The sequence below is a fragment of the Xanthomonas prunicola genome (assembly GCF_025266575.1).
Lineage (GTDB): Bacteria > Pseudomonadota > Gammaproteobacteria > Xanthomonadales > Xanthomonadaceae > Xanthomonas > Xanthomonas prunicola.
Genome location: NZ_CP096142.1, coordinates 4,081,930 through 4,312,615 on the forward strand (window position 1 = coordinate 4,081,930; position 230,686 = coordinate 4,312,615).

The 230,686-nt window shown below is 64.1% G+C and carries 197 protein-coding genes, 2 other RNA genes, 5 pseudogenes and 1 riboswitch (1 of these 205 cut by a window edge); of the genes and pseudogenes, 86 read left to right on the plus strand and 118 right to left on the minus strand.

The window, feature by feature from the left end; all coding sequences use genetic code 11:
- From M0D43_RS17445 to M0D43_RS17500, 13 genes and pseudogenes are all read right to left on the minus strand, one after another.
- Window positions 1-1,146 carry the 5' portion of a glycoside hydrolase family 125 protein gene (locus tag M0D43_RS17445; RefSeq protein ID WP_252162376.1) on the minus strand. It extends 318 nt beyond the left edge of the window, so the window shows 1,146 of its 1,464 coding nt (coding positions 1-1,146); it begins with the start codon at window positions 1,144-1,146; its stop codon lies beyond the left edge, outside the window.
- 276 nt (window positions 1,147-1,422) lie between these two features.
- Complete coding sequence (locus tag M0D43_RS22055; protein WP_252162377.1) at window positions 1,423-2,847, minus strand: 6-phospho-beta-glucosidase; 1,425 nt, start codon at window positions 2,845-2,847, stop codon at window positions 1,423-1,425.
- Between the two features lie 105 nt (window positions 2,848-2,952).
- Window positions 2,953-3,777 (minus strand): annotated as a pseudogene (locus M0D43_RS22060) (carbohydrate kinase family protein); the annotation flags it as partial.
- Window positions 3,756-5,126, minus strand: coding sequence for an APC family permease (locus M0D43_RS17455; protein WP_252162378.1), 1,371 nt, complete (start codon window positions 5,124-5,126; stop codon window positions 3,756-3,758). The pseudogene M0D43_RS22060 and the gene M0D43_RS17455, both read right to left, overlap by 22 nt.
- The gene (locus M0D43_RS17460; RefSeq protein ID WP_252162379.1) at window positions 5,120-7,033 is read right to left on the minus strand and encodes a beta-galactosidase; all 1,914 of its coding nucleotides are present in this window, start codon (window positions 7,031-7,033) and stop codon (window positions 5,120-5,122) included. The genes M0D43_RS17455 and M0D43_RS17460 overlap by 7 nt, the downstream gene beginning before the upstream one ends.
- Before the next feature lie 97 nt (window positions 7,034-7,130).
- The gene (locus M0D43_RS17465) at window positions 7,131-10,103 is read right to left on the minus strand and encodes a TonB-dependent receptor (RefSeq protein ID WP_260807409.1); all 2,973 of its coding nucleotides are present in this window, start codon (window positions 10,101-10,103) and stop codon (window positions 7,131-7,133) included.
- 662 nt (window positions 10,104-10,765) lie between these two features.
- Window positions 10,766-13,426 carry a glycoside hydrolase family 3 C-terminal domain-containing protein gene (locus M0D43_RS17470; RefSeq protein ID WP_252162380.1) on the minus strand — a complete coding sequence of 887 codons (2,661 nt, stop codon included), beginning with the start codon at window positions 13,424-13,426 and terminating at the stop codon, window positions 10,766-10,768.
- A gap of 280 nt (window positions 13,427-13,706) precedes the next feature.
- On the minus strand, window positions 13,707-16,397 hold the full coding sequence (locus M0D43_RS17475) for a beta-mannosidase (protein WP_252162381.1): 2,691 nt from the start codon (window positions 16,395-16,397) through the stop codon (window positions 13,707-13,709).
- A gap of 21 nt (window positions 16,398-16,418) precedes the next feature.
- Window positions 16,419-18,869, minus strand: a complete 2,451-nt coding sequence (locus M0D43_RS17480; protein ID WP_252162382.1) for a family 20 glycosylhydrolase — start codon at window positions 18,867-18,869, stop codon at window positions 16,419-16,421.
- Window positions 18,870-19,129: 260 nt separating this feature from the next.
- Window positions 19,130-19,206: non-coding RNA, sX9 sRNA (locus M0D43_RS17485), on the minus strand.
- A 61-nt stretch (window positions 19,207-19,267) separates the two neighbouring features.
- A complete protein-coding gene (locus tag M0D43_RS17490) occupies window positions 19,268-20,335 on the minus strand; it encodes a glycosyl hydrolase family 18 protein (RefSeq protein ID WP_252165113.1) in 1,068 nt (355 codons plus the stop codon).
- A gap of 3 nt (window positions 20,336-20,338) precedes the next feature.
- On the minus strand, window positions 20,339-22,024 hold the full coding sequence (locus M0D43_RS17495; RefSeq protein ID WP_252162383.1) for an alpha-L-fucosidase: 1,686 nt from the start codon (window positions 22,022-22,024) through the stop codon (window positions 20,339-20,341).
- A 206-nt stretch (window positions 22,025-22,230) separates the two neighbouring features.
- Window positions 22,231-24,903: a TonB-dependent receptor gene (locus M0D43_RS17500; RefSeq protein ID WP_252162384.1), complete on the minus strand. Its 2,673-nt coding sequence runs from the start codon at window positions 24,901-24,903 to the stop codon at window positions 22,231-22,233.
- A gap of 699 nt (window positions 24,904-25,602) precedes the next feature.
- Here M0D43_RS17500 and M0D43_RS17505 point away from each other — a divergent pair.
- A complete protein-coding gene (locus M0D43_RS17505) occupies window positions 25,603-26,619 on the plus strand; it encodes a glucokinase family protein (protein ID WP_260807410.1) in 1,017 nt (338 codons plus the stop codon).
- A gap of 175 nt (window positions 26,620-26,794) precedes the next feature.
- Here the strand turns inward: M0D43_RS17505 and M0D43_RS17510 are convergent, their stop codons facing one another.
- Window positions 26,795-27,529: a 16S rRNA (uracil(1498)-N(3))-methyltransferase gene (locus M0D43_RS17510; protein ID WP_252162385.1), complete on the minus strand. Its 735-nt coding sequence runs from the start codon at window positions 27,527-27,529 to the stop codon at window positions 26,795-26,797.
- Window positions 27,520-28,938 carry an adenosylmethionine--8-amino-7-oxononanoate transaminase gene (bioA, locus tag M0D43_RS17515; RefSeq protein ID WP_252162386.1) on the minus strand — a complete coding sequence of 473 codons (1,419 nt, stop codon included), beginning with the start codon at window positions 28,936-28,938 and terminating at the stop codon, window positions 27,520-27,522. The genes M0D43_RS17510 and bioA overlap by 10 nt, the downstream gene beginning before the upstream one ends.
- A 41-nt stretch (window positions 28,939-28,979) precedes the next feature.
- Between bioA and nudE the strand changes: the two genes are divergently transcribed.
- The 8 genes from nudE (at window position 28,980) to gcvH (ending at window position 35,232) form a co-directional block, all read left to right on the plus strand.
- The gene (gene nudE / locus M0D43_RS17520) at window positions 28,980-29,528 is read left to right on the plus strand and encodes an ADP compounds hydrolase NudE (RefSeq protein ID WP_162300922.1); all 549 of its coding nucleotides are present in this window, start codon (window positions 28,980-28,982) and stop codon (window positions 29,526-29,528) included.
- Window positions 29,525-30,325: a 3'(2'),5'-bisphosphate nucleotidase CysQ gene (gene cysQ, locus M0D43_RS17525; RefSeq protein ID WP_252162387.1), complete on the plus strand. Its 801-nt coding sequence runs from the start codon at window positions 29,525-29,527 to the stop codon at window positions 30,323-30,325. The genes nudE and cysQ overlap by 4 nt, the downstream gene beginning before the upstream one ends.
- A gap of 183 nt (window positions 30,326-30,508) precedes the next feature.
- Window positions 30,509-31,528, plus strand: coding sequence for a nucleoside triphosphate pyrophosphohydrolase (mazG, locus tag M0D43_RS17530; protein WP_252162388.1), 1,020 nt, complete (start codon window positions 30,509-30,511; stop codon window positions 31,526-31,528).
- Window positions 31,525-31,860, plus strand: coding sequence for a YnfA family protein (locus M0D43_RS17535; RefSeq protein ID WP_252162389.1), 336 nt, complete (start codon window positions 31,525-31,527; stop codon window positions 31,858-31,860). Before mazG ends, M0D43_RS17535 begins: the two co-directional genes overlap by 4 nt.
- Window positions 31,861-32,005: 145 nt before the next feature.
- The gene (locus M0D43_RS17540; protein WP_252165115.1) at window positions 32,006-32,977 is read left to right on the plus strand and encodes an SPFH domain-containing protein; all 972 of its coding nucleotides are present in this window, start codon (window positions 32,006-32,008) and stop codon (window positions 32,975-32,977) included.
- Window positions 32,978-32,980: 3 nt separating this feature from the next.
- Window positions 32,981-33,415 (plus strand): NfeD family protein, encoded by a 435-nt coding sequence (locus tag M0D43_RS17545; protein ID WP_101361734.1) that lies wholly within the window; start codon window positions 32,981-32,983, stop codon window positions 33,413-33,415.
- 173 nt (window positions 33,416-33,588) lie between these two features.
- Window positions 33,589-34,698 (plus strand): glycine cleavage system aminomethyltransferase GcvT, encoded by a 1,110-nt coding sequence (gene gcvT / locus M0D43_RS17550; protein ID WP_252162390.1) that lies wholly within the window; start codon window positions 33,589-33,591, stop codon window positions 34,696-34,698.
- Between the two features lie 138 nt (window positions 34,699-34,836).
- Window positions 34,837-35,232 (plus strand): glycine cleavage system protein GcvH, encoded by a 396-nt coding sequence (gcvH, locus tag M0D43_RS17555; RefSeq protein WP_024710861.1) that lies wholly within the window; start codon window positions 34,837-34,839, stop codon window positions 35,230-35,232.
- 1,011 nt (window positions 35,233-36,243) lie between these two features.
- Here the strand turns inward: gcvH and M0D43_RS17560 are convergent.
- Both M0D43_RS17560 and M0D43_RS17565 read right to left on the minus strand, forming a co-directional pair.
- Window positions 36,244-36,675: a hypothetical protein gene (locus M0D43_RS17560; protein WP_260808288.1), complete on the minus strand. Its 432-nt coding sequence runs from the start codon at window positions 36,673-36,675 to the stop codon at window positions 36,244-36,246.
- A 720-nt stretch (window positions 36,676-37,395) separates the two neighbouring features.
- Entirely contained in the window at window positions 37,396-38,775 is a 1,380-nt protein-coding gene (locus tag M0D43_RS17565; protein WP_484636990.1) for a serine hydrolase domain-containing protein, read from the minus strand.
- Window positions 38,776-39,107: 332 nt separating this feature from the next.
- Here M0D43_RS17565 and M0D43_RS17570 point away from each other — a divergent pair, with 332 nt between their 5' ends.
- Window positions 39,108-40,469 carry an NTP/NDP exchange transporter gene (locus M0D43_RS17570; protein ID WP_252162391.1) on the plus strand — a complete coding sequence of 454 codons (1,362 nt, stop codon included), beginning with the start codon at window positions 39,108-39,110 and terminating at the stop codon, window positions 40,467-40,469.
- Between the two features lie 277 nt (window positions 40,470-40,746).
- Window positions 40,747-41,100 (plus strand): DUF1304 domain-containing protein, encoded by a 354-nt coding sequence (locus M0D43_RS17575; protein WP_252162392.1) that lies wholly within the window; start codon window positions 40,747-40,749, stop codon window positions 41,098-41,100.
- Between the two features lie 292 nt (window positions 41,101-41,392).
- Here the strand turns inward: M0D43_RS17575 and M0D43_RS17580 are convergent, their stop codons facing one another.
- Together M0D43_RS17580 and M0D43_RS17585 are read right to left on the minus strand one after the other, a co-directional pair.
- Complete coding sequence (locus M0D43_RS17580) at window positions 41,393-43,867, minus strand: acyl-CoA dehydrogenase (protein WP_252162393.1); 2,475 nt, start codon at window positions 43,865-43,867, stop codon at window positions 41,393-41,395.
- Window positions 43,864-44,787, minus strand: a complete 924-nt coding sequence (locus M0D43_RS17585; RefSeq protein ID WP_252162394.1) for an alpha/beta fold hydrolase — start codon at window positions 44,785-44,787, stop codon at window positions 43,864-43,866. The genes M0D43_RS17580 and M0D43_RS17585 overlap by 4 nt, the downstream gene beginning before the upstream one ends.
- 136 nt (window positions 44,788-44,923) lie before the next feature.
- Between M0D43_RS17585 and M0D43_RS17590 the strand changes: the two genes are divergently transcribed.
- Window positions 44,924-45,532: a TetR/AcrR family transcriptional regulator gene (locus tag M0D43_RS17590; protein WP_065466941.1), complete on the plus strand. Its 609-nt coding sequence runs from the start codon at window positions 44,924-44,926 to the stop codon at window positions 45,530-45,532.
- Window positions 45,533-45,646: 114 nt separating this feature from the next.
- Here M0D43_RS17590 and M0D43_RS17595 read toward each other — a convergent pair whose 3' ends face one another.
- From M0D43_RS17595 to hslO, 3 genes are all read right to left on the minus strand, one after another.
- Window positions 45,647-48,499, minus strand: coding sequence for a TonB-dependent receptor domain-containing protein (locus M0D43_RS17595; RefSeq protein WP_252162395.1), 2,853 nt, complete (start codon window positions 48,497-48,499; stop codon window positions 45,647-45,649).
- Window positions 48,500-48,742: 243 nt separating this feature from the next.
- Window positions 48,743-49,579 (minus strand): XOO1806 family protein, encoded by an 837-nt coding sequence (locus M0D43_RS17600; protein ID WP_252162396.1) that lies wholly within the window; start codon window positions 49,577-49,579, stop codon window positions 48,743-48,745.
- Window positions 49,580-49,732: 153 nt separating this feature from the next.
- Complete coding sequence (gene hslO / locus M0D43_RS17605; protein ID WP_252162397.1) at window positions 49,733-50,623, minus strand: Hsp33 family molecular chaperone HslO; 891 nt, start codon at window positions 50,621-50,623, stop codon at window positions 49,733-49,735.
- Between the two features lie 75 nt (window positions 50,624-50,698).
- Here hslO and mtgA point away from each other — a divergent pair, with 75 nt between their 5' ends.
- From mtgA to M0D43_RS17620, 3 genes are read left to right on the plus strand one after another with little or no spacing between them, the layout of a single operon-like run.
- On the plus strand, window positions 50,699-51,436 hold the full coding sequence (mtgA, locus tag M0D43_RS17610; RefSeq protein ID WP_252162398.1) for a monofunctional biosynthetic peptidoglycan transglycosylase: 738 nt from the start codon (window positions 50,699-50,701) through the stop codon (window positions 51,434-51,436).
- A complete protein-coding gene (locus M0D43_RS17615; RefSeq protein WP_425510605.1) occupies window positions 51,433-52,485 on the plus strand; it encodes a glycosyltransferase family 2 protein in 1,053 nt (350 codons plus the stop codon). Before mtgA ends, M0D43_RS17615 begins: the two co-directional genes overlap by 4 nt.
- Complete coding sequence (locus tag M0D43_RS17620) at window positions 52,445-52,873, plus strand: CBS domain-containing protein (RefSeq protein ID WP_252162399.1); 429 nt, start codon at window positions 52,445-52,447, stop codon at window positions 52,871-52,873. Before M0D43_RS17615 ends, M0D43_RS17620 begins: the two co-directional genes overlap by 41 nt.
- Before the next feature lie 15 nt (window positions 52,874-52,888).
- Here M0D43_RS17620 and M0D43_RS17625 read toward each other — a convergent pair whose 3' ends face one another.
- From M0D43_RS17625 to M0D43_RS17640, 4 genes are all read right to left on the minus strand, one after another.
- Window positions 52,889-54,841, minus strand: coding sequence for an AsmA family protein (locus M0D43_RS17625; RefSeq protein ID WP_252162400.1), 1,953 nt, complete (start codon window positions 54,839-54,841; stop codon window positions 52,889-52,891).
- A 58-nt stretch (window positions 54,842-54,899) separates the two neighbouring features.
- The gene (gene trhA, locus M0D43_RS17630; RefSeq protein ID WP_252162401.1) at window positions 54,900-55,544 is read right to left on the minus strand and encodes a PAQR family membrane homeostasis protein TrhA; all 645 of its coding nucleotides are present in this window, start codon (window positions 55,542-55,544) and stop codon (window positions 54,900-54,902) included.
- A gap of 75 nt (window positions 55,545-55,619) precedes the next feature.
- Window positions 55,620-57,224, minus strand: a complete 1,605-nt coding sequence (locus tag M0D43_RS17635; protein WP_101361719.1) for a peptide chain release factor 3 — start codon at window positions 57,222-57,224, stop codon at window positions 55,620-55,622.
- A gap of 132 nt (window positions 57,225-57,356) precedes the next feature.
- Window positions 57,357-58,265, minus strand: a complete 909-nt coding sequence (locus M0D43_RS17640) for a M23 family metallopeptidase (RefSeq protein WP_252162402.1) — start codon at window positions 58,263-58,265, stop codon at window positions 57,357-57,359.
- Window positions 58,266-58,393: 128 nt separating this feature from the next.
- Window positions 58,394-58,514, plus strand: a riboswitch (SAM riboswitch).
- A gap of 70 nt (window positions 58,515-58,584) precedes the next feature.
- On the opposite strand from M0D43_RS17640, the gene metX reads away from it, so the two are divergent.
- From metX to M0D43_RS17655, 3 genes are read left to right on the plus strand one after another with little or no spacing between them, the layout of a single operon-like run.
- Window positions 58,585-59,616: a homoserine O-succinyltransferase MetX gene (gene metX, locus M0D43_RS17645; RefSeq protein WP_252162403.1), complete on the plus strand. Its 1,032-nt coding sequence runs from the start codon at window positions 58,585-58,587 to the stop codon at window positions 59,614-59,616.
- A complete protein-coding gene (locus M0D43_RS17650) occupies window positions 59,613-60,830 on the plus strand; it encodes an O-succinylhomoserine (thiol)-lyase (protein ID WP_252162404.1) in 1,218 nt (405 codons plus the stop codon). Before metX ends, M0D43_RS17650 begins: the two co-directional genes overlap by 4 nt.
- Entirely contained in the window at window positions 60,827-61,915 is a 1,089-nt protein-coding gene (locus M0D43_RS17655) for a homoserine dehydrogenase family protein (protein WP_252162405.1), read from the plus strand. The genes M0D43_RS17650 and M0D43_RS17655 overlap by 4 nt, the downstream gene beginning before the upstream one ends.
- A 207-nt stretch (window positions 61,916-62,122) precedes the next feature.
- Here the strand turns inward: M0D43_RS17655 and M0D43_RS17660 are convergent, their stop codons facing one another.
- Together M0D43_RS17660 and M0D43_RS17665 are read right to left on the minus strand one after the other, a co-directional pair.
- Window positions 62,123-63,130 carry an alpha/beta fold hydrolase gene (locus M0D43_RS17660; protein ID WP_252162406.1) on the minus strand — a complete coding sequence of 336 codons (1,008 nt, stop codon included), beginning with the start codon at window positions 63,128-63,130 and terminating at the stop codon, window positions 62,123-62,125.
- A 193-nt stretch (window positions 63,131-63,323) separates the two neighbouring features.
- Window positions 63,324-64,706, minus strand: coding sequence for an L-serine ammonia-lyase (locus tag M0D43_RS17665; protein WP_252162407.1), 1,383 nt, complete (start codon window positions 64,704-64,706; stop codon window positions 63,324-63,326).
- A gap of 86 nt (window positions 64,707-64,792) precedes the next feature.
- Between M0D43_RS17665 and M0D43_RS17670 the strand changes: the two genes are divergently transcribed.
- A complete protein-coding gene (locus tag M0D43_RS17670; protein WP_252162408.1) occupies window positions 64,793-65,026 on the plus strand; it encodes a glutaredoxin family protein in 234 nt (77 codons plus the stop codon).
- A gap of 200 nt (window positions 65,027-65,226) precedes the next feature.
- Here the strand turns inward: M0D43_RS17670 and M0D43_RS17675 are convergent, their stop codons facing one another.
- From M0D43_RS17675 to M0D43_RS17685, 3 genes are read right to left on the minus strand one after another with little or no spacing between them, the layout of a single operon-like run.
- On the minus strand, window positions 65,227-65,796 hold the full coding sequence (locus M0D43_RS17675; protein WP_101361712.1) for a YceI family protein: 570 nt from the start codon (window positions 65,794-65,796) through the stop codon (window positions 65,227-65,229).
- Between the two features lie 9 nt (window positions 65,797-65,805).
- Window positions 65,806-66,369 carry a cytochrome b gene (locus M0D43_RS17680; RefSeq protein WP_260807411.1) on the minus strand — a complete coding sequence of 188 codons (564 nt, stop codon included), beginning with the start codon at window positions 66,367-66,369 and terminating at the stop codon, window positions 65,806-65,808.
- A complete protein-coding gene (locus tag M0D43_RS17685; RefSeq protein WP_252162411.1) occupies window positions 66,366-67,028 on the minus strand; it encodes a YceI family protein in 663 nt (220 codons plus the stop codon). Before M0D43_RS17685 ends, M0D43_RS17680 begins: the two co-directional genes overlap by 4 nt.
- Window positions 67,029-67,124: 96 nt before the next feature.
- Between M0D43_RS17685 and M0D43_RS17690 the strand changes: the two genes are divergently transcribed.
- The 4 genes and pseudogenes from M0D43_RS17690 (at window position 67,125) to M0D43_RS17705 (ending at window position 78,827) form a co-directional block, all read left to right on the plus strand.
- Window positions 67,125-70,700 (plus strand): hybrid sensor histidine kinase/response regulator, encoded by a 3,576-nt coding sequence (locus M0D43_RS17690; protein WP_260807412.1) that lies wholly within the window; start codon window positions 67,125-67,127, stop codon window positions 70,698-70,700.
- A 300-nt stretch (window positions 70,701-71,000) separates the two neighbouring features.
- Entirely contained in the window at window positions 71,001-74,558 is a 3,558-nt protein-coding gene (locus M0D43_RS17695) for a ligand-binding sensor domain-containing protein (RefSeq protein WP_260807413.1), read from the plus strand.
- A 179-nt stretch (window positions 74,559-74,737) separates the two neighbouring features.
- Window positions 74,738-74,932, plus strand: a pseudogene (locus M0D43_RS22215) (response regulator); the annotation flags it as partial.
- Window positions 74,933-75,278: 346 nt separating this feature from the next.
- Entirely contained in the window at window positions 75,279-78,827 is a 3,549-nt protein-coding gene (locus M0D43_RS17705) for an ATP-binding protein (protein WP_260808289.1), read from the plus strand.
- 30 nt (window positions 78,828-78,857) lie between these two features.
- Here the strand turns inward: M0D43_RS17705 and mdtD are convergent, their stop codons facing one another.
- On the minus strand, window positions 78,858-80,279 hold the full coding sequence (gene mdtD, locus M0D43_RS17710; protein WP_260807415.1) for a multidrug transporter subunit MdtD: 1,422 nt from the start codon (window positions 80,277-80,279) through the stop codon (window positions 78,858-78,860).
- Window positions 80,280-80,714: 435 nt separating this feature from the next.
- Here mdtD and M0D43_RS17715 point away from each other — a divergent pair, with 435 nt between their 5' ends.
- Window positions 80,715-82,253: an AraC family transcriptional regulator gene (locus M0D43_RS17715; RefSeq protein WP_260807417.1), complete on the plus strand. Its 1,539-nt coding sequence runs from the start codon at window positions 80,715-80,717 to the stop codon at window positions 82,251-82,253.
- Here the strand turns inward: M0D43_RS17715 and M0D43_RS17720 are convergent.
- From M0D43_RS17720 to M0D43_RS17800, 17 genes are all read right to left on the minus strand, one after another.
- Window positions 82,250-84,034 (minus strand): hypothetical protein, encoded by a 1,785-nt coding sequence (locus M0D43_RS17720; RefSeq protein WP_260807418.1) that lies wholly within the window; start codon window positions 84,032-84,034, stop codon window positions 82,250-82,252. The two genes, M0D43_RS17715 and M0D43_RS17720, sit on opposite strands and share 4 nt — an antisense overlap.
- Before the next feature lie 40 nt (window positions 84,035-84,074).
- Window positions 84,075-84,761 (minus strand): glycoside hydrolase domain-containing protein, encoded by a 687-nt coding sequence (locus M0D43_RS17725; protein ID WP_252162418.1) that lies wholly within the window; start codon window positions 84,759-84,761, stop codon window positions 84,075-84,077.
- Between the two features lie 42 nt (window positions 84,762-84,803).
- Complete coding sequence (locus M0D43_RS17730; protein ID WP_260807419.1) at window positions 84,804-85,859, minus strand: NUDIX hydrolase; 1,056 nt, start codon at window positions 85,857-85,859, stop codon at window positions 84,804-84,806.
- A 4-nt stretch (window positions 85,860-85,863) separates the two neighbouring features.
- Entirely contained in the window at window positions 85,864-86,217 is a 354-nt protein-coding gene (locus M0D43_RS17735; protein WP_252162420.1) for a hypothetical protein, read from the minus strand.
- Between the two features lie 275 nt (window positions 86,218-86,492).
- The gene (locus M0D43_RS17740; protein ID WP_260807420.1) at window positions 86,493-87,563 is read right to left on the minus strand and encodes a hypothetical protein; all 1,071 of its coding nucleotides are present in this window, start codon (window positions 87,561-87,563) and stop codon (window positions 86,493-86,495) included.
- A 19-nt stretch (window positions 87,564-87,582) separates the two neighbouring features.
- Window positions 87,583-87,930, minus strand: coding sequence for a hypothetical protein (locus tag M0D43_RS17745; RefSeq protein WP_252162422.1), 348 nt, complete (start codon window positions 87,928-87,930; stop codon window positions 87,583-87,585).
- Between the two features lie 79 nt (window positions 87,931-88,009).
- The gene (locus M0D43_RS17750) at window positions 88,010-88,672 is read right to left on the minus strand and encodes a RebB family R body protein (protein ID WP_260807421.1); all 663 of its coding nucleotides are present in this window, start codon (window positions 88,670-88,672) and stop codon (window positions 88,010-88,012) included.
- A complete protein-coding gene (locus tag M0D43_RS17755; protein WP_165786143.1) occupies window positions 88,669-88,848 on the minus strand; it encodes a RebB family R body protein in 180 nt (59 codons plus the stop codon). The genes M0D43_RS17750 and M0D43_RS17755 overlap by 4 nt, the downstream gene beginning before the upstream one ends.
- Window positions 88,849-88,936: 88 nt before the next feature.
- A complete protein-coding gene (locus M0D43_RS17760; RefSeq protein ID WP_260807422.1) occupies window positions 88,937-89,272 on the minus strand; it encodes a hypothetical protein in 336 nt (111 codons plus the stop codon).
- 106 nt (window positions 89,273-89,378) lie between these two features.
- The gene (locus M0D43_RS17765) at window positions 89,379-89,657 is read right to left on the minus strand and encodes a RebB family R body protein (RefSeq protein WP_022973268.1); all 279 of its coding nucleotides are present in this window, start codon (window positions 89,655-89,657) and stop codon (window positions 89,379-89,381) included.
- Between the two features lie 52 nt (window positions 89,658-89,709).
- On the minus strand, window positions 89,710-89,976 hold the full coding sequence (locus M0D43_RS17770; RefSeq protein ID WP_101361696.1) for a RebB family R body protein: 267 nt from the start codon (window positions 89,974-89,976) through the stop codon (window positions 89,710-89,712).
- Between the two features lie 30 nt (window positions 89,977-90,006).
- Window positions 90,007-90,276 (minus strand): RebB family R body protein, encoded by a 270-nt coding sequence (locus M0D43_RS17775; RefSeq protein ID WP_064507351.1) that lies wholly within the window; start codon window positions 90,274-90,276, stop codon window positions 90,007-90,009.
- 35 nt (window positions 90,277-90,311) lie between these two features.
- Window positions 90,312-90,599 (minus strand): RebB family R body protein, encoded by a 288-nt coding sequence (locus M0D43_RS17780; protein ID WP_064507350.1) that lies wholly within the window; start codon window positions 90,597-90,599, stop codon window positions 90,312-90,314.
- 1,051 nt (window positions 90,600-91,650) lie between these two features.
- Complete coding sequence (gene hemE / locus M0D43_RS17785; protein ID WP_252162426.1) at window positions 91,651-92,715, minus strand: uroporphyrinogen decarboxylase; 1,065 nt, start codon at window positions 92,713-92,715, stop codon at window positions 91,651-91,653.
- Window positions 92,716-92,729: 14 nt separating this feature from the next.
- Window positions 92,730-92,981, minus strand: a complete 252-nt coding sequence (locus M0D43_RS17790) for a WGR domain-containing protein (protein ID WP_010369113.1) — start codon at window positions 92,979-92,981, stop codon at window positions 92,730-92,732.
- A gap of 372 nt (window positions 92,982-93,353) precedes the next feature.
- Window positions 93,354-94,466, minus strand: a complete 1,113-nt coding sequence (aroB, locus tag M0D43_RS17795) for a 3-dehydroquinate synthase (RefSeq protein WP_252162427.1) — start codon at window positions 94,464-94,466, stop codon at window positions 93,354-93,356.
- A complete protein-coding gene (locus M0D43_RS17800; RefSeq protein ID WP_252162428.1) occupies window positions 94,463-95,005 on the minus strand; it encodes a shikimate kinase in 543 nt (180 codons plus the stop codon). Before M0D43_RS17800 ends, aroB begins: the two co-directional genes overlap by 4 nt.
- 168 nt (window positions 95,006-95,173) lie before the next feature.
- On the opposite strand from M0D43_RS17800, the gene pdxH reads away from it, so the two are divergent.
- The 8 genes from pdxH (at window position 95,174) to M0D43_RS17840 (ending at window position 101,133) form a co-directional block, all read left to right on the plus strand.
- Window positions 95,174-95,773: a pyridoxamine 5'-phosphate oxidase gene (pdxH, locus tag M0D43_RS17805; protein WP_252162429.1), complete on the plus strand. Its 600-nt coding sequence runs from the start codon at window positions 95,174-95,176 to the stop codon at window positions 95,771-95,773.
- A 180-nt stretch (window positions 95,774-95,953) separates the two neighbouring features.
- The gene (locus M0D43_RS17810) at window positions 95,954-96,370 is read left to right on the plus strand and encodes a YjfI family protein (protein WP_012445807.1); all 417 of its coding nucleotides are present in this window, start codon (window positions 95,954-95,956) and stop codon (window positions 96,368-96,370) included.
- Between the two features lie 12 nt (window positions 96,371-96,382).
- Entirely contained in the window at window positions 96,383-97,156 is a 774-nt protein-coding gene (locus tag M0D43_RS17815) for a PspA/IM30 family protein (RefSeq protein WP_252162430.1), read from the plus strand.
- 25 nt (window positions 97,157-97,181) lie between these two features.
- Window positions 97,182-98,264, plus strand: coding sequence for a potassium channel family protein (locus M0D43_RS17820; protein WP_252162431.1), 1,083 nt, complete (start codon window positions 97,182-97,184; stop codon window positions 98,262-98,264).
- Complete coding sequence (locus M0D43_RS17825; RefSeq protein WP_252162432.1) at window positions 98,261-98,938, plus strand: YjfK family protein; 678 nt, start codon at window positions 98,261-98,263, stop codon at window positions 98,936-98,938. The genes M0D43_RS17820 and M0D43_RS17825 overlap by 4 nt, the downstream gene beginning before the upstream one ends.
- 37 nt (window positions 98,939-98,975) lie before the next feature.
- Window positions 98,976-99,380 carry a DUF350 domain-containing protein gene (locus tag M0D43_RS17830; protein WP_101361687.1) on the plus strand — a complete coding sequence of 135 codons (405 nt, stop codon included), beginning with the start codon at window positions 98,976-98,978 and terminating at the stop codon, window positions 99,378-99,380.
- Window positions 99,381-99,392: 12 nt separating this feature from the next.
- Entirely contained in the window at window positions 99,393-99,965 is a 573-nt protein-coding gene (locus tag M0D43_RS17835) for a DUF1190 domain-containing protein (RefSeq protein ID WP_101361686.1), read from the plus strand.
- Window position 99,966: 1 nt separating this feature from the next.
- Entirely contained in the window at window positions 99,967-101,133 is a 1,167-nt protein-coding gene (locus tag M0D43_RS17840; protein WP_101361685.1) for a glutathionylspermidine synthase family protein, read from the plus strand.
- Window positions 101,134-101,697: 564 nt separating this feature from the next.
- On the opposite strand, the gene M0D43_RS17845 is transcribed toward M0D43_RS17840, so the two are convergent.
- Window positions 101,698-103,038, minus strand: coding sequence for an MFS transporter (locus tag M0D43_RS17845; RefSeq protein ID WP_252162433.1), 1,341 nt, complete (start codon window positions 103,036-103,038; stop codon window positions 101,698-101,700).
- A gap of 99 nt (window positions 103,039-103,137) precedes the next feature.
- Here M0D43_RS17845 and soxR point away from each other — a divergent pair, with 99 nt between their 5' ends.
- Window positions 103,138-103,578, plus strand: coding sequence for a redox-sensitive transcriptional activator SoxR (gene soxR, locus M0D43_RS17850; RefSeq protein WP_101361683.1), 441 nt, complete (start codon window positions 103,138-103,140; stop codon window positions 103,576-103,578).
- Window positions 103,579-103,937: 359 nt separating this feature from the next.
- Here the strand turns inward: soxR and M0D43_RS17855 are convergent, their stop codons facing one another.
- Window positions 103,938-104,747 (minus strand): C1 family peptidase, encoded by an 810-nt coding sequence (locus tag M0D43_RS17855; protein WP_252162434.1) that lies wholly within the window; start codon window positions 104,745-104,747, stop codon window positions 103,938-103,940.
- A 326-nt stretch (window positions 104,748-105,073) separates the two neighbouring features.
- Between M0D43_RS17855 and M0D43_RS17860 the strand changes: the two genes are divergently transcribed.
- The 5 genes from M0D43_RS17860 (at window position 105,074) to M0D43_RS17880 (ending at window position 114,965) form a co-directional block, all read left to right on the plus strand.
- Window positions 105,074-107,065 carry a M1 family metallopeptidase gene (locus M0D43_RS17860; protein ID WP_252162435.1) on the plus strand — a complete coding sequence of 664 codons (1,992 nt, stop codon included), beginning with the start codon at window positions 105,074-105,076 and terminating at the stop codon, window positions 107,063-107,065.
- Between the two features lie 1,042 nt (window positions 107,066-108,107).
- Window positions 108,108-111,266, plus strand: coding sequence for a TonB-dependent receptor (locus M0D43_RS17865; RefSeq protein WP_162300917.1), 3,159 nt, complete (start codon window positions 108,108-108,110; stop codon window positions 111,264-111,266).
- Window positions 111,267-111,597: 331 nt separating this feature from the next.
- Complete coding sequence (locus M0D43_RS17870) at window positions 111,598-112,350, plus strand: SapC family protein (protein ID WP_252162436.1); 753 nt, start codon at window positions 111,598-111,600, stop codon at window positions 112,348-112,350.
- A 10-nt stretch (window positions 112,351-112,360) separates the two neighbouring features.
- Window positions 112,361-113,407, plus strand: coding sequence for a cupin-like domain-containing protein (locus M0D43_RS17875; RefSeq protein WP_252162437.1), 1,047 nt, complete (start codon window positions 112,361-112,363; stop codon window positions 113,405-113,407).
- Between the two features lie 40 nt (window positions 113,408-113,447).
- The gene (locus tag M0D43_RS17880; protein WP_252162438.1) at window positions 113,448-114,965 is read left to right on the plus strand and encodes a tryptophan halogenase family protein; all 1,518 of its coding nucleotides are present in this window, start codon (window positions 113,448-113,450) and stop codon (window positions 114,963-114,965) included.
- Window positions 114,966-115,013: 48 nt separating this feature from the next.
- Here the strand turns inward: M0D43_RS17880 and M0D43_RS17885 are convergent, their stop codons facing one another.
- From M0D43_RS17885 to M0D43_RS17895, 3 genes are all read right to left on the minus strand, one after another.
- Window positions 115,014-116,018, minus strand: coding sequence for an MBL fold metallo-hydrolase (locus M0D43_RS17885; protein WP_252162439.1), 1,005 nt, complete (start codon window positions 116,016-116,018; stop codon window positions 115,014-115,016).
- Window positions 116,019-116,154: 136 nt separating this feature from the next.
- Window positions 116,155-116,553, minus strand: coding sequence for a hypothetical protein (locus M0D43_RS17890; RefSeq protein WP_252162440.1), 399 nt, complete (start codon window positions 116,551-116,553; stop codon window positions 116,155-116,157).
- A gap of 565 nt (window positions 116,554-117,118) precedes the next feature.
- A complete protein-coding gene (locus M0D43_RS17895) occupies window positions 117,119-118,516 on the minus strand; it encodes a trypsin-like serine peptidase (protein WP_252162441.1) in 1,398 nt (465 codons plus the stop codon).
- Window positions 118,517-119,001: 485 nt separating this feature from the next.
- On the opposite strand from M0D43_RS17895, the gene xopAP reads away from it, so the two are divergent.
- Window positions 119,002-120,282 (plus strand): XopAP family type III secretion system effector, encoded by a 1,281-nt coding sequence (gene xopAP / locus M0D43_RS17900; protein ID WP_425510705.1) that lies wholly within the window; start codon window positions 119,002-119,004, stop codon window positions 120,280-120,282.
- Between the two features lie 351 nt (window positions 120,283-120,633).
- On the opposite strand, the gene M0D43_RS17905 is transcribed toward xopAP, so the two are convergent.
- Window positions 120,634-122,016: an APC family permease gene (locus tag M0D43_RS17905; RefSeq protein WP_260807425.1), complete on the minus strand. Its 1,383-nt coding sequence runs from the start codon at window positions 122,014-122,016 to the stop codon at window positions 120,634-120,636.
- A gap of 192 nt (window positions 122,017-122,208) precedes the next feature.
- Here M0D43_RS17905 and M0D43_RS17910 point away from each other — a divergent pair, with 192 nt between their 5' ends.
- The 7 genes from M0D43_RS17910 (at window position 122,209) to cydB (ending at window position 132,447) form a co-directional block, all read left to right on the plus strand.
- Window positions 122,209-122,973, plus strand: coding sequence for a LuxR family transcriptional regulator (locus M0D43_RS17910; protein WP_252162443.1), 765 nt, complete (start codon window positions 122,209-122,211; stop codon window positions 122,971-122,973).
- Between the two features lie 384 nt (window positions 122,974-123,357).
- Window positions 123,358-124,299, plus strand: a complete 942-nt coding sequence (locus M0D43_RS17915) for a proline iminopeptidase-family hydrolase (protein WP_260807426.1) — start codon at window positions 123,358-123,360, stop codon at window positions 124,297-124,299.
- Window positions 124,300-125,131: 832 nt separating this feature from the next.
- Window positions 125,132-126,193, plus strand: a complete 1,062-nt coding sequence (locus M0D43_RS17920) for a pectate lyase family protein (protein WP_252162444.1) — start codon at window positions 125,132-125,134, stop codon at window positions 126,191-126,193.
- Between the two features lie 270 nt (window positions 126,194-126,463).
- Complete coding sequence (locus M0D43_RS17925) at window positions 126,464-127,852, plus strand: amino acid permease (RefSeq protein ID WP_252162445.1); 1,389 nt, start codon at window positions 126,464-126,466, stop codon at window positions 127,850-127,852.
- Between the two features lie 612 nt (window positions 127,853-128,464).
- Window positions 128,465-129,694 carry a dipeptidase gene (locus tag M0D43_RS17930; protein WP_252165119.1) on the plus strand — a complete coding sequence of 410 codons (1,230 nt, stop codon included), beginning with the start codon at window positions 128,465-128,467 and terminating at the stop codon, window positions 129,692-129,694.
- Window positions 129,695-130,030: 336 nt separating this feature from the next.
- Window positions 130,031-131,431 (plus strand): cytochrome ubiquinol oxidase subunit I, encoded by a 1,401-nt coding sequence (locus tag M0D43_RS17935; protein ID WP_252162446.1) that lies wholly within the window; start codon window positions 130,031-130,033, stop codon window positions 131,429-131,431.
- A complete protein-coding gene (gene cydB, locus M0D43_RS17940; RefSeq protein WP_252162447.1) occupies window positions 131,431-132,447 on the plus strand; it encodes a cytochrome d ubiquinol oxidase subunit II in 1,017 nt (338 codons plus the stop codon). Before M0D43_RS17935 ends, cydB begins: the two co-directional genes overlap by 1 nt.
- 60 nt (window positions 132,448-132,507) lie before the next feature.
- Here cydB and M0D43_RS17945 read toward each other — a convergent pair whose 3' ends face one another.
- The 15 genes and pseudogenes from M0D43_RS17945 to M0D43_RS18015 all read right to left on the minus strand — a co-directional run bounded on the left by M0D43_RS17945 (window position 132,508) and on the right by M0D43_RS18015 (window position 145,658).
- Window positions 132,508-133,245, minus strand: a complete 738-nt coding sequence (locus tag M0D43_RS17945) for a carboxylesterase family protein (protein ID WP_252162448.1) — start codon at window positions 133,243-133,245, stop codon at window positions 132,508-132,510.
- Between the two features lie 210 nt (window positions 133,246-133,455).
- Complete coding sequence (gene mgtE / locus M0D43_RS17950) at window positions 133,456-134,817, minus strand: magnesium transporter (RefSeq protein WP_101361664.1); 1,362 nt, start codon at window positions 134,815-134,817, stop codon at window positions 133,456-133,458.
- 283 nt (window positions 134,818-135,100) lie between these two features.
- Window positions 135,101-136,831, minus strand: coding sequence for a phosphoenolpyruvate--protein phosphotransferase (gene ptsP, locus M0D43_RS17955; RefSeq protein WP_252162449.1), 1,731 nt, complete (start codon window positions 136,829-136,831; stop codon window positions 135,101-135,103).
- A gap of 58 nt (window positions 136,832-136,889) precedes the next feature.
- Window positions 136,890-137,159 (minus strand): HPr family phosphocarrier protein, encoded by a 270-nt coding sequence (locus tag M0D43_RS17960; protein WP_016904613.1) that lies wholly within the window; start codon window positions 137,157-137,159, stop codon window positions 136,890-136,892.
- Window positions 137,152-137,544, minus strand: a complete 393-nt coding sequence (locus M0D43_RS17965) for a PTS sugar transporter subunit IIA (protein WP_252162450.1) — start codon at window positions 137,542-137,544, stop codon at window positions 137,152-137,154. Before M0D43_RS17965 ends, M0D43_RS17960 begins: the two co-directional genes overlap by 8 nt.
- 503 nt (window positions 137,545-138,047) lie before the next feature.
- Window positions 138,048-138,920, minus strand: a complete 873-nt coding sequence (gene rapZ, locus M0D43_RS17970; protein WP_252162451.1) for an RNase adapter RapZ — start codon at window positions 138,918-138,920, stop codon at window positions 138,048-138,050.
- Window positions 138,917-139,867 (minus strand): HPr(Ser) kinase/phosphatase, encoded by a 951-nt coding sequence (hprK, locus tag M0D43_RS17975; protein WP_252162452.1) that lies wholly within the window; start codon window positions 139,865-139,867, stop codon window positions 138,917-138,919. Before hprK ends, rapZ begins: the two co-directional genes overlap by 4 nt.
- Window positions 139,864-140,322: a PTS sugar transporter subunit IIA gene (locus M0D43_RS17980; RefSeq protein WP_260807427.1), complete on the minus strand. Its 459-nt coding sequence runs from the start codon at window positions 140,320-140,322 to the stop codon at window positions 139,864-139,866. Before M0D43_RS17980 ends, hprK begins: the two co-directional genes overlap by 4 nt.
- 21 nt (window positions 140,323-140,343) lie before the next feature.
- Window positions 140,344-140,661: a ribosome hibernation-promoting factor, HPF/YfiA family gene (hpf, locus tag M0D43_RS17985; RefSeq protein WP_005913379.1), complete on the minus strand. Its 318-nt coding sequence runs from the start codon at window positions 140,659-140,661 to the stop codon at window positions 140,344-140,346.
- Between the two features lie 87 nt (window positions 140,662-140,748).
- Window positions 140,749-142,188 (minus strand): RNA polymerase factor sigma-54, encoded by a 1,440-nt coding sequence (locus tag M0D43_RS17990; protein ID WP_101361659.1) that lies wholly within the window; start codon window positions 142,186-142,188, stop codon window positions 140,749-140,751.
- Between the two features lie 40 nt (window positions 142,189-142,228).
- A complete protein-coding gene (gene lptB, locus M0D43_RS17995; protein ID WP_008572666.1) occupies window positions 142,229-142,948 on the minus strand; it encodes an LPS export ABC transporter ATP-binding protein in 720 nt (239 codons plus the stop codon).
- Window positions 142,948-143,510, minus strand: a pseudogene (lptA, locus tag M0D43_RS18000) (lipopolysaccharide transport periplasmic protein LptA). The gene lptB and the pseudogene lptA overlap by 1 nt, the downstream one beginning before the upstream one ends.
- Window positions 143,488-144,063, minus strand: a complete 576-nt coding sequence (lptC, locus tag M0D43_RS18005) for an LPS export ABC transporter periplasmic protein LptC (RefSeq protein ID WP_260807428.1) — start codon at window positions 144,061-144,063, stop codon at window positions 143,488-143,490. Before lptC ends, lptA begins: the two are co-directional and overlap by 23 nt.
- Complete coding sequence (locus M0D43_RS18010; RefSeq protein ID WP_053503098.1) at window positions 144,060-144,608, minus strand: KdsC family phosphatase; 549 nt, start codon at window positions 144,606-144,608, stop codon at window positions 144,060-144,062. Before M0D43_RS18010 ends, lptC begins: the two co-directional genes overlap by 4 nt.
- A gap of 48 nt (window positions 144,609-144,656) precedes the next feature.
- Window positions 144,657-145,658, minus strand: coding sequence for a KpsF/GutQ family sugar-phosphate isomerase (locus M0D43_RS18015; protein WP_260807429.1), 1,002 nt, complete (start codon window positions 145,656-145,658; stop codon window positions 144,657-144,659).
- 54 nt (window positions 145,659-145,712) lie between these two features.
- On the opposite strand from M0D43_RS18015, the gene M0D43_RS18020 reads away from it, so the two are divergent.
- From M0D43_RS18020 to M0D43_RS18030, 3 genes are all read left to right on the plus strand, one after another.
- A complete protein-coding gene (locus M0D43_RS18020; protein WP_019301635.1) occupies window positions 145,713-145,940 on the plus strand; it encodes a BolA family protein in 228 nt (75 codons plus the stop codon).
- 241 nt (window positions 145,941-146,181) lie between these two features.
- On the plus strand, window positions 146,182-147,456 hold the full coding sequence (gene murA / locus M0D43_RS18025) for a UDP-N-acetylglucosamine 1-carboxyvinyltransferase (protein WP_252162455.1): 1,275 nt from the start codon (window positions 146,182-146,184) through the stop codon (window positions 147,454-147,456).
- Window positions 147,453-147,776 (plus strand): EF-hand domain-containing protein, encoded by a 324-nt coding sequence (locus M0D43_RS18030; RefSeq protein ID WP_252162456.1) that lies wholly within the window; start codon window positions 147,453-147,455, stop codon window positions 147,774-147,776. Before murA ends, M0D43_RS18030 begins: the two co-directional genes overlap by 4 nt.
- Window positions 147,777-147,935: 159 nt before the next feature.
- Here M0D43_RS18030 and M0D43_RS18035 read toward each other — a convergent pair whose 3' ends face one another.
- The 5 genes from M0D43_RS18035 to purM all read right to left on the minus strand — a co-directional run bounded on the left by M0D43_RS18035 (window position 147,936) and on the right by purM (window position 151,819).
- Window positions 147,936-148,619, minus strand: coding sequence for a DUF3108 domain-containing protein (locus tag M0D43_RS18035; protein ID WP_101361652.1), 684 nt, complete (start codon window positions 148,617-148,619; stop codon window positions 147,936-147,938).
- Window positions 148,620-148,622: 3 nt separating this feature from the next.
- Window positions 148,623-149,450: a DUF3108 domain-containing protein gene (locus M0D43_RS18040; protein WP_252162457.1), complete on the minus strand. Its 828-nt coding sequence runs from the start codon at window positions 149,448-149,450 to the stop codon at window positions 148,623-148,625.
- A gap of 65 nt (window positions 149,451-149,515) precedes the next feature.
- A complete protein-coding gene (gene purN, locus M0D43_RS18045) occupies window positions 149,516-150,184 on the minus strand; it encodes a phosphoribosylglycinamide formyltransferase (protein ID WP_252162458.1) in 669 nt (222 codons plus the stop codon).
- Between the two features lie 23 nt (window positions 150,185-150,207).
- Entirely contained in the window at window positions 150,208-150,672 is a 465-nt protein-coding gene (locus M0D43_RS18050; protein WP_252162459.1) for a hypothetical protein, read from the minus strand.
- A 13-nt stretch (window positions 150,673-150,685) separates the two neighbouring features.
- Entirely contained in the window at window positions 150,686-151,819 is a 1,134-nt protein-coding gene (purM, locus tag M0D43_RS18055) for a phosphoribosylformylglycinamidine cyclo-ligase (RefSeq protein ID WP_252162460.1), read from the minus strand.
- A 22-nt stretch (window positions 151,820-151,841) separates the two neighbouring features.
- Between purM and M0D43_RS18060 the strand changes: the two genes are divergently transcribed.
- From M0D43_RS18060 to hda, 3 genes are read left to right on the plus strand one after another with little or no spacing between them, the layout of a single operon-like run.
- Window positions 151,842-152,954, plus strand: coding sequence for a DUF2066 domain-containing protein (locus tag M0D43_RS18060; RefSeq protein WP_101361648.1), 1,113 nt, complete (start codon window positions 151,842-151,844; stop codon window positions 152,952-152,954).
- Window positions 152,951-154,117 carry an AI-2E family transporter gene (locus M0D43_RS18065; RefSeq protein WP_101361647.1) on the plus strand — a complete coding sequence of 389 codons (1,167 nt, stop codon included), beginning with the start codon at window positions 152,951-152,953 and terminating at the stop codon, window positions 154,115-154,117. The genes M0D43_RS18060 and M0D43_RS18065 overlap by 4 nt, the downstream gene beginning before the upstream one ends.
- Complete coding sequence (hda, locus tag M0D43_RS18070) at window positions 154,114-154,824, plus strand: DnaA regulatory inactivator Hda (protein WP_252162461.1); 711 nt, start codon at window positions 154,114-154,116, stop codon at window positions 154,822-154,824. Before M0D43_RS18065 ends, hda begins: the two co-directional genes overlap by 4 nt.
- 242 nt (window positions 154,825-155,066) lie before the next feature.
- On the opposite strand, the gene M0D43_RS18075 is transcribed toward hda, so the two are convergent.
- The 5 genes from M0D43_RS18075 to M0D43_RS18095 all read right to left on the minus strand — a co-directional run bounded on the left by M0D43_RS18075 (window position 155,067) and on the right by M0D43_RS18095 (window position 159,364).
- Complete coding sequence (locus M0D43_RS18075; protein WP_260808317.1) at window positions 155,067-155,360, minus strand: hypothetical protein; 294 nt, start codon at window positions 155,358-155,360, stop codon at window positions 155,067-155,069.
- Window positions 155,299-156,009 (minus strand): N-acetylmuramate alpha-1-phosphate uridylyltransferase MurU, encoded by a 711-nt coding sequence (gene murU, locus M0D43_RS18080; protein WP_252162463.1) that lies wholly within the window; start codon window positions 156,007-156,009, stop codon window positions 155,299-155,301. Before murU ends, M0D43_RS18075 begins: the two co-directional genes overlap by 62 nt.
- Entirely contained in the window at window positions 156,006-157,025 is a 1,020-nt protein-coding gene (locus M0D43_RS18085) for an aminoglycoside phosphotransferase family protein (protein ID WP_252162464.1), read from the minus strand. The genes murU and M0D43_RS18085 overlap by 4 nt, the downstream gene beginning before the upstream one ends.
- 57 nt (window positions 157,026-157,082) lie before the next feature.
- Window positions 157,083-157,355: a GlsB/YeaQ/YmgE family stress response membrane protein gene (locus tag M0D43_RS18090; protein WP_005913344.1), complete on the minus strand. Its 273-nt coding sequence runs from the start codon at window positions 157,353-157,355 to the stop codon at window positions 157,083-157,085.
- A 515-nt stretch (window positions 157,356-157,870) separates the two neighbouring features.
- Window positions 157,871-159,364, minus strand: coding sequence for a M20 family metallopeptidase (locus M0D43_RS18095; protein ID WP_252162465.1), 1,494 nt, complete (start codon window positions 159,362-159,364; stop codon window positions 157,871-157,873).
- Window positions 159,365-159,521: 157 nt separating this feature from the next.
- Between M0D43_RS18095 and M0D43_RS18100 the strand changes: the two genes are divergently transcribed.
- Window positions 159,522-159,896, plus strand: coding sequence for a ComEA family DNA-binding protein (locus M0D43_RS18100; RefSeq protein ID WP_313905083.1), 375 nt, complete (start codon window positions 159,522-159,524; stop codon window positions 159,894-159,896).
- Window positions 159,897-160,336: 440 nt separating this feature from the next.
- Window positions 160,337-161,137 (plus strand): HutD/Ves family protein, encoded by an 801-nt coding sequence (locus M0D43_RS18105; protein WP_252162467.1) that lies wholly within the window; start codon window positions 160,337-160,339, stop codon window positions 161,135-161,137.
- A 193-nt stretch (window positions 161,138-161,330) separates the two neighbouring features.
- Here the strand turns inward: M0D43_RS18105 and M0D43_RS18110 are convergent, their stop codons facing one another.
- From M0D43_RS18110 to M0D43_RS18180, 15 genes are all read right to left on the minus strand, one after another.
- On the minus strand, window positions 161,331-163,034 hold the full coding sequence (locus M0D43_RS18110) for a sulfite reductase subunit alpha (protein ID WP_252162468.1): 1,704 nt from the start codon (window positions 163,032-163,034) through the stop codon (window positions 161,331-161,333).
- Window positions 163,025-164,005, minus strand: a complete 981-nt coding sequence (locus M0D43_RS18115; RefSeq protein ID WP_252162469.1) for an FAD:protein FMN transferase — start codon at window positions 164,003-164,005, stop codon at window positions 163,025-163,027. The genes M0D43_RS18110 and M0D43_RS18115 overlap by 10 nt, the downstream gene beginning before the upstream one ends.
- 209 nt (window positions 164,006-164,214) lie before the next feature.
- Entirely contained in the window at window positions 164,215-165,018 is an 804-nt protein-coding gene (locus M0D43_RS18120) for a DUF4198 domain-containing protein (RefSeq protein WP_252162470.1), read from the minus strand.
- Window positions 165,019-165,204: 186 nt separating this feature from the next.
- The gene (locus M0D43_RS18125) at window positions 165,205-165,720 is read right to left on the minus strand and encodes a DUF2271 domain-containing protein (protein ID WP_252162471.1); all 516 of its coding nucleotides are present in this window, start codon (window positions 165,718-165,720) and stop codon (window positions 165,205-165,207) included.
- Between the two features lie 19 nt (window positions 165,721-165,739).
- On the minus strand, window positions 165,740-166,381 hold the full coding sequence (locus M0D43_RS18130; RefSeq protein ID WP_252162472.1) for a PepSY-associated TM helix domain-containing protein: 642 nt from the start codon (window positions 166,379-166,381) through the stop codon (window positions 165,740-165,742).
- Window positions 166,382-166,388: 7 nt separating this feature from the next.
- Complete coding sequence (locus M0D43_RS18135) at window positions 166,389-167,147, minus strand: tetratricopeptide repeat protein (protein ID WP_252162473.1); 759 nt, start codon at window positions 167,145-167,147, stop codon at window positions 166,389-166,391.
- The gene (locus tag M0D43_RS18140) at window positions 167,140-167,826 is read right to left on the minus strand and encodes a Fe2+-dependent dioxygenase (protein ID WP_252162474.1); all 687 of its coding nucleotides are present in this window, start codon (window positions 167,824-167,826) and stop codon (window positions 167,140-167,142) included. Before M0D43_RS18140 ends, M0D43_RS18135 begins: the two co-directional genes overlap by 8 nt.
- A 47-nt stretch (window positions 167,827-167,873) precedes the next feature.
- On the minus strand, window positions 167,874-170,192 hold the full coding sequence (locus tag M0D43_RS18145) for a TonB-dependent receptor (RefSeq protein ID WP_252162475.1): 2,319 nt from the start codon (window positions 170,190-170,192) through the stop codon (window positions 167,874-167,876).
- Window positions 170,193-170,537: 345 nt separating this feature from the next.
- Window positions 170,538-170,867 (minus strand): non-heme iron oxygenase ferredoxin subunit, encoded by a 330-nt coding sequence (locus M0D43_RS18150; protein WP_252162476.1) that lies wholly within the window; start codon window positions 170,865-170,867, stop codon window positions 170,538-170,540.
- Window positions 170,864-171,403, minus strand: a complete 540-nt coding sequence (locus M0D43_RS18155; RefSeq protein WP_252162477.1) for a GNAT family N-acetyltransferase — start codon at window positions 171,401-171,403, stop codon at window positions 170,864-170,866. Before M0D43_RS18155 ends, M0D43_RS18150 begins: the two co-directional genes overlap by 4 nt.
- 135 nt (window positions 171,404-171,538) lie before the next feature.
- Entirely contained in the window at window positions 171,539-172,783 is a 1,245-nt protein-coding gene (locus M0D43_RS18160) for a cysteine desulfurase (protein WP_252162478.1), read from the minus strand.
- A complete protein-coding gene (gene sufD / locus M0D43_RS18165; RefSeq protein WP_252162479.1) occupies window positions 172,780-174,042 on the minus strand; it encodes a Fe-S cluster assembly protein SufD in 1,263 nt (420 codons plus the stop codon). Before sufD ends, M0D43_RS18160 begins: the two co-directional genes overlap by 4 nt.
- Window positions 174,042-174,806, minus strand: coding sequence for a Fe-S cluster assembly ATPase SufC (gene sufC, locus M0D43_RS18170; RefSeq protein ID WP_252162480.1), 765 nt, complete (start codon window positions 174,804-174,806; stop codon window positions 174,042-174,044). Before sufC ends, sufD begins: the two co-directional genes overlap by 1 nt.
- Window positions 174,807-174,915: 109 nt before the next feature.
- Window positions 174,916-176,373, minus strand: coding sequence for a Fe-S cluster assembly protein SufB (gene sufB, locus M0D43_RS18175; protein WP_252162481.1), 1,458 nt, complete (start codon window positions 176,371-176,373; stop codon window positions 174,916-174,918).
- 15 nt (window positions 176,374-176,388) lie between these two features.
- Entirely contained in the window at window positions 176,389-176,847 is a 459-nt protein-coding gene (locus M0D43_RS18180; RefSeq protein WP_003487759.1) for an SUF system Fe-S cluster assembly regulator, read from the minus strand.
- Window positions 176,848-177,018: 171 nt separating this feature from the next.
- On the opposite strand from M0D43_RS18180, the gene M0D43_RS18185 reads away from it, so the two are divergent.
- Window positions 177,019-177,486 (plus strand): SET domain-containing protein, encoded by a 468-nt coding sequence (locus tag M0D43_RS18185; protein WP_089112011.1) that lies wholly within the window; start codon window positions 177,019-177,021, stop codon window positions 177,484-177,486.
- 102 nt (window positions 177,487-177,588) lie between these two features.
- Complete coding sequence (locus tag M0D43_RS18190; protein WP_260807431.1) at window positions 177,589-178,131, plus strand: type 1 glutamine amidotransferase domain-containing protein; 543 nt, start codon at window positions 177,589-177,591, stop codon at window positions 178,129-178,131.
- Window positions 178,132-178,247: 116 nt separating this feature from the next.
- Here the strand turns inward: M0D43_RS18190 and M0D43_RS18195 are convergent, their stop codons facing one another.
- The 8 genes from M0D43_RS18195 to M0D43_RS18230 all read right to left on the minus strand — a co-directional run bounded on the left by M0D43_RS18195 (window position 178,248) and on the right by M0D43_RS18230 (window position 183,214).
- Entirely contained in the window at window positions 178,248-178,844 is a 597-nt protein-coding gene (locus M0D43_RS18195) for a YceB family lipoprotein (protein WP_260807432.1), read from the minus strand.
- Window positions 178,845-178,899: 55 nt separating this feature from the next.
- Entirely contained in the window at window positions 178,900-179,442 is a 543-nt protein-coding gene (locus tag M0D43_RS18200) for a hypothetical protein (RefSeq protein ID WP_313905035.1), read from the minus strand.
- A 55-nt stretch (window positions 179,443-179,497) separates the two neighbouring features.
- Complete coding sequence (locus tag M0D43_RS18205; protein ID WP_260807433.1) at window positions 179,498-179,839, minus strand: DUF3861 family protein; 342 nt, start codon at window positions 179,837-179,839, stop codon at window positions 179,498-179,500.
- Between the two features lie 57 nt (window positions 179,840-179,896).
- The gene (locus M0D43_RS18210) at window positions 179,897-180,538 is read right to left on the minus strand and encodes a M23 family metallopeptidase (protein ID WP_260807434.1); all 642 of its coding nucleotides are present in this window, start codon (window positions 180,536-180,538) and stop codon (window positions 179,897-179,899) included.
- A 105-nt stretch (window positions 180,539-180,643) separates the two neighbouring features.
- On the minus strand, window positions 180,644-181,069 hold the full coding sequence (locus M0D43_RS18215) for an HU family DNA-binding protein (RefSeq protein WP_101361623.1): 426 nt from the start codon (window positions 181,067-181,069) through the stop codon (window positions 180,644-180,646).
- A 140-nt stretch (window positions 181,070-181,209) separates the two neighbouring features.
- Window positions 181,210-181,470 (minus strand): hypothetical protein, encoded by a 261-nt coding sequence (locus tag M0D43_RS18220; protein ID WP_260807435.1) that lies wholly within the window; start codon window positions 181,468-181,470, stop codon window positions 181,210-181,212.
- 145 nt (window positions 181,471-181,615) lie between these two features.
- Window positions 181,616-182,476: a pyrroline-5-carboxylate reductase gene (gene proC / locus M0D43_RS18225; protein ID WP_252162486.1), complete on the minus strand. Its 861-nt coding sequence runs from the start codon at window positions 182,474-182,476 to the stop codon at window positions 181,616-181,618.
- Between the two features lie 45 nt (window positions 182,477-182,521).
- Complete coding sequence (locus M0D43_RS18230; protein WP_252162487.1) at window positions 182,522-183,214, minus strand: YggS family pyridoxal phosphate-dependent enzyme; 693 nt, start codon at window positions 183,212-183,214, stop codon at window positions 182,522-182,524.
- 364 nt (window positions 183,215-183,578) lie between these two features.
- Here M0D43_RS18230 and M0D43_RS18235 point away from each other — a divergent pair, with 364 nt between their 5' ends.
- The 3 genes from M0D43_RS18235 (at window position 183,579) to M0D43_RS18245 (ending at window position 186,855) form a co-directional block, all read left to right on the plus strand.
- On the plus strand, window positions 183,579-184,616 hold the full coding sequence (locus M0D43_RS18235; protein ID WP_003489919.1) for a type IV pilus twitching motility protein PilT: 1,038 nt from the start codon (window positions 183,579-183,581) through the stop codon (window positions 184,614-184,616).
- A 122-nt stretch (window positions 184,617-184,738) separates the two neighbouring features.
- Window positions 184,739-185,869 (plus strand): PilT/PilU family type 4a pilus ATPase, encoded by a 1,131-nt coding sequence (locus tag M0D43_RS18240; RefSeq protein ID WP_101361619.1) that lies wholly within the window; start codon window positions 184,739-184,741, stop codon window positions 185,867-185,869.
- Between the two features lie 311 nt (window positions 185,870-186,180).
- On the plus strand, window positions 186,181-186,855 hold the full coding sequence (locus M0D43_RS18245) for a YitT family protein (protein ID WP_252165121.1): 675 nt from the start codon (window positions 186,181-186,183) through the stop codon (window positions 186,853-186,855).
- Between the two features lie 288 nt (window positions 186,856-187,143).
- On the opposite strand, the pseudogene M0D43_RS18250 reads toward M0D43_RS18245, so the two are convergent.
- The 3 genes and pseudogenes from M0D43_RS18250 to M0D43_RS18260 all read right to left on the minus strand — a co-directional run.
- Window positions 187,144-187,454 (minus strand): annotated as a pseudogene (locus M0D43_RS18250) (DUF72 domain-containing protein); the annotation flags it as partial.
- Window positions 187,455-187,461: 7 nt separating this feature from the next.
- Window positions 187,462-188,034: a DNA-3-methyladenine glycosylase I gene (locus tag M0D43_RS18255; protein WP_260807437.1), complete on the minus strand. Its 573-nt coding sequence runs from the start codon at window positions 188,032-188,034 to the stop codon at window positions 187,462-187,464.
- A complete protein-coding gene (locus M0D43_RS18260; RefSeq protein ID WP_252162489.1) occupies window positions 188,031-189,875 on the minus strand; it encodes a DUF4153 domain-containing protein in 1,845 nt (614 codons plus the stop codon). Before M0D43_RS18260 ends, M0D43_RS18255 begins: the two co-directional genes overlap by 4 nt.
- Before the next feature lie 75 nt (window positions 189,876-189,950).
- Here M0D43_RS18260 and M0D43_RS18265 point away from each other — a divergent pair, with 75 nt between their 5' ends.
- The 5 genes from M0D43_RS18265 to M0D43_RS18285 all read left to right on the plus strand — a co-directional run bounded on the left by M0D43_RS18265 (window position 189,951) and on the right by M0D43_RS18285 (window position 193,439).
- Window positions 189,951-190,517, plus strand: a complete 567-nt coding sequence (locus M0D43_RS18265; RefSeq protein ID WP_252162490.1) for a YqgE/AlgH family protein — start codon at window positions 189,951-189,953, stop codon at window positions 190,515-190,517.
- Window positions 190,510-190,977, plus strand: a complete 468-nt coding sequence (gene ruvX, locus M0D43_RS18270; RefSeq protein ID WP_260807438.1) for a Holliday junction resolvase RuvX — start codon at window positions 190,510-190,512, stop codon at window positions 190,975-190,977. The genes M0D43_RS18265 and ruvX overlap by 8 nt, the downstream gene beginning before the upstream one ends.
- 15 nt (window positions 190,978-190,992) lie before the next feature.
- Window positions 190,993-191,940 carry an aspartate carbamoyltransferase catalytic subunit gene (locus M0D43_RS18275; protein ID WP_101361613.1) on the plus strand — a complete coding sequence of 316 codons (948 nt, stop codon included), beginning with the start codon at window positions 190,993-190,995 and terminating at the stop codon, window positions 191,938-191,940.
- 312 nt (window positions 191,941-192,252) lie between these two features.
- On the plus strand, window positions 192,253-192,687 hold the full coding sequence (locus tag M0D43_RS18280; protein WP_252162493.1) for an OsmC family protein: 435 nt from the start codon (window positions 192,253-192,255) through the stop codon (window positions 192,685-192,687).
- A 152-nt stretch (window positions 192,688-192,839) separates the two neighbouring features.
- Entirely contained in the window at window positions 192,840-193,439 is a 600-nt protein-coding gene (locus tag M0D43_RS18285) for a glycine zipper 2TM domain-containing protein (RefSeq protein WP_101361611.1), read from the plus strand.
- A gap of 273 nt (window positions 193,440-193,712) precedes the next feature.
- Here the strand turns inward: M0D43_RS18285 and M0D43_RS18290 are convergent, their stop codons facing one another.
- Complete coding sequence (locus tag M0D43_RS18290) at window positions 193,713-194,594, minus strand: PhzF family protein (RefSeq protein WP_260807439.1); 882 nt, start codon at window positions 194,592-194,594, stop codon at window positions 193,713-193,715.
- 31 nt (window positions 194,595-194,625) lie between these two features.
- A pseudogene (locus tag M0D43_RS18295) lies at window positions 194,626-195,505 on the minus strand (PhzF family phenazine biosynthesis protein).
- A 182-nt stretch (window positions 195,506-195,687) separates the two neighbouring features.
- Here M0D43_RS18295 and M0D43_RS18300 point away from each other — a divergent pair.
- The 5 genes from M0D43_RS18300 to M0D43_RS18320 all read left to right on the plus strand — a co-directional run bounded on the left by M0D43_RS18300 (window position 195,688) and on the right by M0D43_RS18320 (window position 202,593).
- Window positions 195,688-198,297: a bifunctional aspartate kinase/diaminopimelate decarboxylase gene (locus tag M0D43_RS18300; RefSeq protein WP_252162495.1), complete on the plus strand. Its 2,610-nt coding sequence runs from the start codon at window positions 195,688-195,690 to the stop codon at window positions 198,295-198,297.
- Window positions 198,281-198,739, plus strand: a complete 459-nt coding sequence (locus M0D43_RS18305; RefSeq protein WP_252162496.1) for a hypothetical protein — start codon at window positions 198,281-198,283, stop codon at window positions 198,737-198,739. The genes M0D43_RS18300 and M0D43_RS18305 overlap by 17 nt, the downstream gene beginning before the upstream one ends.
- The gene (murL, locus tag M0D43_RS18310; RefSeq protein ID WP_252162497.1) at window positions 198,736-200,091 is read left to right on the plus strand and encodes a UDP-N-acetyl-alpha-D-muramoyl-L-alanyl-L-glutamate epimerase; all 1,356 of its coding nucleotides are present in this window, start codon (window positions 198,736-198,738) and stop codon (window positions 200,089-200,091) included. Before M0D43_RS18305 ends, murL begins: the two co-directional genes overlap by 4 nt.
- Window positions 200,072-201,487 (plus strand): UDP-N-acetylmuramoyl-L-alanine--D-glutamate ligase, encoded by a 1,416-nt coding sequence (gene murD / locus M0D43_RS18315; RefSeq protein WP_260807440.1) that lies wholly within the window; start codon window positions 200,072-200,074, stop codon window positions 201,485-201,487. The genes murL and murD overlap by 20 nt, the downstream gene beginning before the upstream one ends.
- A gap of 305 nt (window positions 201,488-201,792) precedes the next feature.
- Window positions 201,793-202,593 carry a dienelactone hydrolase family protein gene (locus M0D43_RS18320; protein WP_252162498.1) on the plus strand — a complete coding sequence of 267 codons (801 nt, stop codon included), beginning with the start codon at window positions 201,793-201,795 and terminating at the stop codon, window positions 202,591-202,593.
- A gap of 199 nt (window positions 202,594-202,792) precedes the next feature.
- Here the strand turns inward: M0D43_RS18320 and M0D43_RS18325 are convergent, their stop codons facing one another.
- On the minus strand, window positions 202,793-203,791 hold the full coding sequence (locus tag M0D43_RS18325) for a polyprenyl synthetase family protein (RefSeq protein WP_252162499.1): 999 nt from the start codon (window positions 203,789-203,791) through the stop codon (window positions 202,793-202,795).
- Between the two features lie 273 nt (window positions 203,792-204,064).
- Here M0D43_RS18325 and M0D43_RS18330 point away from each other — a divergent pair, with 273 nt between their 5' ends.
- From M0D43_RS18330 to M0D43_RS18355, 7 genes are all read left to right on the plus strand, one after another.
- Window positions 204,065-204,613, plus strand: coding sequence for a single-stranded DNA-binding protein (locus tag M0D43_RS18330; protein WP_252162500.1), 549 nt, complete (start codon window positions 204,065-204,067; stop codon window positions 204,611-204,613).
- Window positions 204,614-204,882: 269 nt separating this feature from the next.
- A complete protein-coding gene (locus M0D43_RS18335; RefSeq protein WP_252162501.1) occupies window positions 204,883-205,092 on the plus strand; it encodes a hypothetical protein in 210 nt (69 codons plus the stop codon).
- 25 nt (window positions 205,093-205,117) lie between these two features.
- Window positions 205,118-205,288: a hypothetical protein gene (locus M0D43_RS22220; protein ID WP_425510680.1), complete on the plus strand. Its 171-nt coding sequence runs from the start codon at window positions 205,118-205,120 to the stop codon at window positions 205,286-205,288.
- A gap of 323 nt (window positions 205,289-205,611) precedes the next feature.
- On the plus strand, window positions 205,612-206,514 hold the full coding sequence (locus tag M0D43_RS18340) for a hydroxypyruvate isomerase family protein (protein WP_252165122.1): 903 nt from the start codon (window positions 205,612-205,614) through the stop codon (window positions 206,512-206,514).
- A 30-nt stretch (window positions 206,515-206,544) separates the two neighbouring features.
- Window positions 206,545-208,230, plus strand: coding sequence for a GMC oxidoreductase (locus M0D43_RS18345; RefSeq protein ID WP_260807441.1), 1,686 nt, complete (start codon window positions 206,545-206,547; stop codon window positions 208,228-208,230).
- Window positions 208,230-208,805, plus strand: coding sequence for a gluconate 2-dehydrogenase subunit 3 family protein (locus M0D43_RS18350; protein ID WP_252162503.1), 576 nt, complete (start codon window positions 208,230-208,232; stop codon window positions 208,803-208,805). Before M0D43_RS18345 ends, M0D43_RS18350 begins: the two co-directional genes overlap by 1 nt.
- 44 nt (window positions 208,806-208,849) lie before the next feature.
- On the plus strand, window positions 208,850-209,593 hold the full coding sequence (locus M0D43_RS18355) for a 3-keto-disaccharide hydrolase (protein ID WP_252162504.1): 744 nt from the start codon (window positions 208,850-208,852) through the stop codon (window positions 209,591-209,593).
- Between the two features lie 34 nt (window positions 209,594-209,627).
- On the opposite strand, the gene M0D43_RS18360 is transcribed toward M0D43_RS18355, so the two are convergent.
- The 6 genes from M0D43_RS18360 to M0D43_RS18385 form a co-directional block, all read right to left on the minus strand.
- Window positions 209,628-209,706: non-coding RNA, sX9 sRNA (locus tag M0D43_RS18360), on the minus strand.
- A 61-nt stretch (window positions 209,707-209,767) separates the two neighbouring features.
- Window positions 209,768-210,064: a c-type cytochrome gene (locus M0D43_RS18365; RefSeq protein WP_252162505.1), complete on the minus strand. Its 297-nt coding sequence runs from the start codon at window positions 210,062-210,064 to the stop codon at window positions 209,768-209,770.
- Window positions 210,065-210,082: 18 nt separating this feature from the next.
- Window positions 210,083-210,949: a sugar phosphate isomerase/epimerase family protein gene (locus tag M0D43_RS18370; RefSeq protein ID WP_252162506.1), complete on the minus strand. Its 867-nt coding sequence runs from the start codon at window positions 210,947-210,949 to the stop codon at window positions 210,083-210,085.
- Between the two features lie 19 nt (window positions 210,950-210,968).
- On the minus strand, window positions 210,969-212,093 hold the full coding sequence (locus tag M0D43_RS18375) for a Gfo/Idh/MocA family protein (protein ID WP_252162507.1): 1,125 nt from the start codon (window positions 212,091-212,093) through the stop codon (window positions 210,969-210,971).
- Between the two features lie 12 nt (window positions 212,094-212,105).
- A complete protein-coding gene (locus M0D43_RS18380; protein ID WP_252162508.1) occupies window positions 212,106-213,323 on the minus strand; it encodes a nucleoside permease in 1,218 nt (405 codons plus the stop codon).
- 19 nt (window positions 213,324-213,342) lie between these two features.
- Entirely contained in the window at window positions 213,343-214,395 is a 1,053-nt protein-coding gene (locus M0D43_RS18385) for a sugar phosphate isomerase/epimerase family protein (RefSeq protein ID WP_252162509.1), read from the minus strand.
- Between the two features lie 95 nt (window positions 214,396-214,490).
- Here M0D43_RS18385 and M0D43_RS18390 point away from each other — a divergent pair, with 95 nt between their 5' ends.
- Window positions 214,491-215,498, plus strand: coding sequence for a LacI family DNA-binding transcriptional regulator (locus M0D43_RS18390; protein WP_260807442.1), 1,008 nt, complete (start codon window positions 214,491-214,493; stop codon window positions 215,496-215,498).
- A gap of 494 nt (window positions 215,499-215,992) precedes the next feature.
- Here the strand turns inward: M0D43_RS18390 and M0D43_RS18395 are convergent, their stop codons facing one another.
- The gene (locus tag M0D43_RS18395; protein WP_252162510.1) at window positions 215,993-217,540 is read right to left on the minus strand and encodes a sensor domain-containing diguanylate cyclase; all 1,548 of its coding nucleotides are present in this window, start codon (window positions 217,538-217,540) and stop codon (window positions 215,993-215,995) included.
- 220 nt (window positions 217,541-217,760) lie between these two features.
- Here M0D43_RS18395 and M0D43_RS18400 point away from each other — a divergent pair, with 220 nt between their 5' ends.
- The 8 genes from M0D43_RS18400 (at window position 217,761) to M0D43_RS18435 (ending at window position 227,299) form a co-directional block, all read left to right on the plus strand.
- Window positions 217,761-218,768, plus strand: coding sequence for a zinc-dependent alcohol dehydrogenase family protein (locus M0D43_RS18400; RefSeq protein WP_252162511.1), 1,008 nt, complete (start codon window positions 217,761-217,763; stop codon window positions 218,766-218,768).
- 422 nt (window positions 218,769-219,190) lie between these two features.
- Window positions 219,191-219,853: an aldehyde dehydrogenase iron-sulfur subunit PaoA gene (gene paoA / locus M0D43_RS18405; RefSeq protein WP_260807443.1), complete on the plus strand. Its 663-nt coding sequence runs from the start codon at window positions 219,191-219,193 to the stop codon at window positions 219,851-219,853.
- Window positions 219,850-220,800 (plus strand): FAD binding domain-containing protein, encoded by a 951-nt coding sequence (locus tag M0D43_RS18410; protein WP_260807444.1) that lies wholly within the window; start codon window positions 219,850-219,852, stop codon window positions 220,798-220,800. The genes paoA and M0D43_RS18410 overlap by 4 nt, the downstream gene beginning before the upstream one ends.
- A gap of 1 nt (window position 220,801) precedes the next feature.
- Complete coding sequence (gene paoC / locus M0D43_RS18415; protein WP_252162513.1) at window positions 220,802-223,009, plus strand: aldehyde oxidoreductase molybdenum-binding subunit PaoC; 2,208 nt, start codon at window positions 220,802-220,804, stop codon at window positions 223,007-223,009.
- On the plus strand, window positions 223,006-224,019 hold the full coding sequence (locus M0D43_RS18420; RefSeq protein WP_252162514.1) for an XdhC family protein: 1,014 nt from the start codon (window positions 223,006-223,008) through the stop codon (window positions 224,017-224,019). The genes paoC and M0D43_RS18420 overlap by 4 nt, the downstream gene beginning before the upstream one ends.
- A gap of 405 nt (window positions 224,020-224,424) precedes the next feature.
- A complete protein-coding gene (locus tag M0D43_RS18425) occupies window positions 224,425-225,033 on the plus strand; it encodes a nucleotidyltransferase family protein (RefSeq protein WP_252162515.1) in 609 nt (202 codons plus the stop codon).
- Window positions 225,034-225,665: 632 nt separating this feature from the next.
- The gene (locus M0D43_RS18430) at window positions 225,666-225,881 is read left to right on the plus strand and encodes a hypothetical protein (protein ID WP_252162516.1); all 216 of its coding nucleotides are present in this window, start codon (window positions 225,666-225,668) and stop codon (window positions 225,879-225,881) included.
- A 164-nt stretch (window positions 225,882-226,045) separates the two neighbouring features.
- Window positions 226,046-227,299, plus strand: a complete 1,254-nt coding sequence (locus M0D43_RS18435; RefSeq protein WP_252162517.1) for a DUF819 family protein — start codon at window positions 226,046-226,048, stop codon at window positions 227,297-227,299.
- Between the two features lie 325 nt (window positions 227,300-227,624).
- Here the strand turns inward: M0D43_RS18435 and M0D43_RS18440 are convergent, their stop codons facing one another.
- Window positions 227,625-228,812, minus strand: coding sequence for a Tle-like phospholipase domain-containing protein (locus M0D43_RS18440; protein WP_252162518.1), 1,188 nt, complete (start codon window positions 228,810-228,812; stop codon window positions 227,625-227,627).
- A gap of 36 nt (window positions 228,813-228,848) precedes the next feature.
- Window positions 228,849-229,658 (minus strand): ankyrin repeat domain-containing protein, encoded by an 810-nt coding sequence (locus M0D43_RS18445; RefSeq protein WP_252162519.1) that lies wholly within the window; start codon window positions 229,656-229,658, stop codon window positions 228,849-228,851.
- Between the two features lie 207 nt (window positions 229,659-229,865).
- Between M0D43_RS18445 and M0D43_RS18450 the strand changes: the two genes are divergently transcribed.
- On the plus strand, window positions 229,866-230,570 hold the full coding sequence (locus M0D43_RS18450; protein WP_252162520.1) for an HAD family hydrolase: 705 nt from the start codon (window positions 229,866-229,868) through the stop codon (window positions 230,568-230,570).
- Window positions 230,571-230,686: the final 116 nt, after the last annotated feature.

Sequence of the window (230,686 nt, forward strand, 5' to 3'; positions counted from 1 at the left end):
CAGCTGGCGCGTGCGCAGGAACACCGGGTCGCTGCGCTCGCAGCAGCCCAGATAGGCCAGGCTGAGCAGGCCGGGCGCGTTGGCGTCGTCGATAAACAACTGGTTGCCGAAGCCGTCCACTTCGAACGCCCAATAGGCCTGTCCGTCGGCATCGCGCTGCTGGCCGAACTGACGTGTGGCGGTTTCCACTTCATCGGCCAGCGCCGTGCATTCGGCGGTGAAGGCGGCGTCGCGATGCAAGGCCGTGCTCATCGCGGCCAGCTGACGTAGCGAGGCGACCGCAAACAAATTGGCCGGCACGAATAACGGGAAGACGCAGGCATCGTCGGAGGGGCGGAACATCGAGTGGATCATGCCGTTGGGTTTGGTCGGCTGGCCGTAGCCTTCCAGCACCAGCGTTTCGGTGGCCAGCGGCGAGGGCCGCTGGAACACGTACGGGCCACGGTTGTCCATCCGCTGCTGCTCGCGGAAGGTCTTGACCACCAGGTGCATCGCCGTGCGCCAATCGTCGTCGAACGGTGCGGCATCGCCGGTGGCGCGCCAGTATTCGTGCGCGATGCGGATGGGGTAGCACAGCGAATCCACTTCCCACTTGCGCTCGCCCACGCCGGGCTTCATTTCGGTGACGTCGTTGAGCGACCACTTCAGGCGCTGGGTTTGGCCATCGGGCAGGAAGGCGTTGGCATACGGGTCGAGTCGGATGCACGCGGCCTGGCGCTGGATCAGGCCATGGAACATGCGGCGCAACGCGGGGTCGTGCCTGGCCAGCGGGACGTACGGGTGCACCTGTGCGGACGAATCGCGCAGCCACATCGCGTGGATGTCGCCGGTGATGACGAAGGTGTCCGGTTTACCGTTGCGGGTGCCGGTTTCCACGGTGGTGTCGAGCGTGTTTGGGTAGCAGTTCTCGAACAGCCAGGCCAGTTCGGGGTCGGCGATGCGCGATCTGATCTGCGCGATCTGTTGCTCGACCGCTTTGCTGACAAAGCGGCGCTGCGCCTTGGGCGGGCGCTTGCTGACGAAGGCGCCGGCCGCGCTGGATGGGCTGGCGGCGGGCGCGGCCGCAAAAGCGGGCAGGGCACCGGCGAGCAGGCCGGCGCCGGCACTGGCGCCCAGCAGCTGAAGGATGTCGCGGCGGGTGTGCATGACCTGGAACTCCTTGGGTTCGGCAACAGGCCTGCACCACAAACGCCGCTCCAGCCGCCGCGTCACTCGCTGGCTACTGATGAGACCTATGCATGACCAATTCCCGATGACCATACAACGTGTGCGCCGAATGTGCATAGTGCGTTCGCACAATCCGGCGCCGTATGCCTTGCGATTGCGCTACACACCGTGTCATTGGCGCCATCGGCCTCGAACCGCGCTAGAGCCAGCGTGCCCCTGTCACTCCAGCGCGGCGGCAATGGCACTGCCCCGACATCAGCCCACCGCATGCCCCCGCCACTGTGCTGGCCCCGCGCAGTGGCCATCGTCGTGCGCATGGCCGAACAATTCGTCGAGCAGCCGCCGCGCCGGGCTCCATTCGCCGATCGCCGGATGGATCAGCATGGCCTTGCAGGCGTCCAGGTGGCTGCCGCTGAGGGCCGCGTCGATGGCTGCGTGCTCGTAGGCCTTGACCGTGCGCACCAGCCCCTGCACGGCGCTTGGCAGCGGCGCGGCCGGGATCGGCACGATGCGGTCGCGGTCGATGTCTGCGGCAATTTCCACGATGTCGTCGTCGGCTAGCTCGGCCATCGCGCCCTGGTTGCGCACGTTGACCACATGCCGGGCGGGGCGGGCACCGGTCAGCGCGCTCATCACATCCACTGCGATGCGGTGATAGCCGGTGCTGGCGCGGAACGGGTCGGGCTGTGGTGCCAGGTCGGGCGCGAACGCCGAACCGGCCTCGGCTTCCAGCTTCATGTACGAGCCGGAGCGCTGCGCCAGGTAGGCGGCGTAGGTTTGCACCGCGCCGGTGGTGTCGCCGGCATCCAGGCGGCTGCGAAGGTCGCCGATGAGCGTGCGGTTGAGCCGCTCGATCTCGCCCCCACGGCTCGCGCCGCTGGCGCGCTGGTTCTCCAGGGCGCGACGACGCTCGTAGAAGAAATACAGGTATTCGGTGGGGATCAGCCGCAGCGCCCGCAGCATGTCAAAGTCGAACAACGGCGCCAGGTACAGCTGGCGCAGGATGGCGTCGTCGGCAAGCACGCGGTCGAGGATGTCTTCGCCACGCAGGCGCACGCCGCGGATCCAGCCCAGATGATTGAGCCCGACGTATTCGCATTCCACATCGGCGGCTGGCTCGCCGAGTGCGCGCGCGATGTTGTGGAATAGCTCCACCGGCGTATCGCAAATACCGACCACGCGCGCGCGGGTATGCGCGCTGATGGCCTGGGTGATCAGGCCGGCGGGGTTGGTGAAGCTCACCAGCCAGGCGTCCGGGCTCAGGCGTTCGATCATGCGCGCCTGTTCGATCGCCACCGGGACCGTGCGCAGCGCCTTGGCGACACCGCCGGGGCCGGTGGTTTCCTGGCCGGAATAGCCGTGGGCAATGATGGTGTGCTCGTCGGAGGCACGCTGCGCAATGCCGCCGACGCGGATGCTGTTGAGCACGAAATGCGCGCCTTCGATCGCCGCTTCCAGTGAGGGCGCCGCATGCACCTGCAACGCACCGCCGGCCTCGGCCACGATGGCGCGGCCCATCGCCACCATCAGCGCCAACCGCTCCTGGTCCGGGTCGTACAGCACGATCTCGCGCGCGCCCAGCGCTTCGGCGGCTTCGTTGACGCCGTACACCACCAACGGCGTGCGTACGCCGCCGCCGCCGATCAGGGTGAGCTTGCGATTGTCGACAGAACTGCTCATGAAATGTCCTCGTGTGTGGGGGGATAAAAGAAACAGGCCGTCGAGCGCGCCGAGCGCGCTGCAGCAGGCCGCGCCCGCATGGCAGCCGTGTTGTGCGCTCTCGTCCAGCGACAGGCCGCGTCGTTGGGCGGCAATAAAGCCGGCATCGAACGCATCGCCAGCGCCGGTGGTGTCGCGCACCGGCACGATGGGTGCGGCGACCCGGCGCGCGCCGTCGGCATCGATGACCATCGCGCCGGCAGCGCCGCGCTTGATCACCGTCTGGCGCAGGCCGAGCGCGCGGGCCCATGCCAAGCAGGCGTCTGCGTCATCGCCGCAGCCCATCAGCGCGGCTTCCTTCTGGTTAGGCAAAAACCAGGTCACCGCGCGGCAGGTGGCGTGATTGGCGGTATCGGTTAGCCATACCGGGCTGAAGCCGACATCCAGCGAGGTGCTGCAGCCGGCACGCGCCAGCAGCGGCAGGAGGGTCCGCGCCACCGCAGCAGACAGCGGCAAGGCGAAGTGCACGTGGGTGGCCGCAGACATCGCAGTGATGGAGTCATCGCGTAGTAGGAGCGCACTCAGATCGGCATTGGCGCCGTGATACGTGAAGAACGATCGGTCGTCCTGTAGCGATACGCTGGTGGTGACGCCGGTGCCGGCCGGCGAGTCGATCAGGCCATCGGCGGACACACCAAACGCGCTCAGGCGCTGCGCGAACACCTCACGGTCCTGCGCACCGATCGCACCGAGCACGCGCACGCGACAGCCCAGCCGTGCGAGCGCACAGGCGGTGATGAGTGTGCCGCCGCCGAGTTCGCGCCTGTAATGGCGCGCAAGCGCTTCTTCGCCGGGGGCCGGCCAACGCTCGAAGCCGCTGAAGATATGGTCGAGATAGACCTCACCAACCACCATGAGGTGCTTGGTGCTCATTGCAGCTGGAACGGCCATGCGCGCTCCCTCCGTGCCTGGATCAAATACAACGCACTGCCCACGCACAGCGCCAGTACCGCAGCCAGTACGCGGTGGCCGGGGCTGGTGGCAAGCAGGTAGAGCCAGCCGGCTACGCTGATCAACAGCGGCCAGGGGTAGAGCGGCATCGAAAACGCACGGCGTCGCCGCTTGCGTCGCAACAGCACCACTGCCAGGCATTGCGCCAGAAACTGGAACAGGATCTGGATGATCATCAAGGTGGCGATCAGATCATCCAGCGACAGCAGGCAGGCCAGCACCGACGTTGCACCGACGAATAGCAGCGACACGGTAGGAAAGCCGCCACGCGGATGCAGCCGTGCAAACACGCCGAAGAATTGCCCGGCCGCGGCGGCCGCATACGGCACCCGCGAATACCCCAGCAACACCACCAGCGCCGAACCCCAGCTCGCCAGCACGATCAACGCCACCGCCAAGGTGCCGCCGGCGGGCCCGTAAATGGTCTGCATGAAGTCGGCCATGACCGCCTTGGAGTGCGCCGCCTGCTGCCAGGGCAGCACGCCGAGCAAGGTGACGTTGAGGCCCAGATACAGCAGCGCCACGATCGGAATCGAGACCAGCACGGCACGTGGAATGTTGCGGCGTGGCTTGCGGATCTCGCCACCCAGCATGCACACGTTGTTGTAGCCGCCGTAGTCGTACACCGCGATCAATGCGACCGCGCCGAAGCCCAGCCAGAACCCATGCGATGAGGCCGGGCGCGCACGCATGAAGTCCGCCGCAATGCCCATATCGAAATGCAGCACGCCGCTGCCGATGATCCACACGCAGGCACCGATTACCACCGCACTGACCAGCAGCGACAGCAGTTGCACCGAGCGCACCTTGCGATACAGCAGCAGCGTGTTGAAGGCACACAACGCCATTGCCATGGCGGTGAGCTGGGCATGGCCCAGGCCGGGCAGCAAGAACGCCAGATATTGCACGCAGCCCACCGCCGCCGAGCCCACCGACAGCGGTGCGGTCAGCAGCGTTTGCCACAGGTACAAAAACCCGAACAGGCGCCCCCAGCGCTCGCGGCCGTACGCTTGGCGCAGGTAGTGGTACGGCCCGCCCGAGCGCGGAATCGCAGCGCCGAGTTCGGCCCACACCAGCCCATCGCACAAGCACAAGAACGCGCCGGCCACCCAGCCGATCAAGACCGATGGCCCGGCCAACGCCGATAGCGCCAATGGGATGGTGATGAACGGGCCGATGCCGATCATGTTGAGCAGATTGGCCGACAGCGCGCTCCAGAAACCCAGCGTGCGCGGCGGCGCGGCGGCAGCTGCGGTGGACGATGGCAGCACCACCGAGGGGCTCAGCATGCGCTGTACGCCACATGCGTGTTGCTTGCTGCAGCGGTCGCGCCATGTGCAGCGCGTAAGTTGTCGGCGGAGTGGATTGCGGTGGCTTGCAGTTGATGCAGGTCCAGCACCAACACCGCGTTGTTGCCTTTGCGCAACCATGCGCCAGGGCAGAACAGACACTGCTGCGGCCCGATGTTCCAGTAGCGGCCCAACAAACGCCCGTTGACCCACAGATAGCCTTTGCGCCACTGGCGCATGTCAAGGTACACGTCGCCGACCGTTTGCAGTGCGATATCGGCGGCGAAGAACAGGCCGGGACGCGTGGCTGGTTCCTGCATTGGGCGCAGTGTGGGCGCGCTGTCGCCATCCAGTGCGACGCCGTGCACCTGCCAGCCGCGCAGCTCACGGCCATCCAGTTGCACCGGGCCGAGCAAGCCCTTGGCATCGCCGAGTGCCGGACCGAAATTGATGTGGCCGAAGCTGTCGACCAGCACGTCGAGTAGGCGTTCCTTGGCAGCGGCATTCGGCAGGGCGAGTTGCGCGGCACTGTTGAGACGCGCGTGCCGCATGCGCGAGACGTGACCGATCTCGCAGCCATCCAGGTGCACTGCGGCGTAGTCGTGCACCCGGCCAAGATCCAGTTGCGTGCCGGCGGCAATGCGGCGCCGGTAAATCGCCAGCCCCAGATTCTGCGTGAGCAAGGTCTGGTTGTCGGTAGGCCGATCGGTGTGCACTGGCTGGTCGCCCAGGTTGTCCCACAGCGACGCAACGGGCTGTGCAATCACCGCATCGAAGCGGGCGCGCGCCGGCGCCGCCGGAATCGCTGGCAGCGGGCCGCTATCGTGTTGGGCAATGAGGGTGCGCAGTGCCATGTAGGCCGGCGTGGCGCGGTCACCTTCGTCGATCGGTGCGTTGTAGTCGTAGCTGGTGAGCACCGGCTGGAATTGCGAACCGTCGTCTTCGGCATTGGCGCCAGCGCTCAGCCCGAAATTGCTGCCGCCATGCACCACGTACAGATTGAACGAGTAGCCAGCCGCCATCAGTTGCTGCAGCATCGGTGCGTAGTCGCGGCGTGCCACATCGGCATCGCCCCAATGCGTCAACCAGCCTGGATAGCCTTCGGCGACCCACACCGGAGCATCGCCTGCGATGGTCTTTGCCTCCTGCAAGTCGGGCAGCTCTGCACCATCCAGACCCAGCGCCGCACCGGGCAGATAGGCTTTGCGTCGGCGCAGATCCTTCATGCCTTCTGCGAGCGAAAACGGGCCGTTGATGCCATGCGCACGCCATAACGCCGCCAGCGTTTGCAGATAGCCCACGTCGCTGCCGTACATGCTGTATTCGTTCTCGATCTGCAGCATCAGCACCGGCCCGCCGGCATCGACCATCAGCGGCGCGATGCGCGGCGCCACGGCGGCGATATAGCGCTGCACCGCGGCCATGTAACGCGCATCGCTCGCGTCGCGCAGCCGCATGCCTGGTTCGCGCAGCAGATACGGCGGCAATCCGCCCAGTGTCCATTCCGCGCACACGTAAGGGCCGGGGCGCAGATACACCCACATGCCTTCCTGCTGGCAGAGTTTGATGAAGGCGACAAAGTCACGCTCGCCGGTCGCAAAATCGAACTGCCCCGGCTCACGCTCGTAGGCATTCCACATCAGGTACAGCGCAATGGTGTTCAAGCCCATCGCCTTCGCCATACGGATGCGCTGCTGCCAATCCGCACGGGCGATGCGCAGCGGATGCATCTCGCCACTGCGCAGCTGCCACGGCTGCTGGTCCAGGACGAGCTGTCCGCGTTCGAACCCAAACGCATGCGGGCGGCCATCCGGCAACGGCGCACGCAGCGACGACCGCACCGCCGGCGCGGCCGCCAGACCGAGCGGTGCGAACAGGCCGAACATGCACAGGCTCCTGCGTTTCATCGTCTCTCCAGCCAGGGAAGAACTGCTGCGCCGTCCCGCAGCGCGCCACGCCACGAAGCGTCGCCAAGCACGTGGCACAGCGCGGTGCGGCCCACTGCTAGAACGCGTACTTGACCGTGAACAGCGCAGTGCTACCCGCATCGACGATGTCGGAGATCGCCAGGTTGCGGCGGCCCACATGCGCCCAGTAGCTGTATTCCTTGGTCAGGTTGGAGATCGACAGATCCATGCTCACACCATTGTCGAAGCGGTAGCCGGTGTGCAGATCCACGCGCCGTGTGGGGCGTGCCCACAGGTCGTTCCACGGCGCGCCTTCGTGCAGGAAGTCGTAGCCCAGCAGATACGAACTGCTGAAGTGGTAGCTCAGGTTCAACGAGAACCCGTCGTGTTCGTAGAACACCTCCAGATTGGCCATGGCTGCCGGCGCCGATTGCATATGTTCGTTGTCGAAGCCGTCCAGGCCCAGATCGGCGCGTGCATGTTGGCGGGTGGCGTTGGCGCTCACGCCCAGGCCGTCGAACGGGGCGGGCAGGTCCTGGAATTTTTGCCGAGCGCTGATTTCCACGCCGTAGATCGTGCCATCGCCGCCATTGGTGGGCATGTGATACAGCACGGTACCGCTGCCGGTGGTGGTGCCGTTGGCCTGCCCGGAGCCAGCGTCGTAGATGTAGTTACGCAGCTGCTTGTAGAAGCCGGCCAGCGAGAAAAAACCGCCGCGTTCGGTCGACCATTCGCCGGACAGATCCAGGTTGGTGGATTCGATCGGCTTCAGATCCGGGTTGCCCTGGGTGATGGTGGTGACGCCATTGGAGATGTCGATCTGGCTGCCACCGCCCAACTGCACGAATGCAGGCCGTGTGTAGCTGGTCCATAGCGAGGCGCGGTACGCAGTGCGCAGATCCGGCCGCCAGGTCAGGAACACGCTGGGCAAGGGCTCGTTGTAGGAGGTGTGGTTGTGGTCGAAGTAGCCCACGGTCTGGTTGCCATCGGCATCTACCGGCGTGACCCAGAAGGTGTTGTCGATGCCGGTGTGCTCGAAGCGCACGCCCGGCACGATGTCCAGATTGCCGACGGTAAAGGTGGCGGTGGCGTACGCTGCACTCACCGCCTCGGTGCCGCGCATGGTGTTGCAGTTGAAGTTGTTGACGTAGAACGCGCTGCCGCAGGTGTCCAGATCGTCGTCGGTGAGGTGCTGCGCGATCACGCCGGCCACTGCCGCTTCGCTCACGCGCGGGGTGTTCCAGGGGTATTTGCCGGGAAAGATCGACCCATAGGTGCCAGTGAAGATGCCCAACTCGCCCAGTGTGGTGGTGCCGTCCACGCCGCCGGTGTACCAGTCGCGATTGGTATAGAGGCGTCTGCTCTTGTTGTACTTCACGCCGAACTGCACCGAGCGCAGCGCACCGTCAGCAAAGTCGTAACGGGTATCGAAGCGGGCGCCGCCACGCTTCTGCCCGGAGAAAATCTTCGTTTGCTCGCCGTAGCTGCTGGCAAATAGCGAGGGGATGTCGTTGACCTGCGCCAGCAGCGCAGGTGTGAGCTGCGGGTAGGGGAATGCGCTGCCGCCGTAGCGCACCAGCGTGTTGCCGGAGTAGGCGTAGTTGTCCTGGGTGAACTTGTCTTCGCGCCCGTCGATTTCAACATGGTCGGGGCGGTCGTTGTTACCGAAGCTGTAGAACACGTTGGGCATGAACGTCCAGCCGCCCACGGTCTTTTTCGCACCGAGCTGGAAGGTCGCCAGGTCGGCAACTTCCGGATTGGTTTCGTACCAGAAGCGCGAGGCGATGCGGCCGATGTTGGGTGTAGACACGCCAGGTGTGCTGGTCGGCAGGTAGCTCACATCCTGCGGCAGCAGCTGCACGAAGGTGGTGCCCTGATCGGTCTTGGCATAGGCGTAGGTCATGCGCGCGTACAGCGACAGACTGTCATCCACGTGCCAATCGAACGATGCATTGCCGCCGTAGCGGCGCTCCCAGCCGGCAGCAATTCCCACATTCATGCCAGTGCTGGTGAGGTTGTGTTGCGGATCGAAGCCGGCTGCATTGCCGCCGTTGGCGTCGGTGTTCAAGTATTCCCACGAGCCATCGTTGAGCGCGCTGGTGGCCGCAGCCACTTCGCTGTTGGTGGTGGTGCGGTAGTCGTAGTACGCGCTGGCATACACGCCGAACTGCTGCGCATCGCCGAACTTGTGCTGGAATTCGCCGCCAAATCCACCGCCTAGTCCGTCGCCGCCGTAATCGCGCGCACGGCTTTCCACCCGCCCGCTGCCGGTGACGCTGCCGCTGGTGGTGTCCTTGAAGTCGTAGGCGGTGGGGGTGCGGAAATCCAAGGTGCCGCCGATCGCATCGCCGTCCATGTCGGCAGTGGAGGTCTTGTTGGCGACGATGGTCTGCAGGCCCGTGGGCGGCAACAGGCTCAGTTGCACGCTGCGGCTGTACGGCATGCCTTGCGCCACGGTGACGCCGTCGATCATGTTGACGTTGTATTCGGAGGGCAGCCCGCGCACCGAGGCAAACATGCCTTCGCCACGCGCCGCACCGTCGATGCCGCCAAAGTAGCCCGAGCCGGTGCTGGTGATGTTGATGCCGGCGATCAGGCCCAGCGCTTCGGCCACGTTGTGCACGGCGGTGCGTTGCAGATCGTTGGCCGACAGTACGTCGACCGTGTTGGCGGCATTGATCTTCAGGTCGCTGGCGTCGTAGCGGTTGCTCACCACGCTGACCGCCTTCATTTGCTTGACCTCTTCCAGCGCAATCGCCACGGATGCGGTACCGGTCTCGCCGACCTGGATGCTGGTTTCCGCTGCGCTGAAGCCGGGGTAGTCCAGGTTCAATGCGTATTGCCCTGCAGGCACGTCACGGATGACAAAGTGCCCGCGCGCATCGGCCACTGCGTTGTAGGCAGTACCGGCAATACGCACCTTCGCATTCGCTGCCGGTTTGCCGCTGCTGCCTTCCTTGAGATCGCCTTCCACCGTGCCGGCCATGGCGGCCGCTGCCGATGCCATGCCGGTGACGGTCAGGATTGCCACGATCCACTGCTTGCCACTCGAACGCTCACGCTTTTCCATGTGCCACCTCGCCAGATGCTGGGCAACGTTGCCGATGGCAACGCCCTCCGATGCCTTTGCTCTTGGGCAGACGGTCTGCACGACGATGCACACGCATGGCGTGACGCAGCACGCCGTCAAGGCATGTGTGTGTCGCCGCATGGGATGGATGTCGCGCGTCTGCCAGCTGGGACAGCTGTTGCAGGCGTCAGTGGCAGGGCGGGGAATAGCCGGCGATGCACTTGGAGCGCGATCGCATGGCGCTCAATTTGTAGTGTTTGGTCATGCCGGCCGCACCGGCGCAACGAGCGCGCGCATGGGCGCATGGCGAGGCAACGCGAGGGCGGCAACACGTAAGCGCTGGTCGATACGACGATGCTGCATACAACCATCTCCCGGTGCGCGTGTTGCGTGGAAACGCTGTTGCTGTCGATCAGTTGCCGACGATGCCGATGACGGGTGTCGTCGGCTGCAGGTAGTGATAGACCGCGTTGTTGCGACTGTCAAGCAGGTGTGAAGTGTGTGCTCAGATCGTCGTGTTGGCTGCGCATTGACGACGAATGCAGCGTTGCAGCGTGTGCATGGCAATGATCTGCGATGCGGCGCAACAATCGCTACGCGTCAACGCAACAGGCGCCGGCTGAGACAGCCGACGCCTGTTGCGTGTCCTGCAGTAACACGCATTACTTGGGCAATGGCGAGCGCCCCTGGATCGAGAACGTCGCTGCATTGCCCGCTGCGCCTGTGCCCGGCTGCCCGCCGCCGACAAACAGCGTGTAGTGGCCAGCTTCCACCGCGCGCTGCCCGCTGCGATCCACATCGCTCAGGGCGCGCGCATCCAGGCTGAAGGTCAACGTGCGTTGCTCGCCCGCTGCAAGACGCACGCGCTGAAAACCGACCAGGCTGCGCAGTGGCGATTGCGGGCGATCCGGGTATTGCAGATACACCTGCGCCACTTCGTCGCCAGCCCGCGCGCCGGTGTTGCGCACCGTGGTGGTCACCTGCAATGTGCTGCCGGCCTGCACCATGGTGCTGGACAGCTGCGGCGCGTCGTAGGCAAAGCGGGTGTAGCTCAGGCCATAGCCGAAGGGAAACAGCGGCTCACCCTTGAAGTAGCGGTAGGTGCGGCCCTTCATGTCGTAACTGACGTAGGCCGGCAGATCCTTGGTGGAGCGATAGAACGTCACCGGCAGGCGACCGCCGGGATTGTCGTCGCCGGCCAGCATGCGCGCGATCGCGGTGCCGCCGGACTGGCCCGGGTACCACGCGGCCACGATCGCATCGGCATGCGTCTTGGCCCAGTTCAACGCCACCGCGCTGCCGCTCATCAGCACCACCACCAGCGGTTTGCCCGAGGCCTTGGCGCGCTCGAGCAGCGCTTGCTGCGGGGCGGGCAGGGCGATGTCGTTGCGGTCGCCGCCGTCGAAGCCCGGCACATCGATACGCAACTCTTCGCCTTCCACATCCGGCGATAGACCGACGAAGGCGACCACGGCGTCTGCCTGCGCGACGGCTTGCTCGGCTTCGGCCAGTTGCGCTCCCGCAGGAGCCAGCCATTCCAGACGCACGCCCTGGTCCTGGCCGCGGTGCTCCATTTCCAGGCGAATCTTGCGCGGCCGGGTATCGTCGAAATGCAGCACGGTTTCCACGCTGCGGCCGTCGGCGTTGTGCATGCCGGCCGGCACGTGTTTGTCTTCGGCGTTGCCGGCAACCACCAGCTTGTCGTCGATATACAGGCGCACCGGATCGTGCCCGGTGCAATCGAAGCAACGCGCCACGCGCACCGCCAGGGTGTACTCGCCAGCGCTCGGCGGCAGCAATTCGCCGCTCCAGCGCACCGCATAACGGTCGGCAGGGACACCCTTTGCCGGAGCGACCTGATCCCAATTGAAGCTCACTGCGCGGTCCTGCCGCACCACGCGCGCAGCACCGCTCATGTCGACGTTGTCGAAATATTCGCCACGCAGCCCGGGCTTGCCATCGCTGCGCAACGCCGTTTCCGGAATCATGCCCGGCACGCCAGCGGCCAGGGGCGCGCCTTGCGCATAACTGACCTGTTGCGCACCGAAGCGCTGGCGCAGACCCAGTAGCGGCGTCACCGGCGCGGAGGATGTGCCTTGGTAGTTGGCTTCCAACGCGGCCAGCGCGTCAGCGTTCGGGCCGATCACCGCCAGCCGCGTGCCGGCGTTGAGCGGCAACGTGTTGGCATCGTTCTTCAGCAGCACGATCGACTCGGCAGCCGCCTGCAAGGCCAGCGCACGGTGCGCCGCGGTGTCTACGTCCTTCGCGCCGAGCCGTGCGTACGGATCCTTGCGCGGTGCTTCCAGCTCGCCCAGGCGATAGCGCGCGGCAAACAGGCGCACCAGCGATTGGTCCAGCAAGGCTTCGTCCACTTCGCCGCGCTCGATCGCCGTGCCGAGTTCGCGATAGGCATGCCCGCAATTGAGATCGTGCCCGGCTTTGAGCGCTGCGGCCGAGGAACCGGCGTTGTCGGGGCGGAAATAATGGAACTGGGTCATGTCGTCCACCGCATCGCAGTCGGACACCACAAAGCCCTTGAAGCCCCAGTCGCCACGCACACGGCCGTTGAGCAGCCAGTCGGCTGCACACGCCGGCGTGCCATGCAGCGAGTTGTACGCACACATCACCGAGCCGGCCTGTCCTTCGACGATGGCGGCACGGAAGGCCGGCGTATAGGTCGCTTCCACATCGTGCGGCGACACATCCACATCGAAGCCATGCCGGCCCGGCTCGGGGCCGCTGTGCACCGCGATGTGCTTGGGCGTGGCGATTGTGCGTGGATGATTGAGATCTTCGCCCTGCAGGCCGCGGATGAAGCCCACCGCCATTTGCCCGGTGAGAAACGGATCTTCGCCGTAGGTTTCCATGCCACGGCCCCAGCGCGGGTCGCGGAAGATGTTGATGTTGGGCGACCAGATGGTGAGACCGGCGTAGCGCTTATGGTCCTTGCCCGGACCACCAGCCTGGTTGAACTTGGCGCGCGCTTCGGTGGACACCACCGTGCCCACTTGCTGCATCAGGCCGGTATTCCAGCTGGCCGCCAGGCCAATCGACTGCGGAAACACCGTGGCGTAGCCGTTGCGCGCGATGCCGTGCAGGCCTTCGCTCCACCACTCATAGGCGGGGATGCCCAGGCGCGGAATCGCCGGCGCATCGTTCATGGCCTGCGCCACTTTTTCTTCGCGGCTCATTTGCGCCACCAGGGCGGCGGCCCGCTGTTCGGGCGATCCGCCTCGTTCGGCGGGGGCGGCAAGGGCGAGGCACGGCAGCGTCAGGCTAAGGCCTGCTGCCATGGCAAGGCGCGATACAAACACGGACGACATGGATTCACTCCTGGGCAGCGGCCAAGGCCGCTAGGGATTGTTCTGGTAGTGCCGCAGTGGCTGCTGCGAGGTGGAGGATTGGCGTGGCGGTGTCATGCGCGCCATTGCATGGTGCTGGTGCTGTGACGGGCCCTCCTCCGCCCCTGCGGGGCACCTTCTCCCGCCGGCGGGAGAAGAATACTCACTGCCGAAGAAGGGCGTTCTTGGCGGGAACATCGAATCCTTCTCCCGCTCCGCGGGAGAAGGTGCCCGAAGGGCGGATGAGGGGCCGTCCTGCTCTTCATTTCGCAGCCGCTGCCTCCTGCGGCTCCGGCGGCGCACCAGCCAGCGTGGCGGCCAGATCGCGCACCTGCAGCGTGGATTGCAACTGCGCCAGCGCCACCTTGCTGCTCACATGCACGGTCAGCGGCTCACCCGGTAGCAGGTCGAAGGCGTTGTCAGACAGCGTGGCATCCACATCGCCGAACGATAGCCACACCTCGCGTGCCAGCGTGTTGCTGGTCAGTGTGAGCGCGTAGCCATCGCCATCGGCGCGCCACCGGCTATCGATCTTGGCGGCCGGCAACGCCAGCTGCTTGGCCGGCGCGAAGAACACCACCTCGCGCGAGAGCAGCTTCTCGCCATCGAACAACTCGAACACCGCGTAGCTGCGTTTCGGATCGGCACGGCCCAGCAGTTGCTTGTCGCTGAAGTTGCCCACCTGCAGGCTGCTGAGCGGTTTGACGGTGGCCTTTTCCTCGCGCTTGCTCAGCAACTTGCCGCCCATGTCCATCACCCGCATGCGCCAGCGGGCCGCCAGCGGCGTGGTGCGGTCGGACACCAGCGAGACCGCGGTCTGGCCCTTGTCGTTACGCAATGCGGCAATCAGCTCCGGCGCATAGAAGCGGCGTGCGTGGTAATGCAGCGCCTTCCAGCGGCCGTAGTAGTCCACGCTGGACCACGACGCACCCGGCCACACATCGTTGAGCTGCCAGTACAGCGAGCCCATCGATTGCGGACGCGAGGCGCGCAGATGCGAGGCTGCGATGTTGATGCCCTCGGCCTGCATCAGCTGGCTCAGGTAGACGAAGCTTTCGAAGTCCTTGGGCTCGCCAAACTCGCGGCGGATGTACAGCATCAGCCGCTTGTTGCCGTTGCCCTTGTCGAACTTCTGATGCACGCGCATCACCGGCGATTCCGGATCCATGTCGCCGGGCTCGGCGAATGCACGTACGGTGCGCATGTCCGGGAACGACTGCAGCCCGTACTCGGACATGAAACGCGGGGTGACGTTGAGGTATTCGGTCACCGGCAGCGCGGGGCCGCCCCAGACCTTCCAGTAGTGCATGTCGCCATCGTTGGTCTGGTCGGCGGCGCCATCGAAGTCGGTACCGGGCGAGGTGGCCCAGTACGGCACGTCGCTGTCGTACTGGGCCACCACTTCGCGGAACACGGTGCCGAACAAGGTGGTCATGCCGCGTTCGATGCGGGCGCGTTCTTCCGGGTCCACGGACTGCTTGAACTTGACCCGGTCGCCCCAGTTTTCCCAGCCGGTCTGCACTTCGTTGTTGCCGCACCACAGGACAATACTGGGGTGGTCGCGCAGCCGCTTGACCTGCTCGATCGCTTCCTGCCGGGTGTTCTCGCGGAACTCCACGTCGTACGGCGGCACCGCGCCACCGAACATGAAGTCCTGCCAGATCATGATGCCCAGCTCGTCGGCCACGTCGTAGAAATAGTCGTCCTGGTAATGGCCGCCGCCCCACATGCGCAGCATGTTCATGTTGGCATCGCGCGCATCCTGCAAGGTGCTGCGCATGCGGTCGTGCGTCACGCGTGCGGGGAAGGCATCCAGCGGGATGAGATTGGCTCCCTTGGCGAAGATCGGGATGCCGTTGATCACGATCTCCATGCTCTTGCCGAACTTGTCTTTTTCGCGGCGCAGTTCCACCGAACGCAGGCCGGTGACACGCTTGATCTGCTGGCTGTCGCCATCGGCGTCGCGCACGCTGGCCACGAATGTGTAGCGGTCCTGCGCGCCATAACCGGCCGGAAACCAGCGCTTGGGATTGGCGATGCGCACGGCCAGGTCGATGCGGTTCTGGCCGGGATCGACCACCGCGTCCTGGGTGAACTGGCCGACCTTTCGCCCATCCGGGCCCAGCACATCCAACGTCACCTGCAGCGGCCCGCTGCGGCCGGCCTGCAGTTCCAATTGCGCCTGCACTTGCGCACTCTGTGCATCCACACGTTGCTGAGCGATATGCAGCCCGTCCACACGCACGGCGTCCCACGCTTCCAGGCGCACATCCTTCCAGATGCCGGCATTGACCATGCGCGGGCCCCAGTCCCAGCCGAAGTTGTATGGCGCCTTGCGCACATAGGTGGAGCTGTGCCGTGCCTCGGGTTCGTCGCCGAAGGCCGAGTCATAGGCGCCCGGCAGCGCATATGGCTGCTTGGCAAGCCATGGCTGGATCTTCTTGATCGGCGAGTAGAGCTTGACCTCCAGCACGTTGTCGCCGCGCTTGAGCAAGGACTTCGCATCCACGCGCCACTGCCGGAACATGTTGTCGGCGCTGAGCAGTTTCTTGCCGTTGAGGGTGACCTCGGCAAAGGTATCCAGGCCGTCAAACACCAACTCGACATGCGCGCGGTTGAGCGTGGCGGCATCCACGTTGAAGTGGGTCTGGTACTGCCAATCGCTCAGGCCGGCCCACTGGATCTTGCCTTCGTTGTCGCGATAGAACGGGTCGGGCACGATCTTGGCGGCGATCAGATCGGTCTGCACCGCGCCCGGCACCTGCGCCGGCAGCCATGCGGCCGCTTTCGGATACGTCTTGGCCTGCTCCTGGCCCGGCACCAGCCGCACCTGCCAGCCGCTGTCCAGGTTCACTGCCGTAGGCGGTGCCGCCCAGGCCTGCGAGATGGCGAAGGCCAGGGCAAGTCCGAGACGGGCGGGGCCGGGAACAAAACGATGACGGGACAGGGGCATACGTAACTCTCCTAGGATGGCTCAGCGCGTGGCGGCGGGGGGCGCCTGCGCGGTGGTTTCAATCAGTTGAACGGCGCCGATGGCATACAGCGGGCCGCGGATCGGCGCGGTGAAGCGCAGGCATAGATCGTGGACGCCGGTGCGTGCAGGCAGTGCGGTTTCCAGCGTGAATTGCTCGCCCAGGATGTCGCTGCGCGGCAGCTGCACGCTGGCGATCACGTCGCCATCGCAGCCCAGACGCACTTCCAGTTCACCGCCGCGCGTGTTGGCCGGGTACTGCACGACCTTGGACTGCTCATGCGCCAGCCCAAAGTTGTTGGGCAGGCGTGCGGCTTCGATGCGGATTGCGCCGATACCGTCCAGGCGCGCCTGCGGATACATGCGACAGGCATGGAACAGGTCGACGTTGTACACCGGCGTGTCGGCAGCGGTCATCTCCGGCAGTAGCGGCAGACGCAACCCGAGCGCGCCGGTTTCGACGCAGTGCTGCAACCCTTGCGTATCCACCCGTAACAAGCCGGCGCGATCAAATATACGGCGACGCGTGGCTGCCAGTGGCGTGCCGTTGGCATCGAACGCCGTGGCCTTGACCGTGGTCGGCAATTGAATCGTAAACGGTGCGTTGTAGCGCGGCGATGCCGGCGTGGGCTCGCTGCCATCGATGGTGTAGTGCAGCGTGCCCGCACCGGCCTGGGTGCTGAGTGCCACCGTGGCCGGGCCGCCGGCGAGCACCGCACTGGGGCCGTTTTCCAGGGCGATATCGGCGGCAAATGCGCCGTCGCTGTAGTCGATGCCCAGCGCCTTGTAGCGCTGCAGCTGTGCCGGCATGCGCGCCAAGAAGCTGTTCCAGTTGCGTGCTGCCGGTGGCGACCAGGTCACTTCCGCCACTGCAGACAGACGCGGGAACAGCGCGTGATCCACATGCCAGCGCGAGGGAATGTATTCGGACCACAACGCGCCTTGCGCGCCCAGCACGTGCCTGGCCTGTTCGGCGCTGAGCTCGGCCGGCACCGGGTCGAATGCGTAGACCTTGGACAACGGCAACACCGTCAGGCGACCGTTCGGTTCGTCGCTGCGGCTGGTCTGCAGATTGTCCAGATACAGCCAGTCGCCGGGCGCAAGCACCACATCGTGGCCTTGCTTGGCTGCAGTCACTGCGCCTTCGACGCCGCGCCATGACATGACCGATGCACTCGCCGGTACGCCGCCTTCCAGAATTTCATCCCAGCCGATCATGCGCCGGCCGTGCTTGGTGAGGTAGGCCGCAAGCTGTTCGTTGAACCAGCCCTGCATGGCATGGGCATCCTTGATCCCGAGCTTGCGCATCTGCGCGCGTACTGCCGGCGAGGCTTCCCATTGATCCTTGACTGCTTCATCGCCGCCGATGTGGATGTAGGTCGACGGGAACAACGTCAGCACTTCATCCAGCACATTGGTGATGAAGGTCAGGCTGCGTTCGCTGGTGTTGAACAGGTACGGGTTGACGCCCCAGTTAACGCCTACCTGGGTGCGCACGCCGGGAACGCCCACATCTTCCGGATAAGCGGCAACCGCCGCCTGCGCATGCCCGGGCATGTCCAGTTCGGGCAGCACGGTGATGTGCAGGCGTGCCGCATACGCGACGATCTCGCTGATCTGTTCCTGCGTGTAGAAACCGCCATACCGCTGCGGCGTGCCGTGCTGGCCGCCACCGGGCGGAGTGCGCCAGGCGCCCACCTCGGTGAGTTTGGGATAGCGCTTGATCTCGATACGCCAGCCCTGGTCGTCGGTGAGATGCCAATGCAGCACGTTGAGCTTGTGCAGGGCCATCGTGTCGAGCACATGCTTGACCGTGTCGACATCATGAAAATGACGGGCCACATCCAGATGCTGGCCGCGCCAGTTGAAACGCGGCCAGTCGCGGATCTTCACCGACGGCAGCTGGATCTGGCCCTTGCGCGCATCCGGTGTCATCAATTGCCAGGCGCTGATCGCGCCGTACAGCAAGCCGGCACCATCGCGCGCGGCAATGCGCACGCCTTTGGCATCGACATCCAGGCTGTAGCCTTCCTTGTGCGCCACGGGTGCCTGCGCGCTGCGTTCCAGGCGGATGCTGCCCGGCGATGCGCTGGTTTCGGCGCGCACTTCCAACCGCAGCCCGCGTGTGCGTTGCAGCAGATCGGCTAGATGTTCGGCACTGCGACGCGCATCGGCATCGCCAGGCACGATCGAGATCACCGTACCGGTGCCCACCGAGAAGCTGCCGCTACCGCGCTTGACCTCGACTGCTGCAGGAATCAGCGGTAACGGTGCACTCGCGCTGACTGCTGTTGCAGCGCCAGGTGCGCCGGCCGTTGCAACGGCCGGCGAAGTACCTGGCGCACGTTGGCCGCAGCCGCCCAGCGACGCTGCTGCGAACACGAGCGCAAGCAGGCGCGAGGATAACGGCGCGACTGCTGTCAGGCGTGTGGTGGGTGCGGAGTTCGACATCATGCAATCACATCCCGATGTGGCGGCGGTACACGGCAGCCACGCACAGTAGCAAAGCCGTGTCGTAAGGCGCAGGGCCTGGCGCACGCTAGCGTCCCGGTGCGCAGCGTAGCGACTGCGTGGTAGAGCGGCCAATACAACGTCATCGGTCACTGCAAAACGGGCGCGGATAGCACAGGAGCGGGGGTGCAGTACATGCAGCCCGATTCCACTGCTAGCCGCTCCCGTAAGTAGGTGCAGCGTTGCGTCATCTCGCTTAGAGCGGCGACCAAAACGTAGCGAGCAGTTGCCCGCTGGGCATGGATGGCACGCTTAGAAGCGGAATGTACGCGTGAGACACCCCGATTCCGAACGCCGGCCGCGCCCGGCCAGTGCGTGCGCAGTCGTGTTGCTGACTGCGCTTAGCGCTGCGCAGTCGGCAGTTCGTCCCACACCTTCGGGTCTTCGGCGCCCAGCACCCAGCAGCTGAAACCTTCCAGCCCGTACTGCTTGGTCAGTTCGTAACGTGCCTTGAAGCTGCGTGCGTCCGGGCGGAACACCCACTCACGCATGTCGTCGCGGTAGAAGTAGAACCACGATTCCTGCTCGACCGGATCCCACTGCACGGTGGCGTTCTGTTCGATCGCCAGCGGGAAGGATTCGTCGGCATCGATGTAGGTTGCCGAAATATTCGACGCCTCGGTGCCGTCTTCCTTGACCGGATTGCCGGTGTACCAGCGGTAGCCGTAGGTGGCGATTCCCAGCGACAGCTTGTCCTTGGGCACCTGGGTGATGGCGTAATCCAGGTGCTTCTTCATCCACACCATGCCATCGACCGGGCCTGGCGTGGTCCAGCGCGTGTGCTGGTCATAGGTCATCAGGCTGACCAGATCCACCGCCTGGCCCAGCGCCTTGAGGTCATATGCGCCGCGCCAGTATTCCCACATCCACTTGGAGAACTGACCGCCTTCGGCATAGCCCGGTGCATTCGGCACCACGGCGACCGACATCTTGAAACCGGCTTTATGCAGCGCGTCGGCGGTCTGCTTGACCATCAACGTGTAGGCGTCGCGGTCGGTCCAGGCGATGTTTTCAAAATCGAACTGGAAACCGTAGTACTTGTGCTGTTTGCCATGGGTCAGCAGCGATTCGATCATGCGCTTCTTGGCGGCTTCGTCGTGCATCAGCTTGTGGAAGCCTTCGCGACCGGTCGTCATCGACAGGATCGGCATCACCCGCAACTTGTGCTGTTTGGCGATGTCATACAGATACAGGTTGGGGGTGCCGTTGACCAGGCCGTTCTGATCCACGCCGTACCAGGTGGGCACCACCACATCGATCTTGTCGAGGTTGGCGATGAACGAGTTGGTCGATTTCTGCGTGTTCATCAGATAGAACAACGCAGTGGGGTTCTTGGCCAAGGCCGGGGCGCAGGCAAATGCCAGCGCAAGCAACATCCAGGTCAATCGCTTACTCATGAAAGACAATATCCGTCAGGGAGTGGGGGAGGAAAGGTCGATGCGGAAGACGTAGGCGCTCTCGCCAACTGGCTTGACCGGCAACCGCAGATGCAGGCCATCGGCGCGTTGCTCGAATGGGATCTTCTTGCCGTTGGCCAGCAGGGTCACAGCGCGCACGCCATCGGCGGCGTTGAGCGAGCGGATCACTGCTTCGCCATGACTCGGCCAACCGAGTTCGATCGCATACAGCGCGCCATCGCGGGTGGTGAAGCGGAAATCTTCGGCTGTGTACGGCTTGGTCTTGACGTCCTGGAAGGTGCCGCCCACCACTTCAGTGGGGCCTTCGCCATACACGCGCCAGGGCTTGCTGTCGTAGATCGCGCTGCCGTTGGTCTTGAGCCAACACCCGATCGAAAGCAGGATGCCGCGCTCGGTATCCGGAATCGAGCCATCCGCGCGCGGGCCGATGTTGAGCATCAGGTTGCCGTTCTTGGCCACCACGTCGGCCAGCATGTGGATGATGAAGGTCGGCGACTTGTAGGTGTCGTTTTCGATGTAACCCCACGAGGCATTGCTCACCGAGGTGTCGGTCTGCCAATGGGTGGGATGGATGCCGGTGAGCTGACCGCGCTCGATATCCAGCGTGCCGGCACCTTCGGGAAATGCGCCGAGCTTGTAGTTCACCACCACGCCGCGATCGGCTTCGGTGCGCGCCGCGCCCTGGTTGTAGTAATACGCCAGCATCGTCGGCAGGCTGCGACGGAAAGTGGGGTGCGCGATCCACCAATCGAAATAGATCAGGTCCGGCTGATAGGTGTCGATCAATTCGGTAGTGCGGGCCAACCAATCGTCCAGCCAGGCCTGCGATACCGGCGTCCAGTCGTTGGCCACATCAGCATCGTCCTTGCCCGGCAAACGCACTTGCGCCGGGCCGTAAAGCGCGGCATAGCGCGGGTCGTTGACGTCCGAATCGAACGTGCGCCCGCCGTCGAAGAACCAGTTGTGTTCCGCGCGATGCGATGACAAGCCGAAGTGCAGTCCCTGCGCGCGAATCGCCTTGGACAACTCGCCCAACAGGTCGCGCTTGGGACCCATCTTCATCGCGGTCCAGTCGGACAACTTGGAGTCGTACAGCGCGAAGCCGTCGTGGTGCTCGGCCACCGGCACCACATAGCGCGCGCCGGAGGCGCGGAACAGCTTGGCCCAACCATTGGGATCGAACTTGGGCGCGGTGAACTTGGGAATCAGATCCTTGTAGCCGGAGCTCGCCTGCGGCCCGTAGGTGGCCACGTGATGGGTAAATTCCTTGGAGCCTTGCAGATACATGTTGCGCGAATACCACTCGCTGCCGAATGCCGGCACCGAGAACACGCCCCAATGGATGAAGATGCCGAACTTGGCGTTGTCGTACCACGCCGGCGATTGATAGGCCTTCAGCGCCGCCCAGTCGGGGCGGAACGGGCCCTTGCGTGCGCCGGCTTCGGCTTCGCGCACCAGACGCTCGCGTTCGGGCGCGTAGGCGGCGGTGGCATCGAGCCACTGCTGATCGATCGCTTCTGGGCTCAGCGTGGTGGCCGTCGGGGCGGTCGGCGATTGCGCCGCATTGACCTGGAGCGCCGGCAGCGCGAGCAGTAGAGCGAACGCAAGCATTCGACTCCTGGGTGCAGCTCCGGCGTGGCGGCGGGATGGAGCCGCGAACTGGCGGCTATCGGTCGTCATGGGAACTGCACTCCTGTAAGCGAAACGCATCGGTCATGTTGCGGCCGCGCGTGGATGGCAAAAGCGGACCTGGCCATGCTCCCTCGGCTGCGAAGGGGCGTGGCCAGTACCACTCCTTGGTGCAACGACGACCTGCCGCTGTTTACAGCGGGCAGGTCAAAAAAAAGCGCGCCACCGTGGAGGGTCGGTGGCGCGCCGGTACTACATCAGAACTTGAAGTTCAGCTGGGCCTGGTAGCCACGACCGTTCTTGTAGAACGCCGTCGGGGTGTCCCTGGTTCCGCTGTACAAGCGGTAGGTGGAATCCAGCAGATTGGTGGCGCCGAAGGTGAGGCCCATGTAGTCGGTGATCTGGTACGAGGCGGTCAAATCCAGCTGCTTGTAGCTGTCTGCGAAGTCTTCCGATCCCAGGCGTCCGATCTGGGTGAAGTACTTGGAGCGGTAGCTGTAGTTCACGCGCACCGTCCAGTCGCCGTGTTCCCAATACGGGATCACGTTGTAGGTATCGCGCGACAGGTAGGGCAGGTTCAAGCCGGAGCTCGCATCGGATTTGGCAAACGTGTAGTTCGCCTGCAATCCGAAGCCGAGGCCGAAGGTCTGCTGGTAGTTGATCGACGCACCCTTGACCTTGGCATCGGAAGCGTTGGTGGGCGTAGTTACCTGATAAAGACCAGCTGGGTTCAAGCTAGTTGCCGGACGTTGCTCAGCCACGGTGGTGCTGACGATGTACGAGCTGATGTCGCGATAGAACACCTCGCCAGACAACATGCTCGACGGTGCGAAATACCATTCGGCCGCCAGATCATAGTTGGTGGACTCGTACGGTTTCAGGTCTGGATTGCCGCCGCTGGCAGTCAAATTGCCGTTGCCGCTGTTGACGGTGAACGATCCCGCGAGATCGGCATAGCGCGGACGCGCCAAGACCTTGGCGGCCGAGAAACGCAGCACAGCGTCGTCGGTCACGTCGTAGGCGATGTTGAAGCTCGGCAACGCCTTGCGGTACTCATGCGTCTCGGCAACGCGAGAGTAGCTCTGACCATTGTCGGGGCTTTGCCAATACTCGGACTTGTCGGTCGTATCGAGCAGGCGCACGCCGACGTTACCGCGCCACTGGCCTGACTCGAAGTTCAACTGCGTGTAGGCGTTCTGGGTAATCTCTTTAACGTCGAACGAGCCACCGAAATCGGTGTTGTAGGGACCTTGTGGCTGCGAGAGGAGATAACGACGCACAGCACCTAGATCGGCTGTTGGCCACGTCGTCAGATCGCCGCTGGCGCCCAGGCCGTCATACAGGCTGCTCGGCGTGCTTCCGGGGTTGAACTGGGTCAGCGAGATCGGGTCGGTGGTGTTGATGCGGTTGCCACGCGCGTCCACGCCGTTGTTGTGGTTGATGTACTTGTAGCCGAACTGCAGCTTTGTGAAAGGGCCCCAGGTCAGATCACGAGCAGCGTCCCATTGGAAGTATTTTTCTTCGTCCTTGCTCTTCTGGTAGTAGATGCCGCCGGCCTGCATCACGCCATCTGCCGTCGAACCTGCCGGCAGTCCTGCGGTATTGCCCGGCAGCGCCCAATTGGAAGCGCCACCGTTATCGTAGTTCACTGCGGTGTGCGAGCCATCGAAGGCGTAGTTATAGCCGCCATCGGTCATCAGGAACTTCATCAGGTATTCGGGATTCTTGCCGCCCGTTGCCTGGGTGTCGCCGACCTGTGTGGTGAACACCCACTTTTCACCCGACCAGTCGTGACGCAGGTTCAGGCTCTTGGTGGTCACGGTACTTTCGCGATAGTTCGCATCCAACTGCGCGTATGGCTGATCGTTGACGCCGCCGCGGGTGTTGTCCGATACCGTGGCTGAAGTCACCACGCCGTTCTGCACATTTGCCTGGGTGATCTTCTGGCGGTCATCGTTACATGCCGGGCACACATAACGCGCCTGGCTGAAGTTGTTGTACTTGCCCTTGATATAGACGCCGGTGAGGTTGAACTCGTTCTGCTCATCGGGCTTCCACTGCAATGCACCCTGCAGGCCGCTGCGCTCGCGGGTCTGCTGGAAGAAGGCGCTGCTGATACCGGCCGGCACGCGTGCGGTGGCTACATTGCTGCCGTCGCCGGTGATGGTGGCGGTGGGCGGAATGTTGGCACCGGTGGTGTAGCCGAAGTATTCGATACCGGCGCGCGCCAGGTCCTGCTTGTCGTGCGTGGCGGAAATCAACGCGCCGAAGGTTTCGTCGTCGTTCTTCCAGCTCCACAGCGCCGAGCCGCGCGGATTGCCTTCTTCCGAGCGGTCGTTGTAGTTGTAGCCAACCGAGCCGCGGATGGTGTTCTTGGGCAGGTCCAGGGGCTTGCGGGTGTGCACGATCACGGTGCCGCCGATCGAGCCTTCGTCGATGCGCGCTTCGGGGGTCTTGTAGACCTCCATCAGGCCGATGATTTCCGGCGACAGCAGCGTGTAGTTGAAGGTACGGCCGCTGGTGTCGGTCGGGTTGCCACCCCAGTCGCCCGAGGCGATGGTCTGGCCATTGAGCAGGACGCGGTTCAATGCCGGGTCGGTGCCGTTGATGCTGACCTTTTCGCCTTCGCCGAACTGACGGTCCACGCTGATGCCCGGCAGATGCGCCAGCGATTCGGCCGCATTGGTATCCGGGAACTTGCCGATGTCTTCGGCGCTGATCGCATCGACGATGGAGTTGGACGAGCGCTTGACCGCCTGGCTCTTCTCCAGCGACGCGCGGTAGCCGGTGACGGTGATGGTATCCAGCTCGGTGGTGGCCGATGGCGCGCTGGCCGGGGCTTGTTGTTCTTGTCCGGCAGCCATTGCAGAGCCGGAGCAGTACAGAGCGGCGGTGATACAGAGTGCTAACGTCGTGGTGCGGCTGTGCATGGCTAAACCTCATTGGTTAGTGCTGTGAGCGCGTCGCCTTGATAGAGGACGTCACGCGCTCGGCGTGGCCGGCAAAACAACACGCCCTGACCGATCGCGATGATTCCGCTGGCACGCTTCTCCCGAAGCAGGTGCATGCGATTCGCTTGGTTAAGGAGGTGTCCCCCGTGTGGTGAAGCAGTGGAGCTAAACGCACATCAGTGAGTGGATACGTCTGGCGACGCACAACTCACAAATCTGGAATGCCGGACGAGGGAATGCCCGTTCTTGAGTACCGAACAGTCCATGGCCCCTCCTGCCAGAACCCCGATTTGACTCGAGTCTCGCGTAGCGCTGACAGCGTTGTCAACAGATCGTCACAGATCTCTGATGTGGCTGCGATTGCGCTGCAATGCAGCATTTACAGGGGGCGCGCTTCGTTCTGGCTGCAAGGTCTGCGCAATGCTCTTTGCGAGCGCGACTGCTACCATCGGCGCGTCCTATCGTAAACACGGCAGAAGCACCTGTTCGCTCTGAAGTTGTGCGGAAATCGCTGTTATTCATGCGGATTTTTGCCGAATTCTGCGTGGCGCCCCATTCCGGCCAAATCGCGCTTGCCACAGTTGCGTTACAGGACAATTGCTGACAACGTTGTCTACCCCGTTTGCCGTTCGTCGGACAACGGGTGACGACGCCAGCCGCCACAGATCAGGAGAATGCGTGAGCGCAAGCAGTCCAATGGAAGCGGTGGCCTTTCCGCGCCCCGAAACCTTCGTTGCCGCCGATGTGGGCGGGACGCACGTGCGCCTGGCGCTGGTATGCGAAAGCAATGACGCAGGCAGGCCGGTCACTGTGCTGGACTATCGCAAGTACCGCTGCGCCGAGTATCCGGGCCTTGCCGAGATCATGGCCGCATTCTTCGCCGAGGTCGGGTGCGCGCCGGTGCGCCGCGGCGTGATCGCCAGCGCCGGCTACGCATTGGAAGACGGCAGTGTGATCACCGCCAATTTGCCCTGGGTACTGGCGCCCGAGCAGATTCGCTGCCAGCTGGGCATGCAAGCCTTGCATCTGGTCAATGATTTCGAAGCAGTCGCCTATGCGGCCAACTACATGATCGGCAATCAGGTCATGCAGTTGTCCGGCCCCGCGCGAGGTGCCGCGGGCCCGGCGTTGGTGCTTGGTCCGGGGACCGGGCTGGGCGCGGCGCTGTGGATACCCAACGGCGCCCATCCGGTGGTGCTGCCGACCGAAGCCGGCCACGCGGCACTGGCACCTGCCAGCGATCTGGAAGTGGCCCTGCTGCAGGAACTGCGGCGCACCCGTACCCATGTGGGTACCGAGACGCTGTTGTCCGGCCCGGGCCTGTTGAATTTGTATACCGCGCTGGCCGCCTTGCGGGGCGACACCGCGGTGCACGCCAGCCCAGCCGATGTCACTGCCGCCGCATTGGCCGGCAACGATGCACTGGCGCACGACGCCTTGCAGGCATTCTGCGGGTTCATGGGGAGCGTGGTCGGCGACCTGATGCTGCTGTACGGTGTGCGCAGCGGCGTCTATCTGGCTGGCGGCTTCCTGCCGCAGATCGCCAGCTTTATTGCCGACAGCGATTTCGTCGCACGCCTGCTCGACAAGGGGGCGTTGCGTCCGGCGCTGGAACAGGTGCCGGTGAGCATCGTCGAGCACGGCCAGCTCGGCGTCATTGGTGCAGCCAGCTGGTTTCTGCAGCGCGGCCGCTGACGCCCGGATCGCGCTCATTTCGTAGGAGCGCCCTGGGGCGCGATGAGGCTCTACCAAGAGTGCTACATCGCCGCTAGGAGCGCTCCTGCGTGTCGTGCCGCTCGTCAGGGATGACCGCTTAGCGTCTGGCTCGCCCTGCACCACAACGATCTGTGCCCCATCAATCGCGATTTCCTTACAGATCCCCGAATCGCGACTGCAGCGCCGCGATGGCTGCGAGGCCGGCGGTTTCCGTGCGCAGGATGCGCGGCCCCAATTGCAGGCCAGTAAAGCCCGCATCGGCAAGCAGGGCGCGATCGCGTGGCGACCACCCACCTTCCGGCCCGATCGCCACGACGATGTGTTGCTGGACGCTCGATGCCAGCGTGCCCAGGCGATGCTCGCCCTGCGGGTCCAGGGTCAGCCGTAGCGCATGCGTATCGCTGGCCTGCGCTGCCTCTTGCAGGCCGAGCGGTGCGGCGACAGTGGGAATGCGGGCACGGCCAGACTGCTCGCAGGCCGACACCACCACGCTGCGCCAATGGGCAATGCGCTTTTCCGTGCGCGTCGCATCGAGCTTCACCTCGGTGCGCTCGGCAATCACCGGCACGATCGCTGCAACGCCCAATTCGGTGGCTTTCTGCAGGATCAGATCCATCTTCTCGCCGCGTGCGATGCCTTGCATCAAGGTGATCCGCAGCGGCGATTCGTTGGAGAGCGGCTCTACGCGCTCGACTAGCGCACGTGCGTCGCGCTTGCCCGCCACAGTGATGCGCGCGTGGTAATCGCTGCCGTCGCCGTTGAACAGGATGCAGGCATCGCCCTCGCGCAGCCGCAGTACCCGCAGCAGATGGTTGGCCGATTCTTCGGGTAGCGCCACTTCCTGGTCGCAGTGCAGCGGCAACGCGACATGCGAGCGGGTCAGGCGCATGCAACGGCCTCGGCGATGGCGTGGCGGGTGGTATCGGCCAACAACGCAAGTTGCGCCTCGTCCACGCAATACGGCGGCATCCAGTACAGCACGTCGCCGAGCGGGCGCAGTACCACACCTTTCTCTAGCGCCGCCCGATACGCCTTCAGGCCGACGCGTGCGGCAGGCGCAAACGGCGTGCGCTTGTCGCCGCCCTGGGTCAGCTCGAATGCCACGATCATGCCTGCCTGGCGCACGTCCGCCACGGCCGGGTGTTCGCCGATCTGCGCAGCGAGCTCACTCATGCGCGTGGCGATGGGTTGGTTACGCGCAACCACGTCGTCGTCAGCGAAGATCTTCAACGTCGCCAGCGCCGCCGCACATGCCAGCGGATTGCCGGTGTAGCTGTGCGAATGCAGGAACGCACGCTCGCGCGAATCGTCCAGAAAGGCGTCGTATAACTGCTGCGTGGCCAATACCGCCGACAGCGGCAGGAAGCCACCGGTCAGGCCCTTCGACAGGCACAGCAGATCGGGCATTACGCCGGCCTGTTCGCAGGCGAACAGGGTGCCGGTGCGGCCGAAGCCGACGGCGATTTCGTCGGCGATCAAGAACGCGCCATGGGCATCACATAGCTCGCGTGCGCGCCGCAGATACGCCGGGTGGTACATGCGCATGCCGCCCGCACACTGCACACGCGGCTCCAGAATCAGTGCGCAGATTTCGCCCGGCGATCGTTCGAACAACGCCTGCAGCGCATCGGCCGCCTGCAGTGCGTAGTCTTCGGCGCTCTGTCCGGGCGCGGCCAGATACGCATCGGGCGAGGGTGCGAACATCGACTCCAGCAAAAGCGGCGCATACACGCGCCGGTATAGCGGAATATCGCCAACCGACAGCGCGCCGATGGTTTCGCCGTGGTAACCGTTCTCCAGCGCAACGAAGCGTGTGCGCCGGTGTTCGCCACGATTGTGGAAGTAGTGGAAGGCCATCTTCAGCGCCACTTCCACGCCGGCCGATCCGTTGTCGGCATAGAACACCTTGGACAACGGCGCGCGCCCGGCCTGGCGTGGCGCGATTGCGAGGAGCTGCTCGGCCAGTTGCACGGCTGGCGTATGCGTGAAGCCGGCCAGCATCACCTGCTCCAGTTCGCCGGCCTGGCGCGCGATGGCTGCGCCGATGCGTGGTTCGGTATGGCCAAACAGGTTGGTCCACCAACTGCTGACCGCATCCAGATAGCGGCGGCCGTCGTGACCAACCAGCCACGCGCCTTCGCCGCGCGCGATTGGCACCAGCGGCAGTGTGTGCGGGTGCTCACGCATCTGCGTGCAGGGGTGCCACAACACAGCAAGATCGCGTTGCCGCCAATGTTCGGCAGTTTGTGCGGCTGCAGGGTCTGCTAGGATTTCGGGTTCATGGACATGTCGATGCATCTGCCTATTCTATCGGCCCGCTTTGCGGCTGCGTGCGACGCATGAGCTCGCGCCTGCCGACCATCCACAAGATCACCGATCTGGGCGACGGGCCGTTCCGTCGTCAGCAGCTGGATCTGGAATTTTCCAACGGGCAGCGCCGCATCTACGAACGTCAACTCAGCCAGGGCCACGGGGCCGTGGTGGTGGTGCCGATGCTCGATGCGCACACTGTGCTGCTGGTGCGCGAATATGCCGCCGGCGTACATCGCTACGAGTTGGGTCTGGTCAAGGGCCGCATCGATGCCGGCGAAACGCCCGAGCAAGCCGCCGACCGCGAGCTCAAGGAAGAAGCCGGCTACGGCGCGCGCCAGGTCCAGGTGCTGCGCGCGATGACGCTCGCTCCTACTTATATGAGTCACCAATCCTGGTTGGTGCTGGCACGCGACCTCTACCCCGAGCGCCTGGTCGGCGACGAGCCGGAAGAGATGGACGTGGTGCCGTGGCCGATCGCACGCCTGGACGAATTGATGCTGCGCGAAGATTTCTCCGAAGGCCGCTCGCTGGCCGCCCTGTTCATTGCGCGCGAGTGGCTGGAGCGCAACCCATGATCCGCATCCCGATGGAACTGCGCGAAACCGTGATCGCCATCGCGCGCGATGCCGGCGCCGCAATCATGGAGGTCTACGCGCAGGACTTCGCGGTGGAGATCAAGGACGACGCCAGCCCGCTGACCCAGGCCGACCTGGCTGCCAACCGCGTCATCGTCGAAGGCCTGCGCCGGGTCACGCCGGATGTCCCGGTGCTCTCGGAAGAATCCGCGCACGTGGCCTGGGAAGAACGCCAGTACTGGACCAGCTACTGGCTGGTCGATCCGCTCGATGGCACCCGCGAGTTCGTCAAGCGCAATGGCGAGTTCAGCGTCAACATCGCACTCATCCATATGGGTGCGCCGGTGCTCGGGGTGGTGCAGGCACCGGTCGACGGGCGGGTGTGGTATGCCGCGCGCGGCGAGAACGCATTCCGCCGCGATGGCGACCGCGACGAGATGCTGCACACGCGCACCCCTGCGGCCACGCCGTTGCGGGTCGCTGCCAGCCGCTCGCACCGCGACGCGCGCACCGCCGCCGCGCTGGAGCGCATGGGCGAGATCGACGTGGTTGCGCAAGGTTCGTCCTTGAAATTCTGCCGCATCGCCGAAGGCAGCCTGGACGTGTATCCACGCTTCGGCCCCACCTCCGAGTGGGACACCGCCGCCGGCCAGTGCGTGCTGCATGCCGCCGGTGGCATGTTGCTGGCCGGCGCCAGCGGCAAACCGTTCCGCTACAACCGCCGCGACACCTTGCTCAACGGCGACTTCATCGCACTCGGCGATCCCAATCTGCCCTGGCGCGATTGGCTGGCGTGAGCGGCGTGCGCGAACGGCGCGCCGCCGTCGCGACGGCGTGGCTGGGCAAGGTCCTGACGAACTGAAAGGTACACTGCGTACCCGCACGCGGTAGCGCGCTGTTGCAGTGTGCGATGGCCGTCTACGTCGCGTGCGACATGCCGCCGCTAGAGCACGCATTCTTAAAGGTTCCAGGAACACACGATGTCTCAGACCCCGCCCACCGGCGACATTCAGCAACTGCTGCAGTTGATGTGGCGCCTGCGCGATCGCGAACACGGCTGCCCCTGGGATGTGCAGCAGACCTTTGCCAGCATCGCGCCGTACACCATCGAAGAAGCCTACGAAGTGGCCGATGCGATCGACCGCAACGACTTGGCTGGCTTGCGCGACGAGTTGGGCGACCTGTTGCTGCAGGTGGTCTTTCATTCGCAAATGGCGGCCGAGCAGGGGGCGTTCGGCTTCGCCGACGTAGTCGCCACGCTCAGCGACAAACTGGTGCGTCGCCACCCGCATGTGTTCGCTGCGCAACAGGCGCCCGATGCACAGGCGGTGAGCGCCAACTGGGAGCAGATCAAGCGCGAAGAACGTCGCGCTGCCGGCAACCAGGACGACTGCGCACTCGCCGGCATCGCACGCGGACTGCCCGAATGGCAGCGCTCCACCAAACTGCAGTCGCGTGCGGCACGAGTCGGTTTCGATTGGCCCGGCCCGATGCCGGTGCTGAAAAAACTGCAGGAAGAAATCGAAGAACTGCGTGTGGAATTCGCACGTGGCCCGGTGGCCGACAACCAGGCCCGGCTGGAAGACGAACTGGGCGATGTGTTGTTCGTCTGCGCCAATCTGGCCCGGCATGCCAAGGTCGATGTTGGCGCCGCGCTGCGGCACGCCAACCTCAAATTCGAACGTCGCTTCCGTGCGATGGAAGCGCAGGCACATGCGGCCGGCACCGCGTTGAACGCGTTGTCGCTGAGCGAGCAGGAAGCATTGTGGCAACAGGTCAAGCGTGGCGAGCGCAGTAGCGCTATGCCGGCTAGCGACAGTCCGGCCATCGCCGGTTCCGCGAGCGATGCACCGGCCTCGCACACGCCGGTTCCCGTCGCACCTTCCGTGCACAACCCTGGCTCCAGTAACCCGGTAGTTGTCGGGCAAGCTGCCCACAGCGCAGACGGGAAGCAATCCGGCCTCGACAGCTCGGACTGCGACACGCCACGTCGAGCATGAACATCGCGCCGGCCACGCTGCTGCTGTTCGCCGCCACGGCGCTCGCCGAGCTGGTCGGTTGCTACCTTCCTTATCTATGGCTGCGCAAAGGTGGCAGCGTGTGGCTGCTTCTGCCCACCGCGCTGAGCCTTGCCATCTTCGTGTGGTTGTTGAGCTTGCATCCAGAAGCGAGCGGTCGCGTGTATGCGGCCTATGGCGGCGTCTATATCGCCAGCGCGCTGCTGTGGTTGTGGTGGGTGGATCGCGTGACGCCGACACGCTGGGATCTGTTCGGCGCCGCCTGTTGCCTGTTCGGCATGGCGATCATCATGTTCGCACCACGTAGCGCCTGACTGCACTCGCGCAAACGCGCGCACGTTGCCGGTGTTGCCACAGCCGCCGCTGGCAGCAACTGCGCCTGTCATGCAGGTGGCTGGCAATAGCACCGCGAGCGCTGAGGCATACTCCGGCAAGGATAGATCCACTACGCGCTAGGGGCTGCATAAGTTTCCGACGTCATTTCTCGCCATCGTCGTGCTGGTTGCAGGCGTCATTGTCTTGTTCAAGACCGTCCGCATGGTGCCGCAAGGCTACCAGTGGACGGTAGAGCGCTTCGGCCGCTACACCCACACCATGAGCCCAGGGCTGTACTTTCTGGTGCCGGTGGTCTACGGCGTGGGCCGCAAGATCAACATGATGGAACAGGTGCTGGATGTGCCCAGCCAGGACGTGATCACCAAGGACAACGCGGTGGTGCGCGTGGACGGGGTGGTGTTCTTCCAGGTGCTGGATGCCGCCAATGCCGCGTATGAAGTGTCCAATCTGGAAATAGCTTCGATTGCGCTGGTGCAGACCAATATTCGCACCGTGATCGGTTCGATGGATCTGGACGAATCGCTCAGCCAGCGCGAAACCATCAATGCGCAGTTGCTCAGCGTGGTCGATCAGGCCACCAACCCGTGGGGCATCAAGGTCACCCGCATCGAGATTCGCGACATCCAGCCGCCACGCGACCTGATCGACTCGATGGCGCGGCAGATGAAGGCCGAGCGCGAAAAGCGTGCGCAGATCCTCGAAGCGGAAGGTTCGCGTCAATCGGAAATCCTGCGCGCCGATGGCGAGAAGCAGGCCGCCGTGCTTGAGGCCGAAGGCCGCAAGGAAGCCGCCTTTCGCGATGCCGAAGCGCGCGAACGTCTGGCCGAGGCCGAGGCACGCGCCACCCAGGTGGTGTCCGATGCGATCGCCAACGGAAGCGTGCAGGCAATCAATTATTTCGTCGCACAGAAGTATGTGGAAGCGTTCAAGGCGCTGGCCACCGCGCCCAACCAGAAGTTCGTGCTGATGCCGATGGAGTCCAGTGGCATCATCGGCTCGATCGCCGGTATCGCCGAGTTGGCCAAGGAAGCGATCGGCAAGCCCGACGCACCTGCCGTGCGCGTGCCGCCGATACCACCGCGCGCAGGAGGCTGAGCCATGCGCTGGGATCTGGCGGTCTGGGCAGTGCTGGCGCTGTTGCTGATTGCGGCCGAGACCTTGGTGCCGGGTGCCTTCCTGTTGTGGATGGGGATCGCTGCCGCAGCGGTGTGCGTGTTGGTGCTGGTGTTGCCGGACATCGCGTTGCTGGTGCAGATCGTGGCCTTCGTGGTGCTCAGCTTCGTTTCGGTGCAGGTGTATCGCACCTGGTTTCGCGGCACGGGCCGCCAGAGCGATCGCCCGTTGCTCAATCGACGCGCTGAGCAGCTGATCGGCCGTCGCGTGCTGCTCGATCAGGCCATCCACGGTGGTCGCGGGCGCGCCAAGGTCGATGATGCGTTCTGGGTGGTCGCAGGTCCGGATCTGCCGGCCGGCACGCCGGTGCGCATCGTCGGTGTCGATGGCATGACCTTGCTGGTGCAGCCGGCCAGTTGATGGGCGCAGGCAGGGCGCGCGCTGCGCTGCCCAGGTACGCATTGTTGCAGCGCGGCGTAGCAGCGCGCTGCGTCGATGTCCTCGAATCAGCGCAACCGCGCTGCTGCGCGCACGCCGTTCCCCCAAGCGCGGCAGGACGGCGATAATGGGCGTCTTTCCTTGGACCGGCGCTCATGACCCAGAAGACCATCCTCAACGACACCCATCGTGCGCTCGGCGCCAAGATGGTCGACTTCGGCGGTTGGGACATGCCGATCCACTACGGCTCGCAGCTGGATGAGCACCACCAGGTGCGGCGCGACGCCGGCATGTTCGACGTCAGCCACATGACCGTGGTCGACCTGCAGGGGGCGCGCGTGCGCGAGTTCCTGCGCTACCTGCTCGCCAACTCCGTGGACAAGCTCAAGGTCTCCGGCAAAGCGCTGTACACCTGCATGCTCAATCCGCAGGGCGGGGTGATCGACGACCTCATCGTCTATTACATGAGCGACGACTTCTTCCGATTGGTGGTCAACGCCGCCACCCGCGAAAAGGATCTGCAGTGGATCGGCGAGCAGGCCGCCCGCTTCGACGTGCGCGTGGAAGAGCGCAGCGACTTCGCGATGATCGCCGTGCAAGGCCCCAACGCACGCGCCAAGGTCATCGACCTGCTGGAGCCGGCCCATACCGCAGCGGCGAGCAAGCTCGGCCGTTTCGCCGCGCTGCAGACGCGTTCGCGTGACGGCATCGACCTGTTTGTTGCGCGCACCGGCTACACCGGCGAAGACGGTTTCGAAATCGTATTGCCGCAGGACGCCGCCGTCGCGTTCTGGAATGCATTGCTCGCGCAGGGCGTCAAGCCGGCAGGTCTGGGCGCACGCGACACCTTGCGCCTGGAAGCGGGCATGAATCTTTACGGCCAGGACATGGACGATGCCGTCACCCCGTACGAGGCCGCGCTGGCCTGGACGATTGCCCTGGACGAAGGTCGCGACTTCATCGGTCGCAGTGTGCTCGAGTCGCAAAAGGCGCAGGGTGCACCGCGTCAGCTGATCGGTGTCGTCATGGACGAGAAGGGCGTGCTGCGGCATGGCCAGACCGTGCTCACCGCCAGTGGCGAAGGCGAGATTCTGTCGGGCACATTCTCGCCGACGCTCGGCAAGGCGATCGCCTTCGCGCGCGTACCGGCCGGCAGCATCGCGCAGCTGCGCGTGGACATCCGTGGCAAGCAGGTACCGTTGCGCGCGGTGAAGTTTCCGTTCGTGCGCGATGGTCAGGCGCAGCCCGGCGTACTCGGCGACTGAATTGTGCGGCGCCGTCCATTCCGCGCACGATGCTGCTTCCGCGTCCGCATCACCCCACCACACCCGCGTGCACCTGTCTTGTCGCGCGGTCTAAACTAGCCACCTATCCCCAACCCTCATCTTTCCCGGAGCACACCCATGAGCGAGATCCCAGGCGACCTCAAGTTCCTCAAATCCCACGAGTGGGCCCGCGTCGAAAGCAACGGCCGCGTGACCGTCGGTATTTCCGACCACGCGCAGGGCTTGCTGGGTGACCTGGTTTACGTCGAACTGCCGGGTGTCGGCGACACCGTGCAGGTCGGCAACGGCGCTGCGGTGGTGGAGTCGGTCAAGGCTGCCTCCGACGTCTACAGCCCGGTCAGCGGCACCGTCGTCGAGGTCAACAGCGCGTTGAGCGACAAGCCGGAAACCATCAACGAAGACGCCTATGGCGAAGGCTGGATCTTCGTCGTCGAGATCGACGACAAGGAGCAGCTCAACGACCTGCTGGACCCGGACGACTACGCCGAGCTGCTGGAAGACGACGAGCACTGATCTGGTTTCGTTGCCGCCAGCATCCGATGGCCGCTCTCAGAGCGGCCATTTTTTTTGGCGCGCTGTCGCCAGCGACGCGCGATCTCGGCGCGGCAATGCCACGCGCGCCGGCAGTGCGGTCTGAGATAAGGGCGCCTCGGTTGGTCTGTCGACGGCGATGCGGCTGGTCGCAAGTCGACGCGGTGCGCGAGTCGGCGGCAACGCTCGAACTTGCATCCAGTGCTCGCCCATCTGCACACGCGCCGGATTTCTGACGTGAGTCGTTCGTGAGGGTCTGGGGTGCACTCGATGAAAAATTTTCCGCGGTGTTGGCCGTCGCGATCCTCCGACGATGCATGCGATGCATGCCGCAGTCGGTGCGCGCGGACGCATGCATGGCGATCTAAGCACGCAATAAGTTTGCGCATTTCTGCTCATGCGACGTCGGAAGTGCGACCGGTGGGAAAAAAATTTTCAGCTGGCGGACAGGCGGCAAGCAGTGCCTCCGCACCGGCTTCGCTACCGTGCCGTTGAAGCGCTCAAGCGATTGCAAAAGTGCGCTGCTGAAAAAAAACAGCGGAAAAGAAGTGCTTTTTTGAAAACACTGTTGGGCGAACAGGCTTCTAGGTCGGGTGCGTACGCCGGCGTGCACGGTGTTTCGCTGCCTGGGATGCGGCACGCGGCGATGCTTGGCTAAAAAAAAAATGCAAAAGAGTGTTGACAGTAAAAAAAAGCGTGATTAGGTTTCGCCCAGCAGACATTGCTGCTGAAGAGAGTGAGCAAAATCGACATCGCGCCGACAAGCTTGTTCCGGATGTCCACCGAAGCGCCAACCACGGTGGAGTCGGGTCCGCTTCTCTCCAAGAAAGCAGTTGTCGTTCCGACTACGCACCCGTGTCGCCGCTCGATGCGGGTGTTTCTGTATCCGTTCCGTCGCGCATTACCTGCGGACGGTTCCCGACAACGGCATGCCGTCGTCGGGTTTGGTTCAACTGGGCGTTTCAACTCCATAGTTCACTGACGAGGAGCCAATTACATGGCCACTGCAAAAGCTGCGAAAAAGAAACCCACCGCCAAAAAGGCAGTGAAAAAGACTGCCGCCAAGAAGGCCGTCAAGAAGGTCGCCAAAAAGGCAACCGCTAAGAAGGCAGTGAAGAAGACTGCTGCCAAGAAGGCCGTCAAGAAGACTGCAAAGAAGGCAACCGCCAAGAAGGCAGTGAAGAAGACTGCAAAGAAGGCAACCAAGAAGGCTGCCGCCAAGAAGGCAGTGAAGAAGACCGCAAAGAAGGCGACCAAGAAGACTGCCGCCAAGAAGGCAGTGAAGAAGACCGCCAAGAAAGCCGTCAAGAAGACCGCCAAAAAGGCAGTCGCGAAGAAGGCGACCAAGAAGTCCGCCACCAAGAAGACCGCTGCCAAGAAGCCGGTCGTAAAGAAGGTCGCCAAGAAGAAGCCGGCCGTTCGCAAGAAGAAGGCCGCTCCGGTCGCGCTGCCCGCAACCCCGGCACCGCTGATCTGAATCTTGTAACACCCGATCGCCGTAAACATCGAGCTCTCTCCCCGACGCCCAGCGGGGAGGGAGCTTTTTTATGTGCCTGGCACTGGCGTGGTCAGCGCGGCGCGTGGCGTTGCTAGCCGGCAGGTGGCGCAGGTTCCGCCATCTGAGCGACGTCGCTCGTTCCACGTTCTCGGCACTGTGTCGCCAGTGGCATGCCGACCGGCAGCGTGGATGCTGCCGCGCGATCGTTTGACCCTGCCGACCAAATTCCGACAGTTTTGCCGATGCCTTGGCGGGGCGGGGCGGGGCGGCACGATGCGAGAAGACGGCGCGATGCAAAGCGCGATCGCTCGGTGCAGGCCCGCTTTGATGGAGGGCCGGCACTGCATCAGGTCGGAGGATAGAGGCCGTGCGGCGGACCAGGCTGAGAGACCTTAGCGCTGACGGTTAGAGTTTCTACTTTGGCGTGTCGAACAGGTCCGCTCAATCGTAGGACTCCTGGCAACGGGTTGCTTGCGGCGTCCAAAGAGCCCGAACGTGTTGATCATCCACAGGCTTGCGCTCCCGCGCCCAGCAGGTATGCCTTCCGCGAGCCGACCGCCGCGCATCGGGACATGCAGAAACAACAAAGGCGGCCGAAGCCGCCTCTGCCTGCAGTCACCGACGCGACGTCAGTGCAGCACTTCCACTCAGCGCGGTGATGCCACCGACTTGCCGGAAGACGCGCCCTTGCCAGCCGGGTCGGGCTTCTCTGCCAGCATGTTCTCGCTGCCGAAGTCGCCGTCCACATCGATGTCCAACCAACGCTTCGCCGGCAGGCCGAGTGCGCGGTCCAGGATGGTCGGCAGCATGCCCGAGGGCAGACCACTTTCGCCGTTCCAGAGGATCGCAATTCCCAGATCGCGTTCTGGCAGCAGCGCAACCAGGCCGCGGTAGCCCTGCACCGCACCAGCATGGAACACCACTTGATGGCCAGCGTAATCGAACACACGCCAGCCCAGCGCGTAGCTCGCTGCATCCACGCGCTCGTGGCGCCAGCCGGAACGCATTTCGCCCGGCGTGGAGATCAACGGCGCGTGCAGCGTTGCCAGCAGCGGCGCAGGTAGCACGTCGGTGCGATGACCGGTGTGTGCGAGCAGCCACTGCGCCATATCGCTGGCGCTGGCGTTCACGCCCGCAGCGGGGGCCAGACGGTAGTAAGTGGGCTTGGGCGTCAGCGACACCCAGCCATTGCGGCTGCGCACGTGTGGGCGTGCCCAGTGCGGACTGGCCTGGATGCCGGCCAGACCCATGCTGGCATCGTTCATGCCCAGCGGCTTGAAAATGCGGCGTTCCACCGATTGCTCGTAGAAACTGCCCGATGCGGCGAATACCACATCGCCCACCAGGCTGAAGGCCACGTTCTGATACGCGTAGCAATCGCCCGGTGTGCAGCGCAGCGGCGCGGCCGCCAGCTTGTGGCTGAGCGAGTAGTAGTCGACGTTGGATTCGATATCGCGGTCGTAGGCATTACGAGTAAGGCCGACGCGATGGCTGAGCACTTCGGCAACGGTGAGCTGGCGGGTCGCGGTGCTATCGCTGAGCTGGAAGCCCGGCACGTAGTCGACTACCTTGCTGTCCCAGCGCAGCACGCCATCGTTGACCAGCAGGCCGGCCATGGTGCCGGCGAAGGCTTTGGACAGCGAAGCCAACCGAAACACGGTGTGGCCATCGACCGGCTGCGGATGATTGACGTCGGTGACGCCATAGCCGCGCGCGCTGAGCACCTTGCCGCCCTGCACGATGGCCATCGCCATGCCGGGCACGCGGTTGCCATAGGTCAACTGGTCGGCCATCGATTCAAATGCCGCCACGTCGAAGCCGGCAGCAGGTGCCAACACGTGGTTGGCCGGCAGCGAGGTGCGATAGGGCAACGGTGCGGTGGGCGACTGCGCAACGGTGGCCGGCTGCAGCGCAGCGGCGGTAGGCGCGGGTGTCTGCGCGGTGGAAGAGAGGGCCAGAGGCAATAACGCCCCGAACAGCCCGATGGCCAACGGTCGGAACCGTCGGCGCGTGCGCATTTCTGTCATGGTTGTCCCGCCTGTTCCACTGCCTCCGGCGATTCTAGCGCCGCGCTTTGCAATAGCACAAACTGCCGGAAGATGAATGGGCATCATATTGATCCTATTGATGATTTCAAGTTCAGAAATCGAGCATTCGACGGGGGCGCGGCATCGCTTTCCGTTGCTGCTGTTCACGGTGCAAGCGGCGTGCCTGGGCAGGGTGCATCTGGCTCGCAACGTGCTGGGCTTGCGCGCTGGTGGTGCTGCGCCGCATCGGCTAACTTGCGCGCTTGTTTCGCGGGTGCTGCCGCTGCCATGTCCTTGCCGTCGGGCCCGCTTGTGCGGGCGGCCGTTACACGATGACTCATTCCTCGACGCCGCAATCTGCGGCTGGCCGTTTCAGCGCGGCGCTGCGAAGCTCGCCGCCCTTGGCGTGGTCGTTTCTCTATTTTTTCTGCCTGCTCAGCGGTTACTACGTGTTGCGCCCGGTGCGCGAAGCGATGAGCGCCTCGGCCGATGTGGAAGCCATCTTCCCGACCGGCATGATTGCGTTCTTCTCCGCGCACGGCATGCCGCTCAAGGACTTCACGCTGCAGGTGCTGTTTACCTGTGCTTTCCTGATCATGGTGCTGCTGCAGCCGGTTTACGGCGCGCTGGTCAGCCGCTATCCGCGGCGGGTGTTCCTGCCGACGGTGTATGGCTTTTTCATCGCGACCCTGCTGCTGTTCTACGTATTGTTCGACACGGGTGTGCCGGGCCGCGGCATGGCGTTTTTCTTGTGGGTGACCGTCTTCAACTTGTTTGCGGTGGCGGTGTTCTGGAGCTTCATGGCCGACGTCTTCAGCAATGCCCAAGCGCGTCGCTATTACGGGTATATCGGTGCGGCCGGCACCTTGGGCGCGTTTCTCGGGCCGATCCTCACCCGCACACTGGTTGAACGCATCGGCATTGCACATCTGATGTTGGTGTCGGCCGGATTCTTGGCCGTGTGCGTGGTCTGCGTACTGCGTTTGCGGCTGTGGGCGGTTGCGCACGAACAGGAGCGCCAGTTGAGCTCCGGCGAAGTGCCGATGGGCGGCGATGTGCTCGGAGGCCTGAAACTCATCATGCGCGAGCCGCTGTTGCGCTGGCTGGCCTTCATGGTGTTGTTCGGCGTGGGCGTCGGCACCTTGCTCTACAACGAGCAGGCAGCGCTGGTGCGGCGGCTTTACACAGACGCAGCGGCGGCCACCGCCTATTACTCCAGCATCGACCTGGCGATCAATGCACTGGCGCTGGTACTGCAATTGCTGGTGACGCGTGCGCTGCTATCGCGCTTCGGCATCGCGCCGGCGTTGGTGATCCCGGGTGTGGCGATCATGCTGGGCTATGCGGTTTTGGCGGCGTCGCCATTGCCGATGATGATTGCGATCGTGCAGGTGATTACCCGCTCCAGCGAATTCGCACTTGCAAAGCCCGCACGCGAGACGCTATACACGCGGGTGGATCGCGAGTGGCGCTACAAGGCCGGTGCGGCGATCGACACGGTGGTCTATCGCGGTGGCGATCTCACCTTTGTCTGGGTCCACAAGCTGGTGTCTGCGTTCGGTTCCAGCGCGGTGTTCGGCATCGGGCTGCTCGTGGCGACCGGCATGACGGTTGGCGCGTTCGGCCTGTTGCGCGAAGCACGCAAGCTACCTGCCGAGCGCGATGTGGGGACGGGGAAACGTGTTTCCGAATGAGCGCGGCCATGGCAACCGGCGGCAGGCGTTTGTCGGAACATGGACGCTACCCGCGTAGCGTGGTGGTAACGGCGCCCTGCCAGCTGCCCTGAACAGGTGCATGTCATACAGGGAAGATGCGTGTCCGAGATGCCGCGTTGTCGCCTGGCATCGGCCACGCACATGACCTGCCTCTCGAGCTGGTCGCGCTGAGCGCACGCCAATCGTGCAGGCGTGCCGAACAGCACGCATGCAATCGCAGCTATGCTGGCGGCACCATTTGCCAAGGCGGTCTGCCATGTCCCTGTTCGCCATCATTGCCGGCCTGTGCGTCGCACTGCTGCACGTTTACATCCTGGTGCTGGAAATGGCGCTGTGGACCCATCCGCTGGGCTTGAAGACCTTCCGTAACAGCCTCGAGAAAGCGCAGGCCACCCGCGTGCTGGCAGCCAACCAGGGGCTCTACAACGGCTTCCTGGCCGCTGGCCTGTTCTGGGGTGCACTTGCCGCGCGCGCCGATGTGCTGAGCTTCTTCCTGGGCTGCGTGGTGGTAGCAGGTTGCTATGGCGCCTACAGCGTCAATCGCCGCATCTTCTTCGTGCAGGCACTGCCGGCATTGATCGCACTTGCGCTGGTGTGGCTGCCGCGCTGACGCACCTGCGCCAGGGTGTCTGCTTGCTCGTAGGAGCGGGCTCGCCCGCGATGAAGCGTCACTCTTGGCCCCATCGCAAGCTAGCGATTCTCAGCGGACGGCGTGAGTAACGCAGGCACGCGTTTGACCGCACTGCGCACTTGTCCGACAAGGGGTCGAGGAGGGCGATTCTTTCTGCCGTGACCCTAGTCTGCTGACGCTGCAGATCGCGCCAGCATCAGTACCCGTCTCCACAAACAACGACGGCGAGCCGAAGCTCGCCGTCGTCACTGCTGTGAACTTGGCGCAAGGCTTACGCGGCTTCGCGTGGCTGCTGTGCCTGCGGCTTGTCGTAGAAGCTGGCTGCACGCAACTCATGCGGATCGAAGTCGTCTACGGTGATGGTGTCCATCATGATCTCGCGCAGCTCTTCCAGCAGCTTGCGCTCGTCCAGGGTGAGCACGCCTTCGGCCACGGCTTCGTCCAGCTGCGCCGGGAAATCCAGTGCTTCGATGCCCTTGGTCTTGAGCGCCTTGAGGAACTTGCGCTCCACCGGCTCGGCCATCACCGCTTTGGTCAGATAGCTGGCGATACGCCCGCCCGGGTTGTTGGCGCACGGGGTCAGAAAGACGCCCTGAGCCAGGCGGTCGCGCGCTTCGTTGGGCGCCATCAGGATCGATGCCACGCGATGGCCCAGGCGATCGCCGGGCGCTTCGGCGCGACGGCCCAGCGGGAAGATCAGCACCCACATCAGCCAGCCCACCGGGCGGATCGGGAAGTTGCGCAGCGCTGCCGACAGCGCGGTTTCGATCTTGTGCACGCTGTCGTGGAACGCCCAGGCCAGCAGCGGCTGGTCGGTGGCCGGGGCGCCTTCGTCGTGGTAGCGCTTGAGCATCGCGCTGGCCATGTAGATATGGCTCAGCACATCGCCCAGGCGACCGGACAACGATTCCTTGAACTTCAACTTGCCGCCCAGCATCAGCATCGACACATCAGCCATCAATGCCAGGTTGGCCGAGTAGCGATCCAGCTTGCGGAAGAAGCGACGCGTGTATGCATCGCCCGGCGCTGCGCCGATGCGCGCACCGGTCAGGCCGAACCAGAACGAACGCACGGCGTTGGAAATGCCGAAGCGGATATGCCCGAACAGGCTCTGGTCGAACTCTTCCAGACCGCGGCGCGTATCCGGATCCTGCGCCGCCTGCATTTCCTTCATCACCCACGGATGGCACAAGATCGCGCCCTGGCCGAAGATCAGCAGGCTGCGGGTCATGATGTTGGCGCCTTCCACGGTCACGCCGATCGGCGCGGCCTGCCAGGCGCGGCCGGCGAAGTTGCGCGGCCCCAGGATGATGCCCTTGCCGCCGATCACGTCCATCATGTCGCTGACCACTTCGCGGCCCATGGTGGTGCAGTGGTACTTGGCAATCGCCGACGGCACCGATGGCACGTCGCCACGGTCGACCGCTGCGGCAGTGGCCTGCGCCAGCGCACTGATCGCATACGCCTTGCCGCCGATGCGCGCCAGCGCTTCTTCCACGCCCTCGAAGCGACCGACCGACAGCCCGAACTGCTTGCGGATGCGCGCATACGCACCGGTCACCACCGCCGCATACTTGCCGCCACCGCTGGCGGTGGAAGGCAGAGTGATCGAACGACCCACCGCCAGACACTCGTTGAGCATGTTCCAGCCCTTGCCCACCATTTCCACGCCGCCGATCAACTGGCTCAGCGGGATGAACACTTCTTCGCCATGGATCGGGCCGTTCTGGAACGGCGAGTTCAAGGGGAAGTGGCGACGGCCGATTTCAACGCCGGGGGTTTCGCGCGGCAGCAACGCCAGGGTGATGCCGATGTCCTTCTTGTCGCCGATCAGGCCGTCCGGGTCGTAGGCGCGGAACGCCAGGCCGATCAACGACGCCACCGGTGCCAGGGTGATGTAACGCTTGTCGAAGGTGAGCTTGACGCCGAGCACGTTGGCGCCGTTCCACTCGCCCTTGCAGACGATGCCGTAGTCCGGGATCGAGGTCGCATCGGAGCCGGCGAACGGGCCGGTCAGGCCGAAGCACGGCACTTCGGCACCGATTGCCAGACGCGGCAGGTAATAGTCTTTCTGTTCCGGGGTGCCGTAATGCAGCAGCAGCTCACCCGGTCCGAGCGAGTTCGGCACACCGACGGTGGAACTGACCACGCTGGAAATCGAGGACAGTTTCTGGATCACCTTGTGGTGCGCCAGCGCGCTGAACCCCAGGCCCCCGTACTGCTTGGGAATGATCATGCCGAAGAACTTGTTCTTCTTGATGAAGTCCCACAGCTCCGGCGGCAGGTCGGCGTGGACGTGGGTGATTTCCCAGTCGTTGACCATCTTGCACAGCTCTTCCACCGGCCCGTCCAGGAAGGCCTGCTCCTCGGCGGTCAACTGCGGCTTGGGATAGTTGAGCAGCTTCTGCCAATCCGGGTCGCCGGTGAACAGCTCGCCCTCGAAGCCGACCGAGCCGGTTTCCAGCGCGATGCGCTCGGTCTGCGACAGCGGCGGCAGCACCTTGCGGAAGAACGCCATCAGGGGCGTGGTCAGCAACGGCTTGCGCAGGAACGGCAACAGCACCGGAGCGGAAACCAGCACCACCAGCGCCGCGGCGACGATGGTGGCGACGAGGTTCGCATTCAGCAGCCAGCACGCCACCAGCACGCAGGCGCTGATCGCAACCCAGGTGGCAAGGCGCATGCGGTGATAGGCAGCGATGCCCGCCGCCAGGATGACGAGGAGGAACGGTGCAACGATGCTCATGGTCTTGCTCCAGTGACATGCTCGGTGATGTTGGACGCTGCAATGGTGCCAACCGAGGGCAGTGCGTCCAGATAATGCAACACGGTGGCGGTAAAGGTGGTGTTGTCGTCGCCGGCCAGCATGTGCGTGGCATCTGGCAGATGCACGTGCTGCGCATGCGGCGCGATGGAGAGAAATTCGGCGATGTTGGCCGGCGTGACCAAGTCGCTGCGTCCGCCGCTGATCAGGAGCATTGGGCAACGCACCTGTGCCGCCGCATGCAGCAACGCGTGCTGCTGCAGCTGCGCATCCTGGCCGGCCAGCTCGTCGACCAAGCGCGGATCCCAGTGCCAGTGCCAACGCCCATCAGCACGCTGTCGTAGCAATGCCTGCAATTGCCCTGCCGTTTTGCGCGGGCGGTGCGGCAGATACACACCGATCACATCAGCGGCCGCATCCAGCGATGCGAAACCGTCCGGATGCGCGGTCATGAAGCGCAGGATGCGCTCCACACCTGTGGTATCCCAACGGGGCGTGATGTCGACCAGCACGATCGCGCGAAACAACCCAGGCCAACGCGCTTCTGCCAACAACCCGAACAAGCCGCCCATCGATGCGGCGACCAGCACCGGCGGTTCGGGCTGTTCGCCGGCCAGCACGATCAGATCGTCGGTGAACTGCGTTGCCGAGTAGGGCAGGTCCACTGCATTGACGCTCGAATCGCCATGCCCGCGCGCGTCGTATGACAGCGTCCGGTAGCCTCTCTGAGCCAACGTCGCGGCAGTGCTTTGCCATGCATGGCGGGTCTGTCCAAAGCCATGCGCGAACAACACCGTCGGTGCGTGTTCGGCACCCTGCAGCGACACGGCGAGCACTGCATCACCAGCGTTGACGCTGGACACTGACGCAGTGGAGGCGAGGCTAGAAGGTGAGATAACCATACTTAATGGTATGGATGCACGTCGGTGCCTGTCAATACTCAATCGTATGGACGGTTAAGCTATTGAATCATGGCGCTTGTATGTCAATTGCGTGATGCATACTGCAACTGACTCAAGCGTATGGTTAAATCGCGCTATGAACGACACCATCGACTCCAGCCTCACCACACCCCGCGCCAGCTCTGGTCGCGGCAACCGCCTCAGTGCGGACGACTGGGCACAGGCCGCGCTTGACCTGATCGCCGAACAAGGCGTGGGCGCGGTCGCCGTGGAGCCGCTGGCGCGCCGACTTGGCGTTACCAAGGGCAGTTTTTACTGGCACTTCCCCTCGCGCGATGCCTTGCTGCAGGCCGCTCTCGAGCGTTGGGAAATCTTCGAACAAAAGGAAGTGTTCGGCAGCCTGGAAGACGTCCCCGACCCTAGCGCTCGCTTGCGCGCGCTGTTCCAGCTGGTTGCGCACGAGGTCAAACCGCACGTCATCTACAGTGAACTGCTCAAGGCACTCGACCACCCGGCCGTACGCCCGGTCATCGACCGCGTCTCGCAACGCCGCCTCGATTACCTCATCGCCTCCTTCCGGCAGGCGGGCCTGTCCCGCACCGACGCCCAGCACCGCGCGCGCCTGGCGTACGCCGCCTACGTCGGCTTTCTGCAGCTTTCACTGCAACTGCAACAGCCCAAGCAGGCCCGCGAAGACTTCGAGGCGTATGTTGAGCATGTGATCCAGACGTTGATTCCGGGGTGAGTAATTCGGCGTGCGTAGCATCCGACGGGGTGTTTTAGGAGAATGAGGGCTAACGAAAAGGCCGCGATTCTTTCGAATCGCGGCCTTTTGGTTACTGCTTTTCCAAACTGCTTATCAGAACTTCTGGGTGTAGCGCATGTAGTAGAAACGACCCGGAATTTCGTACTGCGGATCGAAGCTATTTGCGAAAGCCGTAGCAGATTGCGGCGGATCCCGATCGAACGCGTTGTTGACGCCGACCGTTACACGCGCATTCCACGGTGCCTTCCAGTACGCACTGATATCGGTATAGGTAACGCTCGGGATGTGGTTGCGAGGTGCTGCACCTGCGCTGGTGACACGATTCGGATCCGAGCAAAGCAAGCCAATATTGACCGGGTTGCTGACGTTGGCGCCGGTGCAGTTCTCGACCTGAGAGCTGTAGTAACGCATTGCCACGGAGCTACCGATGTCGCCCAATTCCCAATTGGCCATCAGGTTGGAGCGGATGCGCCAGTTATTATCCTGAGCCGAGCCGCCCCGATACAGGCCAACGCGCGTTTCCGGATCCTGAAGCGGCTTCTCAACCACGAACTTGCTGAGGTAGGTCGAATCCCACACGAAACTGAAATTGCCCCAGGCCGTATCGGGCAGGCGGTAACCAAGCGTCAGGTCGTAGCCTTCTGCTTCGATTCTGGCGATGTTGTTCGGTACCGCCAGCAGGTTTGAAATTTCGCCGGTGGCTTCACGCTGGATGAGAGAGCAGGAGTTCGCTACGCCAGCCAAGTAGCAGCTGTTGAGCGTTTCTTGCACGGTCTGAGTATCGATCGCATCTTCGATCTGAATGTTCCACCAATCGAGCGAAACATCCAGGCCAGTCACCCAACCCGGGCTGAAAACAAAGCCCAACGTCTTGGAGGTGGACGTTTCAGGCTTCAAACGCTGGTTTCCACCCGTCGCAGTACGGACCTGTGGGTTTGCTTGTGCGTAGGCCGGAACCGAGCCGCAAGAGCCAGGACGCGAGGTATTCACGGCGCCAGTATCGTACGAGCCTGCGCAAGGGTCGCGGACGTCTTCGAACGTATCGCTGACGCCCTGGAACAATTCGCTGATCGAAGGTGCACGGAAGCCTTGCGACCAGTTACCGCGGATCATCAAGTCAGTGATCGGCTTCCAGCGGAAACCGAACTTGCTGTTAGTAGTATCGCCGAAGTTGCTGTAGTCCGAGTAACGGGTAGCCAGGCTGAAGTCCAGCAGCTGAGCGCCGGGCAGATCGGCGAGAAGCGGCACGGCCAATTCCAGATAGGCTTCGTCAAGCTTGTAACCACCATTGGTGGCGGTGCGTGCGTTGCCGGTGGTATCGCCGGAATTGATCAGCGCATCCGGATCGTCGAAACCGGACTCTTCGCGGTGCTCGACACCCAACGAGAAAGCGAACGCGCCTCCCTGCATATCGAAGAGTTCGCCACCGACGTTGCCGTAATAGGTCTTTTGCTCATAGCCATAAAGGTCATGGGCATTGAAGCCTGCGTAACGCAGCATTTCCGGAGTGAGCGACCCGGGCCCGTGGAGCATGTCCATCGGAACGCAGCCATCAATGGTGCTTGCAGCAGTGCCGCAGCGCGCCGTGCCGGAAGCGTCGACGAACGACGGACCGAGCGCGTTACGCAGCGCCGAAATGTTGAACAGACCGGTGGTGCGCTCGGTCTGGTCGTTCTTGCCGTAGAACATGCCTGCTTCCCAACTGAAGAAGCGCTGACCAACTTCGAAGTCACCTTCGAATGCACCGTTGAAGCCGAACGTTTTCACGTTCTGGGTAAAAATACGGCCGCCGGTTTCCTCAGCGCGATACTGGATGTAGTCGATATCGCGGCCGGTGTTGTTGTAAATGTTTGCAGCTGAAATGACGATGTCAGCACCGTTGGTGCCGGGCGCCGAACGACCGAGAACGATCGGCATCGGTGCAAGCACCTGCGTCGACTCGCGTTCGTTGTAAGTGACAGTCGTCTTGAAACGGACATTGTCGGTGATCGACAAGCCAGCATCAGCGAATACCGACTTACGCTCCTGCGGCGTCACCAAGTAGTTGGCGGGGGCGAAGTTGTAGCTATCGGCCGCGGTGTAGCTACGCGATGTGGTGCCGCCATCGTTGGTGATCGAGAAGCCGGGCGTGCCATTAAAGCGGGTTGCGCCAAACGTCGGTGCGCCTGTGGTCGAATCGGTGCCGGTGGAACCGAAGATACCGAAGCGTCCACCCGGAATGGTCGTGCTGTTGCCGGTACGGGGCACAGCACCAAAAACCGGGACGGCGGAGATCTCGCGATTGCCTGCCCAGACCGGCTCTTCCTTGACGTAACCCACGCCCAGGGTGGCGTGCCAGCGGTCGCCGGTCGAGCCGATCGTGAAGTCGTAAGATTCGCGGCTGCCATCACCCTTGTCGTACTGACCAAAGTAGGCGTTCGCTTCCGCGCCATCGAAGTTCTGGCGCAGGATGATGTTGACGACGCCGGCGATGGCATCTGAACCATAAATGGTGGAGGCCCCGTCCTTCAGGACTTCGATGCGCTCGACGGCAGCAGTCGGAATCGTGTTCAGGTCGACTGCACCGCCCAGACCGGTACCACCAACCCAGCGGCGACCATTGACCAGCACCAGGGTGCGGTTGGAGCCGAGGTTACGCAGGTTGACGCGGGTTTCGCCGTTGCCACCGTTGTTGACGTTAGTGTTAAGGGCAGAACCATTGGTTGCGATGTTTTGGATCACATCGCCGATCGAGGTCAAGCCCTGCGACTCGATCTGCTGACGGCTCATGCTAAAGACCGGCTGCGATGTTTCGACGTCGGCGCGCTTAATGCGCGAACCCGTCACTTCGATCTTGTCGAGGTTGGTGGTGCCAGCTTCCTGGGCGATGGCGGTGCCGGTACCGCCCACGCCCACGACGAGCGCGAGGACAACGGCATCGCGCAGCTTGTTGGACTTGCAATTCATTAGCTCTCTCTCCAAGTGATCTTGGGTACTGCCAAGGGTTGTTTTGCCTGTCGGGGGTTCCGAAAAAAGCGGATCCAAAACGTCAGGGTGAACCGATGGTATATGCGTTGCGAGAGAAATTAAAGTCCCGTTAACGAAAAAGAAGGAGGTTGTGAAAGTGGCGGCCGGACGCGTGATCGGCAACGAAAAACGCCACCGGCTGCAGGCCGATGGCGTCTCGTGAAATGCTCTGGAATCAGTGGGTTACAGGTCTTGCTCGTATCTGACATACGGAACGGTCCCGTCGCTGTTGCTCTCGTTGCTCGGTGCGAACGGGTTCTTGCCGCGGGAAATGACGTTCTCGGCGCCGACGGTGAGCTGGCCGCTCCAGGGAGTGCGCCAGGTCAGGCCCAGGCCCAGACCTTCCCACTTCTCGGGCTGGCCGGGAACGTCGACGACGCGGCCGATGACGTTGGCGCTGAAGGCGCCGTAGCCACCGCCAACGCTCAGGGTCTTGCTGTCCCATTGGTCAGCGATGGCGGGTGATACGTCGGCCAGCGGTACCAGGCGCGCACGTGCGTAAGTGCCGCCGATCGAGACGAAGCCCTCGCGGCCGATGTTCTTCTGCCCGAAGACGGTGAGGTCGTTTTGCTCGACACGCGTCAGTGGAGCCTTACCGGCGCCGATCAGCCAGGCGGGCAGGGTGTCGCGACCGGTGCCGGCCGTAACGCCAACGCGACCACTGCCGCGATTGAAGCCCAGCGTGCCGGAGAGACGCCGCGATGCAGCCGCGCTGTCTTCTTCGTCATCGCCGATGCCTGCAAGCAGGCAATGGCTGGCAAGACCGCTGATGTTGGTGCCGCGGCTGCTGTTGCAGAGCAGGCCGAGCGAGTCGCCGGAGGTCAAGCCAAACGCGGCATCGAGCGAGTTGCGACCGAAATGCCAGCGCGCACCGGCTTTCTGCTCGCCGGTCGGCTCCAGGTATAGAAAGGCTTCCACCTTGCCGCTGCCCTTGTTCCACACCGGCAGGATCGTGCTTTCGTGCAACTGCTGCTGCGCCGACTGCGCGTGCACGCCTGTGGCCACCGCGAGGGCAACCATCAAAGCTAGCGGGAGGCGCGGTAGGTATCGCATACCAGAGGTCAGACCCAGGGGCAGTTGTTAAGTTCCCGAGAGCGGGCAAGGAGGATGCTAGGGTGTTTATGATTATTTAACAAGTGGTCGCCTTCCCCCGAAACGCAACCCTCATCCTCTCTATTGCAACCTTTCCGGCGCTTCCTGCGAGGGTTGTGCTGCGCTGAAAAGTACGTCCAGTGCGGTCAACGGAAAGTGATACTCACGGCCACAGAATTCGCAGCGCACCTCGACGTCACCAGTCGCCTCGGCGGCCGCGCGCGCCTCTTCCTCGCCCAGCGATTGCAGCATCGAGGCGACCCGCTCACGCGAGCAGGAGCAACCGAAGCTGAGCGGCTTGCTGCCGAGCAACTGCGGCTCTTCTTCGTGGAACAGGCGGTGCAGCAGATCTTGGCTGGCGACCGAGAGCAGCTCCGGTGCACCCAGGGTATCGAACAGGGCGCCGATCCGGGTCCAGCCATCGTTATCGCCCTCGTCGCCGGGGAGCTTCTGCAACAACAGGCCGGCAGCCTGATCCGGGCCGGCGGCCAGCAACAGGCGCGTCGGCAGCTGTTCGGACTGCTGGAAATAGCTTTCGAAGGCTTCGGCCAGGTCCGCTGCCTGCATGCCGACCAGGCTCTGGTAGCGCTGCGGCTCGCGCGGGTCCAGGCCGGGGTTTTCGATGGTGATCGCCAGCAGCGCGGCTTCGCCCAGCTCACGCAGATCGGTCGGGGCATCGACGCCTTCAGCCAGCTGCACGATGCCGCGCAAGGTGCCGGCGGCGGTGCATTCGGCAAACAGGGTGCGCAAGGTGTCGTTACCGCGCAGTTGTACCGACAGACGTCCATCGACTTTGGTGTGGCCGGTGAACAGTGCCGCGGCCACGGCCGCTTCGCCAAGCAGTTGGCGAGCGGCGGGCGGGTACTCGGCGGCGCCCTGGATGTCGTGCCAGGCCTTGGTCAGGCGCACATGGACGCCGCGCACGCCGGCGGTGGGCAGCAGGAAACGGGAAAGCTGATCGTGATCGGTCATGGAAACATCGGACGTAAGGGACGCGTGTTGCCGGATAATGCGGCAGGCATCGGGATTGAAAGGTCGTAGCGAACAATGGGGACGGATGCATGGGATGACAAGCAAGTGGCGCCACCGCGGCGCAGGCGCTGGCTGCGCTGGGTCTTGGCGGCACCGCTGTTGTTTGCCGTCGCGAGCGTGCTGCAGGTGCTGGTCTTGCGGGTGGTCGATCCACCGATCAGCAGCATGATGGTGGGGCGTTATCTGGAAGCCTGCGGGGAGGGCGACTGGAGCTTTTCGCTGCATCAGCAATGGCGTGATTACGACAAAATCGCCGCCAGCCTGCCGATTTCGGTGGTCGCTGCGGAGGATCAGCAGTTCCCGATGCACCACGGCTTCGATCTACAGGCGATCGAGAAAGCGCGCGATCACAATGCCCGTGGCGGGCGCGTGCGTGGCGCCAGCACCATCAGTCAGCAGGTCGCCAAGAATGTATTCCTGTGGCAGGGCCGCAGTTGGGTGCGCAAGGGCCTGGAAGCCTGGTACACGGTCTTGATCGAGCTGTTCTGGCCCAAACACCGTATCTTGGAGATGTATCTCAACGTGGCCGAATTCGGCGACGGCGTGTACGGCGCGCAAGCGGCTGCCCAGCAGTTCTGGGGCAAGGATGCGGCAGGTTTGTCGCCGACCGAATCAGCGCGCCTGGCAGCGGTATTGCCATCGCCACGGCGTTACGATGCGCGCCGTCCCGGTGCATTCGTGCAGCAGCGTGCCGCATGGATCCAGCGGCAGGCGCGCCAGTTGGGTGGCCCTGCCTATCTGCAGGCACCATGAGGGTGATCACGATCGATACTGTCCAACCGCCGGTCGCTCCTGAGCGCCTGACCGTGGTCATCGCGGCTTTCAACGAAGAAACCAGCATTCCTCTGCTGCATCCGCGCCTGTGCGCAGTATTGGCACAATTGCATGGGTTGCAGACGCATGTGCTGTATGTCGACGACGGCAGTACCGATGGCACCTGGGACGTGTTGCATGCGCTCACCGAAGCCGATGCCAACGTAAGTGCGGTGCGGCTGTCGCGCAATTTCGGCAAGGAGTTAGCGATTTCTGCGGGGCTGGATCATGTGCTGCCGGGTGCGGTGGTATTGCTGGATGCTGATGGCCAGGACCCGCCTGAATTGATTCCGGAATTCGTTGCGCTGTGGCGTAGCGGCTACGACAACATCTTCGGCACGCGGCTGTTTCGCGAGGGCGAGAGTTGGCTCAAGCGTAGCGCCGCGCATGCGTTTTATCGTGTGATCCGGCGCTTGTCGCGGACTCCGATTCCTGCCGATACCGGCGATTTCCGCTTGCTGTCGCCGCGCGTGGTGGAGGCCCTGCAACAGCTGCGCGAGCGTCACCGCTTCATGAAGGGGCTGTTTGGCTGGGTCGGATTTCGTCAGGTGGCGCTGCCGTATCGGCGTGCGCCGCGTCTATCCGGGAGCAGCAAGTTCACAGTATGGCGGCTGTGGAATTTCGCACTCGACGGCATCACCAGTTTTTCGACGGTGCCGCTGCGGGCGGCGACTTATCTGGGCCTGCTCACTGCGTTGCTTGCGTTTCTGTTCGGCGGCTGGGTGGTCATCAAGGCCGCACTGGTGGGCGACCCGGTGGCGGGTTGGCCGACCATGATGTCGGTGATCCTGTTTCTGGGCGGCATCCAGCTGATTGCCTTAGGGCTGATTGGCGAATACCTGGGCCGGTTATACGACGAGGCCAAGCAGCGCCCGTTGTATCTGGTCGATACCCACCGCGGCGCGGTGGGAGTAGGCTGGAGCGACCAGACAATGCGCGGAGCGGGCCATGCAGACCGTACGACAGCTGTTGGGGACCAAACAGGTTGAGGTTTTTGCAGTTGCGGCCGATGCCGCAGTGATCGAGGCGATTCGCTTGATGGCCGAGAAGGCGATTGGCGCGGTGTTGGTGATGGATGGGCCGCGCCTGATCGGGATCGTCTCCGAACGCGACTACGCGCGCAAAGTGGTGCTGCGCGATCGCTCATCTTCGACCACCAGCGTCGCGGAGATCATGAGCGCCGAGGTGGTCACGGTGTCGCCGTCGGACACCGTGGAGCGCTGCATGCAACTGATGACCGATGGGCGCTTTCGGCATCTGCCGGTGGTCGAAAACGGCCGCGTGCAGGGCGTGATTTCGATTGGCGACCTGGTCAAGGCCGTGATCGAAACGCAGCAGCGCGACATCGATCAACTGCAGCGCTATATCGCCAGCTGAGGCCGGCGCCGGCAGTTACTTGGCGTACTTGCCGCCGCAGTTGCTGTCCTTGCCCGGTCCCGGTTCGAAGGTGGCCAGCAGGGCGGCGGGCGGGGCGATCATGCCCAGGCCGATCGCGATTGCGCCACGCAGGCCGAGCGCCTTGTAGTCGGGATGAAACGACGGGTCCTTGAAGGTTCCGCCCACACGCAGCGGCGAGCGCAGGCTGAGGATGCTGCGGTCCTTCGGGCGCGGGCGCAGCAGCAGATCCAGTGTTTCGTCCTTCAGGCTGATGTTGCCCTCGCCGATGATGATGGTGTCGGTGCTGTCGAAGGCCAGGGCACGCGATTGCATGAGGCCGTCCTTGACGGCGAAATCGCCGAACATGCAACGCACCGGAATCTGCCGGTCGGCGGTGAACAGGTATTTCAGCGATTCGGCGATGTCCAGGCCGGCCAGTTCCATGATCAGGTTGCCGACATGACCGCGGCCCATGCCGACGCCGATCGAGCCGTCCGCGCTGCCGAGCATCGCGGCGATCGAATTGCCGCGGCCATGCAGATCCAGCTCGCCGCCGATTGCGCCTGAGGCCTGCTTGGCGAGCGTGGCATCTGGAAACAGCCGGTCCAGCCGGATGCCGCGAATGCCTGCTTTCAGCTGCGTGACGATGACGGGGTTGCGTGCATCCATGCGGATGGTCGAGCGGATGTCCCCACCGGCCACGCCAAAATTCAGCGGGTCCAGTTGCAGCAGGCCGTCCTTCAAGGTAAGCGACGCATCCATGTCGTCCAATGGCCAGGACGGCGCATTGATGCGCTGCGCGCGCCAACGCACCTGGGCATCCATTGCGCGCAACTTGGACAAGTCATAGGGCGTGGTTGGCAGAACACGGGCGCTGGCGGCAAGCTGCGCGGCCCGTTTTTTCTGCTCGGCGTTTGCTGATTCATTTGTTCCGGTCTTGGGCGGTGCACCGACGAAGCCGGCCAAGTCGTCGAAATCCAGCCGTTTGGAGGCCAGGTCCGCGCGCAGGAAGGGGCGCTTGTTACGCAGGTCGATTTCTGCCGTGCCAGAAAGATCGCTATCGCCGGCAGTGCCGGTGAACGTTTCGTAGTGCCAGACATCGCCATCGCGGCGCAAGCGGCCGTCCAGCGTGTAGGGTGGAGTGGATGGCATCGCGACGCCGATCAGCGGGTACAGGTCTTCCATGTCCTGGCCGCTGAGCGCCATCTGCAGGTCGAATACCCTGAACTGGAACGGGTTGGTCAACGTGCCGCGCACATGCGTCCGCGTGGTGCCGGCACTGCCGCGCAGATCGATGCGGAAGGGATGCTCGCTTTGGCTCAATTCCAGCGGTGAGGCGGTATTGCCCTTGAGCGAGAACGGATAGTCTTTCCAGCGGCCTTTGCCATCGATGCCGATCGGGGCGGCGCGTTGGTCACTGCTGGGCGGTGCCAGGCTGTGAATGGCGACATCCACATCCGAGCGGCTGGCGTCGTCGATAAATTGCAGGCGGCCGTTGTTCACCAGTAGGCGTCCCAGGCGCGGCATGCTGCCGTCGCCCTCCGTCTGGTCGAAGACCCAGTTGCCCGGATGGCTATCGTTGCCGGCTTCCAGCAATAGCGTGGGGTGCTCCAGCCGGATTTCCGGCAACTGCAGCTTGCCGCGCAGCAGTGGCCAGAGTTCGACATCGATCTCGGCTGCGTTCAGTTCGGCCATCGCGCCGCGCTTGGACCACGATGCATTGCCCAGACGCAATCGCTCGCCGCGTACCGTGGTGATACGACCCAGATCGACATCCAGATGACCGAGATGAAATTCGCGCCCGGTCTTCGCACTGACCACGCGTTCGACCGGCCCGCGCAACCAGTTCCAGTCGAACAGCAGCAAGAAGATCGCCAACAGCACAGCAACAATGCCGAGACCGATCCACCCGCGTTGGCGGCGCGAGGTGCGGGAGGGCGAAGAGGTAGCGGAGGGCACGTTGGTCACGTGCGCAATGGTTGGCGATGGCTCGTGCACGGCGCGCGAACGCGCCGAAGGTCATAGCTCACATCACCTGCGCGATCACCGCAACGAAGTGGCAAGCGCTACCGGCGAGTACGAACAGGTGCCAGATGGCGTGGAAGTAACGCTGATTGTCGCGTTGATAGAAATACGTGCCCAGCGTGTAAAAGAGCCCGCCGGCCAACAGCCAGCACAGCGACCAGGTATCGACGGAGCGCAGCAACGGCTGGATCGCCACGATGATCAGCCAGCCCATGGCCAGATACAGTATGGTCGACAGCAAGCGAAAACGGCCGGTAAAAAACAGCTTGAAGATCACCCCGGCGGCGGCGATCGTCCAGATGGCAGCGAACAGTCCCCAACCCCACGGGCCGCGCAGATTGATCAACGTAAACGGGGTATACGTGCCGGCGATCAGCAGGTAGATCGCGCAGTGATCGAGCACCTGCAGGCGTGCCTTGGTGCCCGGATGCGCAATGGCGTGAAACAGGGTGGAGGCGACGTAGAGCAACACCAGCGTGGCACTGAACACGATGGCGGTCGCCAATTGCCAGCCATCGCCATAGATCGCGGCCAGGGTGATCAGCACCGAACCACCGGCCAATGCGGCAATGGCGCCCAGGCCATGCGTCACGGCACTGGCAATTTCGTCGCGCAGGTCGGTCGAGGGGGAGGCGTCTGCGTTCATGCCAAAAAGGTACCGTACTTGCGAGCAATTCGCATCGCCAGCCGTGGCGCACGCTTGCTGCAGGTCACGCGCAGGTCAGTCGAGTGCCTTGGCATGCGCGTGTTCGCGGGTAGCCGAGAAGCGCACATCCGGCGCGCGTTCCTGGGCCAACTGCAGGTTGACCCGGGTGGGTGCCAGATAGACCAGTTGGCCGGCCGCGTCGATGCCCAGATTGCCGGCATTTTTCTCGCGAAACTCTTCCAGCTTCTTGGCGTTGTCGCAGTGGACCCAGCGCGCCGTGGTGACGCTCACCGGCTCGAAGATCGCATCCACGCCGTATTCGTCCTTGAGCCGATACGCGACGACGTCGAACTGCAGCACGCCCACCGCGCCCAGGATCAGATCGTTGCTCATCAACGGGCGGAAGAACTGGGTGGCGCCTTCTTCGGATAGCTGCGCCAGGCCTTTCTGCAATTGCTTGAGCTTGAGCGGGTCGCGTAGACGCGCGCGGCGGAACAGTTCTGGTGCGAAGTTGGGAATGCCGGTGAACGACAGCGATTCGCCTTCGGTGAAGGTGTCGCCGATGGAAATGGTGCCGTGGTTGTGGATGCCGATGACATCGCCCGGCCAGGCTTCGGCGGCGATCTCGCGATCGGAGGCCATGAAGGTCAGTGCGTTGGCCAGTTTGACGTCCTTGCCGCTGCGCACATGCAGCGTCTTCATGCCGGCGGTGAACTTGCCTGAGCACACGCGCATGAACGCCACACGGTCGCGGTGCTGCGGGTCCATGTTGGCCTGGATCTTGAACACGAAGCCGCTCAGTTTGGATTCGGTGGGCTCTACGCGACGGCCAGTGGTTTCGCGCGTTTGCGGCGGCGGTGCGTGTTCGATGAAGAAGTCCAGCAGCGGCTGCACGCCGAAATTGTTGACGCCCGAACCGAAGAACACCGGGGTCTGCTGGCCGGCGCGATATGCGGCCAGATCGAACGGATTGCTCGCGCCTTGCACCAGCTCCAGTTCGTCGCGCAACTCGGCCAGCATCTGCTCGCCGATCTTTTCGACCAGGCCGGGCGCATCCAGCGACGGGAAGATGGTCGAATCCTGACGGGTGAAATTGCGCCCCTGTTCGTACAGGTGCACTTCGCCGGAGATCAGGTGCACGACGCCCTTGAGACGCTGGCCCATGCCGATCGGCCAGGTGACCGGTGCGCACTGGATGCCGAGCACGGTTTCCACTTCATCCAGCAGATCGATCGGGTTCTTGCCCTCGCGATCGAGCTTGTTGATGAAGGTCATGATGGGGGTGTCGCGCAGGCGGCAGACTTCCATCAGCTTGATGGTGCGTTCTTCCACGCCCTTGGCCACGTCGATGACCATCAGCGCCGAGTCCACCGCGGTGAGCACGCGATAGGTATCCTCGCCGAAGTCGGCGTGGCCCGGCGTGTCGAGCAGGTTGACGATCTTGCCCTCGTACGGGAACTGCATCACCGACGAGGTCACCGAGATGCCGCGCTCTTTTTCCAGCGCCATCCAGTCCGAGGTGGCATGACGTGCGGCCTTGCGTCCCTTCACCGATCCTGCCATCTGGATCGCGCCCCCGAACAGCAACAGCTTTTCGGTCAGCGTGGTCTTGCCGGCATCGGGGTGGGAAATGATGGCGAAGGTGCGGCGGCGCGCGGCTTCGTTGGAGACATCGGACATGGGCGGTGCGCGCCCGGTCGGACGCCTGCGGAAACTGAGGAAGCTGATGATTATAACGGCTTCGCTGCGGCACGCCTTTGGAGTAAGGTTGGCGCCCTCGATTTCGGCGGTCGGCCGTGGCCGGGGCCAGCCTCAGGGGGCTGGCGAGGGAAACTGCAGTTCGCCCTGCGGGCCGAGCATGCGGAACGGGACCGAGACCAGCCGCATGTCGGCATTGCGCTGGATCGCGAAATGCAGGTGCGGCGCGGTGCTGAAGCCGGTATTGCCGGATGCGCCAAGCCGCTCGCCGGTACGCACCGCCTGGTTCGGGCGCACGGCCACGCCGTCGGGCGCCAGGTGGGCATAAATGGCCATGCTGCCGTCGGCGTGCAGCACGCGCACGAAGTTACCGCCGCCGGCTGCGGGGTCGTTCGGGTTGTTGTCGACGACATCGCGCTGCACCTGCATGACCACGCCGTCGCGCGCTGCCAGGACCGGCGTTCCCTGCGGCATGGCGAAGTCCACCGCGTACCAGTTGGGCGGATCGGCATGGCTGAAGTGTCCGCCAAAGCCCTGCGCGACCTGCACCGGCACGCCGCGGAATGGCAGCTGATAGGGCGCCGGCTGCGGGGTAGCCCGCGGATCGCCCGGCACCACGTCGAGCGTGAGCCCGAGCCCGCCCAGGGTGCGCTGGTTACTGGCCGGATACAGCCGGGTCACCAGGCGGCGCTCGTGTGCGGCCAACGCAAGCGTCAGCGGCAATTGCGGCACGGCGCGGTAATCCTCGCTGGCTGGTGCGCTCAGGCGCAGCTGCGCGGGCCCGGCCAGTGGATTGGTGACCCAGGCCAGGTAGACCGGGGCCTGCCATTCCAGTTGCAGCGCAGCGCCAGTGCCGATGGCGGCCGGAGCAGATTGTGGGGCCAGTGACTGCGGTGAGGGCGTTGCCGCAGCGCCGGGCCAATGCCAACGCTGCTGTGCGTGCGCCGGGCGCGCGCAGGCCAGTACCGAAACCAGTGCTGTGATAAAGACCGGCAGGGCAGTGCGAGATACGAGGTGAGGCACGCCATCGACTCAAGCAGAAGGGGCGCAAGTATGCGGCCCATCACAGGCCAGAGTGGTATCGGATGAAAATATATCTTTCCATCCGCATGAAGAGATTGACATCGCAAAAATCTGCTGGCATCTTAGCCTCACCATCGAGACCGGCGGAGGGACAGGCCCTTTGATGCCGGGGCAGCCAGCGGAGCGCGCAAGCGTCCGCGTTTGGTGCCAAATCCTGCGGGGACCTTCGCGTCCGCCGAAAGATGGTTCGAATCGTGCCTTGTGCACCTCGAACGCGAGCTCCGCGAAGCTCGATGGCCGATCCACCCCGGATACCGCCATGAGCCTCGTGAATACAGCATCGCCGTCTACCAACGATTTCGTTGACATCTCCGCCACCAGCGACCACAACATCACTGCCGTGCGCGGCGAACTCGTCATTGCCCTGCCGATGCGCCATGCCGGCATGCGCGAGCTGCGGCTGCGCTATGAACTGATCGGCGCGGCCCATGCGCCGGTGGTGTTCGTGGCCGGCGGCATCTCTGCGCACCGCCATTTGGCCGCGAGCGCGCTGTTTCCCGAGAAGGGCTGGGTGGATGGGCTGGTCGGCAGCGGCCGCGCGCTGGATCCTGCCGCGCGGCGTCTGCTGGCATTCGATTTTCTCGGTGCAGACGGCAATCTGGACGCGCCGATCGATACCGCTGATCAGGCCGATGCGATCGCTGCGTTGCTGGACGCGTTGGGTATCGGGCGTTTGCACGGTTTTGTCGGTTATTCCTACGGCGCGCTGGTTGGATTGCAGTTCGCCATCCGCCATGCGGCCCGCGTCGGCACCTTGGTTGCGGTAAGTGGTGCGCATCGTGCGCACCCGTATGCCGCGGCCTGGCGTGCCTTGCAGCGCCGTGCGGTGGCGCTGGGCCAGCTGCAATGCGCGGAACAGCACGGCCTGGCGCTGGCACGTCAGTTCGCCATGCTCAGCTACCGCACGCCGGAAGAATTCAGCGAGCGCTTCGATGCACCGCCGGAAGTCATCAATGGCCGCGTGCGGGTGGCCGCCGAGGACTATCTGGACGCTGCCGGTGTGCAGTACGTGGCGCGTACGCCAGTGAATGCATATCTGCGTCTGTCCGAATCCATCGACCTGCATCGCATCGACCCCGCGCAAGTGCGCGTGCCCACCGTCGTGGTGGCGGTGGAAGGCGACCGCCTGGTGCCGCTGGCTGACATGGTCAGCCTGGTCGAAGGTCTGGGCCGGCGCGGCAGCCTGCGCGTGTTGCGCTCGCCATATGGCCACGACGCCTTCCTCAAAGAAAACGATCGCATCGACGCAATCCTCACTACCGCCCTTCGCAGCACCGGAGAAACCGCATGAGCTTTCGTGACCCCACCGCCGCCCCCTGTACTGCTGCCACTGCCGCCGTGCGTGCCGGTATCGACCGCGACACCGCTTACGGTGCAGTCACTCCGCCCATCGTGCTGTCGTCGAATTTTTCGTTCGATGGCTTCGGCAACAAGCGCCAGTATGACTACACCCGCAGCGGCAACCCGACCCGCGATCTGCTTGGCGAAGCGCTGGCCGAACTGGAAGGCGGCGCCGGTGGCGTGATCACCTCCACCGGCATGGGCGCGATCAATCTGGTGCTCAATGCGGTGTTGCAGCCCGGCGATACGCTGGTGGTGCCGCACGATGCGTACGGCGGCAGCTGGCGCCTGTTCAATGCGCTGGCCAAGAAGGGCCACTTTGCGCTGATCACCGCCGACCTCACCGACCCGCGTTCTCTAGCCGATGCGTTGGCGCAGTCGCCCAAGCTGGTGCTGATCGAAACCCCGTCCAACCCGCTGCTACGCATCACCGATCTGCGCTTCGTCATCGAAGCGGCGAAGAAGGTCGGCGCATTGACAGTAGTGGACAACACCTTCCTGTCACCTGCGCTGCAGAAGCCCTTGGATTTCGGTGCCGATCTGGTGCTGCATTCCACCACCAAGTACATCAACGGCCATAGCGATGTGGTGGGCGGTGCGGTGGTGGCGCGCGATGCGCAGCTGCATCAGCAACTGGTGTGGTGGGCCAACGCGTTGGGCCTGACCGGCTCGCCGTTCGATGCCTTCCTGACCTTGCGCGGTTTGCGCACGCTGGACGCGCGCCTGCGCGTGCATCAGGAAAATGCCGACGCGATCGCTGCGCTGCTGGACGGGCACGCGGCAGTCAATCAGGTGTATTTCCCCGGGCTGGCGACGCATCCGGGCCATGCCTTGGCGGCGCGTCAGCAGAAGGGCTTCGGCGCGATGATGAGTTTCGAGCTGGAAGGCGGCGAGGCGGCAGTGCGTGCGTTCGTCGATGGCCTGCGCTACTTCACGCTGGCCGAATCGCTGGGCGGCGTGGAAAGCCTGATCGCGCATCCGGCTTCGATGACGCATGCAGCGATGACTGCCGAAGCGCGCGCGGCTGCCGGAATTTCCGACGGCTTGCTGCGGTTGTCGATCGGGATCGAATCGGCCGAAGATCTGCTGATCGATCTGCGTGCCGGTCTGGCCCGTGCAGAAGCCACCCTGACCGCCACCAACCGTAAACAGGTCGACGCGTGAGCACTGTGCTGCCTGTTGCGCGCCGCGCTGCGGTCGCTGCGGTGACGCCCACCCCGCGACTGGCCTTGCTTGGGACTGGCACCGTGGGGCGCGCTTTCGTGACCCGCTACACCGCGTTGCAGCAACGCCAACTGCGTTTGCCGCGCTTCGATTGGCTGGCCAATTCGCGCATTGCGCAGGATTGCGGCGTGAGTGCCGAGCAGGCGCTGCAACAAGCCAATGCCGCGCCGCGCGGGCAGGCGGTCTTGCAGTCATGGGCTGAAACCACTGCGCTGCGTGCCGGCGATGTGTTGGTAGACGCCACCGCCAGCGATGTCGTCGCCGATTGGCATGTCGAGTGGTTGCTGCGCGGTGTGCATGTGGTCACCGCCAACAAACTGGGCCAGGGCACCGCGTTGTCGCGTGCGCAGGCGCTGCATGCTGCGCGTCATGCCAGCGGTGCGCATTATGGGGATAGCGCCACCGTGGGCGCCGGGTTGCCGGTGTTGAGCAGCGTGCGTGCGTTGGTCGCCGGCGGCGACCACATCCATTCGATCGAAGGCGTATTGTCTGGGTCGTTGGCGTGGCTGTTTCATCGCTACGACGGCAGTGGCGTATTTTCTGCCTGCGTGCGCGAAGCGATGGCGGCCGGCTATACCGAGCCGGATCCGCGCATCGATCTCTCCGGCGAGGACGTGCGGCGCAAGTTGCTGATCCTGGCGCGCGTCGCGGGTTGGCAACTGGAAGCCGAGCATGTGCATGTGGAATCGCTAGTGCCGGCCGCCATCGCCAAGCTGCCGCTTGCAGCGTTGGATGCGCAGTTGGGCGCGCTGGATGCAGTGGTGGGTGCACGCTGGCAACAGGCGCGCGCGGCAGGACGTTGCCTGCGGTTCGTTGGACGTGTGGATGCACATGGGGCGAGCGTGGGCTTGCGCGAGTTAGCGCTCGATCATCCCTTGGCCGGCGGTGCCGGTACCGACAATCGGGTCGCGATCAGCAGCGACCGATATCGCGCGCAGCCGCTGTTGATCCAGGGGCCGGGCGCCGGTGCCGAAGTGACTGCGGCGGCGCTACTGGATGACGTGTTGCGGATCGTGGCTGGGTAATGCGCTGAAGGGTGAGCGGTTGCGTCTTTCAGGCGGCCGCGCTCGCCGCTTGGACGGGCGACCGATCTGTGCGCTGTTGCTTGGCGCGTGACGTCACTGCGGCCAAGCACAGCAGTGGCGAGCGCAACCCTCCTGTGGTGAGGTTGCGGCCCATGCACTCGCGGTGACGCTTCAACTGTATGCCACGTTCAAATCCATGGCACGCTGTTATCGCGCAATCGCCTTCAGCAAGGACGCATTGAAACGCTTGGGGTCCTGCACCTGCGGGGAATGTCCGAGGTCGGCGAATTCGACCAGCGTTGCGCTCGGAATCGCCGCCGCCGCGCGCTTGCCCAGCTCGGGGTAGTCGCCGACACGCGCCTTGACGTCCGGCGGTGCGGTGTCCTTGCCGATCGCGGTGCGGTCCTTGAGGCCGATGAACAGCGTGGTTGGCACTGTGAGCTTGGGCAGTTCGTACACCACTGGTTGGTTGAACACCATGTCGTAAGTCAGCGCCTGATTCCAGGCCACCGCCTGCTTGCCGTTGCCCAGCGACATGCCGGCCTGCATGCGCGCCCAGCGTTCGAACTCGGGCTTCCACTGTCCGGCGTAATACACGTCCATCTGATATTTCTTGATCCGCTCGAAGCTGGTCTTCAGCTCGTTGTCGTACCAGGCGTCGACGCTGCGCCACGGAATGCCTTCGGCCTTCCAGTCTTCCAGGCCGATCGGGTCCACCAAGGCGAGGTGTTCGGTGGCCTGCGGGTACATCAGTGCGTAGCGGATCGCGAGCATGCCGCCCATCGAGTGGCCGACGACCACTGCGCGGTCGATTCCTAGTGTTTTCAGCAATGCGTGGGTGTTGTCGGCCAGCTGTGCGAACGAAAACTGATAGGCCGCTGGTTTGCTGGATTTGCAGAATCCTACCTGGTCCGGCGCGATCACGCGGTAGCCGGCCTTGCTCAGGGCCGCGATGCTGGATTCCCAGGTGGCCGCGCAGAAATTCTTGCCATGCAGCAGCACGGCGGTGCGTCCGTTCGGCTTGCCGGTGGCTGCGACATCCAGGTACGCCATCTCCAGCGGCTGCTGCTGCGAGGTGAACGCGTATGTCTTGACCGGGTAGGGGTAATCGAAGCCTTCAAGACGCGGGCCGTAGCTGGCTTGCTGAGCCATCAGCGGGCCGCAGGCCAGGGTCAGTGCGAGTGCACAGGCGAGATGTCGCATCGTGTTCTCCATCCGGGATCCGTGCCGGAAGGCTACCTGGCGCACCGTGGTGGAGGCGTGGATCCGGGCGGTGCCGCGCGAGGGGGTGCGGCGGGCTGACGTGCCCTCATCCGCCCTTCGGGCACCTTCTCCCGCAGGCAGGAGAGGGCGGGTGATTTCTGCGGGAACGGCATTGCGTTCTGATCGCATCATGCTACCGGCAGACTCAGCACTCGATGACGTTCACCGCCAGGCCGCCGCGGCTGGTTTCCTTGTACTTGTCCTGCATGTCGCGGCCGGTGTCGCGCATGGTCTTGATGACCTTGTCCAGCGAGACCTTATGCTTGCCGTCGCCGCGCATGGCCATGCGGCTGGCGTTGATCGCCTTGACCGCGCCCATGGCGTTGCGTTCGATGCATGGGATCTGCACCAGCCCGCCGATCGGGTCGCAGGTCAGGCCCAGATTGTGTTCCATACCGATTTCCGCGGCGTTTTCGATTTGCCCAGGATTGCCGCCAAGCGCGGCAACCAGGCCGCCGGCGGCCATCGAACAGGCCACGCCCACTTCGCCCTGGCAGCCGACCTCGGCACCGGAAATGGAGGCATTTTCCTTGTAGAGGATGCCGATGGCCGCAGCGGTGAGCAGGAAATCGAAGATGCGTTGCTCGGAGGCACCCGCACAGAAACGATCGAAATAATGCAGCACCGCCGGGATGATGCCGGCCGCGCCATTGGTCGGCGCGGTGACCACGCGGCCACCGGCTGCATTTTCTTCGTTGACCGCCAGTGCATACAGGTTGACCCAATCCAGGGTGGTCAATGGGTCGCGCATGGCCGCTTCCGGCTTGGATGACAGTTCTCGGTACAGCGCCGGTGCGCGCCGCGAAACATTCAGGCCGCCGGGCAGCGTGCCTTCCTGGCGGATACCGCGCTCCACGCAGGACTGCATTGCATTCCATAACTCGCGCAGGCCCGTATGGATCTCGTCTTCGCTGCGCCAGCTCTTTTCGTTTTCGAACATCAGCGCGGCAATGCTCAGACCGCTGCGCGCGCACTGCGCCAGCAGTTCGTCGCCACTGAGGAACGGGTAGGGCAGCGGCGTTTCGTCGGCGACAATGCGATCGTCGGCAGCGTCGTCCTGGTTGACCACGAAGCCGCCGCCCACCGAGTAATAATCGCGTGTGGCGATCACCGCTTCGTCGGCGTCGTATGCGGTAAAGCGCATGCCGTTGGTGTGGTACGGCAGCTTCTGCCGCTTGTTCATCGGCAGGTCGCGCTTTTCGTCGAAGCTGATTTCGTGCTGGCCCATCAAGCTGATGCGCTTGCTGGTACGAATGCGCTCCAGCGTGGCCGGGATGATGTCCGGGTCGATCAAGTTCGGGCGGTGGCCTTCCAGCCCAAGCAGCACCGCCTTGTCGGTGCCATGGCCCCGGCCGGTTAGAGCGAGCGAGCCGAACACTTCGGCGCGGATACGCACCACGTCCTGCAGGCGCCCGGCGTCGAGCAGCCAGCGATGCACGAAGCGCTCGGCGGCGCGCATCGGCCCCACGGTGTGGGAGGAACTCGGACCGATACCGATCTTGAACAGGTCGAACGTACTGACAGCCATGCGTGCCGGAGAGGTGAGCGTAAAGGCCGCTATTCTAGTCGTTCGGCGATTGCGGCACGGCTGCAGCGCAGCATGAGACCTGTTCGATGGCCCTGACCCTGTACCAGCGCGACGATTGCCACCTCTGCGACCAGGCCGTGGAAGTGCTGGCGCAGGCGCGTGCCGGCGATTTCGATAGCGTGTTCATTGACCACGATGCGGCGCTTGAGGCCGTTTACGGCGCGCGCGTGCCGGTGCTGCGGGATGTCGGCGGGCGCGAGCTGGAGTGGCCCTTCGACAGCGCGCGGGTAAGCGTGTGGCTGGATGACGTAAGTCGCTGAGAGGCCATTGCGGCGATGCAAGCGCCCTAACCGCGTGGTAGTGCAGTGGGTCAACGGTCCGGGCGGCGCATCGGTGGCGCCCCCGACATGACCACGGTTGGCTGTTCCGCGGTGTCACTCGAGCTGCGGGCATAAAAAAGCGGCGGACCCGACGAGGTAGTCCGCCGCGCAGTGGCTGCGTCCGGTTGCGGCCTGTGGCGTTACTTCGCCTTCAACACGACCTTGGTGCTGATCGCGGTTTCGTTGGGAATGGTCTTGGTATCGGCCCAGTCGCCGCCGCCTACACCGAAGTCCAGCCGCTTGACCACGGCCTTGCCCGCCAGCACCGGCTGCGCGCCAGGTGTCCAGGTGAAGGTCAGCGTGACCGGCTTGCTGACCCCGCGCAGTTCCAGGGTGCCATCGGCGGCGTACTGGTTACCACCCAGGGCACGGAACTTGTCGGCGCGGTAGCGCGCAGTGGCGAACTTGGCGACGTTGAAGAAATCCGGGCCCTGCAGGGTGGAATCGCGGTCGTTGTTGCCACTGACCGCGCTGGCCAGCGGAATGCGCACGTCGAGCTTGGCGCCGGCAAGGTTGGCCGGATCGAAACTCAGCGTGGTGTCGAAGCCGGGGAACTTGCCGGTGAACACTTCGCCGTCGTATTTGCTGGCGAACACCAGGCTAGAGCCCGGCGCCTGCACGTAATCGGCGGCGCGCACCGGCGCGGCGGCGAACGTGGCAACCAGCGAGGCCGCGACCAGCATCGGAGAAACGAACAACTTGGACGACATGGGAAATCCTTATGGTTTGGGGGAGAGCCAGCCGCGCGGCACCATCCGCGCTAGGGTGGCATCACGCTGGAACAGGTGGTGGTAGAACGCAGCGCCGGCATGCGCCAGCACCACGGCAATCAGCAACCAGAAGCCCCACTCGTGGATGAAGTGCGCGGTGGCGCGCAATTGTTCGTCCGGCGGGCTGAGCTTGGGCACATTGAACAGGCCGAACCAGCGGAACGGCCGCAGGCCGCTGGTGGAGTCGTATAACCAGCCCGACAGCGGCATGGCGAAGATCATGGCGTACAGCAGCCAATGAGTGAGCCCGGCGATGCGCTCCTGCCAGCGCGGCGTGCCGGCTACCGGCGGCGGTGCGCCTGCGTAAATGCGCCAGCCCAGGCGCACGATCACCAAGGCCAGGACGGTCAACCCAACTGACTTGTGCGCGGTGTACACCCAGAAGTATTTCGGCGTCTTGGGCAGCTCGCCCATGGTCAGACCGACGATCCCCAGGACCAGGATCAGTAGTGCGATCAACCAGTGCAGGGTCTGGCTGACACCGCCCCAGCGTTCGATGTTCTTCAGGCTCATGTTCCCGATTCCTTGCTGGCTGCGGTGTCCGGCGCCGTCGGCGCTGCTTGAGGCTCGGGCGTCTCGTCGTCGGCGCGGCCTTCGCGCACGGCTTCGGCTTCGATGCGCAATTCCACACTGTCGCCGATCATCGATTTCCATGCATCGATCCCGAACTCCGCACGGCTCAGCGTGGCGGTGGCGGAGAAACCGGCGGTGCGACGGAACGGCGGCAGCGGATGGCGCCTGAGCGCGTTGAGGGTGACGTCCAGGGTGACCGGGCGGGTGACACCGTGCAGGGTGAGATTGCCGGTGACCTTGGCGTGGTTTTCGCCGCTGGCCTCCACGCGCGTGGAGACGAAATGCGCGTCGGGAAAGCGCTCGGCGTCGAGTAGGTTACGTGCCAGGGTGGCCTGGTTCCACTTGGCATCGCCCAGGTCGGCGCGGTGCAGCGGCACGGTGACATCCAGCCGGGAAGCGGCCCAGTCGTCCGGGTCGAAGACCAGCGTGCCGCTACTTCCGGAAACAGTGCCCAATGCCTTGGAAAAGCCGGCATGTTCCACCGCGAATAGGACCCGGGTGTGGACCGGGTCCAGCGCGTAGCGGACCGGTGCGGCGGTAGCGACCAGGCTGGTCAAGGCCAGGGCGGGCAAGAGCAATAGGCGGGCGAGGGTCGTCATGGGCGAATTCTAGACACATCCCGGCAATGCGCGCTTGGCTTGCGCTCGCAACGATCCGTTGCGAGCATGCTGGCTGGACGTGGAAGGGACTCCCACATGCGCTTACTCATCGTGGTGCTGGCTTTGCTGTTGGTGATATCGCCATGCGCGGCAAAGATTCCGGAAGTGCCGCGCTTTCGGATCGTCGGACCCAGCGAAGGATTGCCTTCGACGATGGTGGTTGCCATCAGCCAGGACCGTGCCGGCTACCTGTGGCTTGGAGCACTCGACGGTCTGGTGCGTTACGACGGCGCAGGATTCAGGACCTGGCGCCACGATCCGGCCAACCCTGCATCGTTGCCTTGCAACGCAGTGCAGGCATTGCATATCGATGCGCAGGACCGGGTCTGGGTGGGGTGCGGCAAGACGTTGAGTGTCTTGGACGCCGGCCGCAGCGGCTTTCGTCACTATCGCGCTATCGACTATCCATTGCTGAAGAACGGCGAGATCTTCAGCATCGCCACATTCGATGGCGCTATCTGGGCCGGCACCACCACCGGTGCGCTTGTGCGCATCGATGCCAGTGGACGGATGTCGTCGGTGAATCTGGGCGAGCTTGAGGGCGCACTGGATCAGGCCATGGTCATGAACCTGGCAGTGGATGATCGGCACCGCCTGTGGATCGGTACCAGCAATGGCCTGGCCTATTACGACGGCAATCGACTGCGTCGCCAATACATCCCGGACGAACCGAACCGGCAGTCGGCCGTCTTCGGCCTGCAGTGGACCGGCGACCGTTTATGGCTGGGAAGCGAATCTGGATTGCATGTGCTGCGGGCAGACGGTCTCTGGCAGCCGCTTGCCTGGTCAACGATGTTCGGCAACGGGAATGAATTTTGGGGGGCAGTGGCTGCGCCGGATGGCGAATTCTGGCTGGGCAGCGGACGCGGTCTGTGGCGTACACGCGGCGAACGTCCACCGGTGCCCGCCTTGAGCGGCGAGGGGCCATTGTCGCGCCGCAACGTGATCGGTTTGCTGGGGGCAGCCGATGGCGGGCTGTGGGTGCCCATGCATGGCACCGGGCTGGGATATCTGCCAGCCGACTGGAAACGCAGTGCCGTGCTCAAGCCCGCGGTGCCAACGGGCGATGCGATCTACTGCAACCTGGCGGCCGCCCAGCGCTCCGGTGGGTTATGGCAGGTCGATGCGCAGGGGCGTCTGTTGCGCGTGGATCCGAGTACCGGCGATTCGTTCCAGACAGGCCTGCAGTCGCCGCAGCTCAAAGGGATGGAGTTGGTGTCGGCGCTGGAAGATCGTCTGCAACGCGTGTGGCTGGGGAATTTGAGTTTTGGCCTGTCGCGGATGGATCTGCGCACCGGTGAGTTCATTCATTGGCCGTCCGATGGGCCTGAGCCAACGTCGGCGTTGTCGGCACCCGAATGGATCAGCGAGCATGGCGACACTGTCTGGATGGCCTTCATCGATATGGTGCAGCAGCGCGATCTGCGCAGCGGCAAGGTCTTGCAGCGGATCACCCAGCAAGACCTGCATGGCCTGCGCGCGATCGACATCCAACAGCTGGCGCAAGGCCCCGACGGACGCGTATGGGTAGCCGGCGAGGGCGGCATGTTCGCGTGGGACGACGCCTCGCACAATTTCGTGCCGGTGGCAGGGATGGAAGGAGCGCAAATCCAGGCATTTGCCAGCCCGTCTGCGGAGACGGTCTGGGTCTATCGGGCTTCCGGTGCAGAGCAATGGCAAAAGGTTGCAGATCGCTGGACGCGGGTCCGTCAGGTGGGCGAGGCGGATGGGCTGAGCGGGTTCGATGCCTCTGCCATGCAGATCGACCCGCATGGCCGTGTCTGGATTTCCAGTTTGCGCGGGCTGTGGCGGATTGACCCCTCGGTGCATCCTGCGCGGGTCCGCAATATCGGCACGCGCGATGGCTTGACCAGTCAGGAGTTCATCCAGCATTGCCTGTTGATGTCCGGCGATACCTTGATCGGCGCAACCAGCGATGGCTCTACCGTACTGCTGGATACCGCAATGCCGGACGTTGCGCCGTTTGTCCCAGCGTTGCAGCTGGAACATGTCAGCGTGCTGCGCAATGGCGCACGTATCGCCCTGCCAATGGATCGCCCGTTCCAGCTGGGCCCGGAGGACCGTCAGCTGCAGGTCGTCAGCCGCTTGTTGTCGTACAGCGACCCGCTCTCCAATCGGTATCGCAGCTTCCTGAAAGGCTTCGACACGGACTGGCAAACAACAGGCAACTCGGGCATCCGCGAATTCGCCAGCCTGCCTGCTGGCAACTATGAGCTCGCGCTGCAGGGCATCGATCCGCTGGGCAATCGCTCGCAGGTGCGTTCGCTGCAGTTTTCGGTCAGGCCGCCATGGTGGCGTAGCGATATCGGTATCGCGTTGATCTGTTTGTCGGGATTGCTGTTGAGCGCCTTGCTGGCTGCGGCCTATCGCCGGCGTATTCGTCTGCGCGCGCAATGGCAGCTGGCGCAACACAAACGCGAGTTGGCCGAGCAGGCGTCGCTGGCCAAGACGCGCTTTCTAGCAACGTTGGGCCACGAGGTGCGCACGCCAATGACCGGCGTATTGGGCATGAGCGAGCTGCTGCTGCAGACCCCACTGGATGGGCGCCAGCAAGGTTATGCGAGCGCGATCCAGCTGGCCGGTAAGCACCTGCTGCGTCTAGTCAACGATGCGCTGGATTTGGCCCGGATCGAAGCAGGCAAGCTGCCACTGGATTACCGCGATTTCGACCTGCGTCAGTTAGTTGGGCAAGTGGCGGAACTGGTGCGCCCGAGTGCCGAGCAGAAGCAGCTGGCCTTCCACTGCGAGCTTGACGATGCATTGCCGCCTGCCTTGCATGGCGATGCCAGTCGCGTACAGCAGATCCTGTTGAATCTGCTGTTCAACGCAGTCAAGTTCACCGAGCGCGGGAGCGTCCACCTGCACATGACGGCGCTGCCGCAGCACACGCAGCAGGGCATCCGCGTGGAAGTGTGCGACACCGGGCCGGGCATGAGCGCCGAGCAGCGCGGGCGGCTATTCCAGCGTTTCGAGCAGGCCGAAGGCGCGCTCACGCTTGCGCGGCACGGCGGCAGTGGCCTCGGGCTGGCGATCTGCCGCGAACTTGCGGCGGCCATGGGCGGCTCAGTGACGGTCAGCAGTGAGTTGGGGCAGGGCGCGTGTTTCGTGGTTGAGCTGCCGCTGCGCTGGGTGTCCACGTTACCCGCTGTCACGCCGTCTGCAGTGCGCACACCGCCTCTGCACGCGCAGGCGCCGTTGCAGTTGCTGCTGGTGGAAGACGATGCGACCGTGGCGCAGGTGATCGTTGGCCTGCTGCAAACGCGGGGGCATCACGTCACCCATGTATTGCATGGTCTCGCAGCGCTGGCCGAGGTCAGTACGCGCAGTTTCGATGCAGGGTTGTGCGACCTGGATCTGCCCGGTCTCGACGGCGTAGCACTGGTGGCGCAGCTACGCGCGCGCGGCGTGCGCTTCCCGATTGTGGCCGTGACCGCGCGTGCCGATGCCGATGCCGAACCGCAGGCGATGGCCGCAGGCTGTCATGGATTTTTGCGCAAGCCGGTCACCGGCGACCTGCTCGCGCAGGCGTTGGCGCGGGTGCTTGCCGACGTCGATAAGGGAGAGAGCGGCAGTGAGGCCGGCGGCGCTTAGGTCGGCGTGGAAGGCGATCCAGGTGCGCACCAGGCGCGATGCGTTGGCACTGTCTGTCCGGCGGTGCAGACGGAAAACGGGCGGAGACCCCAACCCAACCAGTGTCACGCGCGCGCAGGCACCTGCGGCATGGTCAGGCCAAGAGGGTGGTCGCGCGCTGGGCTGGCTGCCACCAGCACTAGATCCACCACCACGCTGCCAGCCACCGTCTGCAGCCAATGAGTGCTGTGTACCGGGTACAGTGCAGTCCCAACAAGGGCGCGCGTGGGTGCACACGCGGCGATGGGGACAAGGATGACGATGAAGACCGTGCTGTTGTCGGTGCTGGCCGTGCTACTGCTGTCGATCGGCCTGGATGCGGCGGCGGTGAATCAGATCGAGACCCCGCGCATGCGCCGGTTCGGTGCGGCCGAGGGCCTGCCCTCGCGCATGGTGCTGGCACTGGCGCAGGACCGGCAAGGCTATATCTGGGCGGCGACCAGCGATGGCCTGGCACGCTACGACGGCATCGGGCTGCAGGTATGGCAGCACGACCCGCATGTCGCCAGTTCGATTCCGGGCAACGAAGTGGAAACGCTGTTTGTCGATGATCGCGATCGGGTGTGGGTTGGCGTCAACGGCTCGCCACTGAGCATGCTGGAGACCTCGCGCGCTGCATTTACGACATTCCCCAACGTCGGCGCAGCGTGCGATGGACAAGTCTGGGCGCTGGCGCAGGCACAAGGTGCGATCTGGATAGGAACCAGTCATGCCGGACTTTGCCGGCGCGAAGAAAGCGGCCGGGTGACGGCGTTCCGTGCCACCCTGGATGCGGCTGATGGACTGCCCAGCAACACCATCATGAGCATGGTGACCGATGCGCGCGGCCGGCTGTGGATCGGCACCGATAACGGGTTGGTGATGCGCGACGGCGAGCGCTTCGTGCGCATCGCGCCAGACCGACTGAGTACGTCTGTTTTCAAGCTGAGCAAGGATGCCGACGGTACGTTGTGGGTCGGGACCAGCGAGGGGTTGTACAGGGTGACACCGGCTGGTGAGCTGGAGCGTGCCCCTTGGGCGGGGGCCGATGTCGTACGTGCCGCCACCGTGGTGCACGATGTGCACGGCGGTTACTGGATTGGTGCCGCCGATGGGTTCTTTCGGGTGGCGCCAGGAGAAGCCACGCTGCGCGTTATGGAAGGCGATCGTGGCAGCGGCTTTCTCACCGCACATAGCGGCGTGCTCGATGTGATGCAGGACCGCCAGGGCGGGCTATGGCTCGGGCTGATTTCGCAAGGCGTCGCGTATCTCCCGCCGGATTGGCGGCGGTTCTCCACCCTTCTCGAAAGCCAAGGCAAGCCGCTGGAGAGTTTGTACCTGGTCAACGCCGCCGCAGACGGTGACAGCTTCCTGGTAACGACCGGCGAAGGGGTGTACCGGCTGGGCAATGACGGCGAGCTGGTACCGGTACTGCACAGCGATGCATTGGGGGGCGGCACCGTGCAGTCGGTGCTGCCGGCCGGGAACGGTAGTCTGTGGATCGCGCTGCGCGATGGCGTTACGCGGTATACCCCGGCGACTGGGAAGAAACGCAAGCTTGCGATGCAGATTGGCACTTCCGCCACGCATCGGGTGGAGCTGATGACGCCCGGCATCCATGGCGAGTTCTGGATTTCGATCGTGGAAGGTGGCGTGCAGCGACTTGCGGCGGATGGACGACTGCTGGCCACGTTCCGCTTCGGTACCGATCTGAGCGAAGTCGGCGGCATGGTGCAGCAATTGACAGTGCGGCCGGATGGCACCGTCTGGGTCGCAGCCGGTGATGGCTTGTGGGTCTGGCAGGGCGAACGCTTTCGCGCTGTGATCAAGGACGCCACTTCAGAAGTCTATGCGCTGGCCTTTGTTTCGCCACGCGAGTTCTGGGTTGGGCGTTCCGGTGCGTTGGAGCGCTATGGTTGGGACGGACAACAGGCGCGCCTGCTGGAGCGGATTGGACACGAGCACGGTCTGCCATCGACCGAGATACGTGGCCTGGCATTAGGCGCCGCTGACACGGTATGGGCCACAACCTCGCGTGGCCTGTTCGTTTACAAGCGCGGCCAGCCGCAGGTACGCCGCTTCGGTCCGCGCGACGGTCTGCCGGATAGTGAGTTCTCGATGCGTCCTCCGGCCATTGGTCCCAATGGCCAGGTGCTGGCGCTGACGACCAGCGGCATTGTCTTATTCGATCCATCGCGTCCGTATGCACCGGCGCCGTTGGCGCGTCTAGTGATCGAGTCGGTGCAGGTGCGGCGTAACGATGCGGAGCGTCCGCAGACGATGGCGCATAACGGGCCAGTGATCCTGCAGGCGCGCGATCGCGATCTGCGCATCAGTGCGCGGCTGTTGTCGTTCGTCGATCCCGCCTCTGCGCATTATCGCTATCGTGTGACTGGCTACGACGAGGGCTGGGTGGAGCAGGGCGCCAGCGGCGAGCGCGTGATCTCGCGGTTGCCGCCGGGCGATTACCGCATCGACGTGCAGGCGCGTGCCGGCGATGGCGACTGGGTCGCCGCACCAGCGCTGCAAGTGCAAGTACGGCCGCCGTGGTGGTTGAGCAAGGCCGCGCGGCTGGCGGCGGCAGTGCTGTGCATGCTGCTGCTGTGCGTGGTCATGAGGGCCAGGAGAAAACGCGCGCGACGTCAACAGGAGTGGGTGCTGGCCCAGCAACGACAACAGCTTGCCGAGCAGGCGTCAATCGCCAAATCGCATTTCCTGGCAACGCTCGGCCACGAAGTGCGTACACCCATGACCGGCGTGCTTGGCATGAGCGAGCTGCTGCTGGCCACGCCGTTGAATGCCAAGCAGCGCAGCCATGTCGATGCGATCCGTAATGCCGGCACGCATCTGCTGCGGTTGGTCAACGATGCACTGGATCTGGCGCGCATCGAAGCAGGCAAATTGGAGCTGGTGCAGCAGCCCTTCGACCCCGCGCAGCTCACTCAGGAACTTGCCGATTTCATGCATCCCATCGCCGAAGCGCGCGGCTTGCGTTTTCAGTATCGCAATCGGTTGTCCACGCAGCTGGTCGTGGTGGGCGATGCCACGCGCGTACGTCAGATCCTGATCAACCTGCTGGGCAATGCGATCAAGTTTGCCGAGCGCGGAGAAGTGTCGCTGACCCTCGGCCAGTACGGCGACACCTTGCGCTTCAAGGTGCGCGATGCCGGCCCCGGCATCGGTCCGGAACAGCAGAAGCGTTTGTTCCAGCGCTTCGAGCAAGGCGAGGGCGCGCGCACCCGTTTGCGTTATGGCGGCAGTGGATTGGGACTGGCGATCTGTCAGGAACTCACCGTGGCGATGAAAGGCCGAATCCGCGTGCGTAGCCGGCTGGGGGTCGGCACTCAGTTCACCGTCGATTTGCCGTTGCCGATCGATCGTTCCGGCACGCGTATCGCCACCGCTCAGGTGCAGGCGCTTGCAGGCGAGCCATTGCGCATCTTGCTGGTGGAAGACGACCCGACCGTGGCCGAGGTAATCAGTGGCCTGTTGATCAATCGAGGCCATCGCGTGGTGCATGCCGCGCATGGGCTGGCGGCATTGTCGGAGGCGGTGGATGGCGGTTTCGACGTCGCGCTACTGGATCTGGATCTTCCTGGGTTGGACGGTTTCGCCCTTGCATCGCAACTACGCCAGCTCGGTCACTGCTTCCCGCTGCTGGCAGTCACCGCACGCGCCGACAGCGCCGCCGAAACCCAGGCGCAGGAAGCCGGCTTCGACGGATTCCTGCGCAAGCCGGTGACCGCCGATTTGCTGGTGGAAGCTATTGCGGCTGCGCGCGGTGCGGCAAATGCACGAGCGGTAGTCGCTGATGGCGCTGCATCAGGCGTATTCGAGTGAGGCAAGGCGTGCTTGCTCACGCACGGCGCGACCCGCACTATGCGGCGACCTGCAGTGAAATGTTTATGTCACGCCTACGCCTTGGTCCCGCTTTCGGTCACAACCTTGTTGCACTGTGGTTGGTTCTATTGATCACAGCGGTGCCCGTGTTTGCCTACGCGGCAGTACCAACCACTCCTGTGGATGGTTTCGCCTTGGCACGGCAACTGCGCGCTTTCGGCTACCAGATGCCATTGATCGCCGTGACCGCACGCTCCGATGAAGCCGCCGAGCCGAACGCACAGGAAGCCGGCTTCGACAGCTTCCTGCGCAAGCCGCTCACCGGCGACATGTTGGCCGACACCATCGCCGAGGCGTTACGCAGCAAGCGATAACACGCTGTGCGGATGCCCTGTCATCGAAGCTGGCGCTAATTGGGCGGCATGCGATGCGTTCTTCCGGCGACGGGGTGTCGAGCCGCGATGCAAGGTCGCGATTATTTCGAGAGGCCAGAAGGTCATCTGAGGGAAATGCACTGTTGGGTCCGCTGCGCGCCACCATTGCGGGATGGCGCGGGCTTGCCGATGACGCGACCGCAAACTTCCTGGGGCCGAGCGCAGACGCAGCGGCACGCACAGAGACGGGCTTGCCCGCACCGCCTGTGGCCCGCACTATGCGCCGACTTGTTGTGAAGTTGATCCGGTGCGCCTTCTATCCCGCTTGCCCCATTGGCTGCTCGCTGTGTTCTGGGTGTGCCTGTGTCTGGCAGTGCTTCCAGTGCAGGCGCGGACGCCCGCAACACCTGTCCCCATTCAGCTGACGATTGCTGACGGACTGCCGTCCGATACGATCAATCAATTGGCCGAAGACAAACAGGGGTATCTGTGGCTTGCCAGTGATGATGGGTTGGCCAGGTTCGACGGCCGCAAATACCGCATCTGGCGGATGGAAGATGGCCTGACCAGCAATGTCGTCTGGACCATCTGTGTCGATGCCCACGATCGGGTGTGGATGGGCTTTGAGGATGGCGGCGTTGGCTATCTGGAAGCGAACACGCGCACGTTCAAACGCCTGGAGGATCCACATTTCCCGGAACTACGCGACGCGACCTTGTGGTCATTGGCACAGACGCCGGACGGCGATATCTGGATCGGCACTGCCAAGCAAGGCCTCTATCGTTACCGCTCCGATGGACGGATGCAGCACTTTTCTGCCAAGGCCGGAGATCTGGCGAGCTTGCCGTCCGACAATGTGGTGGGTCTTGAGGTTGCGCCCGACGGCGCACTGTGGATCGGCACCTGGGGCGGGCTCGTGCACTGGGATGGTCGACGCTTGGAGCGCGTGCCGTTGCCGGGCCCGTCCCAGGCAGTCAACAGGTTGTACAAGGAGTCCGACGGCAAGGTGCTATGGGTTGCCGATTTTGATGGCAATACAGTCCAGTTCAATACTGTCGGGCCGTCCACGCCTCGTCCCTGGCACAGCGTCACGGCCACGCCGCAGGTCAAAGGCGTGCTGCTGCGCGATCGCGTTGGGCGCTATTGGCTGGATACCGATACCGGCCTTGGGATGAGAGCCGGTGGCGGCGCCGTCGAACGCGTGCCGGTCTACAGTTTTTCGGCGCACGGCCTGGTCAACCGGAACTGGATTACCGCTTACGAGGACCGCGAAGGAGGGCTGTGGTTCGCGAGTCTGGAGGGCGGGCTGTGGCATCTGCCTCCGCGTTGGGACACCTTCGCCCTGTTCTCGCACCGCGCGGATGACCCGCAGTCCCTCGCCAATCCCTCGGTCGTTGCGACAGCCCCTTCGCGCACGGGCGGGATCTGGCTGGTCGGTACACGCGGTGCGCTTGAGCACTTCGATCCGGTCACCGGCCGCATCGAGCGACATCTGGCCCCGATTGATCCAGAACGCGTTCCCGACACCGTCATTGAAAGCACACTGGGGAAGGTCTGGATCGGTGTACAGGGCACGCTGGTTCGGTACGATCCGCGGACACGCGAGGTCAAGCGCTGGCCGCTGCTCAAGCACATGCACGATCCCGCAGCCGACCCCGAGATTGCGGGCAGGCCGGGCAGGATGGCCGAGGATGCGCAAGGACGCATCTGGGTCGCATTGCTGACGCACGGGGTGCAACTCTGGAGCAGCGAGGGCCAACTGCTCAGAACGATCGACTATGCAAGCCACGGGCTGAAAGCGCTGACCGTCCTGGATATGCGGACCGGGCCGGATGGACAAATCTGGCTGAGCAACAATGCCGGACTGTGGCGATGGGACCCGCATGCCGACCAGTTCGTTGCGGTGCGTGGCGTGCCGTCCCTGCCGACCTATGTGTTTCGCCAGGGCGAGGGGGGCGTTGTCTGGGTTGGGTTGGCAGGAAAACTACAGCGCTATCTCTGGGACGGCAGGCAGCTCACGCTGCTGGATACGGTGGGGAAGGACCAGGAGTTTCCGAAGGTCTCGCCGACCGGCCTGGTGGTCGATGCCGGCGGCGTGGCCTGGGTCTCCAGTCATCGTGGCCTGATTCGGGTCGATCCCGGCAGCAAGCTGGTGCGGGTGTATGACGTACACGATGGTCTTCCCACCTCGCCTCTGCAGGTGGCGACTTTAGTGCAGGCGAACACCGGGCAGATCCTGGGCGGCACGTCCGATGGCATCGTGGTGTTCGATCCAGCCACGATGCGCCCGAATTCACGTCGACCGCGGTTGCTGATCGAACGCGTCAGCCTGCGACGCGGTGAGCGCGAACTGGATGTCACCGGCAAGGCACCACTGCAAGTGCAGGACGGCGACCGCGACCTGCATATCGTTGCGCGGATGCCCACGTTCACCAATCCCGAATCCACGAGCTACCGCTTCCGTTTGAGCGGCTACGACCCGGACTGGATCGATGTGGGCTCCACTGGCGAGCGCCTGTTCTCGCGTCTGCCTTCAGGGCATTACACGCTGGAAGTGCAGGGGCGCACTGCCGATGGCATTTGGTCTGCGAGCCAGGCATTACGTTTTCAGGTGTTGCCGCCATGGTGGCTGTCGCCGTGGGGTTTGAGTTTGCTCGCTTTGCTGACCATGTGCCTGATTGCTGCGGCCACCTTGTTGTACCGCCGTCGACTGCGTCGCTTGAACGCCTGGCAGCTGGCGGTGCACAAACAGGAACTGGCCGAGCAAGCCTCTTTGGCCAAGACCCGTTTTCTCGCAACGCTCGGCCACGAAGTGCGCACGCCGATGACTGGCGTTTTAGGTATGAGCGAATTGCTGCTCAAGACATCGCAGGATGCAACGCAGCGTAGCTATACCGAATCGATCCGTCGCGCGGGTGCGCATCTGCTGCGGCTGGTCAACGATGCGTTGGACCTGGCCCGCATCGAATCCGGACGGCTGGAACTGGATTTCGAGCCATTTTCGGTGCGTCAACTCGTGGCCGAAGTGGAAGCGCTGATGGCACCGTTGGCGCAAGAGCGCGGCCTGCGTTTCAACCTGGAAATCGGTTTGCTCGGCGACATCACCGCCAGTGGCGATTCCACCCGCATCCGGCAGATTCTGCTCAATCTGCTCAATAACGCGATCAAATTCACCGAGCGTGGCGTGGTCGGTTTGAAGTTGACCACGCTCGGTTCCTATCAAGGCCTGCGCTTTGAAGTGGCTGACACGGGTCCTGGCATTAACGCCGAACAGAAAGCGCGCCTGTTTCAGCGCTTCGAGCAGGGCGATGGTGCGAGGACGACTTCACGCTATGGTGGCAGTGGTCTGGGCTTGGCGATCTGCCAGGAGCTGGCGATGGCAATGGGCGGGCAGATCGAGGTGATCAGCCGACTCGGTGCGGGGACGCGCTTTGTGGTGGATCTGCCCCTGCGCTGGGTGGCGTCCAATGCAACGCTGGGCGGCGAAGTGACGCATGTTGGCAACGCGGTCGAACCGCAGCGCATCCTGCTGGTGGAAGACGACGCGACGATCGCGGAGGTCATTATCGGCTTGCTGCGTGCGCAGGGGCATTCGGTCGTGCATGCACCGCACGGCCTGGCGGCGTTGACCGAGGCGGCCGACAACACCTTCGATCTGGCGTTGCTGGATCTGGATTTGCCCGGGCTGGATGGGTTCGCGCTGGCGCGGCAACTGCGCGTATTCGGCTACGAGATGCCATTGATCGCCGTGACCGCACGCTCCGATGAAGCCGCCGAGCCGAACGCACAGGAGGCCGGCTTCGACAGCTTCCTGCGCAAGCCGCTCACCGGCGACATATTGGCCGACACCATCGCCGAGGCGTTGCGGCGTGCAGGCCCACGCGACGGTCTCTAGCCGCCACGGATGCGTGACATTGCGCTGCCGCTACTCGGCAACCGCTTCGACTTCCTTGGGATGCGGCCGCGTCTCGGCCAGCTGCCAGAAGATCAACGTCGACGACAAGGTGATACCGCCGACGCACAGGAAGGTGGCATGCAGCGCTGCGGTGGCTCCATGCGTGTCGCCCAGATGCGTGTTGAAAGCGGCCAGCAAGCTACCGGCTGCTGCTGCGCCGAAACCGGTGGACAGCATCATCACCATCGATAGCAAGCTGTTGCCGGGGCTGGCGTGGTCGTGGCCCAGGTCGCGCAGGGTCACGGTGTTCATGACGGTAAATTGCAGCGAATTCACCGCGCCGAAGCAGGCCAATTGCACCAGGCGCAGCCACAGCGGCTGGCCGATATCGATCAACGCAAAGCTGGCCATTGCCATGCCCACCAAGACGGTGTTGAGCATCAGCACGCGTCGATAGCCGAAGCGTCCCACCAGTTTGACCGCCGCGCGTTTGGAGGCCATGCCGGCCAACGCCACTGGCACCATCATCAGCCCCGCATTCATCGGGCTCATGCCCAGGCCCACCTGCAATAGCAACGGGATCAGAAACGGCATCGAGCCGCTGCCCACACGTGCGAACAGGTTGCCCAGAATACCGATGCGGTAGCTCGCCACCTTGAACAGCGCCAGCGGAAACAGCGCATTGGTGGTGTCGCCGGCATGCAGCCAGTAGCCGGCCAGTGCGGCAAGTCCGCCGATCGCCAGCAGCATCACAAACGCATGGCGCAGGCCGAGTTCGGAGATGCCATCCAGGGCCAGCGACAATGCCACCATGCCGAACGCCAGCATCAGGTAGCCAACCAAGTCGAAGCGCTTGCGTGCATCGCCATAGTGATCCGGCATGATCTTGAGCGCGGCAATAAACCCGATCACCCCGATCGGCAGATTGATCAAGAACACCCAGTGCCACGAGGCGACTTCGACCAACCAGCCGCCCAAGGTCGGGCCGATCAGTGGGCCGATCAGAGCGGGGATCGCGATGAAGCTCATCGCACGCAGGAAGTCTGCGCGTGCCACCGTCTTGAGCACCGCCAGTCGTCCGACCGGCAGCAGCATCGCGCCGCCGATGCCTTGCACCACGCGTGCAGCCACCAGCTGCGGCAAGTGTTGTGCGGCTGCGCACAGCAGCGAACCCAAGGTGAACACGATGATCGCAGCAAGGAAGGTGCGCCGCGTGCCGAAGCGATCTGCAATCCAACCCGAGGCGGGGATAAACATCGCCACTGCCAGCGCATAACTGAAGACCACCGACTGCATCTGCAGCGGACTTTCGTGCAGGCTGCGTGCCATCGACGGCAACGCCGTATTGACGATGGTGGCATCCAGCATCTGCATGAAGATGGCCAGCGACACCAGCCACAGCAGCGGCTTGATGGCGTCGTAGGCGCGCAAGGCGGGGGCAGGCTGAGACATGGGTATCGCCAACGTGAGGACAGCACATTATCCCCGCCGCATTGTGCAGAAAGTCGCAACGCGTACGGTCCCATTGCATTCGTCCGTCACAGCGATGCACCGGCAACGAATGAGACACGCCGCACCTAATTGATTGTCAGGCCAGCCGCGCGGCATGAATCGTCGGGACGAAGATCCGGGGGCGTGCTAATGCCCGGCTTGGCTTGCAACAACTGATTGATTCGCTGGCGAATCTCTCGTGTCTCCAACCGGTCTAGGCAAGGCGAGCGAGTGCTCACCTTGCGTGCGCTGGATGGATCGGGCAGGAGGCGGGGAGACCGCTGAGATAACCAAGCGCACTTCATCTCTTGGAGCTTTGCCGACGGTCTGGTCAGGGATGGCGCGACTTGGGTATGGCCGCCTTCAGAGCGCGCCAATTATCAGGTCGGACATTCCATGGAAAAGCAGGTGTTCAATGTATTACAGCGCGCCTTTCTCGCGCGCGATCCCTTAACCACAACGCTCGCCAAGATCGCTGCAGCGCTATCGCAGAGCGACATCTTGAACGGCGCGGCATGTGCGTTTGTCGAGGAGAAGGACAGCAATCGGTCGGCTTCTGACGTTGCGAACATGCAGGGAAGCTTGACCCGGTGCTTTCCCGTCCAACATGCGCAGCAGGTTCTCGGCAGATTGACAGTGACGCTGGCGCACGGCGGTATGACCACACAAGCGATGACGCTATGTCAGCAGATTGCAAAATGTTGTGCCTACCTGATCAAGCGCGATGCCGCACGGGCGTTGGCGGAAGATCGGTTCGCTCGATCACTGCTGATTACAGGCATTTCCGAAGAAGTCTGGATGATCGATGCGTTCGTCGAGCAGGCCGCAGACAGTCGCTTGCCAGTCATCGTGCACGGCGAGTTCGGTACCGAGAAGCAGGCAGTGGCCTTCTTGTTGCATGCGACATCACCTTGGCGACAGTGGCCGTTCGTCGTGGTCGACTGCATCCATCCTGCCGGTGCGCCGGCAGAGTGGTTCGAGCGCGCCGCGGGAGGAACCTTGTTCCTGCAGGGTATTGATGAGCTTGACGACACCCTGCAACGTCAATTGGCCGGGTATCTTTCATGCGGATACGGGCCATGGCCCACCTCGGGTGACGAGGCCGCGTGCCGCGTGATCGCCTCCACGACCGCCAATCTGTCGCGCCGCGTGCGTGCGCAGCGCTTTTCTCGTGCGTTGTTGTCGCAACTGGATGTCCTGGCCATCGTGCTTGCTCCCTTGCGAAACCGGCGGGCAGACATCGGCTTTCATGTCGAGCGCGTTCTGGATCGCCATGGCCTGGATCCCCTCCAGCTGATCACCGAACCGCTGATGGACGCCTTGATCCACTATCCATGGCCCGAAAACCTCCAGGAGCTGGAACGGGTGATGCTGCGCCTGGCGGCCATGACTGGCGGCAGGCCGATAAGCAGCGCCGACATCCAACGTCACGTCCCGCGCTTGGTGGAAGGGCGGGAGCAAGACGCGCAGCGCGATGTGCACTCCACGATGCCGCCACAGGACGATCTTTCGGCCGAGCCCACGCTGCCAGAGACGCCTGTCGACTGGATCGACGGCCTTCCGCATCGCCCCGGTCAACGCCTCACCAGCCTGCACGACGCACTGCGGCGCGCCCTGGTGCATCTGGGCGAACACTACGCCGAGCCGCTGACCCTGGGCGAGCTGGCCCGGCAGGCGCACGTCAGCCAGTCGCACTTAGGCTTCCTGTTCCGCGACGAACTTGGCACCCCGTTCAAACCGATGCTGCAGCAGCTACGCATCGAAAAAGCCAAGGAACTGCTGCATCGGCAACGCAAGCTGCGCATCACCGAAGTGGCACTGAAGGTCGGCTTTGGCGACCTGAGTCATTTCGAAAAGAGCTTCCGGCGGCTGGTGGGGGTGAGCCCGCGTCAGTTCCGTAATGCCGGCGCACGAGGCGGGGCGTCACCGGTCTAGGCGTTAGGTAGCAATGTCTTGATGGTTTCGTGCTGCTTGGACAGCAGATCACGCAGCACGAACTCTCCAATCAGCGCAGCAGCTGCCTTGCGCTGACCGTCAATGTCTGGGAGCGCTGCATATGTATTGGCGCGATCGGACGGGCTTGAATAGAAGGGTGCCTGCGCCTCAGTGGCGGTGGTGAGAGTCAAAAACGCGACGGCCGTTTTTGCGAACGGCGGTTTCTTGTTGTTGACGAACACCACCAGCGTGCACTCGTAGCTGATGCCTCCCACCCTCGGTGTGTTGTGTGGTTGGTCCAGGATGTTGACGTCCTCGCCGAGCCAGCGTCCGACGGCTTGCTCGAATGCGGCAATGTCCAGCCCTCGTAGCTGTTTATGGGTCACCCGTGCCACCGCCGCCATGTCCACGCCGGAAAAACGCAGTCGGTCAATTGCCAGATAAGGGCTCTGGGCGAGGATGCTCATCAACTGGAGATCGTCGCTGAAAGCTGCCGAAAGCACGACCGGCGCGGTGAAGGACGCCGACAGCAGCGTGAGCAGGGTGCCGGTGCCATAGCGTGCGGCAAGGATGCGCGTGCGCGTTGCATCGGTGGGTTGCCCGTTGACGTAGTCCGGTGCGGCTCCCAACGTGCGTGCACGCACCGACGCCATTAACGCGTTTACCAGCGCGGTGGCGTCGTCGCCAGCTTGCCCGACGTGTCTGCCCGCCATTGCATCGAGTACGTCTTGAAAATGCGGCAGTTGCGCTCTGGACGCGTACCAGGCGTGGATGGCGGCCACACGTTCGCGTCGCTTGGCCTCCTTGTGTGCGCCCAATGCGAGCGGGTCGCTGGCGATCTCGCACAACATCAGCAGATTTTCGCGTAGATGATAATCCAGGTCCGGGAGCGGCAATTGCCAGCGCTCCTGCGTGCCGCCAGCAGTGGCGATGGTGAGATGGGCGTTTTCCATCTCCGACCAGATCGCGATCGCTTCGATCGTGTCGCGACGCGGCAGGCTCACGTCGATCAATTCCATGAGTATGCCGCGTGGACTTGCCGGTTCCGAAACAATCCGGTCGGCATAGGTTTCCATGAGGGTGGCGTGCCAGGTGTAACCCAGGCGATAGAGCACGAATGGCTTGATTCCGTCGTTCAGCACGATGCCTGGCGGGGATGGTGTATCGCGCTCGCCGATCTTGGCGATCTCTACCCCGGTATAAGCGGAAAGGCCGGTGCGGTCACGCTCGAAGACCCGGCGTAATGTCTGGGGCGCGTCACAGGTGACCAAGCACCGCACGTCGACTGCGTTCGGACTCCATTGCGCACGTGGGATTGGGTAAAGCTGTTCTGACAGCGGAGATTCGAGGGCCGTCAGCAGACTGAGTTCAAAGGCGATGAGGACGCCGACCTTCCGCATCTCATCGACGACGATGTCTTCAATTTCCGCATGCAGTGCATCCTGCACGGATGTGGGAAGCCACGGGTCGATCGCGACCTGCGTGTCCCAATCCGAGCTTCCCGAGTCGAATAGGTGCTGGTCCTGCCCTTGCAATAGGTCGATGCATGCTGTGAATGCATTGCCTCCTTTGATGTAAAAGCGTGCCAGCAGCTGGTCGTCACGCAACATGAATCGCTCGCGCACCGCGATGCATAGACCCGCGATCCGATCCTGGATGGTGCCCAATGCCTGGATCACCGCAGAGCGCACGTTGGGACAGCGCGCCGCGTCGTTGATCCGTTTGGTCAACTCGCCGCTGATCGCACGGCGCAGTTGTTCTTGTTCGGGAGATTCCTTCATGGCGTGGCCTCGGCTCGCAACGGGTGGAGAGTGCGTTTGCTCAGGGAGCGCTTGGATCTGCAGCGTCGGAATAATTGAGATCGATCTGCAAACCGTCACAGGGCGTTCCTGGTAGCGACAGCACCGCGTCTTGCTCGCACTGCCAGAGTGCAGCTTGCGCATAACCGCTGCCGGCCGGGTCGGATGCGGTCAACGTCTGGATGTCGCCGGCGTAGGTGTGGGTGTTGGCATTTGCAACGCGCCAGGCCCAGATCTGCAGCGCTGGCCCCGGCGCGAGTGCGGCAACTAGGCTGGCGGCCAGCACGTGCGAGCAATACAGGCCCGGCGCATAGCCGGCAGCGACCAGTGCGGCGATCCAAGCGCGGATGTAGGCGACTCCGTCGGGACTGGGGTGGCCGCCGTCTTCCCAGTCCAGATAGACCACCGCACCAAAGGGAAAGCCCTCTCGATTGGCCAGGGCGGCTGCGTTTGCGCCGTCTAGGCTGCCCTGTGCTGCAGTCACGGTGTGCGAGCCCGGCCCGGTGGTCTGCTGGCCCAGGTAGACCGGCGCCAGCCCCCACCCATTGGCGACCAGTGTTGGCCGCCATCCCATCCAATCTGTATCGGCATGGCTAGGTGCCGGCGCAAGGTAATAGCCGCACCATGCCAGGGCGGTATTCGCCTTCAACCAGGCGAGCGCGGGCAGTCCTGGAAAGCGGGCGGTATCGAAGCCGATGTGGAACGTCATGATGAAACTCCCGCGTCTGGAAAAGGAGGGTGAAGCGAGCAGTCAGACAATGGCTTGCAGATGCAATGCGATCTGCGCGTACCAATCGATGGCGTGGCGTGGGTAGGCCTCCCAGCCACTGCTGCTGCGAATCAAGTGCGCCGAGCCGCGTGCTGGCGGATAGGCGATGCCTGCGGTGATGCATGCCCCTTCCCAGAGGGCAGGTGCCGACAGGGTTTGGGGGATACCCAGATAGTCGGTCAGTTTCGATTTATTGACACATCGCATAGACGCGATTTCCCAATCGCAGATCCCACTTCCGCGTGGCCGACTGCCGCTTGCGCCTGCGGCGGTGGCCTGGTTGATGGATGTCACGATGGAACCCAGATCGCGCGTGGTCTGGAAACACATCAGGTGAAACAACTCACCATGCGTGTCGGTCAAGTCAACCGGTGGATCGCACGGGAAGTCACTTACATCGTCGAGCGAAAAGCCGGTTTCCTCGGCAAACTCGCGCCGCGCAGCCGCCTCGGGAGATTCGCCGTCGTGGATGCCGCCACCAGGCAATGCCCACTGACCTGCTTGATTGACGATGGTCGGTCGCTGGCTATCGGCCCAACTGGCGATGTTGCGTGCGATCGCCTCTGCCTGCGCACGTGGCGCATTCCACTGCAAGGGATTGCCGACGGAAGCGGGGATGCTGGATGCAAGCGTGTCGGTATCGGTTCTGATGTTCGGAGCAAGCGCAACGGCTGGTCGGCGTGCAGTCGTTACGTCAATGAGGTTTCTGACGGCAAATAACACGTTGTCTGCAATCAGCTTTCCGTCGTGCGTAGTGAGGCATGCGTTCCTTGCAACATCGAGTGCGTTTGCCGCGTCGGGAAAAGCGGGGGTACCGTCGCGCAAGACGTCGCTCGCTGCCCGGTAGGCACTACTCAGATGCGCATGGACATTGGTCCAATCCGGAACGGGATTGGCGTTGACCTTGCACACCAGCGTAAGTGCTTCCATCGCCAGGACAAGCGCCGCGTACCGCGCCCACCACTTGTTGAAATTGCGTTTGCGTGCAATCAGATAGTTGCCGGCTCCGTCCGTCACCGCCGCATAGACCTGTGGCATGCCATCAGCTCCGGTCTGGCGTCGATGGGCGCGACGCTTCCGGCGGCGGCAAGTCGGGTGTGCCGGCGCTCATCGCCTGCTCGGCCTGTTGCGCGGCGGCGACCGCAGCGGCAGCGGCCTGGTCGGCCTGCTGCAAGGCCTGCGCTGCGCTATCGACTTCCCGGCCATAGCCAGCTGAGGCGATCGCGGCGTTTGCGGCCTGCATGGCCGCCTGCACGGCCATGTCGGCCGCGGCCATGGCCTGGTCGACCTGGGCTTGCGCCGCCTTGAGTGCGGCCTCGGCCTGCGACAACGCGGGCGATTGCGCCGCAGAGGCGGCGGTCTGTGCCGGAGGCGTGGGTTGGGTATTGTCGGACATGCGGATGTCTCCTGAAGTGGAAGCGGGATGGGGCGGGGCAACCGCGTCGGTGTGCGGTGGCTGGATCGGGACCGTGAGCGGTGGGATATCGGTCGGGCGCTGCGCTGCGAGAGCGCGCAGCATTTCGCCAAGTGCGTGTTCGGCTTGCGTCATCCCCTGGCGTGCGGCAGCCAGTGCGGCTGCGCGTCCGGCGTGCACTGCGTCGCGAGCCGCGTCGGCGGGGCTTATCGCAAGCGGGGCGTGGTCGGTGGCTGCGGCAAACGAACTCGATGCGTTCACTCCCAGTCCTCCGTGTCTGCAACTTGCGCAGTGCTGGTGGGTACGTGTACGGCTGCGGCACCGAAATCGCGGAGCGAAATGACGCCGCCGTTGACCTGCAGCAGCCCCGCTAGAGAGTCGTTCTGCATGGTGAACACGCAGCTGTTGCCATCCTGGCCCAGCACGCCACGGCTGGGCCGGTTTGCAGCAAGAAACGCTTGCGCAGACTGCAGGTAGAGACCAATCGCGTCGCTTGCCGCATCGCCGTCGCCGTGGTAGCGGGTGTGTTGAACGATCTGCTGTGCCGCCAGCGATAGCCGTGCGAAGCCGATCTGGCGACCGCGTGCCAACCACTCTGCAACGCTGCGTTCGACTTCATTGGGCGACGGCAGACCCTGGACTTGCGGGCAATCCAGGGTGGTGAACAGCAGCGGCAACAGCGTCTGCAATGCCGAGGCCGCCGCGTGCGCGCGCTCTTCTGCAACTGCGATGGTGGCCGTGCAAGCCAGATAGAAGCGGTAGTAGTCGCAGAATTCCAGCGGCGTTCGCGCCTGCTCGATGGCGAAGGCCGCCGCTTCCTGTTGCAGTGCCGGCATCACGTTGGCCGGCGGCGCGTCGGCCGCCAGTTGGCGTAGCGCCAGGCTTTCTTCCAGGTCCAGCGACTGGAACACTGCAGCGCCATCGACCTTCAACTGCATCAGCAGGCTGCGGCCCGCGGCCAGATCGCTTGCCGTGAACAGGGCGTTGTCGCGGAAGATGCGCTGCAGCTGCGCCTTGACCACCGACCCGGTATCGCCGGCTTCTGCCTGCGCCAACGTGCCCAGGTCGGTCGGGCTCAGAGTCATCAGCTTGACCGGGCTGACCTTCAGCTCCAACTGCGGCAACAAGGCCAGGCGCGAGCCGTGCAAGCCTTGCTGCACGTCGTCGAGCAAGCTGCTCTCGTCGGGAAAGTCATAACGCACACCGGGCGACTGGATCGCCCAGGCCAGCCACTGCGTGCCTCCATCGATGAAGGCCAGGCAGTGCCTGCCCAGCGTCGAGAGCATCGTTGGCATCGAGATCAGGCGGCCTGCGATCGAAACGGACATTGCATGACTCCTTGTGAGTTCAGCCAGCGGGGAAGTTCTTCAGCACCAGCCCGGCCGCCGAGCCGATCCTGGCAAAGTCGTCGGTGGCGCCCTGCATCAGCGCCTGCGCCTGCGTCAGTGCAATGACGTACTTGTCATCGCCGGTGGCCAGGTACTGCGCCATCGCAACGCCAACGGCCGTGGTTGCGATCGTGGACACATTGCGTAACGCATCGGTCGCGTCCTGCACCGCGATGGCGGTGGACTGCGCCACGGATTGGTAGGCTTTGCCGGCGCCACTGGTCAGCACGACCTGCGGACTCATGGTCGCCAGCTGCACCTGGTTGATGACATCGATGACCTGCGCATTGACCTTTGTCGGTTCCATCTTGGTTCCCATAGAATGATCGGCCGCCTTTCAATGAGGCCTGGTGGTAGGGGTGGATGACGTCACTTCTGCCAGCGGCCTATGACTGAGTAGGCGGCGCAGGTGCAGGTGCAGGGATAGATGCAGATGCAGGTGCAGCAGGAGCAGCAGGTGCAGGTGCAGGAACAACAGGGGGTGCGCCAGCAGTTGGAGTTGTGGAGGAAGGCGCGAGTGCAGCAACAGGAGCAGCAGGAGAGGCAGCATGATCGGGGCCGGCGCCGGAGGCGGGGGGAGTGGCAGGCAGCGGTGGCGGTACGCTCAGCGCATGCACGTCCATGAGGTCGGCGGTTGCGGCCGCCGCATCCGCTGAAGCGCCTTGTGCTTGGGTTTTCAGTACGTCGACGGCCACCTTGGCTTCTGCCGCTGCGGCGGCAATCACCGCGGCTGGCGGAGGCGGTACGGAGGGCGGGCCAGGTAACGGCGCAACTGTCGGCGCTGGCCCGGGGGATGGGGGCGGCAACGGCGGCGCAACCGGGAACGGTGCTGAGATCATCTTGGCGCAGGCTGCGGTGATCGCTGCTGCATTGATCATGCCCGCGCCTTGCTGCCGGTTGACGGCGTTGTGCATCGCCATGCCCAGCGTCTCAAGCATCACGGCATCGAGCATGCCGAGCGCCTGTGCAGGCGCCTGACCGGTGGTCAGCGTCACGATGCTGCTCACCGCGTCGACGATCTGGCTGTTCACGCTACTGTCGTCGATCATGACGAAGTCGCTCCCTTCTGGATGATGAGGGCAAGGATGTTGGTGAGTGCGGCATCGGCGAGAACCTGTCCGCGTTGTTGGCTGGCAACGGCGTTTCCCATCGCCAACGCGATGGAGTCCGCCAACGCCAGGTAGGTGGCTCCCATCGCGAAGGCCGGCGCTTGCCCGATGGCCATCGCCGCACCCGTTGCGGCAGTACCGATCAGGCTGGCGACGCTTGCGGTGGACGCGCTTGGCTCCATGACGGCGCACTAGCGTCGGCTTTTAGACCAACGACGGCCTGCGCTGTTCAACGCCAGCCGAAGCCGAGAACAGCACGGTGTTCTGTGGCTCGTGTTTGCCTGCGTACTGCAACGCCACGCCATTGGGCATGCATTCCAGAAACGCAATATTGCCGTGCGGTACGTCGATCTTGCTGTCTAGCTGATGGCGATAGACCAGCGGCTGCGCTCCGGGAATCAAGGGCAGGATGCCGTCGAACTCGACGTTCATCACTGCCTTTTGGTGCGGCGCAAATGTCGCCACGATGGTGCGGCCCCTGATCAGTCTGACGAAGACGTCCAGGGTGTTGGACGTGGTGATATGACGTAGTTGCAGCATGAGGCGTCCTTTCTCGATTCGGCCAATGAACTGCGTGGGAGTTGCAAGGGTTTCGTGCATCGAACCAGGCGCCGCTCGTGCTGTGGCAGCGGCGCCTGGTGGCAGATTACCGGAGCCCGGCGCTCAGGATTTCCCTGGTGGCGACGCCATCGGACGCGGTATCGATCGAATACAGGGTGGAAACGCCCTGGGTCGTCGATGCCTGCATCGTCACGTAGGACTGCTGCTGATTGTTGGTGGCATTGTGGGCGGCGTTGGACAGCGCCTGGCTGGTGGCAACGAACAGGTTGCCCATTGCAATCGCCGGCGCATCGCCGAGGACCTTGGTGTTGACCTGGGAAACGGAGTCGGTGATCTGGCTGTTGACGGCAGTCGGAAAGGCCATGGTGATAGCTCCTAGAGGTAGTGAAGGAATGAAGACGCTGCAGCGTTAGCAGTTAGCCGAGAATCTTCTTGGTGGCGGCACCCGTGGCGCCGGTATCGAGCGAATACAGCAGCGAAACGCCCATCGTGGTCGCTGCCTGTGCGGTGACATACATCTGTTGTTGCGCGAGTGTTGCGTTGTGGGCTGCGTTTGCCAGCGCCTGTGCGGTGGCCTGGTACAGATTGCCCATGGCTGCAGCAGGGGAGCTTCCCAGCACTTGCAGGTTGGCCTGGGTAACCGAATCGGTGATCTGGTCGTTGACGGCGGTGGGAAATGCCATGCGCGGGTGTCCTTGGCGTCAGCCGAGCCGTTAAACGCTCAGGATCTGCTTGGTAACGACGCCGGTGGTGGCGGTGTCGATGGAGTACAGGGTTGCCACGCCCATCGTGGTGGCCGACTGCGCAGTGACATAGCTCTGCTGCTGCGCATTGGTTGCGTTATGAGCAGCATTGGCCAACGCTTGTGCGGTTGCCTGATACAGATTGCCCATTGCAATTGCCGGTGCATCGCCCAGGACCTTGGTATTTACCTGAGTAACGGAATCGGTGATCTGATTATTGACTGCGGTTGGAAATGCCATTGCTTGCTCCTTATGTGCCAGAAATCACGATTGACTTAGCCCAGGCCCTTCACGCCAGTGCTCAGAATCTGCTTGGTTGCTACCCCAGTGGTGGCGGTATCGATGGAGTACAGGGTGGCCACGCCCATCGTGGTGGCCGACTGCGCGGTGACATAACTCTGCTGCTGCGCATTGGTCGCGTTATGGGCGGCATTGGCTAGCGCTTGTGCGGTCGCCTGGTACAGATTGCCCATCGCAATTGCCGGGGCATCGCCCAGCACTTTGGTATTGGCTTGTGTGACGGAGTCGGTGATCTGGTCGTTGACGGCAGTTGGAAAGGCCATGCTTTTCTCCCTGGTTTGCGGATGTTTGAAGCGCCGGAACAAACGTGACGGTGTCGAGGGTTGGCAGCCTGCCGACCTGTGAGATGTGCCGTGCTGGCATCGCATCACCGTGGAGAAACAGTAGATCGCCCTCGCCTGGAAAAATTGGTTCAAACGATGGCAATGTCGGGCTTATCGACGTGAAGTCCGATTCGCTTTAGAGCGGTAGGCGACGCAATGACGCGTTTTGCAACGGCGTGCGGGGAATGTGTCGGGGAGTCGCGACGCGGGTTACACAAAAGTGATGCAAGACACGCGATACCTATTGCCTGAGCTGAGTCATGGCGCTTGCGTTCGCTTCACGATTCGCTGCAGTAGCGTCGTCGGTAGCTAATGCCTTGTCGGTGGGTTGCGAGATAGGGCTGCCAGCGCATTGCTGATCTGTTGCATGTGAGGCCCTGCATGCGAGCCCGCTTGATTGCCGGAGCAAGCTGGTTGGAGCCGGGTAAGTTGCAACACGAACGCGGCCCTGAGATATCTGCTTGCGCGCGCGTCCGGGAATAAGCCGGCGCGGCACGCGGGCTGCAGACCATCCGACACGCGCGTCGTTGCGCAGGCATGCGCTTGCCACGGCCAAAATCCATGTTGTGCGGTGCCGGTCATCTGCACCTCAGCAATGGTTTGAGTTTGTCTGGCTTAGTGCGGGTGATGAAGCAACGTGCGCCTTGCGTTGCGTTTGGGCGTCGGTAAGGCGGCGTGCGGCCTGCCCACATTCCTGCTGCGGAATTGGAAAGTTAACCAAAGAATGCAGGAAAGCCGCGTCTGGCGCGGCTGTTTTTTCGCACGATTGATGATGGCCTTGCGGTAGGCCTCGCTCTTGCTGGAGAGTCCGGGCGTAAGTGCGGGAAGGCGGGGCATATCTCGGTCGACGTGTCAGTGCCACGCATCTCCGGCGGTCATGCAACCGCCTGCCCGATGCAGCTTCTACCGGACACGATCCTTCTGCGCATCTAGTCCGCGCACGCCAAGACACGGTCGCCAGCGGCGCTGCGCTGTCGACCGTGTCTTGGCATTACCGCTTGCTCAAACTCTGCACTGCGTCCACCAGCACACCGACATGCTCCGGATTCATATCCGGCGACATGCCGTGGCCGAGGTTGAAGACATGGCCTTCGCGCGAGCCGCCATTGCCTTGCGCATAGCTGTCCAGGGTCTTGCCGACTTCGGTGCGGATCGCTTCGGGCGAGCCGTACAGTGTGGCCGGGTCCAGGTTGCCCTGCAGGGCGACGCGGCCGCCTGCGCGTTGCGCGGCGTCGGCCAGCGAAATGGTCCAGTCCACGCCCACCGCTTCGGCGCCGCTGGCGGCCAGATCGGCCACGTAGGCGCCGTTGCCCTTGCCGAACAACACCAGCGGGGTGCGCTCGGCGCCGTCGCCGCGCTCCAGCTCGCGCGCGATGCGGGTGAGGTAGGGCAGCGAGAATTCGCGGTACATCGCCGGCGAGAGCACGCCGCCCCAGGTGTCGAACACCTGCAGGGCCTGCGCACCGGCGGCGCGCTGTGCGGCCAGATAGGCGATCACCGCGTCGGTGACGGTGTTGAGCAGGTGATGCAGCAACTCTGGTGCGTTGAAGGCCATCGCCTTGATGCGTGCGTATTCCTTGCTGCCGCCGCCTTCGATCATGTAACAGGCCAGCGTCCACGGGCTGCCGGAGAAACCGATCAATGGCACGGAACCGTCGAGTTCGCGGCGGATCACGCGCACGGCGTCCATCACGTAGCGCAGCTCGGTTTCCATGTCCGGCACGCCTAGACGGTGGATTGCAGCAGCGTCGCGCACCGGGTGGCGGAACTTGGGGCCTTCGCCTTCGACGAAATACAGCTCCAGGCCCATGGCATCGGGGATGGTGAGGATGTCGGAGAACAGGATCGCCGCATCCAGCGGAAAACGCTGCAGCGGCTGCAAGGTCACTTCGCAGGCGATGTCCGGGTTTTTGGCCATGCCCAGGAAGCTGCCGGCGCGCGCGCGCGTGGCGCGGTATTCCGGCAGATAGCGGCCGGCCTGGCGCATCAACCACACAGGGGTGCGGTCCACGGGCTGACGGTTGAGGGCGCGCAGCAGGCGATCGTTCTTGAGCATGGGAAGGTGTGTCCTCAGCGCGGCGCGTCGGCGCCGCCGGTGATGAGTTGGAAACCGCGTTTGAGTTGGGTGTCGCGCGCCTTGTCGAAGGCGCGGTCCGCTTCATCCTGTTGCAGGTATTGGTCGCGTCGCAGTTGCGTGCGTCCACCGATCTCGCCGGTTTCGCGCAGCAATTCCCAGCCACCGAACAGGTCCGGTTGCAAGGTCAGCTGGACATAGCGGAGCGGCGCGTTACCACCGGGATCGTGCTGTAGAAGGATGCGCATGCGGCCGATTGTAGCCGGCCGCTGCTGAAGGCTGGTGGGGCGGGGGATTGGGGATTGGGGGATAGGAGAGTGGGAAGTTGGGTTGGGACAGGGATGCAGGTGGGTTCCGCAGATAGCGCAAGGCACGGCTCTGCGTGTTTCGGGATGTTCGATCGCGTCTGGGACACTTCGTCGAACCAAGGTCGAGGTGCTTGGGCGATGAAGCGAACGGGGGGCGCAGCCTCAGGGACGGCGCGCCGGCAGCGCCCCGCCGTGAGGCGGATCGGCAGGCGGCCGGCGATCCAGCGTTACACCCAGCCGCTGGCTGCGGATGGCCACCGGTCACACCCAACCCAATGGGCGCCGTGTGACGCAGGCGCCGGCGCTGGGCGCTTAGCCCGCCAGGATCTTCAGCACCGCCGCTTCTTCCACCTCCGGCACAACCTCGGCCTTGCCGATACCACGCCACAGCACCAGGCGCAGGCGGCCGGCGATGTTTTTCTTGTCCAGCCGCATGCGTGCGAGCAGGGCCTCCGGGGTCAGACCTGGCGGGATCTCGGTGGGCAGGTCGAAGTCGTGCAGCAGGGCGCGCAAGGCCTCGGTGTCCTGCGCATCGCTCATGCCCAGTGCGGCCGACAGGCGCGCCGCCAGCACCATGCCGACTGCGACGGCTTCGCCATGGTTGAGGTTGTCGTTGCCGGGCGCGCCGTAGCCTTGTTCGGTTTCGATGGCGTGGCCGAAGGTGTGACCCAGGTTGAGCAGGGCGCGCTCACCTTTTTCCAACGGGTCGCGCGCCACGATTTCGGCCTTGTGCTCGCAGCTGCGGGCGATGGCCTGCGCCAGCGCGGCCGGATCGCTGTCCAGCAGCGCACGGCGCTCGGCTTGCAGCCACTGGAAGAACAGCGGGTCGCGGATGGCGCCGTACTTGATCACCTCGGCCAGGCCGGCGCGCAGTTCGCGCGCGGGCAGGGTGCGCAAGGTGTCGGTGTCGGCGATCACCGCGCGCGGCGGATGGAACGCGCCGACCAGGTTCTTGCCCTGCGGGATGTCCACCGCGGTCTTGCCGCCGACCGAGGAATCCACCATCGCCAGCAGGCTGGTGGGCAGTTGCACGCAGTCCACGCCGCGCATCCAGCACGCCGCCGCAAAGCCAGCCAGGTCGCCGACCACACCGCCGCCCAGCGCGAACACGCAGGCGTCGCGGGTGGCGCCCAGTTCGGCCAGCGCGGTGATCGCAGAGCCAAAGGTATCCAGCGTCTTGGAGGCTTCGCCAGCGGCGATGACCAGTTCGCCAATCTGCAGGTCCGCTCGCGCGTTCAACAGCGCGGCGCGTACGCCTGCCGCGTAATGCGGGGCCACCTGCGAGTCGCTGAGCAGCAGGGCGTGGCGACCGCGCACATGGCTGGCCAGGCGCGCGCCGTCGGCTAATAGGCCGGGCGCGATGGTGATGGTGTAAGGCTGCGCACCGTCGACATCGACGCTGCGCGAGGAACGGGGAAGTGTCATGCGGGGGGACTCGACATGCGCCATCGCGCGGCCAGGCGCAGCACCAACTGCGCGGTCGCCTCGGCGGGGGAAAGATGATCGGTTTCCAGGCTGAGGTCGGCGACCTGCTGGTACAGCGGCGTGCGGTGCGCGGCCATCGCATGCAGCACCTGCTCGCGGTCGGCGCGTTGCAACAGCGGACGATTGCGGTCGCGCGCCAGTCGCGTCAGCTGCGCCGGCACGCTGACATGCAGATACACCACAAACCCACGTGCGCAGATGCGCTGGCGGGTGTGCGGATCCAGCACCGCGCCGCCACCGGTGGAAATCAGTTTGTTGTCCTGTTCCAGCAGCGCCTGCAAGGTCTCCGCCTCATGCTGCCGGAACCTGGCTTCGCCATGCTGCTCGAAGATTGCCGGGATGCTGCTGCCCACCTGTTCGACGATGGCCTGGTCCACATCGACGAACTCCAGCCCGAAGCGCTCGGCCAGGCGACGGCCGATGCAGCTTTTTCCGGCGCCCATCGGGCCGACCATCACGAGATTGGGTGCGGGGTTCATGCGCAGGGATCGTAGCATTCGCACCATCGGGCCGGGCCGATGGTGCGGATCAATTCCCCGCTTCGGCCAGACGCATCGGGTCACGGTCCGGCGATTCGATCGCGGTACATAGGCGAAGCGCGGGCGATGCGCCCACAATAGGCATCCATCTGGCTGCCACGCACCGTCATGACCGATCTGTACGCAGAAGCTCTTGCCACCTTCGCCGCACTGTATGCCGAGGCGCAGAACAGCGCCGAACTCGAGGCCAGCGCGATGACCATGGCCACCGCCAACGTCGATGGTCGGCCGAGCGCGCGCACCGTGTTGCTCAAGGCTTTCGACGCGCGCGGGTTCGTGTTCTACACCCATCTGGACAGCGCAAAGGGCCGCGACCTGCAGACCCACCCGCAAGCGGCGCTGCTGTTCCTGTGGCGCAGCCTGCGTGAGGCCGGCATCCAGGTGCGTATCGAAGGCGGCGTGCAACTGGTGAGCGCGGACGAATCCGATGCGTACTTCGCCTCGCGCCCGCGCATGAGCCAGATCGGCGCGTGGGCCTCGCTGCAGTCGCAGACGCTGGGTTCGCGCGAAGAGTTCGACACGGCCCTTGCCAAGGTCGAGGCGACCTTCGAGGGCCGCGAGGTGCCGCGTCCGGATGGCTGGGGCGGGTTCCGGGTGGTGCCGCAGGCGTTCGAGTTCTGGTACGGCGCCAAGTTCCGCCTGCACGAGCGCTGGCGCTACGAGGCCGACGCGGCCAGCCATTGGAGCAAGCGGATGCTGTATCCGTGAGTCCGCAGCCCGGCATCGGGCTGCGAGCCAGCTGAACGAGCGGTTTGCCTCACCTGCCGCGCGCCCGGCTAGCTGAGCTTCGGCCCTTTCTGAGGGTCATCGGCAGTCTGTAGTATGTCCGGTCGTTGCAGGACTCTTGCTGCATCACCACCGCCGCATGACCAAAGGACAGGACATCGTATGACGCAGTACACCACTGTCGAATTGCACGGCTTGCTGGCCGAGCGCTACCGTGGCCACCCAATCCATGTCGAACTGATCGACGGCCTGGAGCCGGCCATCAATCTCACCCTGGCCGACCACGGCGACATGCAGATCCAGGTTGCCGCTTCCGGCTCACAGGTTTTTGTCTCCACGCTGCTGGCCCATGCCGAGCACGTCAACGACCGCGCCGCCTTCAACGACGCCTGCCTGCGCCTGAATCCGCTCAACCCCCTGTCCAATCTGGGCTTGGTCCAGGTCGACGGCGAGGACCGCTACGTGGTCTTCGGCGAACTGTCGGCATCGTCGACGCTCGACCAGATCGACGAAGAAATCCAGACCCTGGCGGCCAATACGTTGGAAGCCGCCGAATCTCTCAAGCCGTTCTTTTCCTAAAGGCGTGTTGTCATGAGTATTTTTTCCAAGCTGATCACGTTGCTGCGTGGTACCGCACACGAAACCGGCCAGAAGGCGGTCGACGCCAATGCGCTGCGCATCCTGGACCAGGAAATGCGCGATGCCGGCGCCCAGCTCACGCGCTCGCGCGAAGAGCTCACCAAGCTGATGGCGCAGAGCAAGTTGGCCCAGCAGAAGATCGACGCGCGCGCCGGCAAGATGGCCGAATACACGCGCTACATCGAAGGTGCGCTGGCCAAGAACGATGAAGCGTTGGCGCACGATGTGGCAGCCAAGCTGGCTGCGCTGGAAAGCGAGGATGCCGGCGACAAGACATCCAAGACCGCGCTGGACCAGTCGGTGGTAACGCTCAAGGCCACTATCCAGAAGACCGAAAACCAGCTGCGCGGCATGCGTCAGCAGATCGATACGGTCAAGGCCACCGACGCGGTGCAGAAGGCACAGGCGGCCATTGCCGCGCGCCATTCCGGCGCCAGCAGCAAGATGGGCTCGGCGCTGGAATCGCTGGAGCGCATCAAGGCGCGTCAGGCCGAAACCTCGGCACGCATCGAATCGGCCGAAGAACTCGAATCGTCCACCGGCGATGGCGATCTCAATCGGCGTCTGGCTGCGGCTGGCCTGATGGAAGGCGAATCCAACGCCGCTGCGGTGCTGGCACGCTTCAAGAAGCCGGCCGCGCAGCTGGGTCACGAGAGCACCAGCGGCAGCGCGCCGCTGATCGGCCAGGTGCGCGACGTGCAGCAGGTTCCGCGCAGCGACAGCTGATCCATCGCACGGCACAGGATGCGCCATGATCATCGTTGGACGGCTGTTCCGGGTAGTGCGGCGCCACGTGCGCCGCGTCAGCTGGGGCGTGGTGGCGCTGGCACTGCTGGCGCACATGGGGCTGAGCTGGTTGCTGCTGCTGTGGGCCGGCGAGCACAAGCTCGTCGGCCTGGACGCATTTCCGTACTACTACATGACCACTGCCACCACCATCGGCTACGGCGACCTGTCGCCGGGTTCGGTGGCCGGGCGTTATATCGCCGCGTTCGTGTTGATGCCGGGCGCGGTGGCGTTGTTCGCCACGGTGCTGGCCAAGACCAGCGGCGTGCTCATCACTTTCTGGAGGCGCCACCACATGGGCAAGATGGCCTATGCAGACCTGCGCGGGCACAACATTCTGATCGGCTGGCAGGGAGCCGCCTCCACGCGCCTGCTGGAATTGCTGCTGTCCGACACCGCCACCGATGACGAAGGCGTGGTGCTGATCGCCGAGGGCGTGGCGGAAAATCCGATGCCCGACCACATGCGCTTCATCGCCGCCGAGTCGTACACGCATACCGAGGTGTACCTGCGTGCCGGCATTGCCGGCGCGGCGCGGGTGATCGTCAACCCGCCCTCCGACGACCAGACCCTGGCGGCGGTGTTCGCGTTGATGGCGCATGCGCCGGCCGCGCATGTCGTGGCGCACTTCGATTCGGCCAGCGCGGCGCGACTGGTCAATTGCCATTATCCGGCCATCGAATGCACGCGCCCGATGACCGCCGAGATCCTGGCGCGTGCGTCGCAGGATCCGGGCAGCGCGGCGATCACCGCCGAGCTGCTATCGGTAGACGATGGCCCCACCCAGTTCAGTCTTGCTATCCCCGCGAATGTCCAACCACTGGATTACAGCCGACTTGCGGCCGATTTCAGCCAGCGCGGCGCATTGCTGCTGGGTCTGCGCGCACCTGATGGCGCATTACGCTTGAACCCGCCAGCACGCACCGCTGTCGCCGCCGGTGCCATGCTGTATTACCTGGCTGAGCAGCGCGTGCCGGCCCACGCCATCGCCTGGCAGGCCATGCGCAGCGAGGCGTCCCCCATTTCCACATCGCCACAAGGTGTATGACGATGAGTTTTTTCAGCAAATTGTTCGGTCAACCGCAACCGCCGCCGCTGCCCACTTCCGGTAGTGGCGCGATTGGTCACACGCTGCCGCTGGGGCTGCGTGTCGGTGGCCAGGTGGAAATTGATACCACCCTGTACCGCATGGCGCCCGAGGCCATGACCGCCGAGTTGCCGGGCGGGCATCAGGGCATTCCGTGCTACGGCCACGTCAATCTGGGCGATGGTTATGCGCTGCATCGGTTCTACCTGGACGACGATGCGTTTTTGCAGGTCACCACCGTGGGCGGCGATCTGGAAGCGATGAAGGCGTTCGTCTATTGCGAGACGGTGAATCCGCCCAGCAAGCAGGCGTTTCAGGAGTTTGTGATGCAGCATCCGCACCTTGGTGCGGCGCAGATCGAGTACGCGGGCAAGCAGTGGCAGCGCGCCACGCAATCCACCGATGACGCGTCGCGGATTCCGCCGATCGCCTACGACGAAGTGTTGTACCGCTACCAGCCGCCGCGCCGCGATGGCGATCTGACCCATTACGCGATGCTCTACAGCCGAGACGTGCCAGAGCTGCAGCGCGAAGAATTTCTGCTGGTGACCGGTGAGGATTCCGGCCCCAACGAATTCTGCGTCACCTATGCGGTCGGTATCGATGTCACCGTCGCCGATCTGGATATCACCTGAGCGCGCGCGCTTGTCTTCCACCCACCTTGGTCCTGTCATGAATCCGATCAATCTGCAGAGTTTTCTCGCGTTTCTTTCCTATTTCGGTACCGGCCTGGGTGTGTTGATCGTCTCGGTGGTGCTGGTGACCCTGGTCACCCCGCACAAGGATTTCACCTTGCTGCGGCAGGGCAATATGGCCGCGGCCACCGCGCTGGCCGGCAATTTGATCGGTGTGGCGCTGCCGCTGCATTCGGCCATTACCCATTCGGTGAGCCTGGTCGACGCGCTGATCTGGGGCCTGGTGGCCTGCGGTATCCAGGTGGTGGCGTATCTGCTGGCCAATCTGGTGGCCGGGCGCATCTCGCGGCAGATCACCGACAACGTCACCGCTGCCGGTATTTTTTCGGCCGGCGTGTCGATCGCGGTCGGGTTGATCAACGCCGCGGCGATCACGCCGTAACGGAGCGCAGGCATGAAGCGATCACGCAATCTCAAACTCACCTTGATGGCCGCGCTGCCGGCCGCCTTCGTCACTGGCTGCGGCTCGGAGCCGGAGACCGGTGTGGTGCTGCAGTCGGCCTCGGACTGTTACCAGATCAAGAAGGAACAAACCGACATCCAGCAATGCCTCAAGGCCTACGACGAGGCGGTGGCCAAGCATCAGCAGGCCGCGCCGCGCTTCACCACGCGCTACGAGTGCGATGCGCAGTTCGGCAGCTGCACGGCGATCACCAATCCGCAAGGGCAGCAGAGCTGGATCCCGCCGATGGGCGGGTTCTTGCTGGGCTATGCGTTGGGCAATATGAGCGGCGGCGGCTACCGTTATGGCGGCTCGATCCCGCTGTATCGCGACTATCGCAGTGGCGGTTACTACAAGCCCAATGGCGATCTGGCCAGCAGTCGCATCGGTACGGTGCGCGGTCGCAGCGGCAGTATCGACATGCCCACGCGTGCCATCACCGTGTCGCGTTCGGGCTTCGGTTCCAGCGCAGCGGCCCGTAGTTCATTCGGCAGCGGCGGGCGCAGCTCGGGCTTCGGCGGCTGACATGCAACGCATCCTGATCCCCGAACGCCCGGACTGGCGCACGCAGGCCGAATCGCTGGGTTTTCACTTCCACACCATCGACGGCGAGCCGTATTGGGATGAAAGCGCGTACTACGCGTTTTCGCTGCGGCAGATCGAAGACGACATCGAAGCGCCTACGCAAGAGTTGCACGACATGGCGATGCAGCTGGTGGACGAGGTGGTGGGCTCGGAAGCGTTGATGACGCAGCTGGCCATTCCGCCGTTCTACTGGGACTGGATCGCCAACTCGTGGAAAGAGCGCGACCCGCATCTGTATGGCCGCATGGACCTGGCGTATTCGGGCGACGGCCCGGCCAAGTTGTACGAACTCAATTACGACACCCCGACCTCGCTCTACGAGTCGGCATATTTCCAGTGGTTGTGGCTGGAACAGCAGATCGCCAGCGGTGCGCTGCCCAAGGGCACCGATCAGTACAACCTGATCCAGGATCTGCTGTGCGAAACGTTGGGCGCGCTGGCGGTGGATGGCGCGATCGGCGCGCAGATGCATTTTGCAGCAGTGCGCGACTCGCTGGAAGATCGCGCCACCGTGCGTTACCTGCGCGACTGTGCGCATCAGGTGGGCATCAGCACCGAAGAAGTCGCCATCGAAGACATCGGCCTGAGTGCGGAGGGTTGGTTCACCGATGAGCAGGATCGGGTGATCCACACGCTATTCAAGCTGTATCCGCTGGAATTCATGATGGAAGAACGCTTCGGGCCGGCATTGATCGCCGACCGGGTACGCCTGATCGAGCCAGCCTGGAAATCGGTATTGAGCAATAAAGGCATCCTGCCGCTGCTGTGGGACCGCCATCAGGGCCACCCGAATCTGCTGCCCGCCCGCTTTGCGCAAGCCGGTGAAGCACCGACTGCAGGCTGGGTCCGCAAGCCGCTGCTGTCGCGCGAGGGGGCCAACATCGCGCTGGTCACTGCGCAAGGCGAGGCCGCACACACCGATGGCCCATATGTGGATGGGGCGGCCATCCTGCAAGCGCATCATCCGCTGCCGGTGTTTGACGGGCGCCATGCGCTGGTGGGGAGCTGGGTTGTCGCTGATCGTCCCGCCGGATTGGGCATGCGCGACGACGATGGCCCGATCACTCGCGACACCTCGCGCTTCGTGCCGCACGTCATCACCGATTGATGCGCAGTTGCGCGTACATCGCCGCTGCGAAGTGGCGATGTACGCGCGGGACCCAAGCGTCTCTGCGTCAATCTGGATACAGCGTCAGGGATGACGCCCAGCGTGTTGGCGGCAGCCACTAGGCCGTCGCGATGGATCTGCCTGTCGCACGTGACGCAGTCGCCAGCGGCGCGCAAGGCCTGCGGCGCATGCAAGGCGACGCATCTTTTCCACACCCCCTGTGGATGGACGTTGCACAAGGCTGTGGACAAGTGCGCGCAGGTCCCGGCCTGCAACGCTGTCAAGATGGGTGGCGAAAAAATGACCAATCGGTTGCAGGGGGCCTTTTTCGTTAGTGATCAACGCGATCCGGCAGGATCGGCAAAGTGCTCGGCGCAGGCATCGCTGCGGCATTTAGGCGAGTCGTGCGCGATGTCTGGACTAGCTAGTGAGCGTGGAGGTCGCATCATTCGTGCCGAGCGTACGCGCCAAGTACGCCATTGGCCTGATGCAATCGACCGACCAAGCTATATCAGCACCCTCCGTACTGCGTCACTTCGATGCCCGCGCTCGCCGCCGCAGCGATTAAATGCGTCGCGCCAAGAAAAAGCTTGCCACCGCCAGCAGCCACGCCAACGCGAACACGCTCAGGTAGGCGGCGGTGGTTGCCGATGTCAGCAGCGCGGCGAACACTGCGCCGGCCAGTGCCAGCATGGCCGCCACCGCAATGGCTTCGCTCAATTGCAAAGCAGAACTGTTGGTGCCTTGCTGTGCTGGTGGCGACAGCGACAGCGTCACCACCGACAGGCTGGGATACAGCAGGCCCATGCCCAGGCCGGTCAGTGCCCAGCCGGCGATTGCCGACCACACAGGAATCGCTGGCCACACCGCGCCTGCACTGATCGCCATCCCTAGCGTCATCAGCAGCGCCCCGATCTTGAGCAGGCGGGGGCGCGACCAACCGGCACGGCTTTGGCCCTGGTACCACGAGCCACTGAACCAGCCCAATGCGCCCACACTCAGCGCCACACCTGCCAGCAGCGGCGAGAGCCCGCGTTCGCGCGACAGCAATAGCGGTAAAAAGGCCTCAAAGCCGAAGAATGCAGCGGCAGCAGTGCCACGTAGCGCGATCACGCTGGGCAACCCGCGCGCAAGCCGCAACGTGCCGACCGGCAGCAGATGCCAGGCGCAATACACCGCGAGCAGCAGCGCCGGCAGCATCGCGGCCGGCACCAGCATGCCGTGCAGTTGCCCGCCCAGATACACCCCAAGCACGCCCAGCGCCGCGCCAACGGCCCAGCCCAAGGATGCAGTTGCCGCGTCGGAAACCTCGCTTGTCCAGATCCGCCCGCGCAGCGCCGGCCACAGTAGCAATCCAGCTGGAATCGCCAGCAGCGGCACCGAGAGGAACACCCAGCGCCAACCCGCATGTTGCACGATCCATCCACTGATGCCTGGCCCGATCAACGAGGGCACCACCCAGCCGGCCGAAAACGCGGCAAATACGCGAGGGCGCAGACCTTCCGGGTACAGCCGTCCGACGATGACGTACAACGCCACCGAATACGCGCCGGCACCCAGCCCCTGCAGCAAACGCCCGACGATGAGCAACGGCATGCTCGGTGCCAGGCCGGCAACCAGCAGGCCGATCACAAAGCACAGCAAGCCGGCAGCCAATGCACCGCCGGGGCCGCGACGGTCGCTCCAGCGCCCGGCTGCGGTCATACCGACCACGCTGGTAGCCAGGGTGCCGCCGAATGCCAACGCATACAGCGGCAGTCCGTTCAATTCGCGCGCCACCGTCGGCATCGCGGCAGCAACTGCCAGCGACTCGAAGGCGTTGAGCGACACCAGTGCCACCATGCCCAGCGTTGCCGCGCGGTAAGGCGGGGCCAGGATGGAGGTGGGCTGCGTTTCGATGGGCATCGAACATCCAGGGAAAAAGTGTGTAGAGCCATGACACAGGCGCTTGCACCGGTGATGGCCGCGCAGCATCCTGCCTCAACCTAGGTTGAGGTCAAGGCAATGCAGCGTGAGTTGTCCGTGGGCGAGGTGGCCAAGCGCAGTGGCGTGGCGGTGTCGGCGCTGCACTTTTACGAGCGCAAAGGCTTGATCAGTAGCCTGCGCACCGCCGGCAACCAGCGCCGTTATGGACGCGATGTGCTGCGGCGGATTGCGGTGATTCGCGTGGCGCAGCGGCTCGGTGTGCCGTTGCAGCAGGTGCTCGATGCCTTCTCTGTATTGCCTGAGCAAGGTACGCCCACGCGTGCGGAATGGGCGCGCATGTCGGCGCGCTGGCGGTACCAATTGGATGCGCGGATCAACGAACTGCAGGCCTTGCGCGACCAGCTCACCGACTGCATCGGTTGCGGCTGTCTGTCGCTGCGCCGCTGCCGGCTGAGCAATCCGGACGACGTGCTGGCCGATGGCAGCGTCGGCGCGTGGCCACGCCGCGGCGCAGGCTGACTGCGGTCTCTCATCGGGTTGTTCAACCCGGGCAGGCTCGGGCGACCCGCAGTAAGGGCGCTTCGGTTGCCAATCGGTTGCCAAAGACAGCGACTGCAGTCGCCACCGCAGGATCGCCGGATTGACCCAGCAAGAACGCAGGCTGTTCGTCGGTGGCAGTGCCGCGATGGTGGCGATGGCCCCCAGACGGGAACACCCCGATGCAATGACGCCTGCCGCGTGTGGCGCATCCGCAGGCCAGACGCGTTGGCCGTCAGCGGTATGCGGGAGGGCTGTAGGGCGCAGGCTTGGCGGACACCAAGCCTGCGCGCCTCGATAGACACCTCACGCTGTAGAGCATGAGGTGCGGCATCACACGTCTAGAGTCCGGCGCCGCGGCGGATGGTCCACAGATCGTCCGAGAGGTCGCGGTCGGTCACGTAGGCGTAGGGCATCGTGAAGTAGCCCTGCTGGCCCCACTTGGTGCCCCAGGAGTTGCGTACGATCATCCGTTGCGAGGCGTTGTCATAGCCCACGGCCAGAACCGCGTGGCCGCCGAGCAACTTCTCGTGTGGCTCGGGAAGCTCCACCACGCCGGTCTTGGCGACCTCGTCCGATTCGAAGGATTCGTAGACGCTGAAACCGAAGACGAACGGATAGCCGTCGGCCAGGCAGGCCTGCATGTCGCCGAGCGTGCGCAGGCGCATATAGGCGGTGATGCAGTGGTGCTTGGCCTGGGTGTAGGCCTCCGGCTTGGGCCGCTTGGTGAAGAGGCTGATGTCGTACGGCCACAGGGCCTCGGCGCAGACGCCCTGGTGGGCAAGCGTCTTGATGCCGATGCGCAGCTCGCTACCGGAATCCTGCGCGACGGTGCCGTTGAGGGCACGTTCGTTGTAATAGACGAACAGCCGGCTCAGGTCGGTCAGGGGCACGCCGTCCTTGCGTTCGAGGAACTCGAGCGCTCCGACCAGCGCGTTGGCCGTGCAACTACCCAGATGGCCCTGGTCTTCGACCGCCGAGCAGGTCGCACGCAGGTCCACGTGCGGCGGCAGGGACGATTGAGCCTGCGGCGTGGCGTAGGACAGGTCACGGTGGTCGGGCAGATCGGGTTTCCAGCCGTAGTTGCGCGTGGAATGGGGCCGGGACGCGGCAGCGTCGGTCGGCTTGGTCGTTGCACTTTTTTCGGTCATCAGAACTTCGCTAAAACGGTATGAGCGTAATTAATAGCATGCAGTCCGGCGTCACCGAGATCGATGTTGCTGGGGGATGTCGTCAGGAGCGAAGCGACAATGCGCCTCCCCAGTGTCGCTTCGCGCCGGGGTGATGTGCGCGGAGCGATACGGGCAGTGCCGACGTTGGCAAGAAGCGATGTCTGACCGGCCAGGGCGTGTCCTGCGGGGCGTCGCAGCTGCCGTCAAGCGCAGCACCGGTGCCGAGGCCGACCGGGACCAATGGCAGTGCCATCGCGGGTGGATTCGCCCGTAGCATGGGCGTTCCCCATGTCGCAGGATCCGGTATGTTCCCCTTCATGCGCCGCTCGCTCGCCGTCACCCTGTCTCTGGCCTGTCTGTCCGCGCAGGCGTCTGCCGCGGCTGTCATTAATGCATCCGGCTCGGCCAGCAGCTTCGATCCGCTGGCCTTGTTCGCCCCGCTGCAGCTGCCCGACGCGCCCACTGCCTACCGCAGCGGCAGTGGCGTGCCCGGTCCGCTGTACTGGCAGAACCGCGCCGATTACGACCTTCGCGCCAGTATCGACCCGACGACGCACACGCTCAGCGGCGAAGCCGCCATCACCTACACCAACCACAGCCCCGACACGCTGGACGTGCTGTGGCTGCAGCTGGACCAGAACATCTACCGTGCCGATGCGCGCGCTGCTGCCAGCCGGCCGCTCAAGCGCAAAGAGTTCACCGAGGGCATGCAGATCGCCAGTGTCGAGATCGATCAAGGTGGGCGCCGCCAGCCAGCGCATTTCGTTGTCGACGACACGCGGATGCGGGTGGATCTGCCGCAACCGCTGGCCGGGCAGGGCAAGGCGCTCACCCTGCATATCCGTTACCGCTACACGATTCCCGGCACGTGGGGTGGCCGCACTGCGGTCAGTGCCAGCAAGCAAGGCGAGATCTACGAGATTGCGCAGTGGTACCCGCGCATGGCGGTGTACGACGATCTGCGCGGCTGGGACACGCAACCGTATCTGGGATCGGAGTTCTATCTGGAATACGGCAATTTCGACTATGCCGTCACGGTGCCGCAGGGCTTTCTGGTCGCTGGCTCGGGCGCGCTGACCAACCCGCAGGACGTGCTCAGCCGCACCGAGCAGCAACGCCTGGAGCAGGCGCGCCACAGCGACCGCACGGTGCTGATCCGCACGCCTGACGAAGTGACTGCACGTGCGGGCAAGCCGGCGGGCAAGGGCACGCAGACCTGGCGCTTCCACATGGACCATACCCGTGATGTCGCTTTCGCCGCATCGCCGGCGTTTGTGTGGGACGCGGCGCGCATCAAGTTGCCGGGCGGCAAGCAGTCGCTGGCGATGTCGGTCTACCCGGTGGAAGGCGTGGGTGCAGACAAGTGGAACCGGTCCACCGAATACGTCAAAGGCGCGATCGAACATTTTTCGCAGTGGTACCCGTATCCGTGGCCGGCAGCGATCAATCTGGGCGGCTATGGCGCCGGCATGGAATATCCGGGCATCGTTTTCGACGGTTTCGAAGACGGCGGCAAGGACTTGTTCTGGATCACCGCGCACGAAATCGGCCACACCTGGTTCCCGATGATCGTGGGCTCCAACGAGCGCCGGCATGCCTTCATGGATGAAGGTTTCAACACCTTTATCGACGTGTATGCATCGGATGCGTTCAACAAAGGCGAATACGCGCCCAAGCGCGATTCGGAATACGCACCGAAAGGCGGCAACCCGGTCGACGAAATCCTGCCGCTGCTGGCCGATACCCATGCACCGACGCTGATGGACAACGCCGATTCCACCAGCGAGACCTATCGCCATTCGCTGACCTACTTCAAGGGCGCCTTGGGACTTGTGCTGTTGCGCGAGCAGATTCTGGGGCCGGCGCGCTTCGATCCTGCGTTTCGCAAATACATCGCCACCTGGGCTTACAAGCATCCCACGCCGTCGGATTTCTTCCGGCTGATGGAAAGCGAAAGTGGCGAAGATCTGTCCTGGTGGTGGCGCGGCTGGTATCTCAACAATTGGCAGCTGGACATGGGCATCAGCGAAGCGCATTACGTCGACCACGACCCGTCCAAGGGCGTGCAAGTCACGCTGCGCAGCCGGCAAAAGCTGGTGATGCCGGTGACCTTGCGTGCGGATCTGGCCGATGGCAGCCATCTGGACCGGCGCGTGCCGGTGGAAACCTGGCTGCAGACCGCCACGCCCACGGTCAACCTACCGACCACGCAGAAAGTGCTGCACGTGACGCTGGATCCGGACCATGCGCTACCAGACGCCGACCGCAGCGATGCGCGCGTGGACGTGACCGGCTGAGCGTGACGACAGGGCATGCACGCTGACGCGGCCGCAGGCGCGGTCGCATCAGCGGCCCACTGCGGTGACGACGAAGAGGGCAGATGGAAAACGCCTGCGTTTACCGCCAGACGAGCGCAGCCGCTGCCTCGCATCACTAGGAAGCACTCATCCGCTGAGGCTCCTGCGCACTGTCGCTGTCCGCCCGTCGACGACTGACGACTTTTTATTTGCCGCTCCAATGACGGCGCAATCGATTGCGCAGATTGCGCCGTCTTCGTGCGTGCGAGATCCCTGCTGCTGCACTGACACGTTCGCAAACGTGCAAGCGGCATGGCACATGCACCTTGCTGCTGCGTAGGTGCATTGCCGAGCCTGGCAATCGCAATCAAGCCGCGCGATGGGGCTGCCGTTCGTGGGTTTGCGCAATCACCCTATCAAGACCCATCCCGACAATTTCATTGTGCAAATTTCGCCATGCGGCTGGCCGGTTTTTGCGTAATGCCTTGATAACGCTTACAGCCCCGCCAGCGTTGACAACTGCATGCGGGCTCAAGCGACTGCCGTATCGGCTGTAACGATGCACAGCCATCACTATGCTGCAACGCACGGTGACAAGCGCTTTGTGCCCTGACTAGTCTGCGCGGCATGTTAGCGCTATCACTGGCTGACACACCGTGCACAGCACCCGTCACAAACGCAGCAAGGGCAGAGCGTTGTCATTGCTGTGCCGGGTAGAAGCGCATGCATATCGCAGGTCAACGATCGAAGGGGCGATCGGCGGCTTGCGCGCTAGGGGATAGAGCGAAGGGCAGCTGAAACAACGTAGAGAGCGGTTGTCGAGTGGTGATGTGGTGCGGCGTAGCGGGAGGCGTGCCAATAGCGCACGTCCGATCCGAGCGCCCGCTGCGCCCGCGTGGCAGCTGCATCCGCGTTCGATTGGTGGCTCCAGTAGGTGCAGTAGCGGTCGCCATGGCTCATTTGCCGGTGGCCCTGATTCCGCCGTATCGCATTTCGCGATATCGGCCGTTGGCGTTTGGACTCCACTCCCGAGGACACATCGATGCGTCGTACGTTGAACAGCTTCAAGTCGAAGGCCATGTTCACCTTCGTTGGCGGCCTGTTGGTCATCAATCCCGCGTTTGCGCAGGATGTCGCTCCGCCGCCTGCGCCAGCGCCGCAGTCCAGCAGCGATTCTGCGACCACCCTGGATGCCGTCAACGTGACCGGTATCCGCAACAGCCTCAACCAATCGATGGGCATCAAGCGCGATGCCGCCGGCGTGGTGGATGCGATCAGCGCCGAGGACATCGGCAAGTTTCCGGACACCAATCTGGCCGAATCGCTACAGCGCATCACCGGTATTTCCATCGAGCGCCGCGATGGCGAAGGTGCGCAGGTCACCGCACGCGGCTTCGGGCCGCAGTTCAACACCGTCACCCTCAATGGTCGTCTGATTCCCGGCGCCGATGCGTTCGGTGCGCCCGGCCAGACACCGATCGGTGGTGTGGATGTCGGCACGCGCGCGTTCAACTTCGCCCAGCTCGCTTCCGAAGCCATCACCGGCATCGAGGTGTTCAAAACCAGCCGCGCGACAGCGCCCAGCGGCGGCATCGGTGCGACGATCAACATCCAGACCGACAAGCCGTTCAATCACGATGGCGTGGTGGCCAATGCCGGCGCCAAGATGGTGTCGGACCGGTCCGAACCCTTCGGCGATTCGCTCACCCCGGAAGTGTCGGGCATCTTCAGCTATACCAACCCGGACAAGACCTTTGGTATCGGCTTGAGCGCCAGCTACCAGAAGCGCCACGGCGGTTCGGTGCAGGCCACCGAAAACACCTGGAATATCCAGCGCTGGACCGGCACCGACCCGGCGCTGCGCCCGGACGCGGTGGTGACCAATGCACCGGCGATCGGCCAGCTGTACGGCATGCCCAACGATCTGCGCTACGCATTCGCCGATTTCCAACGCGAACGCATGAACGGCCAGGCGGTGATGCAGTTCGCGCCTACCGATAGCTTGACCCTGACCCTCGATTACACCTACTCGGCCAACGAAATTCGCGAAGAGCGCGGCGAGCAGGGCATCTGGCTGCAGCGCGCCAACAGCTTTACCGATCTGACCTTCGATACCGGCCAGGCCGTGGCCACGCCGGTCTATCTGCGCGATGTGCCCAACGGCGCCAAGGACTTCGGCATGGAGCAACAGCGCAACGAGCAGAAGTACAAACTCGGCTCGCTGGGCTTCAATGCGGATTGGCAAGTGAGCGATCGCTTCCAGCTGAGCTTCGATGCGCACAATTCGAAGACCCAAAGCCTGCCCAATGACCCGACGACGGGCGGCAGCGCGACCTACTTCAGCTTCGCCGGCACCAACAACTGCACCAATGGACCGTACTGCGGCGGCCAATGGGGACAGGAACTGTGGTTCAACAATTCTCTGCCGATCGGCGCACGCACCTGGTATCCCACCGCAGCCGATTCGCTGGCAAACACCAATGGCGTGGTCAATCCCGCTTTCACACCTGCCGAGCTCGGCTCGCAGGTGCTGCGCATTTTCTATCAGAAGCAGGTGACCGAAACCAAGGAAGGACGCCTGGACGGCAAGTTCGACTTCGACGACGGGCGCTTCCAGTTTGGCGTGAGCTCGACCAACACCACCATGCAACGCCGTGTCAGCGAGACCAACTCGCCGCTGGGCGATTGGGGCGTGGCCAATGCGGGCAACGAGCCGGGAATGGTCGCACTGCTGCAGCCGGTGAGCATCACCGGCATGTTCAAGGATTTCAACCCCAGCGGCGCGGCGTCCAGTGCATGGCGCGGCGATGCCGATCAACTGGCCCTGTGGGGCGGAAGCCAGTACGGCGCGACCACGCGCTACAACCCGCAATACACCGCCGACAACCGGGTGGAAGAAAAGACCCGCGCGGCCTACGTGCAACTGGAAATTGCCGGTGCCATCGCCGGGATGACCACCAATACGCGTCTGGGTCTGCGCTATGAGCGCACCGACGTGGAATCCACCTCGCAGGTGGCCACGCCTACCGCGCTGCTGTGGCTCTCCAACAACGATTTCCAGTTGATCCGTTCCACCGACCAGCAGCCTTTCAGCGAGAAGACCAGCTACAACTACATCCTTCCCAACATGGACTTCAGCATCGATTTCACCGATCAGCTGAAAGGTCGTGCCTCGTTCGGTCAGACCATTGCGCGCGCGCCGTATAACAATCTCATCGCAGGCCCCACGCCCAATACCCCTAACGGCTCGATCCTGATCAACCCGTCCAACCGCGCAGGTGGCGACTCGCAGACGCCCACACTCGATCCGTTGGAATCGGACAATCTCGATCTGGCGCTGGAGTGGTATTTCGCTGACGCCAGCTATGTGTCAGCGACGTTCTGGAACAAGCGCGTGAGCAATTTCATCGGCAATACCGTCACGCGTGAATCGCTGTACGGACTGACCGATCCCACCTCGGGGCCGGATGCCCAGGCTGCACTGGCGTTCCTGCAAAGTGGTGCCTGTGCCGCGCAGGTGGGCGCAGCCGGCAACGATGTCGCGGGTGCATGTTCGGCCAACGACACCTCGCTGTTCGCGGCAATGGCCCTGCTGCGCAATGCGGCTGCTACCGGCGGGCTGAACGCCTATAACGGCAGTTCGGCGCAGAGCCTGGCGCTGGAGAACGCCTACGATATCGCCGGCAATGCCTCCGACCCCCTGTATCAGTTCGACGTGTCCCGGCCAATTAACCAGAACAAGGCCAACATCCACGGCTGGGAACTGGGTGGCCAGTACTTCTTCGGTAGCACCGGTTTCGGCATCTACGCCAACTACACCATCGTGGAAGGGGATGTGGCGTTCGATAACACCGTGATCGACCGCGATCAGTTCGCGCTGCTCGGCCTGAGCGACACCGCCAACGTCATGCTGATGTACGAAAAATATGGCTGGAGCGCGCGCCTGGCCTGGAACTGGCGTGACGAATACCTGATCGCGGCCAACCAGGACAATGCCAACCGCAACCCGTACTACGTTGAGCCCTATCAGCAGTTCGACCTCAGCGTCAGCTACGCATTCAACAAGCAGCTGTCAGTGGGCTTTGAGGCGATCAACCTGACCGGTGAAGACGTGCGCTGGCATGGCCGCTCGGAGAAGCAGATCATCCGCCTGATCGACCAGCAGCCGCGTTACACGCTAGGCGTGCGGTACGCGTTCTGAGTCGTCACGCCGAGGCGTTTTAAGCTGTAGCCGCTGCGGCCGCCATCGTGTGATGGCGGCCGCAACCGGTTGCGGCGCCGCTGCTCGCTTGCGATACGCAGCCGTGTAGGGGTGGCACGGTCTTCTGTCTGTGCCTGTGCAGGCACCCTCGCCGTGCGCACCCACGACCTGCACGCTTGCGTTCGCAGTGACGCAGCGCATTGCTGCCCTGCGGCTTGCCGGCGCACACATTTTTGGCAATGCTCAGTACCGCCATGCGCGCGGGGAATGCGTGCGACCGAATCCCTTCATGACTGCAGCCCTGCGCGACGGACGGCTGCTGGAGTTCTAGATGACGCGATACGCAGTGCTCAACAACGTGGCGCATCACGACTTGCGCGTGATCCTGCGCTTTGGTGCGGAATTCGGCGATGCGGTCGGCGTGGTGCCGGCTTTCGTCACCGAATACGCCGAGCTGCAGCGCGAGTACCCGCTGTTCTTCCGGCAGGATCCGGCCGGGAGTGGTTACCAGGCCGTGGCGCTACTTGGCTTTGCACAGGACGAGAACCTGTTTCTGCAGGACGGGCGCTGGAATGCCAGCTATCTGCCCGGCATCGTTGCCAAGGGGCCGTTCTTGATCGGTTTTCAGGAGCAGAACATCGACGGCACCCTGGTGCAGGAGCCGGTGATCCATGTGGACCTTGAGCATCCGCGCGTCAGCCGCAGCGAGGGCGAGGCGGTGTTCCTGCCGCAAGGCGGGCACAGCCCATATCTGGAGCAAATCATTGGTGTGCTGCGCGGTATCCGCGAGGGCGTGGATGCAGGGCAAGCGATGGCGGCTGCCTTCGACGCGCTGGGCTTGATCCAGCCGGTGCGCCTGGACGTCGCGCTGGATGCCAGCCACGCCACGCAGTTGCAGGGGTTGTTCGCCATCGACCGCGAACGGCTTGCGGCACTGGATGCACAAGCACTGCATCAATTGCATCAGGCCGGCTATCTGGAAGGTGCCTTCCTGATGTTGGCATCGCTGCACAATGTGCGCCGGCTGATGGCCGAGAAGCAGCGCCGCCTACAGCAGTCGCCCAGCGACGCCGCGGCCGCGTAGGCCTGAGCGCATGGCTGCACGTGCCGCCGATCCATCTACCGCCACAAGCACCGCCATCGCCGAGCGTAGCGATTGCGGCCCGGACGCATTGCCGCTCGCCGAACTTTGCGACGCCGCCGAGCCGGTGGTGCTGCGTGGCATCGCGCGCAATTGGTCGCTGGTGCAAGCCGGGCTGCGCAGCGCCGAGGACGCCATGGCGCTGTTGCGCGCGCGCGATACCGGGCGCCCCTTGCCGTATTCCTATGGCAGCCCGGATATCGGCAGCCGCCCGTTCTATCGCGACGATTGCAGCGCGCTCAACTTCGAGGTGCAGCGCGGTAGCCTGAGCACGCTGCTGGATGCCATCGCTGCACACCGCGATGATGTGCAGCCGCCCACCTACTATCTGGCCTCGCTGCCGGTGGATGCCAACCTCCCTGGGTTACGTGCAGACAACGACCTGGATGTCGCTGCCAACGGCAGCCTTGTACAGCCCAGCATCTGGATCGGCAACCGTGTGATCGCCTCGTGTCACTACGATGCGCTGGATAATCTTGCCTGCTGCGCAGTGGGGCGACGGCGCTTTACGCTGTTTCCGCCGGAGCAGGTGGCCAATCTCTACCCAGGCCCGCTCGATCCCACGCCTGGCGGACAGGTAGTGAGCATGGTCGATTTCGCCCGCCCGGATCTGCAGCGCTTCGCGCGTTTTGCCGATGCATTGCCACACGCACGCAGCGTGGTGCTGGAACCGGGCGATGCGTTGTTCATCCCTAGCATGTGGTGGCATCACGTCGAGTCGCTGCACCCGTTCAACGTACTGATCAATTACTGGTGGAGCAGCGCGCCGGCACAACTGCCTGCAGGGATGCCGGCGCTTTACCACGCGCTGTGGGCCATCCGCGACCGCCCCGCCGCAGAGAAGCAGGCGTGGCGCGCGCTGTTCGATTACTACGTGTTCGGCCCGGCCGAACGTGCCGGCGAACACCTGCCCGAATCGGCGCAACATGCGCTGGGCCCGATCGATCCAACGCTGGCACGACAGTTGCGCGCCATGCTGATCGGCAAGTTGAACCGCTGATGTGCAACACCGCTCTCAACCCATCTGACAGGAACGCGCAGTGACTCAGGCTCAGATTCGCAAGGTGGTGATCGCCGGTGGTGGAACGGCCGGCTGGATCGCTGCCTGTGCGCTCTCGCATCAATTCCGCGATTTGCTGGACATCACCCTGGTCGAGTCGGAGCAGATCGGCACTGTGGGTGTGGGCGAATCCACCGTGCCACCCATCCGGACCTTCCACCGGTTTCTGCAGATCGACGAGCAGGAATTTCTACGTGCGGTGGCCGGCACCTTCAAGCTGTCGATCTCGTTCGAGCACTGGCGGCGTCAGGGCGAGCGCTACATCCATCCGTTCGGCATCACGGGGCAGAGTACCCTGGTGTGCGCGTTCCATCATCTGTGGCTGGAAAGTCAACGCCGCGGCATGCCGGGCAGCTTTGGAGATTACTGCCTGGAAACCGTGGCCTCGCGCGTGGACCGTTTTGCGCTGCATGGCGAGCCTGCGGTCAATTACGCCTATCACCTGGATGCAGCGCTCTACGCCAAGTTTCTGCGTACGCGCAGCGAGGCCTGTGGCGTCAAGCGTATGGAAGGCAAGATTCAGCAGGTGACCGTGCAGCCGCACAGTGGCGACGTCGCCAGCCTGGTGCTGGAAGACGGGCAAGTGATCGAAGGCGATTTGTTCATCGACTGCAGCGGCTTTCGCGGTCTGCTGATCGAGCAGACGCTGCACACCGGCTACGAAGACTGGAGCCATTGGTTGCCATGCGACCGCGCGGTGGCGGTGCAAACCGAAGCCGTCGGCCCGCCGGTGCCGTATACCCGCGCCATCGCGCACGAAGCCGGCTGGCGTTGGCATATTCCGTTGCAGCATCGCGTCGGTAACGGCCTGGTGTTTTCGAGCAAGCATCTGTCCGATGACCAAGCGCACGCCAAGCTGCTGCGCGATGTCGCCGCGCCTGCCGTCAAGGACCCCTGGATGGTGCCGTTCCGCACCGGCCGCCGGCTCAAGGCCTGGAACAAGAATGTGGTCTCGCTCGGTCTGGCCAGCGGCTTTATCGAGCCGCTGGAATCCACCAGCATCCACCTCACCATCTCTGCGGTGGTGCGGCTGTTGGCGCTGTTTCCGGCCGAAGGCATCGCGCCGTCGCAGGTGCAGCTGTTCAACGACGTCAGCCGTGCTGAAATGGAGCACGTGCGCGACTTCGTCACTTTGCACTACCACGCCACTCAGCGCGATGAACCGCTATGGCAGCAATGCCGGCAGATGGAACTGCCCGAATCGCTCGCGTTGCGCCTGCGTGCCTGGCGCGAACGCGCACATGCGTGGCAAGGCGCGGATGAATTGTTCCGTGTCGATTCCTGGACTCACGTGCTGATGGGGCAGGGCATTGCGCCCGAGCAACACCACCCGCTGACGCGCGCGTTCTCCGACCACGACCTGCGCCGTCTGCTCGATGGTATCGCCCAGCCGATCCAGCACGCCGTGCAGCAGATGCCGTCGCAACAGGCCTTTATCGAGCGCTATTGCAAGGCGGGCGCACAGGTGTGGGGGATGCGCAGCCCGGTGCCCGTCTAGCGCCGGCCTCCTGGCGACAGTTGGGAGCGGGTGCTGTGCGTACCTGCGCTACAGCCGCATCAAATCCTTGCCCACCACGATCGGGCCGGCGTAATGCTTCCGCGCCCCTTCGCTCCACATCGCATCGGTGATGGACGCATCGCCACCAGGGACGAAGTGATTGAGCACGAGCATCTTCGCCTTGGCCGCAGCCGCAATTTTGCCGACCTCTTCGCTGGTGGAATGGCTCTTGAGCAAATGGTCCAGCAACGTGGGCGCGTTGTCGTTGGTCTGGAGCATCTTCTGCAGTGCCGGTAGATACATCACCTCATGCACCAGGATGTCGGTGTTCTTCGCGAACTCGGCCAACGCGGGCAGGTAGCGCGTATCGCCGGAGAACACCACGCTGCGGTCACGCGCGTCGAACCGGTACGCAAACGCCGGCTTGAGCGTGTAATGGTCCACCAGGGTGGCGGTCACGGTGACCTGATCGGTTTTCAGCACAGTGCCAGGCTGGTCGAACTCGTGCACATGAATGAGTGCTTTGAACGGCGTGCGGCCTTCCTCACGGATGCGCGCGTCGATGTCAATGGCATTCATCTCGACGAAGGCATCCACCATCTTGGCGATGCCGGGTGGCCCATACAGATGCACGGGCGTCTGCAGGCCGCTGGCCCAGGCCAGCCACACCACGTTGAGCAGATCGGCGTTGTGGTCTGAGTGGTGATGGGTCAGGAAGATATCGCGCAGCATTGGCAGGCGGATGCCGGCCTTGGCCAGTTGCTGCGCCACCCCGTTGCCGCAATCGATGAGATACGGCTGCCCGTCGATCACCAACGCATTGGCGGCCGCGGCCCGCAAGGGCGAAGGCGTCGGGCCACCCTTGGTGCCCAGCAGCACCAGGACGCTGCCCTTGGCCGGAAATGATGCTGGTAGCCCGGGGTCGGTCTGCGACAGCCCTTGTCGCGTAGGCGATCGCGTGGCGCCGAGCTGCCCAACCGCCGTCAGCGCACCGGCAGCTAACGCAGTGCGCAGCAGCGCGCGACGGGAACGGGATGGCTGGAATGCGGTCATTGCGGCTCCTGTCGATGTGGGTGTGCTGAGTGCCGATGCAATTCTGCTTGCTGTATCCCCAGTACGGCAGGCGTCGCTGGCAGCGATTGGAGACAGCAGTCCAGGCGCTATTTTTTCGCTGCTCATGTCGCCAAGCTCAGAATTCGCGTGCAATGAATTGATTCAACGCCGGCGAACGATAGAACGCCATGCATTGCGCGAAGATGCGGTTGAACGGGCCGCGACGCGCTTGGTCCTTCATCGGAACCTCGCTCTTGTCGAAGCCCGCCGTACTGGCGTCGACGAAACGATGCAGGCGATCGGTAGCGCCGGCCTTGGCGTTATCCATCGCATAGGTGGTGAGCAGATACGAGCGGTCGCGCAACTGGTCGGGCGCGTACTTGCCGCTACGCGTGTAGTTGTTGTCCAGGCAGCGCTGCAGCGCATAGGCTTTGATGTCCTCGCGATCGGCCTGCTTGCCAGCTGCCAGGGCGGTGGTCTGCAGCGCCATGGCAGCAAGGATGATGACGAGCAGTGCGGTACGTATACGAACCATGAGCGGCGATTGGTGGAAGGAGACCCAACAAGTCTGCAGCATCGCGCCCCGTACCGCCCAGGTTTGCACAGGGTGGAGCGGGGCGAATTCAACGGCGAACCTCGCCCCGATGATGTGGAACTCGGGCAGCGGTGGCCTCGATCCGACTAGTGGGAATGCCCGGCGCACCATGGGGTGGTCGCAAGAAGAGCATTGCGGCTTGCGTGTGACAGTTGTTGCATCTTCAAGGCTGTAGTGCAGTCGAGCCCAACCAGGCGCTGCCCGGCCGCCAGAACTGGAGTCTGTATAGGCATGGTGAGGGCAACAGCGCGCCCGCTGGCTTGGTGCGCGAGGCTGCAGAAAACTAGCGATGGAGCCAACCCTCACGCGAGCGCGTCACGGCGTTGCCGTGAGCACGTGGTAACACGGTGTAGGCATCCAGCAACGCAGGTGCGAACGGGGCATTGCATCCATCATGCAAGCACCGATCGCCAAGCAAAAAGCGCTTCGCCCGGCAATCGCGGTGCCGAGCGAAGCGCGATCAAGCGTGGCAGGCGCGACATCGCCTGCCACGCCGCTTGGCCGCTTACTGGCCGAAGTAGGTGGAAATGGTGGAATACACGTCCGAGAAGCGCGAGTAGTAATCCGGAGCCGTCTGTGCGGTGCAGTACGAAGAGCCACCGTACAGGCCGCCGCGCAGCTGGTAGGCGCCATCGCTGGCGACGGTGAAAAGGCCGGAGCCAGATGAGCCGCCTTCGGTCACGCCGTCGTTCCAGACCACGCGATAGAGCGGGCTCTTGCCATCGATGGAGCCGCTCAATGCAGTCACTGATCCCAGCGAATACTTCTTGACGTCGCCCGCTGGGTGATGGATGCCGACAATGGAAGTGCCGGTGGCGCCGATCGCCCCGCTATTCCAGGCGGCATAGAACGCGCCGCTTGGTGGGGCAGTTTTCAGCTCCAGCAACGCAGTGTCGCGCGTGGTGTTGGCGTGCCGCAGGAACGCGCCACCCGTCAACGTGGTTGCCTGCGAACTGGCCGCGCTGCCGTTGCAGCTGGCCGCATCGTAGAACCAGTACGTTTGCAGGGTGTTGGCTACGGTCTGCGTGCTGATGCAATGCGCTGCGGTCCAGAACAGATTGCGCTTGGGCGAATTGCTGTTGTTGAGCAGCGTGCCGGTGCACAGGAAAGAGCCTTGGCTGGTGGTGAACACCATGCGCGCCACCGCCTTTGCGGCGCTGCTAAAGCCGGTCGTGGGATTGGCGCGGCAGACGATGTCGTTCTCGCAGGAATCGCTCTCGCCGATGGCAATGGTCATCATGTCGCGCGGGCTGGCGGTGGGGCTGATGTCCAGATGCGATAGCTGCGGAATGCTGAGGCTGAAGTTCTCCGGATACAGGCCGGCCGGCAGCGACAGTTCGACCAGTAGATACTCGCCACTCACCGTCGGCGACCAACCGATGTCGTTGCCGCTGGTCGTAAAGCTGGCGCCGGATTGCTCGAACACGCGACCGTCGTTACCGGCAAAGCGCAGCGTCACCTTGGATGGGTCCCCAGGCCTTGCGCCAGCGCCACGCAAAACCAGTGATGCACGCAGCGATGCGGCCTGTGCGGAGCTGACTTTCAAGCTGGCGACGCGCGAACCATCGGCGGCCATCTGCCAATCGAGCTTGGACAGATTCACCGACGGCTGCGTCACTGCCCGTGAGAAACCGATCTGCAACGGCTGCCCATGCTTGACCTGCGCAATGCGGCGCTCACGCACAGGGCTCATCTCGGTGCTGGTGGGCGCGGCGAGTTGCACCACGCGTGTGGGCAGGATGCCGCCCCGTAAACTTGCCGACTGCAACGTTGCCGCACCAAGCTTGGCCGCCTGCGGCGCGGCGGTCACCGGCGCTGCATCCATCTCGGTGGGCGGCGTTGCCGCTGCGGTGCCGGAAATAGCGGAAAACAGCGCCAGATACATCGCGTTCTTGCGATTCATGGGTAGTCCTTCTCGTCAGGGATCGGCAGGCTGCAGCGGGGGCTGCAACAAGCGGGCGCTAGCGTTAGCGCTGAACGAGAGTAGCGAAAGTCTGGAACTCAATATGTGCTGAAAATCTCGTTCGGGCATGAAAGGTCATTATCAATACAGTGCCCGCACGAGTCTGCCATCCACTGGGCCGTCATGTCGTCGGCCCCGGACGGTGCGTTGGCTCCCAGGGCGGCCATGTTGGTTCTAGTCAGCAGGTGCAAGTCCAGCATCCAGCTGTGCAGTGGCAGCTTGGTGTGTTCAATCCACGTGATAGTCGTGGTAGCGATCAGCGCTCCTAGGGCCTCGGGAGACCTCACACCGGCCTGGAGGGGTGCACAGCGATGGTGGAGCCAGTGAACCCTTCGTTCGTTTTCACGGCGGTGGACGACATCTCTGGCTGCTTGCCAGGCGGGGATATAAACAGAATCTCTGCGCACTCACTTGGAACATGTCGCATGCGATCCACTTCAACTTCTTTTCCAAGTCTGCCGCATGCGCAATCGCGCGACGGCGATAACTACGTGCCTGCCTCCGCGACTGCTTTCCCCTGGCACGCGCGCGACAGCGCCAGTGCGTTTCCCGGTCTCAGTGCTGCGCCGGTCAAACGCGGACGTAACGTGACACAGTCAATCACGGCAAATGCCTCGCGGTCATCTGGCATGCGTCTGCCGCAGGTAGATACCCAGGCATGCGATCTCGTCAGCGCGATTGCCCAAGTGGATCGTGCATCGGCGCAGCCACACGGACGGAATCCGCAATGGGAAATGCGCTGCCGCACTGTACTCGAAAGCATGCGCGCATGCGCAGGCGAATCCTACAAAGGCGATCCCGCGACGGTGGCTGACATCGATGGGTTGCATCTGAATGTGCTGATGTCCACGCGGCGGTTGAAACTATGGGAGCGAGAGACCGACGATGTGATTGTGCTGGTGCTGGGTTTTTCCGGGACATGCCTGGATGCGACGGACGATCTGTTATGCGACATGAAAAGCCAGATCGCACAAGTACACGTCAACGTGTTTGACGAGCGCCTTCCGACCTTGGGCAAGGTTGGAGCAGGCTGGCAGGAATGGTGGCAGTCCGAAGCTCAGTTGCCGCGCGCCGACGGAACCGTCATGAAGGACGTGCTGAAACGCTACACGAATCGCGCGCGGGAGAGCGGCAAGGCGTTGTCGATGTCGTTGACGGGGCACAGTCTGGGCGCAGCAGCGGCGACGGTCGCCGGCTTCGACATCACGCACTTTCTGCGCGCGGCCGGAGCCCCGGGCAAGATCAGCATTTATTCATTCAATCCGCCGCGCCTCGGGCCAGCGGGCGCCGACAGACACTATATGCAAAGCTTAAGATCGAACGACAGCGAACTGCGATTCACGCTGCGCCAGTTTACGCGCGCTCTAGATCCGATCCAGTCGGTGCCCTTTTTCATGCATCACCCGCACTGGGATCACGCCGGGCCTGCTGACGAGCGCGCCGGCAGCACCAGCGGTGATCGCTTCGCTCAGTTCATCACCGTGACGGACGGCCCGGCGAGCACTGTCAACCTGGCGGACAATCACGAATTGACGTTGTGGCGCCCTTATTTCCTGTCCAAGATCGAGCCGGCCGATCTGCAGCGCATCTTTTCTCCCATGCAAGTGCCGCAACGCACATCCGAAGACCGGCGTCTTTCCCGCAGGCAACTGTTCACTTCGTTGCTGCCGTACCGCGAGCCGCCGGCCACTAGCCGGCCGGATTAGAGAGCCGGCAATAAATTTCGAATGAATTTTCTAGGCCAAGAGAGATTTTCTAAAGTTTTGATTGATCCTGACTCCTGGCCATGAAGATCGCTCGCTGCATGTCAAACGGGCGCCAGGCACTGCTTGGACTGCAACATGCCCGTGGCAAGTCGTGGCAGCACCTCGTGAAAACGGATCGACGGTGAGCGATCGTCCATTCCTGCAAGTCAAGCCCTGCGTATTTGCACTGATGGCATGATGCACCACGTTGATGACGTGTTTGAGGTTGCCCAGCACGAGATTGACCCGTCGCACACCGCAGCACTGGTGGGCCAGGAGTAAGCGGCACAACAGACGGTGCTGCTGTTGAGGCTATTCCAGCGCGTCGCTGGCGCGGAATTCGGTGGACCGGCCACTGACTTTCAGGAACGCCAGTACCGTCAGTCCCACCACCATCCACGCAGCCCCCCCCAGTTGCGCGTGCGTGTCGGCATTGAGTAACACATAGGCCAGGATGACGATGCCGATCAATGGGGCAAGGCCATGCAGTACGCGCCGGCCCTGGGCGCGGAAGTGCCACAGCACTGCGAGATGCAGCAACACGAAGGCAGTCAGTGCGCCGACGTTGCATAGCGACGACAGCAGGGCAATCTGGCCGACGAAGGCTTCGCCCAGCACGATGCTTAGACCCGCTACCAGCAAGATCGCACGCTGTGGCACGCCGGTACGCGGGTGGATGTAGCGCAGAAAGGCCGGCAACTGGCGGTCGCGCGCCATGGCAAACAACAGGCGCGATGTTGCCGCTTGTGCCACCAGCGAATTGGCGATTGCCGCGCTGATGGCGACCGTGAGTGCAATGACGATCTGCAGCCATGGCCCGGCGATCAATCGCCCGATCTCGAAGAACGCATCGTTGGATGCTTGCGCGCTGGGGTAGCGCTGCAGGGTGGGTTGCAGCAAGGCCGCCAGCCAGGTTTGCAAGATGAACAAGCCTGCCACGATCAGCAACGCGAGCAAGGTGGCACGCCCCACCACACGGTTGCCGCCGCGCGCCTCCTCCGACAAGGTGGAGATCGCATCGAAGCCGAGGAACGACACCACCGCCACCGACAATGCGCTGAAGATCACGTGTGGGGAAAACGCTTGCGGGTTATAGATGGGGCGCCAGCTCCAGTGCGCGCCATTGACGCCGCGCTGGATCGCCAATGCCGCCAGCACCACGAACACTGCCAGAACCACCAACTGCCCAAGCAGAAAAAAGCGATTGGCACGTGCGGTGGTTTCGATGCCGCGTAGGTTCACCACCGTGTTGAGCACGACGAAGAACGCGATCCACGCCGGCTGTGGCACTGCCGGCAACACGTTGTACATCGCGTTGGCGCCGACCACATACAGCAGGGTCGGCACCAGCAGATAGTCGAGCAGAATCGCCCAACCGGCAAGAAAGCCCATGCCGCTGCTCAGCCCGCGCCCGACATAGGCATACACCGAGCCAGCCACTGGAAATGCCTGCGACATCTGTTGGTAACTCAGCGCGGTGAACAGCATCGCCACGAAGCCCAGCAGATAGGTCAGTGGCACCATTCCGGCGCTGATGTCGAAGACGCCGCCGAAGATCGAGAACGGCGCCGTCGGCACCATGGACACCAGGCCGTAGATCAACAGATCCTTGAGCATGAGCTGCCGCTTGAGCTCTTGTGCGTAGCCGAAGCGTTCCAGCGTGGCCGCATCGTCGCGGCGTGGTGTGTCGGTCATGCAGGTGTCCGCGGAAGGGAATGCCGGCGCGCTGCGCGGACGCTGAAGGGACCTGAACGCCCGCTCTGCGCTGCAGCCGTGTGACCGGCATTGTGACGATAATGTGGCCGACAAGCCCATCCACTGGCAAAAATGCTAGGTTTTCCATGCTGGATGTCGCTTGTAGGCAACCACCGGTCCCGAGGATTCACCATGTTCGAAATTCTAGCCAGCCTGGCCCGCGATCTGCAGGCGGTGCAGACGCTCAATAGCTGCCTGGATCGGGTGTTTCGCGATGTCTGTGCGCTCGGTTTCCAGTCGTTGGTCTACGACTACGCACCGGTGCCGTTGAGCATGGAGGGCGCACTGATCACGCCAACGGTGTTCATCCAGCGCAATGCGCCGCGCGATATGCAGCATGTGTGGTGCGAGCACGGGTACTACCAACATGACCCTGTTCAGCAGCGTGCAACGCGTCGCACCACGCCGTTCGTCTGGTCGTACCGCGCCGACGGTGATTGTGCGGGTGTGGAATACGTAGGTGGCCAGCACCGGCAAGTCACGCGCTATCTGTGCGATAGCGGCATGGGTACCGGTGTCACCGTGCCGCTGCATCTGCCCGGTGGCGCGTTCGCCACCTTCAGCGGGGCGATCGACGCCGTGGGTGCAGAAGCGCCGCGTTTGGCCGAATCGCAGTTATTGCCCTTCTTGCTGCTGGCACACGCCTTCCAGGCGCGTGCGCAGGAACTGCTGGACCCGCAGGAACGCCGCTGCCACCACATCGCATTGACCCGTCGCGAGCGCGAGTGCCTGCAGTATTCGGCCAAAGGCCTGACCTCCAAACGCATCGCCGCGGCGCTCAATCGCTCCACGGCCACGGTGAACCTGCATCTGAATTCGGCTGCCCGCAAATTGGGCGCACGTAACCGCGTAGAAGCGGTGGTGCGTGGTATGCACTATCGGTTGCTGGAGCTATAAGTATTATCTAAGCATGTCCGCGCAGTGGCCATGTGTGGTGCGTAGCGGGTTCTGAACTGGCGGAGGACACGCGTGATGTGGCTTCCTTGGCGCCACCCCATCTGTTGGCAAGCGTTCATCCCGCCGCTTCGGACGATCTGAGTGCAGCGTTGGTGGCAGACGCGATAGATGTGTTGATTCGAAGCGAGCAATTCGATTAGAAGCGATGCTGGGTCGCGCGATATCCGCCGCAATCAGCAACACAACGCGTCCGAGCGAACCGGCTAGCGGCCAGCACCAACCGTGCATCCGAGCGCAGTCAAACCTGTGAGATTTGCCAGTTAACGCCAGTCGGCCTGCTCGCTAGGCTCGGGGCACATCATTGCCGTAGGCAGGCGACAGGTCATGCAGTGCACCGAAGGTTACGTCGAATTCCGCGGCTACCGCACCTGGTACCGCATCACCGGCGATCTGTGCGCGGATGCCTGCCCGCTACTGGTGTTGCACGGTGGCCCCGGGTGCACCCACGACTATGTGGACAGCTTCAAGGACCTGGCTGCCAGCGGCCGAGCGGTCATCCACTACGACCAGCTCGGCAATGGGAAGTCCACCCATCTGCCCAATGCCGACCCTGGCTTCTGGACGGTGGGGTTGTTTCTGGACGAACTGCAGGCGCTGATTACGCATCTGGGTCTGTCGCAGTACGCCTTGCTGGGCCAATCCTGGGGCGGAATGCTGGCGGCCGAGCACGCCGTGCGCCGTCCAGCCGGCCTGCGTGCGCTGGTGATCGCCAATTCGCCCGCGTCGATGGGCTTGTGGCGGGCTGCTGCATTACGTCTGCGTGCGCGTTTACCCGATGACATCCAGGCTGCGCTGGATGAGCACGAAGCCGCCGGTACGCTGGACCATCCGGCCTACCGCGCCGCCAGCCAGGTGTTTTACGCACAGCACGTGTGTCGCCTCCTACCGTGGCCTGCCGAAGTGGTGCGCACCTTTGCCGCCATTGATGCCGACCCGACCGTGTATCACGCCATGAATGGCCCGACCGAATTCCATGTGGTGGGTAGCTTGCGCAACTGGAGCATCATCGAACGCCTGCATCGCATCACTGCACCCACGCTGGTGCTCTCGGGCAAGTACGACGAAGCCACGCCGGAAACCGTCGAGCCGTATGCGCGGCTGATTCCGGATGCGCGCTGGCAGGTGTTCGCCAACTCCAGCCATATGCCGCACGTGGAAGAACGCGCGGCATGCATGCGCCTGGTCGGCAACTTCCTGGACGATCAGACGCCCTGGCCCGGTGGTCAGATGCAGCGCTCGTCGGCGCTGGCCAATCGCGCTGTCTGAGTGAGCCGGGTGCGGGTGCGGCTATAGCTGGCAAGTCGAAATACCGCTTTGCGTATTCGTGTCTGCAGCGTTGACGTCGCTTTGGGTGGACAGCATCGATCCGCGAAGCCGATAGAGCATCTCGTGACGTCACGTGTACATGCGTTTCTTGCAGTACATACGTCGCGCTGTACGCGTTATTCGCATGTGAGCCAATAAAGTTTCGAGCATCGACACGTGCCACCGGCAAGCTGCTCGTCGTGCGCTTCGCTGTGCGAGCGCCCCAGCGCACTTCCGCGCGCTGGAAGTAACCATGCGCTCACGGAAGTCCCGCCGCATGAGCGTTCTGAGGCGCTGCGCCAGCGCCGCAAGTGACCTTGCAGCGACAGCTGGACAGCAGGTTTCCACACGCCGCTGTCGATTGCACATGGTGTATCGCGTACCCGCATAACGTGTTGCACTCGCTGCGGTCGCTGCGCCTGCACAGATGCTGCATGCCTGCAGTGGCGATCAGCATGCGGAACATCACGGCACGGGTACGATTGCTCTATCGCCAGGTGCGCGCTTGAACGGATGTGCAGCATCGAGGTCTGCATGCACATGCACATCCCCCCCTTTGATCAACACATACCGAACCAATGGCATTGGCATGTCCTGTCCCGGCTGTCCGTTACTGTCTCTTTTGCATGTCTCGCAAAGAGAACACCGCGGCGCGTCTAAGTTTCAGTGATGGATAATTGTTTTATGTTTTGAGTCGCGCGAAGAATGCAGCCCCCCACGCATCGCTTTGCGGTTGTCGTCGCCACTGCGCAGACGGCCTGCATCGCTTGTCGACTTCTTTGGGAGAGGCTGCATGATCATCAAGACGCTACAGGGCGCACTCGCGCTTGCACTGTCCGCTTGCGCTGCGGGCGCGATTGCCGGCCCGGTCGGGTACGGTGCGGCCACCACCGGCGGCGGCAACAAGACACCAGTCAACGTGGCAACGTTCGAAGCGATGCAGGCCGCCATCGACAGTTATTCCGGCAGCGGTGGGCTGGTACTCAACTACACGGGCCAGTTCGACTTCAGCACCATCAAGGACGTCTGCACGCAATGGAAGCTGCCGGCCAAGACCGTGCAGATCAAGAACAAGAGCGATGTCACCATCAAGGGTGCCAATGGCTCGGCGGCAAACTTCGGCGTGCGTGTGGTCGGCAACGCGCACAACGTGATCATCCAGAACATGACCATCGGTTTGCTGCAGGGCGGCGAAGATGCCGATTCGATTTCGCTGGAAGGTAACTCCAGTGGCGAGCCGTCCAAGATCTGGGTCGATCACAACACCATCTTCGCTTCGCTCACCAAGTGCTCCGGTGCAGGCGATGCCTCCTTCGACGGCGGCATCGACATGAAGAAGGGCGTCAACCATGTCACCGTGTCCTACAACTATGTGCACGACTACCAAAAGGTGTCGTTGAACGGTTTCAGCGACAGCGACACCAAGAACGACGCGGCGCGCACCACCTATCACCATAACCGCTACGAGAACGTGGATTCGCGCCTGCCGCTGCAACGATTCGGCCTGAGCCACATCTACAACAACTACTTCAACAACATCTTTACCTCCGGTATCAACGTGCGCATGGGTGGTGTGGCGAAGATCGAGTCGAACTACTTCGAGAACATCAAAAATCCGGTGACCTCGCGCGATAGCAGCAAGATCGGCGATTGGGACCTGATCAACAATTACGTCGGCAGTGGCATTACCTGGACCACGCCGGACGGCAGCAAGCCCTACGCCAATGCCACCAACTGGGTCAGCTCCAAGGTGTTCCCGGAATCGTTGGGCTACATCTACACCGTCACGCCAGCGGCACAGGTCAAGGCCAAGGTCATCGCCACAGCGGGTGCGGGGAAAAATCTGGCCGAGTGATCGGCAGTGCGTGGCAGCATCAACACATCCCCGGCCTGTCCGGGGATGTGTGTTTACGCCGTGTCTTGATGACGACAGAGGCGCTCGCCAGCGCTGCGCCGTCAGGCCGGCGGCAGCGCGTGCCGGCAAGTCGCCATGCCGCCTGCCGCAAGCCCGCGGGCAGGGTGCGAACGTCTGGCGTATCCACTCCTTCCCCGGGCTGGCGTCAAGAGGCGCGGCAGGCGCCGCGACGCGGTATCGTGTCGCGATTCCATTCATTCAAGCCTGTCCATGCCGCTTCCGACCGACCCCATTGCTGAGACCGCTGCATCCGCCGCGCCTGCACTGCGCCATGCGCTGAAGCCGCGGCAATTGATGATGATGGGCCTGGGCACGGCGATCGGCGCCGGGCTGTTTCTGGGTTCGGGCGTGGGCATCCATGCGGCCGGGCCGGCCGCGCTGGTGTCCTACCTGATCGCCGGTGGCTTGGTGATCATCGTGATGAACGCGCTCGGCGAAATGGCTGCCGCCAAGCCGACCAGTGGCGCGTTCTCGGTATACGCGGCCGATGCGATGGGTCCGACCGCTGGGGCGACGGTGGGCTGGCTGTGGTGGCTGCAGATCGTGGTGGTGATCGCGGCCGAAGCAGTCGGTGCGGCTGGGCTGCTGGCCACGGTCTGGCCGGCGTTGCCGGTGCCGCTGCTCGCGTTGCTGTTCATGGCCACGTTCACTGCGATCAACCTGTTGGGTGTGCGCAACTTCGGCGAGTTCGAATTCTGGTTCGCCATTCTCAAGGTCCTGGCGATCGTGGTGTTCCTGCTGATCGGCGTGGCCCTGCTGGCTGGCTGGTTGCCGGGGGTGGCCTCACCCGGCCTGTCCAATTTCACCCAGAACGGCGGCTTTGCGCCCAAGGGTCTGGCCGGTATTGGCTCGGCGTTGCTGGTGGTGGTGTTCGCTTTCGGCGGCACCGAGATCGTGGCGGTGGCCGCAGCGGAAACTGCCGACCCGGGGCGCAGCCTGGCGCGCACCATCCGCACCGTGGCCTGGCGCATCCTTGTGTTCTATATCGGTTCGATCAGCGTGATCGTGGCGGTCGTACCGTGGACCAGCTCTGCGCTCAGCTCGCCGTTCGCTGCCGTGCTGGAAGTGGCACGCATTCCCGGTGCCGCCACGGCGATCACCCTGGTGGCGGTGGTGGCGCTGCTGTCGGCGCTCAATGCCAATCTCTATGGCGCCTCGCGGATGATCTTCTCGCTGGCACAGCGCGGCGAAGCGCCGCGTGTGCTGGCCAAGACCAGTGGCGAGCAGGTGCCGCTGGTGGCGGTGATCGCCAGTGTGTTGTTCGGCTTCGCTGCTGCAGCGCTGGAGTTGCTGTATCCGAACAAGGTGTTGCCGATGCTGCTCAACATCGTTGGCGCCACCTGCCTGCTGGTGTGGACGATCTCACTGGTGTCGCAACTGATCTTGCGCGCCCGTGCCGATCGCGCCGGTATCGCGTTGCCGTTCCGCATGCGCGGCTATCCGTTTCTGACAGTGCTGGCGCTGGCGATCCTGGCGGTGATCTTCGGGTTATTGGCCTATTCGGCCGACACGCGTGCGCAATTCCTGTCGATGGTCGCTCTGACCGCAGTCATCGCCGTGGTCAGCGAAGTTGCGCGACGCTTGCGTGCGCAGATGTAACGGATGGCTGTCCGTGACGGTGCGTTGGCGCGTTGTGTGCGATGACCGACGTGTCAGTCGCCACATGCGCGCGTAGCACCGAGAACCAATAAGCAACCGGGAAACGTGCCGTGGTTGGTTGCGGTGTTGAAGTATCCCGATTCAGGCATGGTGATGGATCACGGCGTCATAGCAGCGCGTCTATATCGAGACGCGCGCACTGGTAATCCGCCTGGCTGGAGGCGGCTGCCAACGAAGCTGCAAGCATGGGCGGAGCGCAGCGGGCTGTCGTCGCGGCATTCGGTGTTCGGCATCGGCTCGGCATGGGCACCCGTACTGTCGTCAGAAGCGGACAGGCCAGGCTGGCCTTCGCCACATCGCGACGGGTCGTCCAATAGCGGACATAGGCTGCACAGACACGTTTCCACAGCGAAACGAGAAATACGTCAGCAGTCTTGCGTTTCCATCGCCGTCTGAGCGATGGCCTTCGGGATCTGGCGGTCCAGTTCGGTTATTCTGATTCGGGTCCAGCTGCTCGACCCATCAAGGCGCTTGAGGAATATCGGTACGATATTCGACGAGGGACAGCGCTTTTTGAGTTACTTCTTTAGAAGGCATTACTGGGGTTGGCCCATGCATACAGTGGCATCTGAACACCTGGCGACCCTGCCTGACACTCTCACACTGGAAGCAGTGCATGCGCTGGCTTGTCCGGTCGATACGCATCTGGATTCCCTGTATCTGTCGCGATTGGGTGGCTTCGATTTCTGGAAGGGTGATTGGAAAGCGCATCGACGTTCTCCGATCATCTGGCTCATGTCCAAGACCTCGCCGAGAGGTCGCAATCAACCGCTGATGTACCACGTGAGCGGCCCGGACTTTCTCGCGGGTGGCTATGGGGGCGCCTGTTTCAGCGCCCACGCACTTTGGGAAAACCTCGTCAGCGCGCCTTTTCTGGACCCCTGGAAAAACTGGGTGGAGCATCAGCGCTATGTCGAGGAGATGGTGGCGGCAAGCGAAGGTCGGATGCAGCTGGCACGCAGTGCCGCCGAGCTGCGCGCGATTCGGGCCGAGGGGCTTTGCTGCGCCATCCTGTCGTTGGAGGGCGCGCATATGCTTGGACCACGCGGGGCCCGCAGTCAGGCACTGCGGCTGACGCGTCTGGACATCGCCGCCAACGCCGGCGCCGCCTATCTGACGCTCAACCATTTCAGCCATACCGACATCTCCCAGGCCGGCTATGCGTCGCTCAATCCGTGGCGCCAGAGGAAGGGCGCGGGGCTTTCGGAGTTTGGTCGGCAGGTGGTGGAGCGCTGCATCGATGTCGGACTTCTGGTGGATCTTTCGCATACCTCGAGCCAGGGGATACTTGACGCCTGCGAGATCTGCGTCCGTCGCAACGTGCCGGCCTTCGTCTCGCATGGCGCATCGCGCAGCGTCACCCGTGGGGTGGAAACGCGGCCATCGCGTCACCTCGACCGGGCGCTCGACGATGCGGCGATCCGTGCCATCGTTCAGACCGGTGGCTGCATCAGCGTCATTCTGGCGCCGTACTTTTTGCAGCATTCCTATCTGGCCGATGGCACGCCGAACATGGATGCCGACCTCGCGTTTGTTGTGGGCTATTACGAAGCGTTCGCCCGACAGATTGCCGACATGGGGATCGTCGACGATCCGTGGAAACACCTGAGTTTCGGCAGCGATTTCGATGGCGGCATTTCCAGCTTGCCGACCGGCATGCGCAGCGGTGCGGATCTCCCCAAGCTCACGCAAGCGATGATGGATGCCGGCTGGCCCACGCAACGCATCGTCGATGTGTATAGCGGCAATTTTCTGCGGACCTGGGAGCGGGTGCGGCCGTAGCGTTCCGGCGACCTGCCTCTGCAAGGGAATGCGTGGTGGGTCTTCCATCGTGCACCGGGGTGATTGACAGGACCTGGCACGCTGCAGTGGCTGCGTCTGCGTCACCGCGTTCGGTGCAAGGCGTACAGCATGACAAGAAGAGTGCTGCTGCGCGTTGCTTTACAAGAGCGGCAATTTGCCGCAGATGCGACGCCGTGTCGCATCGGGAACGGGCCCGACCGTCCCTATCATGATCACGTAGCGCAGCAGCTGGCTCGCGATCGGCCGATGCAGTGCATTCCGGCGATCGGCCTGCAGCTCGCATGCCGACGATCACTTTTTCCTGGAGGGTTCTCCATGGACGCACTGCTGTTATCGCGGATACAGTTCGGGTTCGTTATCGCGTTCCACGTGCTGTTTCCGGCATTCACCATCGGGCTCTCCAGCCTGTTGGCGTTTCTGGAATGGCGCTGGCTGCGCACGCGTCTGCCGGTCTGGCGCGAGCTCTATTTTTTCTGGCAGAAGATCTTCGCGGTCTCGTTTGGCATGGGCGTGGTCAGCGGCATCGTGATGGCCTTCCAGTTCGGTGCCAACTGGCCGGAATTGAGCCGGATTGCCGGTGGCGTGATCGGACCGCTGCTGAGCTATGAGGTGCTCACCGCGTTCTTTCTGGAAGCCAGTTTCCTGGGTGTGATGATGTTTGGCTGGGGGCGGATTTCTGAGCGCCTGCATTTCTTTGCCACCTGCATGGTGGCGTTGGGCACGCTGTTCTCCACGTTCTGGATTCTCTCGTCCAATAGCTGGTTGCAGACGCCGGCAGGCTTCGAGGTGATCGGCGGCATCGTGCATCCGGTCGACTGGCTGAAGATCATTTTCAACCCCTCGTTCCCCTACCGGCTTGCGCACATGGCGCTGGGCTCGTTCATCACCACCTGCTTTGTGGTCGGCGCAGTGGGCGCGTGGTATCTGCATCGTGGTGTGCATCGCGACGCCGGGCTGCGCATGCTCAAGCTGGCGGTGGTGTTCGCCGCGATCACGGTGCCGCTGCAGATCTTTGTCGGCGACATGCACGGCTTGAACACGCTCAAGCATCAGCCGATGAAGATCGCCGCGATGGAAGCGCACTGGCATGGCGAACCGCCGGGCGAGGGCTTCCCGCTGGTGGTGTTTGCGCTGCCCAATGCACAGGCCGAGCGCAACGATTACGAGGTGGCGATTCCGCGCCTGGGCAGCCTGATCCTGACCCACCGTCTGGACGGCAGCATTGCGCCGCTGACCTCGGTGCCGGCAAGCGAGCGCCCGCCGGTGACGCCGGTGTTCTTCGCCTTCCGCATCATGGTGGGGATTGGTTCGTTGATGCTGCTGGTGGCCTGGGTGTCTGCATTCGCGTTGTGGCGCGGCACGCTGGTGCAGTGGCGCTGGTTGCTGGCAACCTGGCGCTGGATGTTGCCGAGTGGCTTCATTGCGCTGATTTCCGGCTGGTTCGTCACCGAAATCGGCCGACAGCCCTATGTGGTCTATGGCTTGTTGCGCACCGCCGATGCGGTGGGCCCGCAGTCTGCGCTGATGACCGCGATCTCGCTGGCGGTGTATGTGGCCGGCTATGCGTTCGTATTCGGCTGGGGCATCTGGTACCTGGTCAAGATCGGCAAGCAAGGGCCGACCCCGCATGCCGACGCGCCGCACCTGGACCACGGCGAACACACACCTGCACGTCCGCTCTCGGCGGCCGATGCATCGATTGACGGAGCAGCATGATGGACATGACGACGGTACTGCCGGTGGCGTGGTTTGCGGTGATCGGCTTCGGGGTGCTGATGTACGTGGTGCTGGACGGCTTTGTCCTGGGCATCGGTATCCTGGCGCCGTTTCGCAAGGACGAAGCGCAGCTGGATTTGATGATGAACACCGCCGCGCCGATCTGGGACGGCAACGAAACCTGGCTGGTGCTGGGCGGGGCAGGGCTGCTGGCTGCCTTTCCCAAGGCGTATGCGGTGATCCTGTCGGCGCTGTATCTGCCGGTGCTGTTGATGGTCATGGCGTTGGTGTTCCGTGGCGTGGCGTTCGAATTCCGCTTCAAGGCGCATCGCTCGCGGCGCTTGTGGAGTAATGCGTTTGCCGCCGGTTCGATCCTGGCCACCTTCGCGCAGGGCGTGATCCTGGGTGCCTTGGTGCAGGGCTTGCCGATCGAGAACGACCGCTATGTCGGCGGCATCTGGGGTTGGTTCAGCCCGTTCGCGATGTTGACCGGCGCTGCATTGGTGTTCGGCTATGCGCTGCTCGGCAGTACCTGGTTGATCCTCAAGACCGAAGGCCATGTGCAGCAACTGGCACGGCAGCTCAGCCGGCCGTTGACCATCAGCGTGCTGATCTTCATCGGCCTGGTCAGCGCCTGGCTGCCATCGTTGCAATCGCACGTGATGGAGCGCTGGTTCAGTGGCGCGCACTATCTTTGGCTGATGCCGGTGCCGCTCTTGGTTGCCATTGTGGGGTTCGCGCTGTGGCGTGCGACCGACGCGGCGCGCTCGGATGCGCTGCCATTCCTGCTGGCGATGGGCCTGTTCGTATTGGGCTTCCTGGGGCTGGTGCTGGGCATGTGGCCGTCTCTGGTGCCGCCGGTCTACACCATCTGGCAAGCCGCCGCGCCGCCGTCGTCGCAGCTGTTTGCGATGGTCGGTTTGGTCGCCTTGCTGCCGCTGATCCTGGGCTACACGGTGTGGTCGTACCGCGTGTTCCGCGGCAAGGTCACCGCAGACAATCGCTATCACCACTGAAACGCGCTGGCGGGGGCATGCCATCGCGCGGGCGCAGCGCCAGCGCGACGCTGCGCATTGTCAGCGCAAGCGCTGCTTGAACATCCAGTTCCACATCGCCGGGTCCGCGTAAGTCGCGTCCCAGGCGTTGTGATTGCCTTCCGGGTATTCGCTGTAACGCACATTGGCGCCGACGCCCTTCGCGGCGCGATACAGCGCGCGGTCGTCGTGCGGCGGTACCGAATCGTCCTTGGCACCATGGAACATCCAGATCGGCACGTGCTTGAGTTGCGTCACTGCCGCGGTGTACGGGTCCGCTTCCTTCGCCACCAGGCTGACGTACAAGGTGCGGCGCTCATCGCGCGGTGCCTTGAGCGCGCCGCAGATCGGCACGATTGCCGCAAAGCGCTGCGGCTGCATCAGTCCGACTTCCCAGGCGCCATAGCCGCCCATTGAAATGCCGGTGAGGTAGGTGCGCTGCGGGTCGGCGCTGAATTCGGCGCTGGCCGCGTCCAGCGTGGCGATCGCCATGCGCGCATTGACGCCCAGCCATTCTTCGTCGTCGGGTACCTGCGGCAGCACCACAAGTGCGGGGAAGTCGGCGGTGTGTTCGCTCAGATAAGGGCCCACGCCGACTTCGGCCTGGTCGCGTCCGTTATCGCCGCGCTCGCCCGAGCCGTGCAGGAACAGCACGATTGGGCGCGGCTGCGGCACCTTGGACGCCGGCACGAACACTTGATAGCGGTACAGACGTCCTTCCAGTTTCAGCGTGCGGGTGACGAAGTGACCGCGGCGTTCGTCGTGGTGGCGCTCAGCCATGCTGGAACACCCAGCCACCAGTAGCGCAAGGATAATGGCAACAAGACAACGACGAATCACGCAGCTCTCCCGACTGATCACATGGGTGCAGTATTACCGCATGCCGGTGCGATGGCCCGTCACGTCGCGGCGATTCTTGTCGAATATTCATCTGCTTGTCGTCATCGCATGCACTGCACGTGCGCTCACCGCAATCGCAAGCGCTGCAGGTTAGGGCAGCAGTATCAACGTGGCCAGGCCAAGAAAGCTCAGGAAGCCCATCACGTCGGTCAAGGTGGTCAGGATCACGCCACCGGCCAATGCCGGATCGAAGCCCAACCGTTTCAATGTCACCGGCACCAGCACCCCGCCGAAAGCGGCGGTGAGCATGTTCACCGTCAACGCGGTGCCGATCACCAGCGACAGCATCGGCTGCCGCAACCACACCAGCACGATCAAGCCAAGCCCGATGCCCAGGCACAACCCGTTGATCAGGGCGACAGTGAGCTCCTTCTTGAGCAAGGTCATCACGTTGGACGAGCCGATCTGGCCCAACGCCAGGCCGCGCACCATCAGTGCCAACACCTGGGTGCCGGCATTGCCGCCCATGCCGGCCACGATCGGCATCAGCGCCGCCAGCGCCACCAGTTTTTCGATGGTGCCTTCGAACCTGCTGACCACGCTGGACGCCAGAAACGCGGTGCACAGGTTGATGCTCAGCCAGATCAGGCGGCGCCGGAACGCGCGCCGCGCCGGGCTGAACATGTCTTCGTCTTCGTCCAGACCGGCCGCGCTCATGGCCTGGTGTTCGGCCTGCTCGCGGATGATGTCGACCACGTCGTCGATGGTGATGCGGCCGAGCAGGATGTTGTTGTCGTCCACCACCGGCGCCGAGATCCAGTCGTGGTCGGAGAAGCGCCGCGCCACTTCGTCGGACCCGTCGCCGACATCGATCGCCGGCTGCTCGTCGTCGATCAGCCGGTTGACCGGGGTGCTGTCTTCATGGGTGACCAGCGCAGCCAGCGGCACGCGGCCCAGGTATTGATGGCGCCGGCTCACCACGTACAGGTGATCGGTGTGGTCGGGGAGCTCGCCACGCAGGCGCAGATAGCGCAGCACCACATCCACGTTGACGTCGGCGCGCACGGTGACCACGTCCGGGTTCATCAGACGCCCGGCGGTGTCTTCCGGATACGACAGCACCTGCTCGAGCCGCTCGCGGTTTTCGCGGTCCATCGACTTGAGCACTTCGTCGATGACGGTGTCGGGCAGGTCTTCGACCAGGTTGGCAAGATCGTCGATGTCCAGGTCTTCGACCGCAGCCACGATCTCGTCCGGGTCCATGTCGGCCAGCAGGCTTTCGCGCACTTCGTCGCCGACGTGCAGCAGCACTTCGCCGTCGTCTTCTGGATCGACCAGCCCCCATACCACTTCGCGCTTGCCTGGCGGCAGCGATTCGAGCAGGTTGCCGATCTCCGCCGGCGCCAGCGTATTGACCAACCGGCGTACCGGCCCCAGGCGTCCGCTATCCAGCGCGTCGGACAGCAAGCGTAGCTGGCGCGCGGTTCTGTCGTGGCGGACGGCTTCGGCCATACGGCTCCCCGGAAGAGTGGACGCGTCGTCAGTGGAAGACGCGGTGCTGGGTCAGCACGGCATTATCGCTTGCACATAGTGACGAAACATACAGTGTCGCTGCAGCGCGCTTGCGCAGTGCGTGCGCGATGGCCGCATCTAGGCGGCGAGGACTGCTCACACGTGTACGGAGTAGTTGGCGACTGGCGTCGTAGGCGGCATCGTCGAAGCGCTTATCGAAGAAGAAATATGCGGCTTTGAAGCACCAGTCACGCTGCTTACCAGGGACGTGCACTTGCAGCGATTACCGCAGCAGCCCCTGCGCATGGCCCGCCAACCACTTTTCGATGCCCTTGCGATCACGGGCGCGCAGCAATTTTTCGCCGTGCACGCGCAACTCGCCCAGATGGATGTCGCGCACCGCGCGGCGCACTTCCAGCAAGGTCGCCGGATGCAGGCTGAATTCGGTGAGCCCTAACGCCAGCAGCATCGGCACGAAGCGCGGGTCGCCAGCGATCTCGCCGCACACTGCCACCGGCTTGCCGTAAGTGCGCCCGGTGGCGATCACCTGCGCGATCAAGCGCAGTACCGCCGGATGCAATGGCGAATACAGTTCGCCCAGTGCCTCGTTGTTGCGATCCACCGCCAGCAGGTACTGCACCAGATCGTTGGTGCCGATCGACAGGAAATCGATATCGTCGATGAAGCAATCCAGCGCCAATGCTGCGGCTGGTACTTCGATCATCGCGCCGAGCGGGATGTGCTCGGCGATCTCGTGGCCTTCCTCGCGCAGCTGCGCGGTGAGCTTCTTCAATTGCTTGCGCAGCAGCAGGATTTCTTCGCGGCCGCTGACCATCGGCACCAGGATGCGCACCGGCCCGTAGCCGGACGCACGCAGGATCGCGCGCAACTGCGTCTGTGCCACCGCCGGCCGCGCCAGCGACAGCCGCACCCCGCGCAGGCCCAGCGCCGGGTTGTCCTCATCGCTAAGCGTCAAGCCGGTGCGGTCGGCCTTGTCGGCGCCCAGGTCCAGCGTGCGGATGGTGACCGGGCGGCCACTCATGCCCAGCACGGTGTCGCGGTAGGTGTGGAACTGTTCGTCTTCGTCCGGCAGTTCGTTGCGCTGCAGGAACAGGAATTCGGTGCGATACAAGCCCAGGCCTCTGGCGCCGAGCGCATGCGCTTTTGCCACGTCTTCCAGTGATTCGGCATTGGCCAGCAGGGTGATGTCGACGTTGTCGCGCGTGCGCGTGGGCTTGGAGCGCAGTCGCCCCAGCTCGCGCTGTTCCTTGGCCAGCGCGCGCAGGCGCTCGCGGTAGTCGCGCAGATGCTCGGGCTTGGGGTCGACGATCACTTGACCCGAGCCAGCATCGACGATCAGCACATCGCCATCTTCGATGCGCTGCACCGCATCGCTCACACCGACCACCAACGGCAGGTGCAGGCTGCGCGCCAGAATCGCGCTATGCGACAGCGCGCTGCCGGCCGTGGTGACGATGCCGACTACCCCTTGCGCCTGCAGCTGCGCCAGCTCCGACGGCGCCACGTTGTCGCACACCAGGATCTCGCCAGCCACGCCCTTCAAGTCGGGCGCGCGCTTGTGCAAAAACGCATGGATGCGACCGATCACATGATCCAGATCGTCCATGCGGCTCTTGAGGTACGCATCCTCCATCCCGTCGAACACCGCCGCCAGGCGATCGCGCTGCACGCGCAAGGCGTAGTCGGCGCTGTAGCGGTGGGTGCGGATCAGCTCATCAAGGCCCTGCAGCAGCTCCGGGTCGTCGAGCAGCAAGGCATGCAGCTCGAGAAATTCGCCGACCTCGCGCGCCAGTGCGCCGTGGAGGCGATCGCGTAGCTGCTGCATTTCGCCGCGCGCCGACTCGATCGCTGCATGCAAGCGCTCCAGCTGCGTCTCCACCTGATGGGCGGGCACGCGTTGTTCGGCCACTTCCAGCGTGTGGCTCTGGCGCACGCGCGCGCGGCCAAGGGCATTGCCGCGCGCAGCGCCATGTCCGCGTAACCGCAGGCTCATGCGTCTACCTGGCGCAGCGGCGCCGTGTCGGTCGCAACGGCACCGACGCCGCGCATGCTCAGCTGTCCTCGTCGAAGCGACGTTCGAACAGGTCCACCAGGGCCTGCAAGGCCTGCGCTTCGTCTTCGCCGTCCAGCCGCACCACCACGCTGGTGCCTTGGCCTGCGGCCAGCAACATTACGCCCATGATGCTCTTGGCATTCACCTCGCGGCCCTTGGCTGCCAGGGTGGCGTTGCTGCGATAGGACGACAGCGTCTGCACCAGCTTGGCGGTCGCCCGCGCATGCAGTCCGAGTCGGTTGGAAACTATGAGTTCGCGTTCAAGCATCGTCGATGATCGCTCCATTGCGAGTACCGGCCGCCGCAGTGGCGGGCAGCTCTTGCAATCCTTGTTCGGGGTAGTTCATCACGCGCAGCAGCATGGGCAGGCTCAGTGCGGACACCCGGCGAACCGGCGTGCCGAGCTTTGCCAACCGGCTGGCGAGATTGCTGGGGCTGGCGCCGTACAGGTCGGTCATGACCAACACGCCGTCGCCGCTGTCGACCCGACGCATCGCTGAAGACGCCTGGGGCAGCAAGGCGTCCAGGTCTGCATCGAACGGCACATCGAATGCTTCGGTCTTCAGCGGCAACTGCCGCAACAGCCCCGTCGCCACGTTCAATAACGCGGCGCCGATGCCGGGATGAGTAATGAGGAGAATGCCACAGGCCATGCCGAAACGTTAACAGGTCAGCATGACTGCGCGATAGCGTCTGCGGGCACAGATGCGTCGCGAACTGAATAGCCGTTTAGGGCCGCCGCAGACACGCGGCTCCACCTGCGGTGCTTCGGTCTTGCTGCACTGTTATGCGGATCCGTGACGTGCGCAGCGTCAGCGGTGCGGCCCAGATCGCAAGCGAACGCTGCCGTTCCCGCGGTGACGGACAGGGCCGTGTGGTCCTGCAGTGCGGAATGCCACCACCGCGTGTGTCGTGCAGCGCTGCGTAGCGTATCGAACAAAAACGCCAAGTGGCTCAGGGCGCCAGTGACTCAGGCGCGTCGACTGCAGCGTTGTCGCCTTTCGCTGCACCCATCATAGGCAAGCCATTCGCAACCAATCGCGACTTAAAAAGGCGTTGCGAGAGTGCCTCCTAAACCTAGGTGCAGTACGCGCAGGTCGCAGGGTGCCGCTGCAACGAATCCCCAATCCCAACTCCCAACTGCCGAATCCCCGCTTCAGTCCTGCTCGCGGTGAAACGTCGCCACTTCCGGCCAGCCTTGGTCGCGTGCGTGCCGGGCCATGCGTTCGGCCATGTAGACCGAGCGGTGCTTGCCGCCGGTACAACCGAAGGCAATGGTCACGTAGCTGCGGGTGTCATTGCGCAGCCGCGGTAGCCAGGTATCGAGCAGATCCACGATCTGCGCGCTGTAGCGCTGCACGTCGGCTTCGTTGTCCAGATAGTCGCGCACGCCGGCATCGCGGCCGGTGAGCGGGCGCAGTTCCGGGTCCCAGTGCGGATTGGGCAGCACGCGCGCATCGAAGACGAAGTCGGCCTCGGCCGGGACGCCGCGCTTGTAGGCGAACGATTCGAACAACAGCGACAGCCGGTCGTTGCTGCCCAGCGCGAATTCGGTGACCACGCGGCGACGCAACTGGTGCACGTTGAGCGTGCTGGTGTCGATGATGGCATCGGCCTGCGCGCGCAGGGGCTCGGTCAACTGACGCTCGCGGGTGATCGCTTCCGGCAGCGCCAAGCCCAGATGGCTCAGCGGATGGCGGCGGCGGGTGTCGGCGTAGCGCTTGATCAATGCCTCGTCGCTGGCATCGAAAAACAACAGCCGCGCTTCGATGCCATATTCCTGCGCGGCCTGGCGCCACTGCGCCAGCTGGGTCAGGTCGCTGCGGCTGCGCACGTCGATGCCCACCGCCAGGCGCTGGTCGCCGATGGGGTTGCCACGCAGGCGGCTTTTGACGAAGTCCGGCAGCAGCTCGACCGGCAGATTGTCCGAGCAGTAGTAATCCAGATCTTCGAAGGTCTTCAGCGCGACCGATTTGCCCGAGCCGGACAGCCCGCTCACGATCATCAGCGTGGAGGGCGCGATACTCATGGCGTGCGTCGCTCCAGCAGGTTGCTATGGCGGGCGATGAACATCGCTGCCGGGTCGATGCCCTTGGTGCGCAGGATGTGCAGGCGGGTTGCCGCCTCGGTCAGCACCGCCAGGTTGCGGCCGGGCATCACCGGCAGCGTGATCAGCGGGACGTCCAGATCCAGCACATGGCGGCTGCCGGAATCGCCGGTCAGACGCTCGTAGCCCGATGGCGTAGGTTCGGTCATCGGCCGGGTCAGATGCACGATCAGGCGCAGGTATTTGTTTTTCTTCACCGCGGTGTCGCCGAACATGTCGCGCACGTTCAACACGCCCAGCCCGCGGACTTCCAGCAGATCCTGCAACAGTTCGGGGCAGGTGCCGTCGAGCACATCGGGCGCAATCTGGGTGAATTCGGGCGCATCGTCAGCCACCAGCCGGTGCCCGCGGCTGAGGAGTTCCAGCGCCAGTTCGCTCTTGCCCGAGCCGGCTTCGCCGGTAATCAGCACGCCGATCGAATAGATCTCCATGAACACGCCATGCAGCGTGACCCGCGGCGCCAGCGTGCGCGCCAGATGGTAGGAGAGGTGGTTGAGCAGTTCGTGGCCGCGCTTTGGCGAGATCCACAGCGGCGTATTGGATTCGTCCGCCGCCGCGCGCAGGTCTTCCGGGCACGACTGGTTCTTGCTGATCGCCAGCGCCAGCGGTTGGACCTGGATGATCTTTTCGATGGTTTCCCAGCGCTGGCGCGCGTCCAGCGAGTCCAGCCAGGCCAGTTCTTCGGTGCCCAGGATCTGCACCTTGTTGGGATAGATCACATTGAGATAGCCAGCCAGCGACGGGCGCCGCGCATTGTTGCTGCCGGCCTGGATCTCACGGTGCTCGCCCTTTTGACCGGCGATCCAGCGCAGCGCCAGCTTGTCGCGCTGTTGGTCGAACAGTTCGCGTGCGGTGATGCTGGTATTCATGCCGCGCTCGCCTGCGGTGGTGGCACGTCGGTGAGCAAGGCCATCAGGGCATCGGCGTTGGGTGCGGCGCGCAGCCGCTGACGGAAGTCGGCATCGGAGAACCGTTCGGCCAGCTCCGATAGCAGCATCAGGTGCTGGTGGGTGTAGTGCGCCGGTACAGCCATGGCGAAGACCAGGTCCACTGGCTCGTCGCCGCCGAACGCTACCGGCGTATCCAGTCGCAGCAAGGCGCCGCGTGGCTCGGTGAGGTTGGGGCAGCGCCCATGCGGAATGGCGATGCCGTGACCGATGGCGGTACTGCCCAGGGCCTCGCGCTCGCACAGGTTGGCGTAGAGCTCGTCGGCGCCGGCCTGACGGCAGGACAGCAGATCGGCGGCGGTGTGGAGGACGGTGTCGCGATCGGCGGCCGGCGACACCACGGTGCGCACGGCCGCCATCAGATCGGTTAAAGGCATGAGGGCATCAAGCGGGAAGCGTCATGCGGGATTGTCGCGCACCTCGCGGGCGTGGTGGTTACATTTCTTTTCTTTGTGCTTGAGCACCAGGCGGTCGAGCTTGTCGACCAGCAGGTCGATCGCCGCATACATGGTGGAGCCGCTGGCATCTGCGTGCAGGGTGCGACCGGGAAGGTTGACGGTGGCGACCACGTGGTGGTCCGGCTTGCGAACGGCCAACTGCGTTCGAACTTCGCAGTGCTGGTCGAAATGGCGCTGCAGTCGCTGTAGCTTGCTTGCCACGTATTCCCGCAGGGCGGGGGTCACTTCAAGCTGGTGGCCATACGTCTCGATACGCATCGGATACCTCCATTGGTCGGTGGGCCAATGAACCGTTCCGGTGATCCGACTCACCCGGCGCAGGCCGGCGTTGCGGTGGTTGCAACGTCAGGCGATGCGTACGCGTTCGTGGGAGGCGGAAATGTTCATGGCCTCACGATACTTCGCAACGGTGCGCCGCGCCACTGGTACGCCGGATGTTTTCAGCAGATCTGCCAGCTTGGCGTCAGACAAGGGTTTGCGCGGGTTTTCCGCATCGATCAGGCGCCGGATCATGGCCTGAATGGCCGTGCTGGAGGCCTCGCCGCCGCTGTCGGTGTCGATGCCGGAGGCGAAGAACGAACGCAGCGCGATGGTGCCGCGCGGGGTGCGCACGTATTTGCGGGAGATGGCGCGGGAAATGGTGGATTCGTGCAGGCCGAGCTCGCCGGCGATCTCGCGCAGGGTCAGCGGGCGCAGCGCCTGCGCACCGAATTCCAGGAACCCGGCCTGATGTTGCAGCAGGCAGCGCACCACCCGTAGCAGGGTCTCGCCGCGCGCCTCCAGGCTCTTGAGCAGCCAGCGCGCCTCCTGCAGCTGGCCGCGCAGGTAGCCGGCGTCGGACTCGCCGCAACTGCGGATCAGGTTCTCGTAGCCGCGGTGGATGGTGACCTTGGGCTGCGAACGGCCGGCCAGCGAGGCCCGCCAGACACCGCGCTGGCGCCAGATCACGCAGTCCGGCACCACGTAGGTGTCCTGCGACAGGTCGCCGATCTGCTTGCCCGGGCGCGGGTCCAGCGAGCGCACCAATTGCACCGCCTGTTCGACATCGGCAGTGGAGCGCTTGAGCTCGTGGGCCAGGCCGGCCACGCCGCTACGCGGCAGCCGTTCCAGCGGGCCGGCGACGATCTGCAATGCCAGCTCGCGGCCCGGAGTGGCCGGGTCGAGCACGGCCAGTTGCAGCGCCAGGCATTCACCCAGTGTGCGCGCCCCCACGCCGACCGGGTCGAAGCGCTGGATCTGGTGTAAGACGGTGAGCACGTCGGCTTCGTCCACCACCGCGCCCAGCGCGAGGGTTTCGAGAATGGCCGACAGTGGTTCGCGCAGGTAGCCGTCTTCGTCCAACGCGTCGATCAGCATCGCGCCGATCTGGCGGTCGCGTGGCGACAGTGGCGACAGATGCAGTTGCCACAACAGATGATCGGCGAGTGTTTCGGATTCGGCGACGCGCTCGGCGGCATCGCCGGACTCGTCGTCGTCGAAACTGCCGCCGCTGCCCGAGCCGGTCCACTGCAGTTCGTCCTGCGACCAGTCGTCGTCGCGCTCGGCAGGCGCGGCTTCTTCGCGCTGGGGCTCTTCGGTGGACGCTGACGGCGAGGATTCCACCGCCGTGTCGCTGGCCGCATGCGCGGCTTCGTCGGCCCATTCCAGCAGTGGATTGGTTTCCACTGCTTCGGCAATTTCCACTTCCAGCTCCGTGGTGGACATCTGCAATAGCTTGATGGCCTGACGCAGTTGCGGCGTCATGACCAACTGCTGTCCTAGCGATGTCTGAAGCCGGGCTTTCATGCGGGCACTGACTGGAAAAATCGTGGGCGCGGCGACGCGCTCAAAGGCGGAAAGTTTCCCCCAGATACACGCGACGGACGTCGGGATTGGCTAGCAACGTGTCTGGTGCCCCCTGCGCCAGCACGCCCCCCTCGGCGAGGATATACGCGCGGTCGCAGATTCCCAAGGTCTCGCGTACGTTGTGATCGGTGATCAACACGCCGATGCCGCGCTCCTTGAGGTGGATGATGATGCGTTGGATCTCGCCGACCGAAATCGGGTCCACGCCGGCGAAGGGTTCGTCCAGCAGCATCATGCGCGGCTTGGCCGCCAGCGCACGCGCGATCTCGCAGCGGCGCCGCTCGCCGCCGGAGAGGCTGGCACCGAGCTGGTCGGCCACATGGGTGATCTGCAGTTCTTCGAGCAGCGAGACCAGTTCCTTCTCGCGGCCGGCGTTGTCCAGTTCCTCGCGCAGTTCCAGCACCAGGCGGATGTTGTCGGCCACGGTGAGCTTGCGGAAGATCGACGGCTCCTGCGGCAGATACCCCACGCCGAGCTTGGCGCGTGCGTACATCGGCTCGGCGGTGAGGTCGCGGCCGTCCAGTTCGATACGGCCGGCATCGGCTTCGACCAGGCCCACGATCATGTAGAAGCAGGTGGTCTTGCCGGCGCCGTTGGGGCCGAGCAGGCCGACCACTTCGCCGGCCTCGAGCGTGAGGCCGAATTCCTTGACCACTTCGCGTTGCTTGTACTTCTTGCGCAGACCGGTGGCGACCAGCATTACTTCTTCCCCTGCGGCTTGGCGCGGCGGGCTTGGCGGCAGGTGCCGGAGCAGGCGTCGCCGCCGCAGGCGCTGCGTTCTTGGGCTGGATGATGGTGCGCACGCGGCTGCCATCGCCGCCGCTCTGCATGTTGCCCGTCTTGGTGTTGTAGACCATGCGCTGGCCGGCGTTGGTGCCCTTGGGCGAATCGACCTTGTAATTGCCGGTCAGGATGATGATCTCGTCGGCGACCTTGTATTCGATGTTGTCGGCCTGGCCGTGCATCATGGCGCCGTCGTCCATCTCCTGCTTGAGCGTGGCCTGCTTGCCGTTGAGCACCACGCGATCGGTCTGGCCGTTCTTCTGGAAGATATCGGCGGTGTCGGCGTGGATTTCCAGCGTGCCCTGAGTGATCACCACATTGCCGCTGAAACGGCACTTGCCGCTGTCATCGAGCATGTTGCAATCGTTGGCATTGGAGTCGATCGCCATCGGCTGGTTGCGATCGCTGGTCTTGGCCATCGCCAGCGCAGGCAGCAGCAGTGCGGCAAACGCCAGGTTAGCGGGCAGCATTCGGTTCATAGCGTGTCTTGACCTGAGAAAGGAGCTTGTACTGGCGTGATTTGAGGTCGGCTTCAAAGCCGACGCCGCTCTGCATGATACCCGGGCGGGTCATGGTCACCGGCGCGTCGGTCTTGGCGATGTTCTGTTGCGGGAACACGTCCATGCTTTGGGTGCGGAACGTGGTCGGCGGGGTTGCGCCGCCGGTTGGGCTGTCGCCCTCGACATCGCCGCGCAAGCGCAGTTGGGTGCCGTCCGGGTTGACCCACCCCGTCTTGGAACGCAGGGTCCACGGCAGATTGGCGTTGTCGGGCATCAGGAACACCGGCGTGGTGATGTCTGCGGTCTGGTCGGCACGATTGCGGTGCATTTCCGGCGCGCGCAGCGTCATCGACTCCTTGCCGCTCTGCTTGTCCAGGGCGATCAGCTCGAAGTCGCGCAGGATGTAGTCCGCACCGGACTCCTGCACGGCCGCGGCGGTCGGGCGCGCGCGTTGCTTCCATGCCGACCAGCCGGAAATCACGGCGGCGGCGAACAGCGCCACGCCCAGGGTGGTGCGCCAGTTCCAAGTCATGCCGAAAACCCTTCGATGATGCGCTCGACCTGGCCTTGCGCGGCCAGCACCACATCGCAGACTTCGCGCGCGGCACCTTCACCGCCACGGGCGCGGGTATGCCATTGCACACGCTCGGCGATCCACGGATGTGCGTTGGCAGGCGCCACCGGCAGGCCGACCGCGAGCAGGGCGGGCAGGTCGGGCAGGTCATCGCCCATGAACAGCACCTGGTCCAGCGACAGGCCGTGCTCCTGGCACAGTGCCAGCACTGCCATGCGCTTGTTCTTCACCCCGATCTGCACGTGCAGGCCCAGATCCTGGCCACGCTTTTCCGCCGACAGACTGGCGCGCGCGGTGATCAGCGCGACATGGATGCCGGCCTGGTCGAGCTGCTTGAGACCCTGGCCGTCGAGCACGTTGAAGGCCTTGCTCTCATTACCGGCGTGGTCGTAGTACAGGCGACCGTCGGTCAGGGTGCCGTCGACGTCGAAGCAAGCCAGGCGGATACGCGCTGCGCGTTCGATCAGCTCCGCGGGAAGGTGCTGCAAAGGAGAATAGGGCATCGGCACGAATCGGTAAGAGCGGGGTCCGGCGGTTGAAAACTGAACCTGTTAAACCACCTTGGCGCGCAACAGGTCGTGAATGTTCAATGCGCCCACCGCGCGCTGCTGCGCATCGACCACGATCAGGCCGTTGATCTTGTAGTCCTCCATCAGCCGCGCGGCCTCGGCGGCCAGCTGGTCGGCGCCGATGGTGCGTGGGTTGCGTGTCATCACCTGCGCGATGCAGGCGCTGCGCACGTCGATATCGCTGTCCAGTGCGCGGCGCAGGTCGCCGTCGGTGAACAGGCCGATCAGGCGGTCGTCGGCATCCACCACCGCGGTCATGCCCAGCCGCTTGCGGCTCATTTCCATCAACGCCTCGCTCAGGCTGGCGTCTTCGCGCACACGGGGCAGGTCGTCGCCGGCATGCATGACATCGGTGATATGCAGCAGCAGGCGCCGGCCCAGGCTGCCGGCCGGGTGCGAGCGGGCGAAGTCGTCGGCGGTGAAGCCGCGAGCATCCAGCAGGGCGACCGCGAGCGCATCGCCCATCGCCAGCGAGGCGGTGGTGCTGGAGGTGGGCGCCAGATGCAGCGGACAGGCTTCGGCCGACACGCTGACGTCCAGGTGTACGTCGGCGGCTTGCGCCAAGGTGGAGCTGGCGCGGCCGGTCATCGCGATGATCGGATTGCCCTGGCGCTTGAGCACCGGCAGCAGCATGCGCACTTCGTCCGATTCCCCGGAGTAGGACAGCGCCAGCACGATGTCGGCCTCGGTGATCATGCCCAGGTCGCCATGTCCGGCTTCGCCCGGGTGCACGAAGAATGCCGGGGTGCCGGTCGAGGCGAGGGTGGCGGCAATCTTGCGCGCCACATGGCCGGACTTGCCCATGCCGGTGGCGACCACCCGCCCGCGCGAGGCCAGCACCAGGTGGCAGGCGGCCGCGAAGTCGCTGCCGATGCGGGCGCCCACGCTGGCGAGCGCCTCGCGCTCGATCTCCAGCACGCGCTGGCCGCTGGCGACCAGGCTTGCATCGCTGACGGTGGCGGAAGGCAGGTGCGAGACAGCCATGCGGGAACTCGGGTGAAGAGTAGAATGTGCGCTCATTTTATGAGGAAACGCCCCGTGGACGCCGAAACCATCCGTAAACTCATCGAATCCGGCTTGCCCGAAGCCCGCGTCGACGTGCACGGCGACGACGGCGTGCACTTCGAGGCCACCGTGGTCAGCCCTGCATTCGTCGGCAAGGCACCGCTGGCGCGGCACCGCATGGTCTATGCGACCCTGGGCGAGCTGATGGGCGGGGCGATCCACGCGCTGCAGCTGAAGACGCTGACGCCTGAGGAAGGTTGAGCGCGTCGTCTGCGCTTGCTGTCAGGCGGGCTGGACCAGGGCTGGAATTCGCACGCACTCTGACTCATTGGCGGCCCGCGCTCGCAGTCCACGAGCATCCGGTCACTGGCGCCAGCGCGTTCCACGCCCTGGCCGGTGCCGTTTGATCTGTCCGTCGTGTGCCACGTCCTTCCCACCCAAGCCGAAACGCTCTCATCTCATCCCCCGACACACCTTTCATTTTCGGATTTCTTAGATTCCCATGGCAAAAATCGTAGTGACCGGCGGCCAAGCGCTGCACGGCGAAGTCAATATTTCCGGCGCCAAGAACGCAGTGCTGCCGATCCTGTGCGCGACCCTGCTGGCCGACGCGCCGGTGGAAATCAGCAACGTCCCGCATCTGCACGACGTGATCACCACGGTGAAATTGCTCAGCGAGCTGGGCGCCGAGGTCACCATCGACGAGGGCACCTTGGCCAAGGGCCGCTCCATCCTGGTCGACCCGCGCTCGGTGACCCACCAGGTCGCGCCCTATGAGCTGGTCAAGACCATGCGCGCTTCGATCCTGGTGCTCGGCCCGCTGCTGGCGCGCTACGGCACCGCCGAGGTGTCGCTGCCCGGCGGCTGCGCGATCGGCTCGCGCCCGGTGGACCAGCACATCAAGGGCCTGCAGGCGCTGGGTGCGGAGATCAGCGTGGAAAACGGCTACATCAAGGCCACCAGCAACGGGCGTCTGAAGGGCGGCCGTTACGTGTTCGACATGGTCAGCGTCACCGGTACCGAGAACGTGCTGATGGCCGCCGTGCTGGCCGAAGGCACCACGGTGCTGGAAAACGCGGCGATGGAGCCGGAAGTCACCGACCTGGCCGACTGCCTGATCGCACTCGGCGCGCAAATCGAGGGCGCCGGCACGCCGCGCATCGTGGTGCAGGGCGTGGAGCGCCTGGGCGGCGGGCACCATGCGGTGCTGCCGGATCGCATCGAGACAGGCACCTTCCTGGTCGCCGCGGCGATGACCGGCGGCAGCGTCACCGTGCGCCGTGCGCGTCCGGACACCCTGGACGCGGTGCTGGACAAGCTCACCGAGGCCGGCGCCACCATTACCACTACCGCCGACAGCGTCACCCTGGACATGCAAGGCAAGCGTCCGCGCGCGGTCAACCTGACCACCGCGCCGTACCCGGCGTTTCCCACCGACATGCAGGCGCAATTCATGGCGCTGAACTGCGTGGCCGACGGCGTGGGCGTGATCAACGAAACGATCTTCGAAAACCGCTTCATGCACGTCAACGAGCTGTTGCGTCTGGGTGCGGATATCCAGGTCGAAGGTCATACCGCCATCGTGCGCGGCGCCGAGCGTCTCAGCGGCGCGCCGGTGATGGCGACCGATCTGCGGGCCTCGGCCTCGTTGATCCTGGCCGGGCTGGTGGCCGACGGCGACACCACCATCGATCGCATCTACCACCTGGACCGTGGCTACGAAAACATCGAGGAGAAGCTGGGGGCGCTGGGCGCGACCATCCGGCGCACCGCATGATCCTGCGCGGCCGTTTCACCACCCGGCGCAAGATCCTGCTGGGCGTGATCGTGCTGATCCTGGCGTGGCTGGCCTACGCCTGGAGCGTGGGCATGGCCATTACCCAGGGCGTCGAGTTCAAGGACATGGACTGGAACGGCGACGGTACCGCCAGCCGCGACGAAATCGCGCAATCGTTCTATGCAGTGGCAGTGAAGAAGACCGTCGAAGGCAAGCGCCATTGCGATCTGTTTTATTGGCGCAAGAACGATCAGCAGATTCGCGTGGATTGCCGCACGGTGTTCAGCAGTGGCGATGACAAGAACGCCGGCAAGCCCTGAGGAGTTCCTCTGCGTGCTGCGGAGATTCCGCTGCACGCCGATCGGAATGGAAAAGCCCGGCTTGCAGCCGGGCTTTTCATCGCTGTCGGAGGCAGGGTGCCTGCCGAGCGGGTCCCATGCTCTGGTAGGAACGCGCCTGCAATGGCAGGCCCATCTCGCTTAGCGCAGGCCCTTGATGGTCAGATCCAGCGCGTCCTGGCCCTTTTCTTTCTGCAGCAGGCGCGCCGGCACCGGCAGATCCTTGACCACCCACGCAATCAATTCCTTGTCGCCGTCCACGCGCGACACCTTGGTGGCCTGCTCCTGCTTGCCGTTGACGGTGATGGTTTCCTTGCCGACCACCTTGTAGCTCATCGGCTTGATGCGGCCTTCGTCCACCATGCGGTAGTTGAGCGGCTTGCCGGCGGCAAGATCGCGCGTGATCGCCAGATTGATCAGCAGCGCATCCATGTCGCCGGGCTGCAGTTTCACCGGGCCGCGGCGGTCTGGCTTGATGTCGCCGCCCCAGGTTGCCTGATTGGTCTTCCAATCGTAATCGGCGGTGACGTTACGGCGCTTGACCATCATCGACGAGGTGTCGTTGCTGCTCACCGGGCGCAGTTGGCCGTTGGCCTCTTCGAACACCGTGCTCTGGGTCAGGTTGGCCAGCTGGTTCTGGATGGTGAGCGTGTAGCGCCACTTATTCGCGCCGGCAGCGGCCAGGGTCATGGTGCCATTGGCCTGCATGCCCATGTAGTTGGCCGAGTAGTCGGCCTGGAATGGCTGCATGGCGAAGGCGGGTAGGCTGGCCATCGCCAATGCGGTAGCGGCGATCACGGCGCTGGTGCGGGAGAAGATTTTCATCGCTTAGGCTCCTTGGTATTCGACCAGGCGTAGATCGATCTGATCCTCACCTTTGTCACGTTGCAGGATGCGCACCGGAGTCGGGACTCCGTTCGCAATCCAGAGGATGGTTTCGTTGTCGCCGCTGTTGACGCGGTACACGCGCAGGGCGTCGTAGCTCAGATCGCCCACCTGCACGACTTCGGTGGCATCGGCCGCGCGGTAGTCGTATTTGCGCACCTTGCCCACATCGACATAGCGATAGCTCAGGTTGCGCCCGGGCTGCGCATCGCGCATCAGCGACAGGTTGAGCGACAGCGCGCTTTGGTCGCCGTGCTGCAACGGAATCGGCTGCTGCCGATCTTCCTTCAGATCGCCGTTCCACTGCGCAGTGCCCGCTTGCCAGTTGTAGACGCCGGTGACCTTCTTGCCGAAGAACATCGCCTTGCGCACCGTGCTCTGGCTCAGCGGCACATACGTGTCGCCATCGACGCGGAACACGGTGCTCTGTTCCAGGTTCAGGCCCAGGATGCTGGCGAAGCCCTTACGGCCACGCACCGACATGTCGATGCGCCACTGGCCACCTTCGCCGTGGCTGACCTGCATGGTGGCATCGCCGGCCTCCTTGCCACGGTAAAACGCCTGGTAGGTCGCCACGAACGGCTCCAGCGGCGGCGGTGTCCAGGTGCTCGCGGGCAGGGCCGCTGACGATGCCGGCGCAGCGGCAGGGGCCGCAACCGGGGCAGGCGTCGCTGGTGCGGGCGCGGTGGGCGCTTGTTGCGCACGGCCAGTGCCAGCCTGGGTGAGGAGGGCGACGGTCAACAGCGCGGCGGCGATCGGGATGACGTTCATGCGCTGGTAGCGGGCACGGGGGCCGCAAGGATGTCCGAGACGGGATGAGGGGAACGTATCCGCATTCAGGCGAACGCGATGTCTGCGGACTCTAGTCGTAGTGGCGTAAACAGGCACTGACCGTCGATATGCACGGCATCGCCCTGCACCGCGACGCGGCCACTGGCGAGCAGCTCCAGCGTGGCCAGCAGCAGCGGGTGCTCACGGGCCAGCACCCGCGCGGCCAGTTGCTCGGCGCTGTCGCCGGGCAGCACCGGGACGCGCGCCTGCGCGATCACCGTCCCCGCATCTAGCTCCGGCACCACCAGATGCACACTGGCGCCATGCTCTGCATCGCCGGCCTCCAGGGCGCGTGCGTGCGTATGCAGGCCGCGGTATTTGGGTAGGAGCGACGGATGGATGTTGAGCATGCGCCCGGCGAAGCGACGCACCAGCGGCTCGCCCAGAATGCGCATATAGCCGGCGCAGATCACCCAGTCCGGCTGCGTCGCAGCGATCGCATCGCCGAGTGCGGCATCGAACGCCGCGCGGTCGGAGAAATCGCGCGGGCTGGCGCTCCAGCGCCGCGCCTGCGCGACCTTCTGCAACGCTGGCGCCTGCGGGCGATCGGAAAACACCCCGACCACGTCGGCATGCAGGCGCCTACTGGCGATCGCATCGACAATGGCCTGCAGATTACTGCCGCGGCCGGAGGCCAGCACGGCCAGGCGCAGGCGGGCGTCAGGTGCGTGCATTGAACAGTCTGCTCACAGAGGTCTCAAACAACCGCGTTACCGACGCCGAACAGAGCCTTGACCTGCGGACGCAGCAGCGTCACCAGCGTGAACACGCCAAGCACGGTGCCAAATGGCATGAAAGAACAGGAAATGCCGGCCACGATCAGGCACAGCAAATGCCGTTTGCGCTGCGCGATGCAGCGTCCGGCGTAGGCCATGAAACCGGCCAAGGCCAGGCCGCAACAGATGAAGCCTGTCGAAAATATCACGAAGAGCCAGCCGACCCAGCGCGGATCCATCGGCGGCGCGTCCGGATTGGCAGTGTCCATCGGCAGGTGCCCAGTGATGATCGCAATGCCCATGGCCAGGTGGATCAACGGGAACAACGAAAACAGGGCAGTGATACCAGCCAGCACGTAATGGAAGGTCGACAGCAGTTTGAGATGCTGCAGGTCATCGGCGTTGGCCGACGCCAACGCCGGCGGTGGGAGTGGGGACGCGTCCATGCAGATTCCTCGCTCAGCCGATGCGCACGCGCTCGTCACCGTGTGTCGGCACCACCTGACCAATGCGCCAATGCGCCAGCGACTGCGCGTCCAGCGCCTGCTCCAGCGTGGCTGCCTGCTCGGGCGAGGCAATCAGCACAAAGCCGATCCCGCAGTTGAAGGTGCGCCACATTTCGGCGTCGGCCACCGCGCCTTCGCGCTGCAGCCAGGCAAACACCGGCGGCAAGGTCCAGGCCTTGGCATCGATGTCCAGGCCCAGGCCGTCGGGAATCACGCGGATGATGTTTTCGGTCAGGCCACCGCCGGTGATGTGCGCCATGGCGTGGATCGCTTCGCCGTGCGACTTCAGCAGCGCCAGCACCGGTTTGACGTACAGCGCGGTCGGCGCCATCAGCGCGTCGATCAACGTGGTGCCATCGTCCAGCACATGGTCGGCCGGTGCGCCGGCACGCTCGTAGATCTTGCGGATCAGTGAATAGCCGTTGGAGTGCGGGCCCGACGAGGCGATGCCGATCAACACGTCACCGTCGCGTACCTGCGCGCCATCCAATAACTGCGATTTTTCCACTGCGCCGACGGTGAAGCCGGCCAGGTCGTACTCGCCCGGCGGGTACATGTCGGGCATTTCGGCGGTTTCGCCGCCGATCAGCGCGCAACCGGACAGCTCACAGCCGCGTGCGATGCCGCCGACCACCGCCGCAGCGGTGTCCACGTCGAGCTTGCCGGTGGCGAAATAGTCCAGAAAGAACAACGGCTCGGCGCCTTGCACCAGTACGTCGTTGACGCACATGCCGACCAGATCGATACCGATCGTGTCGTGCCGACCGAGCTGCTGGGCCAGCTTGAGCTTGGTGCCCACGCCGTCGGTGCCGGACACCAGCACCGGTTCCTTGTACTTGCCCGACAGGTCGAACAGCGCGCCGAATCCACCCAGGCCACCCATCACCTCCGGCCGGAAGCTGCGCTTGACCAACGGCTTGATGCGTTCGACCAATGCATTGCCGGCGTCGATGTCGACACCCGCGTCGCGGTAGGTCATGGGCGAGGGGCTGGAAGGCGTTTGGCTGGTCACGGGCAGGGGTGGCTCGGCAGTAAAGGCGGCGATTTTAGCAGCCACGTTGGCGCTGGCGTCCCATTCGGGCAACAATTCACCCGGATACGCTTAAGTCATGGAACCGTCGATGCGCCGCAGTCTCGCTTTCTTTCTCGCCCTCGTGGTCGCCATGCCCGTCGCTCCGGCCTTTGCGCAGGCAGATCTGCGCACCGAAGGCGACGTTGCCAAGGCGCAAAGTGCCTATGACGCCGAAGTGCCGGTCAACAGCCAGAGCGAATCCGATCGCCCCGGCGCACTGGCGCGCGCGCTGGGCGCGGTGCTGGGCAAGGTCTCCGGCGACCGCGGCGTGATGGGCCGCCCCGGCGTGCCGCAGGCGCTGCGCAATGCGCCCAACTACGTCGAACACTACGACTACCGCCAGGATCAGGGGACCTCGCGGACGGGCGCGCCCACCTTTCGCACCACCCTGGTCGCGCGTTTTCGCCAGTCCGATGTGGATGGCTTGATCGCTGCCCTCGGCTTGCCGGTGTGGCCGCTGCCGCGGCCCAAGCCGGTGCTCTGGCTGGCCATCGATGACGGCAGCGGCCCGCGTTTGGTCGGTGTAGCCCAGGCCAACGCAGCGCGTAGCGTGCTCGACCGTGCCATCGAACGCGGCTACCGGCTCGGTCTGCCGAGCGGCGCAGCTGCCGAGCAGGCCTTGGCTGGCGCGATCTGGCGCAAGGACACCGCCGCGGTGTCGCGCGCTTCGGCCAAATACAGCCCGCCGATGCAGTTGATCGGCAAGCTCTACCGCAACGCCGCCGGCTGGACGGCCGACTGGGTGTTCGTGGACAACGGCAATGTCCTGTCCAGCTGGACCAGCAGCGACGGCGATGCACGCCGCGCGATGGCCGCTGGTGCCGACGGCGCTGCCGACGCGCTGGTCAAGCGCTACGCCAAACGGGTGGATTCGGGTGTGCCCGGTGTCTACCGCGTGGTGATCACCGGTATCAGCAGCGCCGACGATTACTTGCGCGTGTCGGCCGCCCTGCAGGGCGTGTCGGTAGTACGCAGCATCCGCCCGGTCAGCGCCAATGGCGACCGCATGGAACTGGATCTGGAACTGCTCACGGGCATTTCCGGCCTCAACCGTATGCTCGGCGACAACAGCCCGCTGGTCTCGGTCTCGGTACCGACCGAAGGCCCGATCATTCTTGAAAACGAGCACGCCGAGTACCGCCTGAAATGACTTTGACTCCCGAAGCCGAAATTGCCCAGTTCCTGCGCCGCCTCAAATGGGCGGCGGTGATTGTCGGTGTGTTGTGGGTGGTCTCGCTGCTGGCGCCGATCCTGACGCCGTTCGTGCTCGCGCTGCTGCTGGCCTGGCTGGGCGACCCGCTGGTGGACCGCATCGAACGCGCAGGCCGCTCGCGCAACATGGCGGTGTCGCTGGTGTTCGTGCTGGCGTTGCTGTTGTTCGTGCTGGCGCTGATGATTCTGGTGCCGATGATCGAACGGCAGATCATGACCCTGATCGACGCCTTGCCGCAGATGCGCGCCTGGGCGATCAGTACCGCCATCCCGTGGCTGGAAGCCAAGACCGGCATGCAGTTGATGGGCTGGCTGGATCCGGAGCGCTTGATCGACTGGATCCGCAGCCACTGGGAACAGGCCGGTGGCGCCGCCAAGACCCTCTTCGGTTACGTGTCGCGCTCGGGCTTTGCGATGGTGACCTGGGTGATCAACCTGGCGCTGCTGCCGATTTTGGCGTTCTATTTCCTGCGCGACTGGGACCGTCTGGTCGAGCGCGTGGCGGCGGTCATCCCACGTGCCTACATCGCTACGGTGAGCCGGCTGGCGCTGGAATCCAATGACGTGCTCGGCGGCTTCATCCGCGGCCAGTTCCTGGTGATGCTGGCGCTGGGCGCGATCTACGCCACTGGCCTTTCGATCATCGGGCTCAACCTGGGCTTGTTGATCGGCATCATCGCCGGCCTCATCAGCTTTATCCCGTACCTGGGCGCGACCACCGGCATCGTGCTGGCACTGCTGGCGGCGATCGTGCAGGCGCAGGGGCTGGATCTGAAACTGTTGATCGGCGTGGGCGTGGTGTTCACCGTCGGCCAGTTGCTGGAAAGCTACGTGCTCACCCCGCGCATCGTTGGCGACAAGATCGGTTTGCACCCAGTTGCGGTGATCTTTGCGGTGATGGCAGGCGGCCAGTTGTTCGGCTTTCTCGGCATGTTGCTGGCGTTGCCGGTGGCAGCGGTAGCCAACGTGCTGCTGCGCTACGCGCATGAGCAGTACACGCGCAGCGATCTCTATGCGGGCGAGCGCGCCGGCATCGTGCTGCAGTCCACGACCGAGCGCAGCGTGATTGTCGACCCTGGCAAGGACGCGGATCGGTTGTGAGTGTTCCGCAGTTGCCGCTGGCGTTGCGCGCGCCACCCGATCAGCGTTTCGACAGTTACATCGCCGCGCCCGATGGCCTGCTTGCGCAATTGCAGGCGCTGGCCGCCGGGCAGGTAAGCGATTGGCTGTATCTTTCCGGCCCCGCCGGGACTGGTAAGACCCATCTGGCGCTGTCGCTGTGCGCCGCTGCCGAGCAGGCCGGGTGTACGCCGGCGTATCTGCCGCTGCAGGCGGCCGCCGGCCGCTTGCGCGATGCACTCGAAGCGCTGGAGGGCCGCGGCTTGGTCGCGTTGGATGGCGTGGAAAGCATCGCCGGCCGGCGCGATGACGAAGTGGCCTTGTTCGATTTCCACAACCGCGCACGCGCGGCCGGCATCACGCTGTTGTACACCGCGCGTCAAATGCCCGACGGGTTGGCGTTGGTGTTGCCGGACCTGCGCTCGCGGCTGTCGCAATGTATCCGGATCGGCTTGCCGGTACTCGACGATGCCGCACGCGCAGCAGTGCTGCGCGACCGCGCGCAGCGTCGCGGACTGGCATTGGACGAGGCAGCAATCGACTGGCTGCTGACCCATAGCGAACGCGAACTGGCAGGGCTGGTGGCTGTGTTGGATCGCCTGGATCGCGAATCATTGGCCGCAAAACGCCGCATCACGGTGCCGTTTCTGCGGCGTGTGCTTGAGGATCGCGGGTCGTCGCGCTGTTGATCTGCGGCTCGGTTGCAGGGACTTTGTCCGACACCATTCCAGGACGCGCTGCAAGGACGTGTCTGTAAGCTCCCGCGACGGTGGGCGGGCAATGACCAGCTGAGATGGTGAGCGCGCAGAGTTTTCAAACAAGCAGCAGCAAACGAGCGAGGCGGTGGACTCGTTCTTCAATACGACAACCAGACGACTGTCTGGCGAGGTGAGGGCACCGCGCACTTGACGATGCACGTTCGCTGCAAGGGCTAGTTGAGTTTGTCGGTGGACGTGGTTACGCGCCGTGCACGTGGCGCGGCCGGCCGATAAGGTGCGGTCTGATCAGCTGTTTTCGATCCAGCTGACGTCATTGCCAGTTCCGACAGCATGTCACCCGTCGACCAGGCGCATGCGGCAAACACGTTGTAACCATCGAGCCGGCGCCCGAAGATTTCTTTGGTGATGCGCTTGATTGCGAGCGTTGCAGCAGTGAGGTGGCGATCAACCGCCGTTGCGCAGCAACTGAGCATCCAGTTCCGCCAGCCGCTGCGGCGTGCCGACATCGGTCCAGCGTCCAGGATGGTGGATGCCATCGATCAAGCCTGCCGCCATCTGCGCGCGCAGGATCGGCGCCAGCGCAAACCGCGGCGCCGTGCCGGTCTGTTCTGGCAACTGACCAATGACCGATTGCCAATCGCGCAGCAGCGCCGGTCGATACATGCCGATGCCGGAGTAGGTGAGCGTCGCTGGCAGATCTGCGCGCACCTTGCCATCCGTATCCAGCGCAAAGTCTGCGCGCGCTGCGTAGCTGGGCTGATCCACCAACACCAGTTGCGCCAGCCCTTCGGGGGCATGCGACAGACGGGCGAAATCGAAATCGGTCCAGATATCGCCGTTGACCAACAGAAATGGCGCATCGTCCAGCAGAGGCAGCGCATGCAACATGCCGCCGCCGGTTTCCAGTGGCATCGCACCTTCATACGAATAAGTCAGGCGAAGACCGAACGCTCTACCGTCGCCCAATACCTGCGGGAACTGCTCTGCCAGCCACGAGGTGTTGATCACCACCTCCTCCACGCCCAGCGCCGCCAACTTGCGCAGATGCCACACGATCAACGGCGTGCCACCGACCGACAGTAGCGGCTTGGGCGCGTGCTCGGTCAGCGGGCGCATGCGCTCGCCGAATCCTGCGGCAAAGATCAGCGCCTTCATGTCGCCGCCTGCTGCGCACGCGCAGCAAGCGCGGGCTTGATCACCTCATCCAGCAAACCGATCAACGGCGCCAGCTCGGCGTAGCGGGGCAGTACCTCGTCCAGATACGTGATGAAACGCGGCACGTTATCCAGATACCAATGCTTGCCATCGCGATGACTCAGGCGCGAGAAGATGCCCAGGTTTTTAAGATGGCGCTGCACGCCCATCCAGTCTGCATCGCGCAGGAACTGCGCCAGCGGCGGCACCGGCAATCCGGCCGCCGATGCACGTGCGTGATAGTGCTGCAGCCATCCGTCTACCCGAGCGATCGGCCAACTCACCGAGGTGTCCTTGAACAGGCTGATCGGGTCGTAGGCGATCGGGCCGATGACGCAATCCTGAAAATCCAGCACCGCCGGGCCGTCGGGCACCGGCATCAGATTGCGCGGCATGAAATCGCGATGGGTGAACACGCGCGGCTGCGCCAGCGCGTTGTCCATCAAACGGCGCTGCACCAACTGCAACTGCTCGGCATGGGCGCACGCCAGCTGTACGCCCAGGTGGCGGCCTAAAAACCATTCTTCGAACAAACCGGCATCGCGCTGCAATAGCGCTTCGCCAAACACGCCGCTCTCGGCAGGTGGTGGAATTTGTTGCAGCAACAGCAGTTGGCTGATCGCGCCATCCAGCAAGTCGTCGGCGTTGGCGTCAGTGAGGACCTGTGCCAGCGTTGGCACGCCCAGGTCCTCCAGGAGCAAAAAACCGTTTTCCAGGTCCTGGGCAAGCACATGCGGCACGCGCACGCCATGTGCGCTTAACAGCGCATGCATGCGTAGCCACGGCGCAACGTTTTCCAGCTGTGGCGGCGCGTCCATCAAGATGCGATCCACACCGCGTCCTTGCGTGCGCCAGTAACTGCGATACCCCGCATCGACCGATGCGCGCTGCAGCGAGGCCTGTGGATCGTCGAGCGCTTGGTGTGCCCAGTGCAAGCGAAGCGCGTCGCGCGCAGTATCCGGATGAAGTGACGTCATGGATCGAGTGGGCGTAATGAAGTGAGGGGTAAACAGAGCAGACGCGCAGTGAAGCGCTCAGCGCTTGCTGCCGCTGAATAACCGCAACAACGCCAGGATCGCAATCGCTCCGAGCAACGCACCGAGGAAGCCGGCCGGCTCGCCCGCGCGGTACCACCCCATGTAGCGGCCAAACCAGCTGGCGACCACGGCACCGGCAATGCCCAGCACGATCGTCAGCAGACAGCCCAGGCGTTGCGTACCCGGCGTAATGAAACGCGCCAGCAGCCCGACCACAAAGCCGACCAGCAGAATGTAGAGCCAGCTGTCGCTACCAAATAGATGATTCATTGCAGCACCGGAGGTGGACGGGATCGGCAGACTAGCATTTCGGATGTCGCTGCCTAGCGCAGCGAGAGCCGGAGTGACGACGCCGATGCATTGCCTTCAGAAAAACGTGGTCATCGGCTCCGGCTGCCGCGCGCTCCTGGCTTCGGGCAAGTTATTTGCTGGGGAGATCGGCTTCCCTGCAGGTAGGTCGTCTTTCAATCAAAGAAACCTCTTCGGGAAACCGTTGCCGGTGAGGTGCATGCAAAAACACCAGTGCTGAGCCAGACCAATCACCACCAAGCGCTCTTTCGGACAAGCAATTCCTGGCTCATCCCCCATCGGGAGAGGGGTTGGGGGAAGGGCGCGCTGCCAGGCAATGCGTGAAGCTGGGCCGCCTGGTCGCGCCAGCGAGCTTGGCGCCAAAACCAGCGATTCAAACCAGCCAGCCACACCATCTACGCCCCCGCACTCACCACGCAGGCCAACATCTCGTTCATCGATGCGCGCCAGCGGCACGCATCGATGAAACCGTCAACTCAACAGCAGCCATGCCCGCCATGACGGGTGCCGCTATCGGCAGCCACCGGCGAGCCGCTGGTTTCGCCACGCAGGCAGGCCGCGTGATGATCGGCGATCACCTTCGACACGCAGGCGGTCACGCGCTTGCCCATCGGGATGTGCAGGAACTCGTTGGGGCCATGCGCGTTGGAATGTGGGCCAAGCACACCGGTAATCATGAACTGCGCGCCGGGGAACTTCTCGCCCAACATGCCCATGAACGGGATCGAGCCGCCTTCGCCCATGTACATCGCCGGCTTGTCGAAAAAGGCCTGGCTGGCGTCGTCGATGGCCTTTTCCAGCCACGGTGCCATTGCCGGCGCATTCCAGCCGGAGGAGGCCTTTTCCAGCTCCAGCGTGACCTGTGCCCCGTTGGGCGGGTTGCGTAGCAATGCGTGCTTGAGCAACTCGCCGCAGGCCTTGCCGTCAGCCGTCGGCGGTAACCGCAATGACAGTTTTACCGCGGTCTGCGGGCGGAGCACGTTGCCTGCCGACGCCAGTGGCGGCATCCCGTCGGCACCGGTGATCGACAGCGCCGGGCGCCAGGTGCGGTTCAACACCAGCTCGGTGAGGTCCTCATGCATCGGCACCAGGCCATCGACCATCGGGAACTTGTCGAAGATCGCGGTATCTAGCGTGGCTGCAGCGGCCTTTGCCTGCGTCAGCCGTTCGGCGGGCACCTCCACATGCAGGCCGTCGAGTAGGATGCGTCCGGTGGTTTCGTCTTCAATACGCGACAGGAGCTGGCGCAGCAGGCGGAAGCTGGACGGCACCACGCCGGAAGCATCGCCCGAGTGCACGCCTTCTTCCAGCACCTTGACCATCAGGTTGCCACCGGTCAGCCCGCGCAGCGAAGTCGTGCACCACAGCTGCTCGTAATTGCCGCAGCCCGAGTCCAGGCACACCACCAGCGACGGCTTGCCGATGCGCTCGGCCAGATGGTCCACATAGGCCGGCAGGTCGTAGCTGCCGGATTCTTCGCAGGCCTCGATCAGCACCACGCAGCGCGCATGCGGCAGGCCCTGGGTGCGCAGCGCGAGAATGGCTGCCAGCGACCCGAAGATGGCGTAGCCGTCGTCCGCACCACCACGCCCGTACAACTTGTCGTCGCGCAACACCGGCTCCCAAGGGCCGAGGTCGGCATCCCAGCCCGTCATCTCCGGCTGTTTGTCCAGGTGACCGTAGAGCAGCACGGTGTCGTCGCCCGACGCGGGGCCGGTCGCCGGAATCTCGATGAAGATCAGCGGCGTGCGGCCGTCCAGGCGCACCACCTCAACCTGCATGCCGTCGATGGCCTGCGCGCGCGCCCAGGTCTCCATCAACACGACCGCCTGCTCCATGTAGCCATGGGCCACCCAATCGGCATCGAACATCGGCGACTTGTTGGGAATACGGATGTAATCGACCAGTTGCGGGACGATCTCGCGGTCCCAGGTGTCGCTGATGAACTGGTCGATCTTGGCGCTGTCCATGAAGGCTCCGAATGCGTGACGTAATCAATCATTCTACGCCTGCACTAGGGGGTAGGTATTTCCCTACAAGGCAGCGCGCAGTTCACCTGCTGTGTGAAAAGTTCGCTGGCGATAGGATTGCTGCATGTGGCGCGGGACACTGGCTCCGCCGGCAGGAATGCTGGCTAGGACCATCACCCAAGCCACAAGGAGCGTTGCAATGAAGTCATTTACCGTAGTCCTGAAGTCCCTGCTGCTGGCGTTGCTGTTGTCCTCGAATGCGTATGCACTCGACAAGGTCGATATCAACACCGCGTCTGCTGAGGAATTGGACAAGGTGCTGATGAATGTCGGGCGATCAAAAGCCGAGGCAATCGTTGAGCACCGTCAGGCAAACGGTCCCTTTAAAAGTGCCGAGGAACTGGCACTGGTCAAGGGCATCGGACTCAAGACGGTCGAACGGAATCGTGACCTGATCGAAGTTGGAGCCACGATGGCTCCCGCCAAGAATGCTGCCAAGGGGGCGGCGGTGAAACCGGTGGGACGGCGTTAAGGGGAAAGGATCCGAGATACGGTTCGACGCGAGGATGCGTGGCCGCAACCTAACTGGACAGGACGTCCGGGGGGATGGCTGGAAGCCGACAAGGACGTGGAATCGCCCGGTGTTGCACTTGGATGTGCAGCCGGGCGTTTTTCGTTTGGGTATTGAGCAGCCTTGAGGTCGCGCAGCGACCATGTGTTTGGACGGTCTGCTACACCTGACAAACAGTGCCAGGCGGACGTGGATATCGCCACAGAGCCTCAATATTCGAATGGATCATGCCGTACTGGGTACTCGCCGCTTCCGCCCGGCGACGTCGCTGTCGTTTATGGGTTACGCGTTTTTGCCGTCTAAGATCTGTCTCGCTACGCGATGACTTTGCTGATGCAGGCCGGTCGCCCAGCAACAAAGAGCGTGATCGCCGGCCGTGGGACCTCAGGCACAATGCGCCGATGCAACTGACAGACCTGAGCAGCCGGGTAATTCCGGCCACCGAGTACCGCCGCGAGCGGTGGCGTAACCAATTGGGTTGGACGCGCGAAATCCTGCGTCTGGGTGATGCAGAGCAATGGGCGTTGCGGCTGTCGATTGCCGAGATCGAGCAGGATGCTGCGTTCTCCGCCTTCCCAGGCATCGATCGTGAGCTGGTGCTGCTGCGGGGCAATGGCATGCGTCTGAGATTCGGCAATCGCGATTCTCATGTCGATCCCGATCCCAGTGCGAGTTCTAGCGCTCATGTCAGCGCCGACGAAACCGAAACCGAAACCGCTGCAGGTGCCGGGAAGGGTGGCGATTCAAATGCTCTTGGCGCGGAGAGTGCTGTCGAGCATGCTGGCGTCAGTGGAGCATTGCGTAGTGCTGAGCGTCTTGTTGCAAACCCTGCCGACAGCGGGCATTGCGTGGATTTATTGCCGCCATATCGACGCGTGCGATTCGCCGGCGAGGAGGCGGTGCATGCGGTGCTGCGCGATGGGCCGACCCAGGATTTCAATCTGATGTGGCGGCGCGACTTGCTGCAGGCCGAACTTCTGCATCGTCCGTTGGTCGGCACCATGTTGTTTTTTGCAGACCCGGGTAGCGCCTGGGCGATCCACTTGCTTGCCGGCCAGGCGAGCTTCGGGCGCGACAGTGGTTTGCCGCCGTTAGCGGCTGGCGATACCGCGTGGCTGAGCGCAGCGACGCGCACCCGCTACGTGCTCGACGGCGGTGGCGAATTGTTGGCGATTCGGGTGAGTCCGCTGCCGGAATATTGAACCTGGCGAACACCGCTAACTAAGTCTTGCCTGTGGCAGATCCGCAGCGGCGGCAAGCCCGTACCGCTTGTGTGACGTCCGGACATCGTGGGTGTACGTCTGCCCGCGGTGTGTAGACCGTGCTGTTTTAGGAGCGTCGACGCGCGTTTGGCCGACTATTGGTGTGAAAGGTCTGGCGGCGGTGTGCTGCGGATCAGTACACATCGCGTCGGTAGCGGCCGTCGTGTAGCAGTTGCTGTCTGCCGGACGCACCCAGGATATTGTCTAGCGCGTGGTCTACCTCCGGCGCCATGCTGCGCAGGCTGCCGCAGATGTAGAGGCAGGCACCTTGTTCGACCCACAAGCGCACGTCATCGGCGGCTGCGCTCAGTGCGTGTTGCACATAGCGTGCAGGTTGATCCTGATCGCGCGAATACACGCGGTCCAGACGTTCGAGCCAGCCGGTCTGTTGCCAGTGCTGTAGTTCGTCTGCGTACAGCGCATCGTACGCAGCGTTACGTTCGCCGAACACCAGCCAGTTACGCCGCGCGCCGACGGTGATGCGTGCGCGCAGATGCGCGCGCAGTCCGGCCATGCCGGTGCCGTTGCCGATCAGCAGCATGGGTTGATCCGCTGCCGGTGGGTGAAAGCCTGGGTTGCTGCGCAGGCGCAACGCGATCGGTGCGCCGATCGGTGCGTGCACGCACAGCCAGCCACTGGCCAAGCCCAGCTTGCCCTCGCTATGGCGGTGTTGGCGTACCAGCAATTCGACCTGACCTTCGTCGGGAATGGAGGCGATCGAGTAGTCGCGATGAGGTAGGGCAACCAGGTTTCGCACCAGCGTTGCTGTGTCCAGTGGTGATGCGGTGTCGATATTTGAAGTGATATCCGTAGCGGTAATCGCAGTCGCATGTGCATCTTCATTTGCGTTGCTTGCGGCTACAGCCGCATCCAGATCTACAGCCAAATCCAAAGGAAGCTGCGCGCCGCTGAGCCATTCGCGCAACGTGCGCCTGTCGATACGCTGCGCGCCGTCGTGCTGATGGTGCTGCAACCAGGCGTCCACCGCAGCGGGTGGATGTTGTGGCGCGATCTCGGCAATGTCGCCTGCTTTCCACGGTGGTAATTTGCCATCGCAAGGCGTCAGTCGCAGCCGATAGATCGGCGCGCCGGCACTGCCGGGATTGACGTGGACACGCTCGCGTAGCTGCCAGGCCGCATAGGTCGGTACGCTCCAATCCTGCTGCTTTGCCAGTGCGGGTGCCAGTTCCGTCAGTTTTCGCTGCCACTGTTGCAGCGCACGTGGGTCGGCGTTGTCGACCTCGATGCGCCGGAATAACGCTGTTGCGCCGCGCGCCCGCAGACGATTGTCGAGGCGGCGGCCGAACGCACAGAATTGCGCGTAACGCTGGTCGCCAAGCGCAAGCACGGCGTAGCGCACCGCGGCCAGGTCCTGGCTGTCGCCCGCAAGCCAGCCGCGCTCGGCTGCCTGCATGTGGTCCGGTGCATCGCCCTCGCCTGTGGTGCTGACGATGCACAGCAGCCGCGGCGCGCGCGCGAGTTGGCTGGCATCTACTGCGTCCAGCGGTAGTGCGCATGCGCCCACGCCTGCCGATTGCAGTGCAGCGGCGCTGCGCTCGGCCAGTTCGCGCGCGAATCCGGTCTGGCTTGCCCAGGCAATCAATATGCCGCTGGCGTCGCCGCGTTGCGCGGTGACGCGCGTGCGCGAGCACCACGCGACGATCAGGCACAGTGCGGCGTACACCGCAATGGCGAGTGCAGCCAAGTGCCAGCGATGCAGTGTCGGCGGGCTCCACCATGCGCCTTGATGCAGGCTGCCGAACCATGCGAGCAGCGCAGCCAATGCAAGCAAGACCAGCCCGTTGCCGAGCCAGGCGCGTGGTACCGCTAGTCGCATGACGCGGCCAGGTGCTGTTCGAACGCCGGGCTCATCGATTCGTGGAGCGCGCCGTTGCTGCGCGAGAGGAAGCGCACCGCAAGTTGCGCAGTGCGTGCATAGTCGAGTCCGGCATCGACGCCGAGCACGGTCATTGCCGTGGCCCAGGCATCGGCGTGCATCGCCTCGCGCGCAAGCACGGTGACGGCGGCAGGCGCGTGCGGCACCGGTGCACCTGTGCGCGGATCGAACGTGTGCGCATAGCGGATGCCATCGGCGTCGAAGCGGTGCCAGCGATCGCCCGAAGTGGCCACTGCCAGGCCATCCAGCGCGAGAACGCGTGCCGGCAATGCTGCACCGGCATCTTCGTCGGGTGCGGATTCGACCAGCACACGCCATGCGCTGCCATCGGGCTTGCGGCCGTATCCGAACAATTCGCCGCCGACTTCGATCAATGCGCTGGCGATGTCGGCGTGCACCAGCGCACGGTGCACGCTATCCACACCGAATCCCTTGGCAATTCCGGAAAGATCCAGCGCCACTGCGCCAGGCTGCAGCACGCGCATGCCGTCCAGATCCAGGCGCTGCCAGCCGCACCGCAAGTTGGTCAGCGCGATCTGCTCGCGCGAGGGAACGCGTTGTCGGCCGCCAGAGGCGCCAAAGCCCCACAACTCGACCATCGGGCCGATGGTGGGATCGAAGGCGCCGTTGCTGGCTTGTGCGATTTCCAGTGCGGCACTCAGCACCGCATGGAAGTCGTCCGGCAAGGTGTGCCAACTACCGGCCGGCGCGCGGTTGTAGCGGCTGATGTCGGACGCCGCTTCCCAGGTGCTCATTTGCGCCACCACGCGATCCAGGGCGTCCTGGATGCATGCATGCAGCGGATGCAGGTCGCGTCCGCGCGGCACCACCAGTTTCACGCTCCAGGTGGTCCCCATGCTGCGGCCGCCCAGGGTGGCGATATCGTGGTCGGCGGAAGGCGCTGAGGGCATGGGGTGATCAGGTGGGTGCGGAAAGCGGCAGGATGCAGCAAACGTGCGTTTGCTGCCGCGTCTGGCAGCTTAACGTGGCTTAAAAGTAGCGGGCGGCCGCCGGGCGGGTGTGCATGGCGCACAGGAACCGCCGCGTACGAGTGGTTCCTGCCGCACCGAGCACTGTCGGCACCCGTCTGGCGATGGGCGCAGCAGTTTTTTCGCAGCTCTTATTGCGGCAGCACTTCCAGCGTGGCGACATAGCCCAGGCGTCGTTGCTTGGCCTGCGGTAACGAGGTCTTGGTGTCTTCGCTGGTAACTTCCAGCCAGTACATCCCGGCCTGCGGCCAGGTCACGCTGAAGCCGCCCGTTGCATCGGTTTTCAGTTTGATCTCGTTCTGCGCATCCCGATAACGGGTGCCACCGCGCACGATTTCGATCTCCAGCCCGGCGGTCGGTGTACCGTCCAGCTGCAGAGTGAACTGTGCCGCTTCGCCCGCGACCAGATCATTGGGGTGCGTGACCGGAATCAACTCGATGCCCTTGCCGCTGGGCTTGAACACGGTTGTCGTGGGTGCGCCGCGGGTGACGAAGGTTTCCACCCGGTTGAGCGATTGGGACACCTGCAGTTGCTTGGCGTTTTTCGGCACTTCGGTGGCGAAGCTGGTTTCGTTGCCGCGCCAGCGCTTGGGTTTGCCGTCTTCTTTCCAGCTGGCGAACAGGCCGGCGTTGACGATGGCGAGCTTGTAGGTGCCCGGCTGGGTGAGCTGCAGGTCGAACACGCTGCGGTATTTGCCGGTGGCTGGATTCTCCGGCTTGAGCGCGCTGCCATCGGGTGCAGTGATGCTCAGGTTCTCCAAGCGCAGCGGCACGTGGTTGAAGTAGAACAGGTCGTTGGAGACGGCGGCATCGACCGTAATCCACGGCGCTTCGCCGGCAAGGACGGTCTGCGACGGCAGCAACCAGGCCTTGTGGGCAAGTGCGTTGAGCGGCAGTGCGGCAAGCAGGGCGACCAGGACGAGCGAACGTTTCATGACAACTCCTTGGAAGACGATGACAACGATGGGTCACGTGTCTGATCGGCGCGAGACTGCAACGCTGCGTGGCTGCGTGGAAAACTTGTGGTTTGAACTGCAGGCGGTGGCGCAACGCGCAAGGCGTGCGTGACAAAAGTAGAAGCGACGTTAGTGGAGAGATCGCTACGAATGGCAATGCGGCAGTCAGGGCTTTGCAACCAGACTGACGGCACCGAGCTCGCTGCTGCCGCTGGCCTTTGCTGTCTGCGCGGACGTCGCCGGCCAGGTGAAAGGCACCTTGACCAGTTCACGGCCGCCGACTTCGCGTGCAGCTTCCACCACCAGCGTGTATTGGCCTGCAGGCAGCGACTTCAATGCGCCTTTGGTGTCGGAGAACGACAGCGCGTGCGCGCCGGCCGGACGGGTGGGGCCGGTCACGCCATCGACCGGCACGGTCAGGGTGCGGCCGCTTTTGCGCCACCACTGGTGCAGATCCGGCAGCCACTTGGTGCCATGGCCTTCGGCGGTGTCCTTGGATTGGTACCAGACGGCCAGATTGGCGGCGACTTTCTGGTCCGCGCCTTCCAGCCAGATCGCCACATACGGGCGGTGATACTCGGCGACGTTGAGCTTGGGAATCTCCACGTTGATGTCGAGCGTGGCCGCATATGCCGGCATGGCGAGCAGGCCGCTCAGAGCGATGGTCAGGGTGGCGCGCATGATCGTCTCCGGTAGAAGGTCAGTGGATCAGCAGCAAGGCAATCAGCAGCGGAATCAGCAGGCCCAGGCCGACCAGCGGCCAGGTCATGCTGCGCTGACGCGCATGCAGATGCAGCAGAAACAGGCCGGTGATGCAGAACACCAGGCAGGCGATGGCGAACATGTCGATGAACCAGCCCCAGGCCGGCCCGGCGTTGCGGCCTTTATGCAGATCGTTGAGATAGGCGATCCACCCACGCGATGTGCGCTCGTATTCGACCGCACCCGTTGTGCGATCCAGACTCAGCCATGCATCGCCGCCAGGGCGTGGCAGCGCGACATATACCTCGTCGGCCGACCATTCGCCGTTGCGCGTGCCGATGCTGATATCGAGCTCGCGCCCCACCCATTGCGCCACGCGCGGCGGCAGTGGTGCGTTACCGTCCTGCCGCTTGCCTAGCGTCTGCAGCAGCGTTGGCGGCAGCGTCAGCGTGCGTTGTTCGGTCGATGGGCTGGCCTCGATGCGCGCGGCATGATTCAACGTCAGCCCGGTGACCGTAAACAGCAGCATGCCGATCAGGCACAGCGCCGAGCTGATCCAGTGCCATTGATGCAGCAGGCGCAGCCAGAAGCCGCGGCGTTGCTGCACGGTGGCGAGCGTGGTGTCGGTTGACGTCGACATGCTGCGCTCAGGCCACGTCTGCAGGGATGCAGGGCGGCAGTTGCAACTGCCGTGCAGCCACTTCGTGCAGCAATGCATGCAGGCGTGGATGGCGCGTGCCTGCCAGCAGCGGCGTGAGCTGGTGCAGAAAGCCGGCGTGACCACCTGCGATGGCGCGGCGCATCCACTGTTCGGCGTCATCAAGCTCGCCGCTGTCGGCGAGCAACGTGGCGTAGCCGGCCTGGCCGCGGAAATCGCCCGCTTCGGCAGAACGCTGATACCACGGGCGTGCGGCTAACGGATCGGCATCGCAGGCCAGGCCCTGGTCGAGATAGCGTGCCAGGAAATTCATCGACTTGGCATGTCCGCGTTCGGCCGCGCGGCGATACAGCGCCAAGGCCTGCACGTGGTCCTGCGCCATGCCGCGCCCGGAGGCGTATAGGTGCGCCAGGTTGTACATGCCCCAATCCAGCCCATGTTCGGCAGCGCGGCGATACCACAACGCGGCCAGCACTTCGTTGGTATCGGTGCCAAAGCCCAGTTCGTGGCAGCGGCCTAGTCGATTCATCGCTTCCGGATGTCCGGCATTGGCGGCCACTTCGTACCACAGCATTGCCATGGCCGGATCGGCGGGAATGCCGCGTCCTTCCGCATACATCTGCGCGAGCAGGAGCTGTGCGCCCACGTCCTGCCGCGCAGCGGCTTTGTGCAAAAGCGCGCGTGCCTGTTCCGGCTGCGTGCGCAGCAACGCGGTCAGCTGCGCAAAGTCCAGCGCCGTCTCAGACATCGGCCCATTGCCGCAACAGGTTGTGATACACGCCGGTGAGCTGGATCAATGAGGGATGGCCGGGCGTGTCCTGGGTGAGGCGGCGGATCGAGACATCCAGTTCGAACAACAGGCGGCGCTGCGCAGCGTCGCGCAGCATGCTTTGCGCCCAGAAAAAACACGCCACGCGCGCGCCGCGGGTCACCGGCATGACCCGGTGCAGGCTGGTGCCCGGGTAGATCACCAGATGCCCGGCCGGCAGCTTGACCGACTGTGTGCCGTAGGTGTCTTCGATCACCAGCTCGCCACCGTCGTAGCTGTCCGGGTCGCTGAGAAACAGCGTCGCCGAGACATCGGTACGCACCGGGTCCGCGCCGCCACGACTGCGGTCGTACCGCACCGCGTTGTCCACGTGATAGCCGAACGACTGCCCGCCGCTGTAGCGATTGAACAGCGGCGGGTAAATCCTGCGCGGCAGTACCGCCGAGAAGAACGTGCTGTTACGCGAGAGCGCCTCCAACACCAGGGCGCCGGCCTCGCGCGCGATGGCGCTGTCTTCGGGCAGCTGCGCATTGTCCTTGGCCTGTGCCGATTGGTGGCCGGCGGTAATGCGCCCATCCGCCCAGTCGGCTGCATCCAGACGTGCGCGCAACTCGCTGAGCTGCGCGGGGCTGAGAACATCGGGAATGGGCAGCAACATGCGGTTGTCTCCACGCCGCCCGCGCCATGCGGACGACGTGCAAGAAGTCAGAAACTGAAAGTGGCGTTCAACACCGCCGAGCGGCCATCGCCCGGTAGCGCCCAGCCGCTGCCGGCAGTGACGGTGCCTGCGGCGTTGACGGTGAGGTTGTTGCGGATGCTGGTGTAGTACACCTTGTCGAACAGGTTGTTGACGTTCAACTGCAGGCTGAGCCACTCGTTGACGCGCAGGCCGACCATCGCACGGTGCACCCAGTACGCGTCGGTCTTGCGGTAGACCGCGGTGGAGGTGTTGTTCGGATAGAAGCTGCCCTGGTAGTTGACGCCGTAGCCGAAGGTCCACTGGTTGAGCTGGTAGGTGGTCCAGAGATTGCCGGCGTTACGCGGGGTCTGCACCAGTTCGCGTCCGGCGACGGGGTCGCCGGTGAGGCTGGCGGTGCGGTTGGACACGCTCTGCAGCACTTCGCTATCGAGGAAGGTGTAGTTGGCGAAGATCGACCAGCGCTCGGTCAGATAGCCGGCCGCGCCCAGCGCGATGCCGTCCACACGGGCCTTGCCGTCGAGCACCTGCTCGGGAATCAGCGGATCGCCGCTGTTGACCTTGTAGTTTTCCCGCTCGTTGCGGAACACCGCCGCCGTCAGTGCCAGACGCTCGTTCAGCACGTCCCACTTGCCGCCCAGTTCGATATTGACCGCATTTTCCGGCGCGACATTGCAGTTGGCACCGGCCGTGGCGGTGGCGATCGGCGTGCACGAGCCGTTGACCGAGGCCTTGGATGGCGTCTTCGCGTTTGCGTAGGACAGATACAGGCTGGCGTTGTCGACCGGCTTGAACACCAGGCCGGCGCGGTAGGAGAACAAGTCCTCCTTGCTGCTTGCCGGGAAGCCCGCGCTCACGCCGGTGATGCCGCCGGTGGCGTTGACGGTGTAGGTAGTGGTGTCGCCCTCGTTGTGTTCGTAACGGCCGCCCAGGTTGAGCATCCATTGCTCGTTGAACTGCAGCGTGTCGAACAGATACACCGCCTGATTGGTCAGGCTGCCCTTGCTGTGTCCGGTGCGGAAATAATTCTGCGGGCCGGTCCAGATGTTGTATGGGTTGTCGAAGGTCTGCAGCGGATAGGTGATGCCGGTGGTGGAGCCATCGGCGTTGCGGAAGATCGAACCGCTATCCAGCTCGAAGTCTTCCTTGCTGAAGGCGACGCCTGCGACCAGGCGATGCTCGATCGCGCCGGTATGCAGGGTGGCGGTTAGATCTGTCTGGCTATGCGCGATGAGGTTTTCGGTATCGCGCACCAGGCCACGCGGCCCGCTGTTGGGATTCCAGGTGGACGGGGGCTGGCCCACGCAAGCGCGGCCTGTGTAGGCGTTGGTGTTGTTGGGCAGGCACCAGGTACCTTCCGGTGCAGTGGCCGTGGTGCTCTGGTCCACGCGCTGCAGCCTTGCCAGGCTGCGCAATTTGACGTTGTCGTCGAAGTCCATTTCCAGCACGCCGGTGAGCATGTCCACGTCGATTTCCTGACGCGCCACATTGCGATAGCCGTAATAGGTTTCGTGGTCCACGCCTGGCAACGGGCCATCGTTGAATGGGCTGAGCGCGAACGGCACGCCGTACTGCGGGAGGTTGTTGTCGTGCTGGTGCAGATAGCTCAGCGTGAAGCGTGTGTCCGAGCCCAGGCCGAAGGCCACCGATGGCGCAACGCCCCAACGGTGACGAAATTCCTCATCGCGGCCCGGCACGTCCTGGGTGTGGCCCATCGCGTTCAAACGTACGGCGGTGCCGTTTTCGAAATCGTAATTGCTGTCGGCAGTGAGGCGGCCGTAGCGGTCGCTGCCGCCACCGATCATGACGTTGGCGAAGTTGCCCTGGCCCGCGGTCTTGGTCACCAGATTGATGTTGCCGCCCACCGAGCCGGCGCCGGACATGGCCGAGTTGGCACCGTTGATCAGCTCGACCGATTCGAGGTTGAAGGTGTCGCTGCGGCTGTACTGCGCGCTGTCGCGCACGCCGTCGGTGGTGATGTCGCTGCTGGCGGTGAAGCCGCGCAGGTTGATGCTGTCGCCATAGCCGCCGCCGCCTTCGCCCGCACCGAAGGTGATGCCGGGCAGGGTGCTGAGCACATCGCGCAGCGACAGCAGATTCTGCTGGTCCATGGTCTGCTTGGTGACCACGGTGATGGTCTGCGGCGTGTCGCGCAGCGCTTCGGTGTACTTGGGCGAGGACGGCTTCTGCGCACGTTCCTGCTGCACCCGGATCGCATCCAGATCTACCGCTCCCGGAGGCGCCGGCGCATCGTCAGGTTGGGCGAAAGCGGGGGCGGACAGCGTCAGCACGACGGCCGAGGCGAGCGGGGAAATGCGAGGAGTCATGGAAGGTCTCAAAGAGGTGCGAGGCTCCTGCCTGGCGATGGCTCGGCGGATGCGGGATGGGATGCGTGGACGCTGCGCCTGCTAACTTGAAGCGCCTTGCCGACAGCCACATGGGCCAGGCATGCCGAAGCGCTGTGCGGCCAGGCACAGGCAGGGCGAATGAACGAGGCAGGTGTCGAGCAGGGTTAGGTGCATGAGATCGCGGGCAGGCCAGTTGTTAAGAGGGCCTTAAGGGTTGCGATCTTAAATGCAAATCATTCTTCTTTGCAATATGTATTAATGGGCGTGGCAGTCCGTTGCGCTATGGCGACCTCTACCTTGCAGCAACAGGGCTTGAGAGCGCGCCTAGCGGTCGTCTCGCGTCCAGATGCCGTCGTGTTCGCGCTTGACCGGGAACTTGGGCACAGCGGTGTAGGCAGGCGCGCACAACGGGCGACCATCGCGGATATCGAAGCGTGCGCTATGCAACTGGCACTCGATGGTCCCTGCAACCGGGTCGAAGGTGCCGGGCGACAATTCGTAGTCTTCGTGGCTGCAGCGGTCTTCCAGCGCATACAGCGCGCCGTCGAGGTTGAACACCACAATCGGCGTGTCGGTGACCTCGTCCCAGACGGTCTTAATTTCGCCGGGCAGCAGTGCATCGCTGGCGCAGACGAAGGTCCAGGTGTCGCTCACGGGCTCGGCCGGTTCAACTGTTTTTCCAGCACTTCGAAATGCAGATCTTGGCGCAGCGGAATGCCGAAGCGCTCGTCGCCATACGGGAAGGGCTTGACGATGCCGGTGCGGCGATACCCGCGGCGTTCGTAGAAGGCGATGAGTTCGTTGCGCACATTGATCACGGTCATGCGCATCACCGGTAGCTGCCATTGGCTGTGCGCAATGCGCTCTGCCTCGGCCAATAGCGTCTTGCCGAGCCCGCTGCCCTGCAACGATGGATCGACCGCAAACATGCCGAAATACCCGGCGCCATGATCATCGGCGATATGCGCGCAGGCCTGCAGGCGCCCATCCTGCTCGACCAGCAGCACCAGGCTGCGCTCGCGCAAGATATCTTCGCGCAGCACGGCAGGGTCGATACGCGCGCCATCGAGAATATTCGCCTCGGTGGTCCAGCCTACGCGGCTGCTGTCGCCGCGATAGGCCGAGGTCACCAGTCGGACAAGAGCGTCGATGTCATCGACGGTGGCGGCGCGGAAAGTGGTGGTCTGCATGTGGGCAGTTTAATCGGGAATGGGGACGGGGGAAAAGCGTCGCGCTGCTCAACGAACCCAGTTCCACGCATCGAACGTTACCGGCGTTCGGGACAACCGCTGTTTCAATTCTCCATTCCCGATTGCCGATTCCAATCAGCCCAGGAGTCGATGCACCTTCACCAACGCGGCAACGAAGCGCTCGATCTCGTCGTGCGTGTTGTAGAACGCCAGCGAGGCGCGGCAGGTGGCGGCGACGCCGTAGTACTGCAGCAATGGATGTGCGCAGTGTTGGCCGGAACGCACTGCGACGCCTTCCAGGTCGAGCAGGGTGGCCAGATCGTGCGAGTGCGCCCCCTCGATCAGGAACGATACGACTGCAGCTTTGTCGGGCGTTGTGCCGAAGATGCGCAGGCCATCGATGCGCTGCAGCTCCTCGGTGAAGTGGGCGAGCAACTCGGCTTCGCGCGCTTCCACGTGTGCCAGCCCGACCGACTCCAGGTAATCCACTGCCGCACCCAGGCCGATAAAGCCCGCAATATTCGGCGTGCCGGCTTCGAACTTGTGCGGCGCGTCGTTGAAGACGGTGTTTTCGAAGCTGACTTCCTTGATCATCTCGCCGCCGCCCAAAAATGGCGGCATCGCCTGCAGATGTTCGCGACGTGCCCACAGCGCGCCGGTGCCGGTAGGCCCGCACATCTTGTGGCCGGTGATGGCATAGAAATCGCAGCCGATGCTGGCCACATCGATGCGCCGATGCGGTGCCGCCTGCGAGCCGTCCACCACGGTGACGATGCCGCGCTTGCGCGCCTCGCGGCAGATCTCGCGGACCGGGTTGACCGTGCCCAGTACGTTGGACACGTGGGTGATTGCCAGCAGTTTGACGTCTGGCGTCATCGCCTTGCGCAGCGCATCCAGATCCAGCGCGCCATCGGGCGTGATTTCGGCCACGCGGATGGTGGCGCCAGTGCGTTGGGCCACCAGCTGCCATGGCACGATGTTGGCGTGGTGCTCCATGCGTGAGATCAGGATCACATCGCCCGCGCCCAATCGCGGCAATGCCCACGAATACGCCACCAGATTGATTGCGAAGGTGGTGCCGCTGCACAGCACTAACTCATCGGCGCGGACGTTGAGAAAACGTGCGAGCTTGCTGCGCGCGCCTTCGAACGCATCGGTCGCTTCGCTGCCGAGCGCATGCACGGCACGGCTGACGTTGGCGTTCTGGCGGCGATAGAACTCGTCGGTGGCCGCAATCACCTGCAGCGGCTTCTGGCCGGTGTTGGCATTGTCGAAATAGATCAGCGGCTTGCCATGTACCTGCCGCATCAACAGCGGGAAATCCAGGCGCACGCGGTCCCAATCGGGCGCCGCGCTATGCGGGACGGCGAGCATATTCATGCCACGCCTGCCCAGTTCAACGCACGGTCCAGCTGCACTGCCAGCACGGCGCTCAACGCGGCCGGGAGGACGCGCAAGGGTTCGTGACAGAACGCCGCACTGAGCAGGCGCTGCGCCTGTTCTTGCGGCAACCCACGCGAACGCAGGTAGAACAACGCATTGTCGTCGAGCTGACCCACAGTGGCACCATGGGCGGCCTGCACTTCGTCGGCATCGATCACCAGCACTGGCTGGGTGTCGATTTCGGCATTGGACGACAGCAGCAGATTCTTGTTGGACAGCCGCGCATCGGTGCCGTCGGCACCTGCGCGGATGCGGATGCCGCCATGGAACACAACGCGGCTGCGGTCCGCGCCCACGCCGCGCCACACCAGTTCGCAAGCGGTGTCGCGCGCAATGTGCTCGATGTCCAGGCGCGTATCGACATGCCGGCGGCCATTGCCGAGCAGCACGCCATTGGCGGTGAGCTGCGCATTGCTGCCCTCAAGGCGCACATTGAGCTCGTGCCGCGACAGGCCTGCACCCAGCTCCAGGTCCACACGCTGGTAGCGCGCGTTGCGCGCAAGGACCGCGTCGGTCCGCAGCAGCGAGGTGGCATGCGCGCTGTTGGCCTGCATGCGCGCATGCGAGAGCGACGCGTCCTGCGCCAGGTGCACATGCATCACGCTGTTTTCCAGATGTGCGGCGTCGCCCACATGCAGATGATGCTCGACCACCTGCAACGCAGCGCCGGCACGCAATTCGATCAAGTGGCGGTGATGCCAGGACAGATCGTGCTCACCGGCCACGCTGACGAACACCAGGTGAAGCGGCAGCTCGATCTGCGCGCCGTCGCGCACACGCACCAGCACGCCTTCGTCGGCAAGCGCTGCATTCAAGCGCGCAAAGATTTCGTCGCTGCCGTCGAAACGGCGGCCCAGTAGCTGCTGCGCCTCGCCGCTCGCCGCCAACGACGCCGCCAAGGTGTCCAACTGCACGCCATCCTGCAAGGTGGATAGATCGCTGAGCGCCTCGGACGGGCGACCATTGACGAAGACCAAACGCGGCGACGGGATGTCGTCCAGCGCGGCGGCATCCACGAGTGTTGGCACCAGCGGAGCGGGCTGGAAGCTGCGACGTTCCAGCTGCCGCAACGAGGTGTATTTCCATGCTTCGGCGCGCGGGCCGGGCAGGCCGGTCTGCAGGGCGGCATCGAGCTCGGCACGGCGCGCATCGTCGCCGCAGAAGCCGCGTGCCAGGGAATCGAGCAGGGCGCTCATCAGGCGGCAACCTCAGGCACCACGCGGTCCTTCAAGAAGTGGTAACCGTGCTTTTCCAGCTCCAGCGCCAGTTCCGGGCCGCCGCTCTGCACGATGCGTCCTTCGGACAGCACATGCACCACGTCCGGGGTGATGTAGTCGAGCAGGCGCTGATAGTGGGTGATGACCAGGAACGAACGCTCCGGCGAACGCAGCGCGTTGACGCCGTCAGCCACGCTCTTGAGCGCATCGATATCCAGGCCGGAATCGGTCTCGTCCAGGATGGCGAGCTTGGGCTCGAGCACGGCCAGCTGGAAGATCTCGTTGCGCTTCTTTTCGCCGCCGGAGAAGCCTTCGTTGACGCCGCGATGCAGCAGCTCGTCCTTCAGGTGCAGCACGGCCAGCTTCTGGCGCACCAGCTTGAGGAACTGCATCGAATCCAGTTCGTCTTCGCCACGCGCCTTGCGCTGCGCATTCAGTGCAGCACGCAGGAAATAGGTGTTGTTGACGCCGGGGATTTCCACCGGGTACTGGAAGGCCAAGAACAGGCCGGCAGCGGCGCGTTCTTCGGGCGGCAGGTCGAGCAGATCCTTGCCTTCGAATTGCACGGTGCCCGCGCTGACTTCATAGCCATCGCGACCTGCCAGCACATTGCCCAGCGTGGATTTACCCGCGCCGTTGGGGCCCATGATGGCGTGGACCTGGCCGGGCTGGATGTCCAGCGACAGGCCTTTGAGGATGTCTTTGCCGGCGATGCTGGCGTGGAGGTTGTTGATCGTAAGCATGGGATTGGTTATTCGAAATTTGGGATTGGTAACAGCAGAAGAGCCAGGATGGCAGGGAGCGGGACGTTGCGAATCTCCAATCTCCAATGCCGAATCCCTGCAGGCAGCGTCAGCCGACGCTGCCTTCCAAGGAAACTTCCAGCAGCTTCTTGGCTTCCACGGCGAACTCCATCGGCAGTTCGCGGAACACCTGCTTGCAGAAGCCATCGACGATCAACGACACCGCATCTTCCTGGCTGATGCCGCGCGCGCGGCAATAGAACAGCTGGTCGTCGCTGATCTTGGAGGTGGTGGCTTCGTGCTCGACGGTGGCGCCCGGGTTCTTCACCTCGATATAGGGGAAGGTGTGCGCGCCACACTGCTTGCCGATCAACAGCGAATCGCACTGCGTGTAATTGCGTGCGCCGTCCGCATTGCGATCCACCTTGACCAGGCCGCGATAGGTGTTCTGACCACGCCCGGCGCTGATGCCCTTGCTGACGATCTTGCTCTTGGTGCGCTTGCCGATGTGGATCATCTTGGTGCCGGTATCGGCCTGCTGACGATGGTGGGTCAGCGCCACCGAATGGAATTCGCCCACCGAGTCGTCGCCAATCAGCACGCACGAGGGATACTTCCAGGTGATCGCAGAGCCGGTTTCGACCTGGGTCCAGGTCACCTTGCTGCGTGCGCCACGGCATTCGGCACGCTTGGTGACGAAGTTGTAGATGCCGCCGCGGCCTTCTTCATCGCCGGGGTACCAGTTCTGCACGGTCGAATACTTGATTTCTGCATCTTCCAACGTCACCAGCTCGACCACCGCCGCATGCAGCTGGTTTTCGTCGCGCATCGGCGCCGTGCAGCCTTCCAGATACGACACGTAAGCCCTGTCTTCGCACACGATCAAGGTGCGTTCGAACTGGCCGGTGTGGCCGGCATTGATGCGGAAGTAGGTGCTCAGTTCCATCGGGCAACGCACGCCCTTGGGAATGAACACGAAGCTGCCGTCGGAGAACACCGCCGAGTTGAGCGCGGCGAAGTAGTTGTCGCCCACCGGCACCACGCTGCCCAGATATTGCTTGACGATCTCCGGGTGCTCTTTGATGGCCTCGGACATCGAGCAGAAGATCACGCCTTTTTCGGCCAGCTCCTTACGGAACGTGGTACCGACCGAGACCGAATCGAACACTGCATCCACGGCCACACCGGCCAGCTTGGCGCGTTCGTGCAGCGGCACGCCGAGCTTGTCGTAGGTGTCCAGCAATTCTTTGGGTACCTCGTCCAGCGAGGCGTACTTCGGGCCCTTGGGCGCGGAGTAATAGCTCAGCGCCTGGAAGTCGATCGGCGAGATCTGCAGCTTCGCCCACTCCGGCATCGGCATCTTCAGCCAATGACGATAAGCCTCAAGACGCCAGTCGGTCATCCATTGCGGCTCGTCTTTCTTGGCCGACAGCGCACGGATGACGTCTTCGTCCAGACCGGGCGGGAGCGAGTCGGATTCGATCTCGGTGATGAAGCCGGCGTCGTAACGTCGACCCAGCCGTTCGAGGATCTCGGCGTTTTGCGGAGGAGCAAGTTCGGTGGCCATTGGGCTGCCTACAGGTCAGGTGGTCGCGACGCGTGCGGCGATGGAGCGCCGACGGGTGTCGCCAGGGAGAGAGAGGGGCTGCAACATCTGCGCAAGCGTGACGCGACGCAAGGCGTCGCCGACCACGTCGTTGATCAGGCGCCAGTTCGAGCGCACGCCGCAGCGCTGCGCGATGCCGCACTGGCTGTGGTCCTGGCTGCATTCGGTGATCGCCAACGGGCCTTCCATTGCTTCGACGATCTCCACCAGCGTGATGTCGCTGGCGGCGCGTGCAAGCCTGTAGCCGCCGTGCACGCCGCGCAGCCCTTCAACCAGGCCTGCTTGCGACAGCGGCTTGAGAATCTTGCTGACGGTCGGCGCTTCCAGGCCGGCCTGTTCGGCCAACTCGCTTGCGCTGAGCACCTGATCGCAGCGTGCCGCCAGGACGGTCAGCACGACGGTGGCGTAGTCGGTGAGTTTGGTGACGCGCAACATGGGGCAGGCGAATCCGAAAGCGGACCGAAATTGTACTCTTTCCAGCAAGGCAGGGCCAATGGCGTGGTTCAGCCGCCGGCAAGCGTAGCCCGTTGCGGCAGGTGGTGCGCTCGTGCTTGGCGCATCGGCGCGCTGCGGTCACAATGAGCGGCCCCATCACCGGACCCTTACATGTCGCGCAAAGTTGCCGCCCGCAAGTCACGTATCCACGGCAATGGCATGTTCGCCCTCGCCCCGCTCCGTAAGGGCGAGCGCATCATTCAATACAAGGGGCGCCTGCGCACGCATGCCGAAGTGGATGCGGACGACACCGGCGACGTGGAGAGCGGGCATACCTTTCTGTTTACGCTCAGCGACGATTACGTGCTGGATGCCAACTACGAAGGCAATGTCGCGCGCTGGATCAACCACAGCTGCGATCCCAATTGCGAAGCGGTGATCGAAGAGGCCGAGGGCGACGACCGTCGCAAGGACAAGATCTTCATCGAGGCCAAGCGCGACATCAAGCCCGGCGAAGAGCTTACCTATAACTACGGCATCACTCTCGCCGAGCGTCATACGCCGCGCCTGAAGAAGATCTGGGAATGCCGTTGCGGTTCGAACAATTGCACCGGGACGATGCTGCAGCCCAAGCGCTGAGCGTGCAAAAGCACGTGGCGTACTGACGCCACGCACACATCGGTTCACGGATGCGCAACGGTGCGCTTCCTAGGGTTTGGCTTCTTTTACGAGGAGCCTCACATGTCTTATTCGCTCTCCGGCAAGACCGTCGCCGTACTGGCCACCGACGGCTTCGAGCAATCCGAACTGACCGAACCGAAGCGCCTGTTGGAATCCTGGGGCGCCAAAGTCGAGGTGATTGCACCAGGCGATAGCGCGACGATCCGCGCCTGGAAGCACACGGACTGGGGCGAGACGGTTGCCGTTGACCGGCAGCTAGGCCAGACCGAAGCCGAGGCCTATGACGCGCTCGTATTGCCCGGCGGCGTGCTCAATCCCGATACGCTGCGCACCGACGGCCAGGCCATCGCGTTCATTCGCGCATTTTCGGCCGCGCAAAAGCCGGTGGCTGCGATCTGCCATGGGCCGTGGTTGTTGCTCGAAAGCGCCTTGGTCCGCGACCGCGCTGTCACCTCGTGGCCGTCGGTCAAGACGGATCTGATCAATGCCGGCGCGCGCTGGCGCGATGCCGAAGTGGTGGTCGATGGTCATCTGATCACCAGCCGCAAGCCGGATGACATTCCTGCGTTCGCCGCTGCCGTGGCAACGGCCTTGTCGGCATAAGCCTGCGTAAGTCACGAGCGCGGGGTCGACACAAAAAATCCCGGCGCTGCTGCGCCGGGATTTTCGCCGTGCAGTCTTGTGCAGCAGTCGCCATAGACGCTGGAAACGAAGCGGACTTACTTCCCAGACAGCGCGGCCGCCGGCACCATTTGCTCGATGTTCTGATTGAAGTTGACGGCAACCCGCCCGTTCTGGATACCGACCGATTCCACCTGCACTGCCCCCATGACCGAAGCAATTGCCGGATCGATCCGGTAGATCGGCTCCTTGCGCGCGTAATCGGCTAGCCAGGTATTGAGCAGCTGGCGGGTTCTGTGGTCGAGCTTTGCCCCAGCATGAGCGGGACGGAAGTCGTCAATGCTGGGTTGGTCGAGATAGAAGCCTTGCTTGGCCACGTCGTAGCGCAGTGCGCTGGTCAAGGTGACATTGCCGACCGGGGCAGGAGCGCCGCCCGCGGTTGCGACGGCAAGATCGAATGCCATCTTGAGCCGGTCGCCCGGCGGCAGCGACAGCGCCGGGTTGCTGACCGTCATTGCGATCAGGCCGCCGAGCGTGTCGTGCGTCTGCGGAAAGCGACCGCCCAGATACTGCTGCAGGTCGCTGGCCTGCACGCTGATCTGTTTTCCCTGGATCTGCGGCGCCGCCCAGGCGCTGGTCACGGGCATTGCCAAGGCGAGGGCGAGCATGGATCCGGCGAGCGAGCGCAGTTTCATCGGGTGACTCCGGCAACAGGTGACATCACATTAGTCGGCGCCGGTGAACCACGGGTTAGCGCAGCACCGGTTGCAGCGTGGCCGAATAGATTTCCCAGCTATCGCTGCCGGCGCGGGGTTGCAACCGGTATGCGCCAACCAGGCGCTGCGTGCCGGTGGTGGTACGCACGATCAATTGCACCCGCACTTCGATGCGCTGTGGCGGCTGCGCCTGATCCAGCGCAATGGGTGGGTCGTTGTTGACGCGCATCGACTGGATATCGCCGATGGCACGCAAGGCAGCGTCGTCAGGTACCGGCGAGGGGTGACCACCGGTCCATAGCGCATCGGCGTCTGCGCGCGCCGCTCCGGGCAACGCGCCGAGGTAGCGCTGGACTGTCGCGCTTGCTTGGGCGTAGTTGGCTAGCGCGATGGCATCGTTGGGATCAGTCGCAGGCGTCGGTGACCCCGGTGCGTCGCCGGCATTGCCGTCTTTGACCGGGTGCGCTGTGCTCGCAGCTTGCGTCGCCGACGCGTCGTTTGCTTGCGGATCCGCGCTGCGATGACAGCTGCAACCAGAGAATGCGGCTGCGACAACGATCATTCCCAACCAGCGCATGGCACGTCCCCTTCCCCGAGGCGCGCAGTGTAGCGGTTACGCGGCGATGCGGTCTTCAGGCGCCGGTGGCGGGCTGAACGCGCTGCAGGCGTTCCAACAGCAGCTGCAGCCTGGGACGCAGCGCGTCCAGTGCATCGCTGGGCTGCGCGCGTGGACGGGCCGCCAGGTTTTCCAGCAATTGCGAACCCACGGTCAGTGCCGCGCATTCATCGCTGCTCAGGTCGCGGCGCAGGTGTAGCTCTTCGAGCAACCGCATCCAATCGGCGCGCGAGCGCTGTTCGAATTCGATGGTGCAGCGGTCGTCACAAGGGCGGCCGTCGTTTTCGATCGGCGTGACCGTGATGCGATAGCGTTTGCGGGACATATGGGTCGCGTCGTTCTGGGCTGTGCTCACCATAGGCGTAGGACGCAGCCGTCTCGATAGCGCGGGCCATGACGCAGTGTTCCAGCGTATTCAATTTGCCGGCTGTGGTGCCGGTTTGCGCAGGAGCGGCAGTGGATCGTACGCACCGTTGCGTCCATAGACACCATAATGCAGGTGCGGCGGCGTGCCGCGCGCGTTGCCAGTGGTGCCGACGATGCCGAGCGGTGTGCCGGGCTCGACCACATCGCCTACTGCAAGGCCGGCAGCCCAATCATCCAGGTGCGCGTAGTAATGCCGTTCCATCGCCGGACCCAGGATCCAGACCTGTTTTCCGCCCAGGCCCTGGTCGCGGATGGCGCTGACCACGCCGCGGGTTGCCGCCACCACGGGTGTACCGCGTGGCGCGAAGATATCCACGCCTGCATGGGTACGGTCGCGGCCACGGGGTGCGCCAAAGGTGTTGGCAATCTGTCGCGCACGCACGCCTTGCACCGGGAGATGCAACTGCGCAGGCGGCGGCATCTGCGACAGCTCCCAACGGGTACGGAGCTGATGGGCGATCGGCAGCTGCCAGGCCCAGCGCGCGGCCACCGCCAGAGCGCACAGCAGCGCAACCGTGACCACGACGCTGCGCAGCCGACGCGCGGGGCTGCGTGTGGCGGCTGGGCGTGGTGACGATGGCGCGGTGTTCGACGGACCGGTCACAGGCACCTGCAGATGGCGAACCAGCATGCAGGGTAGGGCAGTGTCGATGAGCGGTGTGTGCTGCACACGGCGCAGCGACCAAAAAAAAAGACGGCCCGCAGGCCGTCTTCATGACACCGGATGCGAGCTCGATTAGAGCGCGGCGTCCTTCAACCTCTTCATCATGCGGGACTTGAGCTTGGTGGTCGCCGGCTTGGCGGCGAAGATCTGCTCTTCCTTGGTGAACGGGTTGATGCCCTTACGCTTCGGCTTGGCCGGCACGTGCACGGTGGTCAGCTTGAGCATGCCCGGGATGGTGAAAGTGCCGGCGCCCTTCTTGCTCAGCGAGGCATGTGCGGTGGCTTCCAGCGACGCCAGCACGGCGCGCACGTCCTTCGGAGCCAGCTGGGTGGTTTCGGCAATGTGCGCGACCAGGCCGGTCTTGCTCAGTGCTTCCTTGATCGGCTTGGGCGCAGCGGACTTGGCAGCGGCTGCCTTGGCCGGCTTTGCGGTCTTGGTCGCGGCGACCTTTTTCACTGCCTTTTTGGGGGCAGCCTTCTTAGCGGCGGTTTTTGCCATGAGTGATGTGTTCCGTATTCGTTGGTGGTGATGGGTCTGCCGACCCAGTCGGCAACGCGAAATGTAGGGCAAGTACTGCGCGCCGCCAATAGGCAAACGATGAAACAACACGAAAAAAGCGTCTTTCGACGGGGATTCGTTCACCAGCGGGAGAAAAAGCGCACAAAACGCATCGCTTTGACCGCGCCCTGCGCGAGTTCGCTGCGTGTCTGACGCACAGCAGCAGATCGTTTGCGCGAGGAAAGGCCATAACGCACATGCATGGTGATGGTGCGAACCGCCGATGCGGACGGCCGTTTAGCGCTGCGGGTAAGAGGGCGTACACCGGCGAAGCGACTGACATCGATTGCAAGCGCCGGCGTGCACTCCACCACCAGAAATGTAGGGGTTTCCGGCGCCATGCAGCGTTTCTACATCTATTGCCCTGTATCGACCTTGTGCGCTGGTGCGGTGGCGGTGCCAGGTCGTCGTATCGTTTCGTCTTGCAGTGCGCGCCATGCCGATCAGGCGCGCGGTGAGGCACATGCAGGTCTTGCGGCGCCTCACTTAATCATTGGCAGCCGACAAACTGCGGCCGCGTTCGGTAGCTGCGGCAATTGCTTTGACGGTAAGCGCTTCGAAGCCGCCGGCCTGGAATGTCTCGATAGCGGCATGCGTGGTGCCATTGGGCGAGGTCACGCGGCGGCGCAGGACATCCGGTGCTTCGCCCGATTCGGTGAGCATGCGTGCGGCGCCGAGCAGCGTTTGCAGCACCAGGGTGCGCGCGGTTTCGGCGGGCAGCCCCTGCGCTTGCGCGGCAGCTTCCATTGCTTCGGCCAGCAGAAAGACATAGGCCGGTCCGCTGCCGGAGACCGCGGTCACCGCATCCATCTGTGCTTCGTCGTCGATCCACACGGTGACCCCGGCGCTATCCAGCAGCCGGGTTGCCTGCCGGCGTTGCGCGTCGGAGACGCGTGCGTTGGCATACAGCCCGGTGACGCCGGCACCGAGCAGGGCGGGCGTGTTGGGCATGGCGCGAACTACTGCGATATCGCCGCCCGACCAGCGCTGCAACTGCGTGGCGGTGATACCAGCAGCGATGGAGACCAGTAGCGGTTGTTGTGCCTGCGCTAGATCAGCCAGCTGCGCACAGACGGTTGGCAAGACCTGCGGCTTGACCGCCAAGACCCAGGTCGCCGCAGCGTCGACTGCGGTGCGTGCATCTTCAACGACCTGCACGCCGAAGTCGCGCGCCAACGCCTCGCGCAACTCGGCCACCGGTTCGGCCACACGGATGCTGGCAGCGGGCATACCTTGCCGGATCAGCCCGGCAATCAGGCTGCGCGCCATGTTGCCACCGCCGACGAAGGCGATGAGCGCGGCGCCGGAAGACGAGGAAGAAGACGTGGACGCGACAGGCGTGGTCATTGCAGCACCTTCAATAAGAGATCGATGTGGATGGGCCAGATGCGATCAGGCGGAGGCAGCCGGCGCCTGATCGCGCGCGCCGAACAAGGCCGTGCCCACGCGCACCATGGTGGCGCCGGCCGCGATCGCGTCGGCGAAATCCGAGCTCATGCCCATCGACAAGGTGTCCACCTGCCGGTAACCGGCCTTGAGTTGCTCGAACAGCGCCTGCATACGCGTAAACGCGGCCTGGCGTCGTGCCTGATCGGGAAACGGGGCAGGGATCGCCATGAGCCCGCGTAGCTGCAAGCGCGGCTGCAGTACGATCGCCTCGGCCAGGCTGTCGATCGCCTCTGGCGCGCACCCGTGCTTGCTGTGCTCGTCGTCGATGTTGACCTGGATCAGCACATTCAACGGCGCGCGGTCGTCCGGGCGGTGGCGTGCCAGCAGCGGAATCAATTTGGCGCGGTCGACCGTCTGCACCCAATCGAAGCACTGGCTGGCCAATTCGGCCTTATTGGATTGCAGGTGGCCGATCAAATGCCATTCCAGCCCCAGCGCACGCAATTCGGCGATCTTGGCGTCGGCTTCCTGAACGTAGTTTTCGCCGAAGGCGTGCTGGCCCTGCGCGGCCAGCGCGGCAACAGCCTCCGCCGGCTTGGTCTTGGACACCGCCAGCAGCCGCACGTCGGTACGTGCATGTGCGGCTGCGGCGGCGTGGATGGCGTCGAGAATCTGCTGCAGCGACGAGGCTGGCACGTGGCATTCCGGAGAGGGACGGGAGGGCTATAGTGCCGCCCGCCGACGCTTCCTTCCAGTTAGCGGCGTGCCGGGCGCCTGCACTGATGCGCCGGCCCCGCGCTGACATATAAGTCGTGCTGGACGCGCGGCTGGCGGAAAACCCCATTCCGACCAGCGCCGCCGATTCGACGCGGACCTGCGGCAACGCAGACCGGCACGCCCTGTCGAGCGCCACGCCTGTGCCAGGCGCAAAGCAACCGTTTCAGCCAGGCTCGCCGCAGCCGGCCTGAAACGGGCCCAGGCCGCTTCCCGCCAGCAGCCAGAACGCTATACTGCCCGCCGGGGAGTACCTTCCAATCGCAGCCTAGGGGAAAAGCAGCGCATGGATATCGCTGAACTATTGGCGTTTTCTGTCAAGAACAAGGCATCGGACCTGCACCTGTCTGCAGGGCTGCCGCCGATGATCCGTGTCGATGGCGATGTCCGTCGCATCAATATTCCGGCGTTGGACCATAAACAGGTGCATGCGCTGGTGTACGACATCATGTCGGACAAGCAGCGGCGCGATTACGAAGAATTCCTCGAGGTCGACTTCTCGTTCGAGATTCCCTCGCTGGCGCGCTTCCGCGTCAATGCGTTCAACCAGAACCGTGGCGCCGGTGCGGTGTTCCGCACCATTCCCTCCGAAGTGCTGACGCTGGAAGACCTGGGCTGCCCGCCGATCTTCCGCCAGTTGATCGACCAGCCGCAGGGCCTGATCCTGGTGACCGGCCCGACCGGTTCCGGCAAGTCGACCACGCTGGCCGGCATGATCGACTACATCAACAAGAACGAATACGGCCACATCCTCACCGTCGAGGACCCGATCGAATTCGTGCACACCTCGCAGAAGTGCCTGATCAACCAGCGCGAAGTGCACCGCGATACGCACGGCTTCAACGAAGCGCTGCGCTCGGCCTTGCGCGAAGACCCGGACATCATCCTGGTCGGCGAGTTGCGCGACCTGGAAACCATCCGCCTGGCGCTCACCGCTGCGGAAACCGGCCACTTGGTGTTCGGCACCCTGCACACCAGCTCGGCGGCCAAGACCATCGACCGCATCATCGACGTGTTCCCGGCCGGCGAAAAGCCGATGGTGCGCTCGATGTTGTCCGAATCCCTGCGCGCGGTGATTTCGCAGGCATTGCTCAAGAAAGTGGGCGGCGGACGTACCGCAGCCTGGGAAATCATGGTCGGCACTCCGGCGATCCGCAACCTGATCCGCGAGGACAAGGTGGCGCAGATGTATTCGTCGATCCAGACCGGCCAGCAATACGGCATGCAGACGCTGGACCAGCATCTGCAGGATCTGGTCAAGCGCAGCCTGATCACGCGCAACCAGGCCCGTGAATACGCCAAGGACAAGCGGATATTTGAGTGATTCGGGAATAGGGAGTCGGGAATGGGGAATCGCAAGAGCGCGTTCCCGTTAGCGATTCCATTGCCCGGCTTCCCCAATTCCCGATTCTCGATTCCCCATTTCCGGCTCCGAAGGAGCACGCCATGAGCACCATCGATTTCACCTCCTTCCTCAAGCTGATGGCGCATCAGAAGGCGTCGGACCTGTTCATCACCTCGGGGATGCCGCCGGCGATCAAGGTCAATGGCAAGATCAGCCCGATCACCCAGAGCCCGCTGACTGCGCAGCAGAGCCGCGATCTGGTGTTGAACGTGATGACGCCCTCGCAGCGCGAGGAATTCGAAAAGACCCACGAGTGCAACTTCGCCATCGGCGTGTCCGGAGTCGGACGTTTTCGTGTGAGCTGTTTTTACCAGCGCAATCAGGTGGGCATGGTGCTGCGCCGGATCGAAACGCGCATCCCCACCGTGGACGAGCTGAGCCTGCCGCCGGTGATCAAGACGCTGGCGATGACCAAGCGCGGCATCATCATCTTCGTTGGCGCCACCGGTACCGGTAAGTCGACCTCGCTGGCAGCGATGATCGGTTACCGCAACCAGAATTCCACTGGCCACATCATCACCATCGAAGATCCGATCGAATTCGTGCACAAGCACGAGGGCTGCATCATCACCCAGCGCGAAGTCGGCATCGATACCGACAGCTGGGAAAATGCGCTGAAAAACACCCTGCGCCAGGCGCCGGACGTGATCATGATCGGCGAGGTGCGTACCCGCGAGGGCATGGACCACGCGATTGCCTTCGCTGAAACCGGCCACTTGGTGTTGTGCACGCTGCACGCCAACAACGCCAACCAAGCGATGGACCGCATCATCAACTTCTTCCCCGAAGATCGTCGTAACCAGCTGTTGATGGATCTGTCGCTCAATCTCAAGGGCGTGGTGGCGCAGCAGCTGATTCCGACGCCGGATGGCCGTAGCCGCCGCGTGGCGATGGAAATCATGTTGGGCACGCCGCTGGTGCAGGACTACATCCGCGACGGCGAGATCCACAAGCTCAAGGAGATCATGAAGGAGTCCACCAACCTGGGCATGCGCACCTTCGATCAAAGCCTGTTCGAGCTCTACCAGGCCGGCGAAATCAGCTACGAAGACGCGCTGCGTTACGCCGACTCGCAGAACGAGGTGCGCCTGCGCATCAAACTGTCGCAAGGCGGCGATGCCAAAACCTTGGCGCAGGGCCTGGATGGTGTGGAAATTTCCGAGGTTCGATAAGAGCGTCGGCAAGCACGCCTGGGCGCGCCTAGGCAAAGAACCAATCCTGCGTGCTATGGGACCGGGGCTGCCGGTGCAACGCGGAGTCGGCCACCCACTGGCGCGATCGACTCCGCCATCGAGCTAAATGCTGGCTGCGTCGCTGAGACGGCGCAGCGCGGCCGCTGACTGAAGCCTGGCTGGGCTGCGCATCGGCGCGCTGCGGTTTCAGATGTAACCGCGCCAGCCGATAGTATCTAATATCCGCACCCCACTGCAGTTCCCCATCCGTGAGCCTTCCCGATTCCGATCTCCGTCCGGAGCAAGAGCCGTTGCCCGACGACGGCGCCGTGGTGACATCCGGCCCGTTAACGCCGCCGCCGGATTCGGCTGGTACTGCCGCCGACGACGATGCCTTCCATCATTCGGTTGCAGAGGATGTGCAAGGCATGGTGTTAGCGACCCTGGTCGCATCGCTTGGTCTGGCCATCTTTGCCAAGGGCGGGCTGATGATCGGCGGCATGGCGGGCGTGGCCTTCCTGCTGCACTACGCGCTGCACTGGAATTTCGGCCTGGTGTTCGTGCTGGTCAATCTGCCGTTCTACTGGCTGAGCGTGCGCCGCATGGGCTGGGAATTCACCTTGAAGACCTTTGTGGCGGTGGGTGCCTGCGGGGCGCTCACCGACCTGCTGCCGCGCTGGGCCGAGTACGCGCACGTCGAGACGCTGTTTTCGGCGATCGTTGGCGGTGCGCTGGCGGGGCTGGGCATCCTGTTCTTCATTCGTCACCGCGGCAGCCTGGGCGGCATCGGCATCCTGGCGGTGTATCTGCAGCGCGAGCGCGGCTGGAGCGCCGGCAAGGTGCAGATGAGTTTCGACGCGATGCTGATGGCGGTCGCTTTTTTCGTGTTGACGCCGGACAAGGTGCTGTATTCGGCCATCGGCGCGTTGATGCTGAGTCTGGTACTGATGTTCAATCACCGCCCGCATCGTTATATGGGCCTGTAACGTCTGCCGACGATCACTCGCGTGGCGCGTCCAAGAACCGTTGGCAACAGGTAGCGGGTCGTCGTCAGGTGGGCGTGGATGCCGCGCAGGAACCTGAGCATGCGAGTGGTGCATGCCGCTGCGGGCATCGCCCGCGTGCGCCTGGGGGGCGCAGTCGTTTTGTTCGCTGTTCTAAGAGCCTTCGCGGCGGGTAATCGGTAGGCAACTTCAGCCGTTGCATGAACCCGCGCGCATCGCACGGCGCATGTACCTGCATGTCGTTGTCGAAGTAGCAGTGCGCATCACGCAGGCGAAGAAGCTGGCCAGCGCCTGTTCGCAATCACCCAGGCGCTTCATATGGGTGATGAGGCGCCGGCCTTTGACAGAGAATATGAACGCGTCCGGCGTTTTGTCATGCCAGCGCTGGACGCTTTCCGGACGCCACAGCGAATAAAACGAGCCATTGATTTCCACACGGGGAAAGCAGCCTGCGGCGTACTCGGGCTCGCGCCGCTGGGCCAGACCGGCCGGATAAAACGTGCCGCGCCAGCGCCGGTAACGCCAGCCGGAAATACCGATGCCAATCGCCATGTCGCGTGCATTTCGCGTGTGACGTGCAAGAGGTGTCTAGCCGCGCTGGAGCGTACGCGTTTTCGCGGGTTGTTGCGCCTGCATCCACGGCGGCGCCAGTGCCTGGATGCGCGAAAACACCGGGCAGTCGGCGTGATGTGCGCCGGGCAGATAGCCCAGGCTCATCAGGAACTCGCCGGTGATTTCGCCGCCGGTGAAACGGAAGGTCTTCTTGAACAGCTTGATCCAGGCCGGTTTGTCGAGCGGATGGTGAGCGTCCAGCCACTGCGCGAAGCTGCCGTACGTGGCGCGCAAGCGCTGGATGACTTGTGCGTTGTGGATTGCCGCCAGCACCTTGAGGCGATTGCGGATGATGCCGGCATCGCCCATCAATCTGGCGATGTCGGCGTCGCCGTACGCTGCGACGGTGTCCACATCGAAGCCGTCATAGGCCTGCTGGAAATTGACGCGCTTGCGCAGGATGGTTTCCCAGCTCAGTCCAGCCTGGTTGATTTCCAGCACCAGTCGCTCGAACAGTTCGCGCTCGTCGCGCTGTGGAAAGCCGTATTCGTGATCGTGGTAGTGGCCATGGATCGGATGGCCCGGGGCGGTGGTGCAATAGCCACTCATGGTCGAGTCTCCGGCCGGAGACCTTCTTCGCTGGGTCTGATGTGGATACGTCGGTCTCCCGGTAGTGCCAGATCTGGCCAGCGATTGGGCCGCGTTTGGATCTGACCGTTGCGCAGTGCTTGGCTCACTTCGCTCATGGCCTCGCCGTCGAGGGAGTAAAGCTGTGCCGTGCCGGCCTGATACCACCCATCTCGGTTGCGTGTCTGCAGCTCGCAGGCGACTGCGTATTCGCCATCGAGACTGCACAGCAGCACATCGAGCTGGCCGTCGCCATCGAGATCGTTGCTGCTGACCACGCAATTGCTGTTGCCCTGCGTGCAAGACCCGGCGAGCATCTGGGACCTCACCAGGTACTGCCACCAGTCCTCCGGCGGCGCTGCCTGGCCGGCAGCCACGGTCACATGCTGGCGGATTTGGGTCAGGTCGGTCAGCTGTCTGTCCTGGTGATCTTCTACGGGTTCAGTGCTGCTCCAGCGACTGGTACGTGCCAATAGCTGCTCCAGCTTCAACTTGCGCGCAGTGCTGCCAGTAAAGGCGGGGTTCTCGCGCAGCGACTGCACGGCCTGATATCCGCGCCTACCGTTGTCGAAACGCAAAAACGCCAGATTCTGGTCTGCGGCGTCGGACGCGGCGTTGGCCACGCGGTGTATCTGGCTGTTCACCGTGATCCGATAGGGGTCCAGCAGCGGGCTGTTGACCAGCACCGCCAGGGCGATCACCACCCAGGACAGCACGACGTTGCCGTTGGCCAAATGCGGCAGCCAACGATCGGCACGTGGCCGCAGCACCGCGAACGCGTAGGCCATGGCGTACGCCAGCGCCAGCATGGCCAGCAGCGCAGCGCAGAGGCGTTGGCCGGTCCAGCCATGTTGCGCAATGCGCAGGATTACCGCATGACCCGCCAGCGCCGCATGCAACGGAAGACTGAGCAAGCCGGCTTCGACCAGTCGCCGCAGCCAGCGTGGATACGGGGGCGGCACGCTGCCATCCTGGTACACGGCATTGGTGAACAGCACCAGCCCGAACACCCAGCTCATCAGGATCGCTGCTGCCGAGCGGGTTTGCCATAGCGCCTGCAGGCCGGTGAACGGCAGCACCAGCAGAAACAGCAGCGCAATGCCCGCCAACAGCGGTAGCAGCCCGGTACATAGGGAAAACAGGATCTGGCGCATCACCTGCACCGCACGATGCTGGGTACGCCCGATCAGGACGCCTAGCCCGGTAATGACGCCGGTCGCCAGGTAGATAAAGGCCTGTTCGCGGAACAGATCGCGAAAGACCTGAATCTTGACAAGCGCGAACAGGCTGGCCCACAGCCCCAGCACCATCCAGCACACGCAGACGAACAGCAGCGCCAGCGCCAGGGTCAACGCGTTCTGCCAGGCATGTTCGAACAGGTCGCGGTAGCCTGCGCGCCAATGGCCACGCAGTTGACGATGCTGTAGCCAGGGCAGGGCGACGAACCATCCGACCGCCACGGTAAAACCGAACGACCAAAGAACCGGGGGCAGATTCAGGTCCGGCGCGCCTGTGGCCGTCCATGCAGCCCAACTGCCCAAGGCCGTGAACACCAGCGTACTCGCGGCCACGTGCTGCCACAGTCGCCAATTGCGCAGATCCTGCGCGCTCAGCAGCGCGATGCCGGGAATTGTCATGACCAGCGTGTACCAGCAGATTCGCGCGCCCAGTTCGGTAAAGGGCCACACGCCATGTTGCTGGCCCAAGGCCGCCAGATACAGCAGACCGCCCTGTAACAGCGCGACCAGCACGATGAAGGCGCGGGTCTTGCGGGGCAGTGGTGCATCAAGGGGCGGGGATGTGGTTCCTGATGTCGGCGGCATCGTCGTTCCATGGCGTGTCACGCCGAGTATGGCATTGACTCTGCGCGCGGCAGAGCGAACGGCTAGAATGCGGCCATGTCTGTTTTGCCTACGCCTCTGGCCAACCAACTGCTGATTGCGCTTCCCGCGCTGTCCGATCCCACCTTTTCGCGCAGCGTCGCGCTGATCTGTCAGCACGACGAGAACGGCGCCATGGGCGTGCTGGTCAACCGGCCCTCCGAATACACCTTGGGCGAAGTCCTGTCGCAGATGGGCATCGAGACCGACGATGAGCCGTTGCGCGAGCAGATCGTGCTCAGCGGCGGGCCGGTGCACCCAGAGCGCGGCTTTGTCATCCATGACGATGCGCGCGAATGGGATTCCAGCCTGGAAGTGGGGCAGGGCGTGTTCCTGACCACCTCGCGCGACATTCTCGAGGCCATGGCGGCCGGCAACGGCCCGCGCAATACGCTGGTAGCGCTGGGCTGTGCCGGTTGGGGTGCAGGCCAGCTGGAATTCGAACTGGGCGAAAACAGCTGGCTCACCGCGCCGTCGGACGCCAATGTGCTGTTCGCCACCGCGCTGGAAGATCGCTGGCAGACCGCTGCCGGGCGTATCGGCGTGGACTTGTTCCGGCTCACGGATTATTCCGGGCATGCCTGAGGCGGGCGCGATCCGCCCCGATGGCGCGGTGCTGGGCTTCGATGTGGGGTCGCGCCGGATCGGCGTCGCTGTCGGCACCGCGCTCGGTGCCGGCGCGCGTGCGGTGGCCGTCATCCATGTGCATGCCAGCGGCCCCGACTGGGTTGCGCTAGACCGTGTGCACAAGGAATGGCGCCCCGGCGGCCTAGTGGTCGGCGACCCGCTGACGCTGGACGACAAAGACCAACCAGCACGCAAGCGTGCGCACGCCTTCGCCCGCCAACTGCGCGAGCGCTACGCGCTGCCGGTCGTCCTGATCGATGAGCGCTCCAGCTCGGTAGAGGCTGCGCAGCGTTTCGCGCGCGAGCGCGCCCATGGGCGTAAACGCCGCCGCGATGCCGAAGCGCTCGACGCGATGGCCGCTGCGGTGATCGTCGAACGCTGGTTGGCCGCGCCCGACCAAGCCACTCTTCTTCCCTGACACTCCCGACCTGCGATGACCACCATGCAACTCGATTCGGACGGACGCCTGCGCCATCTGCTCACCCTGGAAGGACTGCCGCGTACCACGCTCCTGCAATTGCTTGACCGCGCCGGCCAGATCCGCGACGCGGCGGTGGGGCGCGTGGGCAAGCGCAGCGTGCTGGCGGGCACCGCGGTGTGCACGCTGTTCTTCGAACCCTCTACGCGCACGCGCAGTTCCTTCCATCTGGCGGCGCAGCGACTGGGCGCGGACGTACTCAATTTCGATGCCTCCACCTCATCCACCCGCAAGGGCGAAACCGCGCGCGACACGCTGAAGAATCTCGAAGCGATGGGCGTGCGCGGCTTCGTGGTGCGCCACCCCGACGACGGCGCGGTGGAAGCGCTGGCCGCGGCCGCGGGCGAGGGCACCGCCTTGATCAATGCGGGCGACGGGCGTAGCGCGCATCCCACCCAGGGCCTGCTCGACATGCTCACCCTGCGCCAGGCCAAAGGCACCGATTTTTCCAAGCTCAAGGTCGTCATCGTCGGCGACGTCAAACACTCGCGCGTAGCGCGCTCGGACCTGCATGCCCTGCGCACGCTGGGCGCCGGCGAAATCCGCGTCTGCGGCCCGGCGAGCCTGCTGCCCGATGACGGCATGCTCGACGGCTGCGTGGTCGGCCAGGATTTCGATGCCATGCTCGAGGGCGCCGATGCGCTGATGATGCTGCGCCTGCAGCGCGAGCGCATGGAAGAAGGCCTGGTGCCGTCCCTGGAGCAATATCACACCGAATATGGTCTGACCCGCGAGCGTCTTGCGCGCGCCGGCCGCGATGCCGCAGTGCTGCACCCGGGCCCGATCAACCGCGGTGTGGAAATCACCGATGAAGTGGCCGATGGCGCGCAATCTTGCGTGTTGCGGCAGGTCGCCAACGGCGTCGCCGTGCGCATGGCGGTGCTGGAAACCTTGCTGGGCTAAAAGCGGCTGGGCATTAGGGGTGTTAGCCGCTCCAAAAGCGGCAACGCGACCGCGCACCCAACGCGCGGTCGCCTTTGATCTATGAAGCGTTGATTGCGAAGAGACAGCAGCTTCTTGCCGAACGCGTACCTTGGTCCGCTGCGCGGTCGCGTTTGTTGCGCAACTCAGTCAGTGCGAACCAGTAGTCGCAGGCTGTCGGATGCACCTGGCGATCTGCTCTTGCGATTCCTCATTCCCCATTGCCGATTCCAGCACCACCGGCTAACACCCACTCACCTATCGTGACGGCTTCTTTCAGCGCAGGAGATCGCAATGGGTATTTCACGTTACGCCACCGCTCACTGGGAAGGCGACCTCAAGACTGGCAAGGGTAAGCTCAGCACGCCGCAGAGCGGCTTGATGGACGACACCCGTTATGCCTTCAGCAGCCGCTTCGGCGATGAGAAGGGCACCAATCCGGAAGAGCTCATCGCCGCCGCGCATGCCGGCTGTTTCACCATGGCGTTGTCTGCGCAGTTGACTGAGGCTGGTTTTCCGCCGACCTCGTTGGATACGCGCGCCGATGTGGATTTGTCGATGGAAGGCGGCCCGCAGTTGTCGCAGATCCGTCTTACGCTCAAGGCCGTCGTGCCGGGCATCGACGAAGCCACGTTCCGTGAGTTGGCCGATGCCGCCAAGAAAAATTGCCCGGTGTCCAAGGCGCTGAGCGCTGTGCCGATCAGCCTGGAAACCGAGTTTTCCAGCTGAGGCCGACACCGCTGCAACGCGCCGGTACACGCGCACGGCGCGCGCAGCTGGCGGCAACCTGAATAGGGCTTTTTGAGACCGGTTTGGTTCAGGGCGGTTTCACTGGCACAGGCCGAGCATCGGCAGCGTGTCCTCCCTATGAAGCTGCCGCAATGAAAACTCTCGTGCTTGGTGCTCTGGTGATGGGTCTGGTCGTGGCGGGTAACGCCACGGCACAGCGCTATGACAGCGGCTACAGCAATTACGGCCGCAGCGGCTACGAGGATGGTCGTTACGAATATGCGCGCGTCGTGCGCGTGGATCCGATCATCGTTGCCGATTCGTACAACGAACGCACCAGCGAACGTTGCTACGACCGTCCTGCCGACGGTTACTACACCAGCAACGGCGGCTACTACCGCGACGGCGGCTACGGCCAGTCCGGTGTGTCCAATCGCGGTGTCGCCAGTGTCATCGGCGGTATCGCGGGCGCAGTGCTGGGCAGCCAGGTCGGCGGCGGTAACGGTCGTCTGGTGGGTACCGCCGTGGGCACCATGGCGGGTGTCGCAGCGGGCCGTTCTATCTATGAAGCCAACAACCGGACTTACCAGGGAAACGTCAGGGTCTGCGAACCGGTGTCGTACCGCCGCGAACGCGACCGCGTGGATGGCTATGACGTGACCTACGAATACGCTGGCCGGACGTATCACACGCATAGCGATTACAACCCGGGCGACCGCATCCGGGTGCGCGTCGACGTGCGCCCTGACTGATCAATTGCTGAGGCACTGGTACCGCTAGTTGATTGCGGCATCGGGTTGAACAAGAACGCTGCGGGCAACCGCAGCGTTCTTGTTTTTGAGGCAATGATTGCGGCTGCAGTGGTGCGCTGTGGTAGCGCCTAGAGGCTTTGATCGAAGCGATGCACTGTGCTGCACCGCACGCGTCTGACCATTGGCGCACCGGTCATGACCGGTCATCGAGCAGCACTGGTAGGCAATGTGTGGCTCTGTCTTGAATCCCGCGCGGCAATCTTGTTACCCGCTCTACGCCCAATCCAGCGTGCCGCGAATCACCGTCTGGACCTGGCCGCCCGACCATACGTCGCCGTCGGCATCGATATGCAGTTCCAGCAGGGCGTCGAAGCCAATTTCGCGGCCCTGGCTCACCACATAGCGGCGATCGGTGCCGGGCAACGCGTGACGGCTGTCCAGCCATGCGGCGAGCACCGCATTGGCCGCGCCCGATGCCGCATCTTCGAAGCGCCGACCATTGCCGACGAAGGCGCGCACCGCCAGATCGTAAGCGCCCGGTACGGCGGCGCGGGCATAGGCAAATACCCCCATGCTGCCGGTGGATTCGGCCAATGCAGCGATCGCGTCCCAGTCCGGTTGCATGCCGCGCAGCGTGGCTTCGCTGCCCAGTTCCACCACCCACCACGTGCGGCCGCCGTCCATCAGCGCAGGCGGCAACGTGCCCAACGGCCAACCATGCAACGCATCGCGCAGGCGCGTGTCGTCGGCGTGCACCTGCTCGGCAACGCGCGCGCGCGGCGTGCGGATTGCGATGCTGCGGTGACCGTTGCGCTGCTCCACACGCAGCGGTAACTGACCGGCGATGCCATCCTGCACCAACACGCCATCGACCGGTGCAGCCAAGCCAGCTTCAAGTACGGCATGGGCGGTGCCCACACTGGGATGGCCGGCAAACGGCACCTCTTTTTGCGGCGAAAACATACGCAGCCGGTAGCTGCCGTGCGCGTTTTCGGACGGGAACACGAAGGTGGTTTCCGGCAGTTTGGTCCAGCGCGCGATGGCCTGCATCGCCGCATCGTCCAGACCCTGGGCATCCAGCACCACGGCCAACGGATTGCCGCTGCCGGGGCGGGCGGAAAACACATCCAGTTGCAGGAAGCGGCGAGTGGTCATGGGCGTCGATCTGCAGGAAGGGCGCGACAGCTTACCAATCGATGCGGCCATCGATCACCTGCAGCGTCGTTCCGCCGATCCAAACTTCGCCATGCTCGTCCACCTCGATATGGACGCGGCCATCGCGGCCGACCTCGCGGCCCTGACTGGCGACATAGCGCGATTGCGTCCCGGGCAGGCGGCCTTCGCCATGCAGGCGGGCGGCAATGCAGGCATTGGCGCTGCCAGTGACAGGGTCTTCGGGAATGCCATCGCCGGGGCAGAAGGCGCGAACCACGAGGTCTGCTTGGCCGTCGTGCAGGGGCGCGTAGATCGCCAGCCCGGTGGCGGCGCTGGCCTGGGTCAGGCGGGCAATGGCGGCAAGGTCCGGGGTTGCCTGCCGTACCGCCTGCGCGTCGGCCAATTCCAGCAACCACCAGTTCGGGCCGTTGTTCCAGAGCGCAGCCGGCTGTAGACCCACGCGCAGTTCGGCGCAGGCCGCATGCAATGCGTCGGCGTATGTATCACCTGTGTCGATGGCGCGTGCGCGCGGCGCGCGTAGCCGCACCAATCAAGGCGCCGTGCCGGTCGAACACCTCTACCGGCAGCACGCCGGCCGCGCATTGCTGGCGAAGCTGGCCGTCGGGTTTGTAGGCGGTCACGCCGTGGGTCACCGCTGCCCACGCCGCGCCGACGCTGGGATGTCCGGCAAACGGCAGCTCGGCGCGTGGAGTGAAGATGCGGATGTGGTAATCGGCATCGGGCACGCTGACCGGCAGGAAGAAGACCGTCTCCGACAGGTTCAGCCACGCGGCAATCTGCTGCATCTGCTCGGACGCCAACGTCTCTGCCTGGAAGACCACGCCCAGCGGGTTGCCGCTGCCGGCCTGGCCGGCGAAAACATCCAGTTGCAGATAACGGTGCTTGCTCATGGCGGCTAAATCTCGTCGAAAGAGGGGGCGCCGATGGTTGCAGTGCAAACCGACGCGGCAGTGGACGTGGCGACCCGCGCGCTGTGATCGCACGCGGGGTCATGCGAGCGGCATTGGCAGTAGAATCGGAAGTTCCGCTCGGCGTACCGGGCATCTTTCTCCCATCCTAAACACCTATCTCAATGTCAGCTCCCCACTCTACCGATCGTTGGATCGTCCTCAAGTTCGGCGGCACCTCGGTGTCGCGTCGTCATCGCTGGGACACGATTGGAAAACTGGCGAGCAAACGGGCGAGCGAAACCGGCGGTCGCGTGCTGGTGGTGGTGTCCGCATTGTCGGGCGTGACCAACGAGCTCACCGCCATTGCCGATGGCGCTGCCGACAGCGCACAGCGCGTGGCAGCACTGGAACAACGCCATCGTGAGTTTTTGGCCGAGCTCGAGCTGGACGCCGATGCGGTGCTGGGCGAGCGGCTGGCCGCACTGCACGCGTTGCTTGGCGACGTGCGCGCTGCAGCGCGCACGCTGGATTGGCAGGCCGAGGTGTTGGGGCAGGGCGAGTTGCTGTCGTCCACCATCGGTGCGGCGTATCTGCATGCCAGCGGCCTGGACATGGGCTGGCTGGATGCGCGCCAGTGGTTGTCGGCGTTGCCGCCGCAGCCCAATCAGAGCGAATGGTCCAGGCGCTTGTCGGTGTCGTGCCAATGGCAGTCCGACGCTGATTGGCGCGCGCGTTTCGCTACGCAGCCCACGCGCTTGTTGATCACCCAGGGCTTCATTTCGCGGCACGCCGACGGCGGCACCGCGATTCTGGGCCGCGGCGGTTCGGACACCTCGGCGGCGTACTTCGGCGCGTTGCTCGGCGCCAGCCGGGTGGAAATCTGGACCGACGTGCCCGGCATGTTCAGCGCCAACCCGAAAGAAGTGCCGGACGCGCGCCTGCTGACCCGGCTGGACTATTACGAAGCGCAGGAGATCGCCACCACCGGCGCCAAGGTGCTGCATCCGCGGTCGATCAAACCGTGCCGCGATTCCGGCGTGCCGATGGCGATCCTGGATACCGAGCGCCCCGATCTGCCGGGCACCAGCATCGACGGCAATGCCGAGCCGGTGTTGGGCGTCAAGGCGATCAGCCGCCGCAACGGCATCGTGCTGGTGTCCATGGAAGGCATCGGCATGTGGCAGCAGGTCGGCTTCCTGGCAGACGTGTTCACACTGTTCAAGAAGCATGGGCTGTCGGTGGATTTGATCGGCTCGGCCGAGACCAACGTCACCGTGTCGCTGGATCCTTCGGAAAATCTGGTCAACACCGATGTGCTGGCGGCGTTGTCGGCGGATCTGTCGCAGATCTGCAAGGTCAAGATCATTGTTCCGTGCGCAGCCATCACCTTGGTCGGGCGCGGCATGCGCTCGCTGCTGCACAAGCTCTCCGACGTGTGGGCCACGTTCGGGCAGGAACGCGTGCACATGATTTCGCAGTCGTCCAACGACTTGAACCTGACCTTCGTCATCGACGAATCCGATGCAGACGGCTTGCTGCCGATCTTGCACGCGGAACTGATCGACAGCGGTGCGATGCCAGTCAGCGAAGGCGATGTATTCGGCCCGCGCTGGCGCGAGATCATCGGCTCGGTGCGTCCGCGACCCACGCCGTGGTGGCATGCCGAGCGCGCGCATCTATTGTCGCTGTCCAAGGCCGGTACGCCGCGCTACGCGTACCACCTGCCCACCGTGCGTGCGCGTGCGCATGCGCTGGCGCAGATTGCCGCTGTGGATCAGCGTTATTACGCGATCAAGGCCAACGCGCATCCGGCCATTTTGATGGCGCTGGAGCAGGCTGGCTTCGGGCTGGAATGCGTCTCGCATGGTGAATTGCGCCGCGTGTTCGATACCTTGCCGGAGCTGTCGCCGCGGCGCGTGTTGTTCACCCCGAGTTTCGCGCCGAAGGCCGAGTACGAAGCCGGATTCGCGCTCGGTGTGACCGTCACCGTGGACAACGTCGAAGCGTTGCGGCGCTGGCCGGAGGTATTCCGCGGCCGCAACGTGTGGCTGCGTATCGACCTGGGGCACGGCGACGGCCATCACGAGAAGGTCAACACCGGTGGCAAGGCTTCCAAGTTCGGGCTGTCGTCTACGCGCGTGGATGAGTTCGTTGAAGTGGCGCGCACGTTGGAGGTCACCATCACCGGCGTGCATGCGCACCTGGGCAGTGGCGTGGAGACTGGCGAGCATTGGCGGATGATGTACGACGAACTGGCTGGCTTTGCGCGCCGCATCGGCACAGTGGAGACCATCGATATCGGTGGCGGCTTGCCGATTCCGTACAGCGCCGAAGACGAGCCGTTCGATCTGGATGTGTGGGCCAAGGGCCTGGCCGAGGTCAAGGCCGTGCATCCGGGCTACCGCCTGGCGATCGAGCCGGGTCGCTATCTGGTGGCCGAAGCCGGCGTGCTGCTGGCCAGCGTCACCCAGGTGATCGAAAAGGATGGCGTACAGCGTGTGGGCCTGGATGCGGGCATGAACACGTTGATTCGCCCAGCGTTGTACGACGCCTGGCACGACATCGAAAATCTCAGCCAGCTCGACGCGCCGGCCGATGGCACGTTCGATATCGTTGGGCCGATCTGTGAATCGTCGGATGTGTTCGGCAAGCGCCGCAGCCTGCCTGCGGCCACCGCGCCGGGCGATGTGGTGCTGGTGGCCGATACCGGCGCGTACGGCTATTCGATGGCCAGTACCTACAACCAACGCGAGTTGCCGCGCGAAGAGGTGATCGATGCGCCCGCTGGCTGAGTTCGTTTTACTCAGCACGCTGGCCGGTGGCGTGGCGATGGTGTTCTCCACCGCCATCGACATCGCCGGGCAACCGATGCCGTGGACCGACAGCCTGAAGTGGGTGCTGCCCGCGTTGGTTGCTGCCGGCATCGGCGCATGGAGCGCAGCGTTCTGGCAGCGTCGGCGCGCCGGACGCGCGTCAGCGCAGCGTGCCGGTGGCATGGCCTTGTGTACGGTGGTGTTGAGTGCGCTTGGTTATTTGCCGGCCTTGCTGCTGTATCTGCTGGTCGCGTTGGCAGTCACCGGCGATGCGAAGGTGATTCGCTCGGACGTGATGCTGCTGTTGTTCGTGATCGGTTGCCTGCCACTGCTGTGGGCGGCGGTGCCGTTTTCCATGATTGAATATGTCCTGTGCCGGCGTTATCTGCGTCGCGTACGTGTTCCTGCAGGTAGTCCATGAGCGCTTTCGACAAACACCAGATTTCCACCTTCCGTTTCGTGCGTTGCGCACTCGACGCGCAGACCGGCGTGGCGACGCTGGTGTATGCTGTCGATCAAGGGCCGGAACTGGTCGAGACCGTTGCGGTGCCGGGTGCACCGTTTGCGCTGGGCGGCGCGAATGCCACCGCCGTGCAGCAGGCGTTGCAGCTGCTGCATCTGATCGCAGGCGTGAGTTATTTCAAGGCAGCGGTGCCGCCGAACATCGCCATCGATAGTTACAGCATCGATGCCGAGACTGCCGCATTGGTGGAAAGCGTGTACCTGCACGGCCTGGGCGAATTTGCGTACCGCAATGGCTTGAATCTGCACGGCAAGATCCGCTTTCCGGTAGCTGGGCAGTCCTTTGCCGCTGCGCCGGCTTTGGGGCTGCGCGAGCATGCGCTGGTGGCAATCGGTGGTGGCAAGGATTCCTTGGTCAGTATCGAGGCCCTGCGCCAGGCCGGCGTGGAGCAGACCGTCAGCTGGATCGGTGGCTCGCAACTGATCCGTGCCTGCGCCGAGCGCACCGGTCTGCCGGTGCTCAACATCGGCCGCGTGCTGGCGCCGGAATTGTTCGAGCTCAATCGCCAGGGCGCCTGGAACGGCCATATCCCGGTCACCGCGGTGAACTCGGCCATTCTGGTGCTGGCAGCGCTGCTTAACGGCGTGGACCAGGTGGTGTTCTCCAACGAACGTTCGGCCAGTTATGGCAGCCAGATTCCTGGCACCGGCGAGGTCAATCACCAGTGGTCCAAGGGCTGGGCATTCGAGCAAGCGTTCGGCGATTACGTGCAACGGCATGTAGCGGCGGATCTGCGTTATTACTCGTTGCTGCGGCCGCTGTCCGAATTGGCCGTGGCACGGCAATTCGCCAAGACCGATCACTACGACGCGCATTTTTCCAGCTGTAATCGCAACTTCCACATCATGGGCGAGCGCCCGGTGCATCGCTGGTGCGGCGTGTGCCCAAAGTGTCATTTCGTGTTTCTGGCGCTGGCACCCTTCATGCCCAAGACACGGCTGGTCAACATCTTCGGGCGCAATCTGCTCGACGATGCGACGCAGGCAGGCGGCTACGATGCGCTGCTGGAATTCCAGGATCACAAGCCGTTCGAATGCGTGGGCGAAGGCCGCGAATCGCGCGCGGCAATGGCAGTGCTGGCCAACCGCGCCGAATGGAAGGAGGACGCATTGGTGAAGCGCTTCATCCGCGATATCCAGCCGCAGCTCGACCCGAATGACCTGCAGGTCGAGGCGCTCATGGCCATCGATGGCGAGCACCGGATTCCGTCGACGCTGTGGGAGCGCGTGCGTGCGAATTTCGCAGCTTGAAGGCAAGGCGGTTGCGTTGTGGGGCTGGGGACGCGAAGGACGCGCGGCGTATCGCGTCCTGCGCGCGCAGCTGCCCACCCAATCGCTGACAGTGTTCTGCAACGCTGAAGAGGCGCGCGAACTCGAATCGCTTGCAGACGCAGCCTTGCACGTGGAACCCGATGCCAGCGCGCAGGCGTTGGGGCGGTTTGAGATCGTGGTGAAGTCGCCCGGCATCAGCCCGTATCGCGCCGAGGCACTGGCCGCCGCCGCGCAGGGCACGCAATTCATTGGCGGCACCGCGCTGTGGTTTGCCGAACACGCGCAGCCGGACGGCAGTGTGCCCGGTGTCATCTGCATTACCGGCACCAAGGGCAAGAGCACCACCACGGCACTGCTGGCGCATGTGCTGCGCGCGGCCGGGCATCGCACCGCATTGGTCGGCAATATCGGTCAGCCCTTGCTGGAAGTGCTGGCACCGCAGCCGCCACCGGCGTATTGGGCAATCGAGTTGTCCAGCTATCAAACCGGTGATGTCGGACGCAGCGGCGCGCGCCCCGAGCTGGCGCTGGTGCTGAATCTATTTCCCGAGCATCTGGACTGGCACGGCGATGAGGCGCGCTATGTGCGCGACAAGCTGTCGCTGGTAACCGAAGGCCGGCCGCGGCTCGCCTTGCTCAACGCTGCCGATCCGCTTCTTGCCAGTTTGCAGCTGCCCGACAGCCAGGTGCTGTGGTTCAACCATCCCGAGGGCTGGCACTTGCGTGGCGATGTGGTCTATCGCGGCGAACAAGCCATTTTCGATACCGCCGAGGTGCCGCTGCCGGGCGAGCACAACCGTCGCAATCTTTGCGCGGTGCTCGCGGCAGTGGAAGCGCTTGGCCTGGATGCGGCAGCGCTGGCGCCGGCGGCCTTGAGCTTTCGTCCGTTGCCGAACCGGCTGCAGTTGCTCGGCAGCGTGGACGGCATCCATTACGTCAACGACTCCATCAGCACCACGCCGCATGCCTCGCTGGCCGCGCTGGCGTGCTTCTCCCAGCGGCGTGTCGCATTGTTGGTGGGTGGACATGACCGCGGGTTGGATTGGCAGGATTTTGCCCAGCACATGGCGCAGCAGGCGCCGCTGGAAATCGTCACCATGGGCGCCAATGGCCCGCGCATCCATGCGCTACTGGCGCCGCTGGCCGAGGCGGGGCGCTTCGGTTTGCATGCCGCCAACGATCTGGAACACGCCATGCAGCTGGCGCGCGATGCGCTGGGCGAGCACGGTGGTGTGGTGCTGCTCTCGCCGGGGGCACCCAGTTTCGGCGCCTACAGCGACTACGTTGCACGCGGCCGGCACTTTGCGCAGCTGGCAGGGTTCGATCCGGCGGCGATCAGCGCGATCCCCGGCTTAGGCCTGCACTCAGGCAACTGACAAACCGACTTCGCTCACCGCCAGAAGTGCGGCGTCGGTGCTCGGAGTCGGCGAGTACTGCTCGCTGCAGTTGCTTTGCGCTGTCCACGTTCACCTAAACGTGCGAGCGAGGTCGTGTTGGCTGCTTCAACTCCAACGCCGCTGCGTCGATACGCTCGAAGTGAAACCGGCACGCTCAGCAACCGGAGATGTGCCCGGTACGCGTCGACCAACCAACTGCGGCGCAGTTGCCGGAAGTGGCGATGATGACCTCTCCTGCACGGCAGCAGCGCCTACACTCGCCCCACCATCCTGGGAGCAAGCACATGGACAAGCAACAGATATGGCGTGGCGTTGGATTGATCGGTGTCCTGGCCTCGCTGGCCTTCCCCGCAGGTGCGGCGATGCAGGCCAAGCCGCTGGAATGGACGATCGGCAAGGACACCTATAGCGGCGTGCTGGTGTACGACGATGCCGGCGATGCCAAGCGCCCGGGACTGGTGATGGTGCCCAACTGGCGCGGCGTCAACGACTCGGCGGTGACCAAGGCCAAGCAGCTGGCCGGCGACGATTACGTGGTGCTGGTGGCCGACGTGTATGGCAAGGGCAAGCGTCCAGCCAACGACAGCGAGGCCGGGCAGTTCGCCGGCGCCCTGAAGAAGGATCCGCCGGAGCTGCGCGCACGCGCGCTGAAAGCGGTGGATGTGCTCAAGGCGCAGGCCGGCAAGGCGCCGCTGGATGCATCACGTATCGGTGCGGTGGGGTTCTGCTTCGGCGGCACCACGGTGCTGGAGCTGGTGCGCTCAGGCGCGCAGCTGGCCGGTGTGGTCAGCCTGCACGGCGGTATCGCCACACCTAGCCCGGCCGCTGCCGGCGCGGCCAAAACGCCGCTGCTGGTGCTCAACGGCGCCGACGACAAGAGCGTGAGCAAGGCGGACATCGCCGCCTTCGAAACCGAAATGAATGCTGCAGGCGCCGACTGGCAGTTCGTCAATTTCAGCGGCGCGGTGCATTGCTTTGCCGAAGCCGATGCCAACAGCCCGCCCGGTTGCCTGTACAACCCGCGCGCGGCCAAGCGTGCGTACCGCATGCTGGGCGACTTTTTCGATGAGCGATTTGGTCAATAACCGGCATTGGTGATTCGGGGTTCGGCACTGGCAAGAGCGCGGTCCCGTCCTTCAACCAATCAACCCACTGAGTCCGTGCTCAGCGATGTGCACGGACCAGTGGTGCGGCCATCGAATGTCAGGATGCGTAAAAGCATGAGCGAAGCTGCTTTTGCGAATTCCCAATCCCCATTCCGTCCGGAGCGCCCAGCGCTCCGGATCAGTGCGTGCGTTCGACCGCATAGCGCGCCAGGCCGCGCAGCGCCGCCACTGCAGGGCTGTGCGGCACGGTGTCCAGGGCTTGTTCGGCAGCGGCAGCGTATTCGGCGGCGCGCCGGCGGCTGTAGTCCAGTCCGCCGGTGGCGTGGATGGCGGCCAATACTTCCGGCATCGCCGCCGCATCGCCTTGTTCGACGATCTGTCGCAGGCGCTCGCGGGTGGTCGAATCCGAATGTGCCATCGCGTGGATCAACGGCAGCGTGGCCTTGCCTTCGGCCAGGTCGTCGCCCAGGTTCTTGCCCAGATCCGCGGCTTCGGCTGCGTAATCGAGCACGTCGTCGGCGATCTGGAACGCGAAGCCCAGCTGCATGCCGTAGTCGTAAAGCCGTTGCTGCACATCGGCATCCGCGCCCGAGGCCAATGCACCCAGACGGGTGCCGGCGGCGAACAGCACGGCGGTCTTGCGCTCGATCACGCGCAGGTAGGCGGCTTCGTCGGTGTCGGGGTTATGCACGTGCAGCAGTTGCAATACCTCGCCTTCGGCGATGCGGTTGGTGGTGTCTGCCAGGATCTGCATCACTTCCATGCGATCCAGCTCAACCATCAACTGGAAGCTGCGCGAGTACAGAAAGTCGCCGACCAGCACGCTGGGCGCATTGCCCCATAGCGCGTTGGCGGTGCTGCGCCCGCGGCGCAGATCCGATTCGTCCACCACGTCGTCGTGCAACAGCGTGGAGGTGTGGATGAACTCGATGATCGCCGCCAACTGGTGATGCTCCGGGCCGGAGCCGCCAGCGGCATGGCCGGCCAGCATCACCAGCATCGGACGCAGGCGTTTGCCACCGGCGGAGATGATGTGATCGGCGATCTGGTTGATCAGCACGACGTCCGAGGCCAGGCGGCGGCGGATCAGCGCGTCGACCGCAGCCATGTCGGGCGCGGCGAGGGACTGGATCTGGGGCAGGCCCAGGACGGTGGGGAGGTCTTCGGCGATGGTCATGCGCAGCAGTTCGTGATGTGCATCGATTATAGGTGCCCGGGCCGGATCCGTCCCGCCGGGCGCAACCGGTGTCTTCACATTTGCCGCCCCGCGCAGTCGGGTCTAACCAGTAAAGGCCTGTCCGTGCTGGATTTCCGACCTTTGGCAGGGCGCTTGCCCGGCCCCCGCGCGCGGCAACCTGCCAGGACCGCCGAGGGGCAGGTGCGGTAACATTGCCGCACAAACATTCATCGCTGTGTGCCCCGGCGCCAGCGCATCATTTCGGAAGCACCTATGGCCCGCGGCATCAACAAAGTCATCCTCGTCGGCAACCTCGGCAACGATCCCGACACCAAGTACACCCAGGCCGGCATGGCGATCACCCGCGTCAGCCTGGCCACCACCAGCATGCGCAAGGACCGCGAAGGCAATAACCAGGAGCGCACCGAGTGGCATCGCGTGGTGTTCTTCGGAAAGCTGGGCGAAATCGCCGGCGAGTACCTGCGCAAGGGCTCGCAGGTGTATGTCGAAGGCGAACTGCGCTACGACAAGTACACCGGTCAGGACGGCGTGGAAAAGTACAGCACCGATATCGTGGCCAACGAGATGCAGATGCTCGGCGGCCGTGGTGAAGGCGGCGGCGGTGGCGGCATGGGCGGCGATCGCCCACAGCGCGCACAGGCCCCGCGTCAGCAAGGCGGCGGTGGCGGGCAGGGTGGCGGTGGATACGGCGGCGGTGGCGGTGGCGGTGGTCAGGACTATGCGCCGCGTCGTCAGCAGCCGGCCCAGCAGCAGTCGGCACCGCCGATGGACGACTTTGCCGACGACGATATTCCGTTCTAGAGGATACCTTTTTAGATATGTAAACAGAGGCTTTTGGCGCATTTGCCAAGGGCCTTTTTTATCTGCGTTGCTGGGCGTGGATGCCCTTATTGCGGTCAGCGTGAAGAAATCGGATCGGTGGAATAGAGATGTCGGTGCGCGCCTGAGTGCCTCAGGGAGTGAAGATGCATTCCGCTCGCGATCCAGGTCGGCACCGCAATGTTTTAGGCCGGCGCACTTTCGGTGACGCACGGTGGTGACGACCTTTCCGGTACCAATGGCTAATGCGCATGTGGTTTCTGGACTACGCCTCGGCGCTGATCGGTTGCTGGTCCGTGTTGCCAAGCGACGAGCGCGAGCACCTGCGCGCACAGGAATTCGATCACTTGGGTGGGCCGGAAGACTACGGCACGTCCGATTGGCCGGGGTGGGAGAAGTGCATTGGCAAGTCCGACCACCACAGCCGACGCTCAAAGACGCTGACGGGTAGGTTTACCTGATTCAGTCGACTACCGGCACTGCAAGATCGGGTCGTCCCGCCTCGTGCCGAATCGCTCAAGACAGTTGCAGTGCGCGAACCCGGAGCCGCTCAGGCTGCGGCATCAATGTGCTTCCGCGCATGCGTGGCAGGACGAACTGTCGCTCCATGCCAGGTTCGCCGAAAGCGAGTCGGGAACGCGTGGCTGGATCCTCTGAGATAGGCTGGGACGACCGCAGGAGAAACCGGGCGCTAGCGCGATGGTAGGCGTTAACACGTTGCCTGTTTGCGTGCGGAGCTGCTGACACAAGATCCCGATCGACATGGCCGGGATGGGCTGGGATTGTCTCGCTGTCCACCTTCTGCGACGCCCGACATTCCATCACCGTCCTGCAGCGACAGGCGCGACAGGGGTTTTGCCCTGCAGCAGGAATTTCGTGCACTGCGGCTTGCAAAAAAGCAATTCCCTACTTTATGGTGCAATCGATTGAATTGCGGCGAATGCCTAGCATTTGATACCGGTTGGGAGGCCGGAAAACGGATGTCTATCCAATCGAGCGGGCCGTCGCCGGCCGTGGGGTTCACGCGGCGAGATGCGCTGCGCGTTGCCGTTGCCGGGAGCGTTGGCCTCGGCGTCGTGGGCATGTTGCCTGCGTCTGCCGTTGCTGCTGCCGCGCCGCGCAAGGGCAACCTGAAGCATTCCGTGGCTCGCTGGACGTTTCCGCAGCAGTCGATCGCCCAGCTTTGCCAGACGGTGAAGGGTCTCGGGTTCGCCGCCATCGATCTGGTCGGCCCTGCGGATTGGCCCACGCTGAAGGCCAACGGCGTCTACAGCGCGATGTGCAACGGCGCGGAGATGGGGCTGGACAAGGGCTTCGCCGGAACTCAGTTCCACGACCAGCTGGTCGAGCGCTACACGCGGCACATCGACCTGGTCGCCGATGCCGGCTATCGCAACCTCATCTGTTTTTCCGGCAACCGCAACGGGATGGATCCCCAGCAAGGCATGGCCCACGCCGAAGCCGGACTCAAGCGCATCCTCGGCCATGCCGAGAAGCGCGGCGTGGTGTTGGTGATGGAACTGCTGAACTCCAAGGTCGATCACCCGGACTACCTGTGCGACCACTCGGCATGGGGCGTGGAACTGTGCCGACGGATCGGCTCGGACCATTTCGGCCTGCTGTACGACATCTACCACATGCAGATCATGGAGGGCGACATCATCGCCACCATCGGCAAGCATCACGCGTGCTTCAAGCATTACCACACCGCAGGCGTGCCTGGCCGGCACGAGATCGGAGACGATCAGGAACTGCACTATCCCGCCATCTGTCGCGCGATCCGCGATACCGGTTTCGACGGCTATCTGGCGCAGGAATTCATTCCTTCCGCGCCCGATCCCGTCGGCTCGCTGCGCGAGGCGATCCGCCTCTGCGACGTCTGAAACGCTATCCACCGAGGTGAAGTAGAACCCATGGCAGACAATCACTACGACGCCATCGTCGTTGGCTCGGGAATCAGTGGCGGTTGGGCGGCGAAGGAGCTGACCGAGAAAGGCCTCAAGGTCCTGATGCTGGAACGCGGGCGCAACATCGAGCACGTCAAGGACTATGTCAACGCGATGAAGGAAGGGTGGGATTTCCCGCACCACAACCAGCCGACCCAGGCGATGAAGGCCGACTATCTGGTGTTGAAGCGCGACTACGGCCTGGTCGAAAACCTGCAGGGCATGTGGGCCAACGAAAAAGAATCGCCCTACACCGAGATCAAGCGATTCGACTGGTTCCGCGGCTATCACGTGGGCGGCCGATCGCTGATGTGGGGACGGCAGAGCTATCGCCTGTCGGACCTGGATTTCCAGGCCAACCTCAAGGACGGCATCGCCACCGATTGGCCGATCCGTTACGCCGACATCGCGCCCTGGTACGACTACGTGGAGAGGTTCGCCGGCATCGCCGGCACGCGCGAGGGCCTGGACGTGTTGCCCGACGGCGAGTTCCTGCCGCCGATCCCGTTGAACATCGTCGAGAAGGACGTGGCCGCGCGGATCAAGAAGGCCTTTGGCGGGACCAGGCACCTGATCCACTCGCGTACCGCCAATATCACCCAGCCCATGGTCGAGCAGGGCCGCGTCAACTGCCAGTATCGCAACAAGTGCATCCTGGGCTGTCCTTTCGGCGCCTACTTCTCGACCCAGTCGGCGACGCTGCCGGCGGCGATGAAGACGGGCAACCTGACCTTGCGGCCCTTCTCGATCGTCAAGGAAGTGCTCTACGACAAGGACCGCAAGCGTGCGCGCGGCGTGGAGATCATCGATGCCGAGAGCGGACAGACCTATCAGTACACGGCCAAGGTCATTTTCCTCAATGCGTCTTCGTTCAACTCGAGCTGGCTGCTGATGAACTCGGCCACCGATGTCTGGGAAGGCGGGCTGGGGTCTTCGTCCGGCGAGCTGGGGCACAACGTGATGGACCATCATTTCGGCGCGGGCGCCTCCGGCCGGGTCGAGGGCTTTGAGGACAAGTACTACTTCGGCCGTCGTCCCTGCGGCTTCTACATTCCGCGGTTCCGTAATGTCGCTGCGGACAGGCGCGGCTACCTGCGCGGGTTCGGCTACCAGGGCGGCGCCAGCCGCACTGGCTGGTCGCGCGAGATCGCCGAACTGAACATCGGTGCCGACCTGAAGGACGCGCTGACCCTGCCGGGCGACTGGCGCATCGGCATGACCGGATTCGGCGAAATGCTGCCTCACCACGACAATACGATTCGCCTGGATCCGCAGCGCAAGGACAAATGGGGGTTGCCGGTGCTGGCGATGGATGTCGCGTTGCGCGCGAACGAAAAGGCTATGCGCAAGGACATGGCCGCCGATGCCGCCGAGATGTTCGAGGCGGCCGGGGTCAAGGACGTGCAGATGCACGACGACGACTACGCGCCGGGCAAGGGCATTCACGAGATGGGCACCGCCCGCATGGGGCGCGACCGCAAGAATTCTGTACTGAACCAGCACAACCAGGTGTGGGACGCGGCAAACGTCTACGTGACCGACGGCGCGTGCATGACCTCCAGCGCCTGCGTCAATCCCTCGCTGACCTACATGGCGCTGACGGCGCGGGCAGCGGACCATGCGGTGCGCGAACTGAAAGCGGGGAACCTGTGATGGAACGCCGCGAACTGCTGAAGATGATCGTCGCCGCCACGGGCGCGGCCATGGTCGGCCTGCCCGCGCTCGTGCAGGGGCAGACGCCGGCCGCGGGGACGAAACCGATCTTCTCCGCTGCCGAGGTCGGCTTGCTCGACGAGATCGCCGAGACCATCCTGCCGCGGACCAAGACCCCGGGAGCGAAGGACGCCGGCGCGGGCCAGTTCATGGCGCGATTGGTCACCGATTGCTACACCTCCCGCGAGCAGGCCACGTTCCGCGCCGGCCTGGCTGACATCGACAAACGCGCCGGCGGCCGGTTCGTGTCGCTGACGCCGCAGGCGCGCACCGAGTTGTTGCGCGTGCTGGACGCGGAAGCCCGCAAGCATCTGGTCAGGGTGACCGAGACGGGCACTCCCAAAGCGCTGGCCGCGATGCCGCATGCCTTCACGATGATCAAGCAATTGACCATCTTCAGCTTCTTCACCTCGAAGGTTGGTGCGACCGAGGTGCTGCGATACGTCGCCGTGCCGGGTCGCTACGACGGCGACCTGGCCTATGTGCCGGGCACGCCGGCCTGGGGGACCAATTGATGGACCGGAACGCATCGCCCATGCGCCATTTCCCGGAGACTCACATGCCCCGATCCTTCCTGCTGGCAGCCTGCCTGCTGGCCGCGATACCCGCGTTCGCACAGGCCGATCACGCGGGCGCGCGCGATCCGGCCCAGACGGAGGTGTGGACGCCGGTGCCCGCGATCGTGGCCACGCCTGCGGGCCGCGCGCCCTCCGATGCGATCGTGCTGTTCGATGGCAAGGATCTCTCGGCGTGGGAGTCGGAGCAGGGCGGACGGGTGCCCTGGAGCGTCGCCGACGGCGCATTGACCGTGGTGCCGGGCAGCAAGGGCATCCGAACCAAGCAGCGCTTCTGCGACATCCAGCTGCATGTCGAGTGGCGCACGCCGACTGCGACCCAGGGTTTCGACGGCCAGCAGCGTGGCAACAGCGGCATCTTCCTGCAGGAGCTGTATGAGCTGCAGGTGCTCGATAGCTACAACAACCCGACCTATGCCAACGGCCAGGCCGGCGCGATCTACAAGCAGGCCATTCCGCTGGTGAACGCCTCGCGTGCGCCGGGTCAGTGGCAGGCCTACGACATCATCTGGAAGGCGCCGCGCTTCTCGCAGGGCGGCGGGCTCGCGTCGCCCGCGCGCATCACCGTCCTGCACAACGGCGTGCTGGTGCAGAACGACACCGTCGTGGCGGGCAAGACCGAGTACATCGGCGCACCGTCGTACTCGCCGCATGCGTGCACGCCGATCCTGCTGCAGGAGCACGATTCCAAAGTCAGCTACCGCAACATCTGGGTGCGCGAGCTGTAGCGCCGGCACGCAGTGGGCGCGGGTAGCTGAGAGCGGCTAACGAACGAAACGTAGCGAGCAGTCGTCAGGTGGGCGTGGGCGGCGCGGAGGGACCGCAATGTACGGTGGTACATGCCGCACCGAGCACCGGCCGCGCCCGCCTGGCGGTGAGCGCAGTCGTTTTGTTCGTTGCTCTTATTGCGCCAGGAAGCTGGCGATATCGTCGATCTCCTGCTGCGACAACTGCGCAAAGGACGGCATCAAGCCGCCACCGTTGCGGATCTTCTCCTTGATCTGCGCCGGCGGCAGCCGCTTGCCCACGTCGGTGAGTGCGGGGAACGTGGGTGGGACGCCCGCGCGATTGGCGCCGTGGCAGGCCGTGCAGTGCGTTGCGTAGAGCTGCGCGCCGGCCGTCGGGTCGTCCTTGGACCACGCCGTGGTCGCAAGCGTCGCTCCCAGCAGCGCCGCGGCCATTGTCAGGATCGTTTTCAAGCAGGGCTCCTTTGCGTGCTAGCGCTGCGTGCCGGCGGGCAGGCTGACGGGCAGGTGTGCACGCAGGTAGTCGGCACCGGTCTGGATGACCCTGGCCGGATCGCGCGGCTGGTCGTGCTCGATGATGTACCAGCGCACGTCGGCCGCCGCTGCGGCAGGCAGGATCGCGTTCCAGTCCAGCACGCCGCGGCCCACGGCGGCGAAGCCGCCCTCGTCCTTGGCCTGGCCTTTCGGGGCATTGTCCTTGGCGTGTACCGCGAACATGCGGCCCTTGAACTTGCCCAGCATCACCGCCGGGTCGTCGCCTGCGCGCGCAACCCAGGCCAGGTCCAGCTCGGTCTCGAGATCGGGGCCGGCCGCCGCGAACAGCAGTTCCAGGCCGGTCTTGCCATTGAAGTCGACCAGTTCGAAGTCGTGGTTGTGGTATGCCAGGCGCATGCCCTTGGCCCGCACCCGCTTCGAGAGTTGGCCCAGTTCCTTACCCAATGCGGTCCAGCCCGCGGCATCGGTCGGCCGATCCTTCTGATCCAGGTAAGGCACTACCAGCGTGGTGTTGCCGATCGATCGGTTGAAGGCGACCGCGCCGTCCAGGTCCTTGCGCAGATCCGCCAGTTGCACGTGCGACGAGATTGCCTTGATCGAATACTTGTCCAGTAGCCGCTTGAGTTCTACGGCGCTGACGTTCTGCGTGCCGACCGTTTCCACCGCGCCCACGCCCGCGTCGTGGACGATCTTCAGCTGTTGGTCGAGCGAGCCGGCGTTGCGCAGCGAGTACATCTGCACCGCGATGGGTGTTTGCGGGCCGGCGGCGTCGCGTGCGAAAGCGGGCAGGGCGACGAGGAGCAGCAGTACGAGGGTCGCGGTCTTGCGTATAGCTGTATGCATCAAGAAGTCCTCCCGAGATTCAACCGATGGCCGTCCAGGCGCGCGACCTGGCCGATGTGATGACGCGATCGACGATCAGTGCCGAGCGCACCCCGTCTTCGAAAGTGGGCAGGCCGTCCGGCCGCTCGCCTTCGATGGCGCGATAAGTGTCGGCGACGAACGCCTCGAAGCAATCGCCGTAGCCTTGCGCGTGCCCGGCCGGCAATACCGACAGCCGGCGTTGTTCGGCACTGCCGGCACCCGGCCCGCGCACGAAGACCTCCTCGCGCTGGTCGGGACGGCCGATCCACAGCCGTTCGGCGTTCTCCTGGTCGAACGCCACGCTGGCCCTGGCGCCATCGATCTCGAACCAGAGGCGATTGCGGCGTCCCGCCGAGACCTGGCTGACCGTCAATGACGCCAGCGTGCCCGCGCCGGTTCTGAACATCGCCGCGGCCACGTCCTCGCTCGCGACCGCCTGCAGCGCGCCGCCCGCCGTCGGCGTGCTGAAGCTCTGCCCGGTGAGTGCGCCGCGCTCGGCGATCACGGTCGCGAAGGCCGCGCTGACCTCGACGAAACGCTCGCCGCCGACCCATTCCACCAGGTCGCACCAATGCGAGCCGATGTCGGCGAACACGCGCGAGGCGCCGCCCAGTGCCGGGTCCACACGCCAGTTGTTGCTGGCGGGGTCCAGCAGCCAGTCCTGCAGATAGCTGCCGTGGATCAGGCGCAGCGGCCCCAGCTCGCCCTGCGCGATGCGTGCGCGCGCCTCGCGGACCACCGGGTGATAGCGGTAGACGAAGGGAACCGTGGCGACCAGCCCGGTCGAGGTGGCCAGTGCCGCCACTGCCTGGGCGTCCTGCAATGTCGTGGCCAGGGGTTTCTCGCAGATCACGTGCTTGCCGGCGTGCAGCGCCGCCTGCGTCATGGCGCGGTGCAGATGGTTGGGCGTGCAGACGTGCACGACCTGCACCTGCGGATCGGCGACCACCTCCTCGATGTCGCGATAGGCGCGCGGCACATTCCAGGACTGCGCCACGTCGCGTGCGCGTTGCGGGGAGGAGGCAGCGATGCCGCGGACCTGCGCACCGGCCAGCAGCGCCGCGCGACGATGCACGGCGCCGATCATGCCCGTGCCGACGATGGCGATTCCAAGCTTGCGCATCGGGTGGGGTTCTCAGCGTGTGGAGGGAATGGTCGCGACGACCGGCCGGTCGCGAAACAGCAACAGGAAGGCGACCAGCACGACCAGCGCCACGCCTGCCGGGAACAGCCAGATCTGCTGCCAGTCCGGGCCCGCCGCGGTGGTGTAGTGCTCCACTACCGCGCCGGACAGGAACGTGCCGATCAACATCCCCACGCCGTAGGTGGCCAGGGTGATGAACCCCTGCGCGCTGCTGCGCGCGGCGGGGCCGGCATGTGCATCGGTGTAGATCTGGCCGGTGACGAAGAAGAAGTCGTAGCAGATGCCATGCAGCACGATGCCGATCACCAGCAGGGAAAAACCGCTGCCCGCATCGCCAAAGGCGAACATCACATAGCGCAGCACCCACGCCGCCATGCCCAGCGCCAGCATCGTCTTGACCCCCAGCCGCACGAACAGGAACGGCATGGCCAGCATCAGCAGCACTTCGGACACCTGGCCCAGCGACTGCAGGCCGGCCGCCCCACGCACGCCCAGATCGTTGAGATACGGGTTGGTGAAGTTGTAGTAGAACGCCAGCGGGATGCAGATGGCGATGGAGGCCAGGAAGAACACCAGATAGGAACGCGACTTGAGCAGCCGCAGCGCGTCCAGTCCCAGCATCTGTCCCAGCCCGGCGTCGCGCTGTTGCGCCAGCGGCGGCGTGTGCGGCAGGGTCAAGGCATACAGGCCCAGCGCCAGCGATGCCAGCGCCGCCATCCGGAACGTCAGTTCGAGCCGGTGCGCCTGTTCCCAGCCCAGCCAGCCGATCAGTACGCCCGCCACGATCCAGCCGACGCTGCCGGCCACCCGCACGGGCGGGAACTGTTTTTCAGGCGCTTGCATGTGCCGCATCGCCACGCTGTTGGCCAGTGCCAGCGTCGGCATGAACAGCAGCATGTACACCATGACGCAGGCGGAGAACATGCCGAAGCTCGTCGCCGTGGACGCCAGCCACATGAGCACCGCGCCGGCGAGGTGCAGCACCGCGAGGATGCGCTGCGCCGCGAAGTAGCGGTCCGCGATCAGGCCGACCAGGAATGGCGCCACGATGGCGCCGATGGACTGGCTCAGGAAGGCCGTCGCCACCTGGCTCGCGCTGGCCTGCAGGGGCCCCTGCACCAGGTACGTGCCCAGGGTCACGAACCATGCTCCCCAGATGAAGAACTGCAGAAACATCATCGCGCCCAAGCGCGACATGGTGTGCTTCATGGCTTGCCCTCCCAGGCTTCTATGTCCCCAGCATGCGGCGCAGCGATTCCGGATCGGCGCCGCTGTCGGCAAAGTCGTCGAAGGCACGTTCGGTCACGCGGATGATGTGCTCGCGGATAAACGCGGCACCCTCTCGTGCGCCGTCTTCCGGATGCTTCAGGCAGCACTCCCACTCCAGCACCGCCCAGCCCGGGAAATCGTACTGCGCGAACTTCGAGAAGATCGCCTTGAAGTCGATCTGGCCGTCGCCGAGCGAACGGAACCGCCCCGGACGATCGATCCAGTCCTGGTAGCCGCCGTAGACGCCGCTGCGCGCACTGGCGCGATACTCCGCGTCCTTGACATGGAAGATGCCGATGCGCGCGTGATACCGGTCGATGAAGCCCAGGTAGTCCATCTGCTGCAGCAGCAGGTGGCTGGGGTCGTACAGGATCTTGGCGCGTGGATGCTGGTCCACGACATCGAGGAAGCGCTCGAAGGTCGCGCCATCGTGCAGGTCCTCGCCTGGGTGGATCTCGAAGCACAGGTCCACGCCGCAAGCGTCGAAGGTATCCAGAATGGGGCGCCAGCGGCGACCGAGTTCGGCGAAGGCTTCTTCCACCAGCCCGGGCGGGCGTTGCGGCCAGGGGTAGAAGTAGGGCCAGGCCAGCGCGCCGGAGAACGTGGCATGCGCCGTCAGCCCCAGGCGCTGGCTGGCCTCGGCGGCCAACAGCAGTTGTTCGACCGCCCAGGCCTGGCGGGCGGCAGGATCACCGCGCTTGTCTGGCGGTGCGAATCCGTCGAACAGCTGGTCGTAGGCGGGGTGGACGGCAACCAGCTGCCCCTGCAAGTGGGTCGACAACTCGGTGACCTGCAGGCCGTGCCCGGCCAGCATGCCGGCGACGTCGTCGCAGTACGCCTGGCTCTGCGCAGCCTGGGCCAGATCGAACAGGTGGGGCGCGCTGGTCGGTACTTGTAGGCCAGAATAGCCGAGACCCGCGGCCCATCGGGCCAGCGTGTCCAAGCGATTGAAGGGAGGTGCGTCGGCGATGAACTGTGCCAGGAACAGCGCCGGACCCTTGAGCGTCTTCAACGTGTTTCGCCCTCATGCAATCGATTGAATCATCCTAGCATGGGCCACCCGCAAGACCCGTTGTGCACTGCACAGCAGAAACAAGAACCGAGGTCATGGCGACAACCATCTACGACATCGCAAAGCACGTCGGCGTCACCGCCGGCACGGTGTCGCGGGCGCTTTCCCGGCCGGACAAGGTCTTGCCGGCCACGCGCGCGCGCATCGAGCAGGCCGCCGCCGCGCTGGGCTATGTCCCCAACACGGTGGCCAGGACGCTCAAGACCCAGCGCAGCGGCAAGCTCCTGGTCACCGTGCCGGACATCGCCAATCCCTTCTTCGCCCAGATCCTGCAGGGCGCGGAGGACGCGGCGCAGGCCGTCGGCTACGCCGTCCTGCTGGGTGATACCCAGCACCAGCCCGATCGCGAGGAGCGCTACGCGCAGATGCTCCGACGTAACGAGGCAGACGGCCTGATCGTGCTGGGGCATGGCCTCCCGCCGACGGCGCGTGAGATCGTCAAGCAGCTAGGCGCCGCCGCGCCGGTGGTCAACGGCTGCGAGTTCGACCCGGCGCTGGGCATCCCCAGCGTCCACATCGACAACGCGGCCGCCGCGCGCGCCATGATGGAACATCTTTACGGACTGGGGCACGAGCGGGTCGCCGTGGTGGGCGGCCCGCCCGACAATCCGCTGCACCAGCAACGCCTGGAAGGGGCGCGGGCCTCCGCCAAGGCGCGCCGCCGCCTGCGCAGCCTGACCGTCGTGCCGGGCAATTTCTCGGTCGAATCCGGCCATGCGGCTGCGCTGGCGCTATTGGCCCGTACGCCCGCGCCGACCGCGATCTTCTGCTTCAGTGATCAGATGGCGTTGGGCGCCCTGGCCGCCTGCCGGGACCTGGGCGTCCGCGTGCCGGATGAGCTGTCCATTGTCGGCTTCGACGACCTGGCGTCGTCGAGTTACCTCACGCCGCCATTGACGACCATCCGGCAACCCATGCGGGAGATCGGTGTGCGCGCGGTCAGCCTGCTGCTCGCCATCATCGAAAGGGTGGACGTGCCGCTTCAGCAGACGCTGGATTTCAGCTTGATGTTGCGTGGATCCACTGCTGCACCCAGGGGGTAGGTGACCGCCGGCGTGGCGGCAACCGGGACTCTGGGCGCAGTTCCCGAAAGGGACCGGGCTTCCATCAGCCGTGTTGACCGATTTCCTGGATTCGGTCGACATCGCAGCCGTCGGCGATTCACGCAATCCTCGGGGTCAAGTCATTTAGGTGTTCCAGGCCACGTACTCGGGCGTCCGTTAGATGTGCACAACCGTTCTGAGGATTGCTTCGTCGATATGCCACCCAATGAAAGCCCGCATTGCGCGGGCTTCCCGCGTGATGGGTGCTATGCGCACATGTCGTCCGATGTCGTCCGATGTCGTCAGAGCGGCGACACGAGCGTGGCGGGGGCAGTGCTTGGTCTGATGGCGCGCGCCGTGCTTGCAGCGCCCATAGCCGCCGTCCGCGCAAGGGACGCAGTGCGTGGGCTGTGTAGGCGTTGCCCAAACTCGCAACGTCCAGGTCGCAACAGCAGCATGATCTTTGCGCCAAGCCGCCGGACCGCCTGAAGGCCTTACGCCGAGGTCCGATTCCGTCCCTTCTGCTTGGCGCGATACAGCGCCGAATCGGCATCGTGCAGGATGGCGTTGGGGCTCAGGGGCGCTTCGCCCGGTTTGAAGGTAGCTACGCCGATACTGACGGTGACATGCGCGCTGGTGGGGCTGGACAGATGCATCAGGCCGAGCTCGGCAACTGCATTGCGCACTGCGTCGGCCAAGCGCAGCGCGCCGGCAGCATCGGTGTGCGGCAAGATCATGCCGAACTCTTCGCCGCCGTAGCGCGCGGCCACGTCTTCGCTGCGTCGCGAGCAGGCCGCAATCGCGCCGGCGATCACGCGCAGGCAGGCGTCGCCGGTCACGTGGCCATAGGTGTCGTTGTAGAGCTTGAAGTGGTCGACGTCGATCATCAGCACCGACAACGGCGCCTGCAGGCGAACCGCTTCTTGCAGCGCGTGCGAGAGCCAGTGGTCGAAGGCGCGCCGGTTGGCAATACCGGTCAATGGGTCCATCCAGGCTTCGCTACTCAGCTTGGCTTCGTTGCGATGCATGCGGCGCAGTTGCAGATCCAGCCAAATCCCTACGCCCAGCAACAGCGCACAGCCAAGCGCGGCCACGCCGATGCGCTGACGCGCCGTTTCCCGCCAGTTCGCCAACGCATCGTCGACCGAGACGCCCGTCAGTACGGTGAGCGGATACGGCCGCGCCGGCGCGAAGCTGGAGATGCGCTCCACGCCGTCGATCGGCGAGCGATAGGCGGCGGTGCCGTGCTTGCGTGCGCGTAAGGTCATGTAGATCGACGTGCCCGCGATCGATGTGCCGATCACGCCCTGTTTGTCGGGCCTGCGCACGATCACGATGCCATCGTCGTTGGTCATGCCGATGGTGCCGTGCGGTCCGACTTCGAAGGTGCTGTAGTAGTTCTGGAAATACTTCAGCTGCAGGGTGACCAGCACGACGCCGGCGAACTCGCCACTGGGGGTATTGAGGCGGCGGCTCAACGTGATCACCCAGGAGCCGTCCGAGCGACTTTGCACGGGCGGGCCGACCAGCGACATGGCGTCGCGATGGTCGCGGTGGTATTTGAAATAGGCGCGATCGGCGTTGTTGTGTGTCCTGGGCGTGCTGTCCAGCGACGAGCTCACCCAGCTGCCGTCCGCTGCATAAATGAAGATGCCATGCAGCCGATCCGAGCGGCGCGCTTCGTGCACCAGAAACTCATGCATCGCCGAACGCGCGGCGCTGGAGGCCTGATCGTGCTCAACCCGCGACACCAGCCCGGACAGCACCGCGTCGGCAATGGACAGGGTGTCGCTGGCATGCTGCGCCAGCGAGTTGGCCAGATTCAGCGATTGCGCCTGGGCGCTGCGCAGCGCGGTCGCGCGCTCTTCATGGATGGACCAGTATTCCGAACCCAGCAGCAACATCCAGGACGCAGTCAGCACGAAATGCAGCGCGATGCGCTGTGCACGTTGCCGCCGCCGCTTGATTGTTGACGTCACTGTGGCTACCTGTCTGGACACCATGGCGATGCAATCGCCGTGCCAGCCTACGCGTGCCCGCACACGCGGCTAAGTGCCTAAATACGCGCAATGGCAGATCTGTGATTGACGCCTCACGCTGCATGCAACAGCCCGCTTGCGTGTTGCGGTACGCAAGCGGTTGCATGCGTGTTCGCTGCACGTGCGCGGGAAAACATCGCCAAGATGGTGGAGCTGGCTCGACTGCATTTGCGTAACGGCGCGCATGATACCTGGTGCGTTGAATCACGGTCAGGAATACTCCATGCAAGCCATTCGCCTTCGCCATCCCGCCGCAATTGCGTCGCTACAGTCGGTGACATTGCCCGATCCAGGGCAGCCTGCACGCGGTCAGATCCGCGTGCGTTTGCATGCCAGCTCGCTCAATTTTCATGATCTAGGCGTCGTGCTCGGCCGGATGCCGACCGAAGACGGGCGTATTCCGATGTCGGATGGCGCTGGCGTGGTGGAAGCGGTAGGGCCAGCGGTCGACGAATTCGCAGTGGGCGATCATGTGGTTTCCACCTTTTTCCCGCAGTGGCTGGATGGCGAGCCGTTGCATGCCGGTTTTGCCACCACGCCTGGCGACGGCGTCGACGGCTATGCACGCGCTGCGGTAGTTGCCGATGCGCACGCATTCACCCATGCGCCCCGCGGTTACAGCCATGCCGAGGCGTCCACGCTAACCACCGCCGGCGTTACGGCGTGGCGCGCGCTAGTGGTCAATGGGGGACTCAAGGCCGGTGACAGCGTGCTGGTCCTGGGGACCGGTGGCGTGTCGATTTTTGCGCTGCAATTCGCCAAAGCGATGGGTGCGCGTGTGATCGCGACGTCCTCGTCCGACGAGAAGTTGGAAAAGGTGCGTGCGCTCGGCGCCGACCACCTCATCAATTATCGGCAGCATCCCGAATGGTCGGCGCAGGTGCTGGACATCACCGACGGGCGTGGCGTGGACCACGTGGTCGAGGTCGGCGGGCCGGGCACGCTGACGCAATCGATCCGTGCGGCGCGCGTGGGTGGGCATATCGCCTTGATCGGCGTGCTGACCGGCGCAGCCGGAGATGTGCCGACCGCCGAAATGATGGGACGCCAGCAACGCCTGCAGGGATTGGTCGTTGGTAGCCGCAAGCATCAGCAGGACCTCGTGCGCGCGCTGGAGGGCTTACCGCTGAGGCCGGTCATCGACCGCAGCTACGCGCTGGAAGAGATCGGCGAGGCATTCGAGTTGCAGAAATCCGGTGGTCACCTCGGCAAGATCGCGTTGGAGTTCTGACTCATCCTGCTGCGATGCGCGCCGGCGGTGCAGGGCACTGCCTGCGCATGCGTTCACTGTTTCAGTGGTTGCAAGCAGTGCTGCACGTATAGCGATTGTTGGCGAGCGCGATCGACGCCCATCGCTCGCACCGTCGATCTCCAAGAGCAGCGGCAGAAATACCTGCTGCAGCGCGCAACGATCCATCGGCCGCAGAGCGCTGCCTAACCCGTCCGCTCCGACTTCGTCGACGCCTGCATGCGTCTTACGCGAGACAAGCGTCTTTTATGGGCGAATGCGGTGGCCAGAGCCACGACAGGCGAAGCGAGCGTTGGATCAGGCAATGCCGCTGCTTCACACCTGCAATCACTCGCGCACTCACACGCTTTCGACCGGCGGCGTTGCACATTGATTAAGAACTGTAAAAGCCAGCACTGTTGGAGATGCCAGCCATGAGAGACATCAAGATGACCCGTCGCGAGGTACTGATCGCGGGCACGGCATCCGCAGCCAGCGTTGCCGCAACCCAATCCATGGCCACCGCCGCAGCCGCCGCCGCCGTGTCGCAGAAGCAGGCAGCGGAGCCGGCCAATGCATTCGGCCAAGTGGCCTTTGAAGTCAATGGCAAGCCGGTAACGCTGACCCTGGATAACCGCACCACCTTGCTGGATGCGCTGCGCGAACATCTGCATCTCACCGGTACCAAAAAGGGCTGCGATCACGGCCAGTGCGGCGCCTGTACGGTCATCGTCGATGGGCAGCGCATGAACGCGTGCCTGTCGCTGGCGGTGATGCATGAGGGTGCCAAGGTCACCACCATCGAAGGGCTGGGCACGCCGGACAAACTGCATCCCATGCAGGCAGCGTTCGTCAAACATGATGGCTACCAATGCGGTTACTGCACGCCTGGCCAGATCTGCTCGGCAGTGGCCGTGCTGGATGAAGTAAAGCGCGGCATTCCCAGCCACGTTACCGAAGATCTCACCGGCAAGGCCAAGCTCACCACGCCCGAACTGCAGGAGCGCATGAGCGGCAACATCTGCCGCTGCGGCGCGTATTCCAACATCGTAGACGCCATCAATGACGTTGCGGGAGGACGCGCATGAAGGCCTTTAGCTACGAGCGCGCTACCTCGCCGACCGATGCGGCAGCCAAGGCCGCGCGCCAGCCAGGTGCCAAGTTCATCGCAGGCGGTACCAATTTGCTGGATCTGATGAAGCTGCAGATCGAGACACCGTCGCACTTGATCGACGTCAACGGCCTGAGCCTGGATACCATCGATGCCACGCCCGACGGCGGCTTGCGGATCGGCGCTTTGGTGCGCAACACCGGCCTTGCCGCCGACAAACGCGTGCGCCGCGATTACGCAGTGTTGTCGCGCGCTTTGCTGGCCGGTGCTTCGGGGCAATTGCGCAACCGCGCCACCACCGCCGGCAACTTGCTGCAGCGTACGCGCTGCCCGTATTTCTATGACACCAACCAACCGTGCAATAAGCGACTGCCCGGCAGCGGCTGCGCGGCAATCGGCGGATTTAATCGCCAACTGGCGGTAATCGGTGCCAGCGAATCGTGCATCGCGACCCATCCCAGCGATATGGCCATCGCCTTGCGCTTGCTCGATGCCGTAGTGGAAACGGTGCGCCCCGATGGCCAGACGCGCGCAGTGGCGCTGTCCGAGTTCTATCGTGCGCCGGGTACGACGCCGCATCTTGAAACCGTGCTGGAACGGGGGGAGTTGATCACTGCAGTGACCTTGCCCAGGCCAATCGGTGGCACGCATGTGTACCGCAAGGTGCGCGACCGTGCATCGTATGCCTTCGCATTGGTGTCGGTTGCCGCGGTGGTGCAGCGCGATGGCACCGCCCGACTCGCAGTCGGCGGCGTTGCGCACAAGCCGTGGCGTAGCGAAGCCGCTGAAGCTAAATCGAAGGACGGCGCCCGTGCCATTGCGTCTGTGTTGCTCGACGGCGCACAGCCCACCGAACACAACGCATTCAAGGTACCGCTGGTGGAGCGCACCTTGACCGCGATCCTGGCCGACACGAGGGCCTGATATGAAATTCGACACTCCCGCCGGTACCAATCCCATCGATCAGCTCAAGGTCGTCGGCAAGCCCGTCGATCGTATTGATGGGCCACTCAAGACCACCGGGCAAGCGCCGTACGCGTACGAACATCACGACCTGCCTGGCCGTGCGGCCTATGGGCACGTCGTGGGCGCGGGCATTGCCAAAGGCACCATCCGCAGCATCGACCTGAGTGCTGCGCGCAATGCGCCCGGCGTGCTCGGCATCGTCACCGCACAAAACGCTGGCAAGTTGCAGAAGGGTAAATTCAACACCGCCAAACTGCTAGGCGGCCCGGAGATCGCCCATTACCACCAGGCCATTGCGGTGGTGGTTGCTGAGACGTTTGAGCAGGCGCGTGCCGCCGGCCAGTTGATCAAGGTCGATTATGGCCGCCACGTGGGCGCCTACGATCTGGAAAAAGCACGCGCTGGCGCCAAGGTCACCAAGAAGGACGACGCGCCCAATAGCAACGTTGGCAACTTCGACGCTGCTTTCGCTGCCGCGCCGGTGCAGCTGGATGCCGAATACACCACGCCGGATCATTCGCACGCCATGATGGAGCCGCACGCTTCGATCGCCGTGTGGGAAGGCGACAAGCTCAGCGTGTGGACTTCGAATCAGATGATCAACTGGGGTGCCGGCGATCTGGCCAGAACGCTCGGCATCCCGCGCGAAAACGTGCGCATCATGTCACCGTACGTCGGTGGCGGTTTCGGCGGCAAGTTGTTTCTGCGTGCCGACGCGGTGCTGGCGTCGCTAGCTGCGCGTCAGGTCGGCCGTCCGGTCAAGGTGATGCTGCCACGTCCGCTGATCGCCAATAACACGACCCATCGCCCGGCCACCGTGCAGCGTATTCGCCTTGGCGCCGGACGCGATGGCAAGCTCACTGCGATTGCACATGAAAGCTGGTCAGGCGATCTGCCCGACGGTAGCCCGGAAATTGCCGCCGCACAGACTCAACTGCTGTACGCGGGTGCGAATCGCCTGATCACGACCCGCCTGGCAGTGCTCGATCTGCCCGAAGGCAACGCAATGCGCGCGCCGGGCGAAGCGCCTGGCTTGATGGTGTTGGAAGTGGCCATGGACGAGATGGCTGAAAAGCTCGACATGGACCCGGTTAAATTCCGCATCGTCAACGACACCCAGGTGGACCCGGAAAACCCGCAGCGCCCCTTTTCGCAGCGTCAGCTGGTCAAGTGTCTGGAAGATGGTGCGAAGCGATTCGAATGGTCCAAGCGCAAGGCCCAGCCAGCTAGCACCCGCGATGGTCGCTGGTTGGTCGGGATGGGCGTGGCGACGGCATTTCGCAACGCGCCGGTCATGACCTCGGGCGCGCGCATGCGGCTGGAGCAGGGCGGGCGCGTGGTGGTGGAGACCGACATGACCGACATCGGCACCGGCTCTTACACCATCATTGCGCAGACCGCTGCCGAAATGCTCGGCGTACCGTTGAGTTGGGTAGACGTACGGCTAGGCGACTCCAGCTTCCCCGCGTCGGCAGGCTCGGGCGGGCAGTGGGGCGCAAACAGTTCCACCGCAGGCGTGTACGCCGCTGCCGTCAAACTGCGCGACGCCGTGGCCAAGCAACTGGGCCTGGATCCGGCCACCGCTGAATTTGCCGATGGCCATGTGCGTGCTGGCGGCAAGCGCATCGCGCTCGGCGATGCCGCCGCCAATGGCGCTTTGGTGGTGGAAGACAAGATCGAATTCGGTGACCTGAGCAAGACGCATCAGCTCTCTACGTTCGGCGCACACTTTGTCGAGGTGGGCGTGGATGTCGCCACCGCCGAAGTGCGCATCCGGCGCATGCTTGCGGTGTGCGCCGCAGGGCGCATTCTCAACCCGAAATCCGCACGCAGCCAGGTCATCGGCGGTATGACGATGGGCGCTGGCGCTGCGTTGATGGAAGAACTTGCGGTGGATAAACGCCTGGGCTTTTTCGTCAACCACGATCTGGCGGGCTACGAAGTGCCAGTGCACGCGGACATCCCGCATCAGGACGTGGTGTTCCTGGAAGAAAGCGACCCGTTGGCGTCGCCGATGAAGGCCAAGGGGGTGGGTGAGTTGGGCATCTGCGGTGTGGCTGCCGCGATCGCCAATGCGGTCTATAACGCGACCGGCGTGCGTGTGCGCGACTACCCCGTCACCCTCGACAAACTGCTGCCGCATCTGCCCGAGATGCTGCGCGCGTGAGCGCAGTCGTTGCCCCGGTGAAGCAGGCGCTGACGGCCGAGCCGGCGTGGCCGGCTTGGCCGGGCTACGCGCTGCACGATGACTTGCTGCCGACCTTGTCGGCGTGGCATCGCGCCGGCCAGCGCGTAGCGATGGCGACCCTGATCGATGTTCAAGGCTCCTCGCCGCGTCCGTTGGGCAGCGAGATGGCGATCAGCGCTGATGGCGGGATAGTCGGTTATGTGTCCGGCGGTTGCGTGGAAGCCGCGGTGGCGCATGAGGCCATGGCAGCGCTGCGCGATGGTCAGCCGCGTTGGCTGGATTATGGCGAAGGCAGCGAGGTGCTGGATATCCAGCTCAGTTGCGGTGGGCGCATTGGCGTGCTGGTGTGGCCGGTGCCGGATCTGGGCGAGCACCTCGCTCGCTGGCGCAACGCGCGTCAGCACCGGCGGGCATTTCATCTGGCGTTGGATCGTGCGTCCGGCATGGTGCGTTACCTGGCAAGTGCGCAGGACGCGCGTGCGGACGAATTCTTGCGCACGCATCGCCCGCCATTGCGGCTGGTGCTGGTCGGCGCCGACCCTGCGCTGTTGGTAGTGGTGTCGTTGGCCAGCCAGATGGGCTTGGAAGTGCGCGTATTGCGGCCGCATGGGCCGGCCGAGCCGCCGTCCGGACTGGCACTCGAGCACTACGATCGACGCGCAGCGGGCGACGCACTGCAGGATCTGCAGCTGGACGGCGACACCGCACTGTATAGCCTGGCCCACGACGCCGAGATCGATCTGCAGGTGGCGCGCCGCGGGCTGGCGTCCAATGTGGCCTGCATCGGCATCCTTGGCAGCCGGCAGAAACGCGAAAGCCGTTTACAGGCGCTGCGTGCGCTCGGATACGATGATGCAGCGCTTGCGCGTCTGCGCTTACCCGCTGGCTGGCGGATGGGGCGCTCGTCGCCGCACACCATCGCGCTTGGCATCATTGCCGAAGCCACGCAGGCGGTTGCAGAGATAGAGGCTGTTGCAGCGAGTCGGTAAGTTACCGTGCCCCCGCCTAGCGTGGATCCGTGACCGGATCGCACAGCAGTCTGACGTTGATGAAAGGCGACTGATTTCGAGCTGATCGTGCGTGGCCTTCTACATCACGCCGTCGTTTGCATCGCAAGCGGCATGAAGTTGCGCACGCATCAACAGCGCACGCAATGTGCAGTCACCTTGCACGCACAGCCGGCGCTCTAGGCTGCAGCGGTCTTCCATCAAGCACCACGTCGCCATGCCCCTTGTTCCTGATCGCCACGTCGACGTATGGCGTCGTGCCGTTCGCGTTCGGTTTCTTGCCACCGGCCATCGCCCACGCAATGCCTGTGCGCATACGCGTGACGCCTCTGGCAGCTCGCGATCAGCACAGCGCTCTCTTGTCGCCACGCCAATAGCGTGCAGCGCATGAGCAGCGATCACGCCGCACTGGTGCTGGGTGCGGGGGCAGGGCGCCGGCTTGGCCGTTCGAAGCAATTGCTGATGCGCGATGGCGAGCCGTTGTTGCGCCGTGCCGCGCGCATGGCATTACAGACTGCGCCGCGCCGCTGTGTGGTGGTGCTGGGTGCCGATGCCGACGCGTTGAGCGAGATGCTGCAGGATCTGGATGTCGAACTCCTGCGACATGCCGACTGGTCCGAAGGCATGGGCTCCAGTTTGGCCGCGCTACGTCGGCATGTGCAGGACGACATGAGGTTGCGACGCAGCCTGATCCTGGGCTGCGATCAGCCTGCGCTGGACGCTCCACATTTGCGCACCTTGCTGGAAGAGGCCGATCGCGCCATCTCCGGTTGCGCGACCAGCGGCTATAGCGGCGTGCGCGGCATTCCCGCGGTGGTCACGCATGCGGCGTGGGCGGATGCTCCGTTGCAGGGCGATAGCGGCCTGCGCGGCCTATTCGCCAGCCTGGACATGGAGAGCCTGGGATGCGTGAGCGCCCCGGCGTTGGCGCTGGATATCGACACGCCGGCCGATCTCGCCGCCGCGCAGCAGCGCGGCTGGGTAGATGCAGATTGAGACGCAATGACGGGTATGCACTTAGATCTTTGGCAGCCTGCGTCCTGACGCCATGGGCGCGGCAACTGCACGGTCGCACGTAGGCGTGACCGGTGCCGATCGATGGCACCGGACCAAGCGCGTCGCCCATTCCTTGCATACCGCCAACCGAAACGCTCGGTCAGCACATTCAACCGGGCAGCGGAATTAGGACCACAACACGATCGCTTCCCTGATCACCAACACGTAGCCGACAACCATGGCGGTCTTGACCGGAAACTGAAATTTCCTGAGCAGATACATGCAACCCCTCCCCAGAGGCAGTCTTCACGAGCGACTGATCACCTTACTGCGCACCGCCCACGCTCGTCCGACGGTTGCTGACGACACGGTGTTCACCGGTCCTGATCGACTGTAGCGCTGGATGTAATGTGTGTCACGTAAGAATTTTCCTACCATCATGCCAGTGTCCCCCCGACGGCATTGACATGCTTAAAAGAACATCCTGGCTATGCCGGACGCGGGGCCCTTGGCCACTCTCCCGCGGCCCCTTGAGTAAGGGCACGCCGGCATACCGGACGGGAGAAGGATTTCCCATTCCTGCACCGCAGCTTCCCGCGGCCGCATCGCTACACGCACTGGCCGGAGGCCTGATGGACGAGTCACGTTATGTCGTACGCATACACCCCGAAAAGGGCGGCTGGTGGGTGACCCGCCCGCAGTGGTCGCCACTGCGCTACCTGCGCGAGCAGGGCGCCTTGGATTTCGCAGAATTGATGGCAAAGCTGCACTGCTTGACCACTGGCCAGCCTAGCGGCGTGGTGGTCAACACCGGCGGGGCCGATCGGGTCGTGCGACGTTACGGCTAAGCGAGCGCGGCCCGCTGCCGCTTGCTGAGGGCAGGTCACGGCGACGCTGTGGCTATCGACAGCAGTACCGGGTTTGCGCAGACGTCCAGGTCGGCTAGATTCGTGGCACCGGCCGCCCTTGGGTCGGTCCGCATGTTGGCGGCTACTTTTCTGGATGCCCGCTTGTGGTAAATGCCGTCGGTGCTGCGCTGATCCAAAACGATATCGTCGTCTTCGGCCTGATCGCCGCCACCCTGGGTGCGGTGTTCTGGACTTCCGCACGCGAGCAGGGCCTCTGGCGACGTTTCTACGCCTTCGTGCCGGCCTTGTTGTTGTGCTACCTGCTCCCCGGCATCTACAACACAGTCGGACTGATCGACGGTACCAACACCCGTCTGTACAACCCGATCGCCCGCGACGTGCTGCTGCCGGCCGCACTCATCCTGCTGACCTTGAGCATCGATCTGCGCGCGATCCTGCGGCTCGGCCCCAAACTGGTGGCAATGTATCTGGGCGCATCCGTGAGCGTCATGCTGGGCGCGGTGGTGGCGTTCTGGGTGATGCGCTGGCTGCATCCGGCCACTGTGGCTGGCGATACCTGGGCGGGCATGGCGGCGCTTGCCGGCAGCTGGATCGGGGGCGGCGCCAACATGCTGGCGATGCGCGAAGTGTTCGACGTCGACGCAACCACCTTCGGGCAGTTCGCGGTGGTCGATGTTGGCGTGGGCTATGTGTGGATGGCAGTGCTGATCTTCCTCGCCGGTCGTGCGCGCAACATCGACGCGCGCAGCGGTGCCGACACCCGAGCGCTGGATGCTTTGCAGGAGTGCATGGCGCGCTTTCAGGCCGAATATGCGCGGATTCCCAGCCTGGCCGACTTGATGGTGATCGTGGCAGTGGCATTCGGCGGGGTCGGCCTGGCGCATGCGCTGGCCAACCCGCTCTCGGCGTGGTGCAAGGCGCAGTTGAGTTGGGCCAGCCAGTTCAGTCTGGACACGCCGTTCGTGTGGGTGGTGGTGCTGGCGACCAGCCTGGGCCTGCTGCTGAGCTTCACCCGCGCACGCACGCTGGAAGGCGCAGGCGCCTCCAAACTCGGCACCTTGCTGCTGTATTTCCTGATCGCCTGCATCGGCATGCAGATGGACTTGCTGGCGCTGCTGGACCGGCCATGGTTGTTCCTGCTCGGCCTGACCTGGATCGCCGTGCATATCTGCGTGCTGTGGGCGCTTGGCCGGCTGCTGCGGGTACCGTTTTTCTATTTTGCGATCGGCTCGCAATCCAATATCGGCGGCCCGGCTTCTGCGCCCGTGGTCGCCGCCGCGTTTCACCCGGCACTAGCGCCGGTCGGCGTGTTGCTGGGCACGATGGGCTACGCCACCGGCACCTATCTGGCGTATCTGGTCGGCATCACCTTGCGTGCGATGGCCGGTGCGGGATAAACCGGGCGCTGCACTCGGCCACGCCCAGTCGAACGGCTGAGCGCATGGTGACGCTGCTGCGCAGCTGCTCACTGATCCATGTGGTGCTCGGCGTTGCAGCATTTACGACGCTCTAACTGCGCGTTTCTTCGTAGCGTTCGTGCTTGTCTGAGGGCCGCGGATGACGTGTCGTCAGCCACGCCGCGCTCAAGCTCGCAGATATGCACGGCAACCAATCCGCTTCATTGTGCGGACCGACAGCGATCACGCGTACGACATCGGATGCGGTTTGCCAGCCGCGCGTATCGATTAAAAGTGGCCCGCGATGTTCTGCGGGCCACTGTGCTCACTGCTGAATCACGCGACGCTGCTCTTCCTGCTGTTGTGCCGGCTGCTGGGTGTGCTGCTGATTGTGCTGTTGCAGCTGGCTGACATTGGTCTGCGCCGGCTCATTGGCCGCGGCTGCCGTCTGCACATGGCTGCGCAGATGGGCCGGGTCGTCGATGCGACCCTGCACCGCAATCAGGCTGTTGCCATCGCGGTTGGGCACCAGGTGATCGATGCGCTGCAAGCCGTCGTTGCCTGCACGTGCGGCCACGCTGGCAGCGGTGTTGAGAAACGCGGTGTCGTCGCGCAGCCCCAGGCGGTCGCGCTGCCCATCCAGCTGCACCACCGCATCGTTGAACAGCTGGCTGCCGGGCTGCAATGCGGCGCCACGCGACTGGTCCTGCGCCTGCATGTCTTGCGCCTTCATCACCGAATCGATGCCATGCAGATCCAGCCGATGCTTGAGCATCATGCCCGGCACCAGACGCTGGCCAAACGACAACGGGTCCGGCTCGGGCAATTCGATCTGATGGCCGGCCGCATCGGGCATGGCCCATTTGAGCGGGATGCTGTCTTCCTGCAGATGGGTGAGAATCTCGTTCTTGACGTGGTAGCCGCGAATCAATTCGCTGTTGGCGTACTCCTTGGCAGCCGATGCATCCAGACCTTCGCGCTCCAGCGTGCGGTCGTTGACGCCTGCCGCGTTGTAGGTCACTGCAGGGATGTCGTTGACCATCGCCGATGCCGCGGCCAGACCCCCGCCCAGCGAATGCCCGCTGATCACCACCTGGTCGCCGAACGCCTGTTTGGCCTGGCTGCCGAGCTGGATCGCCGAGGCGTACTGCGCATCGTCAAAGCCCAGGCCCTGGCCGATGTTGTGCTTCCAGTCCTTGCCTTCATCGGTGCCGCAAAAACCAAGCACCACCTGGCCTTGATCGTTGCGATAGAACGCTGCATCGAAGCCGCTTTTGGCATCGTGCAGCAGTGCCGGATCGATGCCTGCCTGCTGCAGCGCGCTGTCGTCCATGCGCGACCAGCCGTTAGGCAGGGCGGCGAAGGTTTCGGCGCCGCCTTCGCGTCGCTGCGCGGCTGTGGCGTAAAGGTCTTGCAGCATCGCTGGAAGCTGACGGTCTTCCGGATGCGGTTGTTGCCCGCGCATCGATTCTGCAAACGGGGTGGAAGAAGAAGAGGATTCTGACGGGCTCATGCGCGGCTCCTTGCGTTCGTCGTGCGAAAAGCGCGCTTAGCGGCTGCTTTCCACGGGGATATTGTGGGCGCTCAACCACGCGCGCACGTCCGCCCTGACCTGCTGGCCCGCGGCATTGAGCAGGCGATCCGGCGTGGTGAAGAAATACGCCTGGAAGGTCTTCTGCTGGGCATTACGCACGGTAGGATCGACACCGGCCTCGAGCAAGGTGAGCACTGCCGGGCTGGCCGCGCCGCTTTGCGCCGCAAGGTGCAGCAGGGTGTTGCCGGCGTGGTCGACGCGTTGTACGTCTGCACCGGCCTGGATCAACAAGTCGATCTGCGCATTGCGCTTGCTCTGCACCGCGCGAAACAGCGGCGTCCAGCCCGCACGCGCGCTGACGACATCGATCGGCGCCTTGTGCTGCAACAGGATCTGCAGATACTCCGGGTCCTGCGCCATGGCGGCCATGTGCACGACCGTTTCCTGGTCCATGCCAGGCACTGCGGGGTTGGCGCCTGCCTCGAGCAATGCGCCCAATGCGCGCGGTTGTTCGTTCCAGATCGCCCACTCGAGCAAGGTGACGTTTTGATCGCCGTGTGCGGTGAGATCGACGGTGGGGGCGAGTGCCTTGATCTGGGCAACATCACCCTGCGCAATGGCTTTGGCGATATCGGTCAAGGCGGGGTCGCGGAAGGCGACGGTGTGGTCCTGCAGCGTAGCTGACATGGTGGTTTGCTCCTTGGCACCGGGCGAGGCGGTGCATGAGACCGCGAAAAACGAGGTCGCAAGAACGAGCAGGGCGGGGAATCGCGGTTGCATCGAAATCTCCTTCTCCTGATCGCATCCCTGATGACGCTGCGGCAAGTCCCGCTGCAGCGGAGCAGATGCTAGCAGCTGCAAAAATCGCGTGCGGTAAGATTGCGTGACATGGATGTTCCTCGCATGCCCAACGATGGGCGTGTGCTCGGGGCCGCCTGTGTTGGTGGCATGCATGGTGCGGGCAGGCGAATGGGCCCGCTTCGCCGACCCGCGGCCCTCGCCACAGCCAGCGGTCACACCCCGGACGGCATAATGGTGCTTTGCGAGCAGATGGGTGCAATGGCGTACGAATTACTGATCAGTGACTGTGATGGCGTTCTTGTCGACAGCGAGATATTGGCCGACCAGGTCATGCGCGAGGCGCTCGCGTCTTTCGTGCCGAGCGAGCCGCTGGAACATCTGCTGGAAACCACGTTCGGGCAAACCACACGTGAGGTGTTGCGGCGGGTGGAAGAGCGCTTTGCGCTGCAGTTGCCAGAGACTTTGCTGGTGCAGATCCAGGGGCGCAGCGAGGCATTGATCCAGGCGCAGGTGCAGCCGATCGGGGGTGTGCGTGAGGCGCTGGAGCAGATTCCGCTGCCGTTGGCGGTGGCCTCCAATAGCCGGCGCCACAATGTGATTGCCTCGGTGGAACGTGTCGGGCTCACCGCGCGTGCGGCGGGGCGTATTTTCAGCGCGGACATGGTGGAACGGCCCAAGCCGGCACCGGACGTCTATCTGCTGGCGGCACGCACAGCCGGGGTGGCGCCGGAGCGTTGTCTGGTCATCGAAGACAGCCCCACCGGTGCGGCTGCGGCTGTTGCGGCAGGCATGCAGGTGCTGGGGTTTACCGGTGCGAGCCACATTCCACCCGGACATGGCGATACCTTGCGCCGCATCGGTGTGCTTGAGGTGTTCGACGATATGCGTGATTTACCTGCGCTGTTTGCGCGGCTGGCGCAAAAGCGCGCCGGCTAAGTCGACCGCTTGCTGAGTGGAGTGTGCGGTGTCCACGCGTGCGGGAGACGTTTTGAACCCATCCATGGATGCTCCTTAGCGACATCCATGCGGCCAAGCGCATCGCCGCTTCGCAG

Bases quoted from the DNA above. Each gene is read 5' to 3' on its own strand.
- M0D43_RS18135 (WP_252162473.1), bottom strand. From the start codon at position 167,147: ATGTCTGAGACGGCGCTGGACTTTGCGCAGCTGACCGCGTTGCTGCGC.
- M0D43_RS17765 (WP_022973268.1), bottom strand. From the start codon at position 89,657: ATGGCCTTTCCGACTGCCGTCAACAGCCAGATCACCGACTCCGTTTCC.
- M0D43_RS17480 (WP_252162382.1), bottom strand. From the start codon at position 18,869: ATGATGTCGAACTCCGCACCCACCACACGCCTGACAGCAGTCGCGCCG.
- M0D43_RS18410 (WP_260807444.1), top strand. From the start codon at position 219,850: ATGAAGGCCTTTAGCTACGAGCGCGCTACCTCGCCGACCGATGCGGCA.
- M0D43_RS18255 (WP_260807437.1), bottom strand. From the start codon at position 188,034: ATGAGTGGCTATTGCACCACCGCCCCGGGCCATCCGATCCATGGCCAC.
- purN (WP_252162458.1), bottom strand. From the start codon at position 150,184: ATGCACGCACCTGACGCCCGCCTGCGCCTGGCCGTGCTGGCCTCCGGC.
- M0D43_RS17720 (WP_260807418.1), bottom strand. From the start codon at position 84,034: ATGAAGGAATCTCCCGAACAAGAACAACTGCGCCGTGCGATCAGCGGC.
- M0D43_RS17855 (WP_252162434.1), bottom strand. From the start codon at position 104,747: ATGACCGAAAAAAGTGCAACGACCAAGCCGACCGACGCTGCCGCGTCC.
- M0D43_RS17730 (WP_260807419.1), bottom strand. From the start codon at position 85,859: ATGCCACAGGTCTATGCGGCGGTGACGGACGGAGCCGGCAACTATCTG.
- M0D43_RS17690 (WP_260807412.1), top strand. From the start codon at position 67,125: ATGCGCTTACTCATCGTGGTGCTGGCTTTGCTGTTGGTGATATCGCCA.
- M0D43_RS17545 (WP_101361734.1), top strand. From the start codon at position 32,981: ATGCGCTGGGATCTGGCGGTCTGGGCAGTGCTGGCGCTGTTGCTGATT.
- M0D43_RS18430 (WP_252162516.1), top strand. From the start codon at position 225,666: ATGGACGAGTCACGTTATGTCGTACGCATACACCCCGAAAAGGGCGGC.
- soxR (WP_101361683.1), top strand. From the start codon at position 103,138: ATGCAGCGTGAGTTGTCCGTGGGCGAGGTGGCCAAGCGCAGTGGCGTG.
- M0D43_RS17735 (WP_252162420.1), bottom strand. From the start codon at position 86,217: ATGTCCGACAATACCCAACCCACGCCTCCGGCACAGACCGCCGCCTCT.
- murU (WP_252162463.1), bottom strand. From the start codon at position 156,009: ATGAAGGCGCTGATCTTTGCCGCAGGATTCGGCGAGCGCATGCGCCCG.
- M0D43_RS17910 (WP_252162443.1), top strand. From the start codon at position 122,209: ATGTTCGAAATTCTAGCCAGCCTGGCCCGCGATCTGCAGGCGGTGCAG.
- M0D43_RS17905 (WP_260807425.1), bottom strand. From the start codon at position 122,016: ATGACCGACACACCACGCCGCGACGATGCGGCCACGCTGGAACGCTTC.
- M0D43_RS18125 (WP_252162471.1), bottom strand. From the start codon at position 165,720: ATGCGCGCCACCCTGACCATCGCTCTGAGCGGCCTGCTCGCCATGCCG.
- hprK (WP_252162452.1), bottom strand. From the start codon at position 139,867: ATGAATACCAGCATCACCGCACGCGAACTGTTCGACCAACAGCGCGAC.
- M0D43_RS17695 (WP_260807413.1), top strand. From the start codon at position 71,001: ATGAAGACCGTGCTGTTGTCGGTGCTGGCCGTGCTACTGCTGTCGATC.
- M0D43_RS17790 (WP_010369113.1), bottom strand. From the start codon at position 92,981: ATGCGCATCCTTCTACAGCACGATCCCGGTGGTAACGCGCCGCTCCGC.
- hslO (WP_252162397.1), bottom strand. From the start codon at position 50,623: ATGACCGATCACGATCAGCTTTCCCGTTTCCTGCTGCCCACCGCCGGC.
- M0D43_RS18010 (WP_053503098.1), bottom strand. From the start codon at position 144,608: ATGCCCTATTCTCCTTTGCAGCACCTTCCCGCGGAGCTGATCGAACGC.
- M0D43_RS18110 (WP_252162468.1), bottom strand. From the start codon at position 163,034: ATGCGACTAGCGGTACCACGCGCCTGGCTCGGCAACGGGCTGGTCTTG.
- M0D43_RS17475 (WP_252162381.1), bottom strand. From the start codon at position 16,397: ATGCCCCTGTCCCGTCATCGTTTTGTTCCCGGCCCCGCCCGTCTCGGA.
- M0D43_RS17575 (WP_252162392.1), top strand. From the start codon at position 40,747: ATGTCCCTGTTCGCCATCATTGCCGGCCTGTGCGTCGCACTGCTGCAC.
- M0D43_RS17670 (WP_252162408.1), top strand. From the start codon at position 64,793: ATGGCCCTGACCCTGTACCAGCGCGACGATTGCCACCTCTGCGACCAG.
- M0D43_RS18235 (WP_003489919.1), top strand. From the start codon at position 183,579: ATGGATATCGCTGAACTATTGGCGTTTTCTGTCAAGAACAAGGCATCG.
- M0D43_RS18340 (WP_252165122.1), top strand. From the start codon at position 205,612: ATGTCTATCCAATCGAGCGGGCCGTCGCCGGCCGTGGGGTTCACGCGG.
- M0D43_RS18390 (WP_260807442.1), top strand. From the start codon at position 214,491: ATGGCGACAACCATCTACGACATCGCAAAGCACGTCGGCGTCACCGCC.
- M0D43_RS18115 (WP_252162469.1), bottom strand. From the start codon at position 164,005: ATGCCCTCAGCGCCTTCCGCCGACCACGATATCGCCACCCTGGGCGGC.
- M0D43_RS17615 (WP_425510605.1), top strand. From the start codon at position 51,433: ATGAGGGTGATCACGATCGATACTGTCCAACCGCCGGTCGCTCCTGAG.
- M0D43_RS17580 (WP_252162393.1), bottom strand. From the start codon at position 43,867: ATGAGCATCGTTGCACCGTTCCTCCTCGTCATCCTGGCGGCGGGCATC.
- M0D43_RS17495 (WP_252162383.1), bottom strand. From the start codon at position 22,024: ATGACGACCGATAGCCGCCAGTTCGCGGCTCCATCCCGCCGCCACGCC.
- M0D43_RS18300 (WP_252162495.1), top strand. From the start codon at position 195,688: ATGTCAGCTCCCCACTCTACCGATCGTTGGATCGTCCTCAAGTTCGGC.
- M0D43_RS17595 (WP_252162395.1), bottom strand. From the start codon at position 48,499: ATGAATTGCAAGTCCAACAAGCTGCGCGATGCCGTTGTCCTCGCGCTC.
- M0D43_RS18050 (WP_252162459.1), bottom strand. From the start codon at position 150,672: ATGGACGCGTCCCCACTCCCACCGCCGGCGTTGGCGTCGGCCAACGCC.
- M0D43_RS17590 (WP_065466941.1), top strand. From the start codon at position 44,924: ATGAACGACACCATCGACTCCAGCCTCACCACACCCCGCGCCAGCTCT.
- M0D43_RS18370 (WP_252162506.1), bottom strand. From the start codon at position 210,949: ATGCATACAGCTATACGCAAGACCGCGACCCTCGTACTGCTGCTCCTC.
- M0D43_RS18450 (WP_252162520.1), top strand. From the start codon at position 229,866: ATGGTGCTTTGCGAGCAGATGGGTGCAATGGCGTACGAATTACTGATC.
- mgtE (WP_101361664.1), bottom strand. From the start codon at position 134,817: ATGGCCGAAGCCGTCCGCCACGACAGAACCGCGCGCCAGCTACGCTTG.
- M0D43_RS17860 (WP_252162435.1), top strand. From the start codon at position 105,074: ATGTTCCCCTTCATGCGCCGCTCGCTCGCCGTCACCCTGTCTCTGGCC.
- gcvT (WP_252162390.1), top strand. From the start codon at position 33,589: ATGACCCAGAAGACCATCCTCAACGACACCCATCGTGCGCTCGGCGCC.
- pdxH (WP_252162429.1), top strand. From the start codon at position 95,174: ATGACCGATCTGTACGCAGAAGCTCTTGCCACCTTCGCCGCACTGTAT.
- M0D43_RS17600 (WP_252162396.1), bottom strand. From the start codon at position 49,579: ATGGTTGCCCTCGCGGTGGCCACAGGCGTGCACGCGCAGTCGGCGCAG.
- M0D43_RS17865 (WP_162300917.1), top strand. From the start codon at position 108,108: ATGCGTCGTACGTTGAACAGCTTCAAGTCGAAGGCCATGTTCACCTTC.
- M0D43_RS17470 (WP_252162380.1), bottom strand. From the start codon at position 13,426: ATGTCGTCCGTGTTTGTATCGCGCCTTGCCATGGCAGCAGGCCTTAGC.
- M0D43_RS17925 (WP_252162445.1), top strand. From the start codon at position 126,464: ATGCCGCTTCCGACCGACCCCATTGCTGAGACCGCTGCATCCGCCGCG.
- M0D43_RS18030 (WP_252162456.1), top strand. From the start codon at position 147,453: ATGATCCTGCGCGGCCGTTTCACCACCCGGCGCAAGATCCTGCTGGGC.
- M0D43_RS17920 (WP_252162444.1), top strand. From the start codon at position 125,132: ATGATCATCAAGACGCTACAGGGCGCACTCGCGCTTGCACTGTCCGCT.
- hemE (WP_252162426.1), bottom strand. From the start codon at position 92,715: ATGCTCAAGAACGATCGCCTGCTGCGCGCCCTCAACCGTCAGCCCGTG.
- M0D43_RS17755 (WP_165786143.1), bottom strand. From the start codon at position 88,848: ATGGCCATCGGGCAAGCGCCGGCCTTCGCGATGGGAGCCACCTACCTG.
- sufD (WP_252162479.1), bottom strand. From the start codon at position 174,042: ATGAGCGCCCTGCTCGATTCCCTGGCACGCGGCTTCTGCGGCGACGAT.
- M0D43_RS18195 (WP_260807432.1), bottom strand. From the start codon at position 178,844: ATGAAACTGCGCTCGCTCGCCGGATCCATGCTCGCCCTCGCCTTGGCA.
- M0D43_RS18155 (WP_252162477.1), bottom strand. From the start codon at position 171,403: ATGCAGACCACCACTTTCCGCGCCGCCACCGTCGATGACATCGACGCT.
- aroB (WP_252162427.1), bottom strand. From the start codon at position 94,466: ATGACACTTCCCCGTTCCTCGCGCAGCGTCGATGTCGACGGTGCGCAG.
- cysQ (WP_252162387.1), top strand. From the start codon at position 29,525: ATGATCCGCATCCCGATGGAACTGCGCGAAACCGTGATCGCCATCGCG.
- lptC (WP_260807428.1), bottom strand. From the start codon at position 144,063: ATGACTTGGAACTGGCGCACCACCCTGGGCGTGGCGCTGTTCGCCGCC.
- M0D43_RS17715 (WP_260807417.1), top strand. From the start codon at position 80,715: ATGGAAAAGCAGGTGTTCAATGTATTACAGCGCGCCTTTCTCGCGCGC.
- rapZ (WP_252162451.1), bottom strand. From the start codon at position 138,920: ATGAGTATCGCGCCCTCCACGCTGATGATCGTGAGCGGGCTGTCCGGC.
- ptsP (WP_252162449.1), bottom strand. From the start codon at position 136,831: ATGAGCCTGCGGTTACGCGGACATGGCGCTGCGCGCGGCAATGCCCTT.
- paoA (WP_260807443.1), top strand. From the start codon at position 219,191: ATGCCAGCCATGAGAGACATCAAGATGACCCGTCGCGAGGTACTGATC.
- M0D43_RS17780 (WP_064507350.1), bottom strand. From the start codon at position 90,599: ATGGCCTTTCCAACTGCCGTCAACGACCAGATCACCGACTCCGTCACA.
- M0D43_RS18345 (WP_260807441.1), top strand. From the start codon at position 206,545: ATGGCAGACAATCACTACGACGCCATCGTCGTTGGCTCGGGAATCAGT.
- M0D43_RS18325 (WP_252162499.1), bottom strand. From the start codon at position 203,791: ATGACCATCGCCGAAGACCTCCCCACCGTCCTGGGCCTGCCCCAGATC.
- xopAP (WP_425510705.1), top strand. From the start codon at position 119,002: ATGCGATCCACTTCAACTTCTTTTCCAAGTCTGCCGCATGCGCAATCG.
- M0D43_RS17465 (WP_260807409.1), bottom strand. From the start codon at position 10,103: ATGGAAAAGCGTGAGCGTTCGAGTGGCAAGCAGTGGATCGTGGCAATC.
- M0D43_RS17935 (WP_252162446.1), top strand. From the start codon at position 130,031: ATGGACGCACTGCTGTTATCGCGGATACAGTTCGGGTTCGTTATCGCG.
- M0D43_RS18305 (WP_252162496.1), top strand. From the start codon at position 198,281: ATGCGCCCGCTGGCTGAGTTCGTTTTACTCAGCACGCTGGCCGGTGGC.
- M0D43_RS18180 (WP_003487759.1), bottom strand. From the start codon at position 176,847: ATGTTGCGCGTCACCAAACTCACCGACTACGCCACCGTCGTGCTGACC.
- mdtD (WP_260807415.1), bottom strand. From the start codon at position 80,279: ATGTCTCAGCCTGCCCCCGCCTTGCGCGCCTACGACGCCATCAAGCCG.
- nudE (WP_162300922.1), top strand. From the start codon at position 28,980: ATGAGCTCGCGCCTGCCGACCATCCACAAGATCACCGATCTGGGCGAC.
- M0D43_RS18285 (WP_101361611.1), top strand. From the start codon at position 192,840: ATGAAAACTCTCGTGCTTGGTGCTCTGGTGATGGGTCTGGTCGTGGCG.
- M0D43_RS18335 (WP_252162501.1), top strand. From the start codon at position 204,883: ATGTGGTTTCTGGACTACGCCTCGGCGCTGATCGGTTGCTGGTCCGTG.
- M0D43_RS22055 (WP_252162377.1), bottom strand. From the start codon at position 2,847: ATGAGCAGTTCTGTCGACAATCGCAAGCTCACCCTGATCGGCGGCGGC.
- M0D43_RS17775 (WP_064507351.1), bottom strand. From the start codon at position 90,276: ATGGCATTTCCAACCGCAGTCAATAATCAGATCACCGATTCCGTTACT.
- M0D43_RS18075 (WP_260808317.1), bottom strand. From the start codon at position 155,360: ATGTCGGCACGCCGCAGCGGCTGGCGGAACTGGATGCTCAGTTGCTGC.
- M0D43_RS18440 (WP_252162518.1), bottom strand. From the start codon at position 228,812: ATGAGCCCGTCAGAATCCTCTTCTTCTTCCACCCCGTTTGCAGAATCG.
- sufB (WP_252162481.1), bottom strand. From the start codon at position 176,373: ATGGCCACCGAACTTGCTCCTCCGCAAAACGCCGAGATCCTCGAACGG.
- M0D43_RS18060 (WP_101361648.1), top strand. From the start codon at position 151,842: ATGGAACCGTCGATGCGCCGCAGTCTCGCTTTCTTTCTCGCCCTCGTG.
- trhA (WP_252162401.1), bottom strand. From the start codon at position 55,544: ATGAACGCAGACGCCTCCCCCTCGACCGACCTGCGCGACGAAATTGCC.
- cydB (WP_252162447.1), top strand. From the start codon at position 131,431: ATGGACATGACGACGGTACTGCCGGTGGCGTGGTTTGCGGTGATCGGC.
- M0D43_RS18200 (WP_313905035.1), bottom strand. From the start codon at position 179,442: ATGCGCTGGTTGGGAATGATCGTTGTCGCAGCCGCATTCTCTGGTTGC.
- gcvH (WP_024710861.1), top strand. From the start codon at position 34,837: ATGAGCGAGATCCCAGGCGACCTCAAGTTCCTCAAATCCCACGAGTGG.
- M0D43_RS18205 (WP_260807433.1), bottom strand. From the start codon at position 179,839: ATGGTGAGCACAGCCCAGAACGACGCGACCCATATGTCCCGCAAACGC.
- M0D43_RS17750 (WP_260807421.1), bottom strand. From the start codon at position 88,672: ATGATCGACGACAGTAGCGTGAACAGCCAGATCGTCGACGCGGTGAGC.
- M0D43_RS17825 (WP_252162432.1), top strand. From the start codon at position 98,261: ATGACGATGAGTTTTTTCAGCAAATTGTTCGGTCAACCGCAACCGCCG.
- M0D43_RS17675 (WP_101361712.1), bottom strand. From the start codon at position 65,796: ATGTCGTCCAAGTTGTTCGTTTCTCCGATGCTGGTCGCGGCCTCGCTG.
- M0D43_RS17740 (WP_260807420.1), bottom strand. From the start codon at position 87,563: ATGTCCGTTTCGATCGCAGGCCGCCTGATCTCGATGCCAACGATGCTC.
- M0D43_RS17460 (WP_252162379.1), bottom strand. From the start codon at position 7,033: ATGAAACGCAGGAGCCTGTGCATGTTCGGCCTGTTCGCACCGCTCGGT.
- sufC (WP_252162480.1), bottom strand. From the start codon at position 174,806: ATGCTTACGATCAACAACCTCCACGCCAGCATCGCCGGCAAAGACATC.
- M0D43_RS17870 (WP_252162436.1), top strand. From the start codon at position 111,598: ATGACGCGATACGCAGTGCTCAACAACGTGGCGCATCACGACTTGCGC.
- M0D43_RS17895 (WP_252162441.1), bottom strand. From the start codon at position 118,516: ATGAATCGCAAGAACGCGATGTATCTGGCGCTGTTTTCCGCTATTTCC.
- M0D43_RS17965 (WP_252162450.1), bottom strand. From the start codon at position 137,544: ATGGCCTGTGGCATTCTCCTCATTACTCATCCCGGCATCGGCGCCGCG.
- M0D43_RS17760 (WP_260807422.1), bottom strand. From the start codon at position 89,272: ATGCTGCAACTACGTCATATCACCACGTCCAACACCCTGGACGTCTTC.
- M0D43_RS18380 (WP_252162508.1), bottom strand. From the start codon at position 213,323: ATGAAGCACACCATGTCGCGCTTGGGCGCGATGATGTTTCTGCAGTTC.
- M0D43_RS17565 (WP_484636990.1), bottom strand. From the start codon at position 38,775: ATGACAGAAATGCGCACGCGCCGACGGTTCCGACCGTTGGCCATCGGG.
- proC (WP_252162486.1), bottom strand. From the start codon at position 182,476: ATGACCACGCCTGTCGCGTCCACGTCTTCTTCCTCGTCTTCCGGCGCC.
- M0D43_RS17815 (WP_252162430.1), top strand. From the start codon at position 96,383: ATGAGTATTTTTTCCAAGCTGATCACGTTGCTGCGTGGTACCGCACAC.
- M0D43_RS18215 (WP_101361623.1), bottom strand. From the start codon at position 181,069: ATGGCAAAAACCGCCGCTAAGAAGGCTGCCCCCAAAAAGGCAGTGAAA.
- M0D43_RS18160 (WP_252162478.1), bottom strand. From the start codon at position 172,783: ATGAATATGCTCGCCGTCCCGCATAGCGCGGCGCCCGATTGGGACCGC.
- M0D43_RS17930 (WP_252165119.1), top strand. From the start codon at position 128,465: ATGCATACAGTGGCATCTGAACACCTGGCGACCCTGCCTGACACTCTC.
- M0D43_RS18400 (WP_252162511.1), top strand. From the start codon at position 217,761: ATGCAAGCCATTCGCCTTCGCCATCCCGCCGCAATTGCGTCGCTACAG.
- murL (WP_252162497.1), top strand. From the start codon at position 198,736: ATGAGCGCTTTCGACAAACACCAGATTTCCACCTTCCGTTTCGTGCGT.
- M0D43_RS18210 (WP_260807434.1), bottom strand. From the start codon at position 180,538: ATGCTGGTTCGCCATCTGCAGGTGCCTGTGACCGGTCCGTCGAACACC.
- M0D43_RS18265 (WP_252162490.1), top strand. From the start codon at position 189,951: ATGTCTGTTTTGCCTACGCCTCTGGCCAACCAACTGCTGATTGCGCTT.
- M0D43_RS18330 (WP_252162500.1), top strand. From the start codon at position 204,065: ATGGCCCGCGGCATCAACAAAGTCATCCTCGTCGGCAACCTCGGCAAC.
- M0D43_RS18355 (WP_252162504.1), top strand. From the start codon at position 208,850: ATGCCCCGATCCTTCCTGCTGGCAGCCTGCCTGCTGGCCGCGATACCC.
- M0D43_RS18145 (WP_252162475.1), bottom strand. From the start codon at position 170,192: ATGACTCCTCGCATTTCCCCGCTCGCCTCGGCCGTCGTGCTGACGCTG.
- M0D43_RS17500 (WP_252162384.1), bottom strand. From the start codon at position 24,903: ATGCACAGCCGCACCACGACGTTAGCACTCTGTATCACCGCCGCTCTG.
- M0D43_RS17835 (WP_101361686.1), top strand. From the start codon at position 99,393: ATGAAGCGATCACGCAATCTCAAACTCACCTTGATGGCCGCGCTGCCG.
- M0D43_RS17685 (WP_252162411.1), bottom strand. From the start codon at position 67,028: ATGACGACCCTCGCCCGCCTATTGCTCTTGCCCGCCCTGGCCTTGACC.
- M0D43_RS17660 (WP_252162406.1), bottom strand. From the start codon at position 63,130: ATGGAGAACACGATGCGACATCTCGCCTGTGCACTCGCACTGACCCTG.
- M0D43_RS17810 (WP_012445807.1), top strand. From the start codon at position 95,954: ATGACGCAGTACACCACTGTCGAATTGCACGGCTTGCTGGCCGAGCGC.
- lptB (WP_008572666.1), bottom strand. From the start codon at position 142,948: ATGCTGGTCGCCACCGGTCTGCGCAAGAAGTACAAGCAACGCGAAGTG.
- M0D43_RS17650 (WP_252162404.1), top strand. From the start codon at position 59,613: ATGAGCTTTCGTGACCCCACCGCCGCCCCCTGTACTGCTGCCACTGCC.
- M0D43_RS18220 (WP_260807435.1), bottom strand. From the start codon at position 181,470: ATGGCGCCGGAAACCCCTACATTTCTGGTGGTGGAGTGCACGCCGGCG.
- M0D43_RS18425 (WP_252162515.1), top strand. From the start codon at position 224,425: ATGAGCAGCGATCACGCCGCACTGGTGCTGGGTGCGGGGGCAGGGCGC.
- M0D43_RS17960 (WP_016904613.1), bottom strand. From the start codon at position 137,159: ATGCTTGAACGCGAACTCATAGTTTCCAACCGACTCGGACTGCATGCG.
- M0D43_RS17875 (WP_252162437.1), top strand. From the start codon at position 112,361: ATGGCTGCACGTGCCGCCGATCCATCTACCGCCACAAGCACCGCCATC.
- metX (WP_252162403.1), top strand. From the start codon at position 58,585: ATGAGCCTCGTGAATACAGCATCGCCGTCTACCAACGATTTCGTTGAC.
- M0D43_RS17820 (WP_252162431.1), top strand. From the start codon at position 97,182: ATGATCATCGTTGGACGGCTGTTCCGGGTAGTGCGGCGCCACGTGCGC.
- M0D43_RS18090 (WP_005913344.1), bottom strand. From the start codon at position 157,355: ATGAATCATCTATTTGGTAGCGACAGCTGGCTCTACATTCTGCTGGTC.
- M0D43_RS17830 (WP_101361687.1), top strand. From the start codon at position 98,976: ATGAATCCGATCAATCTGCAGAGTTTTCTCGCGTTTCTTTCCTATTTC.
- M0D43_RS17915 (WP_260807426.1), top strand. From the start codon at position 123,358: ATGCAGTGCACCGAAGGTTACGTCGAATTCCGCGGCTACCGCACCTGG.
- M0D43_RS18320 (WP_252162498.1), top strand. From the start codon at position 201,793: ATGGACAAGCAACAGATATGGCGTGGCGTTGGATTGATCGGTGTCCTG.
- M0D43_RS18040 (WP_252162457.1), bottom strand. From the start codon at position 149,450: ATGAACGTCATCCCGATCGCCGCCGCGCTGTTGACCGTCGCCCTCCTC.
- M0D43_RS17665 (WP_252162407.1), bottom strand. From the start codon at position 64,706: ATGGCTGTCAGTACGTTCGACCTGTTCAAGATCGGTATCGGTCCGAGT.
- M0D43_RS17535 (WP_252162389.1), top strand. From the start codon at position 31,525: ATGAACATCGCGCCGGCCACGCTGCTGCTGTTCGCCGCCACGGCGCTC.
- M0D43_RS17980 (WP_260807427.1), bottom strand. From the start codon at position 140,322: ATGCCTTTAACCGATCTGATGGCGGCCGTGCGCACCGTGGTGTCGCCG.
- M0D43_RS17745 (WP_252162422.1), bottom strand. From the start codon at position 87,930: ATGGAACCGACAAAGGTCAATGCGCAGGTCATCGATGTCATCAACCAG.
- mtgA (WP_252162398.1), top strand. From the start codon at position 50,699: ATGGGGACGGATGCATGGGATGACAAGCAAGTGGCGCCACCGCGGCGC.
- hpf (WP_005913379.1), bottom strand. From the start codon at position 140,661: ATGCGTATCGAGACGTATGGCCACCAGCTTGAAGTGACCCCCGCCCTG.
- mazG (WP_252162388.1), top strand. From the start codon at position 30,509: ATGTCTCAGACCCCGCCCACCGGCGACATTCAGCAACTGCTGCAGTTG.
- M0D43_RS18375 (WP_252162507.1), bottom strand. From the start codon at position 212,093: ATGCGCAAGCTTGGAATCGCCATCGTCGGCACGGGCATGATCGGCGCC.
- bioA (WP_252162386.1), bottom strand. From the start codon at position 28,938: ATGCATCGACATGTCCATGAACCCGAAATCCTAGCAGACCCTGCAGCC.
- M0D43_RS18260 (WP_252162489.1), bottom strand. From the start codon at position 189,875: ATGCCGCCGACATCAGGAACCACATCCCCGCCCCTTGATGCACCACTG.
- M0D43_RS18015 (WP_260807429.1), bottom strand. From the start codon at position 145,658: ATGGCTGTCTCGCACCTGCCTTCCGCCACCGTCAGCGATGCAAGCCTG.
- M0D43_RS18065 (WP_101361647.1), top strand. From the start codon at position 152,951: ATGACTTTGACTCCCGAAGCCGAAATTGCCCAGTTCCTGCGCCGCCTC.
- paoC (WP_252162513.1), top strand. From the start codon at position 220,802: ATGAAATTCGACACTCCCGCCGGTACCAATCCCATCGATCAGCTCAAG.
- M0D43_RS18140 (WP_252162474.1), bottom strand. From the start codon at position 167,826: ATGTTGCTGCCCATTCCCGATGTTCTCAGCCCCGCGCAGCTCAGCGAG.
- M0D43_RS18185 (WP_089112011.1), top strand. From the start codon at position 177,019: ATGTCGCGCAAAGTTGCCGCCCGCAAGTCACGTATCCACGGCAATGGC.
- M0D43_RS17585 (WP_252162394.1), bottom strand. From the start codon at position 44,787: ATGGTTATCTCACCTTCTAGCCTCGCCTCCACTGCGTCAGTGTCCAGC.
- M0D43_RS18085 (WP_252162464.1), bottom strand. From the start codon at position 157,025: ATGACGTCACTTCATCCGGATACTGCGCGCGACGCGCTTCGCTTGCAC.
- M0D43_RS17945 (WP_252162448.1), bottom strand. From the start codon at position 133,245: ATGGCTGAGCGCCACCACGACGAACGCCGCGGTCACTTCGTCACCCGC.
- M0D43_RS17845 (WP_252162433.1), bottom strand. From the start codon at position 103,038: ATGCCCATCGAAACGCAGCCCACCTCCATCCTGGCCCCGCCTTACCGC.
- M0D43_RS17885 (WP_252162439.1), bottom strand. From the start codon at position 116,018: ATGACCGCATTCCAGCCATCCCGTTCCCGTCGCGCGCTGCTGCGCACT.
- M0D43_RS17635 (WP_101361719.1), bottom strand. From the start codon at position 57,224: ATGTCCGATGTCTCCAACGAAGCCGCGCGCCGCCGCACCTTCGCCATC.
- M0D43_RS17840 (WP_101361685.1), top strand. From the start codon at position 99,967: ATGCAACGCATCCTGATCCCCGAACGCCCGGACTGGCGCACGCAGGCC.
- M0D43_RS18240 (WP_101361619.1), top strand. From the start codon at position 184,739: ATGAGCACCATCGATTTCACCTCCTTCCTCAAGCTGATGGCGCATCAG.
- M0D43_RS18130 (WP_252162472.1), bottom strand. From the start codon at position 166,381: ATGTCGACGTCAACCGACACCACGCTCGCCACCGTGCAGCAACGCCGC.
- M0D43_RS17455 (WP_252162378.1), bottom strand. From the start codon at position 5,126: ATGCTGAGCCCCTCGGTGGTGCTGCCATCGTCCACCGCAGCTGCCGCC.
- M0D43_RS18105 (WP_252162467.1), top strand. From the start codon at position 160,337: ATGCAACTGACAGACCTGAGCAGCCGGGTAATTCCGGCCACCGAGTAC.
- M0D43_RS17990 (WP_101361659.1), bottom strand. From the start codon at position 142,188: ATGAAAGCCCGGCTTCAGACATCGCTAGGACAGCAGTTGGTCATGACG.
- M0D43_RS17620 (WP_252162399.1), top strand. From the start codon at position 52,445: ATGCAGACCGTACGACAGCTGTTGGGGACCAAACAGGTTGAGGTTTTT.
- M0D43_RS18275 (WP_101361613.1), top strand. From the start codon at position 190,993: ATGACCACCATGCAACTCGATTCGGACGGACGCCTGCGCCATCTGCTC.
- M0D43_RS18280 (WP_252162493.1), top strand. From the start codon at position 192,253: ATGGGTATTTCACGTTACGCCACCGCTCACTGGGAAGGCGACCTCAAG.
- M0D43_RS17510 (WP_252162385.1), bottom strand. From the start codon at position 27,529: ATGCGCCTGACCCGCTCGCATGTCGCGTTGCCGCTGCACTGCGACCAG.
- M0D43_RS18035 (WP_101361652.1), bottom strand. From the start codon at position 148,619: ATGAAAATCTTCTCCCGCACCAGCGCCGTGATCGCCGCTACCGCATTG.
- M0D43_RS18290 (WP_260807439.1), bottom strand. From the start codon at position 194,594: ATGACCACTCGCCGCTTCCTGCAACTGGATGTGTTTTCCGCCCGCCCC.
- M0D43_RS17800 (WP_252162428.1), bottom strand. From the start codon at position 95,005: ATGAACCCCGCACCCAATCTCGTGATGGTCGGCCCGATGGGCGCCGGA.
- M0D43_RS18120 (WP_252162470.1), bottom strand. From the start codon at position 165,018: ATGAAACGTTCGCTCGTCCTGGTCGCCCTGCTTGCCGCACTGCCGCTC.
- M0D43_RS17770 (WP_101361696.1), bottom strand. From the start codon at position 89,976: ATGGCATTTCCCACCGCCGTCAACGACCAGATCACCGATTCGGTTACC.
- M0D43_RS17725 (WP_252162418.1), bottom strand. From the start codon at position 84,761: ATGACGTTCCACATCGGCTTCGATACCGCCCGCTTTCCAGGACTGCCC.
- ruvX (WP_260807438.1), top strand. From the start codon at position 190,510: ATGCCTGAGGCGGGCGCGATCCGCCCCGATGGCGCGGTGCTGGGCTTC.
- M0D43_RS18190 (WP_260807431.1), top strand. From the start codon at position 177,589: ATGTCTTATTCGCTCTCCGGCAAGACCGTCGCCGTACTGGCCACCGAC.
- M0D43_RS17890 (WP_252162440.1), bottom strand. From the start codon at position 116,553: ATGGTTCGTATACGTACCGCACTGCTCGTCATCATCCTTGCTGCCATG.
- M0D43_RS18100 (WP_313905083.1), top strand. From the start codon at position 159,522: ATGCTGGCTAGGACCATCACCCAAGCCACAAGGAGCGTTGCAATGAAG.
- M0D43_RS17570 (WP_252162391.1), top strand. From the start codon at position 39,108: ATGACTCATTCCTCGACGCCGCAATCTGCGGCTGGCCGTTTCAGCGCG.
- M0D43_RS17680 (WP_260807411.1), bottom strand. From the start codon at position 66,369: ATGAGCCTGAAGAACATCGAACGCTGGGGCGGTGTCAGCCAGACCCTG.
- M0D43_RS18350 (WP_252162503.1), top strand. From the start codon at position 208,230: ATGGAACGCCGCGAACTGCTGAAGATGATCGTCGCCGCCACGGGCGCG.
- murA (WP_252162455.1), top strand. From the start codon at position 146,182: ATGGCAAAAATCGTAGTGACCGGCGGCCAAGCGCTGCACGGCGAAGTC.
- M0D43_RS18095 (WP_252162465.1), bottom strand. From the start codon at position 159,364: ATGGACAGCGCCAAGATCGACCAGTTCATCAGCGACACCTGGGACCGC.